Annotated in this window: 162 protein-coding genes, 1 tRNA gene, 6 pseudogenes, 2 riboswitches and 1 other annotated feature; of the genes and pseudogenes, 74 read left to right on the top strand and 95 right to left on the bottom strand. The window is 69.1% G+C overall.

Features of this window, described 5'->3' with window-relative positions; genetic code table 11:
- The 4 genes from AC1RS9_RS07495 to pdxH all read right to left on the bottom strand — a co-directional run.
- A partial coding sequence (locus tag AC1RS9_RS07495; RefSeq protein WP_492921009.1) for a hypothetical protein occupies positions 1–581 on the bottom strand: 581 nt, incomplete at its 3' end.
- Between the two features lies 1 nt (position 582).
- A riboswitch (cyclic di-AMP (ydaO/yuaA leader) is annotated at positions 583–763 on the bottom strand.
- Between the two features lie 219 nt (positions 764–982).
- The gene (locus tag AC1RS9_RS07490) at positions 983–1,690 is read right to left on the bottom strand and encodes an iron-dependent transcriptional repressor DtxR (protein ID WP_040014453.1); all 708 of its coding nucleotides are present in this window, start codon (positions 1,688–1,690) and stop codon (positions 983–985) included.
- Positions 1,691–2,102: 412 nt separating this feature from the next.
- On the bottom strand, positions 2,103–3,704 hold the full coding sequence (locus AC1RS9_RS07485; RefSeq protein WP_006944440.1) for a serine hydrolase domain-containing protein: 1,602 nt from the start codon (positions 3,702–3,704) through the stop codon (positions 2,103–2,105).
- Positions 3,705–3,951: 247 nt separating this feature from the next.
- Entirely contained in the window at positions 3,952–4,629 is a 678-nt protein-coding gene (pdxH, locus tag AC1RS9_RS07480; protein ID WP_038571517.1) for a pyridoxamine 5'-phosphate oxidase, read from the bottom strand.
- Positions 4,630–5,165: 536 nt separating this feature from the next.
- On the opposite strand from pdxH, the gene serC reads away from it, so the two are divergent.
- Positions 5,166–6,305: a phosphoserine transaminase gene (gene serC, locus AC1RS9_RS07475; protein WP_038569270.1), complete on the top strand. Its 1,140-nt coding sequence runs from the start codon at positions 5,166–5,168 to the stop codon at positions 6,303–6,305.
- Between the two features lie 42 nt (positions 6,306–6,347).
- Entirely contained in the window at positions 6,348–8,921 is a 2,574-nt protein-coding gene (gene pepN, locus AC1RS9_RS07470) for an aminopeptidase N (protein WP_082740969.1), read from the top strand.
- A gap of 107 nt (positions 8,922–9,028) precedes the next feature.
- Here pepN and AC1RS9_RS07465 read toward each other — a convergent pair whose 3' ends face one another.
- Positions 9,029–10,270 carry an MFS transporter gene (locus tag AC1RS9_RS07465; RefSeq protein ID WP_074045648.1) on the bottom strand — a complete coding sequence of 414 codons (1,242 nt, stop codon included), beginning with the start codon at positions 10,268–10,270 and terminating at the stop codon, positions 9,029–9,031.
- 94 nt (positions 10,271–10,364) lie between these two features.
- The gene (locus tag AC1RS9_RS07460; protein WP_062258775.1) at positions 10,365–11,027 is read right to left on the bottom strand and encodes a hypothetical protein; all 663 of its coding nucleotides are present in this window, start codon (positions 11,025–11,027) and stop codon (positions 10,365–10,367) included.
- A gap of 110 nt (positions 11,028–11,137) precedes the next feature.
- On the opposite strand from AC1RS9_RS07460, the gene AC1RS9_RS07455 reads away from it, so the two are divergent.
- The 4 genes from AC1RS9_RS07455 (at position 11,138) to AC1RS9_RS07440 (ending at position 17,126) form a co-directional block, all read left to right on the top strand.
- On the top strand, positions 11,138–11,842 hold the full coding sequence (locus AC1RS9_RS07455; RefSeq protein ID WP_038569284.1) for a response regulator transcription factor: 705 nt from the start codon (positions 11,138–11,140) through the stop codon (positions 11,840–11,842).
- A gap of 107 nt (positions 11,843–11,949) precedes the next feature.
- The gene (locus AC1RS9_RS07450; protein ID WP_492921005.1) at positions 11,950–13,413 is read left to right on the top strand and encodes a sensor histidine kinase; all 1,464 of its coding nucleotides are present in this window, start codon (positions 11,950–11,952) and stop codon (positions 13,411–13,413) included.
- A gap of 94 nt (positions 13,414–13,507) precedes the next feature.
- On the top strand, positions 13,508–14,941 hold the full coding sequence (locus AC1RS9_RS07445; RefSeq protein WP_156445014.1) for a S1C family serine protease: 1,434 nt from the start codon (positions 13,508–13,510) through the stop codon (positions 14,939–14,941).
- Between the two features lie 70 nt (positions 14,942–15,011).
- Positions 15,012–17,126: a HelD family protein gene (locus AC1RS9_RS07440; RefSeq protein ID WP_492921002.1), complete on the top strand. Its 2,115-nt coding sequence runs from the start codon at positions 15,012–15,014 to the stop codon at positions 17,124–17,126.
- 12 nt (positions 17,127–17,138) lie between these two features.
- Here the strand turns inward: AC1RS9_RS07440 and AC1RS9_RS07435 are convergent, their stop codons facing one another.
- Together AC1RS9_RS07435 and AC1RS9_RS07430 are read right to left on the bottom strand one after the other, a co-directional pair.
- Positions 17,139–19,682, bottom strand: a complete 2,544-nt coding sequence (locus AC1RS9_RS07435; RefSeq protein WP_136788825.1) for an ABC transporter permease — start codon at positions 19,680–19,682, stop codon at positions 17,139–17,141.
- Between the two features lies 1 nt (position 19,683).
- Positions 19,684–20,430 carry an ABC transporter ATP-binding protein gene (locus tag AC1RS9_RS07430; RefSeq protein ID WP_170957280.1) on the bottom strand — a complete coding sequence of 249 codons (747 nt, stop codon included), beginning with the start codon at positions 20,428–20,430 and terminating at the stop codon, positions 19,684–19,686.
- Between the two features lie 181 nt (positions 20,431–20,611).
- Between AC1RS9_RS07430 and AC1RS9_RS07425 the strand changes: the two genes are divergently transcribed.
- A complete protein-coding gene (locus AC1RS9_RS07425; RefSeq protein WP_006943722.1) occupies positions 20,612–20,908 on the top strand; it encodes a WXG100 family type VII secretion target in 297 nt (98 codons plus the stop codon).
- A 53-nt stretch (positions 20,909–20,961) separates the two neighbouring features.
- Here AC1RS9_RS07425 and AC1RS9_RS07420 read toward each other — a convergent pair whose 3' ends face one another.
- The 4 genes from AC1RS9_RS07420 to AC1RS9_RS07405 form a co-directional block, all read right to left on the bottom strand.
- The gene (locus AC1RS9_RS07420) at positions 20,962–23,106 is read right to left on the bottom strand and encodes an NADPH-dependent 2,4-dienoyl-CoA reductase (protein WP_136788824.1); all 2,145 of its coding nucleotides are present in this window, start codon (positions 23,104–23,106) and stop codon (positions 20,962–20,964) included.
- Complete coding sequence (locus tag AC1RS9_RS07415) at positions 23,103–23,834, bottom strand: PadR family transcriptional regulator (protein ID WP_492920999.1); 732 nt, start codon at positions 23,832–23,834, stop codon at positions 23,103–23,105. The genes AC1RS9_RS07420 and AC1RS9_RS07415 overlap by 4 nt, the downstream gene beginning before the upstream one ends.
- A 285-nt stretch (positions 23,835–24,119) precedes the next feature.
- Entirely contained in the window at positions 24,120–25,757 is a 1,638-nt protein-coding gene (gene groL / locus AC1RS9_RS07410) for a chaperonin GroEL (protein ID WP_006943711.1), read from the bottom strand.
- A 312-nt stretch (positions 25,758–26,069) separates the two neighbouring features.
- Positions 26,070–26,348 (bottom strand): DUF3263 domain-containing protein, encoded by a 279-nt coding sequence (locus AC1RS9_RS07405; protein WP_006943707.1) that lies wholly within the window; start codon positions 26,346–26,348, stop codon positions 26,070–26,072.
- 80 nt (positions 26,349–26,428) lie between these two features.
- On the opposite strand from AC1RS9_RS07405, the gene AC1RS9_RS07400 reads away from it, so the two are divergent.
- The 6 genes from AC1RS9_RS07400 to AC1RS9_RS07375 all read left to right on the top strand — a co-directional run bounded on the left by AC1RS9_RS07400 (position 26,429) and on the right by AC1RS9_RS07375 (position 31,787).
- A complete protein-coding gene (locus AC1RS9_RS07400) occupies positions 26,429–27,103 on the top strand; it encodes a uracil-DNA glycosylase (RefSeq protein WP_006943720.1) in 675 nt (224 codons plus the stop codon).
- The gene (locus AC1RS9_RS07395; protein ID WP_006943716.1) at positions 27,100–27,975 is read left to right on the top strand and encodes an SGNH/GDSL hydrolase family protein; all 876 of its coding nucleotides are present in this window, start codon (positions 27,100–27,102) and stop codon (positions 27,973–27,975) included. The genes AC1RS9_RS07400 and AC1RS9_RS07395 overlap by 4 nt, the downstream gene beginning before the upstream one ends.
- Before the next feature lie 66 nt (positions 27,976–28,041).
- Entirely contained in the window at positions 28,042–28,842 is an 801-nt protein-coding gene (gene modA, locus AC1RS9_RS07390; protein WP_006943714.1) for a molybdate ABC transporter substrate-binding protein, read from the top strand.
- A gap of 1 nt (position 28,843) precedes the next feature.
- Entirely contained in the window at positions 28,844–29,668 is an 825-nt protein-coding gene (modB, locus tag AC1RS9_RS07385) for a molybdate ABC transporter permease subunit (protein ID WP_313956482.1), read from the top strand.
- The gene (locus AC1RS9_RS07380) at positions 29,665–30,774 is read left to right on the top strand and encodes an ABC transporter ATP-binding protein (RefSeq protein ID WP_235006213.1); all 1,110 of its coding nucleotides are present in this window, start codon (positions 29,665–29,667) and stop codon (positions 30,772–30,774) included. The genes modB and AC1RS9_RS07380 overlap by 4 nt, the downstream gene beginning before the upstream one ends.
- Positions 30,775–30,995: 221 nt before the next feature.
- The gene (locus AC1RS9_RS07375; RefSeq protein WP_006943715.1) at positions 30,996–31,787 is read left to right on the top strand and encodes an SDR family NAD(P)-dependent oxidoreductase; all 792 of its coding nucleotides are present in this window, start codon (positions 30,996–30,998) and stop codon (positions 31,785–31,787) included.
- On the opposite strand, the gene AC1RS9_RS07370 is transcribed toward AC1RS9_RS07375, so the two are convergent.
- Entirely contained in the window at positions 31,747–32,628 is an 882-nt protein-coding gene (locus AC1RS9_RS07370; RefSeq protein ID WP_492920994.1) for a phosphatase PAP2 family protein, read from the bottom strand. The genes AC1RS9_RS07375 and AC1RS9_RS07370 overlap by 41 nt on opposite strands.
- Positions 32,629–32,718: 90 nt before the next feature.
- Positions 32,719–33,033, bottom strand: coding sequence for a hypothetical protein (locus AC1RS9_RS07365; protein WP_006943710.1), 315 nt, complete (start codon positions 33,031–33,033; stop codon positions 32,719–32,721).
- A gap of 85 nt (positions 33,034–33,118) precedes the next feature.
- Between AC1RS9_RS07365 and AC1RS9_RS07360 the strand changes: the two genes are divergently transcribed.
- Both AC1RS9_RS07360 and AC1RS9_RS07355 read left to right on the top strand, forming a co-directional pair.
- A tRNA-Thr gene (locus AC1RS9_RS07360) sits at positions 33,119–33,194 on the top strand.
- A 158-nt stretch (positions 33,195–33,352) separates the two neighbouring features.
- On the top strand, positions 33,353–33,925 hold the full coding sequence (locus tag AC1RS9_RS07355) for a hypothetical protein (RefSeq protein ID WP_492920991.1): 573 nt from the start codon (positions 33,353–33,355) through the stop codon (positions 33,923–33,925).
- Positions 33,926–33,997: 72 nt separating this feature from the next.
- On the opposite strand, the gene AC1RS9_RS07350 is transcribed toward AC1RS9_RS07355, so the two are convergent.
- Positions 33,998–34,363 (bottom strand): ImmA/IrrE family metallo-endopeptidase, encoded by a 366-nt coding sequence (locus AC1RS9_RS07350; RefSeq protein ID WP_492920989.1) that lies wholly within the window; start codon positions 34,361–34,363, stop codon positions 33,998–34,000.
- A 272-nt stretch (positions 34,364–34,635) separates the two neighbouring features.
- Here AC1RS9_RS07350 and AC1RS9_RS07345 point away from each other — a divergent pair, with 272 nt between their 5' ends.
- Positions 34,636–35,088: a peptidoglycan-binding domain-containing protein gene (locus AC1RS9_RS07345; protein WP_492920987.1), complete on the top strand. Its 453-nt coding sequence runs from the start codon at positions 34,636–34,638 to the stop codon at positions 35,086–35,088.
- Positions 35,088–35,390, top strand: coding sequence for a phage holin (locus AC1RS9_RS07340; RefSeq protein ID WP_492920985.1), 303 nt, complete (start codon positions 35,088–35,090; stop codon positions 35,388–35,390). The genes AC1RS9_RS07345 and AC1RS9_RS07340 overlap by 1 nt, the downstream gene beginning before the upstream one ends.
- A 94-nt stretch (positions 35,391–35,484) precedes the next feature.
- Here the strand turns inward: AC1RS9_RS07340 and AC1RS9_RS07335 are convergent, their stop codons facing one another.
- The 4 genes from AC1RS9_RS07335 to AC1RS9_RS07320 all read right to left on the bottom strand — a co-directional run bounded on the left by AC1RS9_RS07335 (position 35,485) and on the right by AC1RS9_RS07320 (position 41,577).
- Complete coding sequence (locus AC1RS9_RS07335; protein WP_492920983.1) at positions 35,485–36,741, bottom strand: tyrosine-type recombinase/integrase; 1,257 nt, start codon at positions 36,739–36,741, stop codon at positions 35,485–35,487.
- A gap of 259 nt (positions 36,742–37,000) precedes the next feature.
- Positions 37,001–37,747: a transglycosylase family protein gene (locus AC1RS9_RS07330; protein ID WP_492920981.1), complete on the bottom strand. Its 747-nt coding sequence runs from the start codon at positions 37,745–37,747 to the stop codon at positions 37,001–37,003.
- 8 nt (positions 37,748–37,755) lie between these two features.
- Positions 37,756–37,902, bottom strand: a riboswitch (cyclic di-AMP (ydaO/yuaA leader).
- Positions 37,903–38,084: 182 nt separating this feature from the next.
- Positions 38,085–39,632, bottom strand: coding sequence for a threonine/serine exporter family protein (locus AC1RS9_RS07325; RefSeq protein WP_074040791.1), 1,548 nt, complete (start codon positions 39,630–39,632; stop codon positions 38,085–38,087).
- Positions 39,633–39,702: 70 nt separating this feature from the next.
- Positions 39,703–41,577, bottom strand: a complete 1,875-nt coding sequence (locus tag AC1RS9_RS07320; protein ID WP_074040790.1) for a serine/threonine-protein kinase — start codon at positions 41,575–41,577, stop codon at positions 39,703–39,705.
- 174 nt (positions 41,578–41,751) lie between these two features.
- On the opposite strand from AC1RS9_RS07320, the gene AC1RS9_RS07315 reads away from it, so the two are divergent.
- Positions 41,752–43,167 (top strand): alpha,alpha-trehalose-phosphate synthase (UDP-forming), encoded by a 1,416-nt coding sequence (locus AC1RS9_RS07315; protein WP_006943725.1) that lies wholly within the window; start codon positions 41,752–41,754, stop codon positions 43,165–43,167.
- On the top strand, positions 43,164–44,048 hold the full coding sequence (gene otsB / locus AC1RS9_RS07310) for a trehalose-phosphatase (RefSeq protein WP_006943712.1): 885 nt from the start codon (positions 43,164–43,166) through the stop codon (positions 44,046–44,048). Before AC1RS9_RS07315 ends, otsB begins: the two co-directional genes overlap by 4 nt.
- Here otsB and AC1RS9_RS07305 read toward each other — a convergent pair.
- From AC1RS9_RS07305 to AC1RS9_RS07290, 4 genes are all read right to left on the bottom strand, one after another.
- Positions 44,023–45,078 carry a LacI family DNA-binding transcriptional regulator gene (locus AC1RS9_RS07305; protein WP_131941595.1) on the bottom strand — a complete coding sequence of 352 codons (1,056 nt, stop codon included), beginning with the start codon at positions 45,076–45,078 and terminating at the stop codon, positions 44,023–44,025. The genes otsB and AC1RS9_RS07305 overlap by 26 nt on opposite strands.
- Before the next feature lie 34 nt (positions 45,079–45,112).
- Entirely contained in the window at positions 45,113–46,057 is a 945-nt protein-coding gene (locus AC1RS9_RS07300) for a sugar ABC transporter permease (RefSeq protein WP_006946432.1), read from the bottom strand.
- On the bottom strand, positions 46,057–47,634 hold the full coding sequence (locus tag AC1RS9_RS07295; RefSeq protein ID WP_131942082.1) for an ABC transporter permease subunit: 1,578 nt from the start codon (positions 47,632–47,634) through the stop codon (positions 46,057–46,059). The genes AC1RS9_RS07300 and AC1RS9_RS07295 overlap by 1 nt, the downstream gene beginning before the upstream one ends.
- A 178-nt stretch (positions 47,635–47,812) precedes the next feature.
- Positions 47,813–49,150: a sugar ABC transporter substrate-binding protein gene (locus AC1RS9_RS07290; protein ID WP_040014906.1), complete on the bottom strand. Its 1,338-nt coding sequence runs from the start codon at positions 49,148–49,150 to the stop codon at positions 47,813–47,815.
- A 328-nt stretch (positions 49,151–49,478) separates the two neighbouring features.
- On the opposite strand from AC1RS9_RS07290, the gene AC1RS9_RS07285 reads away from it, so the two are divergent.
- The 4 genes from AC1RS9_RS07285 to AC1RS9_RS07270 all read left to right on the top strand — a co-directional run bounded on the left by AC1RS9_RS07285 (position 49,479) and on the right by AC1RS9_RS07270 (position 53,539).
- Entirely contained in the window at positions 49,479–50,549 is a 1,071-nt protein-coding gene (locus AC1RS9_RS07285) for an ABC transporter ATP-binding protein (protein WP_006946417.1), read from the top strand.
- A 120-nt stretch (positions 50,550–50,669) separates the two neighbouring features.
- Positions 50,670–51,947: a DUF4032 domain-containing protein gene (locus AC1RS9_RS07280; RefSeq protein ID WP_242600195.1), complete on the top strand. Its 1,278-nt coding sequence runs from the start codon at positions 50,670–50,672 to the stop codon at positions 51,945–51,947.
- Between the two features lie 51 nt (positions 51,948–51,998).
- Positions 51,999–52,796 carry an RDD family protein gene (locus AC1RS9_RS07275; protein WP_136788822.1) on the top strand — a complete coding sequence of 266 codons (798 nt, stop codon included), beginning with the start codon at positions 51,999–52,001 and terminating at the stop codon, positions 52,794–52,796.
- 41 nt (positions 52,797–52,837) lie between these two features.
- Positions 52,838–53,539 carry an RDD family protein gene (locus AC1RS9_RS07270; protein WP_115297019.1) on the top strand — a complete coding sequence of 234 codons (702 nt, stop codon included), beginning with the start codon at positions 52,838–52,840 and terminating at the stop codon, positions 53,537–53,539.
- Positions 53,540–53,636: 97 nt separating this feature from the next.
- Here the strand turns inward: AC1RS9_RS07270 and AC1RS9_RS07265 are convergent, their stop codons facing one another.
- The 9 genes from AC1RS9_RS07265 to AC1RS9_RS07225 form a co-directional block, all read right to left on the bottom strand.
- On the bottom strand, positions 53,637–54,182 hold the full coding sequence (locus tag AC1RS9_RS07265) for a DUF4282 domain-containing protein (protein WP_170957279.1): 546 nt from the start codon (positions 54,180–54,182) through the stop codon (positions 53,637–53,639).
- 61 nt (positions 54,183–54,243) lie between these two features.
- Positions 54,244–55,218 carry a 23S rRNA (guanosine(2251)-2'-O)-methyltransferase RlmB gene (rlmB, locus tag AC1RS9_RS07260; protein ID WP_006946440.1) on the bottom strand — a complete coding sequence of 325 codons (975 nt, stop codon included), beginning with the start codon at positions 55,216–55,218 and terminating at the stop codon, positions 54,244–54,246.
- The gene (gene cysS / locus AC1RS9_RS07255; protein WP_038569313.1) at positions 55,218–56,669 is read right to left on the bottom strand and encodes a cysteine--tRNA ligase; all 1,452 of its coding nucleotides are present in this window, start codon (positions 56,667–56,669) and stop codon (positions 55,218–55,220) included. Before cysS ends, rlmB begins: the two co-directional genes overlap by 1 nt.
- A gap of 86 nt (positions 56,670–56,755) precedes the next feature.
- A complete protein-coding gene (locus AC1RS9_RS07250) occupies positions 56,756–58,120 on the bottom strand; it encodes a L,D-transpeptidase (protein WP_074040787.1) in 1,365 nt (454 codons plus the stop codon).
- 10 nt (positions 58,121–58,130) lie between these two features.
- Entirely contained in the window at positions 58,131–58,790 is a 660-nt protein-coding gene (locus AC1RS9_RS07245; RefSeq protein ID WP_006946438.1) for an MBL fold metallo-hydrolase, read from the bottom strand.
- On the bottom strand, positions 58,787–59,872 hold the full coding sequence (locus tag AC1RS9_RS07240) for an S-(hydroxymethyl)mycothiol dehydrogenase (protein ID WP_006946443.1): 1,086 nt from the start codon (positions 59,870–59,872) through the stop codon (positions 58,787–58,789). The genes AC1RS9_RS07245 and AC1RS9_RS07240 overlap by 4 nt, the downstream gene beginning before the upstream one ends.
- Positions 59,873–60,071: 199 nt before the next feature.
- Positions 60,072–60,602 (bottom strand): 2-C-methyl-D-erythritol 2,4-cyclodiphosphate synthase, encoded by a 531-nt coding sequence (ispF, locus tag AC1RS9_RS07235; protein ID WP_006946445.1) that lies wholly within the window; start codon positions 60,600–60,602, stop codon positions 60,072–60,074.
- Positions 60,599–61,327, bottom strand: coding sequence for a 2-C-methyl-D-erythritol 4-phosphate cytidylyltransferase (gene ispD, locus AC1RS9_RS07230; RefSeq protein ID WP_115297153.1), 729 nt, complete (start codon positions 61,325–61,327; stop codon positions 60,599–60,601). The genes ispF and ispD overlap by 4 nt, the downstream gene beginning before the upstream one ends.
- A complete protein-coding gene (locus AC1RS9_RS07225) occupies positions 61,324–61,806 on the bottom strand; it encodes a CarD family transcriptional regulator (RefSeq protein WP_006946459.1) in 483 nt (160 codons plus the stop codon). The genes ispD and AC1RS9_RS07225 overlap by 4 nt, the downstream gene beginning before the upstream one ends.
- Before the next feature lie 231 nt (positions 61,807–62,037).
- Here AC1RS9_RS07225 and AC1RS9_RS07220 point away from each other — a divergent pair, with 231 nt between their 5' ends.
- Positions 62,038–62,649 (top strand): hypothetical protein, encoded by a 612-nt coding sequence (locus tag AC1RS9_RS07220; RefSeq protein ID WP_006946420.1) that lies wholly within the window; start codon positions 62,038–62,040, stop codon positions 62,647–62,649.
- 97 nt (positions 62,650–62,746) lie between these two features.
- Here the strand turns inward: AC1RS9_RS07220 and AC1RS9_RS07215 are convergent, their stop codons facing one another.
- Together AC1RS9_RS07215 and AC1RS9_RS07210 are read right to left on the bottom strand one after the other, a co-directional pair.
- Complete coding sequence (locus AC1RS9_RS07215; protein WP_006946427.1) at positions 62,747–63,427, bottom strand: winged helix-turn-helix domain-containing protein; 681 nt, start codon at positions 63,425–63,427, stop codon at positions 62,747–62,749.
- A complete protein-coding gene (locus AC1RS9_RS07210) occupies positions 63,424–64,713 on the bottom strand; it encodes a sensor histidine kinase (protein ID WP_136788821.1) in 1,290 nt (429 codons plus the stop codon). The genes AC1RS9_RS07215 and AC1RS9_RS07210 overlap by 4 nt, the downstream gene beginning before the upstream one ends.
- A 191-nt stretch (positions 64,714–64,904) precedes the next feature.
- On the opposite strand from AC1RS9_RS07210, the gene phoU reads away from it, so the two are divergent.
- A complete protein-coding gene (gene phoU, locus AC1RS9_RS07205) occupies positions 64,905–65,576 on the top strand; it encodes a phosphate signaling complex protein PhoU (protein ID WP_006946467.1) in 672 nt (223 codons plus the stop codon).
- A 374-nt stretch (positions 65,577–65,950) separates the two neighbouring features.
- On the opposite strand, the gene AC1RS9_RS07200 is transcribed toward phoU, so the two are convergent.
- The 3 genes from AC1RS9_RS07200 to mshA form a co-directional block, all read right to left on the bottom strand.
- Complete coding sequence (locus tag AC1RS9_RS07200; protein ID WP_115297010.1) at positions 65,951–66,697, bottom strand: phosphoglyceromutase; 747 nt, start codon at positions 66,695–66,697, stop codon at positions 65,951–65,953.
- 40 nt (positions 66,698–66,737) lie between these two features.
- Positions 66,738–67,304, bottom strand: coding sequence for a type III secretion system chaperone family protein (locus tag AC1RS9_RS07195; RefSeq protein ID WP_006946446.1), 567 nt, complete (start codon positions 67,302–67,304; stop codon positions 66,738–66,740).
- A gap of 99 nt (positions 67,305–67,403) precedes the next feature.
- Positions 67,404–68,837 carry a D-inositol-3-phosphate glycosyltransferase gene (gene mshA, locus AC1RS9_RS07190; RefSeq protein ID WP_422389154.1) on the bottom strand — a complete coding sequence of 478 codons (1,434 nt, stop codon included), beginning with the start codon at positions 68,835–68,837 and terminating at the stop codon, positions 67,404–67,406.
- Positions 68,838–68,863: 26 nt separating this feature from the next.
- On the opposite strand from mshA, the gene AC1RS9_RS07185 reads away from it, so the two are divergent.
- A complete protein-coding gene (locus AC1RS9_RS07185; RefSeq protein WP_006946424.1) occupies positions 68,864–69,694 on the top strand; it encodes a hypothetical protein in 831 nt (276 codons plus the stop codon).
- Here the strand turns inward: AC1RS9_RS07185 and manA are convergent.
- The 7 genes from manA to ygfZ all read right to left on the bottom strand — a co-directional run bounded on the left by manA (position 69,681) and on the right by ygfZ (position 76,208).
- Positions 69,681–70,844, bottom strand: a complete 1,164-nt coding sequence (gene manA / locus AC1RS9_RS07180; protein ID WP_006946419.1) for a mannose-6-phosphate isomerase, class I — start codon at positions 70,842–70,844, stop codon at positions 69,681–69,683. The genes AC1RS9_RS07185 and manA overlap by 14 nt on opposite strands.
- A gap of 34 nt (positions 70,845–70,878) precedes the next feature.
- Positions 70,879–71,682 (bottom strand): alpha/beta fold hydrolase, encoded by an 804-nt coding sequence (locus AC1RS9_RS07175; RefSeq protein ID WP_338811550.1) that lies wholly within the window; start codon positions 71,680–71,682, stop codon positions 70,879–70,881.
- Positions 71,683–71,688: 6 nt separating this feature from the next.
- A complete protein-coding gene (locus AC1RS9_RS07170; RefSeq protein ID WP_006946484.1) occupies positions 71,689–72,003 on the bottom strand; it encodes a DUF2516 family protein in 315 nt (104 codons plus the stop codon).
- Positions 72,004–72,080: 77 nt separating this feature from the next.
- Positions 72,081–72,536, bottom strand: coding sequence for a D-aminoacyl-tRNA deacylase (gene dtd, locus AC1RS9_RS07165; protein ID WP_131941611.1), 456 nt, complete (start codon positions 72,534–72,536; stop codon positions 72,081–72,083).
- Positions 72,533–73,552 carry an asparaginase gene (locus AC1RS9_RS07160; RefSeq protein ID WP_144707563.1) on the bottom strand — a complete coding sequence of 340 codons (1,020 nt, stop codon included), beginning with the start codon at positions 73,550–73,552 and terminating at the stop codon, positions 72,533–72,535. The genes dtd and AC1RS9_RS07160 overlap by 4 nt, the downstream gene beginning before the upstream one ends.
- A gap of 103 nt (positions 73,553–73,655) precedes the next feature.
- Positions 73,656–74,654, bottom strand: a complete 999-nt coding sequence (locus tag AC1RS9_RS07155; protein ID WP_492920968.1) for a DUF2382 domain-containing protein — start codon at positions 74,652–74,654, stop codon at positions 73,656–73,658.
- 396 nt (positions 74,655–75,050) lie between these two features.
- Positions 75,051–76,208, bottom strand: a complete 1,158-nt coding sequence (gene ygfZ, locus AC1RS9_RS07150; RefSeq protein WP_492921016.1) for a CAF17-like 4Fe-4S cluster assembly/insertion protein YgfZ — start codon at positions 76,206–76,208, stop codon at positions 75,051–75,053.
- Positions 76,209–76,286: 78 nt separating this feature from the next.
- On the opposite strand from ygfZ, the gene AC1RS9_RS07145 reads away from it, so the two are divergent.
- Positions 76,287–77,390: an LCP family protein gene (locus AC1RS9_RS07145; protein WP_050786567.1), complete on the top strand. Its 1,104-nt coding sequence runs from the start codon at positions 76,287–76,289 to the stop codon at positions 77,388–77,390.
- Between the two features lie 68 nt (positions 77,391–77,458).
- The gene (locus AC1RS9_RS07140; protein WP_062258494.1) at positions 77,459–77,956 is read left to right on the top strand and encodes a heme-binding beta-barrel domain-containing protein; all 498 of its coding nucleotides are present in this window, start codon (positions 77,459–77,461) and stop codon (positions 77,954–77,956) included.
- A 132-nt stretch (positions 77,957–78,088) separates the two neighbouring features.
- On the opposite strand, the gene AC1RS9_RS07135 is transcribed toward AC1RS9_RS07140, so the two are convergent.
- Both AC1RS9_RS07135 and AC1RS9_RS07130 read right to left on the bottom strand, forming a co-directional pair.
- Positions 78,089–78,847 (bottom strand): hypothetical protein, encoded by a 759-nt coding sequence (locus tag AC1RS9_RS07135; RefSeq protein WP_006946477.1) that lies wholly within the window; start codon positions 78,845–78,847, stop codon positions 78,089–78,091.
- 46 nt (positions 78,848–78,893) lie between these two features.
- Complete coding sequence (locus AC1RS9_RS07130; RefSeq protein ID WP_006946448.1) at positions 78,894–79,184, bottom strand: ubiquitin family protein; 291 nt, start codon at positions 79,182–79,184, stop codon at positions 78,894–78,896.
- 62 nt (positions 79,185–79,246) lie between these two features.
- Here AC1RS9_RS07130 and AC1RS9_RS07125 point away from each other — a divergent pair, with 62 nt between their 5' ends.
- From AC1RS9_RS07125 to pstS, 5 genes are all read left to right on the top strand, one after another.
- Positions 79,247–79,930, top strand: a complete 684-nt coding sequence (locus tag AC1RS9_RS07125; protein ID WP_074040998.1) for a response regulator transcription factor — start codon at positions 79,247–79,249, stop codon at positions 79,928–79,930.
- A gap of 103 nt (positions 79,931–80,033) precedes the next feature.
- Complete coding sequence (mshD, locus tag AC1RS9_RS07120; RefSeq protein ID WP_040014911.1) at positions 80,034–80,954, top strand: mycothiol synthase; 921 nt, start codon at positions 80,034–80,036, stop codon at positions 80,952–80,954.
- Positions 80,955–80,964: 10 nt separating this feature from the next.
- Positions 80,965–83,277: an RNA degradosome polyphosphate kinase gene (locus tag AC1RS9_RS07115; RefSeq protein WP_115297003.1), complete on the top strand. Its 2,313-nt coding sequence runs from the start codon at positions 80,965–80,967 to the stop codon at positions 83,275–83,277.
- Positions 83,274–84,233 carry an NUDIX hydrolase gene (locus tag AC1RS9_RS07110; protein ID WP_074041000.1) on the top strand — a complete coding sequence of 320 codons (960 nt, stop codon included), beginning with the start codon at positions 83,274–83,276 and terminating at the stop codon, positions 84,231–84,233. The genes AC1RS9_RS07115 and AC1RS9_RS07110 overlap by 4 nt, the downstream gene beginning before the upstream one ends.
- A gap of 168 nt (positions 84,234–84,401) precedes the next feature.
- A complete protein-coding gene (pstS, locus tag AC1RS9_RS07105; RefSeq protein ID WP_074041001.1) occupies positions 84,402–85,553 on the top strand; it encodes a phosphate ABC transporter substrate-binding protein PstS in 1,152 nt (383 codons plus the stop codon).
- A 98-nt stretch (positions 85,554–85,651) separates the two neighbouring features.
- On the opposite strand, the gene trxA is transcribed toward pstS, so the two are convergent.
- The 9 genes from trxA to AC1RS9_RS07060 all read right to left on the bottom strand — a co-directional run bounded on the left by trxA (position 85,652) and on the right by AC1RS9_RS07060 (position 96,665).
- Positions 85,652–85,978, bottom strand: a complete 327-nt coding sequence (trxA, locus tag AC1RS9_RS07100; protein ID WP_006944697.1) for a thioredoxin — start codon at positions 85,976–85,978, stop codon at positions 85,652–85,654.
- Positions 85,979–86,049: 71 nt separating this feature from the next.
- On the bottom strand, positions 86,050–87,054 hold the full coding sequence (trxB, locus tag AC1RS9_RS07095; protein ID WP_038566252.1) for a thioredoxin-disulfide reductase: 1,005 nt from the start codon (positions 87,052–87,054) through the stop codon (positions 86,050–86,052).
- Positions 87,055–87,238: 184 nt separating this feature from the next.
- A complete protein-coding gene (locus AC1RS9_RS07090; protein ID WP_144693802.1) occupies positions 87,239–88,150 on the bottom strand; it encodes an RsmA family anti-sigma factor in 912 nt (303 codons plus the stop codon).
- 108 nt (positions 88,151–88,258) lie between these two features.
- Positions 88,259–88,795 (bottom strand): RNA polymerase sigma factor SigM, encoded by a 537-nt coding sequence (gene sigM / locus AC1RS9_RS07085; RefSeq protein ID WP_235181973.1) that lies wholly within the window; start codon positions 88,793–88,795, stop codon positions 88,259–88,261.
- Positions 88,792–90,741, bottom strand: a complete 1,950-nt coding sequence (locus AC1RS9_RS07080; protein WP_144693804.1) for a protein kinase family protein — start codon at positions 90,739–90,741, stop codon at positions 88,792–88,794. The genes sigM and AC1RS9_RS07080 overlap by 4 nt, the downstream gene beginning before the upstream one ends.
- Before the next feature lie 177 nt (positions 90,742–90,918).
- A complete protein-coding gene (gene murJ, locus AC1RS9_RS07075; protein ID WP_144693806.1) occupies positions 90,919–93,027 on the bottom strand; it encodes a murein biosynthesis integral membrane protein MurJ in 2,109 nt (702 codons plus the stop codon).
- A 3-nt stretch (positions 93,028–93,030) separates the two neighbouring features.
- Entirely contained in the window at positions 93,031–95,445 is a 2,415-nt protein-coding gene (locus AC1RS9_RS07070) for a DUF6049 family protein (protein ID WP_492920960.1), read from the bottom strand.
- Between the two features lie 4 nt (positions 95,446–95,449).
- Complete coding sequence (locus tag AC1RS9_RS07065; RefSeq protein ID WP_006944822.1) at positions 95,450–95,929, bottom strand: NUDIX hydrolase; 480 nt, start codon at positions 95,927–95,929, stop codon at positions 95,450–95,452.
- A 205-nt stretch (positions 95,930–96,134) separates the two neighbouring features.
- Positions 96,135–96,665 carry a hypothetical protein gene (locus AC1RS9_RS07060; RefSeq protein WP_074040009.1) on the bottom strand — a complete coding sequence of 177 codons (531 nt, stop codon included), beginning with the start codon at positions 96,663–96,665 and terminating at the stop codon, positions 96,135–96,137.
- Positions 96,666–97,192: 527 nt separating this feature from the next.
- Here AC1RS9_RS07060 and AC1RS9_RS07055 point away from each other — a divergent pair.
- From AC1RS9_RS07055 to AC1RS9_RS07020, 8 genes are all read left to right on the top strand, one after another.
- Positions 97,193–98,644, top strand: a complete 1,452-nt coding sequence (locus AC1RS9_RS07055) for a CCA tRNA nucleotidyltransferase (protein ID WP_240742481.1) — start codon at positions 97,193–97,195, stop codon at positions 98,642–98,644.
- 139 nt (positions 98,645–98,783) lie between these two features.
- Positions 98,784–99,515 (top strand): putative glycolipid-binding domain-containing protein, encoded by a 732-nt coding sequence (locus tag AC1RS9_RS07050; protein WP_082740586.1) that lies wholly within the window; start codon positions 98,784–98,786, stop codon positions 99,513–99,515.
- Between the two features lie 86 nt (positions 99,516–99,601).
- Positions 99,602–100,900, top strand: coding sequence for a glycosyltransferase 87 family protein (locus AC1RS9_RS07045; RefSeq protein ID WP_492920957.1), 1,299 nt, complete (start codon positions 99,602–99,604; stop codon positions 100,898–100,900).
- Between the two features lie 204 nt (positions 100,901–101,104).
- The gene (locus tag AC1RS9_RS07040; protein WP_006944819.1) at positions 101,105–102,085 is read left to right on the top strand and encodes a sugar ABC transporter substrate-binding protein; all 981 of its coding nucleotides are present in this window, start codon (positions 101,105–101,107) and stop codon (positions 102,083–102,085) included.
- A gap of 170 nt (positions 102,086–102,255) precedes the next feature.
- Positions 102,256–103,587, top strand: coding sequence for an alpha/beta hydrolase (locus tag AC1RS9_RS07035; protein WP_131940189.1), 1,332 nt, complete (start codon positions 102,256–102,258; stop codon positions 103,585–103,587).
- A 26-nt stretch (positions 103,588–103,613) separates the two neighbouring features.
- Positions 103,614–103,832, top strand: a complete 219-nt coding sequence (locus AC1RS9_RS07030; protein WP_006944789.1) for a biotin/lipoyl-binding carrier protein — start codon at positions 103,614–103,616, stop codon at positions 103,830–103,832.
- Positions 103,833–103,947: 115 nt separating this feature from the next.
- Positions 103,948–105,027 carry an ABC transporter permease gene (locus AC1RS9_RS07025; RefSeq protein WP_006944611.1) on the top strand — a complete coding sequence of 360 codons (1,080 nt, stop codon included), beginning with the start codon at positions 103,948–103,950 and terminating at the stop codon, positions 105,025–105,027.
- Between the two features lie 242 nt (positions 105,028–105,269).
- Positions 105,270–106,091 carry an ATP-binding cassette domain-containing protein gene (locus AC1RS9_RS07020; RefSeq protein ID WP_074040002.1) on the top strand — a complete coding sequence of 274 codons (822 nt, stop codon included), beginning with the start codon at positions 105,270–105,272 and terminating at the stop codon, positions 106,089–106,091.
- Between the two features lie 149 nt (positions 106,092–106,240).
- On the opposite strand, the gene AC1RS9_RS07015 is transcribed toward AC1RS9_RS07020, so the two are convergent.
- The 4 genes from AC1RS9_RS07015 to AC1RS9_RS07000 all read right to left on the bottom strand — a co-directional run bounded on the left by AC1RS9_RS07015 (position 106,241) and on the right by AC1RS9_RS07000 (position 109,303).
- Positions 106,241–106,972: a hypothetical protein gene (locus AC1RS9_RS07015; RefSeq protein WP_062256910.1), complete on the bottom strand. Its 732-nt coding sequence runs from the start codon at positions 106,970–106,972 to the stop codon at positions 106,241–106,243.
- 122 nt (positions 106,973–107,094) lie between these two features.
- Positions 107,095–107,637: a TerD family protein gene (locus AC1RS9_RS07010; protein WP_062256911.1), complete on the bottom strand. Its 543-nt coding sequence runs from the start codon at positions 107,635–107,637 to the stop codon at positions 107,095–107,097.
- The gene (locus AC1RS9_RS07005) at positions 107,630–108,070 is read right to left on the bottom strand and encodes a hypothetical protein (RefSeq protein WP_492920953.1); all 441 of its coding nucleotides are present in this window, start codon (positions 108,068–108,070) and stop codon (positions 107,630–107,632) included. The genes AC1RS9_RS07010 and AC1RS9_RS07005 overlap by 8 nt, the downstream gene beginning before the upstream one ends.
- Before the next feature lie 36 nt (positions 108,071–108,106).
- Positions 108,107–109,303 (bottom strand): toxic anion resistance protein, encoded by a 1,197-nt coding sequence (locus tag AC1RS9_RS07000; RefSeq protein ID WP_006944600.1) that lies wholly within the window; start codon positions 109,301–109,303, stop codon positions 108,107–108,109.
- Positions 109,304–109,548: 245 nt separating this feature from the next.
- Between AC1RS9_RS07000 and AC1RS9_RS06995 the strand changes: the two genes are divergently transcribed.
- Positions 109,549–110,688: a DUF475 domain-containing protein gene (locus AC1RS9_RS06995; protein ID WP_006944707.1), complete on the top strand. Its 1,140-nt coding sequence runs from the start codon at positions 109,549–109,551 to the stop codon at positions 110,686–110,688.
- Between the two features lie 50 nt (positions 110,689–110,738).
- Here AC1RS9_RS06995 and AC1RS9_RS06990 read toward each other — a convergent pair whose 3' ends face one another.
- The 3 genes from AC1RS9_RS06990 to AC1RS9_RS06980 are packed head-to-tail and all read right to left on the bottom strand — an operon-like array spanning position 110,739 to position 112,529.
- Positions 110,739–111,611: a hypothetical protein gene (locus AC1RS9_RS06990; RefSeq protein ID WP_492920951.1), complete on the bottom strand. Its 873-nt coding sequence runs from the start codon at positions 111,609–111,611 to the stop codon at positions 110,739–110,741.
- Positions 111,608–112,153 carry a TerD family protein gene (locus tag AC1RS9_RS06985; protein WP_492920949.1) on the bottom strand — a complete coding sequence of 182 codons (546 nt, stop codon included), beginning with the start codon at positions 112,151–112,153 and terminating at the stop codon, positions 111,608–111,610. The genes AC1RS9_RS06990 and AC1RS9_RS06985 overlap by 4 nt, the downstream gene beginning before the upstream one ends.
- The gene (locus AC1RS9_RS06980) at positions 112,146–112,529 is read right to left on the bottom strand and encodes a hypothetical protein (RefSeq protein ID WP_492920947.1); all 384 of its coding nucleotides are present in this window, start codon (positions 112,527–112,529) and stop codon (positions 112,146–112,148) included. Before AC1RS9_RS06980 ends, AC1RS9_RS06985 begins: the two co-directional genes overlap by 8 nt.
- Before the next feature lie 245 nt (positions 112,530–112,774).
- On the opposite strand from AC1RS9_RS06980, the gene AC1RS9_RS06975 reads away from it, so the two are divergent.
- Both AC1RS9_RS06975 and AC1RS9_RS06970 read left to right on the top strand, forming a co-directional pair.
- Positions 112,775–113,359, top strand: a complete 585-nt coding sequence (locus AC1RS9_RS06975; protein ID WP_165584334.1) for a TerD family protein — start codon at positions 112,775–112,777, stop codon at positions 113,357–113,359.
- Positions 113,360–113,425: 66 nt separating this feature from the next.
- On the top strand, positions 113,426–114,004 hold the full coding sequence (locus AC1RS9_RS06970; RefSeq protein ID WP_038566204.1) for a TerD family protein: 579 nt from the start codon (positions 113,426–113,428) through the stop codon (positions 114,002–114,004).
- A gap of 62 nt (positions 114,005–114,066) precedes the next feature.
- Here the strand turns inward: AC1RS9_RS06970 and AC1RS9_RS06965 are convergent, their stop codons facing one another.
- On the bottom strand, positions 114,067–115,608 hold the full coding sequence (locus AC1RS9_RS06965) for a TerD family protein (RefSeq protein ID WP_492920944.1): 1,542 nt from the start codon (positions 115,606–115,608) through the stop codon (positions 114,067–114,069).
- A gap of 98 nt (positions 115,609–115,706) precedes the next feature.
- On the opposite strand from AC1RS9_RS06965, the gene AC1RS9_RS06960 reads away from it, so the two are divergent.
- The 6 genes from AC1RS9_RS06960 (at position 115,707) to AC1RS9_RS06935 (ending at position 123,418) form a co-directional block, all read left to right on the top strand.
- Positions 115,707–116,957 carry an HpcH/HpaI aldolase/citrate lyase family protein gene (locus AC1RS9_RS06960; protein WP_074041091.1) on the top strand — a complete coding sequence of 417 codons (1,251 nt, stop codon included), beginning with the start codon at positions 115,707–115,709 and terminating at the stop codon, positions 116,955–116,957.
- Between the two features lie 14 nt (positions 116,958–116,971).
- Positions 116,972–119,677, top strand: a complete 2,706-nt coding sequence (locus AC1RS9_RS06955) for a phosphoribosyltransferase (protein ID WP_492920941.1) — start codon at positions 116,972–116,974, stop codon at positions 119,675–119,677.
- Positions 119,674–120,567: an HAD family hydrolase gene (locus AC1RS9_RS06950; protein WP_492920939.1), complete on the top strand. Its 894-nt coding sequence runs from the start codon at positions 119,674–119,676 to the stop codon at positions 120,565–120,567. Before AC1RS9_RS06955 ends, AC1RS9_RS06950 begins: the two co-directional genes overlap by 4 nt.
- Positions 120,568–120,685: 118 nt before the next feature.
- A complete protein-coding gene (locus AC1RS9_RS06945) occupies positions 120,686–121,369 on the top strand; it encodes a prepilin peptidase (RefSeq protein ID WP_074041089.1) in 684 nt (227 codons plus the stop codon).
- 323 nt (positions 121,370–121,692) lie between these two features.
- The gene (locus AC1RS9_RS06940) at positions 121,693–122,262 is read left to right on the top strand and encodes a PadR family transcriptional regulator (RefSeq protein ID WP_074041088.1); all 570 of its coding nucleotides are present in this window, start codon (positions 121,693–121,695) and stop codon (positions 122,260–122,262) included.
- A gap of 64 nt (positions 122,263–122,326) precedes the next feature.
- A complete protein-coding gene (locus tag AC1RS9_RS06935) occupies positions 122,327–123,418 on the top strand; it encodes an inositol-3-phosphate synthase (RefSeq protein ID WP_074041087.1) in 1,092 nt (363 codons plus the stop codon).
- A 405-nt stretch (positions 123,419–123,823) separates the two neighbouring features.
- Here the strand turns inward: AC1RS9_RS06935 and AC1RS9_RS06930 are convergent, their stop codons facing one another.
- The 3 genes from AC1RS9_RS06930 to AC1RS9_RS06920 all read right to left on the bottom strand — a co-directional run bounded on the left by AC1RS9_RS06930 (position 123,824) and on the right by AC1RS9_RS06920 (position 125,650).
- Positions 123,824–124,405: a YdhK family protein gene (locus tag AC1RS9_RS06930; RefSeq protein WP_006944735.1), complete on the bottom strand. Its 582-nt coding sequence runs from the start codon at positions 124,403–124,405 to the stop codon at positions 123,824–123,826.
- A gap of 80 nt (positions 124,406–124,485) precedes the next feature.
- Entirely contained in the window at positions 124,486–125,040 is a 555-nt protein-coding gene (locus AC1RS9_RS06925) for a DUF4396 domain-containing protein (protein ID WP_051805412.1), read from the bottom strand.
- Positions 125,041–125,191: 151 nt separating this feature from the next.
- Positions 125,192–125,650: a hypothetical protein gene (locus tag AC1RS9_RS06920; RefSeq protein ID WP_435575449.1), complete on the bottom strand. Its 459-nt coding sequence runs from the start codon at positions 125,648–125,650 to the stop codon at positions 125,192–125,194.
- Here AC1RS9_RS06920 and AC1RS9_RS06915 point away from each other — a divergent pair.
- Positions 125,649–126,698, top strand: a complete 1,050-nt coding sequence (locus AC1RS9_RS06915) for an NAD(P)-dependent alcohol dehydrogenase (protein ID WP_038569929.1) — start codon at positions 125,649–125,651, stop codon at positions 126,696–126,698. The two genes, AC1RS9_RS06920 and AC1RS9_RS06915, sit on opposite strands and share 2 nt — an antisense overlap.
- Positions 126,699–127,006: 308 nt before the next feature.
- On the opposite strand, the gene AC1RS9_RS06910 is transcribed toward AC1RS9_RS06915, so the two are convergent.
- Entirely contained in the window at positions 127,007–127,996 is a 990-nt protein-coding gene (locus AC1RS9_RS06910) for a GTP pyrophosphokinase (protein WP_040014517.1), read from the bottom strand.
- 258 nt (positions 127,997–128,254) lie between these two features.
- Here AC1RS9_RS06910 and AC1RS9_RS06905 point away from each other — a divergent pair, with 258 nt between their 5' ends.
- The 6 genes from AC1RS9_RS06905 (at position 128,255) to rplI (ending at position 134,026) form a co-directional block, all read left to right on the top strand.
- On the top strand, positions 128,255–130,603 hold the full coding sequence (locus AC1RS9_RS06905) for a transglycosylase domain-containing protein (RefSeq protein WP_144708349.1): 2,349 nt from the start codon (positions 128,255–128,257) through the stop codon (positions 130,601–130,603).
- Positions 130,604–130,630: 27 nt separating this feature from the next.
- Complete coding sequence (locus tag AC1RS9_RS06900) at positions 130,631–131,998, top strand: hypothetical protein (RefSeq protein ID WP_144708350.1); 1,368 nt, start codon at positions 130,631–130,633, stop codon at positions 131,996–131,998.
- Positions 131,999–132,211: 213 nt separating this feature from the next.
- Positions 132,212–132,499 (top strand): 30S ribosomal protein S6, encoded by a 288-nt coding sequence (gene rpsF / locus AC1RS9_RS06895; RefSeq protein WP_038569923.1) that lies wholly within the window; start codon positions 132,212–132,214, stop codon positions 132,497–132,499.
- A 32-nt stretch (positions 132,500–132,531) separates the two neighbouring features.
- Complete coding sequence (locus tag AC1RS9_RS06890; protein ID WP_006944764.1) at positions 132,532–133,194, top strand: single-stranded DNA-binding protein; 663 nt, start codon at positions 132,532–132,534, stop codon at positions 133,192–133,194.
- A gap of 128 nt (positions 133,195–133,322) precedes the next feature.
- On the top strand, positions 133,323–133,559 hold the full coding sequence (gene rpsR, locus AC1RS9_RS06885; RefSeq protein WP_006944621.1) for a 30S ribosomal protein S18: 237 nt from the start codon (positions 133,323–133,325) through the stop codon (positions 133,557–133,559).
- 20 nt (positions 133,560–133,579) lie between these two features.
- Complete coding sequence (gene rplI / locus AC1RS9_RS06880) at positions 133,580–134,026, top strand: 50S ribosomal protein L9 (protein WP_006944736.1); 447 nt, start codon at positions 133,580–133,582, stop codon at positions 134,024–134,026.
- A 94-nt stretch (positions 134,027–134,120) separates the two neighbouring features.
- Here rplI and AC1RS9_RS06875 read toward each other — a convergent pair whose 3' ends face one another.
- Together AC1RS9_RS06875 and AC1RS9_RS06870 are read right to left on the bottom strand one after the other, a co-directional pair.
- The gene (locus AC1RS9_RS06875) at positions 134,121–134,942 is read right to left on the bottom strand and encodes a serine hydrolase (protein ID WP_006944609.1); all 822 of its coding nucleotides are present in this window, start codon (positions 134,940–134,942) and stop codon (positions 134,121–134,123) included.
- A 106-nt stretch (positions 134,943–135,048) separates the two neighbouring features.
- Entirely contained in the window at positions 135,049–136,404 is a 1,356-nt protein-coding gene (locus tag AC1RS9_RS06870; protein WP_144708358.1) for an MATE family efflux transporter, read from the bottom strand.
- A 325-nt stretch (positions 136,405–136,729) separates the two neighbouring features.
- On the opposite strand from AC1RS9_RS06870, the gene AC1RS9_RS06865 reads away from it, so the two are divergent.
- The 3 genes from AC1RS9_RS06865 to dnaB all read left to right on the top strand — a co-directional run bounded on the left by AC1RS9_RS06865 (position 136,730) and on the right by dnaB (position 141,490).
- Positions 136,730–137,827: a C40 family peptidase gene (locus AC1RS9_RS06865; protein ID WP_139023553.1), complete on the top strand. Its 1,098-nt coding sequence runs from the start codon at positions 136,730–136,732 to the stop codon at positions 137,825–137,827.
- Between the two features lie 383 nt (positions 137,828–138,210).
- Positions 138,211–139,323 carry a peptidoglycan-binding protein gene (locus AC1RS9_RS06860; protein WP_492920932.1) on the top strand — a complete coding sequence of 371 codons (1,113 nt, stop codon included), beginning with the start codon at positions 138,211–138,213 and terminating at the stop codon, positions 139,321–139,323.
- 769 nt (positions 139,324–140,092) lie between these two features.
- The gene (gene dnaB / locus AC1RS9_RS06855; RefSeq protein ID WP_074041083.1) at positions 140,093–141,490 is read left to right on the top strand and encodes a replicative DNA helicase; all 1,398 of its coding nucleotides are present in this window, start codon (positions 140,093–140,095) and stop codon (positions 141,488–141,490) included.
- Here dnaB and AC1RS9_RS06850 read toward each other — a convergent pair.
- The 12 genes and pseudogenes from AC1RS9_RS06850 to AC1RS9_RS06795 all read right to left on the bottom strand — a co-directional run bounded on the left by AC1RS9_RS06850 (position 141,455) and on the right by AC1RS9_RS06795 (position 149,296).
- Positions 141,455–141,637: a helix-turn-helix domain-containing protein gene (locus AC1RS9_RS06850; RefSeq protein WP_446026595.1), complete on the bottom strand. Its 183-nt coding sequence runs from the start codon at positions 141,635–141,637 to the stop codon at positions 141,455–141,457. The genes dnaB and AC1RS9_RS06850 overlap by 36 nt on opposite strands.
- Positions 141,638–141,722: 85 nt before the next feature.
- A pseudogene (locus tag AC1RS9_RS06845) lies at positions 141,723–142,094 on the bottom strand (recombinase family protein); the annotation flags it as partial.
- 198 nt (positions 142,095–142,292) lie between these two features.
- Positions 142,293–142,886, bottom strand: a complete 594-nt coding sequence (locus AC1RS9_RS06840) for a cadmium resistance transporter (protein ID WP_006944675.1) — start codon at positions 142,884–142,886, stop codon at positions 142,293–142,295.
- A 68-nt stretch (positions 142,887–142,954) separates the two neighbouring features.
- Positions 142,955–143,476, bottom strand: coding sequence for a signal peptidase II (gene lspA / locus AC1RS9_RS06835; RefSeq protein WP_006944688.1), 522 nt, complete (start codon positions 143,474–143,476; stop codon positions 142,955–142,957).
- Positions 143,473–145,434, bottom strand: a complete 1,962-nt coding sequence (locus tag AC1RS9_RS06830) for a heavy metal translocating P-type ATPase (RefSeq protein WP_006944623.1) — start codon at positions 145,432–145,434, stop codon at positions 143,473–143,475. Before AC1RS9_RS06830 ends, lspA begins: the two co-directional genes overlap by 4 nt.
- Positions 145,431–145,577, bottom strand: a complete 147-nt coding sequence (locus AC1RS9_RS06825) for a hypothetical protein (RefSeq protein ID WP_006944664.1) — start codon at positions 145,575–145,577, stop codon at positions 145,431–145,433. Before AC1RS9_RS06825 ends, AC1RS9_RS06830 begins: the two co-directional genes overlap by 4 nt.
- Entirely contained in the window at positions 145,574–145,960 is a 387-nt protein-coding gene (locus AC1RS9_RS06820) for an ArsR/SmtB family transcription factor (RefSeq protein WP_006944798.1), read from the bottom strand. The genes AC1RS9_RS06825 and AC1RS9_RS06820 overlap by 4 nt, the downstream gene beginning before the upstream one ends.
- A gap of 95 nt (positions 145,961–146,055) precedes the next feature.
- A complete protein-coding gene (locus tag AC1RS9_RS06815) occupies positions 146,056–146,799 on the bottom strand; it encodes a cytochrome c biogenesis CcdA family protein (protein ID WP_006944749.1) in 744 nt (247 codons plus the stop codon).
- A complete protein-coding gene (locus tag AC1RS9_RS06810; RefSeq protein ID WP_473956790.1) occupies positions 146,796–147,371 on the bottom strand; it encodes a TlpA family protein disulfide reductase in 576 nt (191 codons plus the stop codon). Before AC1RS9_RS06810 ends, AC1RS9_RS06815 begins: the two co-directional genes overlap by 4 nt.
- Positions 147,372–147,544: 173 nt before the next feature.
- Positions 147,545–147,838: pseudogene (locus AC1RS9_RS06805) on the bottom strand (integrase core domain-containing protein); the annotation flags it as partial.
- A gap of 4 nt (positions 147,839–147,842) precedes the next feature.
- A pseudogene (locus tag AC1RS9_RS06800) lies at positions 147,843–147,998 on the bottom strand (IS30 family transposase); the annotation flags it as partial.
- A 53-nt stretch (positions 147,999–148,051) separates the two neighbouring features.
- The gene (locus AC1RS9_RS06795) at positions 148,052–149,296 is read right to left on the bottom strand and encodes an IS256 family transposase (protein WP_040014493.1); all 1,245 of its coding nucleotides are present in this window, start codon (positions 149,294–149,296) and stop codon (positions 148,052–148,054) included.
- Positions 149,297–149,350: 54 nt separating this feature from the next.
- On the opposite strand from AC1RS9_RS06795, the gene AC1RS9_RS06790 reads away from it, so the two are divergent.
- The gene (locus AC1RS9_RS06790; protein ID WP_040014492.1) at positions 149,351–149,596 is read left to right on the top strand and encodes a peptidoglycan-binding domain-containing protein; all 246 of its coding nucleotides are present in this window, start codon (positions 149,351–149,353) and stop codon (positions 149,594–149,596) included.
- Between the two features lie 78 nt (positions 149,597–149,674).
- On the opposite strand, the gene AC1RS9_RS06785 is transcribed toward AC1RS9_RS06790, so the two are convergent.
- The 3 genes and pseudogenes from AC1RS9_RS06785 to AC1RS9_RS06775 all read right to left on the bottom strand — a co-directional run bounded on the left by AC1RS9_RS06785 (position 149,675) and on the right by AC1RS9_RS06775 (position 152,114).
- Positions 149,675–150,364, bottom strand: a complete 690-nt coding sequence (locus tag AC1RS9_RS06785; protein WP_136788240.1) for a M48 family metalloprotease — start codon at positions 150,362–150,364, stop codon at positions 149,675–149,677.
- A 68-nt stretch (positions 150,365–150,432) separates the two neighbouring features.
- Positions 150,433–151,739 (bottom strand): annotated as a pseudogene (locus AC1RS9_RS06780) (ISL3 family transposase).
- Positions 151,740–151,835: 96 nt separating this feature from the next.
- Complete coding sequence (locus AC1RS9_RS06775; protein WP_006944766.1) at positions 151,836–152,114, bottom strand: PLP-dependent transferase; 279 nt, start codon at positions 152,112–152,114, stop codon at positions 151,836–151,838.
- Positions 152,115–152,255: 141 nt separating this feature from the next.
- Between AC1RS9_RS06775 and AC1RS9_RS06770 the strand changes: the two genes are divergently transcribed.
- Entirely contained in the window at positions 152,256–152,783 is a 528-nt protein-coding gene (locus AC1RS9_RS06770) for an Lrp/AsnC family transcriptional regulator (protein WP_492920926.1), read from the top strand.
- 102 nt (positions 152,784–152,885) lie between these two features.
- On the opposite strand, the gene AC1RS9_RS06765 is transcribed toward AC1RS9_RS06770, so the two are convergent.
- Positions 152,886–153,416 (bottom strand): YceI family protein, encoded by a 531-nt coding sequence (locus tag AC1RS9_RS06765; protein WP_006944768.1) that lies wholly within the window; start codon positions 153,414–153,416, stop codon positions 152,886–152,888.
- A gap of 212 nt (positions 153,417–153,628) precedes the next feature.
- On the opposite strand from AC1RS9_RS06765, the gene AC1RS9_RS06760 reads away from it, so the two are divergent.
- Genes AC1RS9_RS06760 through AC1RS9_RS06730 form a run of 7 tightly spaced genes read left to right on the top strand, consistent with a single transcriptional unit; the run spans position 153,629 to position 158,372 of the window.
- Positions 153,629–154,093 (top strand): MarR family winged helix-turn-helix transcriptional regulator, encoded by a 465-nt coding sequence (locus AC1RS9_RS06760; RefSeq protein ID WP_006944617.1) that lies wholly within the window; start codon positions 153,629–153,631, stop codon positions 154,091–154,093.
- A 45-nt stretch (positions 154,094–154,138) separates the two neighbouring features.
- A complete protein-coding gene (hemL, locus tag AC1RS9_RS06755) occupies positions 154,139–155,467 on the top strand; it encodes a glutamate-1-semialdehyde 2,1-aminomutase (protein ID WP_136788241.1) in 1,329 nt (442 codons plus the stop codon).
- A 2-nt stretch (positions 155,468–155,469) separates the two neighbouring features.
- Complete coding sequence (locus AC1RS9_RS06750) at positions 155,470–156,156, top strand: histidine phosphatase family protein (RefSeq protein WP_006944756.1); 687 nt, start codon at positions 155,470–155,472, stop codon at positions 156,154–156,156.
- The gene (locus AC1RS9_RS06745) at positions 156,156–156,770 is read left to right on the top strand and encodes a TlpA family protein disulfide reductase (protein ID WP_006944694.1); all 615 of its coding nucleotides are present in this window, start codon (positions 156,156–156,158) and stop codon (positions 156,768–156,770) included. The genes AC1RS9_RS06750 and AC1RS9_RS06745 overlap by 1 nt, the downstream gene beginning before the upstream one ends.
- Positions 156,767–157,534, top strand: a complete 768-nt coding sequence (locus AC1RS9_RS06740) for a cytochrome c biogenesis CcdA family protein (protein WP_006944738.1) — start codon at positions 156,767–156,769, stop codon at positions 157,532–157,534. The genes AC1RS9_RS06745 and AC1RS9_RS06740 overlap by 4 nt, the downstream gene beginning before the upstream one ends.
- Positions 157,534–158,175 carry a cytochrome c biogenesis ResB family protein gene (locus tag AC1RS9_RS06735; protein ID WP_006944613.1) on the top strand — a complete coding sequence of 214 codons (642 nt, stop codon included), beginning with the start codon at positions 157,534–157,536 and terminating at the stop codon, positions 158,173–158,175. The genes AC1RS9_RS06740 and AC1RS9_RS06735 overlap by 1 nt, the downstream gene beginning before the upstream one ends.
- A complete protein-coding gene (locus AC1RS9_RS06730) occupies positions 158,124–158,372 on the top strand; it encodes an integrase core domain-containing protein (RefSeq protein ID WP_240742479.1) in 249 nt (82 codons plus the stop codon). The genes AC1RS9_RS06735 and AC1RS9_RS06730 overlap by 52 nt, the downstream gene beginning before the upstream one ends.
- On the opposite strand, the gene AC1RS9_RS06725 is transcribed toward AC1RS9_RS06730, so the two are convergent.
- Entirely contained in the window at positions 158,365–159,126 is a 762-nt protein-coding gene (locus tag AC1RS9_RS06725) for a helix-turn-helix transcriptional regulator (RefSeq protein WP_136788242.1), read from the bottom strand. The genes AC1RS9_RS06730 and AC1RS9_RS06725 overlap by 8 nt on opposite strands.
- A 102-nt stretch (positions 159,127–159,228) precedes the next feature.
- On the opposite strand from AC1RS9_RS06725, the gene AC1RS9_RS06720 reads away from it, so the two are divergent.
- Both AC1RS9_RS06720 and AC1RS9_RS06715 read left to right on the top strand, forming a co-directional pair.
- A complete protein-coding gene (locus AC1RS9_RS06720; protein ID WP_473957893.1) occupies positions 159,229–160,662 on the top strand; it encodes an MFS transporter in 1,434 nt (477 codons plus the stop codon).
- A 10-nt stretch (positions 160,663–160,672) separates the two neighbouring features.
- The gene (locus AC1RS9_RS06715) at positions 160,673–160,963 is read left to right on the top strand and encodes a hypothetical protein (RefSeq protein WP_217490504.1); all 291 of its coding nucleotides are present in this window, start codon (positions 160,673–160,675) and stop codon (positions 160,961–160,963) included.
- 419 nt (positions 160,964–161,382) lie between these two features.
- Here AC1RS9_RS06715 and AC1RS9_RS06710 read toward each other — a convergent pair.
- The 3 genes and pseudogenes from AC1RS9_RS06710 to AC1RS9_RS06700 form a co-directional block, all read right to left on the bottom strand.
- Positions 161,383–161,517, bottom strand: a pseudogene (locus tag AC1RS9_RS06710) (IS256 family transposase); the annotation flags it as partial.
- Between the two features lie 26 nt (positions 161,518–161,543).
- A protein-coding gene (locus tag AC1RS9_RS06705; RefSeq protein WP_131940167.1) for an IS3 family transposase occupies positions 161,544–162,787 on the bottom strand; the annotation gives its coding sequence in 2 pieces (ribosomal slippage) (positions 161,544–162,514 and positions 162,514–162,787; 1,245 coding nt in all).
- Positions 162,384–162,518: a sequence feature (AL1L pseudoknot), on the bottom strand. It overlaps the preceding gene by 135 nt.
- Before the next feature lie 348 nt (positions 162,788–163,135).
- Positions 163,136–163,537: a VOC family protein gene (locus AC1RS9_RS06700; protein ID WP_006946341.1), complete on the bottom strand. Its 402-nt coding sequence runs from the start codon at positions 163,535–163,537 to the stop codon at positions 163,136–163,138.
- Positions 163,538–163,783: 246 nt separating this feature from the next.
- On the opposite strand from AC1RS9_RS06700, the pseudogene AC1RS9_RS06695 reads away from it, so the two are divergent.
- Positions 163,784–164,964, top strand: a pseudogene (locus tag AC1RS9_RS06695) (IS30 family transposase).
- A 20-nt stretch (positions 164,965–164,984) separates the two neighbouring features.
- Entirely contained in the window at positions 164,985–167,147 is a 2,163-nt protein-coding gene (locus tag AC1RS9_RS06690; protein WP_006947559.1) for a site-specific integrase, read from the top strand.
- Between the two features lie 225 nt (positions 167,148–167,372).
- On the opposite strand, the gene AC1RS9_RS06685 is transcribed toward AC1RS9_RS06690, so the two are convergent.
- The 5 genes from AC1RS9_RS06685 to merA are packed head-to-tail and all read right to left on the bottom strand — an operon-like array spanning position 167,373 to position 171,236.
- The gene (locus AC1RS9_RS06685; RefSeq protein ID WP_006947554.1) at positions 167,373–168,293 is read right to left on the bottom strand and encodes a cytochrome c biogenesis CcdA family protein; all 921 of its coding nucleotides are present in this window, start codon (positions 168,291–168,293) and stop codon (positions 167,373–167,375) included.
- Between the two features lie 3 nt (positions 168,294–168,296).
- Complete coding sequence (locus AC1RS9_RS06680; protein ID WP_006947551.1) at positions 168,297–168,815, bottom strand: TlpA family protein disulfide reductase; 519 nt, start codon at positions 168,813–168,815, stop codon at positions 168,297–168,299.
- Entirely contained in the window at positions 168,812–169,111 is a 300-nt protein-coding gene (gene merT / locus AC1RS9_RS06675) for a mercuric ion transporter MerT (protein ID WP_006947549.1), read from the bottom strand. The genes AC1RS9_RS06680 and merT overlap by 4 nt, the downstream gene beginning before the upstream one ends.
- Before the next feature lie 29 nt (positions 169,112–169,140).
- A complete protein-coding gene (gene merB, locus AC1RS9_RS06670) occupies positions 169,141–169,824 on the bottom strand; it encodes an organomercurial lyase MerB (RefSeq protein WP_015780448.1) in 684 nt (227 codons plus the stop codon).
- Positions 169,812–171,236: a mercury(II) reductase gene (gene merA, locus AC1RS9_RS06665; RefSeq protein ID WP_006947556.1), complete on the bottom strand. Its 1,425-nt coding sequence runs from the start codon at positions 171,234–171,236 to the stop codon at positions 169,812–169,814. Before merA ends, merB begins: the two co-directional genes overlap by 13 nt.
- A 104-nt stretch (positions 171,237–171,340) precedes the next feature.
- Here merA and AC1RS9_RS06660 point away from each other — a divergent pair, with 104 nt between their 5' ends.
- Positions 171,341–171,730, top strand: coding sequence for a heavy metal-responsive transcriptional regulator (locus AC1RS9_RS06660; RefSeq protein WP_006947558.1), 390 nt, complete (start codon positions 171,341–171,343; stop codon positions 171,728–171,730).
- Positions 171,731–171,873: 143 nt separating this feature from the next.
- Here AC1RS9_RS06660 and AC1RS9_RS06655 read toward each other — a convergent pair whose 3' ends face one another.
- Positions 171,874–172,137, bottom strand: a complete 264-nt coding sequence (locus AC1RS9_RS06655) for a hypothetical protein (protein ID WP_040015181.1) — start codon at positions 172,135–172,137, stop codon at positions 171,874–171,876.
- Positions 172,138–172,385 lie beyond the last annotated feature (248 nt).

Here is a 172,385-nt window from a genome sequence, read left to right as displayed (position 1 = left end):
GTCGACTGCGACGCGGCGCGGTGGGTGTTCGTCGACTGCGACGCGGCGCGGTGGGTGTTCGTCGACTGCGACGCGGCGCGGTGGGTGTTCGTCGACTGCGACGCGGCGGGCGCGGTGCGCTTCTTGACGACGATCGAGCGACGCTGCGCCGGCTCGGCGATCTTCGCCTTGCGCTCGGCCCTGACGGGCTTCACGGAGGCCGACGTCAGCGCACTGCGGGCCTGCGAGCGCGACACCTGCTTCAGCGCCTGCGACGTCGCGCGCGTCGACTTCTTCGCGGCGGCGGGCTTCGCGGCGGCCTTGGCGGCGGGCTTCGGGGCGGCCTTGGCGGCGGGCTTCGGGGCGGCCTTCGGGGCGACGACGAGCTTCTTGGCCGGCGTGACGGTCTTGAGCTCGAGGGGTGTCGTGGCGGCAGCCGCGGCCTCGTGAACGGCGCCCGACTCAGGGGCCGCACCGGCGCTCTGCGTGATGCCGAGACCAGCGACCAGACCACCGGAGACGGCGACGGTCGTGGTGAGCATGGCCAGGGTGCGCGTCTGCTTCACAGGACGCAGCGGGCCCGGCGTGTTCTTGATGGACAATGTGCAACCTCTCGAACGCCTGTGAGGTGAGCTGTCGGGTTCGGACCTGTTGCTCGGCCCGGCTCTCGGCGCTTCGTGCGTGCGACGCGAGCTTCACCCCGAGTTCTTGATCTGCGCTTCGCGGATCAGGAACGAAGAAGTGGGTCCCCCACCCCTGCCAGGTGGTGTAGCTGACATGACTCGCGCGCCGCAGGCAGGGCTCGGCGTGTTCGGCACGCGAGTGTTCGTTGTCGAACCAGGTAAGACGGTAACGAATCAGTCACGACGACGGTGAATCAGGAACCGGCGAGATAGGCGTCATTTCGGCATCGAGCACCCGTCTCAGGCCCCGTTCGTCGCGCCACCAGCGGAGGTTCAGAATCCGTTACAGAGTGTGCTCGTGATGAACATCACATGCAACCTCAGGCCTGCTGACCCGTCACGGACACGAATACGTGCGAGGCGATGTCCTCGGGCAGCGACACGGCGTCGTCAGGCCGATCGGCGACGGCCGCGTGGACGCGGTCGCCGTCAGCACGCACGTCGAGGGCCACCCCGGGGCTCAGCCCGACGCTCGTCAGCACCGCGAGAGACTCGGCGTCCGCTTGCGCGGGCTCGCCGATGCGGCGCACCACCACGCGCAGCGACTCGCTGCCGGCCACCTCGACGAGCGACTGCACGCCGTCACGGAAACCCTCCGGCGCCTCGCCCCAGCCGAGCTCGTCCAGCCCGGGAATCGGGTTGCCGTACGGGGACAGGCCCTTGTCGACGATGAGCTCGAGGATCTTGCGCTCGACGCGCTCGCTCATGACGTGCTCCCACCGGCACGCCTCGTCGTGGACGTACTCGAGCTCGAGGCCGATGACGTCGACGAGCAACCGCTCCGCGAGGCGATGCTTGCGCATGACGCGAGTCGCGAGCAGGCGCCCCTCGGGTGTCAGTTCGATGCGCCGGGAGTTCGCGACGTGGAGCAGACCGTCGCGCTCCATGCGCGCGACCGTCTGCGACACCGTGGGCCCGGAGTGGCCGAGGCGCTCCGCGATGCGGGCGCGCAACGGGGGGATGCCCTCTTCTTCGAGGTCATAGATGGTGCGCAGATACATCTCGGTGGTGTCGATCAGGTCAGTCACGACGACAAGAGTGCCACCTCCGGCGCCGCCGCGCACGGGTGCTCGCGATACCGGCGTCGGTGGGGCGAGGCTCGGAGCATCAGTCGCGCGAACGGATCGCCTCGAGCGGACCGCCGGAATGAGCAGGCGCGACGGGCAGTGCCTCGGAGGTGTTCGTCAGAGCGATGTTCGTCAAGGGAGCGACGTCGGCAGGGGTGAGGCCGGGCGAGCCGCGAAGGCAAGGGGGCCGAAAGAGAAGAACCCGAGGCGCGCGCTCACGAAGAGCGCTGCGGCCTCGGGGTGAAGCGCAGCCGCCAGGGGGGAGGGAGTGCGGCGCGCTTCGTGACGAGACGCTACACCCGCTCCCCCCATCATTGAAAGTTAAATCGGGAAGCCAGGGCTGTGAAGATGCTGTGAGCTTCGCAACGCGCTGTCAGAGCCATTCGCCGAACGCGGCCGGCTCGCGCGTGAAGCGGTATGTGGCCCAGTTGAGTTGGGTGACGGAACCGTCGGCGTCGCGGGTGATGACGAGCCATTCGCCGCGCTCGCGACCCGCGACGGTGCGGTAGCGGTCTTCGTCGACGCGCTCGAAGACGGCCGGCGCCTTCCACTCGGGCAACCCCTCGACGCGAGCCTTGAGCGTGCCGCCCTCGACGACGAACGTGAACTGCGTCCCCTCCGAGAACCACACCCCGAGCAGCGGGACGAACTCCGGGGGCACGGTGATCCCGGGCGTCCAGGCTGCGGGCAGCTCGGGTTCGCGCTCCTGGACGGCGCTCGCGAGGTCCGTGGCGAGGGCCGCGGGATCGGGGGTGTGCGTCGCGTTCATGAGAGCGACGCCCGTCGTCGCGCTCTCGCGGTGCGTGAAGACGCCGGTGATCGCGCCCGGCCAACCGCCGGTGTGGCCGACCCAGATGCGATCGTCACGGCGCAGCAGCATGAACCCGAGACCCCATGCGGCGCCCCAGCGATCGACGTCGGCGACGATCTGCGGCTGACACATCTCCTCGAGCGTGTCGGCGGAGAGGATCGCGGGGTCGGGGTTCGCGACGAAACCTCCCCAACGCGCCATGTCGCGCACACTCGAGACCATGCCCGCGGCCGGCGCGATGGCGCGCGAGTCGAAGACGGGTTCGTCGACGGGGACGTCGCTGTACGGCGGCACGAAATAGGTGCCCGCAGCATGCGGATCGGTGTCGACGCCGCCCGGGTGGCCGAGAGTTGTCGACGTCATGCCGAGTGGGTCGAGGAGCCGACGCTGCACGCTAGCGAACCAGTCGCCACCGTCGAGACGATTGATCATCTCGCCGAGCAGCGCGTACCCGAGGTTCGAGTAGTGGAAACGCGTGTGAGCGGGCAAGACGCGTTCGCTGTGGGCGAGGCTCGCGAGGAACTCGTCGCGACCCGGCATGACGAGCGTGTCGAACACGTCGCCGACGGCCTCGCGCTGGATGCCGGAGCTGTGCGACATGAACTGACGCGGCGTCATGCGCGCTAGCGGCGAATCGGCGGTAATGGTGTCAATGATGTCGCGGGCCGGAGCGTCGATGTCGAGCTTGCCCTCGTCGCGCAGGGCCATGATCGTCACCGCCACGAACGTCTTCGTGTTCGACGCGATCTGGAAGCGCGTGTTCTCGTCGGGCGCAGTCTGCCCGACGCGCTCCGCGCCGACGTTCTGGCCGAGGTGCGCCGCCCCGAAACCGTTGTGCCACAGCAGCGTCCCGCGTCGCGCCACCCCGGCGGCGAGGCCCGGCACGCGACCCGAGCGCTGAGCGTCGAGGGCGATGCGGTCGAGAGCCGTCGTCGTCTCGCGCGACAACCGCGTCGCCGTCGAGGGTTCGACGCGCCCGTCCACCTGAGAGACGCCGGACGTGGCAGCACGATCAGCCTGCACGTCCCGCGCGGCCGACGTCATCGCGGCAGCGTCAGCCTGGGAGTCGAGCGTCGCGGTAGCTCCTTCGTCCTGCGCGTCGAGTGCTGCCAGGGCACGATCGGTCGACGGGTCGTGGGGTGTCGGCGTGGACGAGTCAGTCATACCTCCACGCTAGGTGGTGACGCCGTCCGCTCCGGTTTTGCGGGCCGGCGAATCAGCGACGGCAGATTCGCGGGCGGCCTCGAGACGCATCACTGCCACGCGTCGCCGCCCCGCCTCGCCATGCCGGCGACGCCCCACTCGTATCCATCGGCGATTTTCGTCCACATTCGCGAATCTCGCCCCATCTGCGAACGGCGTCCACCCCGGCGAATCGCGTCCCCATCTGCGATTTGCACACGTCGACGGCTCAGGGCCAGCGACGTTCGATGCGCCAGGCTGACGGGTCGTCGAGGTCGCCGTCGCCGACGCGCACGTAGACGAGGCGGTCGTGCAGCCGGGAACGGCGCCCCGCCCAGAACTCGATCTCGTCGCAGTTGATGCGGTAGCCGCCCCAGAAGTCGGGCAGGGGGACGTCGTCGGCGCCGCCGGTGTCGGGGTAACGGGCCGTCATCTCGGCGTTGGCGGTCTCGAGCTCGGCGCGGCTCGTCAGCGGCCGCGACTGCTTCGACACCCACGCCCCGACGCGCGAACCATACGGGCGCGAGTCGAAGTAGGCGCGCACGACGTCACGAGGCAGCTCGACGGCGCTACCGGTGAAGCGGATCGCGCGAAACATCAGCGGCCACGTGAGCGCCCCGGCGATCTGGTCGTTCTCGGCGATGTCACGGCCCTTGGCCGATTCGAGGTTCGTGTAGAAACCGGGGCCGTCGGCCCCGAGGTAGCGCATGAGGACGGTCCGCACGTGCGGCGCGCCGGCGGCGTCGGCCGTCGCGATGCTGATGGCCTCTGGCTCGGGCACGTCGCCTTGGGCATTCTGGCGTTCGCGTGCTTCGCGCACCCACGCCTCGATCAGCTCGAGCGGCGCCGCGGGCAACTGCGACTCGTCGAGACCTTCACCGTCGTAATCCATGCGCACCTCGGTCATGCCCCCATCTTGCCCGCCCGGGCCGCTGCGCAGGGCGCCGGGGCGCAATCTGCGTCGGGACGAGCGGACAGGCCCGGTTCCGGAGGCACTCAGCGACGATTCTCGCCGCCTCCGCCGTGACGGTTCTCGCGGCTGCACGGCTTGGCGCTTGGTTGGCGGTCACACTGACGTTTTCTGCCGGGCACGTCGGGCAGGTGATGACCTGACGGGTCACAACCTGTCGGAGCGTGGGCGCTCGGTCTGCGCACCTCGGGACGAGGGCGCGTATCGCCTTTGACACCCTCCCGACGCGTCGACGGGCGCCGCCACCGGTCGCGCACTGGCCCGTCATGATCAACACGCCCGGCCAGCCTGTCTGGTCAGGACGAGCACCAGCGGGTGCGCAACCCCGCGCCCGCGCGGGACGGGCCCGCGCGGGACGGCCCCGTCGACTCGCCATTTCGGCCGCGCCCAGCCCACGATCCGCCCTGCGGAAAAGGTACCCGCCATGCGAAACGGGCGGCGCGGGCTGCAGCGCCCGTCCTAGAGTCGACAACGTGACTGACGCGAAGAGCCCCGCCATCGTCATCCCCGACGCCCTCAAGCCGAGCGACGGACGCTTCGGTGCCGGCCCGAGCAAGATCCGCCCCGACGCACTCGCAGCGCTCGCCGCTGCAGGTGAGGGTGCAACTCCGCTGCTCGGCACGTCACACCGTCAGGCGCCGGTGAAGAACCTCGTACGCGAGGTGCAAGAGGGCCTCGCGCAGATGTACGACCTGCCCGACGGCTACGAGACGGTGATGGGTCTCGGCGGGTCGAACGCGTTCTGGGACGTGGCCGCGTTCAGCCTGATCGAACACCGCCAGCAGAACCTCGTCTTCGGCGAGTTCACCGCCAAGTTCGCGACGTCCGCGACGGCGCCGTTCCTCGAAGCCCCCGACGTCATCGAAGCCCCGGCGGGCAGCGTCGCCGAGGCGCAGCCGAAGCCCGGCATCGACACCTACGCGTGGGCGCACAACGAGACGTCGACAGGCGCGATGGCGCCCGTCACGCGCCCGGAAAACACCGACGACGACGCGCTCGTCCTCATCGACGGCACGTCCGCCGCGGGCGGCCTGCCCGTCGACCTGACCGAGTGCGACGTCTACTACTTCGCGCCGCAGAAATCGTTCGCGAGCGACGGGGGCCTGTGGTTCGCGTTCATGTCCCCCGCCGCGATCGAGCGGGTCGCGCGCATCAAGGCGTCGGGCCGCTGGATCCCACCGTTCCTCGACCTCGACGCCGCCATCACGAACAGCCGTCAGGCGCAGACGTACAACACGCCGGCGCTCGCGACGTACGTCCTCATGAAGGCGCAACTCGACTGGTTCAACGCGAACGGCGGCCTCGACTTCGCCGTCGAACGCACCCGCGCCTCATCGAAGGCCCTCTACACGTGGGCGGACGCGCACCCCCACGCGACACCGTTCGTCACGGACCCGGCGCACCGCTCCCTCGTCGTCGGCACGATCGACTTCGACGACGCCATCGACGCGGCGGCGATCGCGGCGACGCTGCGCGCCAACGGCATCGTCGACGTCGAGCCCTACCGGAAGCTGGGACGCAATCAGCTGCGCGTCGGCATGTACCCTGCCGTGGAACCCACCGATGTGGCGGCGCTCACCCACTGCATCGACCACGTCATCGAACGGCTCTGACGCCACCGTCACCTCAGACCGCTCCAACGAAAGGCCCACCGCGTGCCCCTCGCTCACAACCTCACTCGCGAAACCGCCCAGCACCGTTCTCGCACAGTGACATTGAGCGACCAATCCATTCACCTGGATCTGACGGGCGCGCCGACGGAGGCCGCGACGTTCACCTCGACGTCGACACTGCGCCTCACCTGCACCGAAGGTGCGGTGTCGATCGACCTCGTCGCCGATGCCGCCCCATGCGTTCTGCTCGACGGCGTCGAACTCGACGCGAACGCCACGAGCTTCGAGGATTCTCTCGTCACCGTCCGCGGCCTGACGCCGGGGCGCGAGCACGTCGTCACCGTCATCGCCGAGTGCCACTACAGCCACACCGGCGAAGGCCTGCACCGCTTCCGCGACCCGCAGGACGGCGAGACGTACCTGTTCACCCACTTCGAACCGACCGACGCCCGCCGCGTCTTCGCCTGCTTCGACCAGCCCGACATCAAGACACACTTCGCGATCAGCGTCACCGCCCCGTCGCACTGGCTCGTGCGCAGCAACGGCGCACCCGAGAGCGCCGAACCGGCCGCCGCGAGCGACGAGACGCACGGCAACACCACCACCGACCTCACCCTCACGACGTTCACCCCGACGATGCCGCAGTCGACGTACATCGTCTGCGTCATCGCGGGCCCATACGCGCTGGTCGAGGACGAGGCGGTGCTGAGCGACGGACGCCGCGTGCCGCTGTCGATCATGTGCCGCCCGGCGATGCGCGCCAGCCTGCCCAGCGCGGACATGCTGCGCTGGACGAAGGCCGGGCTGCCGTGGTGCGAGCGCAAGTTCGGCTGCAGCTACCCCTGGGGCACCTACGACCAGATCTTCGTGCCCGAGTACAACATCGGCGCGATGGAGAACCCGGGCCTCGTCACGTTCAACGAGAACTACCTCAAGCGCGGCGACGCGACCCGCAGCGAACGCGAAGCGCTCGCCACGACGCTGCTGCACGAGATGGCGCACATGTGGTTCGGCGACCTCGTCACGATGCCGTGGTGGGACGACCTGTGGCTCAAGGAATCGTTCGCCGACTTCATCGGCGCGCAGGCCGCGTCCGAAGTCACCGAGTTCGACGACGCGTGGGCCACGTTCGGGCTGGGCCGCAAGGCGTGGGCGTACTCCGCCGACCAGCTGCCGACGACGCACCCCATCGTCGCCGACATCCCCGACGTCGAAGCCGCGCGCGCCAACTTCGACGGCATCACCTACGCGAAGGGCGCCTCCGTGCTGCGCCAGCTCGTCGCGTACGCCGGTGAGGACGCGTTCTACGAGGGCGCGGCGCTGTACTTCGAACGTCACGCCTTCACGAACGCGACCCTCGACGACTTCCTCGACGCCCTCGGCGAGGCGAGCGGACGCGACATGACGGCGTGGGCGCAGGCCTGGCTGCAGACGTCGGGCCCCGACACGCTCGAGGTGGCCGGCGGCGTCATCACGCGCCGCGGCGACCGCACGCGCCCGCACCGCTTCCACGCCACCGCATTCGACGTCGAGGCGCCCGACGCCTCCGAAGCCGCCGCCTGGCACGCCGCCGGCGACGCGTGGCTCGACCTCGAAGGCGAGAGCGACACGCTCGAGCTGCCGGGCGAACTGCGTGGCGCGGTCGTCCTCGTCGACGACGAGGACTGGACGTACGCGAAGATCGCGCCGAGCACCGAGACGCTCGAGCTGTTCGCGACGCAGCTCTGCCACCTCGCCTCGGCGACGCATCGCGCCACGGCGTGGGGGCAGCTGTGGCAGGCCACGCGTGATGCGCGCCTGCCCGCCGAGACGTTCGTGCGCGCCGGGCTGACCCAGCTCGCGGACGAACCGTCGGCGACGATCGTCGACGGCGCGGGACGGTTCGCGATCGCCGCGATCACGTCCTACCTGCCCGACGCCGCCTCGCGCGCCGACTGGGCGCAGGCGTTCTGGCGTGTCGCGATCGACCGGGCCGACGCATCGACGGGCACCGATCTTCCGGGCGTGTGGCGCCGACTGGCCCTCCTCGTCGCGGCCCTCGCCCCGAGCGTCGACGATGAACTGCGCGCCCTGCTCGACGCGCACACCCCGTTCGAGCCCGGCCAGGACGAGCGTTGGAGCGTCCTCACCTCACTCGCGGCGCACACCCGTGACGACGACGCCCGTCGCGACGTCGACGCCCGCCTCGCAGATGAACGCACGCGCGACACGACGCAGCGCGGTGCAGCCCAGGCGCTCGGCGCGACGGCAGCTCTCGGCCTCGACGACACCAAGCAGGCCGCGTGGCAGCGCGTCGACGACGCGTCGCTGACGAACGAGCAGGTCGCCGCGCTCGTCGCCGGGTTCACCCACCCCGCGAGCGTCGAGCTGGCCGGCGCGTACGCCGACAGCTACCTCGATCACCTCGAGACGTGGTGGCGCGAGCGCAGCCAGGTCATCGCCTCACGCCTCGTGCGCGGCCTGTTCGACACCCAGCCGGACACCGACGCCGCAGAAGCCTGGCTCGCCTCGCATCCCGACGCGCCGGGGGCACTGCGTCGGATCGTCGCCGAGGAGGTCGACCAGCTGCACCGTCGCCGCCGCGCGCAGGCCGTCAGCGACGGCTCGCGCCCCTGAGCCACATACCCGAAGGGCCGGGCCTCAGTTCGCGAGCTGCGCCACGAGCGGCACGAGCACGAACGCGGCGAGGGCGATGATGACGATGAGTCGGCGGGTCTTCGGGGTCATGTCGCCGATTCTCTCACCGCGAGATGGGTGGGCCGCATCGCGATGACGTCGCGCGCCGCGTAGTGCCGCACCCGCATCAGGGCGAGGCCGGCGACGAGCGTCGCGACGCCGACCGCGACGCTGCCGACGGCGATCGTCGCGCGAGCGCCGAAGGTGTTGCCGATCCACCCGATGAGCGGCGCGCCGACGGGCGTGCCGCCCATGAGGATCGCCATGTAGAGCGCCATGACGCGCCCGCGCAGCTGCGGGTCGACGGAGAGCTGGACGCTCGCGTTCGCCGTCGTCAACGCCGTCAGCGCACACAACCCGACGGGCACGAGGAACGCGCCGAACAGCCACACGTTCGGCGCCATCGCGGCGAGTGCGGAGAACACCGTGAACCCGGCGAGCGCCGCGAGCAGCAGCCGCAGTGACGGCGACTTGCGCCGGGCCGCGAGCAGCGCCGCGGCCAGCGACCCCACCGCCATCACCGACGAGATGATGCCGTAGGCGCGCGCGTCGGCGTGGAAGACGCTCGTCGCCATGAGCGCCGTCGTGATCTGGAAGTTCATGCCGAACGTGCCGAGCACGAACACGAGACCCATGATGAGCTGCAGGTCGCGCCGCCGACTCACGTAGGCGAAACCTTCGCGCACCCCGCCGCGGCCACGCCGTCGGGGCGCCGGCCGTAGTTCTCGCGGATTCATCGCGAGCAGCGCGGCGAGGACGGCGACGAACGACGCCGCGTTGAGCACCATCGCCCAGCCTGTGCCGATGCCCGCGATGAGCAGACCCGCGACGCCGGGGCCGATCAGGCGCGCCGCATTGAACGACGCCGAGTTGAGACCGACGGCGTTCGTCAGGTGCCCCTCGGGCACGAGTTCGGAGACGAACGCCTGACGCGTCGGGTTGTCGAGGGCCGTCGCGATGCCCTGCACGAGGGCGATGCCGAAGACGCTCGCGAGCGTCGCCGAGCCCGTCAGCAGCAGCCCCGCGAGCACGAGCGACGTCACCGCGAGCGCGCTCTGGCTCAGCATGAGCAGACGCCGCTTGGGGTAGGCGTCCGCGAGGGATCCGGCGAACGGGGCGAGAAGGACAACGGGCGCGAACTGCGTCGCGGTGATCGCGCCGAGCGCGGCGGCGTCGTGGTGCGTCAGTTCGGTGAGGACGACCCAGTCCTGCGTCACGCGCCCGATCCACGTGCCGACGTTCGACACGAGCGCGCCGCTCGCGTAGAGGCGATAGTTGCGGATGGACAACGAGGCGAAGGTGGGGCTCGTGGTGACTCCTCAGGACGACATGGCTGACGGCAACCTCGTCAACACCTGCCCCGCCCGGAATATTCCTTTTCGATCATTCTTCGGCGTCGGTCGCGCGGCCGTCGAGCACGTCCTCCTCGAGCACGTCGTCCCTGAGCCGCAGCCCGTACGTCGCGAGCGAGAGGTCGGCGAGCTTGCGCGTCGCCTCGGGGTCGTCGTCCTGCCAGGCGCGGGCGACGTCGTCGTCGATGGCGGCGAGCGCACGGGGCGAGGCGCTCGTCAGCGCTTCGAGCGCGAGCAACCGGCGTCCGCCCGGCATGGAACGCAGGCGGGCGAGGCGCCCCGCGGTGACGGCGTAGCGCAGGCGCGTCAGCAGCCACGGCACGAGCGCGAGGACGATCGGCAGCGCCGCCGTCAGGACCCCGAGCAGGACGGCGAAGCGGCCCAGCCCCGTCGCAAGGTCGTGCCCCGAGCCGGCCATGTCCGTCGCAGTGCCGGCGGCCTTGTCGAACGGGGTGCGCACCTCGGAACCGACGAACGGGACCTTCGCGACGGCATTCGCCGCGTCCGTCATGTCGAGCGCCAGGCTGGAGCTGCCGTGCTCGAGCTTCTGCGCGCCGCTCTGCGCCACGAGCGCCCGGTCGTGGACGACGGTGCCCGCCCAGATCGCGAGGACGCACCACAGCGCGAGGGCCACGTCGGCCACGATCTGACGGGTGCGGCGCGAACCGCGATCGGCGTAGAACTTGAGCCCCATGACGTGCCTTCTCTCCATCAGGATCGGGTGCGTGCCGCTGCATGCCGTCCCATCGTAGGGGCCACCTTCTCCAGCCGACTTCCAGCGAACGTCCAGTCGGGCGGGCGAGAATGACAGGCATGAGCACGCCCGAAGCACGCATCCTCATCGTCGAGGACGACACCAACATCCGCGAACTGCTCGCCACGAGCATGAAGTTCGCCGGTTTCGACGTCTCCGTCGCCGGCACCGGCAGCGAAGGGCTGGCCCTCGCCGCGACGCGGGAGTTCGACCTCGCCGTGCTCGACGTCATGCTTCCCGACATGGACGGCTTCGCCGTCACGAGCCGCCTGCGCGAGGGCGGACGCGAACTGCCGATCGTCTTCCTCACCGCGCGCGACTCCGTCGACGACACCGTCAAGGGCCTCACCGTCGGCGGCGACGACTACATCACGAAGCCGTTCAGCCTCGAAGAGGTCGTCGCGCGCATCCGCGCCGTCCTTCGCCGCACGAAGGCCGACGACTCGGACGGCCCCACCGTCACCGTCGGCGACCTCGAGCTCGACGACGACAGCCACGAGGTGCGCCGCGCGGGCCGCGTCATCGACGTCTCCCCCACCGAGTTCAAGCTGCTGCGCTACCTCATGCTCAACGCCGGTCGCGTCGTGAGCAAGGCCCAGATCCTCGACCACGTGTGGGACTACGACTTCCGCGGTGAGGCCGGCATCGTCGAGTCGTACATCTCCTACCTGCGCCGCAAGATCGACGTCGACGGTCTCGAACCGCTCATCCACACCAAGCGCGGCGTCGGATACGTGTTGCGCGAACCGCGCTGACGTAGGCGATCCCCCTGGTCTCCCCCGACGGCTACACGCTGCGCCAGCAGTACCTGCGACTGCGGCGCGGCGTCCACCGCTGGCCGCTGCGCGCCCGCATCGTCGCCGTGCTCGCCGGCCTGCTCGGCGCAGCGATGTTCGTCGTCGGCACTGCCGGGTCCTGGCAGCTGCAGAGCTACCTCGTCCAACGAGAGGACGCCGACCTCGTCGCCGCCGCGCCCACCCTCGTCGCCTCGACGATCCAGCAACAGGCCGAGCACGCGCGCGTGACGAGCGCCGTGCCCGTCAACGTGTACGCCGTCCGCATCGTCGGCGCGCAGGAGACGAACGACTTCGTCCCCGCCACGGGGCCCCGCCCCGACTTCCCCGACGTGACGAAGGCCAGCGCCATCGCGCACGGCGGGCACCCCTACACCGTCCATTCGCAGGGCGAGAGCACCGTGTCGTGGCGCGTCGTCGAAGGCATCGACGAGACCACCGGCGAGCCGTACGCCGTCGCCGTCAGCATGGCGAACGTCGACACCGTCGTGCGACGCATGCAGGTGCTCACCATCGGCGTCAGCGCAATCGCACTGCTGTTCGCGACGCTCGCGGCGCTGTGGGCGGTGCGGCGGGCGATGCGACCACTACGAGCCATCGAGGACACCGCCGCCGCCATCGCCGCGGGCGACCTGACACGCCGCGTCCCCAACCCCGACTCCGCCGACGAGATGGAGAGCCTTGCGCGCTCGCTCAACGTCATGCTCAGCCAGGTCGAACGCTCGATGGAGATCAAGGACCGCAGCGAGGAGAGCATGCGCTCCTTCGTCGCAGACGCCTCGCACGAGCTGCGCACTCCCCTCGCCACCGTCCGCGGCTACGCCGAGCTGTACCGTCAGGGCGCGGTGAGCGACCCCGACGACGTCGCCGCCGCCTTCCGCCGCATCGAGGACGAGGCGAAACGCATGAGCGCCATGGTCGACGACCTGCTCCTGCTCTCTCGCCTCGAGACGGAGCAGCGCGCCGCGACGATCGGGGCCACCGCGCCCGGCACGCCGCGACGCCATCACGACGTCGACCTCACCGTCATCGCCGCGGACGCCGTGAGCGACGCAGAGGCCCGCGGGGACGGCGAGCGCCGCTTCGCACTGCACGGGCTCGGCGGCGGCCTGGGCCCCGTCATCATCAGCGCAGACGAGCAGCGCCTGCGCCAGGTGATGACGAACCTCGTGAGCAACGCCGAACGCTACGCTCCGGGCACCGAACCCATCGAGGTCGGCGTCGGTGCGGTCGACGGGCGCGCCGTCGTCGAGGTCGCCGACCACGGCCCCGGCATCCCGGCCGACATGCGTGGCCGCATCTTCGAACGCTTCTACCGTGCCGACGTCTCCCGCAACCGCGCGAGCGGCAGCACCGGCCTCGGCCTGTCGATCGTCGCCGCGATCGTCGCCGCCCACGACGGTGAGGTGAGCGTGCGCGAAACCCCCGGCGGGGGCGCGACGTTCGTCGTCAGCCTGCCGCTCGCCGCGCCGGATTCACAGGCGCAGCACAGCTCGCATCACGTTGCCGACGAGACTGATGACGTCGAATAGCCTCGACTGACTACTCTCGTGACCCGAGAGGCCCCCTCAGTGCATCCGACGACGCAGCCCGCGTCAGCGCCGATCCGAGACCAGGAGCAGTGCCATGACCGAGACGCCCGACAGCGCCCCGAACGCCGACGAGCGACCGGACGGCGCCCGCCGTCACCAGCTGCCGGGCCAGGCTCCACGCCCTGACGACACGCAGGTGATCCGCGCCGAACCGGCCCGCCTCGACGCCCCGCCCGACGGTGCGATGCCGGCGTCCGCCCCCGCGCCGATGTCCGGGCCTCAGCCCGGGTACCAGCCGCAGCCCGGGTATCAGCAGCCGTGGGCTCAGCCGGGATACGAGCAGCCGGGCGCGGCGTACGGCGTCGGCTCGCAGCCTGCCGGTGGCGGCCGTTCGGGACGCGGCGGGCGCGGCCTCGCGCAGATCGGTGCGGCCTCGCTCCTCGCGGCGGCCCTCGCATCAGCCGGGACGTACGCCGTCGTCCAGCGCGACGACACCGGCGCCGTCTCGGGCGGCGGTAACTCGACGGTCATCAAGGCCGACCCGGCCGACTTCGCCGACGCCGGCGCGATCAACTGGTCGGCGACGGCCGCGAAGGTCAACCCGAGCGTCGTCTCGATCGACGTCAGCTCCGGCTCCAGCGGCGGCGAGGGCTCCGGCGTCGTGCTCGACAAGAGTGGCAACATCGTGACGAACAACCACGTCGTCAGCGGCGCCGGGTCGAACGCGACCGTCACCGTCACGCTCAACAACAACCGCACCTACCCGGCGAGCGTCGTCGGCACCGACCCGTCCACCGACCTCGCCGTCATCCGCATCAAGGACGTCCCGGACCTGCACCCCGTCGAGATGGCCGACGACAGCAAGCTCGTCGTCGGCCAGCCCGTCATGGCTGTCGGCAACCCCCTCGGCCTCGCCGGCACCGTGACGACGGGCATCGTCTCCGCCCTCGACCGGCCGGTGACGACGAGCGAGAGCGAATCCGACAGCTCCTCGACGTCGACCTCGACCGTCGTGACGAACGCGATCCAAACGAGCGCCGCGATCAACCCGGGCAACTCGGGTGGCGCGCTCGTCAACGGCAGCGGCAAGCTGATCGGCATCAACTCCTCGATCGCGTCGCTGTCGAACGGCGCCTCGGGCGGCCAGAGCGGCAACATCGGCATCGGCTTCGCCATCCCGAGCAACGTCGTGAAGAACATCTCGGGCCAGCTCATCACCAAGGGCAAGGCCGAGCACGCGCTGCTCGGCATCGGCACGTCGCCGACGGAGGTCAAGAGCGGCAACGCGACGCTGACGGCGGCGAAGGTCGCGTCCGTCGCCCCCGGCAGCGGCGCCGCCAAGGCGGGGCTGCGCAAGGACGACGCGATCACCGCGATCGACGGCGAACCCGTCACCTCGCCCAACGCGCTCGTCGGTCAGGTACGCTCGCGTACCGTCGGCAGCGCCGTCAAGCTGACGATCATCCGCGACGGTCGCCAGCAGGAGGTCTCGGTGACGCTCGGAGCTCAGTCCGACGTCAAGAATTGAGCGCTCCACGCAACGGGTGCCACGCGTAGAGTGAGGGATTCTGCCTCCACTGCCCCGAAGGTGGTTCGCCATGCCCGATCCCGTGCTCGAGCCTGCGCTCGACCCCGTCCTCGACCACGAACGCGCGCACCTCGCCGCTGCACGCGCCCAACTCGCGCGCATGCGCGATTCGGCCGCCTCGCTCGACGCGTCGCGGGCCAGCGACGCCGTCAGCGGCGAGGCGCTCGGGGCGACGCTCGCCCGCCGCGTCGCGGCGCTGACCGACGACCCGTCGACGACGCTCTTCTTCGGCCGCATCGACTGGAGCGACCCGGCCGCGGGTGACGCCGCGCGCCTCGAGGAGCTCTACGTCGGGCGCCGCCACGTCTCCGACGAGGCAGGCGACCCGCTCGTCATCGACTGGCGGGCGCCCGTGTCGACGGCGTTCTACCGCGCCTCCCCTGCCGAACCGATGGGCGTGTCGCTGCGGCGGCGCTTCGGCGTCGAACGCGGCGAGCTGACGGCGTACGAGGACGAGCGTCTCGATGCTCCTGGGGGCACCGACGAGGCGGGCGCCGACGACCGGGCGGGCAGCGACATCCTCGCCGCCGAGATCGAACGCCCCCGCTCGGGCCCGATGCGCGACATCGTCTCGACGATCCAGCCCGAGCAGGACGCGCTCGTGCGCGCCGACGTCGCGACCACCGTCTGCATCCAGGGCGCGCCCGGCACCGGCAAGACCGCTGTCGGCCTGCACCGCGCGGCGTGGCTGCTGTACTCGTTCCGTGCCCGCCTCGATCGCGCCGGCGTCCTCGTCGTCGGCCCCAACGCGGCGTTCCTCGACCACATCTCCGCGGTGCTGCCGTCGCTCGGCGAGGCGCGCGTCGCGCACGCGACGATCGAGACGCTCCTCGACGGCAGCTACCGCGACGACACCCCGAAGAACCGACGCTGGCTCGTGCGCGGCGCGGACGAGGCGCAGGTCGCCGTCCTCAAGGGCGATGCGCGGTGGGCCGGCATCATCCACCGCGCGGTGTGGGCCCACGTCGGGCACCCCGACGAGGCGCTCGTCGTCCCCCGTGGCGCGCGACGCTGGCGGGTGCCCGCGTACGAGGTGGCCGAGATCGTCGCCGAACTCCGTTCGCGCGGCGTGCGATACGAGGCCGCGCGGGCGATGATGGCGCAGCGCCTCGCGCACAGCGTCATGCTGCAGCTCGAGGCCGCGGGCGACTCCCCCGACGATCGCGTCCAGGATTCCATCGCCCGCAGCGCGCCGGTGAAGGCGTACGTCAAGGCCCTGTGGCCGCAGCTCGACGCCGCCGGCGTCGTCCACCGCCTCCTTTCGGACGCCGACTTCCTGCACGAGTGCGCCGACGGCGACCTCGACCCGCACGAGGAAGCGAGCGCGGTGTGGGAGAAGCCGCCGCGCACCAAGGGGTCCGCCAAGTGGTCGCCGGCCGACCTCGCGCTGCTCGACGAGGCCGCCGACTGCATCGAACGCACGACCAGCCTCGGGCACGTCATCGTCGACGAGGCGCAGGACCTGTCGGCGATGCAGCTGCGCGGCGTCGGGCGCCGCTGCTCGACGGGCTCGGCGACGGTGCTCGGTGACGTCGCGCAGGCGACGACGCCGTGGGCACCGGGGTCATGGACTGCGACGATGACACACCTCGGCAAGAGCGACTTCCACCTCGAGGAGCTGCTGCAGGGCTTTCGCGTGCCCGCTGCCGTCATCGAATACGCCGCGCAGCTGCTGCCCGTCATCGTGCCCGGCCTCGCCGCACCGCAGTCCGTGCGCAGCAACCGCGGCGAACTCGACCTCGTCGAGACTGGCCCCGACGCGCTCGCGGCCGCCGTCACGGATGCGGTGCGCCATGCGACGACGACGCCCGGGTCGGTCGGCGTCATCGCCGTCCCCGGCGCGCTCGACGACATCGCGGAGGCACTGACACACGCCGGCATCGGCTTCGGGCGCCTCGGCGCGGATCACGGTGACGACGCCGACCATCAGGTCGAGCTCGTGCCCGCGCAGGTCGCCAAGGGCCTCGAGTTCGACCGCGTCATCGTCGTCGAACCCGCCGACATCGCGGACGCCGAACCCGATGAGGCGACAGGCCTGCGGCGTCTCTACGTCGTGCTGACGCGCGCCGTCAGCGCCCTGAATGTCGTCCACGCGCGCCCGATCCCGGCGCCGCTGACGTCGTGAGAGCGCACCCGATCACGGCGCGCTGATCGCGGCGAGAACGTTGAGTTTCGCGGCGCGCCGTGCCGGCCACCAGGCGGCGAGGACGCCGACGAGGGCAGCGAGCAGGAGGAAGAGCGCGAGCCGCAGCCACGGGATGACGAGCACGTCGACGCCCGAGTTCGCCTGCGTGCGCTGGAACAACACCCCGAAGATCGTGCCGAGCACGACACCGATGACGGCGCCGACGAGCGAGATCGTCACCGCCTCGAGGCGCACCATGGAGCGCAACTGCGAGCGGGCGAGGCCGACGGCGCGCAGCAGGCCGATCTCGCGGGTGCGTTCGATGACGGACAACGCGAGCGTGTTGATGATGCCGAGCACCGCGATGACGATGGCGAGACCGAGCAGGCCGTAGATGAGCACCAGCATCGTGTCGATCGGGGCTCGCTGCTCGGCGGCGTAGCCGGCTTGATCCTTGACCGTGACGGTCGGCAGATCGGCGACGACCGAGTCGAGCCCCTTCTTGACGTTCGCCGCATCCGCGCCGGGTCGGCGCAGCACGTAGAGGGTGTTGTCCTTCGTCGAGCCGCCCACCGTCTCGAACGTCGGCATGCTGACGACGTAGTCCGCCGCGCGCGGGCTCGCGTCACGGTCGAAGATGCCGATGACGGTGAGGCGCTTGACGTTCGCCCTGCCGATCGTCAGGCGCGTCACGTCTCCGACCGTGATGCCGTACGCCTTCGCCTTCTCCGACGAGATGAGCACGGAGCGATCGTCGAGGGCGTCCTTGCCGGAGTTGAGTTCGACGGGTGCGACCTGACGGAACGTGGCGGCGTCGACGCCTTCGATCGTCGCGGGCGCATCGTTGAACGTGCCGTCACCGAGACGCAGGCGCGAGACGGTCTGTACGCCGTCGACGCTGCGCATCCGCGTCGCGATGGAGGCGGAGATCGGCTCGGAGAACTGCCCGCTGACGACGTAGTCGCCGCGGAAGTTCTTCGCGATGAGCGCATCGACGCTGCCCGAGGCGGACGCGCCGAACACCGTCATCATCGACACGAGCGCCATGCCGATCATGAGGGCCGACGCGGTCGCCGCGGTGCGGCGCGGGTTGCGCAGGCTGTTCTCGGCCGCGAGCTGTGCGACGATGCCCGAGCGCGGGCGCGCCACGGCGGCGATCGCACGCACGACGGGACGCGCGAGCACGGGCGTCGCCGAGATCGTGCCGAACAGCATGAGCACCATGCCTGCGACGAACACCCAGATCGAGGTGTCGGCCGCGAGCTTCCAGGCGGCCAGGGCTGCACCGACGACGAAGACGAGGGCGCCGACGACGGCGCGGCGGCGCACCGTCTGCTCGGGTTCGACCTGGTCGTCGCGCATCGCCGCGATCGGTGAGATGCGCGAGGCTCGCCGCGCCGGCAGCCAGGCGGCGAGCGCCGTCACGCCGAGCCCGACGAGCAGCGACACCGCCACTGTGCGCGGTTCGAGGACGAGCCCACCGGTGTCGATGTCGGCGCCCAGCGCTGAGAGCAGCGCCGAGATGCCCTTCGCAAGCAGCACGCCGACCCCGATGCCGACGAGTGAACCCACGAGGCCGACGACGAGCGCTTCGACGAGCACGCTGGCGAGGACCTGGCGTGACGACGCGCCGAGTGCCCGCAGGAGCGCGAGTTCGCGGCTGCGTTGCGCGACGAGGATGCCGAAGGTGTTGACGATGAGGAACGAGCCGACGAGCAGCGCGACGCCCGCGAACACGAGCAGGAACGTCGTGATGAACGACAGCGCCTTCTTGATGCCGCTCGCGGCCTCGTCGGAGGCCTGCTTGCCGGTGACCGCCTCGAAACCCTTCGGCACGAACGGTTTGATCTGCTCGACGACGGTGCTCTGCGACACCCCGGGGCGCGCCTGGACCCACAACGAGGTGTAGGCGTCCTTGCCGTCGAGGAACAACTGCTGCGCAGTCTTCGTGTCGACGACCGCGAGCGTCGAGCCCACCATCGAGCCGTTCGCGTAGCTCGCGTACCCGACGAGCCGGCCGGACCAGCGCGGCGTCTGGCCCGAAGTCAGGATGCTGACGGTGTCGCCCAGGTGGTAGCCGCCGCGTTCGGCTGTCTTCGCATCGAGCGCGATCTCCCTCGCCGACGTCGGTGCCCGCCCCTGCGTGATGTGCAGCCCGGGCACGCCGTCGGCGGCGCGTGCGTCGTGGTAGTTCACCCCGAACGCGGGCGCCCCCTGGCCGCCGATGACCTTGCCGTTCTTCGCGAGGACGGTGGCGCTCATCGACGAGACGACGCCGTCGACCTGCGCGACGCCCTTGGCCGAGCGCGCCTTGGCGAGGACGTCGGGGCCGATCGTGCGCGTGTCGCCGCCGCGCGAGTGCTGCGAGGCGTCCTGGGTGGCACGCACGGTGGCGTCGCCGACGGTACCGTTCATGATGCCGCTGAACGCGCGGTTGAGGGAGTCGGTGAACATGAGCGAGCCGGCGACGAACGCGACGCCGAGCACGATCGCGAACGTGCTCATGAGCAGGCGCAGCTTGCGCGCCCAGACGGCCTTGAGCGAGGTGGTGAGCACGTCAGCGCCTCGCGGCGGCGTCGAACGCCTTCATGCGATCGAGGACGCGCTCGGACGTCGGCTCACGCATCTCGTCGACGACGCGTCCGTCCGCGAGGAAGACGACGCGGTCGGTGAAGCCCGCGGCGACGGGGTCGTGCGTCACCATGACGATGGTCTGGCCGAGTCGGTCGACGCTGCGGCGCAGGAACGACAGCACCTCTTCGCCCGAGCGGGAGTCGAGGTTGCCGGTCGGTTCGTCCGCGAAGATGATGTCGGGCTGCGTGACGAGCGCCCGGGCGCACGCGACGCGCTGCTGCTGGCCGCCGGACAGCTGGCTCGGACGGTGCCCGAGCCGTTCGCGCAGGCCGACGGCATCGATGACGTCGTCGAACAGCTCTTGATCGACCTTTCTGCCCGCGATCGAGGCGGGCAGCATGATGTTCTCGCGCGCCGTCAGCGTCGGCACGAGGTTGAACGATTGGAAGATGAAGCCGATGTGGTCGCGCCGCAGCCGCGTGAGGCGCTTGTCGTCGAGGGAGCTGACCTCGACGTCACCGATGAACACCCGCCCCGACGTCGGCGTCTCCAGCGCCGCGAGGCAGTGCATGAGCGTCGACTTGCCCGAGCCGCTCGGGCCCATGACGGCGGTGAACTCCCCTTCGAACAGCTCGAGGCTCACCCCGTCGAGGGCGAGCACCCGGGCGTCATCCTCGCCGTAGGCCATCGTCAGGCCGTCGGCCTCGGCTGCCACCACACGCTTCGTCATGATGCCAAGGTAGCTGTCCACTCCGACAACCGTCCCCCGGGCCGCGAGACAGGCTCGTTCATCCACAGCTGTGACGGCTGCGTGGCTCTGTGGACGGCCCGAAGCACGGGTGGGCGCCGTCGGCCTACCGTCGGAGGCAAGCGCCACGGGAGCAGCCCGCGCGCCCCACGAAAGGCACATCATGGCATCGCAGTACACCGTCGACTCCGACGCGATCTCCGCTCACGGCACCGACACCGCGACGCTCGTCACCGACCTCGAGACGTCTCTGACGAACCTCAACACGAAGCTGACGACGCTGCAGACGCAGTGGAAGGGTTCGGCGCAGACGAACTTCACCTCGCTCATGACGACGTGGAACACCGACATGAACAAGCTGAAGTCGACGCTCGACACGATCAGCTCGACGCTGCACCTCACGAGCAGCGAGTACTCGACGGCGGAGGACAACAACGTGCGCCGCTGGGTCACCGCCTGAGCGCGGCACCTGCCGGCCGTCGGGCCCGACGACGTGTCGGGCCCGACGGTTCGTCACAGCGCCGCGGCGAGCTCCGTGGCCTGCTTGATGGCGCGCTTCGCGTCGAGCTCTGCGGCGACGTCGGCACCGCCGATGACGGTGACCTTCGCCGGGTCGAGACCGAACGTGTCGGCCACCGACTCCTGACCCGCGCAGATGACGACGGTGTCGACGTCGAGCACGCGCTTGGTCGGCTCCTGGCCCTCGAACTTCGCCTTCGCTTCGGCGGGGACGCTCGCGTACTTCGCGTCGAGGGCCTTGAGCTGCGGCACCATCGTCAGGGGCAGGCCCGTCTTCTTCGACGCCTTCGTCAGCGGCCCGACGGCGCGCGGCGGCGTGGGCGTGATCGTCAGGTGCAGGCCGGCGTCGTCGACCTTGTCGTAGGTGGCGCCGCCGATGAACTCGACCTTCGAGTCCTTGAGCGTCTGGCGGTGCACCCAGCCGCTCGTCTTGCCCAGGCCCTTGCCGAGCGCGGTGTGCTTGCGCTGCACGAGGTAGACCTGGCGGCGCGGCTCCTCCGTGACCTTCTCGACGATGTTGCCGGGCACGTTCTCCGACTCGGTGACGCCCCAGCGCTCCATCCAGTGCTTGAGGTTCTCGTGCGGCTCGTGCAGCAGGTACTCGCTGACGTCGAAGCCGATGCCACCGGCACCGACGACGGCGACGCGCTCACCGGCGACCTTCTCACCGCGCAACAACTCGTCGTACATGACGACCTTCGCGTGGTCAATGCCCTCGATGGCGGGGCGACGCGGCGTCACGCCCGTGGCGAGGACGACGTGGTCGTAACCGTCGAGCGTTTCGGCGTCGGCACGTGTCGAGAGGCGGACGTCGACCTTCAACTCGTCCAGCCGCGTCATGAAGTAGCGCAGCGTCTCGGCGAACTCCTCCTTGCCGGGGATGTTCATCGCGAGACGGAACTGGCCGCCGAGGTGGTCGCGTGCCTCGAAGAGGGTGACGTCGTGGCCGCGCTCGGCGAGGTTCGTCGCGGCGGCGAGCCCGGCGGGGCCCGCGCCGACGACGGCGACGCGCTTGGCGCGCGGCTTCGGCACGGGCAGCAGGACGAGCTCGCCCTCGCGTCCGGCCTGCGGGTTGACGAGGCAGCTCACCTTCTTGCCGCTGAACGTGTGGTCGAGGCACGCCTGGTTGCACGCGATGCACGTGTTGATCAGGTCGGCGCGGCCCGCCTGCGCCTTCTTGACGAAGTCGGGGTCCGCGAGCAGCGGACGCGCCATCGAGACCATGTCCGCGAGACCGTCCGCGATGATCTGCTCGCCCACCTCGGGGGTGTTGATGCGGTTGCTCGCGATGACGGGGATGTCGACCTCGGCGCGCAGCTTGCCCGTCGCCCACGCGAACGCGGCGCGCGGCACCGACGTCACGATCGTCGGGATGCGCGCCTCGTGCCAGCCGATGCCGGAGTTGAACATCGACACGTCACCCTGCAGGTGCTGCGCGAGCGTCGCGATCTCCTCGAACGTCTGGGAGTTGTCGACGAGGTCGGCCACGGAGATGCGGTACAGGACGAGGAAGTCGTCGCCGGCGGCATCGCGGACGGCGCGCGCGATCTCGCGCGGCAGCGTCATGCGCTTCTCGGCGGAGCCACCGAAACGGTCGGTCCGGTCGTTCGTGCGGGCGGCGAGGAACTGGTTGATGAGGTAGCCCTCGGAGCCCATGATCTCGACGCCGTCGTAGCCGGCCTCCTTCGCGAGGCGCGCCGAGTTCGCGTAGTCGCGGATCGTCTTCTCGACGTCCTTCGTGCTCATCGCGCGCGTGCCGAACGGCGTGATCGGCGACTTCTTGTTCGACGCGCTCTTGCTCCAGGGCGTGTAGCCGTAGCGGCCCGCGTGCAGGATCTGCATGACGATGCGCCCGTCGTGCTCGTGGACGGCGTCGGTGACGAGCTTGTGCCGCCCGAGCTGCCGCTTCGCCGTCAGCATCGAACCCATCGGGCCGAGCTGGCCGGTGATGTTCGGCGCGAAACCGCCCGTCACCATGAGCGCGACGCCACCCTCGGCGCGTGCCGCGAAGTAGCGCGCGAGCTGCGGGAAGTCCTTGGCCTTGTCCTCGAAACCGGTGTGCATCGAGCCCATCATGACGCGGTTCTTCAGCGTGATGCCACCGACGTCGAGGGGGCTGAGCAGGTGCTCGTAACTCATCGTGTTCTCCCGGGTGCTGGGGTGCGTTCGTTGTGGTGCGGTCTGTCGTTCACGTCGTGCGCTCTGTCGTCCACGGCGACGCTCGCCGCGAGGTTCCCGTCGACGTCCACGTTCAGGTTCGCGTCCTCATCACCGTCTTCACCCCTGCGTGCAGGTGCACCCGGGTGCACCTGCACGCAGGGGGTGGGCAGCGTCTCGCCGCTGAGCAGCGCCACCATCTCGTCGCACCACTCGAGCATGGCGCGTTCGGTACGGATGCCCCCGCGCAGGACGGCGTAGGTCGGACGTTCCTCGTCGCTGAGGGATGACGGATCGGGGTAGTGCCTCGCGCAGTTGGCCTCGAAGTAGGCGAGCTGGGCGGCGTGCTCGTCGCGATGACGGCGGATGTCGGCGACGACGGCGTCCGCGTCGCCGAAGCGCATGCCGCGCACCTTGACGGCGAACTCGGAGCGCAGCGTCTCGCTCGGGGTGGGTGTGCGCGTCCATGCGAGTAGTTCCGCACGACCGGCCGGGGCGATCGTGTGGACGCGACGGTCGGGGCGACCCTCGCCCGCCTCGGTGCGGACCTCGACGAGGCCTGCGTCCGCCATCTTGGCGAGGACGCGGTAGATCTGCTGGTGCGTCGCGCTCCAGAAGAACCCGAGCGAACGGTCGAAGCGCCGCGTCAGGTCATACCCGCTCGCCTCGCGCTCGGCGAGGGACACGAGCAACGCATGCTGCAACGACATGCACCTAGTTTCATATGCGCAGATGCGCATGTCAACCGCCTCGATGTTGCCCGCGATTCGAGGCGCGGCACGCCCGAAACCCGGGCAACATCGCGAGAGGGAGTGCCGCCTGGACGACAAAAGGCTGACGCCCGCCCGAGCATTCACTCAGGCGGGCGTCAGCCCGTGGAGGCGCGCTTTCTCAGAAGCCCATGCTCTCTCGGGCTTCTTCCTCACACTCCGCTCCGGCCGGCCCCCGTCCTCGCATTCGCTCGGGGGGCGCCAGCCGTGGCGTACGTGCTTTTGTCAGAAGCCCATACCGCCCATGCCACCGTCCATGCCCGCCGCAGCGTCAGCGCCGGCGTTCTTCTCCGGCTTGTCAGCGATGACGGCCTCGGTCGTGAGGAACAGCGCCGCGATGGACGCAGCGTTCTCCAGCGCCGAACGCGTCACCTTCGCCGGGTCGATAATGCCCGAGGCGATCATGTCGACGTACTCACCGCTCGCAGCGTTCAGACCCTGACCGGCGGGAAGCGAGCGCACCTTCTCGACGATGACGCCCGGCTCGAGGCCCGCGTTCGTCGAGATCTGCTTGAGCGGAGCCTCGGCAGCGACGCGAACGATGTTCGCACCCGTCGCCTCGTCGCCCTCGAGAGCGGAGAAGGCCGACTCGGCGTCCTTCGTCGCCTGGATGAGCGCGACGCCACCACCGGCAACGATGCCCTCCTCGACGGCTGCCTTCGCGTTGCGCACAGCGTCCTCGATGCGGTGCTTGCGCTCCTTGAGCTCGACCTCCGTCGCGGCACCCGCCTTGATGACGGCGACGCCGCCGGCGAGCTTCGCGAGGCGCTCCTGCAGCTTCTCGCGGTCGTAGTCGGAGTCGGAGTTCTCGATCTCGGCGCGGATCTGCGCCACGCGGCCCTTGATCTGCTCGTCGTCGCCAGCACCTTCGACGATCGTCGTCTCATCCTTCGTCACGACGATCTTGCGGGCGCGGCCGAGCATGTCGAGCTCGGTCGACTCGAGCTTGAGGCCGACCTCCTCGGAGACGACCTGGCCGCCCGTGAGGATAGCGATGTCACCGAGCATCGCCTTGCGGCGGTCGCCGAAGCCGGGAGCCTTGACGGCGACGGCCTTGAACGTGCCGCGGATCTTGTTGACGACGAGCGTCGACAGGGCCTCGCCCTCGACGTCCTCGGCGATGATCGCGAGGGGCTTGCCGGACTGCATGACCTTCTCCAGGACGGGCAGCAGGTCCTTGATGTTCGAGATCTTCGAGTTGACGATGAGGATGTACGGGTCGTCGAGGACGGCCTCCATGCGCTCGGTGTCGGTGACGAAGTAGCCCGAGATGTAGCCCTTGTCGAAGCGCATGCCCTCGGTCAGCTCGAGGTCGAGGCCGAACGTGTTCGACTCCTCGACCGTGATGACGCCTTCCTTGCCGACCTTGTCCATCGCCTCGGCGATGAGCTCACCGATCTGCGGGTCAGCGGCGGAGATGGACGCGGTCGCAGCGATCTGCTCCTTCGTCTCGATCTCCTGGGCGTGCTCGAGCAGCTGCTTGCTGACGGCGTCGACGGCCGTCTGGATGCCGCGCTTCAGCGCCATCGGGTTCGCGCCGGCCGCGACGTTGCGCAGACCCTCGCGCACCATCGCCTGGGCGAGGACGGTGGCCGTCGTCGTGCCGTCACCGGCGACGTCGTCGGTCTTCTTCGCAACTTCCTTGACGAGCTCGGCGCCGATCTTCTCGTACGGGTCCTCCAGCTCGATCTCCTTGGCGATCGAGACACCGTCGTTGGTGATCGTGGGGGCGCCCCACTTCTTCTCCAGCACGACGTTGCGGCCCTTGGGGCCGAGGGTCACCTTCACGGCGTCGGCGAGCGTGTTCATGCCGCGCTCGAGGCCGCGACGGGCCTCCTCGTCGAAAGCAATGGTCTTGGCCATGGCTGTGGTTCCTCCACGTGACGTTCGGATCGACCACATCAGCGCCCGCGACGGACGGGCCCGATCACGCGCCGGTCATGTCGGCGCGCCCCGAACCCTCACTGCTGCAGTCAGGCTTTTGTCACTCTCACGATCAGAGTGCTAACCCCATGATTAGCACTCGCCCCCACCGAGTGCAAACCCTCCGCGCACGCACCCGCGTGTTGTTCGCTCATAGCGGCACCCCGACGTCTGTCGTGCGGCTGCCAAGATGGGCTGCGGCGCCACGAGAGCGGCGACATGCGGGGACGTGGCGGCGCGCTGAGCCGCGGTTCAGACGGTGCGTCGACGCCCCGCGCGGCGTCGCTGGATCCGCTTGACGAGCAACGGATCCGCGGCGAGCGCCGCCTCGGTGTCGGCGAGCTTGTTGAGCTGCTGGTAGTACTGCGTGCTCGTCAGCCCGAAGCGCTCCTTGATCGCCGCTTCCTTGGCGCCGGGCAGCTTCCACCACTCGCGTTCGAAGGCGAGCATCGCACGGTCGCGCTCGCTCAGCCCGGGCGCGTCGGCGTCACCGGGCACGTGGGCACCCGCGGGGGTCTCGATCATGGCCATCCGCTCAGGATACGAGGCCGCCCGGCCCGTTCCAACCGCGCTCGGGGCGGGTTGTCAGACCCGCGCGATAGGTTGGACACATGCCTCGTCCGTACGACGAACTCGTCCACCCGAGCTGGGTCGAACCCCTCGCGCCCGCCGCCGAGCACATCGCCGCCGCGGGGGCGTTCCTGCGTGACGAGGTGGCCGCGGGGCGCGGCTACCTGCCTGCGGGCGACGCCGTGCTGCGCGCGTTCACGCAGCCGTTCGACGAGGTGCGCGTCCTCGTCGTCGGCCAGGATCCGTACCCGACGCCCGGGCACCCGATCGGCCTGAGCTTCGCCGTCGCACCCGACGTGCGGCCCATCCCCCGCAGCCTCGCGAACATCTACACCGAACTGCACGACGACCTCGATATCACCCCACCCGAGCACGGTGACCTGTCGGCGTGGACCGATCAGGGGGTGCTGCTGCTCAACCGCGTCCTGACGGTGCAGCCCGGCAAGCCGGCGAGCCATCGCGGCAAGGGCTGGGAGCACGTCACCGCGACGGCGATCAACGCGCTCGTCGAGCGCGAGCAGCCCCTCGTCGCCATCCTGTGGGGGCGCGACGCGCGCTCACTCGCGCCGCACCTCGGCGACACGCCGACCGTCGAGTCGGCCCACCCCTCACCGTTGTCGGCCCGCGGCGGCTTCTTCGGCAGCAAGCCGTTCAGCCGCACCAACGCCCTGCTCGAAGAACTCGGCACGCACACGATCGATTGGCGCATCCCGTGACAGACACGACCCCCGACACCCGTACCGCCGAAGAGGCGCCCGCGGCCCGCAGCGGCCACGAGCGGACGTGGCGGCGCTACGTCGCCATCGGTGACTCCTTCACCGAGGGCATGAGCGACCCCGACCCGCGTCAGGACGACGCCTACCTCGGCTGGGCCGACCGGCTCGCCGTCGACCTCGCTCAGGTCGCCGACGGCGCGGGGCACGCATTTGAGTACGCGAACCTCGCGATCCGGGGCAAGCTGCTCGCCGACGTCGTCGGCCCGCAGCTCGACGCCGCGCTCGCGATGCAGCCCGACCTCGTCAGCATGGTCGGCGGCGGCAACAACATCATGCGCCCGAACGTCGACCTCGACGACGTTGCCGATCAGCTCGAGGCCGCCGTCGTCCGCCTCAAGGACGCCGGAGCCGACGTCATGCTCGCGACGATGGTCAACCCCACGGGTTCGAAGATCATGACCCGCTTGCGACCGCGCATCAGCTGGCACATCGCGAACCTGTGGGGCATCGCGCAGCGACACGACTGCTACGTGCTCGACGTGTGGGGCATGCGTGCACTGCGGGACATGCGCATGTGGGGTGCCGACCGCCTGCACCTGTCCCCCGAGGGCCACCGCCGTGTCGCGCAGCAGGCGGCGTGGACGCTGGGCCTGCCGACCGAGGGCGACTGGCTCGACCTGCTCCCGCCGCTCGAACCGAAGCCAGCCCGTCAGCGCCTGGCGGAGAACGCCGAGTGGTCGAAGGAATACTTCGGCCCGTGGATCGAACGCCGCCTGCGCGGCACGAGCTCGGGTGACGGGCGTGAGGCGAAACGCCCCCACCCGATGCCGATCGACCCGAGCGTCGCCGCCGAGCTGTTCCGACGGGCCTGACCACCCCGGCGTCCTCGCCCCGAGAACCGATCCGATCAGCCGACCGAGAGACAGAAGGCCACGAGGATGAATCGTTCCCTCACGACGGCGACCGCCGCCACCGCATCCGCCGCCGTGCTGGGTCTGTCCGGCTGCGGCGGGTCGAGCAGCACGAACTCGTCGGGCTCGAACGCCGCCGGCAGCTCCTCGGCCACGGCGAGCTCGAGCAAGACCATCACCGTCCTCGCCGCGGCCTCGCTCACCGAGAGCTTCACCAAGCTCGCCGAGGACTTCGAGAAGAACCACCCCGGCGTCGAGATCAAGATGAGCTTCGCAGGCAGCCAGGACATCGTGCGCCAACTCAAGGGTGGTGCACCGGCCGACGTCGTCGCCATGGCCGACACGACGACGCCCAAGACGATGCCGGCCGACATCACGCAGGGCAAGACCTGGACCGACTTCGCGACGAACGAACTCGAGATCGCGACGCCCAAGGGCAACCCGGGCCACGTCACCGACCTCGCGAGCCTCGCGAAGGTCAGCACCGTGCTGTGCGCCAAGACCGTGCCGTGCGGGCGCGCCGCCGACAAGGCGCTGGCGAAGGCGAACGTCCACGCGCACGTCGTCAGTTACGAGCAGAACGTCAAGTCGACGCTCGCGAAGGTCTCCTCCGGTGACGCGGACGCCGCGGTCGTGTACCGCACGGACGTCAAGGCCGCCGGTGACAAGGTGACGGGCGTCGATATCGCGTCCGGCTCGAACGTCAAGACGACGCTGCCGATCGCGACGTGGAGCAACAACGAGTACGCCAAGCAGTTCGTGCAGCTCATCACCGGCGCCGAGGGCCGCAAGGTGCTGAGCGACGCCGGGTTCGGCTCGCCGAGCTGACGTGAGCGCCCCCAGCGCCAGCAGAACGAGCCCCACCCGCCGCGCCCCCGATGCCGGCGGTGTGGTGCTCGGGGTGTTCGCAGCGGTCGCGGTCGCGTTCGTCGTCGTCCCGCTCGTTGCGCTGCTGCTGGAGGTGCGCTGGTCGCACTTCGCCGCCGACCTGCAGACCGCCGGCACACGCGAAGCTCTCCTGCTGTCGCTTCGCACCACGACGACGACGGCAGCCCTGTCCGCACTGTTCGGCACCCCTCTCGCCTGGTGGCTCTCACGCCTGCGGGGGCGTGCCGCCGCGTGGCTGCGGGCGCTCGTCACGGTCCCCCTCGTGCTGCCGCCCGTCGTCGCCGGTGTCGCCCTGCTCGACGCGTGGGGGCGCGGCGGCCTCATCGGCACGGTGCTGCAGGACAGCTTCGGCACGTCGCTGCCCTACTCGTGGGTGCGCGTCGTGCTGGCCGAGACGTTCGTCGCGATGCCGTTCTTCGTCGTCGCCGCCGAAGGCGCGTTCCGCGGCATCGACGCTCGGTGGGCGCGCACCGCCACCGTGCTCGGCGCGAGCCGCTGGTACACGCTGCGCCGCGTCCTCATCCCGATGGCGGCGCCCGGCCTGCTCGCGGGGTTGACGCTCTCCTGGGCACGCGCTCTCGGTGAGTTCGGTGCGACGATGACCTTCGCCGGCAGCTTCCCCGGCACGACCCAGACGGGCCCCCTCGCGGTGTATCAGGCGCTCGACATCAGTCAGGACGCCGCCACCGCCCTCGCGGCCCTCATGCTCGGCATCTGCCTCGTCGTGCTCGCCTTGCTGCGCGGACGCTGGAGCGGTGTGCGATGAACCCGTCTTTCTCGCCCGAACCGCCTGAGACGCCCGAACCGGAGGGGTTGAGCTTCGCCGGCACGATGCGGCGCGGCTCGTTCGAGCTCGAGGCCGCGTTCACGTGCGCTCCGGGCGAGGTGCTCGGGGTGCTCGGCCCCAACGGCAGCGGCAAGTCGACGCTCGTGGCCGGCATCAGCGGCCTCGAACATCTCACGAGCGGTGAGCTGCGCGTCGGGGAAGCCTGTTGGGACGACGGGCGCGGTCACGCCGTGCCCCCCGGCCGCCGTCAGGTGGGTCTCATGACCGCGGCGGGCGACATCTTCGGCCATCTCGACGCCCTCGAGAACGTCGCGTTCGGGCTGCGGGCGCGGGGCGTATCGCGCTCCGCCGCGCGCCGTCGTGCGCGGCAGGAGCTCGAGCAGGTGGGCATCGCCGACCTCGCGAGCCGCCGTCCGCACGAGTTGTCGTCAGGCCAGGCACAACGCGTCGCTCTGGCCCGTGCACTGGCCCTCGCCCCTCGGGTGCTGCTGCTCGACGAGCCGCTCTCGGCCATCGACCAGAGCGGCCGCGACGAGTTGCGCGCGCTGCTCGGCGAGCGCCTCGCGCGCACCGACGCCGTCACCCTGCTCGTCACCCACGACCCGCTGGAGGCACTGACGCTCGCCGACCGGCTGCTGTTCCTCGAAGCCGGGCGCGTGACGCAGCTCGCCCCGCCGCAGGAGGTCGTGCGCTATCCGCGCACGGCGTTCGCCGCCCGCGTCGTCGGCCTCAACCTGTGGCGAGGGACGAGCGACGGTCGCGCCATCACGACACCGGGTGGCGCCCGCATCATGGCCGCCGACGTGCCGCCGTCGGGCGAGCGGGCGTTCGCGGCCTTCGCGCCGACCGCGGTCTCGCTGTGGCGCGAGGTGCCCGCCGGATCGCCTCGCAACACCTGGCCGCTCGTCGTGCAGCAGATCGAGCACACCGGGACGTCGGCCCGCGTGCACCTGCGGGGTGACGCAGGCGTCGCGGCCGATCTCGTGGCCGACGTGACGCTCGAGGCCGTCACCGAACTCGGCCTGCACCGCGGCTCGCACGTCGCAGCGAGCGTCAAGGCCACCGACGTCACGCTGTACCGCTGACCCCTCAGCGCGCGAGCTCCTCCTGCCCTCCTGCACCATCGCGACGGCCTCGCCCGACCCTGTTGCGCCCAGATGCACCCGGGTGCTCTTGCACGCAGGTGCATCTGGGCGCACGGAGGCGGGGCCGCCGCGTCGTCGGAGCGACACGACGAGCCAGGCGCCGCGGGAACGAGGGTGACCCACCCCACATTTCATTCGCACCGCTCGTTAGAGTGCGTCACATGAAGATCACGCAGCACACCGTCGCTCTCATCTCCGGTGCCGGCTCGGGCCTCGGCGAGGCCACCGCCCGCCGCCTGCACGCCGACGGCGCGGCCGTCGTCATCGCCGACCTACCGAGTTCGAACGGCCAGGCCGTCGCCGACGACCTGGGCGAGCGCGCCCTGTTCGTCCCCACCGACGTGCGCGACGAGGAGCAGGTGCGCCAGGGCGTCAACGCCGCCGCCGAACTCGGTGAGCTGCGCATCGCCGTCGCCTGCGCCGGGGTCGGCACCCCGGGGCGCGTGCTCGGCAAGAACGGCGTCCACGCGCTCGAGAAGTACCGCACCGTCATCGACATCAACCTCGTCGGCACCTTCAACCTGCTGCGTCTGGCCGCCGAGGCGATGGTCGCGAACGAGCCCTCCCCCACCGACGACGGCGCACCGGACGCGCACGGTGACCGCGGCGTCATCGTCATGACGGCCAGCGCCGCCGCCTACGACGGCCAGATCGGTCAGGCGGCCTACGCCTCGAGCAAGGGCGGCATCGTCGGGCTGACGCTCCCCGCCGCGCGCGACCTCGCCGACAGCCACATCCGCGTCATGACGATCGCGCCCGGCACGATGGAGACGCCGATGCTCGCGGGGCTGCCGGAAGCGGCGCGCGAATCGCTCGGCAAGGTCGTGCCGCACCCCTCGCGCCTCGGCCGCCCGAGCGAGTACGCGGCACTCGTCGAGCACATCGTCGCGAACCCGCTGCTCAACGGTGAGGTCATTCGTCTCGACGGTGCGCTGCGTATGCCGCCGAAGTGAACCCCGGGTCCTCGTCCCAGATCTTCACCTCGGCCCCGCGCAGCAGGTTGACGTACAGAAGACCGAAACAGAAGAGTGCGATGCCACCGACGACGTCGAGGACGAAGTGGTTGCCCGTCGCCATGACGTCCCAGTACGTGACGAGCGGGTAGAGCCAGGCGGCGCGGGCCCACACGGGCCGGCCCCGCTTCCACGTGTCGTACACGACGTAGGCGACCCAGGTGGACCAGGCGCAGTGCAGGCTCGGCATCGCGGCGTACAGGTTGGCCGATTGCGACGGGTCACGCGCGAGGCGACCGCCCATGATGTTGTAGACGGCGTTGACGTCGATCATGCCGTCGACGGCGAACCGGGGCGGGGCCATCGGCAGCAACCAGAACACGAGCAGGCTGGGCAGCGTCATCGCGATGAGCAACCGTCTGAGGCGCCGGAACCCGTCCGGGTTCATCCACCAGGCCCACGCGAGCGCGATGGGCACCGTCGCGAGCACCATGCCGTAGTAGTACCCGGCGCCCTGCGCGAGGACGGGCACCTCGGCGAGCGATGAGTTGAGCCATCGTTCGATGTCGATGCGCAGCCACTGCTCCAGGTCGAACAGGCGGTGCGCATGCCGGACCGACTCGTCGTGCTCTCCGCGGATGTGCTCCTGCGCGAACGTGAAGTACTGGAAGAACATCCAGAACAGGAACAACTCGATGAGTAGCGCTGGGCGGCCACCGAGCGGGCGCACGAGCGCCCTCACGAAGCGGGGCGGCGGCTCGGTGGTGCTCAGCGAGAAGTCGTCACGCGACGGCGTCAGGTCGCGCATCGAACGCTCGGCAGGCGTGAGGGAGTCGGGCATGCCACTCCTCACCTCGTCGCGGCCGTCGAACAAAACACGTCAGTGTATCCCCGCGCACTCGGGCAGGCCGAGCCTCGGGGGCGGGCCCGCTCAGTGGCGGTCGATCAGGACGTACGACGCCGCCGCCGACAGTGCCGCCACCCCGACGACGGACGGCCACGCGCCGATCTTCTTCGCGAGCGGGTGCGAGGCGCCGAACCCGCCGACGTACACGGCGGTCAGCGCCGCCGTCTGGGCCGCGCCGCCCTTGGCGAGCCACGTGCGGCCCGCGTACCCGCCGGCGAGCGCGAGCACGACACCCCCGAGCGGACGGATGCCCGTCTCACGGGCGGTGAGGTAACCGCCGAGGAGACCGAGCGCGGCGACGGGTGCGGTTTCGACGTCTGCTGCAGGCTTGAGATTCATGCCCTCATCGTAGGTCGTCGCCCGACGGGACGGGCATCGCGACCCGCCTCGTATAAGATCACAGGGCTGCCGATACCGGCAGTGTGCTGGAGTGGCGCAATCGGTAGCGCACCTGTCTTGTAAACAGGTGGTTGCGAGTTCAAGTCTCGTCTCCAGCTCCACCAGGATTCCGCGCCATTCCGGGGCAAACGCCGGGAAAGGGCGAAGCACTACACCCGAGACAGTGTGCCCATCGTGTACCCATCTTCCCTGAGAAGCACACCGTATGCCCATCTTGGGATGCACACTTCGAGCGCACCCGCTCACCTAGGATCAGCACATGAAGAAGCTCGCCGCGCTCGCAGCCCTGCCCCTCGCCCTCACCGCATGCTCGAGTGGATCGGGTGATGCAACATCCTCGGCGACGTCGAACACGAGGGAGGCGTCACTCTCGCCCAGTGAGTCATCTCCGAGCGAATCCAGTACGTCGCCCGTCAACCAGCTCGGCGACGAGGTGTCCGTCAGCGGCGACGGCGGGGACTACACGCTCAAGGTCACCGACTTTGAGTCGCGCGTCACCGTCACGCCCGGCCCGTACGACACGCCGGAAATGATCGGCATCAAGAAGGGAGAGCACTTCACCCGACTGAAAGCGACCGTGTGCCCGCAGGCGCAGCCCGTTCAGATCCTCTGGTCGTCGTTCGTTGTTGGCGACGCAGACAACGGCATGTACCAATCACCCGACATCTCCAATGTCGACCACTTCCCGAAGCCGTTGCTACCTGGCGAGTGGCAGACCATCTCGCGCTGCTCCACGGGATGGGTCTACGTCTCCATTCCCGACACGTCTAAGCCGACAGCCATCGCGTACCAGACTGGAGGCGCTGCGACTGCCTGGCGCATCCCCTCGTAGCCTCGCGTTAACGCCCCCGACCTCACCTCGAGGTCGGGGGCGCTTTCGTGTCTCCATGTCGCTATCACAACGTCAAGCGGCCCTGTGGCACATCCTCCACGCGTCGACGATCGCCGTCGTCACGCCGAGCTCGCGCGCCATGGCGCCCGCGTGGCCCTCGCACAGCCGCTCGGCGGCCGCGTAGTCGTCGGGGTCGATGAGCAGCCGTGCCGCGTACGCGTTCGCCTGCACCTCGAAGCGCGGCGAGTTCCCGACGTGCCCGTGGTGGTGATGCCCAAGTTCGTGCGCGAGGACGACGACCGTGTCGGCGTCGGACAGGCGCGGGTTCACGCGGATCATGCCCATGAAGTAGTCGCCGCGCGCCACGTCGGTCGTCCAGACGACAGAAGCCCCCGCAGCCTCGGCAAGCTTCACGAGGTCGGCGGGGGCTTTCTGCATGGCGGTCTCCTACGGGTCGATCTGCTGTGCTTCGCGCTCCGCGGCGAGGTCATCGCCAAATGCGGCACGCTCCTGCTCTACGTCCTGGACGATAGACCCAGCCGGTGACAACCCCGAGTTTCCGGGGAACTCAAGGACATTCGAGGTAGCACGCTCGGCGCGCTCCACGATGACGTGCGGCGCAATCTCCAGCACTTCACACATCGCTTCACGCCGCGACCGGGTACGGCGGTCGCGCGTGCGCAGCTGACATGAACCGCGAGCCGCGTGGCGTGAACTCGGAGGACGAGCGCGCCTGGTTCGAGAAGGTGGGCCAGCACATCGCACGGGGCCACGGACTCTCGGTGACGTGCGGGATCTACGGCTACGTCGAGAACCACTCCGGGGGAAACATGCACCTGCACATCGACGATGGCCCTTTCATGAACGATGGTTCACGACCGTCTCAGCCGGAGGGATGGCGCAACCCCAACGCCGCGCGTCCCACACTTCCGGCATGGCCGGTTCGGGCCTTCCAGAAGGCTCATGGGCTCACCGTCGATGGCATCCCGGGCAGGCTCACCATCTCCGCGCTGCAGAAGCTCGTCGGCGCGAAGGTCGACGGCATCGCGGGCCGCGAGACGTGGAGCAAGGTGCAGGCGAAGGTCGGCGCGGCCGTTGACGGCATCCCTGGCGGCGAGACGTACTTCAAGCTCGGCGTCGCCATCGAAGGAGGCAAGCTGTAATGGGACGCATCATCACCGACCCCGCCGTGCGCAAGGCGATCTACACGGTCGTCACCGCACTCGTGCCCATCCTCGTCGGCGCGGGCATCGTCACCGAAGCCGACGCGGGCAAGTACGTCGCGCTCGGCGGCGCGCTGCTCGGAATGCTGACGACGATCCTCGCCGCCGTGAACACCGCACCCGCCGGGTACGTGCCGCGCCACGCTGACGACGGCATCCCCGACGACGCTGGCGACCACCTCGAGGTCATCCCCGCCGCGCAGGCGACGAGCGATCCCAAGTCGGACGCCGCAGGGCTCTGACCTCGCACGCTGAAGCGCCCCTCGACTCCACCACGGAGCCGAGGGGCGCTTTCGTGCGTTCACAGCACCCGCTCCACCATCGCCCCTGCGTCCATCAGGGCGTACCCTTCTCGATCTGCTGCTGCGCGTCGTCCGTCATGCGATAGTCCAGCATGGCACCGACGTCGGTGAGGGCCTTACGCGCAAGCTCGGTCGCGACGTGCATATAGCCGCGGCTCGTCACGATGGACGAGTGCCCCATGATTGCGGTCACGACATGCGGGTCGACATTCGCCTCGAGCAGCAGCGATGCCGTCGTGTGCCGCGCCTCGTGCAGCGTGTACCGCCCGCCGTCGCTGCGCCGCACGCCCGCCTCGTCCTGCAGCGCATACCACAGCGCCCTGTCGCGGCCCTTGTGTCGCGGCCGTGGGCTGTCCTCGCGCCCTCGCATTCGCCGATTGTCGGGCAGCGTGAAGACCAGGCCCCACTCATTCTCCGGCGCGACCTCCCGCCACGCCTTGAGCGCAGCCCACGCCATCGGCGACAACGGCACCATGCGTCGACCCTTCGACGTCTTCGGTCGCAGCAGGTAGTAGTGGTCGACGACGTGGCGCGCTTCCATGCCCTCAGGGAAGACGATGCGCCCCGCATCCTTATCCCTCGGCAACGGCTGTAGCTGCCACGCGATGTCGAGCGTCCCGTTGTCCAGGTCGACACGATCCCACTCGAGGCCCAACGCCTCGCCCTGACGCAACGCCTGGTACAGCGCGAGTATCCACCGCGCCAAGTCCGGCGTGCCGTCAGCCTTACGCAGCAGCTTCTTCGCATCGTCGACGGGGATCGCATCACGAGTCGACGGCGCCATAGCGGGACGCTTCATCTCGAAGATCCCGTCCGGCACCGGGTATCCCTCGACGCGGGCCGCCTTGAGCATGGTGCGCAGCTTGCTGATGGCGGCGCGTGCGGTCGTCGAGGACAGGCCCGCTTTCAGGATGGCGGTCTCGACCTTGCGTGCGTCGGCGGGTCGCAGGTCACCAAGGTTGCGGGTGCCGATGGTGGGTACGATCCACTTCATGATGAGGCCCCGGTCGGTGACGTACACGTTGGGCCGCACGTGCTTCTGATGCTCGGGCAGCCACTTGTCGGCCCACGCCTTGACGGTCATCTTCGCGGCGAGCGCTTCTGGCTTCTCGGCCATGACTTCGCGCAGCTTCTTGCGCAGCTTGGCCTTGCACTTGTCTTCGTCCATGTCGCTGACGGTGATGCGCCGGCGCTTGCCGTTCGCGTTCCATCCCGCTTCGATGCGTCCGACCCAGCGCCCGTCGGCGCGTTGTGTGACGCTGCCTGTCCCGTATGCGCGGCGTGTGCCCATGTTGCCCTCCCGAGTGTGCCCTTCTGTATGCCCATCTACACCCTAGGGGCGTCCTATGACACATCGAAAATTAGGCGTCATTCCGGGCGAGTTGCCCAGCATCGCGTCCTATTCTACCTGTCTTGTAAACAGGTGGTTGTGGGTTCGAGTCCCATCTCCAGCTCTCACCGCCCGCCTGCCCGGCCAGGGCACACGACGAGGGCCCCACCGCTTCGAAGCGGTGGGGCCCTCGTCGTCGATCAGGCGATCAGACGCGCGATCAGTGGTTGTTCAGGTGCGCCTGCAGGGCGCGGACGGTGCGGGCGTTGAGGTACGTCGCGCCGTCCTGGGAGATGCCGAGCTTCGACTGCAGCGCGGCGACCGTGCGGGGGCCGATGATGCCGTCGGGCGTCGTGCCGACCGTGCGCTGGAGGGCCATCTTCGTCTGCGGGCCGACGATGCCGTCACGGTACGTGCCGACCCAGGCCTGCAGCGAGCGAGCGGTCTGGCGACCGAGGATGCCGTCGACGGCGAGCTTGCCGGACGTCGCGGCGGGAGCCTTGACGGCAGAACGAGCGGTGGAACGCGACACCTGCGTGTTCGCGGCCGCAGCGGCAGGAGCCGCAGCGGTGCTGCCAGCGTTGGCGCGGGTCAGGCCACCGCGCACGGAGCACACGGGCCAGGCGCCGGGGCCCTGGACGGCGAGGGTCTTCTGGGCGATCGCGATCTGCTGCTCGCGCGTGGCGAGGTCGGCGCGAGCGGCGTACTGCGTGCCACCGAAGCCGGCCCACGTCTGCTGCGTGAACTGCAGGCCGCCGTAGAAGCCGTTGCCCGTGTTGATGTGCCAGTTGCCGCCCGCTTCACAGGCGGCGACGCGGTCCCAGACCGAACCGGCCGGTGCAGCCGAGGCGGTGGTGGCGCTCGTGACGCCGGCGCCGACGGTGGCGGCACCGACGAGGGCGACGCCCGCAGCCTTGCGACCCATGGTCGAGTCGGAGGGAGCGGAGTGCTTCGGGGTGTAACCCATGGAGGTGTTTCCTTTCCTGACGACGCCGGTGAGGTGAGCTGTCGGGTTCGAGCGGTCAGGTGCTCGGCCGGTTCGGGACCGGCTTCACCCCAAGGCACTCAACGAGTGCCACGAGTGGGTCCCCCACCCTCGTCTGCGGTTCGCACGGTGCGAATGAAGCGGCGCCCGACGAGGTTTGGCGTTGGCGCTGCCCGCGAATTCTTGGTGTGTTGAGTTGTGAGCCGCTTGGGCGACACTCACGACATCGCCTCAGCGAGGAGAACGTTACGCGACCTACGTCACAAAATGTGAATCACCGCGGCCCCCGCCGTCGCCGCGCGCGAGAACCCCCCGCCCGTCAGCGGCGACGAGCCCTGCGGCGCTGCACGATCGGGCGGTCGAAAGGCGCCGACAGCACGTCCCCGAGAAGCGCCCCCGTGCTCAGCGCGAGGGCGATCCCGACGGCGCCGAGCATCGTCGTCACCCCGACCCCGGACTGCGCCACGCGCGTCGCTCCGAGCAGTGAACCCGACACGGACTCGTACATGCCGCGGAAGATGCGCAGGCCGGGCAGCATCGGCGAGACCGCGGGCATGACGAGCACGAGCGCGGGGGCGCCCAGGCGCAGCGCGAGCAGTCGCGCGCAGAACCCTACGGCCGTCGCGGCCACCGCGGTCGCCGTCGTCGCGCCGAGGCCGATGGAGCTGACGAGGAACGTCACGCCGCCCACGCCCAGGGCGCCCATGACGGCCGTCGGCACGAGCATCCGGACACGCGAACGCATCGTCACGGCCGAGCAGACCGCACCGAGCGCACCGCAGGCAACCTGGAGCAGAAAAGTCGTCGACGGCGAGTCGTAACGCAGCACCCCGGGCGACTGGAGACCGAGGTCGAGGGCGTTGTCGAGACTCAGCGTCAAGGACAACCCCGCACCGACGCCGACCGTGATGCCCGCGCAGGCGAGGATCACCGTCAACACGCGTCCGGAGGCGGTGACCGGATAGCCGGTGACGGCGTCCTCGACCGCGGACGCCATCTGACGACCGGGCAGCAGCGCGACGATGCCGCCCGAGATCGCGTACGCGAAGTCGGCCATCGTCATCGAGCCGGGCAGGTGGGTGGCGACGAACTCGCCGACGAGATGACTCTGGTGCGACATGTACGCGAGCCACGCGAGCATCGTCGAGGCGAGTCCGCCGGCGGCCGCCGAGTAGAAGCTCGGCACCCCCAGGTTGCTCAGCACGCGCCCGATGCGGTCGACGATGATCGCCGACACGAACGCGACGGCGACGGCCATCCAGCTACCACCGAGGATCGTCGCGACCGACGCGGCGAGACCACCGAACGCGACCGAGACGAGCCATCGCGGGTACAGCCGCGGCATCCGCTGGATGCGCCGCAACTGCTTCGTCGCCTCGTCGAGATCCATGCCGCCCGCGACGAGGCGCTCGACGAACTGGTGCACGGCCGTCAGCCGGGAGAAGTCACGCGTCGACGAACGGGCGACGCGCAGCATCGTCAGCGGCGGATGGCCCGGATGCGGTGACGGCGTCTGCAGCAGCAGCGCCTGGTTCGTGATGTCGACCTCGAGGCGGCGCAGCCCCGCCGATGCGGCGACGGCGACGACGCTCGACTCGACGTCACGCGTGCTCGCCCCGCAGCGCAGCAACAACTCCCCCACGCGCACGGCGATGTCGAGCGCCTTGTACTGGGCCGAGTCGTCGCTGACTCCCGCGGGGACGTTCGGGTCGCGGTAGGGAGTGTTCTTCAGCGCATCGGCGATGGGCAGCGGCTCGGTGACCGGTTCGCTGCGCAGGAACCGCATCCGCGGCGCCAGGACCGGCTGCGTGTTCTCCGAGATCGGGTTGGGCCCCGTCGTGCCGTGCTCTCGTCCGTACTGACCCATTCCCTGATCCTAGGACGCCGAACGTGACGATCCCTCGGCGCGCGCTGTGGACGCGCTGTGGTGCATCGACTCAGCGCTGCACGCTCGGCGCGTACCGCGCCAGCGGGTCGTCGATGCCGCCCGTCAACGGGAACCATGAGATGTCGCCCTGCTGCAGGAACGAGCCGACCAGCATGAACAGGCCGAGGCCGACGGCGATGCCCGCGACGATGCGCGTCGCGTTCTGCGGCACGAGGCCGCGCACGAGCGAGCGCGAACCGCGTCGGTAGCCGACCGAACCGGCGCCTCGCCACAGCGCCAGTTGCGCGGCGCCCGCGCCGAGCACGAGCGGCAGCGCCCACCACACGCGCGGCACGCCGCCGCGCACGGCCACCCAACCGATGCCGACGAGCGCCGCGACGCAGGCGAAGACAACTGTCGGCAGGATGAGGGCGAACAGCGTCGACAGCGTCGCGCGCAACGCGTGCCACGGCGCACTCGCGACGGCGACGGCGCCGTCGCTGCGTCGTCGTCCGGCCTCGTAGCGTCGCAGGACGGTCTGGGTGATCGTGGAGTCGCTGAAGCGCGCGGCGAGGTTCCACACGACGAGCAGCACGAGCCCGACGACGGGCACGAGCGCCGTCACGCCCAACCACAGGACGAAGATCGCCTGCAGCGTTCCCGATCGATGCGGCAGGTTGATGCGCGGGTCGTGCTCGCCCGGGCGAGACTGCGGTTTCGGCGCGAACGGAACGGGCGCGGAGCCGTATGGGCTCGGGTTGGCATACCCCTGGGCGCCCTGACGCACCGGGGCCCCCTGCTGGGCACGCTCGGCGTCCGTTGGCCCCGCACTCACCGGCGGCGGGGACGTCACCGGCGCGACGCGCGTGGCGTCCGGGCGGCCGAGCACAGCCGTCGCGTCGGGGCGGGGTTGCTGCGCTTCGGGGCGAGTTACGCGCGGCTCTGCCGCGCGTCGCACCGGGACGTACGTCGTCGGTTCGCCGCGCGCGTACCGCTCCATCTGTTCGATGACCTGCCGGGCCGACGGTCGCTCCTGCGGCACCGGGCTGAGCGCGGCGGCGAGCAGCGGCCGCAGCCGCGCGTCGACGCCGCCGAGGTTGGCCTGACCACGCGTCACGCGGTCGAGCACCGCCGGCATCGGGCCGCGCCCGAACGGCGGCTCACCCTGCGCGGCGAAGGCGAGCGTCGCGGCCCAGCCCCACCAGTCGGTCGACGTCGACACGGGCGCACCCTCGACGAGCTCGGGCGAGAGGTAGCCGGGGGTGCCCATGACGAGGCCGGTCGACGTCAGGCGCGCGTCGTCGGCGATGTGGGCGATGCCGAAGTCGATGACGACGGGGCGCCCGTCGACCATGAGCACGTTGCCCGGCTTGAGGTCGCGGTGGACGACGCCGGCGTCATGGATGGCCTGGATGGCGACGGCCAGGTCGCGCCCGAGGCGCGCCAGCGCGTCGGGCTCGAACGGCCCGCGGCGCTTGACGACCTCGTCGAGTGGAACGCCGGGCACGTACTCGGTGGCGATGTACGGGCGCTCGCCGTACGGCTCCGCGGCGATGACGGCGGCGACGCCGGGTGTGTGGACGCGTTCCAGCGTCGCGACCTCCCGCGCGAGGCGGGTGCGCGCGTCGGGGTCGTAGGCGATGTGCGGGCGCAGCACCTTGACGGCGACCTCCCGCCCGTCCGAGCGTCGGGTGTCGAGCGCGCGGTAGACGACGCCCATGCCGCCCTCGCCGATCTTGTCGAGGATGCGGAAGTGGCCGACGACGTCCCCACCGTCGGCCGGGGTGGCCGCGTGAGCGCCCGAGCCCTGCCGTGTCCGCGTGCCCTGCGGCGCCACCTGTGTCGCGTCGTCGTGACGCTCGGGCGTCGGCGACGGCGTCGGGTGGGTGCGCCGCGGCAGACGGTGTCCGGCGCGTGTCGGCTCAGGAGGCTCCGGGGACGTCATGGCTCCACGGTAGGCCGCGCACATGACAAAGTGCTGGATCGACGCGGCCCGGCACGCCCCCGCCGCCCCGCGATAGGCTCGTGACGAAGACGCGAACGGCCCCGGCGCCCCGCCGAATTCGAGCGCACGCCGCACCTGTTCGTCCCGCGCACCGATGAGCGAAGGAACTTTCCGATGAGCGAGACCTACGACTTCGTCGTCGCGGCCAACCGGCTGCCCGTCGACCGCGTGACGACGCCGGACGGCGAGTCGCAGTGGCGCCGCTCCCCCGGCGGCCTCGTCACCGCGATGGACGCCGTCATGCGTGGGCGTGACGGCGCCTGGGTCGGCTGGGCGGGCGAGCCGGGTGAGGCGCCCGAACCGTTCGACGACGGCGGCATGCACCTGCACCCGGTCGCGCTGTCGGAGCAGGAGGTCGCCGACTACTACGAGGGCCACAGCAACGACACATTGTGGCCCGTCTACCACGACGTCATCATCACGCCGACGTTCCGTCGCAGCTGGCGTTCGGTGTATCGCCGCGTCAACCGTCGCTTCGCGAACGCCTGCGCCGAGGTCGCCGCGCAGGGCGCGACGGTGTGGGTGCACGACTATCAGCTGCAGCTCGTGCCGGAGATGCTGCGCGAGATGCGCCCCGACCTGCGCATCGGCTGGTTCAACCACATCCCCTTCCCCGCCGTCGAGCTGTTCGCGCAGCTGCCCGGGCGCGAGGAGATCCTCGAGGGGCTGCTCGGCGCCGACTTCCTGGGTTTCCAGCGCACCGAGGACGCGGGCAACTTCCTGCGCGCGGTGCGTCAGTACCTCGACCTCGACGTGACGGGCGACGTCGTCGACCTAGGCGAACGTCAGGTGCGCGCAGCCGCGGTGCCGATCTCGATCGACGTCGAGGGGCTGCGCGAGATCGTCGAGTCGGATTCGGTGCAGGCGCGGGCGCGTGAGATCCGCGAGCAGCTCGGCAACCCGGAGAAGATCCTGCTGGGCGTCGATCGCCTCGACTACACGAAGGGCATCCGTCACCGCCTCAAGGCGTTCGGCGAACTGCTCGCCGACGAGCGCCTCGACCCGAGCAAGCACAAACTCATCCAGGTCGCGACGCCGAGCCGCGAGCGCGTCAAGGCGTACATGGATCTGCGTGACCAGATCGAGCTGACGGTCGGGCGTATCAACGGTGACTTCTCGAGCATCGGCGCGACGGCGCTCACGTACCTGCACCGCTCGTTCGACCGCGAGGAGATGGCGGCGATGTTCGCGGCCGCCGACATCATGCTCGTCACGCCGCTGCGCGACGGCATGAATCTCGTCGCGAAGGAGTACGTGACGTGCTGCGCCGATGACGGGGCGCTCGTGCTGTCCGAGTTCACCGGCGCCGCGACGGAACTGAGCGACGCCTACCTGTGCAACCCGCACGACATCGCGGGTCTCAAGCAGCAGATCATGAAGGCCGTCGACGCGCCGGCGCCCCAGCGTCGTCAGCGGATGGACTCGATGCGTGCCCTCGTGAGCGAGAACTCGGTGCAGCAGTGGGCGAAGAACTACCTCGCGAGCCTCGAGGCCGCCCCGAAGGCGCCGTCGACGCAGGCCGCATCGTGACCGCGACGCCGCTGCGGCCGCCGTCACGCGAGGAGCTGGGTGCTTTCGCGCGCCGCGGTGACGTGCTCGTCGCCTCCGACTTCGACGGGGTGCTCGCGCCGATCGTCCTCGACCCCGCGAGCGCCCGCCCGCAACCGGGCACGATCGAGGCACTCAGTGCGATGGCGGCGCTACCGGGCGTGAGCGTCGCACTCGCATCGGGTCGTGACCTCGCCACCCTGCGCGCGCTGACGGGGATCGACGAGTCCTCCCCCATTGTCCTCATCGGCAGCCACGGCGCAGAGATCTCGACCACCCTCGGCTCCGCCGCCTCGGGCGGCAGCGCGCTGAGCGACGTCGAGCGCGCCGCCCTCGACGGCGCCACCCACGCGCTCGAGACGATCGCCGAACGACTGCCCGCGACACGCGTCGAGTACAAGCCGGCCGGCGTCGTCCTGCACACCCGCGGCATGGACGAGGACGAGGCCGAGCGCGCGACCTGCGCGGCGCTCGCCGTCCCGCAGGATGTCCCGGGCGTCCACGCGATGCGCGGCAAGGCCGTCGTCGAACTGTCGGTGCTCGACGTGTCGAAGGGCGCGGCACTCGCGGCCCTCGCCGCCGAGCGCAACCTGCGTGCGACGTTCTACCTGGGCGACGACGTCACCGACGAAACGGTGTTCACGACGCTGCGCGCGGGAAGCGACATCGGCGTCAAGGTCGGCGACGGCGACACCGCCGCAGCGCACCGCGTCCCCGGCTGCACCGACGTCCCGCCGCTGCTCGACGCTCTGCTCGGCGCGCTGACGAAGGCGCGGCGCGACGCGCCACGAGACGACGCCGACGTCCGAGACGACGCCGACGCCGGTAAGGGCGCCGTCAGTGCACCGGAGGCGGGCCGGTAGAGGCGCGCACGACGAGGTCGGGCGCGAGCACCAGCTCACGGGCGCACGGCGCGGCCGCTGCGAGCCCACGGATCTGGTCGAGCAGCGTGTCGACGGCGCCGTCGGCGAGCGCGGGGACGTTCTGGCGCACCGTCGTCAGCGGCGGCGAGGTGTGCTCCGTCATCGCCGAGCCGTCGAAACCGACGACGGAGAGCTCCCTCGGCACGTCCAAGCCCGCGTGACGCGCTCCGCGGATGACGCCGAGCGCCATGAGGTCCGAGCCGCAGATGATGCCGCTCGCGCCCCGCGCGGTGAGCTGCGTTCCCGCGAGTTCGCCGCCCTCGACGCTGAACCACGTGTGTTCGACGAGCGCCTCGAACCCGAACTCGGCCGCGGCGTCGCGGAACGCCGTCAGCTTGCGGATCGACGGGGTGTAGCGTGCCGGCCCGACGGCCAGACCGAGCCGGCGGTGCCCCAGACTCAGCAGGTGGCTGACGGCGAGGCGCACCGCGACGTGGTCGTCCGTCGACAACGACGTGACGGCGAGGTCGTCGCGGTGGCCGTTGACGAGGACGACGGGCAGGCCCTGCGCGACGAGTTCCTGATGGCGCGCGATCGACGCCGTCGTGTCGGCGTGGCGCCCCGAGACGTGGATGAGCCCGGCGATGCCGCGTTCCAGCAACATCGACAAGTACTCATCCTCCTGCACCCCACCGGCGCTCGTCGGGCACAGGACGGCGGTGTACCCCGCTGCCGCGAGCCGCGTCGTGACGGCCTGTGCGAGCGCGGGGAAGATCGGGTTGTCGAGTTCGGGCACGACGAGGCCGATGGCGCCAGCCCCCGCGCGGCGCAGACTCGCGGGGCGTTCGTAGCCGAGGACGTCGACGGCGGTGAGGACGCTGCGGCGCGTGGCCTCGGCGACGCCGGCCTTGTTGTTGAGCACGCGCGAGACGGTCGCCTGCGAGACCCCCGCAGCAGCAGCGATCTGCTGCAGGCGCGGCGGCGATTCGTCGCCGCCGCGCCTGAGCGCCGCGTCCTCGGTGGCGCTCACGCGCCCGCTCCCGTCGCGCCGCGACGGTAGGAGTTCACTTCACCGAGCCGGTGGTGAGACCACCGATGAGCTGCTTCTGGAAGGCCAGGTACAGCGCCATGATCGGGATCGAGCTGAGCAGCGCACCAGCCGAGAACTGGCCGAACAGGGCGTTGCGGTCGTTGCCGACCGTCATGCCGTAGAGGCCGACGCCGAGGGTCTGCTTGTCGACGTCGGTGAGGAAGATGCTCGCGAGCATGAACTCGCCGAACAGGCTGACGAACGACACCATGAACACCGTGACGAGGATCGGGCGCACGAGCGGCAGCGTCAGGCTGAAGAACACGCGGGCATGCGAGGCGCCGTCGACGAACGCGGCCTCGTCGAGTTCCTTCGGAACGGTGTCGAAGTAACCCTTGAGAAGCCACACGTTCGATCCCATCGCGCCGCCCAGATAGACGAGGATGAGCCCCCACGTGGTGTTGAGGCCGAACGCGGGCATCACCTCACCGATCTTCGAGAAGGTGATGTAGAGGCCGACGAACGCGAGCAGCGCCGGAAACATCTGCAGCAGCAGCAGCGCGAGCAGCATCGCCCGGCGGCCTCGGAAGCGCAGGCGCGAGAACGCGAACGCGGAGCACGCGCCGATGAAGACGCTGAACACCGAACCGACGAGCGCGATGAGCAGCGCGTTCTTGTACCAGGTGACGAACGGTCGCGCCTCGTTGCTGAACAGGTCGGAGAAGTTGTTGAGCGAGAAGCTCGTCGGCAGCAGCGTCGAAGAACTCAGCGTCCCCGCCTTGTTGAGTGCCGCCGAGAGCAGGAACAGGATCGGGAACAGCGCGAAGGCGAGCGCGCACAGCGCGAGCAGGTGGCGCCACCACACGCCGCCACCGAGGCGCGGCGCACGAGCATGCGTGCCACCGGGAGCAGCTTCGGGCACGCCGGTCACGGCTCCCGGTTCGGGCAGGCCGGCCGCAGGGGTGTTCATGGCAGACATCAGTTGACCTCCTCGAGGGCCTTGCTGCGCAGGAAGCCGGGGAAGCTCAGGAGCGCGACGATGATGAAGATGACGACGGCGACCGCGGATGCGAGACCGAAGTTCGGGTTCGTCCCGTCGATCGCGAGACGGTACGCGTAGGTGATGAGCAGGTCGGTCGAACCGATCTGGGCGCTGTCGCCGACGAACGGCCCGCCCTTGGTCAGCAGGTAGATGAGGCCGAAGTTGTTGAAGTTGAACGCGAACGACGCGATGAGCAGGGGGCCCACCGCGACGAGCAGCAGCGGCATCGTGATGGAGCGCAGCGTCCGGATCGGGCCGGCACCGTCGATGCGTGCGGCCTCCATGACGTCACCCGGGATCGACTGCAGCGCGCCTGTGCACACGACGAACATGTAGGGGAAGCCCAGCCACAGGTTGGTCAGCAGGATGGCGGCGCGCGCGGCCCACGGGTCGCCGAACCAGTCGATGTCGAGGCCGGTCAGGTTGTTGATGAGGCCGTAGTCCTGGTTGAACATCGACGCCCACACGAGCGCGGAGACGAACACGGGCACGGCGTACGGCAGGATGAGCAGGCTGCGGTAGATGGCGCGGCCCTTGATGCGCGGGTCGTTGAGCAGCAGCGCGAGCAGCATGCCGAGCACGAAGGTCGACAGCACCGACAGGATGGCGAACGCCATGTTCCACGCGAAGATGCCGAAGAACCCCTTGCGAATCGTGTCGTTCGTCACGAGGTCGGTGTAGTTCTTGAACCCGACGCCCTGCTTCCACCCGACCGGCAGCGGGCTCGCGGAGCCGGACTGCGGCACCCAGCGTGCATCCTTCTCGACATATACCGTGCCCGTGGCGGAGTCGGTGAGGGTGTTCTTCGCCTTGTCCCACTTCAGCGTCGGCGCGCCCTCGAACGCCTGCGAGACGCCACTGGCCTTGATGCCGTGGCCGTCACTCGTCGGCACCGCGAAGTTGGCGAGGTCCTTGCGCTTGTTCGCCTCGCCGAGCTTGAGGACGCGATAGCCCTCGGCCGACTTGAGGTGGCCGATGCCCATCTCCGTCTTGCCCGTGAGCGGCTGCAACCCCTTGGCGTCACCGACGAAGTGCTTGCCCTTCTCGTCGGTCAGCAGGAAGTGCAACGGCGCGGACGTCACATCCTGGCCGTCCTTGACGGCGATCGACAGCCCGTACGTCGGCGACCCCGCGACCTGCTGGACGGAGTAGGCGATGTCCTGCTTCGTCGCCTCCTCCTTGGAGACGAGGTGGCCCTGGCCGTAGTTCGTGAACGACGTCGCGGCCGTGTACACGATGGGCCACACCTGCAGCCCGAGCAGCAGGATCAGGCCCGGGAACAGATACTTCGCGGGCACGTTGCGGCGCGTGCCGTACACGACGAGCACGGCCATCGCGACGAACGCGACACCGACGACGGCGAGGCCGTACCCCTTGTCGGCCAGCTGCGTCGCGAGATAGATGCAGAGGATGACGGCGGCCGCGACGAGCGCCCACTTGAGGATCGGCGCCCACACGGGGCTCTTGGCTGGCGGCAGACCCGACGTCTGCTCGGGGGCGGCGAGGGTCGCCATGTCCTTCTCCATCGCTCGGGGAATTCGTTCACCGGTGCTCACCGCACCAGCCTGGGGCGTGAGGCGCCTCGCGGGCGCCGTCAGGCCTGTCGTGATGGGCGTCGTCGTCGACGCTCGACGCGCCGTGAGCCGGCGACCGACGTGGTCACCGGCTCACGGGTGCGACGTGGGTGGATCGTCAGCTGCCGGCCTTGATGGCGGCCTCGATCTCCTTCTGCGCCGCATTGAAGCGGGCGTCGGGGGCTGCCTTGCCGGAGATGACGTCGGCCATCGCCTGACCCATCGGGCCCCAGACGGCATTCATCGCGGGGATGTTCGGCATGAGCTTCGCGCCCTTGCCGGCCTCGGCCCACTTCGCGACGTCGGGGTTGGACTTGATGACCTCGTCGTACGCCGCCGTCAGTGCCGGCGGACGCTTGCCGACCTCGAACAGCGCCTTCTGCGCGGCGGCGGTGGTGAGGAAGGACGCGGTGAACGTCTGAGCGACGGTCGCATTCTTCGCCTTCGAGCTGACGTAGAACATCTGCACGCCGAGGAACGGCGTCATCTTTCCGCCACCGGCGACGGTGGGCAGCGAGGAGACCTCGTACTTGATGCCGGCCTTGTCGAACGTCGGCAGCGACCACGGGCCGGTGACGATGTACGGCGCCTTCTTGTCGGCGAACAGGGCATCAGCGTTGGTCTTGTCGACGTTGGTCGACAGCACCTTCTTCTTGCCGAGCTCGGCGAGCAGGTTGGCGCCCTTGAGGCTCTCGGGCGAGTTGACGAGCAGCTTGCTCGCGTCGTAGTCGCCGTTGGCCTTCGTGCCGAAGATGCCGCCGCCGAAGCCGGTGAGGAACGGGATGCCGTGGTAGGCGTCGCCCTGCTTGCCCATCTCGAGGGAGAGGACGTTCGTCGCCTTCTTCTCGTCGACGACCTTCTGACCGGTGGAGACGAGCTCGTCGATCGTCTTCGGCGCGTCCTTGACCATGTCGGTGTTGCGCACGAGCGCCATGTTCTCGACGGCGTAGGGCACGCCGTAGGACTGGTTGTTGTACTTCGTCGCGGCGATGGCCTCCTTGTTGAAGCCGGAAGCGACGTTGGCGGGGATCTGCACGGGCGCGACGGAGCCGTTGGAGACGAGCTCACCCATCCAGTCGTGAGCGCCGACGATGACGTCCGGGGCCTGGCCCGCCTTGAAGGCCGTGCCGTAGTTGCCGCGCACGTCCGTCGAGACCTGGACGGAAACCTTGACGTCGTTCTCGTCCGCGAACTGCTTCGCGAGCTTGGAGACGACGGGGGCCGCGGTGCCGTCAGCCCAGATGACGAGGTCGGCGTTGGCGTCACGCTTCGGGTCCTTGGCGTTGACGTCACTGCCGGCGGCAGCACTGCCCGACGCCTTCGCGTCGCCGGACTTCGACGAAGCCGCAGAGGTGTCGCTCTTCGACGAGTCGGACGAGGACGAGCCGCCGCCGCACGCGGAGACGGAGAGGGCGAGGACGCCCGCGAATGCGACAGCCACACTGCGCTTGGTCATGAGTGCTCCGATTGTTCAGGGCCACACCTCGAGTGTGGCCTGCTTCACAGCATGCAGCGTGTACTCAGGGTCTGCAAAGTTTTTCACGGTCACGATTTGATCAAGGAGCGTTGATCGGGTGATAGGCAGGGCCGAGCGAGCATGCAGATCGACCCACCTACCCCTCGAGACGGGGTGCTCAGATGAGCGCTACTGAAACAAATGTGCAGAAGGGCTGGTCAAGAGCCACTCCCATCAGGCATGCTGTGTGCGGCGTCACATCCGTGCGCCGCCCGTTCACAACGGATCGTCCGGCACGTTCCTGCCGGTGAGCGCTAAGGAAAACCCCATGGCAACCGTCACGTACGACAACGTCACCCTCACCTACCCCGGGGCCGATCGTCCCAGCGTCAGCGACCTCAACATCGAGATCGCCGACGGCGAGTTCCTCGTCCTCGTCGGCCCGTCGGGCTGCGGCAAGTCGACCTCGCTGCGCATGCTCGCCGGCCTGGAAGAGGTGACGAGCGGCCGCATCCTCATCGACGGACGCGACGTCACGGCGCTGTCGCCGAAGGATCGCGACGTCGCGATGGTGTTCCAGAACTACGCGCTCTACCCGCACATGAGCGTCGCTGACAACATGGGCTTCGCGCTCAAGATCGCCGGCGTCGACAAGGGCGAGATCCGCAAGCGCGTCGAGGAGGCCGCGCAGATCCTCGACCTCACGCAGTACCTCGAGCGCAAGCCGAAGGACCTGTCGGGTGGCCAGCGTCAGCGCGTCGCGATGGGTCGCGCAATCGTGCGTCAGCCGCAGGTGTTCCTCATGGACGAGCCACTGTCGAACCTCGACGCCAAGCTGCGCGTGCAGACGCGCACGCAGATCGCCGACCTGCAGCGTCGCCTCGGCGTGACGACCGTCTACGTCACCCACGATCAGGTCGAGGCCATGACGATGGGTGACCGCGTCGCCGTCCTCAAGGACGGTCTGCTGCAGCAGTGCGACACGCCGCGCAACATGTACGACCACCCGAAGAACGTCTTCGTCGCGGGCTTCATCGGCAGCCCCGCGATGAACCTGTTCGAGGTGCCGGTCAAGGACAACAAGGTGCTGCTCGGTACCGCGTCGATTCCGCTGCCCGCGGACGCCCGCCCCGGTTCGAACCGTGTCACGCTCGGCATCCGCCCGGAGGACCTCGCGCCGTCCGACGCGGGTCTCGAGGTCGACGTCGTCATGGTCGAGGAGCTCGGCGCCGACGCGTACGTCTACGGCAAGACGACCGTTGAGGGCGAGGACCAGCAGGTCATGGCCCGCGTCGACGGCCGCCGCCCCCCGATGAAGGGCGACACGCTGTACTTCGCGCCGAAGACCGATCACATCCACCTCTTCGACGTCGAGACCGGCGAGCGCATCAACGACTGAACGCGCACCCGCGAGGGGCTGACATGACGATCGAGCGGACGATGGCGAGCGGCCATCGTCCGCTCGACGTATCGACGGGTGGCCGACGCACCGTTTCGGGTGAAACACACCGTCACGCGGATGCAGGCAGCCGCCCCCGCGCGGTGGGAGGATGACGAGGTGGCACTCGACATCAAGGCAGCACGCCCCTACCCCGCGCTGTTCGCACTGCCGTGGAGCGTGCCCCTCGAGCAGTGGCCAGAGGATCAACTCGCGGCACTGCCGCGCGGCATCTCGCGTCACATCGTCCGCTTCGCGAAGGTCGACGGCCGCATCCTCGCCGTCAAGGAGATCAAGGCCGACATCGCGCTGCGCGAGTACGCGATGCTCAAGCAGCTGCGGCGCCTGCACCTGCCGTGCGTCGAGGCGATCGCCGTCGTCACCGGACGCACCGACGTGCACGGCGAACCGCTCGACGCGTGCCTGCTGACGCGGCACCTGCAGTTCTCGCTGCCGTACCGCGCGATGATCAGCCAGACGCTGCGCCCGGACGCGGCGACCCGCCTCATCGACGCCCTCGCGGTCCTGCTCGTCAAGGTGCACCTCGTCGGTTTCTGGTGGGGTGATGTGTCACTGTCGAACGCCCTGTTCCGTCGTGACGCGGGCGAGTTCGCCGCCTACCTCGTCGACGCGGAGACCGGTGAGCTGCGCGAGAAGCTGTCGAAGGGCCAGCGCGAGCACGACCTCGACATCGCGCAGGTCAACATCGCCGGGGAGCTGATGGATCTGCAGGCCGGCGGCATGGTGCCCGACGACATGGACCCCATCGAGGTGAGCAACACGATCGTCGAGCGCTATCACGAGCTGTGGGAGGCACTCACGCAGGCCGAGCGTTTCGACGCCTCGGACGCGTGGCGCGTCGAACAGCGCATCCGCTCGCTGAACGACCTCGGATTCGACGTCGGCGAGCTCGACATCACGACCGACATCGACGGCACGACGATGTCGATCAAGCCCCAGATCGTCGAGGCCGGCTACCACACGCGCCGCCTGCGTCACCTCACCGGTCTCGAGGTCGGCGAGAACCAGGCGCGACGACTGCTCAACGACCTCGTCAGCTTCACGGCGAGCAAGAACCGCCAGAGCGACGACGAACGCGCCGTCGCGCATGACTGGCTCGCGACGATCTACGAACCGATCACCCGCACGGTACCGCCGCAGTTGCGTCAGAAGCTCGAACCAGCCGAGATGTTCCACGAGGTGCTCGAGCACCGCTGGTACATGTCGGAGCGTCTGCAGCGTGGCGTGACGATCGAGGAAGCCGTCGCCGACTACGTCGAGAACATCCTGCCGACGAAACCGGACGAGCAGAACGTCATCGCCCCCGACGCAACGCCCCTGCAGATGACCGCGCGCTGAGCGCGGCGCCCCGGTAACCTCGTGTGCGAAGGAGCACAGGAGGGAATCATCATGAGCAACAACACGAATGGATACGGCAGCCAGCCGTACGGTCAGAATCCGCACGACCCCGCCGCGCAGCCGGGCCAGTACGGCGGCGCGCCGCAGGGCCAGCCTGCTTACGGACAGCCGAGCCATGACCAGCAGGGTTACGGCCAGCAGGAATACCAGGAACAGAGCTACGGCCAGCCTGCCCAGCAGTACGGTGACGCGCAGTACGGCGCGCAGGGCCATCAGTACGGCGGCGGCTACGGCCGGCCGGACGCCTACGGCGCACCGGGCTACGCCCAGCAGTACGGTCAGGGCGCGCCGAACATGCCGATCCTCGCGAGCTGGGGTTCGCGTGTCGGTGCGGCGTTGCTGGACTGGTTCATCACGATCCTGCCGACCATCATCTGCGTCGGCATCGCGCTCGGCACCGGAGATTTCCTCAAGGACGGCTGGGACGCGCCGGGCGCCGACCCCACCGATCCCTTCACGGACCGGGCCTGGGCGTTCATGGGCGCGGGCACGCTGCTCGGTCTGCTGTTCCGTCTCTGGAACGAGGGATACCTGCAGGGCAAGCGAGGCCAGAGCATTGGCAAGAAGGTGCTCAAGATCGGCGTCATCAACGAGCGGACCGGCCAGTACCTGGGTGTCGGCCGTGGTCTCGGCCGCCTCGCCGTCGACATCCTGATCTCGCTGCCGTCGCAGCTGATCCCGCTGCTGTTCTTCATCCCCCTGCTCAACTACCTGTGGCCGCTGTGGGACGACAAGAACCAGACGTGGCACGACAAGGCCGTCCACTCGCTCGTCGTCCGCACGGCCTGAGCGGCCCACCCGCCAACGACGCCTGACGAGAAGGAACGGACATGAGCAACGGATACGACCCCTACGTTCCGCCGCCCGAGCACGGTGGCGCCCAGGGGTACGGCAGCGGCGCGCAGTCGCAGCCGGGCCCCCAGTACCAGCAGTACCAGGGCCAGCCGTACCAACCGCAGGGCTACCAGGGTGCGCCGCAGCCCGGCCAGCCGTACCAGAACCAGCCATATCAGGGGCAGCAGTACGGTGCGCCCGCTCGACGGGCGGGGTCCGCGCCCTACGGTTCATGGGGGTCGCGCGTGGGCGCCTACCTCATCGACAGCCTGCTGTCGGCCGTCCCGATGATCGTCATCTCCGGTCTCGGATTGTGGCTGGCGTTCAAGGACAGCTACTCGGTGGAAGACATCAACGGCAACTCGACGCTGCACAACGTCTCCGGCGGCGGTGTCGCGTTGGCGCTGCTCGGTCCGCTCGTCGCGTTGCTGTTCAACCTCTGGAACCGCGCCATCCGTCAGGGCAGGACTGGCCAGAGCCTCGGCAAGAAGATGCTGCACCTCAAGGTCGTCGACGAGCGCACGGGTCAGCCGACGGGCGCCGGTGTCGGCTTCGGGCGTTACCTGCTCGAAGCCGTCGCCGGCGGTATCAGCGGCGGACTCCTGCTCATCGTCGACCTGCTGTGGCCGCTGTGGGATGACACCAAGCAGACGCTGCACGACAAGATTGTCCACACGATCGTGGTGCGCGGCGACTGACGCCCGCCCACCGCGAGCGAGCCTCGAGCTCGCCCGACGTGAAACGGCCCGGTTCCCCTCTCCGAGGGAACCGGGCCGTTTCGCGTCAGGGAACGCGTCAGCGCAGACGCTGGTGGATGTCCTCGCTCATGCGAACGATCGCGACGTAGAACTCGAGCGTCATCCGGATGAAGACGAGGTACAGCAAGATGAGGACGGGGCCGATGATGAGAGCGAGCAAACCCGACGCCGCGTTGTCCGCGAAGCCGCCGATCACCATGAAGACCCACAACAGCCCCAGAGCGCCGACGGAGATGGCGTAGGCGAACTTGACGATCTTCGGCGTGATGAACGTCGAGAACGAGAAATCGAACAGCGCCTTGAAGAACCCGGCGCCCGACAAGGACTGATCAGCGGGCACCTGCTGCCCGTACGCCTGGGCGCCGGCCGTGGGGTTGGCCTGCGTCTGGTCGTAGGACGTGTGGGCGCCGTACTGGTTCGACTGGCTCTGGTGCGGCTGACCGTACTGCCCGTACTGCCCCTGGTCACCGGTCTGGTCGTACTGGTGCGGCTGACCGTAGTGACCGGGGTTCTGGCCGTCGCCGGGCTGGTATCCGTCGTAGGAGTCGTGGTTCGACATCGTGAAGGTCTCCCTCTCGTTCATCATGGTGCCTGGACGTACCACGATACGGGGCTGGGAGCCTCCCGCATCCGACCTCCGGGGCTCAGCGCGTCGAGCCCAGCCCGCGGTTGACGGCCACCTGATACAGCGTCACGGACGTCGCGATGCCGGCGTTGAGCGACTCGACCGCGGAGCTCATCGGCACAGAGACGATCTGGTCGCACGTCTCGCTGACGAGACGCGACAGGCCCTTGCCCTCGGAGCCGACGACGACGACGAGCGGCCGGTCGGCGAGCTCGAGGCCGGGCAGGTCAACGTCACCGTCCATGTCGAGGCCGATGACGAAGAAGCCCGCCTTCTTGAACTCCTTGAGCGCGGCCGTCAGGTTGCTCGCCTGCGCGACGGGGATGCGTGCCGCGGCGCCCGCCGATGTCTTCCACGCCGACGCGGTCATGCCCGCGCTGCGACGCTGCGGGATGACGACGCCGTGGCCGCCGAACGCCGCCGTCGAACGCACGATGGCGCCGAGGTTGCGGGGATCGGTGATGCCGTCGAGCGCGACGACGAGCGGCGTGCCGGGCAGTTCGGGGTCGATGAGGTCGCTCGGATGCGCGTACTCGTACGGCGGCACCTGCAGCGCGAGGCCCTGGTGCACCGCGCCGTCCGTGAGCCGATCAAGTTCACCGCGCGGCGTCTCGAGCATCGCGACGCCCTGCTCCTGCGCGATCTTGAGCGTCTCGCGCACGCGGTCATCGGAGTCGATGCGGCTCGCGACGTACAGCGTCGCGGCAGGCACGCCGACACGCAACGCCTCGAGCACCGAGTTGCGCCCGGCGATGATCTCGCTCGACGTCCGGTCGCGGCGCGCACCGCTCGAACGTCGCGCGTTGGGCGCGTTCTTGGCGGCGCCGGAGCGCTGCGCCGACTTGTACGCCTTGTGGTTCGGGCGCTCCTCCGCGCGCGGCGTCGGGCCCTTGCCCTCGAGCCCGCGTCGGCGCTGACCGCCGCTGCCGGTCGTCGCGCCCTTCTTCGACGCTCCCTTGCGGATCGCACCGCGGCGCGATGAGTTGCCTGGCATCAGTCGTTGTCCTTTCGACCCGTACGCGCCACGCTCCAGCGGGCGCCGTCGGGGGTGTCTTCGACCACGACGCCGGCGTCGGCCAGCTGGTCGCGGATGATGTCTGCTGTCGCGAAGTCCTTCGCCGCACGTGCGGTCTTGCGTTGCTCGACGAGAGCGTCGACGAGCGCGCCGAGCGCACGCTTCGTCTCGTCACCGCCGGCCGATCCGTTGCCCGACCACTTCGGGTCGAGCGGGTTGACGCCGAGGACGTCGGTCATCGCGGCGACCTGCAGCGCGAGCTCTTCGACGCGCCGCACATCGGCCTCGTCGATGGCGGTGTTGCCCTCGCGGATGGCGTCGAAGCACGCTGCGAGCGCGCCGGAGACGTTGAGGTCGTCGTCCATCGTCGCGACGAACGCCTCGGGCAGTTCGACGTCGGCGAGGTCGGCGCTCGTCAGGACGGCGTCCTCGCCGAGGGCGCGACGCAGGAAGCCCTCGATGCGCTCGACGGCGGCATTCGCTTCCGCCAGCGAATCGGACGTGTACTCGATCGTCGAACGGTAGTGCACCGAGCCGAGGTAGTAGCGCAGCACGAGCGGACGCACCGTCTTCGTCAGCTCCGTGACGGACAGCGTGTTGCCGAGCGATTTGCTCATCTTCTCGCCGCTCAGCGTCACCCAGCCGTTGTGCATCCAGTAGCGCGCGAAACCGAGACCTGCGGCGCGTGACTGCGCCTGCTCGTTCTCGTGGTGCGGGAAGCGCAGGTCGATGCCGCCGCCGTGGATGTCGAACGTGTCACCGAGCCAACGACGCGCCATCGCGGAGCACTCGAGGTGCCAGCCGGGGCGCCCCTCACCCCACGGCGTCGGCCAGTTCGCGGACGCCGGCTCGTCGGCCTTGCGGCCCTTCCACAGCGCGAAGTCGCGGGGGTCGCGCTTCGCACGCGGGTCGGCGTCAGCGGCGTCTTCCATGTCGTCGAGCTTCTGCCGCGTCAGCGCGCCGTACTCGTCGAAGCTCTTGACGTCGAAGTAGACGTCGCCCGAACCGTCGGCTGCCGGGTAGGCATGGCCGCGTTCGATGAGCAGTTCCATGAGTTCGACCATGTCGGTGACGTGCCCTGTCGCGCGCGGCTCGTACGTCGGTCGCTGAACGCCGAGGATGTCGAGCGCGTCGCTCGTCTCACGTTCGTGAAGGTAGCTCCACGCGAACCAGGGCTCCCCCGCCTCCGCGGACTTGCGCAGGATCTTGTCGTCGATGTCGGTGACGTTGCGCACGAGCGTGACGTCGTAGCCGTGACCGCGCGTCAGCCAGTTGCGCAGCACGTCGAACGCGACGGCGAAGCGCAGGTGACCGATGTGCGGCGAACCCTGCGTCGTCAGCCCACAGATGTAGATGCCGACCTTGCCGGGCTCAACTGGTTCGAAGTCGCGCAGTTCGCGCGTGGCGGTGTCGAAGATCTGCAGGCTCACGCCGCACAGTCTATCGGCGACGCGCAGCCCTGACGCCCCGCCCGAGCGCCTGCCCACCATCGAGCGGCGCAGCGTCGATCAGTGGCTCAGGAGATCCACTGCTGCCAGGTGAGGTTCCAGTCGCCCTCGCCGTTCGTCACGGAGACGGGGTTGTTCGTGCCCTTGGAGACGAACAGGTTGCCGGGCAGCACCTTGTCGTAGAACCACTTCGCGTCGGCGGCCGACAGGTGGAAGCATCCGTGCGATGTGTCCGCCTTGCCGATGAGGTCGTCCCAGGGTGCGGCGTGCAGGTAGGTGCCCGATTCGGAGACCTGAACGGCGTTGTTGATCTGCTCGTCGTAGTAGTTCGCCTCGCCGGGCGTGCAGGAGATGCCGACGCTGCACGACGTCATGCGTACCGTCCGCTCCTTGCCCGTCACGACCATCTTGCCGGTGAGGCTCTCGAAGCCCTTCTTGCCACCACCCGACTTCATGACGCGGGTGACCTTGCCACCCTCGCTGACGGTGACCTCGTGCGTCGCGGGGTCGTACACCGCCTCGAGGTCGGAGGTGACGTCGAAGCCGACGTCACCGAGCGTGCCCGCGCCCCAGGTCTGGCCGATCGGCATGCCCTGGATCGAGCCGGTGACGGTGACGCTGTCGCCGACCGGCCACTTGTTCTTCGGGCGGTAGTCGAGGCGCGTCGGGCTGACCCAACGCCACGCGCCCTCCACGTTCGCCGTGTCCTTCACGGTGAACCGCTTGGCGACCTCGGCGCGCTGCGCCTGCGGCACGGCCTGGCTGAACGTCAGCACGACCGGCTGAGCGTTGCCGACGTTCGAGCGCTTGAACGGCGTGACGGCGTAGAGGCCGGTCGTGCTCGCACCGTTTGCGGCGGCGAGGAGGGTCCGCGAGTTCGTCGCGCTCTGCCCGTCCGAGGTCTCGGCCGTGGCCGTTACGGTGTACGAGCCGCTCTTGGTCAACAGGCCGGCCGGCGTCCAGGTGCCCGCGCTCGCGTCGTAGTTGCCCTCGACGCTCTTGCCCGCCGCGTCGGTGACGGTGACGTCCGTGACCTGTGCCGGGCTCGAATCGGCGCCCTTCGCACTCACCGTCACCGGCTGCGACAACCCCAGGGGCGAGCCCTGGGCGACGTTCGAGGCGATGGTGATGGTCGCCGCAGGCGCGGCACTCGACGAACTCGTCGACGACCCGGGCGATTCAGCGCCCGAGTGCGTTCCCGACGCCGAACCCCCAGCGCCCGACGACACGTTCGCCGCGGGCGCCGAGTGATTCGCGTCCGAGGAGCATCCGGCGCCGACGGCCCCCAGCGTGATGACGCCGACCAGGATCGCCCCGGTGTGCACGAGGCGACGATCGGGGCGGGTGTGGGCGAGGGGCAGGCTCGATGGGCGACGCATCCTCCCAGTCTGCGCCACGTCCGTCGAACCACCGCGCAGGAACACGCGGGTCACCCTCGGATGCTCACAGCTCGGACCCAGCTCCGATCGTGGCGCCCTCGGCCGCGATGCTCGTCGCTTCACCGTGGCCCGTCAGGACGGTGGTGTGGCCCGGCAGCGTGAACAACGACGCGCGGATCGAGGCGAGCAGCGTGTCCTCGTCCGAGTACGACCGACCGGTCGCACCGGGGCCGCCCTGGAACAACGTGTCGCCCGTGAACACGACGTCGAGCGCCTCGAGGTACAGACAACACGCGCCCGGCGCATGCCCCGGGGTGTGGATGACGCGCAGGGTGGCCCCTGCGACCCGCAGCTCGTCCCCGTCGCTCAGCGACTCGTCGGGCGCCCAGTCGTACGTCATGTCCCACAGCACGCGGTCGCCCGGGTGCAGGTGGACGGGCGCACCTGTCGCGGCGCGCACGTCGGCGGCGGCCGTGATGTGGTCATTGTGGGCGTGCGTGCACACGATGGCAACGACCTCGCGGCCCGCGACGCCGTCGAGGATGGGCGCCGCCTCGTGAGCCGGGTCGACGACGATCACCTGCTCGTCGTCGCCGATGAGCCAGACGTTGTTGTCGACGTCCCACTTACCGCCGTCGAGCTCGAAGGTGCCGGAGGTGACGACGCGTTCGATGCGCAGACCGCCGTCGGCGACGACGACTTCCGGGCCCGCGGGGGCGCTCACAGTTCCACCACCGAACGCAGCACCGAACCCTCGTGCAGCTTCTCGAACGCCGACTCGACGGCGTCGATGCCGATGCGCTCGGTGACGAAGGCGTCGAGGTCGAAGCGGCCCTGCTTGTAGAGGGCCACGAGCGCCGGGAAGTCGCGCTCGGGCAGGCAGTCGCCGTACCAGCTCGACTTGAGCGCGCCACCGCGACCGAAGATCTCGATCATCGGCAGTTCGATCTTCAGATCGGGCGTCGGCACGCCGACCATGACGACGCGGCCGGCGAGGTCACGGGCGTAGAACGCCTGCTCGTACGTCTCGGGGCGTGCGACGGCGTCGATGACGACGTCGGCGCCGAACCCGCCGGTGAGTTCGCGGATCTTCTCGACGGCGTCGACGTTCTTCGAGTTGATCGTGTGGGTCGCGCCGAACTTCTTCGCCGTCTCGAGCTTCGCGTCGTCGATGTCGACGGCGATGATGCGCGCCGCACCGGCGATCTCGGCACCGGCGATGGCCGCGCACCCCACCCCACCGCAGCCGATGACGGCGACGGACTCACCGCGTTCGACCTGGCCGGTGTTGGCGGCCGCACCGAACCCGGCCATGACGCCACAGCCGAGCAGGCCGACCGCGGCTGCGTCGGACTCCTCGACCTTCGTGCACTGGCCGGCGGCGACGAGAGTCTTGTCGATGAACGCGCCGATCCCGAGAGCGGGCGTCAGCTCCGTGCCGTCCTCGGCCAGCGTCATCTTCTGCGTCGCGTTGGCCGTGTCGAAGCAGTACCAGGGCTGACCCTTCTTGCACGCACGGCACTCGCCGCACACGGCGCGCCAGTTGAGCACGACGAAGTCGCCGACCTCGACGTTCGTCACGCCCTCGCCGATCTTCTCGACGCGCCCGGCCGCCTCGTGGCCGAGCAGGAACGGGAACTCGTCGTTGATGCCGCCGTCGCGGTACGACAGGTCGGTGTGGCAGACGCCGCACGCCTCGACGTCGACGACCACCTCACCGGGGCCGGGGTCGGGCACGACGATGTCGACGAGTTCGACCGGGGCGTTCTTGCTGCGGGCGATGACGCCCTTGACCGTCTGGGACATATCGAAAGATCTCCTCGTGTGGAAGGTGGCTCGACGGGTCGGTGCACCGCTTCGAGGTGGCCTCGGCGCATGTGCCCGACTTTGGTTCCAATGTAGTCCCCGGCGCTGACAACCCCGTCATCACAAGGGTTTCGACGCCCCGAGGCGGGGAATCAGGAAGCCGCCGTCACGGCGTGACACAGCTCGAACGGGTGACGCCTCAGGCGCGCGGCACGATGAGCGCGGTCGCGATGGCCGCGATTCCCTCGCCTCGGCCCGTCAAGCCGAGCCCGTCGCTCGTCGTGCCGCTGACCGAGACGACCGCGCCGCCGAGCGCATCCGAGAGCGCGGCCTGGGCCTCGTCGCGACGCGATCCGATCTTGGGGCGGTTTCCGACGATCTGCACGGCGACGTTGCCGATCTCGTACCCGGCCTCGCGCACGAGGCGCGCCGTCTCGGCGAGCAGCGTCACGCCGCGGGCGCCGGCGAGTTCGGGGCGGTCGACGCCGAAGTGCTGCCCCAGGTCGCCCAGCCCGGCAGCCGAGAAGAGCGCGTCGCACAGGGCGTGCGAGGCGACGTCGCCGTCCGAGTGACCTTCGATGCCACGCTCCCCCGGCCATGTCAGACCTGCGAGGGACAGCTCCCGCTCGTCGTCGGCGAGCGGGTGGATGTCGACACCGATCCCGGTGCGCGGCAACGACATCGACACCGGCGACTCAGGCCGACCGGACGATGAGACGGGGTGCGTCATGACTGACCTCTCGGGTGGGTGTCGGTGACCTCACCGGCGACGGCATCGTCCGCGGCGAGCAGGTGCTCGGCCAGCACCATGTCGAGCGGCGTCGTCACCTTGAGGGCGAGATCGTCACCGGCGACGACGACGACGTCCGCTCCTGCGAGCTCGACGAGCGCGGCGTCGTCGGTGGCGTCGGCGCCGCAGGCGTGGGCCGCGAGCAGCGCCGAGCGCCGAAAGCCCTGCGGCGTCTGGATCGCGCGCAAGGCGGCGCGTGCGGGAGTCGAGGCGACGACCGTCTGTGCCTCCCGCGCCTCGACGAGCTTGATCGTGTCGACGACGGCGACGCCCGGCACGACCGCGTCAGCGCCGTCGTCGAGGGCCGCCAGCACCCGAGCCACGAGCGACGGCGGCGCGAGGCACCGCGCTGCGTCGTGGACGAGAACGGCGTCGCACGACGCATCGAGCGCGGCAAGGCCCGCCCGCACCGAGTCGCTGCGCTCCGCGCCGCCGCCGACGCGCGTGACGAGGGTGGGGTCGAACTCGGCGAGAGCCTCGTCGAAGTCGCTCTCGTGCGTCGCCGGAGTGACGACGACGACGTGCGACACGCCGCCCCCCGCGAGGATGCGGCGGACGGCGTGCGTCACGAGGGGAGCCCCCCTCAGGGTCACGAGCGCCTTGGGTCGGCCCGCCTTGAGACGGGTGCCGAGCCCGGCGGCGACGACGACGGCTCCGGCGTTCAGGACGCGAGGACCTCGTCGAGCGTGGCTTCGGCCTTGTCCTCGTTCGTGTGCTCGGCGAGCGCCAGCTCGGAGACGAGGATCTGGCGGGCCTTGGCGAGCATGCGCTTCTCGCCGGCGGACAGGCCGCGATCCTGGTCGCGGCGCCACAGGTCGCGCACGACCTCGGCGACCTTGATGACGTCACCGGAGGCAAGCTTCTCGAGATTTGCCTTGTACCGGCGCGACCAGTTGGTCGGCTCCTCGGTGTGCTCGGCGCGCAGCACCTCGAACACCTTCTCGAGGCCGGCCTTGTCGACCACGTCACGCACGCCGACGAGGTCGCAGTTCTCTGCAGGGACTTCGATGGTCAGGTCGCCCTGAGCCACGTTGAGCACGAGGTACTGCTTGTCCTCGCCCTTGATCTTGCGCACCTTGATCTCTTCGATCGTGGCGGCTCCATGGTGCGGGTAAACGACGGTCTCGCCGACTTTGAATTCCATGTGGTAATAGCCCCTTTCGCGACCCCAAGAATACCACGCAGCCGCGCCATTCCGGGCAAAACGACGGCGTCTCCAACCTCGCCACCGGTCCATAGCACACCCCGATGAGGCCCCCTCGCAGGTGCGTGCGGTGCGCGACACGCGGCGAACGGCGAAAAAGTTGTGTGTCGATTCGGTCACCTCTGCACCCGGTGCGCGCATGCGCGCGGCGGTGGCGATACTCTTGGGCACGTGACGCGACGAATCATGAACCCCCAGCGCCGCCGCGCAGGCGTGCTTCTTGCCGCCGTGACGCTCGGCGCCACCCTGACCGGCTGCGGCCAGGTCATCAACCCGTACACGACGGAGCTGCAGTACGACCCCGCTGACGGTGTCTCTGCCACGGTGGGCGACCTCAAGGCCGTCAACCTGCTCATCGTCAACGACGACAAGACGCACAAGGGTGCTCTCGAGGGCCTCGTCTACAACAAGGCGAACGAAGATCGTCAACTGACGCTCTCCGTCGCGGGCACCGACACGCAGGTCACCGTTCCCGCAGGCCAGAGCGTGCGCCTCGACGGCAAGGCGAACGGCAACGGCTCCGCCAAGGTCAGCCCCGTCGAGGTCGCCTCGATCGGCGACTCGAAGCCGGGCGACCAGATCGACATGACGCTCAAGGCCACGCCCGGCGGCTCGACGCAGGTCGCCGTCCCGGTCGTGCTCGACCAGTACCCGTACGGCTCAGCCTCGGTCGAGCACGCCGAGGACGTCGAGCCGAAGGAGGGCCACGACGTCGGCATCAGCGAATCGACCCCCGCCCCCACGGGCGAGGAGGAGAAGGGCACATCCGTCACGAGCCACTAGTGTTCGCGTCCCACGCCTGACGAAGGCCGGCATCCTGCGCGGGATGCCGGCCTTCGTCGTGCGCCGGGGGTGCGGGTGGTACGCAGGGTCCTCCGCGTCAGGCCTCGAGCTTGTAGCCGAGCCCACGCACCGTCAGGATGTGCTGTGGCAAGCCGGGGTCGGGTTCGATCTTGGCGCGCAGGCGCTTGATGTGGACGTCGAGGGTCTTGGTGTCACCGACGTAGTCGCTGCCCCAGACGCGGTCGATGAGCTGCATGCGAGTGAGGACGCGCCCCTCGTTGCGCATGAGCATCTCGAGCAGTTCGAACTCCTTGAGCGGCATCGCGACGCCCTTGCCCCCCACAGTGACGACGTGACGTTCGACGTCCATCGCCACACGCCCGACGACGAGCTCGTCGCTCTCGCCCGCCTCCGCCTCGCCGCGGCGGCGCAGAACGGCCTTGATGCGCGCGAGCAACTCGCGCCCGGAGTACGGCTTCGTCACGTAGTCGTCGGCGCCCATCTCGAGGCCGACGACCTTGTCGATCTCGCTGTCCTTCGCCGTCAGCATGATGATGGGCACGCTCGAGCGGCTGCGCAGCTCGCGGCACACGTCGACGCCCGACATGCCGGGCAGCATGACGTCGAGCAGGACGAGGTCCGCGCCGCCGCGCTCGAAGGTGTCGATGCCCTCTGGTCCGGTGGCTGCGACGAAGGCCTCGTAGCCCTCCTTCTTCAGCATGTACGCGAGCGGTTCCGAGTAGGACTCCTCGTCCTCCACGATGAGAATGCGGGTCACTGGACTTCCTTCGTCGGGGCGCCGCTCGTCGCGAGCACCGGGCGGGCTGAGCGGGTGAGGGGCGCGTCGGGGTCGGCGAGGTGGTGCTCGCGCTCGGCGCTCCAGCAGGGGAACTGCATCTCGAACGTCGAACCTACGCCCGGTTCGCTCCAGACGCGGATGCGGCCACCGTGGTTGGCGCACACGTGCTTGACGATGGCGAGCCCGAGCCCGGTTCCGCCGGTCTGACGGGAGCGTGCGGGGTCGACACGGTAGAAGCGTTCGAAGATGCGCTCCACGTCGGCCGCGGACAATCCGATCCCCTGGTCGGTGACCTGCACGGCCACATCGTCGTCGTCGGTCGTGACGACCACGGAGATCCGCGTGTCCGCCGGCGAGTAGTTGACGGCGTTGCTCACGAGGTTGCGGATGGCCGTCGCCAGCAGGTTCTCGTCGCCGAGGACGACGTGCGATTCTTCGTCGGCGCGCAGCAGCACCTCGATGTTGCGGCTCTCGGCGAGCAGCCGTGTCTCCTCCGTCGCGCGGACGGCGCACTCGCCGAGGTCGACGGGCTTGGCCGCGGCGACGGTGTCGGCGCCCTGCAGGCGCGACAGGTCGACGATCTCCTGCACGAGGTTCGCGAGGCGCACCGTCTCCGTCTTCATGCGGCCGGCGAAGCGCGCGACGGCCTCCGCGTCGTCCGCGGCGTCCTCGACGGCCTCGGCGAGCAACCGCAGCCCGCCGACGGGCGTCTTCAGCTCGTGCGAGACGTTGACGACGAAGTCGCGGCGCGTCTCCTCGATGCGACGCGCCTGCGTCCTGTCCTCGACGAGCACGACGACGAGGTCGTCGTTGAGGGGGGTGACGCGGACGCCGAGGTCGACGCGGGCGTCGTCGATCGGGCCGCGCGGCAGGTCGAGGTCGCCTTCGACGGTGCGGCGTTCGCGACGTGCGAGGCGCACGACCTGCTTCATCTCCTCGTGCCGCAGGTCGACGTCGCGCACGAGTCCGAGGGCAGAGGCGTCCTCGCTCGAGGCGACGACGCGGTCAGAACGGTCGACCAGGAGCCAACCCGAGCGCAGCAGACGCAGCAGGCGCGCGGCGTCCTGCGACAGCATGCGAGGCACGAGGTCGGTCGTCGACGCGGCAGGGGTGTCGATCAGGCTCGGCGCGGCCACGGCTGTCGCCGCGCCCCTCGTCTCCCCTTGCGGCGGTCGTTCGGGACGCCGACCGAGCGCGTATCCCCCGCCCAGGGCCAACGGGGCGGCGACGGCTGCACCGGCGGCGAGGGCGAGGAGGTCTGACACAGGGCAAGGGTACGCACACCATGACCGCGGGCGGCGCCCTGAGCGCGGGCGCCTCGCACATGTCGCCGGATGTTCACCTTCGCGCTTGTCTTCGTTCATGAGGTCATGGAAACGTCTGCTGGGAACCACCACAGGGTGGTCATCCGCCATGCCTGCACGCGCTCCACGGAGCCAGCCTGAGGAGGACGCGAATGCGCGACGCATTCCACGAGGATCTCGACAAGATCTCCGACCAGCTCGTCACGATGACGACGATGGTGGCCACCGCTCTCGAGCGCGCCACCACCGCCCTGCTCGAGGGCGATCGCACCGTCGCCGAGAGCGTCATCGCCGCCGACGACGACATCGACACGCTGCGCCGGGAGATCGACGACCTCGCCGTCGACCTGCTCGCTCGCCAGCAGCCCGTCGCAACCGACCTGCGCATGGTCGTCACGGCGATGCACATGAGCTCCGACATCGAGCGCATGGGCGACCTCGCCCGTCACATCGCGAAGGTCGCCCGCATGGCGGCCCCGAACCTCGCCATCCCCGACGACATGCGCCCGATCATCGCCGAGATGGCGGCCGTCGGTCAGCGTCTCGTCAAGGCGACCGGTGATGCGATCTCGTCCAAGAACGTCTACGCGGCCGTCGAGATCGGCCGTATCGACGACGCGATGGACGAGCTGCACAAGAAGGTCTTCACGACGCTGCTCGACAACTGGCAGCATGGCATGGAGGCCGGCGTCAACGCGACGCTGCTGTCGCGCTACTACGAGCGCTTCGGTGACCACGCCGTTGCCGTCGCCGACCGCATCGTGTACCTCGTGACGGGTCGCTACGGCAACCCGGACGAGGGCCTCTCGCGCGACGCGCGCTGAGGATCAAGCTCGTCGTCGCGGGGCTGGGGCCCGAGCTTGCGAGGCCAGCCAGCTCCAGCGTCGGCGAGCGTTGACGAAGCGCGCAAGAGGAAACGCGCACTGAGGATCAAGCTCGTCGCCGCGGGGCTGGGGCCCGAGCTTGCGAGGCCAGCCAGCTCCAGCGTCGGCGAGCGTTGACGAAGCGCGCAAGAGAAACCGCGCGCTGAGGATCAAGCTCGTCGTCGCGGGGCTGGGGTCCGAGCTTGCGAGGCCAGCCAGCTCCAGCGTCGGCGAGCGTTGACGAAGCGCGCAAAACAAAACGCGCGCGCTGGGCACCAGATCTGATGAAGCCCGCCACACCGATCGGTGTGGCGGGCTTCATCAGATGCGGGTGCTTACTTCTTGCCCTGATTGGCGACGGCGGCAGCGGCTGCGGCGGCGGCTTCGGGGTCGAGGTAGCGTCCACCCTTGGTGACGGGCTCGAAGTTGTCGTCGATTTCGTAGACGAGGGGCATGCCGGTGGGGATGTTGACGCCGACGATGTCGTCGTCACTGATGCCGTCGAGGTGCTTGACGACGGCGCGCAGCGAGTTGCCGTGCGCGGCGAGCAGCACCGTCTTGCCGTCCTGCAGGTCGGGGACGACCTCGTCGTGCCAGTAGGGCAGGAAGCGCTCGATGACGTCCTTGAGGCATTCCGTCAGCGGCGCGTCGTCACCGAGGTCGGCGTAGCGCGGGTCGGCGTCCTGGCTCCACTCGCTGCCTTTCTCGATGGGCGGCGGGGGCGTGTCGAAAGAGCGGCGCCACGTCATGAACTGCTCTTCGCCGTACGTGGCGAGCGTCTCGGCCTTGTTCTTGCCCTGGAGGGCGCCGTAGTGCCGCTCGTTGAGGCGCCAGCTGCGCTTGACCGGGATCCAGTGACGGTCGGCTGCGTCGAGTGCGAGGTTGGCCGTCATGATGGCGCGGCGCAGCAGCGACGTGTGGACGACGTCGGGCAGGATGCCGTTCTCGACGAGCAGTTCACCGCCGTGCGTGGCCTCGGCCCTGCCCTTGTCGGTGAGGGGCACGTCGACCCACCCGGTGAACAGGTTCTTGGCGTTCCAGTCGGACTCTCCGTGACGGAGCAGGATCAGCGTGTGCGTCATGCCTCCAGCCTATCGCCGACGCCCGTGTGAGGGTGGGGCGTCACAGCTCGGTGGTCGGATCTTTCGCCGTTGCCTCATCGTCCGCCTTCGCCTCGTCGTCGCGGCCGTTCTCGAGGAGGTGGCGGAAGGCGTCGAGGTTGCGCGTCGACTCGTCATGCGTGACGCGCCAGTGCCATTCTTTCTTCATCGACGACAGGAAGCCACGCGCGAGGACGTCGTTGAAGATGCCGTCGCTCGCCTCGAGCATCGCGCCGAGCAGGACGTCGAGGCCCGCCGTGTCGAGCCCCGCCAGCGGCAGTCGGCCGGTGAGGTAGACGTCGCCGGAGGAGTCGATGCCGTACGCGACGCCCGGCAGGCGCAGGTTGCGCTGCAGGAGCAGCCGGTAGACGTCCTCGTGGTTCTCGTCGGGGTTGCGCACGACGAACGCCATCGCCTTGAGCGTGCGATCCCCGACGACGAGCGAGACGACCGTCTTGAGCTTCTTCTCCCCCGGCAGCGTGACGACGAACTCGCGCTCGCGCGCCCCGAGATCCCATTCGAGGCCGGATGCCTCCAACCATTCGCGCACGAGGGTGGTGGCGGCTTCGACCAGGTCAGCGTCAGACATGACACCAACCTACGCGGCCGTCGCCGCTCGCGGCATCACCCGGTCAGGCCTTCGCACCGTCAGACCGTCGCACGCTCAGACCGTCAGACCGTCAGACCGTCACGGCACGATGGCGCTGGGTACCCCGGCGAGCGCACGGGAGGCGTCGATGTCGGAGCTCGTCTCCCGCCGGCACGCGTCCTCATAGACGGCGAGGAGCTTGTCGACGCTCGCGTCCCAGCTGTGGTGCTGAGCGTGGCGGGCGGCGCGGCGGCCCAGTTCATCGATGCGTGGCGGGTCGTCGAGCAATGCGGCGAGCTCCTGCGCCCACGTAGCCGGGTCGTGGCCGTCGACGAGGACGCCGCCGTCTCCGACGGCCGTCGGCAGCCCACCGACCGCCGCGGCCACGACGGGCGTGCCGGAGGCGGACGCCTCGATCGCGACGAGCCCGAACGACTCGCTGTGCGACGGCACCGCGACGACATCCGTCGCATGGAACCAGGTGACGAGTTCGCGCCGCGAGACGGGCGGCACGAAGTCGACGACGTCCTTGACGCCCAGCTCGCGCGCGAGCGCCTGCAGCGCGAGGGGCTTGTCGAGGCCTGAGCCCGACGGCCCGCCGACGATGACGAGTCGCAGCTTCTCGCGGCGCCACGGGGCGTCCTCGATCATGCGAGCGACGGCGCGCACGAGGACGTCGGGCGCCTTGAGCGGCTGGATGCGGCCGACGAAGAGGACGACGTCAGCGTCCTCCTCGAAGCCGAGTTCCGCTCGCGCAGCATGACGTTCGGCGACGATGTCGTCGCCCGCGCTGAACACGTCGAGGTCGACGCCGGGGGTGACGACGGTGACCCTCGCCGGGTCGGCTCCGTAGAGGTCGATGAGTTCTCGGGCCTCGCCGGGGGTGTTGGCGACGAGCGTCGTGGCCGCGTCGACGACCTGCTCCTCACCGATCTCGCGCCCCGCCGGCTCGGGAGTGTCACCCGCGGCGAGCTGACTGTTCTTGACCCGCGCCATCGTGTGCATCGTGTGGATGAGAGGCACCCGCCACCGGTCGGCCGCGAGCCACCCGACCTGGCCCGAGAGCCAGTAGTGGGAATGCACGAGGTCGTAGTACCCCTCCGGCTTCGACGCGCCGACCCGCATCATGCCGGCCGCGAACGCGCACAGCTGGCCCGGCAGATCGTCCTTGCCGAGCCCCTCGTACGGCCCGGCGGCGATGTGGTGGACGGTCACGCCGGGCGCCAGTTCGACCTGCTCACCCACGGACGCGCTCGTGCGCCGCGTGAAGATGTCGACGGCGACGCCGCGTTGCGCGAGCCGCTTCGCCGTCTCGACGACGTAGACGTTGAGGCCGCCCGCGTCACCCGTCCCCGGCTGCGACAGCGGTGAGGTGTGGACGCTCACCATGGCGACGTGCTTGACCTCGCGCTCTGGAGCCTCACCGGACGCCGAGGTGGCCGGACTCGTTCCTTCGCGCCCGTCCGACGGTGCGGCGGGGGCGCTCGGTGGCCACGCGCGGGCAGCGGCATCGTTCACGTCGGGTTCGTCCACGCCATCGGCAACGGTAGATTCGCCACGTGCATTCCCGACCCGTCGGCGCCGTCACCCGCGGCACGACCAACGCCAACCGGCTGCGCCGTCAGGACCGGTGGCTGGCGGGGCCGCAGGCCTGGCGGCTGCGCCGCTCGGAGGGCTCGCCCGTCGTCGTCGATCTCGGGTACGGGGCCTCCCCCATCACCGCCGTCGAACTGCACACGCGACTGCGCGCGGTGCGCCGTGACGTGCGCACCGTCGGCATCGAGATCGAACCGAGCCGCGTCGAGATGGGCCGCCGACTGATCGCGCGCACGCCGCTCGAGGGGTTGAGCTTCGCCCGTGGCGGTTTCGAGGTGCCGCTACCGGGCGGCGAGCGCCCTGTCATCGTGCGGGCCGCGAACGTGCTGCGTCAGTACGACGAGAGCGAGGTGGCCGGCGCCTGGGCGCACGTGCTCGAGCGGTTGGCGCCGGGCGGGCTGCTGCTCGACGGCACGTGTGACGAGCTGGGGCGCCGTTCGACGTGGGTGGCGCTCGAGGCGAGCGGGCCCGTCAGCCTCACGCTCTCCTACCGCCTCACAGGCCTCGCCGACCCCGCGGACATCGCCCCGAGGCTCGTCAAGGCCCTCATCCACCGCAACGTGCCCGGCGAGCGCATCCATGACTTTCTCGCTGCACTGTCGCACCACTGGACGCTCAGTGCGCCGCTGGCGCCGCACGGGGCTCGTCAGCGGTTCATCGCGACGGCCCGCGCGATGCGGGCGTCGGGCTGGCCGCTGCTCGACGACGTCCACCGCTGGCGCCTCGGCGAGATCACCGTCGCCTGGGCAGCCGTGGCACCCGCGGACGACGGCGCCCGCATCACTCGTCGTTGAGCGTCGCGACGAACAACCTCGCGCCCCGCTCACCGGTGACGCGCGCCGGTGGGTCGCCCGCCGGCCACCACGCGCACTCCAGGGGCCCGAGCACCAGACGCTCGTCGGCGCACTCGACGCTGACGGGCGCATCGAGCGCGAGCAGGAGACCGGGCGCGCCGTGGGCGGGCACGTCAAGGGGCTCACTCTGAGGTCGAAGCTCCCACAGCGCGAAGTGCGGCACCTCGGAGTGGTATCGCGCCATCCCGGGCTGCGGACGCCGGGGTTCGTCCGCCGTCACGGGCGTCGACACGTCGACGATGGCGAGCAGTTCGGCGACGTCGACCTTCTTCGGCGTCAACCCGCCGCGGACGACGTTGTCCGAGTTCGCGAGGATCTCGACGCTCGTGCCGCGGACGAAGGAATGCAGGACGCCAGCGCCGATGAAGTAGCTGCGCCCGGGCGTCATGAGGTGGTGCTGCATCGTGAGCAGGACGACGACGCCGATGTCGCCCGGAAACTGCTCGTGCACGGTGAGGACCGTGCGCAGGGCGCGCGCCTCGGCGTCGTCCTCGATCGTCTTGACGACGCTCTCGAGCGCCGCGACGACCTCCTGCACGAACGGGCCCTGACGCTCCGTCTCGAGCGTGAGGATCATGCTGAGCAGCGCGTGCTCGGGACGCTCGGTGCCGCGCGCGGCGTCGATCATCGCCTCGAGGCTCACGAGGCCGAGCGCGCGGAGGCGCTCCTGCACCTGCGCGAAGGGCAACGAGCCGGCGAACGCCTCGCTCTCGACGAGGGGGATCCACGCCTCGGGCTTCGGCCACGCATCGGAGTAGGTGCCCTCCGGCGCCGACGCCGCGCGGCTCGCGTCCGGGTGCGCCTGGATCGACAGGGCCTTGTCGGCCGCGAGGATCTTGAGCAGGAACGGCAGACGGTCGCCGAAACGCTCACGCGAGCGGGCACCGAGATGGTGGGCGTGGTCGCTCGCAATGTGCTCGTCGAGGCCGCAGCGACGTCCCCCCTGATCGAACGTGCCCGGCCCCGCTTCGTGAGCCCCCACCCACAGCTCGGCCTCGGGTTCCTCGCTCGGCGCGCGCCCGGCGAGGCTTGCCAACGCCTCACGCGAACCCCACGCGTAATCCTTGATGAACGGCTCGAACTTCAGCACGGCGCCCCCTCCCCCACTGCACCCATGACGGGCGTCATCGTATGTCGTCGGCGGGGTCGTCGAAGAACTCCCCCACGACCTTCCGCACCCGCGCGCGGTGCCCCCACAGCAGCCCGTGCTCGTCGAAGACCTCGAGACGCGCGTTCGGCAGATGTTGTGCGAGACGCTCGGCCGAGCTCACCGGGTGCACCTCGTCGCCGCGCTGGGCGAGGATGAGCACGGGCAGCTCGAGGCCGCGCAGCGCCTCGACGTCGGCGACCGGGACGGCGTGTGGCATGTCGCGCAACGCCTCGGCCATGCCGGGGCGCAGGAACACCTCGGTCTGCTGATCGACCCAGGCCTGCGCCGCGTCACTTCCACGCGCCGACGCCGGCAGCTCGCGCTCCAGCTGGGCACGGATCGTGGCGGCGTCGCCGTCACGCGAGGCCTGCGCCATCGCCTCGTAGCGCACGAGGCCCGCGCTGTTGCGCGGCGAGTCGACGACGGCGGGGATCACGAGGACGACCCGCTCGAAGCGTCGTGGGTCGCGCAGCAGGACGCGCAGGATCGAACCGGCACCCATCGAAACACCCAGCGCCCGCGTCGCCGCGACATGGTCGCTGACGGCCAGGAGTTCGTCGGCGGTGTGGTCGTAGTCCCACCCGTCGAACGCCGGCGCCGAGCGGCCGTGCGAACGGAAGTGGAAGAAGACGCGCGTGCCCGAGACGCCCGAGGCGTACGGACGCGTCGAGGGGATGGAGGCGCCCATGCCGTGCGCGAACACCGTCACCGGCTCCCCGCGACCGGAGCGCACCACCTCGAGCGGGCCGCTCGGGCCGTCGACGAACTCAGCAGCCACCGCGGATCACCAGGGGCCGTACGGGCCGTTGGAATTCGGCTTGTTCGGTCGGACGATGGGTCGGACGTCGGCGAGGAACACCCCGGCGGCGACGATGCCGATGATGCCCGGCAGGCTGACGGGCCGCAGCAGCGAGATGAAACCGAGCAGGACGGCGACCGCCGTGATCGCCAACCAGGCGGGCTTCGAGAGCTTGCCGTGCACCTGATACATGATCGCCGAACCGCGCGCGGCCTCGATGAGCGCGAAGATCTCGACGCCGAGCACGATGACGCCCAGCGCCACCATCGCGTACGCCTGGATCTGAGAGATGACCTCCATGCCTCCAGCCTAGGCGAGAGGTCCGACAACCCGCGCCGGACGGGGCGTTCTCGAGGTGGCGGCCGGGGACGTCGCCCTCATACGTCGACGACGACGGTGAACGGCCCGTCGTTGACGAGGCTCACACGCATGTCAGCGCCGAAGCGGCCCGTCGCCACGCGCAACCCCTCGCCGCGCAGCGCCGCCACGACGGCGTCGACGAGCGGTTCCGCGACCTCACCCGGCGCAGCCGCTCCCCACGACGGGCGCCGACCCTTGCGCGTGTCGCCGTACACCGTGAACTGGCTGACGACGAGCAGGCGGGTGCACGCCTCACCTGTCTCGAGGTCGCCGGCGTGCAGGTCGCTGACGCTGACCTCCCCGGGCATGATGCGCAACCCGGCGATCTTGCGCGCCATCGCCGCGACCTGGGCGCCGCCGTCGTCATGGGTGGCGCCGAGCAGGACGACGAGACCCGGCGCGTCGAGTCGGCCGACGACCTCGCCCGCGACGCTGACGCTCCCCTCGAGCGCTCGCTGCAGGACGGCCCTCATCGGTGCGCCGCGGCGAGCGAACCCGTCGTCGGCTCCGGCAGCACGGCCGTGACAGCGCCCACGGGCTCACCGTGGCCGAGGATCGGTGCCGACGCGAGATCGTCCAGCACCGGCGCGTCCACCCCCATCGCCCGCAGGATCGCCGCAGCCACGACGGGGCGCGCGCGCTGGGAGCCGTCGGCGATCTTGACGCTGACGCCGCGTCCGTCGGCGAGGCCGATCGCGTAGACGGCCTCCGCCCCGTCCTTCGCGATGAGGCCATCGACGCCCTCGACGAGTTTCGTGACGTCGCGGCGTGTGCCCCCGAGGTAGCGCGGCGCGGCGCGCATCGCGTCGGCCACCCGCGCCTCTGCGTTGCCGGGCGCCGCCGCGGCAAGTCGCCCGAAGGCACGCGCCAGCCCGTCCATGCTCAGCGTCATGACGGGAGCACCACAACCGTCCACGCCAGTCGCCTCGACGGTGTCGTCGGCGATCTGCTCGAGCGTGGTGGCCATGAGTCGCTGCAGCGGGTGGTCGACGTCGCGGTAGGTCGTCGTGTCCCAGCCGTTGACGACGCACGTCGCGAGCATGCCGGCGTGCTTGCCGGAGCAGTTCTGGGCCAGCGACTCGGGCTCGCGGCCCTCACGCAGCCACTGGCGACGATCGACGTCGTCGTACGGCAGGTCGGGGGTGTTCTGCAGGTCCTCGACGCTCAGGCCGTGCCGTTCGAGGATGCTGCGCACCCCCTCGAGGTGGAAGCGCTCACCCGAGTGGCTCGAGCACACGAGCGCGAGCAGCTGCGGCGGCAGATCGAGGCCGGCACGCACCATCGCGAGCGCCTGCAACGGTTTGTTCGACGAGCGAGGGTAGATGACGACGTCCGGCTCGCCCCACGCGGCCTGAACGGCCCCCTTGGCAGTGGTGACGCACGCGAGCGCACGGTGGACGGACTCGACGAAACCCGAGCGGTCGACGCGGGCCATGACCGGCGCCCCGGCGAGCATCGCGGTGATCTGATCAGCGGTGGGCGAACTCATGCTCCGACCTTACGGGCTGGCGCGGACATGACGAAGGCCCGTCACTCCCCCAGGGAGCGGCGGGCCTTCGTCTGCGACTAGCCGAGGCTAGATGCGGTCAACCTCAGTGGTTGTCCTTGACGTCGCGAACCTTGTCCTTGGCCTTGTCGGCGAAGGAGCGGTCGTCACCGTCGCGGACGCCGTCGGTGCCACGCACATCGTCGGTGCCACGCGTGCCCTCGACGCCGTTCTCGACGCGGACCTCTTCGTGACCGACCTCCGCCTGGACGCGCTGCGTCTCCTGGACCTGGTCGACGTCGAGGCCGACGCGCTCGGTGGCGACGGTCTCCTTGTCGACGACCGGGCGCTCCTCGTGCAGCGTCACCGTCTGCGTCTCCTCGCCGAGCTGGACATTGCCGTCGACGCGCTCGTTGACGGGCTCACGGGTCACGTGAACCTCTTCGCGGGTGACGGGGACCTCGACCTGCTGCTGCTCGGTGACGACGTACTTGCGCAGGCGAGCCTTGCCGGCCTCACGACGCTCCTTGGCGACGTTGAGGCGCTCCTCGTGAAGAACGACGCCGTTCTCGTCGCGCTCGAGGTTGCGCTCGTCACGCTCGACGCGACGCTCGTCGTGCTCTTCCTTGCGGAACTCGTGGTCGGCGCGAGCCTCGTCGACGCGACCCTCCACACGGTCCTTGGCGTCGTGGTCGTGGTGACCGGCGGCGTCACCGGCGGTTCCGGCCGTGCCGGCGGCAGCGGCGTCGCGGCCGTCGAAGTCACGACGGTCACCGTCGCGCGTCGTGCCACCGTTCGACAGGCCGTAGTAGCGGTAGAGCGCCTCTTCCTGCTCGACGTCGAGGTGCTTGTCAGCGTCCTGACGCGGGGCGTCCTTGATCTTGGCCTTCGTGTAGGGGAGGTGCAGGTCCTCACCCTCCACGCGGGCGCCCTCGAGCGGGACGAAGGACTCGGAGGTACCGAACAGGCCCGTGTTGACCGTGACCCAGGCGGGCTGGCTCGTCTGGTCGTCCAGGTAGACCTCGCCGACCGAACCGATCTTGTCGCCGTCGCTGTCGTAGGCCTTGCCGGATCGGGTGGCCAGAACGTCGTCAACGGAAAGCATTTTCGTTCTCCTTCGTGATGGCGGATGCACGCCGATCCGACCGGATTCGCATCCGTCCAGGTCGCCGTGCGGCTTGGCATCAGCCGATCATTTTTCCTGGCCGCTGTCACCACCCCCGGCCGCGAAAGGGGTCTGGACAGGATGCAACCTGGGGGTCTCCTCCGCGTCACCCGCCCCTCGGATCTCACCCGTGGGAGTGGACCCCGACACGCTTCAGGGCCGTTTTGCGGCCTCATAGGGGTGACAGCTCCACCCCTATGGCCAATACAGACAACCGCTACCCATCGGTTTTGTGACATGACTCACATTTTTTGCATCCCGTCCCGGTAGACTCATCTGAGACCCTCCACGGTCAGGACCCCTTGACCCCGCCCCGAGCATCACGGCCGCGAACACTCAGGGCGCGACGATGACGGTCTGCGCGGCGGCCACCCCGCCGATCAGCAGCGGCGCGTCAGCTGGGGTTGAACGCTTGAGCACGACGAGGCCGATCGGCCCGTCGATGTGGTGACGCGCCACTGACGTCAGCCGACCCGCAGCACGGGGGGCTCCGGGCACCATGACCTCGGCGCCGACCTCGGGCAGCGTGTGGTCGCTGCCGTCGAGATGGACGAACGCCAACCGCCGCGGCGGGCGACCCAGGTTGTGGACGCGGGCGACGGTCTCCTGCCCCCGGTAGCACCCCTTCTGCAGATGCACGGCGCTGCGCAGCCAGTCGAGCTCGTGCGGAATGGTCCGGTGGTCGACCTCGAGCAGCCCGTCGGGTCGCCAGGCCGCGACGCGCAGCGCCTCCGCGGCCCACAGGCCCGCCGGCTGAGCCTTGGCGAAGACCGCCTCGAACCGCTCGCGCGGCACGATGAGTTCGCGCCACCGACGCTCCGAACCAGGGTGCTGCGCGCTCGGACCGTACGCCGCGCTCATGGGGCCGAGCGCCGGCCACGGGTCACGCCAGGCGATGACGCCGGTCTCCCGCACCTGCTCGGGGGTCGACTCCTCGTCGTTCACCTCACCGATGACTGCGTGTTCGTCGGAGACGTCTGCCACCTCGACGCGCAGCATGAACTGCATGCGTCGCAGCCAAGCGGCCAATTCGGCACTGCGCCCGGGATCGGTCGTCAGCCACGTCGCCTCGCCGTCGTCGACGACGTGCAGGGCGAACTCGACGTGCCCGTGCGGGCTGAGCACGAGCGTCTCCGTCGAGGTGAACGGCGCCAGGTCGGCGAGGTGCTGCGTCGTCATCGAGTGCAGCCAGGAGAGGCGGTCGGGGCCGGCGACCCGCACGACGCCGCGGGCCGACAGGTCGACGTGAGCCCGGCCCTGCTCGAGCGCGCGCTGCTCGGCGAGCGGGTTGCCGTAGTGGGCGGGCACCGACGCCCAGAAGCCGTCGGCCGCCACGGCGCCGGGCAGGTCGAGGGACGGCGAGCGGTCGCCCGCGTGGGCCGCCTCATGCTGCGACGCGGGGGCGTTCGTCGTCGCGCCGGCATGGGCGGCGTCGACGGTGTCCGGATTCGTGGCCCGGTCCGCGTCCGAGACCTCAGGGGGCAGGGGCTGCATATCACTCACCGCACCACCGTACGCGCGGGTCCGCGCGGCTCCCAGGTGAGCCTCGGTCGGCCCACCTATGCTGGGGCCATGTCAGACGAGACCTCGATGCCGCACGCCGACGACGCGCCCGGCACCCCGGGCCCTTCGCCCCACGACGGCACGAGCGCGACGGGCGAGACGAGCGACGGTGCCAGCTCCCGCGCGACGAAGGCCCCCGGCCGGCGACGGAGGCGTAGCAAGCTGCGTGTCCTGCTCTACACGCTGCTCGCGCTGCTGCTCATCGTCGCCCTCGTCATCGGCGGGTTCTTCCTGTACCTCAAGTACGTGTTCGACTCGAACGTCTCGCGCGAGAAGCTCCTGCCGAGCTCGAACGTGACGCGAGACGCCGCGGCCGGGGACGCCCAGAACATCCTGTTGCTCGGCTCGGACAGCCGTAACACGAGCCTGCGTGACGGAAGCCGTTCCGACGTCATCCAGCTCGTCCACATCAGCAACGACCGCAAGCAGGTCTCCGTCGTGCACTTCCCGCGCGACTACTACGTCGACATCCCGGGCCACGGCAAGAACAAGATCAACGCCGCCTACGCGTACGGCGGCCCGACCCTGCTCATCCAGACGATCGAGAAGGCGACGAACGTCCACATCGATCACGTCGCGCAGATCGGGTTCAAGGGCTTCGAGAAGCTCACCGACGACATGGGCGGCGTCGACATCTACGTGCCGCAGGCCTTCGACGAGAAGGGATACGGCAGCTGGTCCAAGGGCATGAACCACATGAACGGCACCCAGGCCCGCCACTACGTCCAGGAGCGTCACCAGCTCAAGAACGGCGACATCGACCGTGGCAAGAACCAGCAGGCCTGGATTCTCGCCATGTTCAAGAAGGCCAAGACCCAGGGCGTCCTGACCAACCCGGTGACCATCACCAAGCTCGTCGGCGACATCTCCGACAACCTGGCCGTCGACGACGGATTCACCTCTGGGTACATGACGAGCCTCGCCTACAGCCTGCGCGACCTCGACACGCAGAACATCACCTTCTACACGGCGCCGTACACCGGTTTCGGCAACGAGGGCGCCGCAGGATCGGTCGACTACGTCGATGAGGCAGGCCTCGAGAAGCTGAGCGACGGCCTGCGCAAGGACGACATGTCCGGCGTCCCGAACGGGCGCGTGGGCGCTGCGAGCTGAGGCCCAGGACGCGGAAAGCCCCTGCGCGCGGCTCGATCGAGAGGCACGTCACCGGATAGCCTGGTGCCGTGCCTTTCGAACTTGATGTCAACATGCCCATCGAACTCGCCCCCCTCGCCTGGCTCGTCGGCCGCTGGGAGGGCGCCGGTGTCATCGGCTACCCCGGCATGGAGTCGGCCAACTTCGGCCAGGAACTCGTCGTCAGCCACGACGAGCGCCCCTTCCTCGAGTGGCACTCGCGCATGTGGAAGCTCGACGAGCAGGGCAACAAGACGGACACCATCGACACGGAGTTCGGCTACTGGCGCCCGCTGGAGAACAACGAGGTCGAGTTCATGGTGACGCACCCGAGCGGCATCGTGGAGATGTACTACGGCAACACCTCCCCCGCGAAGATCGAACTGCGCACCGACGGCGTCATCCGCTCGCCGCAGGCGCCCGAGTACACGGCCGGCGCGCGCATGCTCGGCTACGTCAACTCCAACCTCATGTGGGCCTACGACGCGGCGCTCAACGGCAAACCGCTGCAGAGCTACGCCTCGGCCGAGCTCAAGCGCGTCGACTGACGTTCTGCGCTCCTGCCTGACGCGCCGGTGGGCGCCGCCTCCCTCACCGGGTGCGGCGCCCATCGGCGTCCGTGGTGGTTCGAGCGGCAATCGTGCCGACGACCTGGTGCGGACAACCGGGCTTGCGGGCGCTCAGACGAGACGCGCCACCGCGACGGGCACGAGGCCACAGACGAGGACGCACGCACACCCCGCGGCGAGCTGCGCCCGCGTGTGGGCGGACGTCGCAAGCGTCACCGTCGTACGCAGGCACGCCCACGACAACAGGCCCGCCGCGCCACCAGCCAGGGCGGCCGACGCGACCGATGCGCCCGCGATGACGGCGCCGCACCCGGCGATCGCGCCGAGCACGCACTGCGCCGCACCCAGTTCGAGGCGCCGTGACGTCGCCCCCGCCACGCCGTCGAGGACGCTGCCGACGAGCGTCGCGAGGCCTGTGGCGAGCATGAGGTGGCGCGTCTGGGACGAGTCGGCGGCGTCGATGAAGTAGGCGCCTGCCCCGAGCACGCCGAGGCCGAGCGCCGTGCCGGCGAGCGTCATGACGAGGCGCGGACGCCCGTCCTGGCGCAGCAGTTGGTGCAGGAAGCTCGCGATGAGACCGACACACAGGACGGCACCGGCCCACCGCGTGCGGTCTCCGACATCGCTGGCGAGCATCGTGACGGCCAGGGCGGCGGCGGTGCCCACGAGCACCGACGAGGTACCGCGCGGGCTCGGCAGATCGACGAGGCGTGGCCACCCACAAGCGAGCCCACACCCGAGTACCACGAAGACGAGCGCGATCAGCGTCACCGGCGCGAAGGACGCCGCGCAGATCGCGGCGGACGCAACAGCTCCGGCGCACGCGCCGGAGGCGCGCATCGACGGCGTCGGTGGTTTGGCGGAGGTCACGCGCCCATCCTCGCATCCCGCGCGCCGGTGCTCATCCCCTGACGGCTCATCCCCCGACGAACGGGGGCAGCACCTCGACGACGTCTGACGGCTCGAACGAGGCGTCATCGGCGAGGCGACGGCCGCCGTGCAGCAGGCTGCAGCGTGCGAGCACGGCCTCGATGTCGGGGTGGGCCCGCATGATGAGCGCGCGTACGTCGCGGCCGGTGAGCTCGGGGTTCTGGCGCGCCTCACCCACCGCGAGCGGCAGGTTCTCCTCGTCGCACCCGGCGGCCTGCGCCGCACCCGCCCAGTAGCGCACCCGCACATTCGGGCGAGCGTCTACGTCTGTCGTCATCCGATGTTCCATCCTTCGACCATGCTCCGGCAGCCTCTCCACGCTAACCGTAGTCTTGACGCGTGGCGCACCTCCTGCTTCTGACGACGGCTCGCGGCGCGAGCGTCGAGGTGCTTCCTACTCTGGGGCTGCTGAGCCACCGGGTGCGCGTGAGCACGCCCGACCCGGAGCGGCTCGCCGCTCCGCTCGACGCCGACGTCGTCATCGTCGACGCGCGCACCGACCTCGTCGCGATGCGCGGCGTCACCCGCATGGTCGAGGCCGCGTGGCCGGGTACGCCCGTCCTCGCCATCTTCACCGAGGGCGGCCTCGTCGCACTGACCCCCGAGTGGTTGATCAGCGACGTGGTCCTCGATGTCGCGGGCCCCGCCGAGGTCGACGCCCGCATCCGTCTGGCTCTGGCCCGCGCCGGTTCGCAGCCCGACGAGGCGAACACGCAGATCACCGCCGGCGACCTCGTCATCGACGAGGAGTCGTACTCGGCGCGGGTGCGTGGGCGGTCGCTCGACCTCACCTACAAGGAGTTCGAGCTGCTCAAGCACCTCGCGCAGCACCCGGGGCGGGTCTTCACCCGCGCGCAGCTGCTGCAAGAGGTCTGGGGCTACGACTACTACGGCGGCACGCGTACCGTCGACGTCCACGTGCGACGGTTGCGGGCCAAGCTCGGAGCCGAGCACGAGACGTCGATCGGCACGGTCCGCAACGTCGGGTACCGCTTCGTCGATGGTGGCGTGAACGGCGCGTGACGCTTCCGTGCGGGCCGACGCGAGCAGCGCTCCCGGCGCGATCTTGGCTTCTGCATCTCCCGTCGTTCCGCGGTTGTCACCCGTGCGCGCTAGCGTGAACGCCATGAAGATCGACGCACAGAACCTCGACGTCCACCCGGCCCGCCCCGACGAGGTCGACGCCGTGCTGGCGCTCGCGCGCTCCGCGGCGAAGAGCGACGGTGTGGCTGCCCTCAACGAGGAGTCGCTGTTCGCGCTGGAGCGCCTCGCGCCACCGGCCCGCGTCCTCGTCGCCTCCCGGGAGGGCTCACCGGTCGGCGTGCTCGTCGACGCGCAGTCAGATGCAAGCGGATGCGATCTCGTGACGGCGCCCGACGCCCGCCGCGCGGGTGTCGCACGGGCTCTGCTCGTGGCCCTGGACGAGTCCAGGAGCGATACTGCGACGCCCGTACGCCTTTGGGCCCACGGCGATCTGCCCGCTGCCCAGGCGTTCGCTGCGAGCCTCGGTGCGCGCAAGGCGCGCGAGCTGTGGCGCATGACGCGTCCGCTCACCGCCGACGAGACGTTCGACGTCGCACTCCCCGCGGGTCTGGTCGCGCGCGGTTACGACGGCAGCGAGCGCGAGGCGCAGGCCTGGGTCGATCTCAACGCGCGCGCCTTCGCGCATCACCCCGAACAGGGGCGTATGACGCTCGCCGACTTCCGCGAGCGCGAGGCGCAGGAGTGGTTCGACCCGGCGGGTCTGATCCTCGTGTGGGACGAGGCGAGCGGAGAGCTCGTCGCCTCGCACTGGACGAAGCACGAGCCGGGCGACGAGGCCGGCGAGGTGTACGTCGTCGCGGTCGCACCCGAGTGGCAAGGACGAGGCATCGCCGGGCCGCTCACTGCCCTCGGCCTGGCTCACCTGCGTGACGCGGGGGCGAGCAGCGTCGAGCTCTACGTCGAGGGCGACAACGAACCGGCCAAGGCCACCTACACGCGGCGTGGGTTCGTCCGTGCTGCTCACGACGTGATGTACGTCCACACGCCTGCCCGGGCGATGTGAAGATAGAGCCATGAGCACTGCGCCCAAGACCGCCGCCTCCAAGGAACCGCAGGATGCGGGCCGCGCCGACGACTCGCCGCCCGAGACTACTCCCTCGTCTCCGTCGACGGCCGTCGCCCGGTTCAAGCCACGCGCGGCCTCTCGTCCACGCAACGTCGCGCGCTCGGCGGCCACGACGGAGAAGGCGAAGTCGACGAAGACCGCCTCTGCTGACGAGCCGGAGCTGCCCGCAGACCGTTTCCTCGACCGCGAGATGTCGTGGCTGCAGTTCAACGAGCGTGTCCTGCAGCTGTCGACCGACCCGAACGTGCCGCTGCTCGAGCGCGCCCGCTTCCTGTCGATCTTCTCGTCGAACCTCGACGAGTTCTTCATGGTGCGTGTGGCGGGCCTCAAGCGCCGCATCGCCGCCGGCCTCGCGGTGCGCTCGGCGTCCGGTCTCGAACCGCGCGAGCTGCTCGACGACCTGACGCGCGCCTCGCACGACCTCATGGATCTGCACGCCGGCATCTTCCAGCGCCAGGTCCGCCCGGCCCTGGAGGATGAGGGCATCCGCCTGCTCAAGCTCTCGCAGCTGACGGACGCGGACCGTGACTACCTGGGCACCTACTTCGAGGCGCAGGTCTACCCCGTCCTCACCCCGCTGGCCGTCGACCCGGCGCATCCTTTCCCGTACATCTCGGGCCTGTCGGTCAACCTCGCGGTGCTGCTCATCGACCCCAAGACGGGCCGCGAGCACTTCGCTCGCGTGAAGGTGCCGCCGTTGCTGCCACGCATGGTCAAGCTGCCGACGGGCGAAGGCGAGGACCCGCTGTACGACGCGCGCTTCGTCACCCTCGAGGACGTCATCGCCGAGCATCTCGACGTGCTGTTCCCCGGCATGGAGGTGCACGAGCAATTCACCTTCCGCGTCACGCGCAACGAGGATCTCGAGGTCGAGGAGGACGACGCCGAGAACCTGCTCACCGCCCTCGAGAAGGAGCTGACGCGACGCCGTTTCGGCGCGGCGGTGCGTCTCGAGGTCGCCGACGACATGGACGATCACGTCCTCGACCTGCTGACGCGTGAGCTGGGCGTCAGCGACGACGAGGTCTTCCGCCTGCCCGAGCCGCTCGACCTGCGCGGCCTCGGTGACATCGCCGATCTCGACCGCAGCGAGCTGCAGTGGCCACGGTTCATGCCGAAGACCCACCCGCTGCTCGCGCCGGTCGAGCGCTCCGAGGCCCCCGACGTCCTCGGCGCGATGCGTTCGAGCGACATCCTGCTGCACCACCCCTACGACTCGTTCTCGACGTCGGTGCAGGCGTTCGTCGAGCAGGCCGCAGCCGACCCAGACGTGCTCGCCATCAAGCAGACGCTGTACCGCACGAGCGGCAACTCGCCGATCATCTCGGCACTCATCGACGCAGCGCAGGCCGGCAAGCAGGTGCTCGCCGTCGTCGAGATCAAGGCGCGCTTCGACGAGGAGAACAACATCACGTGGGCGCGCAAGCTCGAGCGCGCGGGCGTGCACGTCGTCTACGGCATGGTCGGGCTCAAGACGCATGCGAAGCTGTGCCTCGTCGTGCGGCATGAGGGCGACGGCATCCGCCGCTACTGCCACGTCGGCACCGGCAACTACAACCCCAAGACGGCTCGTCTCTACGAGGACCTCGGGCTGCTCACGACTGACCCCGATGTGGGCGAGGACCTGGGCCGGCTGTTCAACCAGCTGTCGGGCATGGCGCCGCGCGCCAAGTTCAAGCGCCTTCTCGTGGCGCCGCGTTCGGTGCGTTCCGGCTTGATCGAGCAGATCGACCGGTGCATCGAGGCGGCCAGGGCCGGCAAGGCCTCGAGCGTGTCATTCAAGGTCAACTCTATCGTCGACGAGCAGATCATCGACGCCTGCTACCGCGCCTCGCAGGCCGGGGTGAAGGTCAACGTTCTCGTGCGCGGCATCTCCGCGCTGCGTCCGGGCGTACCCGGACTGAGCGAGAACATCGAGGTGCGCTCGATCCTCGGGCGCTTCCTCGAGCACAGCCGTGTGTTCGTCTTCGACGTCGAGGGCCAGGAGCCGATCGCCTACATCGGCAGCGCCGACATGATGCACCGCAACCTCGACCGCCGCGTCGAAGCGCTCGTGCGGCTTACGGACGAGCGCCAGGTCGCGACGGTCGTCGACCTCGTCGCCACCGGCATGAGCCCGCAGACCTCGTCGTGGCGTCTCGACGCCGAGGGCCGCTGGATCCGGGAGAACCTCACGCCCGACGGCGCGCCGAAGAACGACTACCAGGCCGATCTGATCGAGGCGTACTCGAAGCGTCGTCGCAAGGCCCGCCGGCGGTGACGCGCGGCAGGAACCCCGAGCTGGTGCCTGCTGCCGGGGCGCTCGTGTGGCGCCGCCGCCGCAGCCGCATCGAGGTGGCGCTCGTTCATCGTTCGCGCTATGACGACTGGTCGTGGCCGAAGGGCAAGCTCGACCCCGATGAGACGTTCGCTCAGGCCGCTGCGCGTGAGGTGCTCGAGGAGACGGGGCTGCAGGTGCGTCTCGGCATCCCCCTGCCCGAGCTCGTCTACGGCCTCGACAACGGCGCGACGAAGCTCGTCCGGTACTGGGCCGCCCAGGTCGTCGGCGGCAGCGGAGTGCTCGAGCACGAGGTCGACGAGGTGCGCTGGCTCGACGTCGAGACGGCTCGACGAACGCTCACCTACGCACGCGACCGCATCCCCCTCGACGCCCTGCTCGAAGCCGAGCGTGACGGCCGCCTCGAGACGTGGCCGCTGCTGCTCGTGCGTCACGCCCACGCCCAGGCGCGCGCCGCGTATCGGGGTGACGACGACGCCCGCCGCCCGCTGAGCGAGCGCGGCCGCGCACGGGCCGCTGCGCTCGTCCCCGTCCTCGGGGCGTGGGCTCCTGAGCGCGTCGTGTCGTCGTCGTCGACGCGGTGCGTGCAGACGGTCAAGCCGTTCACGTCCGCGAGCGGGACGCGGTTGCAGACGAGGAGCGCGCTGTCGGAGGAGACCTTCGCCGCTCGTCCTGAGAAGGCCGCCCGCCAGTTGACGCGCGCCCTCGAGCGCGCCGATGCGACGGCGTTGTGCACTCACCGCCCCCTCATCCCCGATCTCGTGGCGGGGTTGTCCGCACTCGCGTCGACCGGGTCGGCGACGCGTCGCTGCCTCGACCACATCAAGGCGCACGGGATGGACAAGGGCGAGGTGCTCGTCTGCCAGGTCCTCGGTGGCGGCCAGGAGGCGCGGATCGTCTCGGTGGAGCGGTTGCGCACCCCACCCCGGGAACGCTGAGCACCGATTCCGACCGGCAATCTCCCACTGCCCAAGGCCTCTCACACCCCTCAGACTGCGTTCACTCAACGTTTACCTCGAAGGGGGATTCGCGACACGTGAACGACCTAGGTTCCAAGCGTCCAGGCACGTGCCCGGAAATACTTTGTGACGAGAGGTCTGTATCCCGTGAAGATCACGAGCATCGCCCGCATCTCCGGCGTCGCGCTGGCCGGCGCCCTTGCCCTGTCCGCCTGTGGCAGCGAGTCGTCCGACTCCGCCACCGACGGCGCCAAGTCCGCAGGCTCCAGCGCGACGGACGCCGCCAAGTCCGGCGGCGACTCGGGTTCGGCCGACTGCGGCAAGAAGGACCTGAAGGCCGAGGGTTCCTCCGCCCAGGACAACGCGATCCAGGACGCCATCGAGAAGTACGGCAAGACCTGCGACAACAACGTCACTTACAACGCGACCGGTTCCGGCAACGGCATCAAGCAGTTCATCGCCGGCCAGGTCAACTTCGCCGGCTCTGACTCCGCGCTCAAGACGAAGCCGAAGGACGGCAAGATCGAGACCGACGAGGCCAAGACGGCCTGCGGTTCCGAGGCCTGGAACATCCCGATGGTGACCGGCCCGATCGCCGTCTCGTACAACCTGAAGGACGTCAAGGACCCGATCACGCTGACGCCGGCCGTCCTCGCCGACATCTTCAACGGCAAGATCACGAAGTGGAACGACCCGGCGATCGCCGCGGTCAACAAGGGCGTCACCCTGCCGGCCAAGGACATCAAGGTCTTCTTCCGCTCGGACGAGTCGGGCACGACGGAGAACTTCACGAAGTACCTCGCCGCCTCCGCGAAGGACAAGTGGACGGCCGAGCCCGGCAAGAAGTGGACGGGCAAGGGCGAAGGCAAGGCCAAGACGGCCGGCGTGACCTCGTCCGTGAAGTCGACCGACGGTGGCATCACGTACGCCGAGTGGTCGGCCGCGAAGGACAACGAGCTGCAGGTCGCGAAGATCGACAACGGCGCGGGCGCCGTCGAGCTGACCGGCGCCTCGGCGTCCAAGGCCATCTCTGCCGCGAAGATCGACGGCACGGGCAACGACCTGCGCCTCAAGCTCGACTACGCGACGAAGGAAGCGGGCGCCTACCCGATCGTCCTCGTCACGTACGAGGTCGTCTGCTCGAAGTACAAGGACGCCGAGATCGGCAAGTCCGTGAAGTCGTTCCTCACCTACTTCGCCGGCGACGACATCCAGAAGAACCTCGAATCCCAGGGTTACGCGCCGCTGCCGGCCGACATCCAGGGCAAGGTCAAGACGGCCGTCAACGCCATCCAGTGACGCACAGCGCCTGACGGGGTGGGGGGGGGGGGGGGGGGGGGGGCCGGGGCTTCGTCGTCGGACGCTGCGCGCCCGACAGTGTCGTGATGCGGCTCGGTTCAGCCGAGGAACGGCTCGAGCTCGCGCAGCAGCTTCGGCTTCGGCATGGCGCCGACGATCGTCTTGACGACCTCACCGTTCTGGTAGACGTTCATGGTCGGGATGCCGGTGATGCCGTACTTCGCGGAGATCGCCGGGTTCTCGTCCGTGTTGAGCTTGTAGACGTCGATCTTGTCGGCGTTCGCCGCTGCGATCTCCTCGAGGATCGGCGCGACGGCGCGGCACGGGCCGCACCACTCGGCCCAGAAGTCGACGAGGACGGGCTTGCTGTTCTTCAGGACGTCGGCGTCGAACGTGGCGTCCGTGGTGGGCTTGGTGGCTCCCATGATGTTCTCCTCTGTGGCGGCACCGGCGAAGCGGCACCCGTGGTCGATGGTTCTTGGTCGGTCGAAGGTGATCAGCGCGCCGCGTCGGCGCCCTGCGGCTCCGCGGTGAGGGACGCGTCGGGAGCGGGCTCGCCGGCCGCGTCGAGGTGGGCGAGGAAGCGCTCGGCGTCGAGGGCTGCGGAGCAGCCCGAACCGGCGGCCGTGATGGCCTGACGGTAGGTGTGGTCGACGAGGTCGCCGCACGCGAAGACGCCGTCGACGTTCGTGTGCGTTGAACGCTCCTGCGCGACGACGTAACCCTCGTCGTCGAGCTCGATCTGCCCGGTGACGAGCTCGTTGCGCGGCAGGTGGCCGATCGCGATGAACAGGCCGGTCGCGGCGAGCTCGCGTTCGTCACCGGTGACGGTGTCGCGCAGCGTCACGCCGGTCAGCTTGTCCTCGCCGTGGATGGCGACGACCTCGCTGTTCCAGGCGAATTCGATCTTGGGGTCGTTCTCGGCGCGCTCGGCCATGATCTTGGAGGCGCGAAGCTCGTCGCGCCGGTGCACCATCGTCACCTTCGCCGCGAAGCGCGTGAGGAAGGTGGCTTCCTCGACGGCCGAGTCGCCACCGCCGACGACGATGATCTCCTGGTTGCGGAAGAACGCGCCGTCGCACGTCGCGCACCACGAGACGCCGTGGCCGGAGAGGCGCTTCTCGTCGGGAAGGCCCAGTTCGCGGTACGCCGAGCCCATCGCGAGTATGACGGCCTTCGCGCGGTGGGTGACGCCCTCGCCGTCGACGACCGTCTTGACGGCACCGGTCAGATCGACGGAGGTGACGTCGTCACGCACGAGCTCGGCGCCGAAGCGCTCGGCCTGCGCACGCATGTTCTCCATGAGGTCGGGGCCCATGATGCCGTCCGAGAAACCGGGGAAGTTCTCCACCTCGGTGGTGTTCATCAGGGCGCCACCAGCGGTGACGGAGCCCTCGAACACGAGCGGTTCGAGATTGGCTCGCGCCGCGTAGACGGCGGCGGTGTACCCGGCGGGGCCGGAGCCGATGATGATGAGGTTGCGCACGGCCTGGTCGCTCACGAAAGCTTCCTTCGTTGTCTTGTCACGGGCTGCCCGGGGAAGGTCTCGGCGCTGTCGCGCGCCCGCTGTCACCCTGCACAACGCACTCTAGTCGTGGGACATTCCGAGCGCATGCCGAGGCGTACCGCGGCGTCGAGCCACCGGGCTGGCGAGCAAGTCGATGCGAAACCGTCGACCCCGGCCCTCACGTCGTGACGGACGTCGGCCCCGCCTCGAGGTCGGTGGCCGTGCTGCAGGTGCGCGAGACGACCCAGGCCGTCGACGTGCGGCCCTTCACGGCGACGACGATGACGGCGGGGGTGCCGTCGTAGGTGGCGAAGTCGGCGTAGACGGCGTCGGGCTTCTCGATGACGCCCTTCGCGACGGCCTGCAGGCAGGCCTGCACGCCCTCGCCGGTGGCCAGGGGGCCCAGGGATTGCGCGTTGGCCTGCGCGGGTTCGATCGCAGGCGACTTCGACGTCCGCAGCGCCGCAGCCTGCGTCGCGAGATCCGTCGACGTGTACTTCGTCTGCGTCTGCGTGACACGCACGCGTGAGGCGTAGTTCTCCTCGGCAGGTTCCATCGACGCCCCTGCCGTGGGCTGGGCACTCGGATGGGACTCGTCACGGTTCGTCACGAGGGTCACCGCACCGATGGCGACGGCCGCCGCGGCGCCGAGCGCCAGCGCCGCGCGCCCGAGGGTGCGTCGGCGACGATGGCCGTCCAGGGAGGTGACGGTGGCCCCTGACGGTCTCTGCGACGCCGCCGGAGGATTCATCTGTCCTTCGGAAGCCGGGGCCGCAGGGCGCTGCTGCGTTCCAGGACGCTGCGGCAGCGGCACCGCCGGGGGCATCCTGGGGTGCTCATCGCGCTGGAGATCTTCGGGCGGACGTCGCACGTCCGACAGCCTCTCGTCCGAGGGCACCCCCGCCTCACGGGACGCGCTCGTCAGCGCGTCGCGCACGCGCGTGGCGACGTCGTCGGGCATGCGGGGAGCGTCGCGGGAGGCCTCCGTCCGCAGCAGGGCAGCGATCTGTTGCTGCACCTCGGCCGACGCGACCGGTTGGTCGTCGGCGTGCGCGGACGCCTCCCACTCGTCGCGGAAGTTGCGGGCCATGTCAGGCCTCCTCTCATGAGCGTGGACGGGCGCTTCATTGTGTCTGACGCGCAGGCGGGCACGGTGGTTCCGTGACGTGAGCCACGTCTTCGGGATGACGCCTCGGCGTCATCGATCCGCGAGCATGCCCGCGAGGGCAGTGCGCCCCCGCGCACACCGCGACTTCACGGTGCCCTCGGCGATGCCGAGGTGCGTCGCGGCCTCGGTGACGCTGAGACCCTCCATGTCGACGAGGACGAGGCACAGGCGCTGCCCCTCGGGCAGCTGCGCAAGGGCCTGACGGACGTCGAGGCGGACGTCGGTCTGCGCATGCGCGTCCCGCGTGTCGGCGATGTCGTACTCGGGCCACTCCTGCGTCGGCTTCAGTCGGCGCAGCCGGTCGAGTGCGGAGTTGACGACGACGCGGTGCAGCCATGTCGAGAACTTCGCATCACCGCGGAACGACTCGAGGCGTCTGAACGCGGCGAGGAAACCCTCCTGCACGGCGTCCGCGGCGAGCTCCGGGTCGCGGGTCGTGCGCAGGGCGACCGCCCACATCCTGTCCTTGTAGCGCTCGAACAGCACGCCGAACGCGTCCGGGTCGCCCTCACGATGAGCCTGGACGAGTTCTTCGTCGGTGCTGTCCCGAAGCACTGATCCGTTCACTTCGAGACCGTGACCTCGGCGATCGACGACTCGTAGTACGACTGGCCGGCGGGCTTCGTCTGAGTCGGGATGAAGACAGTGACATAGCGGCCCGACGCGTTCGTCGAGATCGTCTGCTCACTCGTCGCGCTCGACATCGAGCCGACCTTCGTGCCCGTCTTGCCGGGGGTGTCGCTGACGTAGACGTCGGCGGTCAGCGGCGTGCGCTTGCCGGGCGTCACCTTGATGGTCTTGACGGCTGTCTGCGAACCCAGGTCGATGCTGACGCCACCCATGTCGGGGTCGCCGCCCCAGGAGGCGCGACGGTAGCGCAAGCTCATCCACACCGTGTCGGGGTTGCCGTCGATGGCGTTGGCCGCGGCCAGCGAGCCGGATTGGCGCGCTCCTTGCGCGTTCACGAGCGTGGCTGCGGCGGCTTGGACGGGGGTGCCTGCCGGTGCAGCGCTCGAGGCAGAGGACGGCGCACTCGAACCCTTCGGCGACGAGGCGGACGTGCTGGGCTTCGCGGCGGCGTCCGGCTTGTCAGAGCTGCCGGCGATGCCCTGGAGCCCGAAGATGGCGAGCACGAGCGCACCGAGCACGATGAGGCCGACGAGGACGAGGGCGAGCTTGCTGCTCGCCGGGTCAGGGTCGTCGGTGCCGCCGTTGAACCCCGGTACCGGGGGTTCGAGCTCCTCGAACGACGGGTCGTAGGAGGTGCGGGCGTACGCGGCGTCCTCGTCGTCGAGGTTGAACTGCGTGGTCTCGTCCGCGTCGAAAGCGACGGGGCGGCCCACCATCGTCGCGTCGGCGGGGTCGGGTTCGTTGACACGACGCGGGGCGGGCTTGCGCGGAAGAGCCACCGCGGGCTTCGCGCCGGGGTCGGTGGCGTCGTCGCCGCGCACGTCGTCGGTGGAGGACGAACCATTCTTGGTGCCGCTCTTCTTGACGGTGCTCACCCCGCTGCTCGTCGCACCGGCCTTGCCGGAGGCGCTCTTGTCCGAGCCACCCTTGCTCGAACCTGCCGCTGCGAGGGCCGCAGCACCGACGGCTCCGACGGCCGAGCGCTTGCCTGCACCGTCGCCGGAACCCGCGCGCTCGTCGGCCCGGCGGACGACGAACGTCGACTCGGGCTCGTCAGCGGTGTCGTCATCGGTTTCGACGCTGCGTCGCCCACGACCCGGAGCCGTGATGATCTGCGCCGACCACGGCGCGAGCTGACGCGCGACCTCGCCCGGCGTGCGCGGGCCGTCACCGGTGTTGAGGACCTGGCGGCACATCGCGTCGAGATCACTCGGCACGCCGTCGACGATCTCGGCGGGTGTCGCGATCTGCCCGTCGGCGCGACGCTGCGCGAGTTCGATGCCCTTGAGGCCCTCGATGTCCTGCGGGTCGCCCGGCCACGTGCCCGTCAAGGCCGTGTAGAGCAGATCCACGAGCGCACGCGTGTCGATGGCGGTCGCCTCGGAGCTGGAGACGTCGTCACGCCCGGCGAGAGAGCCACCGACGGCGACCTGGGTGACGGCGATGGAACCGTCGGCGAGGCGTAGGACGTGACGCGGCGTCAGGATGAGGTGGTGCAGGCCGCGCTGACGCGCGGCCTCGAGGGCGCTCGCCGTCTCACCGACGATGCGACGTGCCTCCTCGGGATGCATCGGTTCGAAGCGTGCGAGGTCGGCGAGGCTGTAGGCGCCCGTGTGCGGCTCCTCGACGATGTACGCGAACTCGTCGTCGCGCCCCGCGTCGAGCACGCGCACGAGGCGCGGGTCCTCGACGCCCGCGGCGCGGCGGGCACTGTCGAGTGCCGCGTCGGCGTGCGCCGAACGCGACCCGACGACGGTGATGGCGACGTCACGCCCGAGTTTCTCGTCACGCGCGATCCAGCGTGCGAGACCGGGGGCGTCCGAGATCTCGGACGTCAGCTCGTACCGGTTGCCCAGCACCGTGCCCTTCGTGATGCCCTGCACTCGCACTCCTCGTCGCGTCGATGAACCACGGCCCGCGCGTCGCTGAGACGCCGGGCTCGGTTCATCCTAAGCAGCCCGCCGGGCAACCACGCGGTACGGCGTCCCTTCGGCGCGGCGAGGTCTGGAGGCATCGCCCCGAGGGCCGTGACGATGACGCGTCACGACCGCGAGGGGACGTCAGCCTCGACGCAGACGACGGGTGATCGGGCCGAGCAGGCTGTTGATCTCCTGCACGCGCAGGCGGCTCGCGACGAGGAAGTACACGGCCAGGAACAGCGGGCCGATGATGAGCAGTTCGACGAGGCTCTCGACACGCGTGACGGGCGCGACCTGGTGGACGAGGAAACTGACGAGCAACGTGACGCCGGTGGCGATGATCGCGGCGATCGCCAGACGGACGTAGGTGCGCACCGTCTCCGACAGGTCGACGGCGCCGAAGCGGCGCCTCAGCAGGACGAAACCCACCGCGGCCTGGACGACGTTGGAGATCGTCTGCGCGAGACCGACGCCGACGCCGACCCAGTGGGCGCCGGGGTGACCGAGGATGGTCGTGTCCTGCAGGAAGAACCAGGGCACGGTCAGTCCGACGGCGATCCCCGTGCAGATGATCTGCATCCAGAACGGGGTCTTCGCGTCGTTGTAGGCGTAGAAGACGCGCTGGATGACGAGGCACAGCGAGTAGGGCACGAGGCCGACGAGCATGGCGATGGCCATCGAGCCGATGGCCCACCGGGTGTCCGGATCCGCGCCGAACATGGCCGACACGAGCGGGAAGACGAGCGCGAAACAGCCGAACGTCAGCATGACCGACGCAAGGCCCGACAGACGGATACCTGTCGTCATGTCGTCCTTCACCTTGTCCGTCTCGTTGCGGCCAGCGGCGATGGACATCCGCGTGAACAGCGCGGTGACCAGGCTGACGGTGATGAGGGAGTGCGGGAGGGTGAACAGCAGGAACGCCTGATCCTGCGCTCCCTTTCCGGGTTCACCGTCAGGCTGGGAGTTGAGCAGCCGGGACGTGACGATGAGGCCCAGCTGCTGGACGATGACGGCCGCGAACGCCCAGCCGGCCATCGTCGAAGCGCTGCGCAGACCCACGCCCCGGAACTTGAAGTTCGGGGTGAACGAGTACCCCGCACGCTTGAGCACGGGGACGAGCACCAGGGCCTGAGCGACGATCGCGAGCGTCGCGGGCAACGCGAGGACGAGGATCATCTCCGTGGTCCACCCCGAGTACGGCGGAACCCCGTTCTGACCGTGCGGGTACGCCGCGATGAACCAGACGAGCCCCAGGATGATGACGACGTTCGCCAGCGCGGGGCTCCACATGAACGCCCCGAAGCGTCCGCGCGCGTTGAGCACCTGACCGAGGATCGTGTAGACGCCGTAGAAGAAGATCTGCGGAAGGCAGATGAGCGTGAACGCCGTGGCGACGTGGAGCTTGTCGCCCGTGACGTTCTTGTGGTCGTAGATCCGGTAGACCCACGGGGCGAGGGCCATGCCGATGACGGTGACGCCGAGCAGGATCGTCAGCGTGAGCGTGACGATGCGGTCCGTGTAGGCCTTGCCGCCGTCGGAGTGCTCGAGCGCGCGCGTGATCTGCGGGACGAGAACGGCGTTGATGACACCGCCGGCCAGGAGCAGGTAGATGATGTTGGGCAGGCTGTTGGCCGTCGCCCACGTGTTGGCGATGCCCGTCGTCGAGCCGAGGGCCCAGACCGTCAGCACGGAACGGAGCAGGCCCAGCATGCGTGAGACGAGCGTGCCGGCCGCCATGATGGCGCTGTTGCGCAGAACCCCGCCTGTTCCCGAGGACTTCGCTGCTGCGGTCTGGGGGCCGTCGGCGGGCGTCTCGACGGCGTCGGTCGCCGGGCCTGCGGCCCCCGTCGTCGGGATGGCGGCCGTCCGCGCGCCTCGTGTTTCACGTGAAACACGAGAGGCGCCCGAGCCTCGCTGGGCGCCGGGTCTGCCGGAGACGGCCAAGGCGTCGTCAGCCTCGAGGTTCCAGGCGTCCTCGGCCTCGCGGCGCTCGCGGTAGGCGTCGACCTCGCCGAGGTCGATGACCTGCGTGTGGTCGCTGCTCGCGTGGCTGCGCGTGGACTCGAGGTTGCGCAACCACTGCGCCTCCTGGTCGGCCTCGAACCACGACTCGTAGGCCGAACCGATGCTCGTACCCGCGACGTTCGGCATCGCGATGGTGTGCCGTACCGCCGTCTCGTACATCGCGCCGAGCGATCCGGACGCCGCGCCGTTCGGGCGCGACGGATCAGGTTCGGCGTTCGACATCGGCTACTCCTCCAGCTGGATGTCCCGCGCGAGCTCATCGCGTCGGCGGGTTCCCGCCTTCCTGCCGCGCACGAGGCCGTAGCAGAAGACGAGCAACGCCACGATACCGAGCACCCAGAAGATCCACGTACCCGTCGGGCGCGCGTTGATGCGCAACGGGGACGTGTCAGACGTGTCCGGGCCGAGCGCGACGCCGTTCGCGGCCGTCAGGCTCGCATCGACGTCGACGAGGCTCGCAGCCTGCGCGGCGAGGGGGACGCGCACCGTCGTCTGGCCCTTCGCCTTGATCGTCACGGGCTCCGGTTGCGAGCGGAACTGCACCGCGTACGTGCGTGGCGTGAGCGTCAGACTGACGTCCTTGACGTCGCGTGCCAGGTCGTTCTTCACCGTCACGCTGATCGTGCCCGAGTCGGAGAAGAAGTTGATGCGCGCCGGGACGACGCTGACGTGCTCGGGGATCGTCGACACGGCGGCGGAGGCATGCTGGACGAGCTCGTCGACGTCCGGCGAGGTGCCGCGCCAGCGGGTGCTCGTCAGCTGATCGAGATTGCGGCTCCACGCCGGCACGATGTCGTCACCGTCGACGACCGCGCCCGCCACCTGCGTCAGCGACGCGAGGGTGCGCGATGCGCGTTGCAGGTCGCGTGCATCGAAGGCCTGCGTGCTGGGCCGGGGCCAGACGCCGTCCGAGGCAGGTGCCTCGGTCGACAGCTTGGCCACGGTGCCCGCCGAGCGTCTGCTCGAGACGTCGAGGGCGCTCGTCGTCATCCACGGCGCCGTGTCGATGGCCGACAGCACCTGCGCCAGACGCGAAGGCGACGTCGTGCCGAGGCGATCGCCCATGACCATGAGGCTGCGGTCGGCCGACGGAAACTGCTGGTAGAGAGCGAGACCCGCGGCCTGTTCGCGCAACCCGGCCTCGACGTCGCTGTCGGCGCCGTCCGAGCTCAGCGGCGCGCTGAGGGCGCTCGTGTACCCGATCATCGGGATGCCAGACGTGCTGCGCCGCGCCGCCGATGAGGCCGAGATGAAGTCGGAGCCGTCGAGCGTGACGTTGGGCGTGATGATGAGGGGCTTGCCGCCGAGCACCGACGACCACACCTGCGACAACCGGTTCGTCGCCGACACGCTGAGCGGCGCAGCCGGCGCGGCGACCACCGTCGTCGACAGTTCCTTCAACGCCGGCGACAGTGGACGGGCGAGTGCGCGCCGCAGCACGGCGTCGCTGCCCGGGGGCCGATCGTCCGCCGTCAAAGACGACAGATCGGGGTCGCCGTACGGCGTGAACACGACCTGCTGATCGCTCGGACGGTCCTTCAACGTAGCGACGAGGCCGGCCGCGAGTGCCTCGACGGTCGTCGCCGGAGCAGGATCCTGCGAGGACGAGCTGCTCGAAGAGGAACTGCTTGACGACGAGGACGCGTCCCTCGACGAGGTCGACGAGGTCGATGCCCCGCTCGGTGCGGTGTTGCTGGGCGAGGCACTACCGGCGCTCGCCGTCGACGACGCGGAGGACGAGGACGGCGTGCTGCCGGCGGAACCCGTGTCACCGGGCGAGGCCGACGCGGAGCTCGACGAACTGGGCGTCGACGTCGTCGCCCGGTCCGCGGCAGCCTCCGTCGGGAGCGAACCGTCCTGTGCCGCAGCGGGATCGAGCACCGCCGGGTCGATCATCCACGTGACGGGGGCACCCGAGTTCGAGGCGAGGAGACGCTGGATGTCCGAGCCCGGCCCGATGGCCTTGTTCCACGCGTCGAAGCGCTCGCGACCGCTCGCGGTGAACAGCTTCGGGTCGGCCGGAAGCGTGATGGGAATGACGACGGACGTCGACATCGGCGTGAACTTCATCGAATCGGCCTGCGTCGTCACGAAGCTGCGGATCGTCGCGGTGGAGCCGCCTCCGGTGACATCGACCTGCAGCGGCATCGTCGCCATCGAGAAGCTGACGTCGAGCTGGTTCGCCGGGATCGTCACGGTGACGTTGGTGCTCGCGCCCGGTGCAAGCGTCTCGACGTTCGTCGTCGCCGTGACGGGGTTGGTCATCGCGACCTCGCCGGCGCTCCAGCGTGACTGCACCTCCAACGTGCCGAGCGCACGCTTGGCGACGCTGATGCGGGTGGTTGCGTTCGTCAGCGGCGTCGAGCCCGTGTTGCGCACCTGCACGCTGAGCGAGAGCGAGTCACCGCTCTTCAGGGTGGGGGGTGTCGAGCCCGTCAGCGACACAGCGATCGGACCGCTCTGCGCCGAACTCTTCGTCGCGGCGCGCGAGGTGCTCGCGGCATGGGCCGACATGCCGGCCACGGACGACACGTTCGCCACCGTCGAAGCTGCGGCAGTGCTCGTCAGGCATGGCGGGCCGCTTGCCAGGCAGGTGGCGAGCAGGCCCGAGAACGCGGCGAGGTGGGCTCGTCTCGTCATCGACTCAGTGACCGGTCAGGCGGGCCCACGCCGTCGCGGCGATGCGGCGTTCGTTGGGGAACGTCAGGTGTTCGTGGGCGCGGTCGAGGCGGAACCACTGCGCGTCGATGGCTTCGTGGTCCGGGTCCTTCTCGATGCTGATCTCGCCTCCGACGGCTTCGAGCAGGTAGTGGTGCACCATCTTGTGGATGCGGTAGCCCGGCACGGAGAACCAGTAGTCGATGACGCCGAGCGTCACGAGGGCCCGGCCCTTGATGCCGGTCTCCTCCTCCACCTCGCGTTCCGCGGTCTGGACGAGCGTCTCACCGGCTTCGATGTGGCCCTTCGGCAGGCACCACTCGACGCGTCCGGCGCGATTGTGGCGCGCGATGAGAGCGAGGTAGGCCTGGTGATCGCGAACGTCGACGACGACGCCGCCCGCAGAGATCTCCTCGAGCGTCGCAAGGCGCGCAGCCCGGTGCACGCGGTGCGAGGAGACGGTCATTCTCATACCTTAACGAGAGGGTTCGGCGTTTGCGCCCGCGCTCGCCCGCAGGCCCCGGCATGATGCGGAAAACTCGCCGGCGCCCGGTCTTGACGTCCGTCGCGGCCGTTCGTGGGCGGCCTGGGGGTGCCCCGTCAGTGTTGCTCGCGCTCCGGCAACAGACGAGCGATGACGGCGCCGACGAGCGTCGCGACCATGAGCGGGATCAGGGCGCCGGTACCGGGGACGAGGGCGCACAACAGCAGCGCGGCGAGGTGCTTGCGCAGGCCAGCGCCGCGAGCGTCACCCATGCGCCGTCGTGGATGAAGGCGGCGATCTCCGGCATCTGCTCGTCTCCGGAGAATCGGGCCTGCGGGATGAACGCCGCGAGGAGGGCGACGGCCATCGTGGCGAGCATGGCCTGCACCCATGACGGTGCCGGCACCGCATCGAGCCACCTGCCCAGCAGCGGCTGTCCGGCGGTGAAGAGCGCGGCGATCGCAGCGCCCGCGGCTGCGGGAACGAAGGCCCACAGCATCTGTTCCTGACCGCCGCCGACGGTCGGCAGACCGAGGGCGACGTGCTCGCCGCTGGTCGCCTGGTGGATGACGACGCAGCCGAGGAAACCGGCGACGGCCGCGACACCGAGGGCGCACAGGTGAAGCGTGCGCCGCCAGTGCACGGCGACGGGATCCTCGGAGTCGGCGATGAGGGAGTCGAGGGTGTCGAGGTGGTGATCCTTGCGCCGCGGCGGCATGATGATGACACCGCTGAGCAGGATGGTGGCGGCAGATCGTAGGGGGCTCTGGGCCCGTGCCAGACGAGGTGCTACGCACCGTTCATCAGGGTCAGCGCGAGGCCGGCCACCGCCCCCGCGACCGCACCGTAGGCGGCAGCGACCGCGCGGATGCGCCGAGCGGTAGGAACGGCGGCACGTCTGCTGAGGTGCTCATGGGGGGACCGTCGATTCGATGCTGCGTGGATGTGACCGCCGCGTCGTGCGAGGACGAAGCGATGTTTCACGTGGAACATGGCGACGGGGGGGGCGACGATCGCAGGCATTGTTCATCGCAGCGACTCCATTTGAGGAAGCCCGTTGCGAAGAGGCGCTGGACGCGAGGCGACGGCCACCACTCAGCGGTGGCGGCAGCCATCACGCGGCAACGGGGGTGCGGCCCGAGGTGGGCGACTCGATACCCTTGACCAGTGACGCACACCTCCACCTCCACCCAGCAGGACGCCCGGACGGGCACGACCGCGGCGCCTCCGGCGTCGGGGGCGAGGATGCTCGGGACAGCGATCGCGCATCTCGAACCGGTCATGCCGCTGCTGCGGCAGCTCGGTGAGCTGTTCGCCGGGGCCGGGCACGAGATCGCTCTCGTCGGTGGGCCGGTGCGCGACGCCTTCCTCTCCCGCACCTCGCCGGATCTGGACTTCACGACGTCCGCCCGCCCCGATGACACCGAGCGCATCGTCGCCGGATGGGCCGACGCGACGTGGGATCTGGGCCGCGCGTTCGGCACGATCGGGGTGCGCAAGGGTGGCGTCCAGGTCGAGATCACGACCTACCGCGCTGACGCCTACGACCGTGAGACGCGCAAGCCGGTGGTCGAGTTCGGTGACTCGCTCGACGACGATCTCGTCCGCCGCGACTTCACCGTCAACGCGATGGCGCTGCGCCTGCCCGACCTGACGTTCGTCGACCCGTACGGCGGTCTCGCCGACCTGGCTGCAGGTGTGCTGCGCACCCCGACCGACCCGGAGGTCTCGTTCGGTGACGACCCACTGCGCATGATGCGCGCGGCACGTTTCTCGTCGCAGCTCGGGTTCGACGTCGCGCCCGAAGCGTTCAGGGCGATGCGCGAAATGGCCGCGTCGATCGAGATGATCTCGGCCGAGCGCGTGCGGGACGAACTGGTCAAGCTCCTCATGTCACCGACGCCGCGCCGAGGGCTCGAACTGCTCGTCGAGTCGGGCATCGCCGAACACGTGCTGCCCGAACTGCCGGCGCTCGCGCTCGAGATCGACGAGCACCACCGTCACAAGGACGTGTACGAGCACTCACTCATCGTGCTCGAGCAGGCGATGGCGCTCGAGGGACCGCGCGAGGTGCCGGGGGTCGAGGCGCCGACCGAGGTCGAGGGGCCGGATCTCGTGCTGCGCCTCGCGGCTCTGCTGCACGACATCGGCAAGCCCGACACGCGACGTTTCGAGCCGGGTGGCGGCGTGAGCTTCCACCATCACGAACTCGTCGGCGCGAAGATGACGCGCAAGCGGTTGCGCGCGCTGCGTTTCGACAAGGAGACGATCAAGCAGGTCTCCCGTCTCGTAGAGCTGCACCTGCGTTTCCACGGCTACGGCAACGGTGAGTGGACCGACTCGGCCGTGCGCCGCTACGTCACGGACGCAGGGCCGTTGCTGTCGCGCCTGCACCTGCTGACGCGAGCGGATTCGACGACGCGCAACAAGCGCAAAGCAGCCCGGCTGCAAGCGACCTATGACGACCTCGAGGCGCGCATCGAGCGCCTTCAGGCCGAAGAGGAGCTGGCCGCCGTGCGGCCCGAGCTCGACGGCAACGAGATCCAGGCCGTCCTCGGCATCAAGCCCGGGCCGGTACTCGGGCGTGCCTACAAGCACCTGCTCGCGGTGCGCCTCGATGAGGGCGTCATCGGCAAGGACGTCGCGAGCGAGCGGCTGCGTGAATGGTGGGCGCAGCAGCCGGAGTCGCAGGGCTGACGGGGGCATTGCGCTGTTCGTGTTGTCATTGCGTCATTCGTGTTCTCGCGGGTGCGCGTCGCGGGCCGATGGCGGGTGACGTGGACTGCGACGGGCGTGTTGCCGCCGTCACGGCTGGCGTGCCTGACAAGCTGGTGCCATGACTGCAGTGGACGTGGCGTGGCAGGGCCTCGACGACGAGACGCGTCTTGACGTGGCGTCGATCGACTTCGCCGAGGAAGGCGGGTTCGTCGCGACCGGACGTCAGTCCACGGAGACGTGGCGCGTGCAGTGGGATCTCGTCGTGGATTCACGCTGGCGCACGAAGTTCGTGACGCTCGACGCGGAGGGCTACGTGCCTGTTTCACCTGAAACCGACGACGTTTCACGTGAAACAGCGGACGAGGGCGGCTGGCGGGAGCGGGTGTGGCAACGCCACCTCAACCTCTGGCGCCGTGACGACGGAGCTCGCTCGCTGTGGCGCTGGGAGGGTGACGGGTCGGGCGACGCGCCCGGTTGGCTGGCCCCGCTCGGCATGGAGGACGGCATGGAACTGCTCCTCAGCGACGCCGTCGACGTCGACCTCGGCGGCTGCCCGGTGACGAACACGATGCCGATCCGTCGTCTCGGGGTCGACGCTGCCGGCGTCGGGGAACGGCCGATCACGACGGCGTGGGTGCGCCTTCCGGATCTCGCTGTCATGCCGTCGCCGCAGGTGTACTCGTCGGGTCCGCAGGCGCTGACGGAGGCGATGACGGTGCTCGACCCGCGTGTGTTCTCGGTCGTGCACTACCGCTCGGCGACGCGCGACGTCAGCGTCGACCTCACCGTCGACGATCATGGCCTCGTGCTCACCTACCCCGATCTCGCCGCGCGCGTCGACGTCCCATGACCAGAACCATGGTCGAACCCCCGGCTCGCGATTCGGTGCATTCTGAGCCGCCGGCCGAGGCCAGCTCCTGCGACCGTCGCACCCGGATGCGCTCCGGGGCCGCGCTTGTCGCCGGGGCGCTGCTCGCCATCGCAGCCGTCACCGCGTTCATCCTGCACAAGCTGGCCGCGCAAGATCCGGACACGTGGCTCATCGATCTGCGCGTCTATCTCCTGGGGGCTCGGCACGCGTTCTCGCCCGACCTCTACGACCAGCAGTACCCCGTCGCGTCGTTGCCGTTCACGTACCCGCCCTTCGGCGCGATGGTGATGGCGCCGCTCGGGCACCTGCCGTTCCCCGTGGCAGCCACGCTCGTGACGGCGACGTCGTGCGCCGCGCTCATGCTCGTCACGCGGCGCGCGCTGTCCGCCGCGTCCCGCCTCGGGCGTCGTGGCCGAGGGATGCGGTGGTGGTTCATCCCGGTCGGCGTGCTGGCGATCGCATTCGAGCCGGTGTGGGCGACGTTCTCGTTCGGGCAGGTCAACCTCATCGTGCTGGCGTTGTGTCTGCTCGATCTGACGGGCCGTCATCGTGCGCGCGGTGTCATGGTCGGTCTGGCTGCGGGGTTGAAGCTGACGCCGCTGTTCTTCGTCGCCTACCTGGTGTTCACGCGGCAGTTCCGGGCTGCGGCGACGGTGTGCGCGACGTTCGCCGCCACCGTCGCGGTGGGGTTCTTGTTCAATCCGCACGGCGCGACGGTGTTCTGGACGGACGCGGTGCGCGATCCGTCGCGCGTGGGTTCGGCCTTCTTCGCCGGTAACCAGGCCCTCACCGGGGTGCTGCCGCGGTGGGCCGGTGGGCCTCTGCCGCACGCCGTCGTCCTCGTGGCGCAGGCGCTCGCGGGTCTGGCGGCGCTCGTCGCGGCTTCCTACCTCCACCGTCGCGGTCATGAACTCGAGTCGGTGATCGCCGCGTCGTTCGGGATGCTCGCGATGTCGCCGATCTCGTGGAGCCATCACTGGGTCTGGGCGTGGCCGGCCGCTCTCGTGCTCGTGGCGGCGCTCGTCCGTCAGCTCCGGGGTGCGCGCGGGGGCAATGGCGAGCATGCGGCCGATGACGTAGACCATGGCGACGCGCGGGGCATCGGTGCCGCCGAGCGTGCGCCCGGCTGGGCCGTCGCCACGGGTGCGCTCCTCATGGTGTGGCTGCTCGTCTTCGTCTCGCGCTCGACGTGGTGGCCACCTCACTACGAGGACGCCGAGTTGTCGTGGAGCCTCGTCCAGAAGGTCTTGGGCAACACGTACGTCGTCGCCGGCGCGCTGTGGATCGCCTGGGCACTTCTCGACGCCCGTGCGGGCCGACGCGGGCGCAACGTCGCTTCACCCGCACCACGAGGTGGCGAGTAACTCACAGGTAGGCGCGCAGTTACCTGCCGACGCGTGACTTACCCGCCATCCTGACAGCGCCCTGGCCCACCGGGCACCCACGCCCCACCGCCGACACAGGCACCCCGCCGACCCGCGATGTATCGAACCGAGACATCAGGTGGGGCACAATGGACGCTGATAGTCACGTCCGCGCCGTCGGCGCCCCGGAGAAGGATCATCCACATGCGCAAGTCCCTGACGATGGCGAGTGTCGCCGTGCTCGCCACCTCGCTCGCCGCGTGCAGTTCCACGGGTGGGCGCAAGGCGGTCGAAGAGGCGTCGAACAACGCCGGTCACGCGAACACTCCGACGATGACGGTCGCTCTCGTCACGCACTCGGGCCCGGGTGACACGTTCTGGGACATCGTGCGCAAGGGCGCCGAGGATGCGGCGGCGAAGGACAACGTCAAGCTCGAGTACACCTCCGACCCGGACGGTTCGAAGCAGTCGAACCTCGTGCAGCAGGCCGTCGACAAGAAGGTCGACGGCATCGCCCTGACGCTCGCGAAGCCGGATGCCATGAAGGGCTCCGTGGAGGCGGCGAAGAAGGCGGGCATCCCCGTCGTCGCGCTCAACGGCGGCCTGGACGACTGGAAGAAGATGGGCGTCGAGAGCTACTTCGGCCAGGACGAGAAGATCGCCGGCGAGGCGGCAGGCGACAAGCTCAAGAGCGGCGGCGCCAAGAAGGTGCTGTGCGTCATCCACGAGCAGGGCAACGTCGGCCACATGGATCGCTGTGCGGGCGTCAAGAGCAAGTTCGACGCGACGGAGAACATCTACGTCAACGGCACGGACATGCCGAGCGTGCAGAGTGCGATCACGAGCAAGCTGCAGCAGGACAAGACGATCGATGCCGTCCTCGGCCTCGGCGGCCCGTACGCGATGGCGGCGACGAAGTCGGTCAAGGACGCGAGCTCGGACGCCAAGGTCTACACGTTCGACACGAGCAACGAGGTGCTCGGCGCGATCAAGGCGGGCACGATCCAGTGGGCGGTCGACCAGCAGCCGTACCTGCAGGGATACCTCGCCGTCGATGCGTTGTGGCTGCGCAAGAACAACGGCAACATCGTCGGTGGTGGCCAGCCCGTGCTCACGGGGCCCGCGTTCATCGACAAGTCGAACGTCGCCGACGTCGAGAAGTACGCGAAGTCCGGACGCCGCTGAGCGGTGCGCCCGACTCGCGCGGCGCGGTCTCGGCCCGACGCGCACCCACGTGTGGTTCTGGCCCGCCTCAGCTGGCGTTCACCTGGATGTGATGTGCTGAGGGTTGGACTTCACAAGAGCTCGTCGTCGACGCCCCGAACCGCGGGGCGCGCAAGGGGAAGGGCGGGGAGATGATCGAGCCGGACAGCATGACGTTCGCGGTCATGATCTGGATTCTGGGCTTGCTCATCACGCTGTTCGTGGCGCTGCGGGGTCACGCGTTCGGCACGCGCTCGCTCAAGCACGTCGCGATGCGCCTCGGTGGCATGTTGACGAGCACGTTCGTGCTCGTGCTCGCGGCCGTCGTGACGCTCAACTCGAAGTACGGGTGGTACTCGTCCTGGCAGGACGTGCAGGCCGCCGTCACCGGCACACCGCCCACCATCGAGCAGCACACGCACGGCAAGGCGCGTACCCAGGAGCAGAAGAACGAAGCGCTGCAGCAGGCACGTCAGACCGACGCCGCCGCCGACGCGAAGTACGCCGCCCAGCGCGCCCGCTACGAGGCCGGGCTGCACCTCAAGCCGTCCTCCACGGGGCAGTGGATCAAGATCAACATCCCCGGTATCCGCATGCAGGGCAAGGACATCGGCCGTGTCATGGTGTGGCTGCCGCCGTCGTACACGAGTGACACGAAGCGCACGTACCCCGTCATCGAGGCCTTCCACGGCATGCCCGGTGGCACCCTCGACTACCAGCGCGTCTTCCACCTCGACGCCTCGCTGCGTGACGCGGTGAGTCGCGGCGCGATGCGTGACGCCATCATCATCGTGCCGCAGGAGATGCCGGCCGGTATCGACACCGAGTGCGTCGACGGCGGTGGCCTCAACATGGAGACGTGGCTGACGTCGATGGTGCCCGACTACATCACGCAGAACTTCCGTGCACAGGCCAGCCGCGAGGCGTGGACGACGATCGGTGTCTCGGCCGGCGGTTGGTGCTCGTCGATGGCGACGATCCTGCACCCCGACCGTTACGCGGGTGGCGCGAGCCTCGGTGGGTACTATTCGCCGCAGTTCGACACGTGGAACCCGTTCAACGGCAAGGTCCCCGAGCGTTACAACCTCATCGAGCAGGTCAAGAAGAACCCGCACCCGCAGTCGCTGTGGGTGCTCGTCTCGGGCGCGGACAAGCTGTCGGGCGCCTCGAGCGAGGCGTTCATCAAGGCGGCGACGGCGTATGACGTCACGCAGGTCGACCTGCCGCACGCCGGTCACCGCGTCGGCGTGTGGGAGACGACGTTCCCCGACGTGTTCACCTGGATGGGCAAGACGTTCCCCATGTTCGCGGCCTCGGCGGGTTCGACGTCGCAGCAGGCGACGTCGCCGTCGAGCGCGGCAGCAGGCACGTCGCAGGTGCAGCCGTCGGCGAGTTCGCTGACGCGCCGTCACCGCGCTCTCACCCATCACGTCACGGGTTCGACGAACGGCCTCGTCGGCTTGACGCCGCGAACGCGCGGGTAACAGCGCGCCTCTGCCACGATGCTGGCATGGGCACACAACACATCGCATCCGACCTCGTCGCGAACGTCCACTCCATCGCGGTGAGCGTCGGCCAGCGCGTCGAGGCCGGTGACGAACTCGTCCTGCTCGAGTCGATGAAGATGGAGATCCCCGTCGTCCCCGAGGAGCCGGGCACCGTCGTCGAGATCCGCGTCCAGCCCGGTGACGTCGTGCAGGAGGGCGACGTCCTCGTCGTCCTTCAGTGAGCGAGCGCCGCGCGGCGCGGTCGGGAAATGTATCGGTTCGATACACCTGTCCTCTACCATGAAGGACGGTGAAGGTACCCCTTCGCCTGCCCGCACACTCGAAAGGGAGCCTCGCGTGTCGACTCCTGCCACGTCGAGCGAGCCGAGTTCGTCACCGGCGACGCCCGCGCCCGCCAGCTCAGCGGACGACCGCGTCCGCAACCGCAACGTCCTCGCGCGCTACCTGTCACGCCCCGAGATCGGTGCCCTGTTCGGGGTTCTCGCGATCGCCGTGTTCTTCCTCCTCGTCGCCGAGCCGTTCCGTCACATGGCAAACACCGGCACGATCCTCTATCAGTCCGCGACGATCGGCATCATGGCCGTGCCCGTCGCGCTGCTCATGGTGGCGGGCGAGTTCGACCTGTCGGCCGGTGTCGCGGTGACGACGGCGGGGCTGTCGGCGTCGCTGCTCGCCTGGTACTTCAACTTCCACGTGTGGGCCGCAGTCGGGTTGAGCCTGCTCATCGCGCTCGCCATCGGTGCGCTCAACGGGTTCATGCTCAACCGCAGCGGTTTGCCGAGCTTCCTCATCACGCTCGCGACGTTCTTCGTCCTGCAGGGCGTCAACCTCGGCGTGACGCGCTCCGTCACGGGTGGCGTCGCGAGCAACGACATCTCCGACATGGCCGGTTTCGACTCCGCGCACGCATTCTTCGCGGCCTCGATGAAGATCGGGCCGGTCAACCTCAAGATCCCGGTGCTGTTCTGGATCGTCCTGACGATCATCGCCGCCTTCGTGCTGCTGCGCACCAAGGTCGGCAACTGGATCTTCGCCATCGGCGACGACGAGAAAGCGGCCCGCGCCGTCGGTGTGCCCGTGTGGAAGGTGCGCGTCGGGCTCTACATGTTCGTCGGGTTCTGCGCCTGGCTGTCGGGCATGCACCTGCTGTTCGCGTTCAACCAGGTGCAGTCCGGTGAGGGCATCGGCAACGAGTTCATCTACATCATCGCGGCTGTCGTCGGTGGCTGTCTGCTGACGGGCGGCTACGGCTCCGCGGTCGGTGCGAGCTTCGGTGCGCTCATGTTCGGCATGACGCAGCTCGGCATCAACTACGCCGGCTGGAACCCCGACTGGTTCAAGACGTTCCTCGGCGTCATGCTGCTCGCCGCCGTGCTCCTCAACACCTACGTCAAGCGAAAGGCGGACGCCCGATGATCCGCATCAAGACCGGTGACGACGGCCGCCGCCGCCCGGGCGCAACGGGAAGGCCGGGCACGGGTGACACTGCTGGCGCGACGCAGTCGGTGATGCCGGATGACGCTGCCCCCCGACGCGAGGCGGCCGAAGAGACCCGAACAGCGTCGGCTGAACGCACCGCGTCCCCCGCGGTTGATGTTTCACGTGAAACGGCCTCCTCGGGCACGGACAGCGCGGGCGAGACGAGGGGCGCCACCGGCGTGAACTCCCACGATGACACCGCCATCGTCCAGCTCGTCGACGTCGGCAAGGCCTACGGCAACGTCGACGCCCTGCGTGGCGTCGACCTCACCGTCCGACCCGGCGAGGTGACGTGCGTGCTCGGTGACAACGGTGCCGGCAAGTCGACGCTCATCAAGATCATGTCGGGCCTGCACGACTACACGAGCGGCGAGATGGTCGTCGACGGCGAGGTGCGCCACTTCTCGTCACCGCGCCAGTCGCTCTCGTCCGGTATCGCGACGGTTTACCAGGATCTCGCGCTCGCGCCGCTGCAGTCGGTGTGGCGCAACTTCTTCCTCGGCAACGAGTTGACGAAGGGCCCGTTCGGAGCGCTCGACATCAAGCGCATGAAGGCCGTCTGCGACGAGGAACTGACGAAGATGGGCATCGCCGTGCCCGACCTCGACCGGCCCGTCGGTGGCCTCTCGGGCGGGCAGAAGCAGTGTCTCGCCATCGCCCGAGCCATCTACTTCGGCGCCAAGGTCATCATCCTCGACGAGCCGACGGCCGCGCTCGGCGTCAAGCAATCCGGCGTCGTTCTGAAATACATCATGGCGGCGCGTGACGCCGGCCTCGGCGTCGTGCTCATCACGCACAACCCGCACCACGCCTACCTGGTCGGCGACCACTTTGTCGTCCTGAAGCTCGGCCGCGTGACGCTCGATGCGTCGAAGCGCGAGATCGGCCTCGACGAGCTGACGGCGCAGATGGCCGGCGTCAGCGAACTCGAGGCGCTCGAGCACGAACTGCGCCACGACGACGCGCCGAAGGTGGCCGCGTCACCGATCGACGTCGACTGATTCCTTCGGAGCCGAGACCGCGCGCTGCGGGATCGCAGCTCTCACGAGACGAGTTGAGGGCCGAAACTCTGCATTGCAGGGTTTCGGCCCTCAGCCGTGGAAGGTGCGCGTGGGCCGGCGACGCGGCCTCCAGGCGAGCGCGACGGACGTCAGCCCAACAGGTGCGTGTGCGTTATGGCGAACGAGCGCTCGTCGTAGCCGTACGCCGACGCGACGGCCCCGAGCACACCGGACAGCGGGTCGTGCTCGTGGCGGATGACGACGAACTCGTCGACGCGCGTCAGTGTCAGGCGCGGCCAGACGCCGAGGCTCGTGCCCCCATCGATCGGGACGATGACCTGCGTCGCACCATTGCTCACCCGCATCTCCGACGGCGGCAGCGGCATCGTGCCTTGCGTCCCCGTGGCGATGAGCACGCGGTTCATCGGCTGTGTCATGTCGATCGTCAGCGTGTTGCCGCGTGGGGTGACGCTCGAGCCGTCCTGCAGCGCGAGCAGGTCAAGACCACGCCGACGCACGAGCCATTCGACCGTCAGGTAGCCGACGCCCGAGGCAAGCCGGTCGAGGGCGGCGACGCGGTGCAGCTTCACCGCGCGCCCACCGACGACGCTGACGCCCAGCGGCGGCGGAGACGGGCGTCGACGTGCCGGCACGACCTCGACCCGCCCACTCGGAGCGGGCGCTTCGCCGCCTTGTCCCACCGCGACGCCCTGCTCGCCCGGGGACGGGGCCATGTCCGTCACCGACGGGCTCGTCTGCCGCGCGAGAACGCGCAGCCAGGCACCATCGGGGTTGCCGAGCTGCGAATCCGGCACGCGGCGCTCGGACGGCGCGTCCTCCGGTGCGTCCGCAGGTAGCGGCGCCGGCGTCGGGGGCTGCACCTGGTCTGGCTGATCCTGCGCGTAGCCCTCGGTGCCTCCGGGAAGTGAGAAAGCGCCCCCCGACGATGGAGTGGGCGACGAATCCCCCTGCCCTGAGCCGTAACCGGGCGGTGGCTGCAGCGTCACAGCCGGCTCCCGGCCTGCTGCATCGCGGCGTCGAGGCCGGCTTCGTAGCCGCGGCCGGTGAACTCGACACGCCACCCGGCATCCCCTCGCACGACCTCCGCGACGACGAGCGCCGACACAGGCCCCGCCGCTGACGCGAGGTTGCCCGAGCGCGTGATCTCGCGACCCGTGGCGTCGTCACGCACGCTGACGTCGAGGCTGCTCACCTCGTCGAGGGTGCGCTTCGGGGCGTTGGCGCGCGGCTGCACGAACGCGAGGATGACGATGCGCTCCACGTCCGCGGGGGCTGCCGCGAGGTCGACCTCGACAACGCCGTCGGAGATACCGAGGCGCGTCGTCTCGTCGGGGGTGGCCGGCTGGTTGGAGTGCACGACGTGCTCACGGCTCTCGACGCGGTCGCGCACGAGCGGCATCGCGGCGATGCCGATGCGGTCGCCCAGCGCGGTCTGCGCGCCGGTGTTCCAGCGCACGTCGAGCGAGACGATGCGGACGCCGTCGAGTGAGGCGCCGGTGCCGGGCGCGCGGGATTCGTCAGCCATGGCCGAACTTCTCCTCCAAGAACGCGCCCTGGATCTCCAGGGCGTCGCGGGCGTTGTCGATCGAACGGCACGCCGCGGACGAGGCGACGTGCTCGATGGTCGTGAGCTGCTGGATCAGCATGTCCTGCGCCCCGGCGACGCCGCGCGCCGCGAGGTAGGCGTTGATCGTGTCGGGCACGTGGGCGCTCGCGGTGCGCTCCAGCGTCACGAGGGTCTGCACGTCGAGCAGGCGCGCCGACGGGTCGGCGACGACGTCCTCGAGGTGGTCGCCGATGAGACGGCACAGCACCATCGCTCGCCCGGGTACCTGCGCGCCGAGGGAACGCAGCCACCGCACGTACTGGTGCAGCGCCGCCTCGACGGCTTCGACGGTGCCCGGAGTCGTCCCGCTGGGCTGCTGCTGGCGCGCGTCGTCGCGCGAGAACCACCCCACGTCAGATCCTTCCTGCGAAGCGGTGCGTCACGAGGCTCAGGCGGGCCCGCCGGGCAGCTGGCCGCGCATGTTCTCGTTGCTCTCGAGCTGCTGCTTGCGGGCGCGCTCCATGTACGGCTCTGCACGCTTGATCTGCGTCTGCAGGGACGTGATGGTCGCGGCCATCGAGTCCGTCGCGGCGCTGCGGTAGGAGTCGATCGCGTCCATCGTCGCGAAGACGTTGGTGAACGCGTTCTCGAGCTTCTGCACCTCGACGAGCGACTCGGTCGACTTCGCGTTGATCTCGGCGCCCTGCTGACGCAGCTGCTGCGACGTCGACTCGATCATGTTCGACGTGGTCGAGCGCAGGGCGTTGATCTGGTCGAGCACGAGCTTCTGACGCGCCAGCGCCTCGGAGACGATGACGGCCGTGTAGAGCGCGGCGACCGTCGTCGACTTGGCACGGTCGACGGCCGTGATGAGCTGGTCGTTGTTCTGCAGGACGAGCCCGAGCGACATGTAGCCCTGCGTGGCGACGGCGATCTCCGTCGCGAGGTCCTGACGGCGCTGACGGACGGTGAAGAGCACCTGCGACTTCATCGCGTCGGCCTTCTCCGTCTCACCGCGGGCGCCGAGCTCGGCGACGCGCTGCTCGATGGCGGCGTCGAGCTGCGTCATCTTCTCGTCGAGGTCGCGCAGGCGGATGAGCGACTCCCACAGGCGCGTCTGCTCGAGCTGGATGCCGGCGTTGTCCTTGCGCAGGTCGTCCTGGCCCGATTCGAGCGCGGCGATGATGGCGTTGAGGTGGGTCTGGCTCGACTGGTACTTCATGAAGTAGCGGTCGACCTTGTCGCCGCCCGGCATCCACTTGAGCAGCTTCTTCGCACCCTTGAGGTCGGCGCGGTGCGGGTCGAGGTCGGTGACCGTCTGACGCAGTTCGGCGAGGGTGTTGCCGACCTTGTTCTGGGCGCTGTCCTTGCCGGCGAGGGAGGGGCGCTGCAGGATCGAGTTGCTCACCTGCGCAGCCTTCATGGACTCCTCGCGGCCCATGTTGGTGATCTCCTTGAGCCGCGCGCGGAACGCCGGGTCGTTGGGGTCGATCTCCTCGAACCTCGCGACGGTCTGCGTCGCCTCCGTGACGGCGAGCTGCTTGTGCTGCTCGTCGATCGGCACCATCGCCGCAGCCTTCTCGGGCTCGACCACGTCGACCGGTTTCGGCGGGGCGAGCATGGGCTGGGGTTCAGGGTTCGTCATCGTGCTCCTCCTTGGTCACGCGGCCAAGACATCTCGGTTGCGTCGAGCCTAGTCCACGCCGGTGACAACGCGCTGAGGCCCGGGGAACGTTCCCCGTCCGGCTCTGCGGCGCCAAGTTTCACGTGAAACACGGTGGTGCTCCGTCGTGCCGCGGACGTTCCCCGTCGCTGCGCGGCTAGGCTGAGCGATGACCCCGCAGCCCGTGCCGATGTCGCCGGGCGCGTCCCCTTCGGAAACGGATCCTCATGCTCCTCAAGACGTTCGGATGGTCCGCCGCCATCACGATCGCCGGCCTGGTCGGCGGCTTCCTGATCGGTGGGCCCTCCGGCCTCGCCATCGTCGCCATCCTCATCGTGCTCGAGGTCTCCCTGAGCTTCGACAATGCCGTCGTCAACGCGACCATCCTCAAACGGATGAACGCCTTCTGGCAGAAAATCTTCCTGACGGTCGGCATCCTCATCGCCGTCTTCGGCATGCGCCTGGTCTTCCCCCTGCTCATCGTGTGCCTGACGGGTCACGTCGGGCCGATGGAGGCCATCGACCTGGCCATCAAGGGCGGCGACCAGGAGACCCCCGGCACATACGCGCACATGCTCCACGATGCGCACCCGAGCATCGCCGCGTTCGGCGGCATGTTCCTGCTGATGCTGTTCCTCGACTTCGTCTTCGAGAAGCGCGACCTGCAGTGGCTGCGCCCCATCGAGCGTCCCCTCGCCAAGATCGGCAAGCTCGATCAGCTCTCCGTCGTCGTCGCGCTGCTCGTGCTCGCCGTCGTGTCGCAGACGCTCGCGAAGGAGCCCGGCACCGTCCTGTTCTCCGGCATCCTCGGCCTCATGACGTACCTGCTCGTCGGCGGTCTCGGTGACCTGTTCGAGAGCCAGGGCGAGGATGACGACGACGCTGCGGCAGGCGATGACGACGCTGAGCGCAGCGTCGCCACGAAGGCCGGCGACACTGCGGCGCAGGCACCCGCGTCGAAGGGTGTTGGCACCACGGCGGGCAAGGCGGCGTTCTTCCTGTTCATGTACCTCGAGGTGCTCGACGCGTCGTTCTCGTTCGACGGTGTCATCGGCGCGTTCGCCATCAGCCAGGACATCTTCATCATCGCGCTCGGCCTCGGCGTCGGGGCGATGTGGATCCGGTCGCTGACGGTGTACCTCGTGCGTCAGGGCACGCTCGACGATTACGCCTACCTCGAGCACGGCGCGATGTGGGCCATCGGAGCGCTGGCCGCGATCCTGCTCATCAGCATCAAGCACGAGGTGCCGGAGGTCGTCACCGGGCTCATCGGTGTCGGCTTCATCGGCGCTGCCTACCTCAGCTCTCTGGTGCGCAACAAGCGCATCGAGGCGGCCGGCGGTCAGGTCGAGCACCTGGGCGGCTGAGCCCTCACGAACAGCGCGCGGCCACTCGTCCTGATGGGGACGGGTGGCCGTCAGCGTCCCGCGCGCACGAACGTCGCCGCATCGTGGCCGTAGGCAGCGGCCACGGGCCCGAGGTCGCCGGAGCTGGGGTCGTGCTCGTCGAGCAGGACGACGAACTCGTCGACCCCGACGAGGCTGAGGCGGGGCCAGACGCCGTAACTCGTGCCTGCGGGCAGGCGGCACTCGACGCGCGTCGAACCGTTCGCCACGATGATGCTCGACTCGGGCAGCTCGACGCCGCGCGCGGTGCCCGTGCAGATGAGCACGCGATCGAGGCCGGGGAGCAGATCGATGACGAACTCGTCGCCGCGCGGGTCGACGGTGGAGCCGTCGACGAGCGCAAGAAGGTCGCGGCCCTCACCGGTGAGCGACCACGAGATCGTCAGGGCGCCGTAACCGGAGGCGAGACGGTCGAGGGTGATCGCGCCGTCGAGCTGCGTCGTCGTCCCGCCTGTCATCTCGAGGCCGCGAGGTGCGTCGTGGCACACGCGCGCGGGCGGGAACGACGCCGGCGTGCGGGAGGCGCCGGCAGGCCCGGGCGGGCTGCCGGCCGACGTAGAACGGTGGCCCGCCGCTGGCGGACTGACGGCAGGGGCGCCCGTCGTGGCCGGTGCTGACGCAGTGCTCACCGGCGTCACGGACGGCGCCTCGAGAGGGTTGGGTCGCGCGGTGTGGACCCACAGCCAGGGACGCGCGCCACTCGTCGTCGGCGAGGACGCGCTCGGTGAGGCGGCGGGCTGCGCCTGCCCCGCCTCGGACGCCGGGCCCAGGGTCGACGGGCCCGTGGTCGATGGGGGCGCGGAGATCCCGGGCGGCGCGAGCGTCGGGCCGTCCGGCGTGCCCGTGCCGGCCGCCGAGGGCGGACGCAGGAAGCCGTCACTCATGCCGGCAGGCCGAACTGCGCGAGGCCCGCGTCGAGTCCTCCGTCGAAGCCCTGGCCGTTGACCTTGACCTTCCACTCACTGCCGCGGCGGTACACCTCGACGGCGATGAGCGCGGTGACGTTGCCGGCGCCCTTGGCGAGGTCGACGGAGCGGGTGATGGGCGTGCCCTTCTCCGCGTCGGTGACGACGGCGCGCAGCGAGCGCAGCTGCGACAGGGAGCGGCGCGCGGCGCCGGGGCGCGGGTGGATGAAGACGATGACGGCGACGCGCCCGACGTCGGCGGGGACGGCGTCGAGGTCGATCTCGACGACGCCGTTCGAGGCGCCGAGGCGGGTCGACTGCTCGGGTGAGGTGGGTTGGTTGCCGAACACGACGTGGCTGCGTCCGGGCAGTTTCTCGTCGACGAGGGGGAGCGCGGCGACGCCGAGACGTTCGTCGAGGACGTTCTCGCGTCCGGCGTCCCATTCGAGGCTGATGCGCAGCAGGCGCAGGCCGGGGACCTCGCGCAGTGAGACGTTGGCGCCGGGGACGAGATCAGACATGGAACGAACCGTACTTGTCCTCGAGGAAGCTGCCCTGGATGAGGAACGCGTCGCGCGCCGCTTCGATGGAGCGCGCGGCGGCCTTGGACGCGGCGACCTCGAGCGTCGCGAGCTGTTCGACGAGGAGTTCGTCGGCGTTGGGCATGGTGCGGGCTGCGAGGTAGGCGTTGATCGTGTCGGGCAGGTGGGTCGTCGCCACGCGTTCGAGGGTGATGCGGGAGCCGACGTCGAGCAGGTGAGCCGACGGGTCCGCGACGACGTCGTCGAGGTGCTGGGCGATGGTGCGCGCGAGGATGTAGGCGCGGTTGGGGATCCGGCCGGATTCGCGGCGCAGGAACTGCAGCAGCGTGACGTTGCCGGCGGCGATCGCCTCCACCGAGCCGGGCTCGGGGGCGGATGGGGCCGCTGGGGCTGCTGAGGACGATGCGCGCTCGCCGAGCCGATCGAACAAGCCCATCGTCACGGCCTCCCCTGGCTTCGTCGGTGCGTTCGAGTGTTCGCACAGAGCGTACTGCTGCAACCTTCGCAACGTCTCGTGCGTTGGTAGTGTCACGAGCAAGGGCCGAGACCTGCGTCACGCTGGTCGCGGCCACCGGAGCATCAGGTGATCAAGGAGCAGTCATGGCTGTCAGCCTCGCCAAGGGCGGAAACGTCTCACTCACCAAGGAGGCCGGGCCCGCCGGTCTCACCGACGTCGTCGTGGGTCTCGGATGGGACGCGCGGACGACGACGGGCACGGAATTCGACCTCGACGGTTCGGCGATCGTCGTCGACGCGTCGGGCAAGGTCATCGACGACGGTTTCTTCGTCTTCTACGGCAACCTCGCGAGCCCGGACGGCACCGTCCAGCACACCGGTGACAACCTCACCGGTGAGGGCGAGGGCGACGACGAGCAGATCAAGATCGGCCTGTCGGGCCTGCCGCCGCAGGCCGACCGGGTCGTCGTCGCGGTGTCGATCTACGATGCGGAGACGCGCCAGCAGACCTTCGGGCAGGTGCGCAACGCGTTCATGCGTGTGATGAACGCGGCTGGCGGCTCGGAGCTCGCGCGCTACGACCTGACGGAGGACGCCTCGACCGAGACGGCGATGATCTTCGGCGAGGTCTACCGCAACAACGACGAGTGGAAGTTCCGCGCCGTCGGCCAGGGGTACTCGAACGGCCTCGCGGGCATCGCGCGCGACTTCGGCGTCAACGTCGGCTGACGCGTCGCGTCCGGCTCGATCTCGACGCACGTTCCGTACGACTCACATCGAACGAGGAGAAATCTCATGGGTGTTTCGCTCTCCAAGGGTGGCAATGTCTCCCTGACGAAGATGGCCCCGTCCCTGCAGGCCATCACGGTCGGCCTCGGCTGGGACGTGCGCACCACGACCGGCGCCGACTTCGACCTCGACGCCTCGGCGCTGCTGCTCGGCGCTGACGGCCGCGTCATCGACGACCAGCACTTCGTCTTCTTCAACAACCTCCGCAGCCCTGACGGTGCCGTCGAGCACACCGGTGACAACCTCACCGGTGAGGGCGAGGGCGACGACGAGTCGATCAACGTCGACCTGTCGACGCTCTCGCAGAACGTCGAGCGCGTCGTCGTCGCGGTGTCGATCTACGAGGCGCCGCAGCGCGGGCAGAGCTTCGGGCAGGTGGCGAACGCGTTCATCCGCGTCGTCAACCGCGCTGACGGCGCCGAGCTCGCGCGCTATGACCTGACGGAGGATGCCTCGACGGAGACGGCGATGATCTTCGGTGAGGTCTACCGCAACAACGGCGAGTGGAAGTTCCGCGCCGTCGGCCAGGGCTACGCCGACGGTCTCGCGGGCATCGCGCGCGACTTCGGCGTCAACGTCGGCTGAGCAGTTCCTGCGACGTGTGAGGGGTGAGGGCTTTCGGGCCCTCACCCCTCACACGTGTGTCGTCACAGTCCGAGCATCTGCGCGGCCGGCTTGACGAGCTTCTTGACGGTACGGCCGTTGGCGAACTGGCCGATGGCGCGCATGTCCCACGTGCCCTGCGGAGTGCGGCTCAGCGCTGCGATGACGACACCCGTCGCGCGATCCGACTCGCTGAGCGAGAACCGCACGAGTTCGGCACCCGACTGCGCATCGACGAGGCGGGCGTAGGCGTTGCGCACGTCCGTGAACTTCTGCCCCGAGTAGCTGTTGATCGTGAACGCCAGGTGCATGACGGTGGGCGGAATCGCCGTCAGGTCGAGCGTGATGACCTCGTCGTCACCGTCGCCCTTGCCGGTGAGGTTGTCACCGAGATGCACGATCGCGCCGCCGAACTCCTTCTTGTGCATGAACCAGACGATCTCCAGCTCACGCCCGTTCGCGTCGAAGGCGATGACGGACGCATCGAGGTCGATGTTGCGTCCGCGCTTTGCCGGATCCCACCCGAGACCCATGAACACGCGACTCATCGGCGGCGCGCCCGTCTTCGTCAGGCTGACGCGATCACCCTTGCGCAGGCTCACATGGCCCTTGTCGAGGTTGACGACCGACGGCGCGGCCTGAGTGGCCGGCGCGGCCAGGGGCATCTGAGGCGGCGCCATCTGGGGAGGCGCCATCTGGGGAGGCGGTGCCATCTGCGGCGAGGGCACCTGCTGCGGAGCCTGCTGGTGGTGCGGAGGCTGCAGGGGTTCGTACTGCGGGGCCTGGGGCTGGTGGGGTGGCTGCAGCGGCGCCTGCTGTGGAAGCGGGGCCTGAAGCGGAGCTTGGGGCTGGTGGGGCGGCTGCAGGGGGGCCTGCTGCGGTGCCGACGGCTGCTGTGGAGGCTGTAGCGGCGCGGGCGTCGGGGACACCGGCGCCGCGTACGGCTGGCTCGTGTCGCTGCCTGGCTGCTCGCCCTGCGAGGGCTCGGCAGGCCGGAGCGCCGGTGCCGGGGCTGGAGCCGACGCAGGGGTGGCAGCCGGCGCCGTTGACGACGAGGGTTGTTCGGGGGCGTCGTCGACGCTGATGCCGAAGTCGGTGGCGAGGCCGGCGAGACCGGAATCCCAGCCCTGGCCGACGGCGCGGAACTTCCAGGCGCCGGCGCGTCGGTACAGTTCGCCGGCGACGAGGGCGGTCTCGCTCGTCGCGCCCATGTCGCCGAACTGGGCGACGACCTGGCCGCTCGTCGCATCGTCGACGCGCACGGTGAGGCCGGGCACCTGCGAGAACGGGCCGCCGTCAGCGCTGAGGACGACGACGATGCGTTCGACGACGTCCTCGACGCCCGTGAGATGGGCTTCGACAGACGCGGATCCGGGCGAGGAGGGGCCGAGACGCACGGCGCCCGACGCGTGCTGCGGGGCGTTGTAGAACACGAAGTCCGAGTCGTCACGGACCTTGCCGGTGGCGGTGACGAGCAGGGTGGACAGGTCGACGGTCGGCGCCTGGGGTGCCGCCGTCCAGGTGACGACGATGTTGACGGCATCGCTGGGGACGGCGACGTTGGCGCCCTTGGTGAGCTGGGTCATGTCTCGATCCTCACATGCCGTGGCGTCCCGTTGGCGGATGACGGGCGTCGACGGGGCAGACTTGGGCGCAGGCACACCGACGTCAGGGAGGGCATGCGGTGCAGCACTATTCCCATCTCGACGAATCGACCCGCGAGGCCATCTTCGCGAGCCCGCCTCGTTCTTTCTCGGCGCGTGATGACGCGCAGCACGTCGGTTCGGGTCTCGGGGCGAGCCTCTACATGCCCGGTACGCGCCCGCAGCTCGCCGATGACGTCGTCACGCATCACGCGCGTGGTCTCGTCAGCACCGTGTGGTGCCTCGAGGATTCGATCTCCGAGAGCGAGGTGCCGGCGGCGCAGGCCAACATCGTCACGCACCTCGCGGCGCTCGCGGCGCGGTTTCCGACGCCTGACGACGTCGCCGCGGCGCTGCCGCTGATCTTCGTCCGGGTGCGCACGCCGCAGCAGTTGCGCGACCTCGCCACCCTCGTGAACGAGGGGCCAGGCGGCGAATCAACCTGGAGTTCAGCGGTGTTGGCGGGTTTCGTCATGCCGAAGTTCACAGGCGCGAACGCGCCGGCCTACTTCGACGCTCTCGCGGAGGCGAGCGCGCTCGCGGGCTATCGCCTGCTCGCAATGCCCGTCGTCGAGACGCCCGGCCTGCTTCATCGGGAGACGCGCGGCGGCCTGCTGGTGGCTGTCTCGACGCTGCTCGCACCCCATCGCGACGTCGTCGCCTGCGTGCGCATCGGTGGTACCGACCTGGGCGCCGCGCTCGGGCTGCGTCGCCCGCGCGAGCTGACGATCTACAACATCGGGCCCGTCGCGGACGTGGTGTACGACATCGTCAACGTGTTCGGCCGCACCGACGGCACCGGCTTTCCGATCTCCGGGCCCGTCTGGGAGTACTTCGCCAACTCGCGCCGCCTGTTCAAACCGCAGCTGCGCGAGACCCCGTTCCGTGCGCTCGAGCATGACGACATCCGTGAGGAGTTGCTCGAGGAGAACCTCGACGGCCTCGTACGCGAACTCGCACTGGATCGGGCGAACGGGCTCACGGGCAAGACGATCATCCACCCCCAGCACGTCGGCATCGTGCACGCGCTGAGCGTCGTCTCCAGCGAGGAGCACGCCGACGCCGTCGACATCCTCTCCAAGCATGCGAGCGGTGGTGGGGTGCAGGCCTCCAGCGCCGGCAACAAGATGAACGAAGCCGGCCCGCATCGGGGGTGGGCGGAGCGCACGATGACGCGCGCCGAACTGTTCGGTGTCGCGCGGCCCGGTCTGGGCATGGTCGACTTCCTCCTCGCGCACGTCGAGGCCCTCTCGGGTCGTGGCGCGGGCAACCCAGCCGGTGAGCAGGCATGACGAAGGAGCACCCCATGACGACGACGTGGCCGGGCGAGTGGGTCGCCGAACGCCTCGGTGCCGACCTGCGCACGACGCAGGCGCTGCCGGGGCTCGATCTGCACGACCTCGTCGGGCTCGCGGTGCGACGCAACCCTCGTCGCGCACACTTGCTCGTCTCGAACGTCCTCGGCAAGCACGTGCCTGTCGACCCGCAGATCGTGCGCGGCAGTGGCCGGGCGCTCGGCGAGCTGGTGCGTCGGGTTCTCGACGCAGGAGCGGCGGTTGGTAGCAGTGACGCGGGAAGCGACGACTCGGGTGCGCAGGGCCTTGACGTCGTCGATGGTGCTCTCGCACGCGTAGGACAGGCGCTGCACGAGGCTCACCGGGCTCCTGACGACGCGCGGGTGGTCGATGAATTCACTTGCGCCGTCGACTCGTTCGTCGATCTGCAGCACTCACCTGCATGCGTCGTCATGGGGTTCGCCGAGACGGCGACGGCGCTCGGCCAGTGCGTCGCGGATGCGCTGCGGGCGCCGGCGATCCATTCGACGCGACGCCCCGTCGCCGGGTTCACGCCCGTCGGCGCCTTCGAGGAGGAGCACTCGCACGCCACCAGCCATCTCGTCCTGCCTTCGGACGACGGCTTCTTCGCGCGGCGTTCTGCTGGGCGCGTCGTGCCGCTCGTCCTCGTCGACGACGAACTGTCGACGGGCCGCACAGTGCTCAACACCATCGCCGCGCTGCACGAGAGCCTGCCGCGCGAGCGCTACGTCGTCGCGACGCTCGTCGACATGCGCAACGCGAAGGATCGCGCGGCGATGGCCACCCGCGCCGCTGAGCTCGGCGTGCAGATCGACGTCGTCTCGCTCGCGGCCGGTCACCTCGACCTGCCGAGCGACGTGCTCGAGCGCGGGCAGCGGCTCGTCGAGCAGGTGGAGTCGCGCGCGAGCGTCCTGAGAGATGCCGGCCCGGAGCAGGGGCCCGAGTCGAAGGCTGCGTGGGCATCGGGGCGCGCCCATGTCTCGACGGCCGCACCGAATGCTGCCCGGGGAACCATCACCGAGGTCGACGTGCCGTGGCCGCCCCGCACCCCGTTGACGGGGCGTCACGGGGTGACGCCTGCGCAGCTCGCCCCCCTGACCGCGACGCTTCCGGAGGCGGCGACCGTCGTCGCACAGGCTCTGCCCTACGGCGATGGTGAGGTGCTCGTCCTCGGCACCGAAGAGCTGATGGACGCGCCGCTGCGTCTGGCATGCGCGCTGCGCGAACGCGGTGTCGCCACGCGGTTCTCGACGACCACCCGCTCGCCCGTACTCGCCGTGGACGACCCCGGTTATGCCATCCGCAACGCGCTGACGTTCCCGGCCTTCGATGACCCGGCCGACGGTGACGGCCCGCGTTTCACGTACAACGTTTCACGTGAAACACCGTGGCGGGCGATCGTCCTGTGCGTCGACCCGCCGAGCCTGATGCCGCAGCTGCACGCCCCGGATGGCGTCATCGAGGCGCTCGCGGCCAGTACGGACTGCGTCGTCGTCGCGCGGCTGCCCGAACCGGCGACGGCCCCGGCGCGCGAACTCGTCGGCCCGACGTTTGGTTCGTACGCGCCCGAGGAGGTGACGTGGCTGCTCGAAGATCTGTCCGGCGTCACGCTCGAGGCGCCGACCGAGGAACGCGAGGAAGCCATCCAGTCCGGCGGCGCGCACTATGCCGAGAGCCTGCCCGTCGAGTACCAACCGGACGCGGCCTACGGACAGCTGTTCCGTGATGCGCTGGAGATGTCGAAGGCCCGGGTGGCTGCTGCGGTCGCCGCCGTCACCGAGCTCGCGCTCGCAGAGCGCGGCGATGACCTCGTCCTCGTTTCCCTCGCCCGGGCCGGCACTCCCGTGGGGGTGCTCATGAAGCGTTGGGCCCGTCAGGCGCGCGGGCTCGACGTGTCGCACTATGCCGTCTCGATCGTGCGCGGGCGCGGCATCGACACGGTGGCGCTCGATCACATCGTGGCGCGGCACGATGCGTCTTCGGTGCTGTTCGTCGACGGCTGGACGGGCAAGGGCGCGATCAGCCGCGAACTCGTCGCGGCGCTCGCCGAGTACGAGCAAGCCACGGGGGTGCAGTTGGATCCGACGCTCGCCGTGCTCGCCGACACCGGGTCGTGCACGACGATGTGGGGCACGCGTGATGACTTCCTCATCCCCTCCGCCTGCCTCAACTCGACCGTCTCCGGTCTCGTGTCACGCACCGTGCTCAACGACGCTCTGATCGGGCCCGGCCAGTTCCATGGGGCCAAGTTCTACGCCGAACTCGCGCCGCACGACGTGTCGGGACTCTTCGTCGACGCCGTCACGGGAGCATTCCCGCCGGCCGCGGACGCCGACGACATCCGCGCCGAGGCGCAGGCGCGATGCGCGGCGGAGCCACCCCGGTGGACGGGGTGGGCCACCGTCGAGAAGCTCGCCGAGGAGTTCGGCATCGGCAGCGTCAACCTCGTCAAACCGGGCGTCGGCGAAACGACCCGCGTGTTGCTGCGCCGGGTGCCCTGGAAGATCCTCGTCGCGCCCGGCTTCGGCGAGGATCTGCGCCACATCGAGGCGCTCGCCGCGGCGCGTGGCGTGCCGGTCGAGGAGTATCCCGGCCTCGACTACAGCTGCGTCGGCCTCATCCACCCGCGCTTCACCCGCGGGGCGACCGGCGATGACGGCACCTCGGCCACACGCGACCCGAAGGAGCAAGCATGACGACGCATCCCGTCTCGATGCCGATGACGGACGAGCTGCGCGCCCTCGTCGCGGCCTACGCGGACGCCGCGCCGCCCCGGCCCTCAGGCGGGGACGCCATCGTCGCGTGCGACCTCGACCGGACGCTCGTCTACTCCGCGAAGGCGCTCGCACTCGCCGGCGCTGACGCCGACGCACCCGTCCTGCTCGTGGCGGAGGTGTACGACAAGCTGCCGTTGTCGTATCTGACGGTCGACGCCGTCGCGCTCGTGCAGGAGATGCATCGCGTGGCGACGTTCGTGCCGTCGACGACGCGGACGCGTGCGCAGTACGAGCGCATCCGGCTGCCGATCGACCCGCAGTACGCCGTCACGACGAACGGAGGGTTCCTGCTCGTCGACGGCGTCAGCGACGAGGACTACCACCGTGCCGTCCTCGGCGAGCTCGACGGCTCGTGCGCGCCTCTCGCCGAGATCCGCGAGCACCTCGAGGCGATCGCCGATCCGGGGTGGCTGCGCAAGCTGCGCGACGCCGAGGGCATGTTCGCCTACCTCGTCGTGGAGCGCGCCGAGTTGCCGGCGTCGGTGGTGCGCGACCTGACGGGGTGGGCGGGTGAGCGCGGCTGGGAGGTGTCGCTGCAGGGCCGCAAGCTGTACGTCGTGCCGCGGCCGCTGCGCAAGTCGCGAGGCCTGGCGGAGGTGCGGCGTCGCACGGGTTCGACGTTCACGGCCGCGGCGGGCGATTCGCTGCTCGACACGGACCTGTTGACGTCCGTCGACGCCCCCGTCCGTCCGCGCCACGGGGAGCTCGACGATCTCGACTGGACGTGCCCGGGCCTGCAGGTGACGACGGCGTCCGGCGTCCTCGGTGGCCGCGAGGTATGTGCGCGGCTGCTCGCGGCGGTGCGGTGACGCGCGCTCGTTTCGCAGGGCCCACCCGGCCAGTCTCGTCGCCGGTCTCGTGCCTGGCGCGGGAAACTGCTCGATCGGCAACGGCGCCCGATGCCTGTTGCGCTGACATGATCGACGCATGCTGCTGCCCGTGACCGGTGTCACGCTCTTCCTCCTCGGTGCGTTGACGCTCGGTGCGCGCGAGGTCGTCGCCGCAGGCCATCGTCAGGGCGTCACCTACCGCGCGCCGGCGCTCGCACGCCTCGACATCGTGTGGCTGGCAGCGTCGACGCTCGCCGTCGTGCTCATGGGTGCGGCGATGCAGGTGTGGTGGGGTACGCGGCCCGGCCTCGTGCTGACGCTCGTACTCGTCGCGCCCACCCTCGTCAGGCTCGCCGTCATCGATCTCGACGTCCATCGCCTGCCCAACGCGCTGACGTTGCGCGCGGCGGGCGTCGTCGCGGGCGGTCTCGTGCTGGCGGGTCTTGTCGACGCACACCGCTCCGGCACGACGGTCTTCGACGCTGACGCCGCCCACCGCGCCATCGCTGGTGCCGTCGCGCTGGGCGTGTGCTACCTCGCTCTCGCGTTGCTCGGCGGCGGCTCCGGCATGGGGCTCGGCGACGTGAAACTCGCCCCGACGCTCGGCGCGCTGCTCGCCTGGGCAGGGTGGGACGTGTGGCTCACCGGCGCGTTCGCGGCGTTCCTGCTCGGCGGTGCATGGGGCGTCGTGCTGCTCGCGCGCGGCAGGGGACGGCAGGCGCGCATGCCGTTCGGCCCGTTCATGATCGCCGGCGCCCTCGTCGCCCTCGCGCTGGCCTGACGCGCGCCCTCACGGACGGCAAAGGGTCGCGCGGAAGGCTCACGCCAGGGCGTCCTCGCGGCCCGGGGACCTACTCCGGTCAGTCGGCGTGGCGCGCAGATCCTCCGGCGTGGCGCTGTGCCGACGGGTGGCGCTGGCCTCTCGTCGTCCCCACCCGTTCCGAAGAAGTTTGCCGCGTTTCGATATCTCGACTCGATACATCTGTTAGGAATGTCTCTGAGCGTTCACCCGCTCGTCATTTCCGTGTGGCGCGTCCGTTTGAAAAACTGGGCATTCGTGTCGCGCGGTGCGGCGCAGACTGTTTCGAGGCGAAGGAGAGTGGCATGTCACGTCGTGGCACGGTGCTCGAGTTCGCCGTCCTCGGTCTGCTGCATGAGGCGCCCCTGCACGGGTACGAGCTGCGCAAGCGGCTCACCGGTGTGCTCGGTGCGTTTCGTGTCGTGAGCTACGGGTCGCTGTATCCGTGTCTCGCGAAGCTGTCCCGCAAGGGCCTCATCTCCGAGAGCGCGTCGTTCGCTCCCGGCGGTCGGCGCCCTCGCATCACGTACGAGATCACCGACGAGGGTCGGGATCATTTCGCGGATCAGTTGTCGCGCTCCGGCCCGGCATCGTGGGACGACGAGAACTTCGACGTGCACTTCGCCTTCTTCTCGCGCGCGAGCGCAGAGGTGCGCCTGCGCATCCTCGAGGGGCGACGTCTGCGGTTGCAGGAGCGTCTCGAGCGCTCCCGCGAGCAGGCGATGGACAGCCGCAGCACACGCGATTCGTACATTGCGGAGCTGTTCCGTCATGACATCGAGTCGACGGAGCGTGAGGTGCGTTGGGTGAACGAACTCATCGAGATCGAGCGGAAGGCTGCTGCCGATCCGCGCCCCCTCGCCTCCGAGACCTGACGATTCGGGCGGCGCTCGCGTCGTCCGTCAGGACCGAAGGCTCGTCCACAACGGAGTGAGTTCCATGGGAAATATTCGCGTCGCCATCGTCGGCGTCGGCAACTGCGCGAGTTCGCTCGTGCAGGGTGTCGAGTACTACAAGAACGCGTCCGCTGACGCACACGTGCCGGGTCTCATGCACGTCACGTTCGGCGACTACCACGTCGGTGACGTCGAGTTCGTCGCGGCGTTCGACGTCGACGCGAAGAAGGTCGGGTTCGACCTGTCGGAGGCGATCAACAACTCCGAGAACAACACGATCAAGATCGCGGACGTGCCGCCGACGGGCGTCATCGTGCAGCGCGGGCACACCCTCGACGGTGTCGGCAAGTACTACGCCATGACGATCGACGAGTCGGACGCGGAGCCCGTCGACGTCGTGCAGGCGCTCAAGGACGCGCAGGTCGACGTCCTCGTCAGCTACCTGCCCGTCGGTTCGGAGGGCGCCGACAAGTTCTACGCTCAGTGCGCGATCGACGCGGGTGTAGCGTTCGTCAACGCGCTGCCCGTCTTCATCGCGTCCGACCCGGAGTGGGCGAAGAAGTTCGAGGACGCGGGCGTGCCGATCATCGGTGACGACATCAAGAGCCAGGTCGGCGCGACGATCACGCACCGCGTCATGGCGAAGCTGTTCGAGGACCGCGGTGTCGCGCTGGATCGCACGTACCAGCTCAACGTCGGCGGCAACATGGACTTCAAGAACATGCTCGAGCGTGAGCGCCTCGAGTCGAAGAAGGTGTCGAAGACGCAGGCGGTGACGTCGAACCTCTCCGGTTCGCTCGCCGGCAAGATCGACGACAAGAACGTGCACATCGGCCCGTCCGACTATGTCGCGTGGCTCGACGACCGCAAGTGGGCGTACGTGCGCCTCGAGGGCCGCGCGTTCGGTGACGTGCCGCTCAACCTGGAGTACAAGCTCGAGGTGTGGGACTCGCCGAACTCGGCCGGCATCATCATCGACGCCATCCGCGCCGCGAAGATCGCCAAGGACCGTGGTGTCGGCGGCCCGCTGCTGTCCGCGTCGAGCTACCTCATGAAGAGCCCGCCCGAGCAGCGCGAGGACACCGTGGGCCGCGAGATGTTGGAGGCCTTCATCCGCGGTGATGAAGAGCGCTGACGATCAAGCGAGCGGAGGTAGGACCGCAGCGAAGCGAGGATCCTGCCGAAGTGAGCGTTGAGGAAGCGCTCAGAAGAGGAAGAGCGCTGAGTCGGCATCGATGTCGCGCCGTCCGGCGACCTGAACGGGTTGACGAGTTGAGGGCCGAAACTCTGCACTGCAGGGTTTCGGCCCTCAACTCATGGCTTGGGGTCTAAAACTCTGCATTGCTGAGGTTCAGACCCCACGGGTGGGTAGTCTGCGCACGCACCCGGCCGCGCGACACCCCGCGTCGGCCGGTCGAAAGGGCCCGGCGCGTTGCTCGTCACGCTCGTCGGAACGTCGCTGGGCGTCGCAACCCTGCACGCGACGAGTTGTGCGTTCACGCGAGGGCGCAGCCGGGCCGGCGCAACGATCGGTGCGACCTCAACGAGACTTCATCTCGTCCTCCACCACCCACTTGTGGTTCTTCATCGTCATTCCGTCGGCCGTGTAGTCGACCATGTACACCGTCTGAGTGGTGGACGACGCGATGGTGCCCTCGGCGCCCTGCATGCCGTCCATGTGGTCAGCTGTGATGGTGACGGCTTCCCCGTCGGCGAGGTGTTTTGTGCCGGCGCTCTTCAGCTCTTGCTGCACGACCCACTTGTGGTTCTTGACCATCGCACCGCCGGTGGTGGGCTGGTAGTTCACCGCATATGTGGCGGTGCGGTAGGCCCCGACGACGGTCGCGGGGGCATTTTTCATGCCGTCCATGTGATCGGTCGTCAGCGTGACCCTGCTGCCCACCGGGAATCTCGGGTTCTTCGCCGGGGTCATGTCCGCCGGGGCCGGGCCGCCGTCCATCTCGTGCATGTGACCATGGCCGGAGGAGGCCGACGTCGACGTGGCCGCGGCCGACGTCGGCATGCCTGAGTGCGAGGAATGGTCGCTGCCGGAGGAACATGCGGTGCCGGCGCCCAATGCCACGGCGGCGGCCGCAGTGGCGGCCAGATTTCGACGGTTCATGAGGTGCGGCCTTTCGCTTCGGGGGCGTGTTCGACGAACATAGCGGACGTCCCTCTGAGTTCTGTCAGAGCGGCGTGGGTTCACAGCAGTGTGCCGAGCGATGCCACGGCGCCGCCGAGGAGGAACGCGGTGATGGCGTACGCCAGGGGCTTGTTGTCCATCGCTGCACCGCTGGCGTGGTGAGTGATCGCGTGCCCTCTGCCCTGGCGCAGCAAGTGCTTGTTCACCGGGTAGGCGGCGACGTAGGCCGCGACGAGAGCCACCGCCATCGAGACCCAGAACAGCAGGTCCATCAACCGTGCGTCCATCGCACCCGGTACGAGCCACATGACGAGGTTGTCGACGAGCTCCATCGTGGCGATCGAGACGGTGTCCGCTGCGAGGACGAGCAGGAGCGCCTGCTTGGCGGGGATGCCTGAGCGCAGCAGCGGTGTCGCTGACAGCGTGTACCCGAAGACGAACGCGAGGGCTATCGCGACGGCCGTGCTGAGGCCGTTGCCCCATCCCAGGGCCGTTGCGGCGATGAGCCCGACGATCTCGCCGATGGCGCATCCGGTGAGGCAGTGCAGCGTGGCCGACGCAGCCATCGACGACATGTCATGACCTGAGCCGTGATGGTGTTCGTGTTCGCTCATGTCAGGCGCAACGCCAATACCCCTAGGGGGTATTCCATGGCTGCTGGGAGGTTTCACTGCACCTACTGGACGGAGAGCGTCCGTCGTCGACCTCGTCGTTGTCGTCGAGTTGAGGGCCGAAATCCCGCATGGCAGAGTTTCGGCCCTCAACTCACGGCTCGAGGGCTGAAACCCCGCATTGCGGAATTTCAGACCTCAGCGGTTTCAGGCGCCCTGACCGGCGGTCGGCGCGGCGCGCCAGCAGGACTGGGGTCTGCTGGAATCGGCCCTGGCTCGGCCGCAAGCGGTGGTCTTCGGGGAGGATGTCTACCCGGGGATCCTGATGAAGGCAGCCGCACTCGTCCATTCCCTGGCCAAGAATCGCGCGTTGGTCGACGGCAACAAGCGGACGGCGCTCGGTGCGCTCTGGCTGTTCCTCGCCCTCAACGGGACTCATCTCGTCGGCAGCGATGACGAACGATATGAATTCATGGTCGACGTCGCTGCCGGGAGTCTCGACGACGTCGGCGTGATCGCCGAACGCCTTCGTGACCTCACGGAACCCATGTGAGACGGCGCTCGCCGACGTGACAATGCTTCTCACTCCGCGTCGGCGTAGCGTCAGCATCATGACTACGACTGTTGCCTGCTACCAGGCCATTGCCGCCGACAAGCCCCTCGAGCCCGGCACCGTCGAGCGCCGCGACCTGCGCCCCGACGACATCCGCATCGAGATCGAGTACGCCGGAATCTGCCACTCCGACATCCACACCGTCCGCGGCGAGTGGGGCCCGGTGAATTACCCCATGGTGACCGGCCACGAGATCGTCGGCCGCGTCGCCGAGATCGGTTCCGACGTCACCGAGTTCAAGGTCGGCGACCGTGCCGGTGTCGGTTGCCTCGTCGACTCGTGCCGTGAGTGCGAATGGTGCAAGAAGGGCGAGGAGAACAACTGCCCGAACGCCGTCGGTACCTACAACGGCATCGACCGTCACGACGGGCGCCCGACCGCCGGTGGTTACTCGCAGGCCATCGTCGTCTCCGAGGCGTTCGCCCTCCACATCCCCGAGAACCTCGACGCCGCCGCCGTCACGCCACTGCTGTGCGCCGGCATCACCACCTACTCGCCGCTGCGCACCTGGGGCGTCACCGAAGGCTCCAAGGTCGCCGTCGTCGGCATGGGCGGTCTCGGCCACGTGGCCGTCAAGCTGGCCAAGGCAATGGGCGCCGAGGTGACCGTCATCAGCCAGACGCGCTCCAAGGAAGAGGACGGCCGCAAGTACGGCGCCACCGAATGGATCGCGACGAAGGAGAACCCCGACGCGCTCAAGGAGCACAAGGGCCAGTTCGACGTCATCATCAACACCGTCTCCGCCCACATCGACGTGCGCGCCTACATGGCGACACTGCGCCCCCACGGCGCGATGGTGCTGCTCGGCCTGCCGACCGAAGCCCTCGAAGTCAACGCCGGCAACCTCATCGGCGGCCGCAAGTCCCTCACCGGCTCCAACATCGGCGGCATCCGCGAGACGCAGGAAATGCTCGACTTCTGCGCCGAACACGGCGTCACTGCCGAGATCGAACTCATCAACGCCGACCAGATCAACGAAGCCTACGACCGCGTCGTGAACTCCGACGTCCGCTACCGCTTCGTCATCGACGCCAAGACGTTCGCCTGATCCCTCGGCCCGTCTTCCGGGTGGCGCGGATCCTGAGCTCGCAAGCTCGCCCAGGATCGCCGCGCCGCCTCGGTGCGACAGGCCTTCGGGCGGAACGACGAGAGCCGCCTCGACCGCACACCTCGCAGGCTCGGTGTTCGGCCGGGGCGGCTCTCGTCATCCCGAGTCCGCGTCGCGGGTGGTCGGGGCTGCGGGTCTCTGAGCCTGGAGATGGAGCGTTGCGGGGTTGGACGTCGTCGGCGCTGCGTCACCCCTTGTCCCTCACTGGGTGAGCGCCTCGGTGCGCATCACTCGGCTCACACGCCTGCTCAATCTCCGACGCGGCCCAACCGTTGCAAGCGGCCGCGAAGAGAATCGCGACGTTCTTCGTTCGCCGGTAGCTCGACGAAACGCTCGCGGTAACGCGCGAGGAGGTCGTCCTCGAGCCGGCGCACGGCACCGGGCTGGTGACGGTAGCCCATCGAACGTGAGATGCGTTCCGAGTCGACGGATTTCAGCTCGTCAGCCAGCATCGGGATCGACGTCACCTCGAGCTCCGTCAACCAGTTCGCGGCCTCGACGTACGCCTCCGGCCGGGCGAAGCCCGATGTTTCGTACCGGCCCGCGAGGAACGACGCGAGCTCGCGGGCGTCGACGCGCAACCCGTCCTCGAACCGGCCCTCACCCTGCTGCGAGAGGCCACTCGACAACGTGTCGCGAATGACGGAGAACTCACGGTCGGCGAGCTCGATGAGCCCCGCCGCCAACGTGAAACGACGATCCAGCTCATGCGCGAACTCCGCCGGCACGTCACCCTTGTACCGCGCGTCGTGCTCGAATTCCGCCCACGCGTGCTGCAGCACTGTGCGCAACTGCACCGACATGCACTGCGCCGCGTCGTACGCCGTCGCCGACGGATCGTTCGAGATCAGCATGTGACGACTCGCGTAGCCGAACCGTCCCTCGCTCGCCGTCTCACGACCCATGTCGCGATCCTCGAGCACCGTGAAGTTCTCCGCGAGCAACTGTGCGACGGGCTCGATGTCGCTGTGCACGTACGTGATGATGCGGACGCCGACCTGATCGGTGATGTCGAGCGCCGGATCGAAATCGGTGTGCCCCAACTCGCTCGCACGTCGAGCGACCTTGTCCGAGAACGATGCCGGCGACTTCGCGCGCCCCGTGATCGACAGATAGTTGATGCCGGCGTCGTCGATGATCGAACGCACCTTGCGCACCATGTCGTCCGTACGCCGCCGCGTGCGGGGATAGCGGGAGGTGTACGTCGCCATCGCGCGTTCCAGAGACCGTCGGCTCATGAAGAGCATCCAAACAGATGCAGCCCGCGCACGTCACCTGCCGGCAGCGCCCCGCGGCCGACAGGACGTCGCACTGCGCCCGACGGCCTGCCCACGTCGCCACTTCCACCACCCTGTTGCCCCGACGCTGGCGCTCCGGGCAAGGCTCACGCACAGGCATTGACAGCCACCACGAGGACGCGGCGGGAGCCCGCTCGGTACGCTGATCGATGAGAATGACGCCGCATGTCGTGCGTCGCGCGAGAGTGAGGCACGTCCGTGGTCAGCGAATCCGGTTCACAGCGACCCCTGCCGAAGGGTGGGTCGCGTCCGTCGAACGGCGGTGGCAGCTCCAAGGCATCCACCTCCCGCGCCGATGCGCGGGGCGCTCAGGGCGCGAGTCCCGCGGCGCGGCGTCGACGGGGGAGCAAGAAGAAGAGCGCGCACTCGTTGCCGTTCCGCATCGTGCGCGCCGTCCTGCTCACCCTCGCGAGCCTCGTGCTGCTGGCCGTGCTCACGTTCATCGGCCTCTACCTGTTCATCGACATCCCCAAGGCCAACGCGCAGGCGACGCAGGCGGTCTCCGTCGTCTACTACGCCGACGGTAAGACGGAGATGGGCCGCTTCACGACGACGAACCGTGACCCCGTCGAGCTGAACAAGGTGCCGATCGACGTGCAACACGCGTTCATCGCCGCCGAGGACCGCAGCTTCTACTCGAACCGCGGCATCTCCCCGACGGGCATCGCGCGCGCCTTCATCAACGACTTCACCGGTGACGGTGGCAGCCAGGGCGGCTCGACGCTGACGCAGCAGTGGGTGAAGAACTACTTCCTGACGCAGGACAAGACGGTCACCCGCAAGGTGAAGGAGGTCGTCATCAGCCTCAAGGTCGACCAGGAGATGAGCAAGGACGAGATCCTGCAGGCCTACCTCAACAACGTCTACTTCGGGCGCGGGACGTACGGCATCCAGGCTGCGTCGCAGTCGTACTTCCACAAGGACGTCTCCCAGCTGACGACTGTGGAGGGCGCGTTCCTCGCCTCCGTCGTCAACAACCCGGAGAACATGGATCCGAGCGTCGGGCCCAACTCCGAGCAGCGTGCCAACGAGCGCATGGCGTACACGCTCAACGGCATGGTCAAGATGGGGTGGCTGACGGCCGAGGAACGCAACAAGGCCGTCATGCCGAAGTTCTATCCGCGTCAGCCGATCAAGTACGCGGACGGGCCGCAGGGCTACGTCATCGCCTCCGTCCGCGGCGAACTGTCGCGCAAGCTGAAGCTCAGCCAGGAGGACATCGACCGCGGTGGTCTGCGCATCACGACGACGATCGACAAGCGCGCGCAGGACGCGGCCGTCACGGCGGTGGAGAAGCACACGCCTGACACGTTGCTCGGCAAGCTGCACACCGGCCTCGTCGCCGAGCGTGCGAACGACGGCGGCGTCGTCGCGATGTATGGCGGCGCCGACTACGACCCGGTGAAGTCGCCCTACTCGGACGCAGATCAGGCGATGCTGCAGACCGCGTCATCGATGAAGCTGTACACCGCGATCGCTGCGCTGCAGCACGGCAAGTCGGTCGACACCCAGTACAACGGCAACAACTATCTGCCGATCGGTGCCGGCAAGTACGTGCAGAACAACCAGAACGAGTCGTGGGGTTGGCAGCCGATCAGCAACATGCTCGCGTACTCGATCAACACGGCGTTCGTCCGGCTCAACCGGGAGATCGGGCCGGCGAATACGCTCGAGGCGGCGCAGGCCTCGGGCATGCCGAAGACGCTCGGGGGGATGAACGACACGAACATCCTCAACGTCCTCGGCACGGGTGACAGCCGCGTCGTCGACCAGGCGACGGGGTACAACACCCTCAACTCCGGCGGCGTGTTCCATGACCGACACCTCATCTCGACGGTGAAGTCGTTCGACGGCAAGTACTCCTACACCGTCGACACCAAGGGCAAGCGGGTGTACGACAAGGCGATCGCGGACGACCTCACGTGGGCGCTCGGCAAGACGGGTGTCTACGGCACCGCGGCGGGCGCGCAGGACGAGCTCGGGCGCGCCATGGCGTCGAAGACAGGTACGGCCTCGGGCAACAAGTACCTCTGGTTCAACGGCTTCACGCCTGGCCAGATCACGACGAGTGTCGGCATGTACTACAGCACCGACGGCAAGACGGCGCAGCCGATGCAGAATCTGCCGGGTGTGACGGCGAGCGACGTCTACGGCGCGGGTCTGCCGCGCAAGGTGTGGGTCGACTTCATGGATGCCGCCCTCGAGGGGCAGAAGAAGACGCAACTGCCCAAGCGCTCGTACTACAACGAGAACAAGCCCGAGTCGGCGTCCACGTCTGCGTCACCGACCCCGACGAAGACGTACGCCGCGCCCTCCAGCGCCGCGTCGCAGCCTTACCCGGAGCCGACGCAGTCGAACGTCCAGCCCACCCAGCCCGACGCGACGGACGCCCCAGGCCCGGCGTCGTCCGGGTCGACGGCGCCTGACGCGACGCTGCCGGCCTCCTCCAGCGCGGCTGTTTCACGTGAAACGAGCCCGCCGCAGACGGCGGCGTCATCGGCCGCCGCGAGCGGCCGGGCATCCTCGGGAGTCTCGGCGAGTCGCTGACCGGGCGCCCCCGCTTAGGCTGACCCCATGACGCACACGGCCACGCCTGCGCACCCGACAACCGCTCCGAGCTCGGGTCGAGCCCCGACGCGCACCGACCCGGTGGCCGCGGAGGCCAGTCACGTCGTCGGTGGGCCGCTGGGGCGTCACGCCGTCGTCGGGCGACGCGGGTGGCGCCCGGCCGCCGCTGTCCTCAGTGCGCTGAGCGCGGTCTTCGTCGCGCTCGGGGTGCTGCAGAAGAACCACTGTGTCTCGACGGGGTGGGCGACGCCCGGATCCTTGTGGCGCGCCTGCTACTCCGACCTGCCCGTCGCCGTCGCCGCGCCCGCCGGATCGTCGCCGTGGTCGAACCCGACGATGCAGGGCCAGCCCCCGCTGACGGCACTCATCACCTGGCTCGTGCGCACGATCGTGCCCGGCGGTTCGCAGCTGCGGCTGCAGCAGGGGATGTTCGCGTGGGGGGCCGCCGTCGTCGCGTTGCTCATCGCCCTCGCCGTGTGCGCGAGTGCCGCGTCGCGACCCGACAGCCCCTGGGTGGCTGCCCACATCGCGTTGTCGCCGGTGCTCATCACGAGTGCGCTCATCTCGTTCGACGCGCTCGGTGTGGCCCTCGTCGCAGCCGGGCTGCTGGCCTGGGAGCGCTCGCGCTTCCCACTCGCGGGGGTGGCGCTAGCGGGCGCCCTCCTGACGCGTCCGACGCTCGGCGCCGTCCTCGCGGCCGCGCTCGTCGTCGCGCTCGTGCGCGGCCACACGAAGGGCGCCCTCGCGCTCTTCGTCGGGGCGGGCGCGACGTGCGTCGCGATGTTCGCCGTCATCGCCGTGTGGGGCGGCGACCCGTTCACCTCGTTCACCGCCTGGCGCCAGCAGGGCGCCGGGTACGGCTCGCTTTGGTACATCCTCAGCTTCGCGGGCGTGACGTTATCACCTGCCGTCCTGACGGGCCTCGCCGTGCTCGGGTGGATCGCGGCGATCGCGCTGGGGGCGATTCTCGCTCAGGGTCGTGAGCGGCTGCCGCTCGCGCCCATCGCGCTGCTCATGCTCGTCACGGTGATGCTGACGTCGCGTGCCCTGCCGGTGCAGGCGTGCTTGTGGGTCCTGCCGCTCATCGCGCTCAGCGCCCTGCCGTGGCGCGACCACCTCGTCTGGGCGGGCGGCGAGTTCGTCTACTTCATCACCGTGTGGGGGTTCATCGCGCGCGCCTCGAACATGGCGAAGGCGCTGCCCTCCGGCTGGTATTGCTTCTTCACCCTGGTGCGACTGGCCGGGCTGGTCTACCTCGTCACCGCGGCGATCCGCGCGACGCGTCCGTCGACCGTCGCGTCATCCGAGGACGACGCCGACGAGCGCCGGGCCGGCCTCACCGCTCGGCGGCGCGCGAACGCCGCGTCAGCCTGAGTTCATCCACAGAGATTGGTCGCCGGTGACGGCTACGGGTAGTCTTGTGGGGTTCGTGCCGTCTCATCCACAACCTGTGGCTCCGGCGCGTGCTCCCCGACGGCTCGATGGGCCATCGTGGTGCGTGCGACGACGAGAGGGCGCGGCAACGCTGCAACCCTCCTGTCACGGAGAGACCGTGACCGCTTGAGACCAAAGGAGGTGGGTTACCGCATGCGTCATTACGAAATGATGATCATCCTCGACGGTGAGCTCGACGAGCGCACGGTCCAGCCCTCGCTGGAGAAGTTCCTCTCTGTCGTCACGAAGGACGGCGGCACCGTCGACAACGTCGACGTCTGGGGCCGTCGCCGCATGGCTTACGACATCAAGAAGAAGTCCGAAGGCATCTACGTCGTGGTCGACTTCAACGCGACCCCGGCCACCGCTGCAGAGCTTGACCGTCAGCTTGGACTCAACGAGTCCATCCTGCGCACCAAGATCCTGCGCAAGGACGCCTGAGAACTCCCCACATTCAGTAGGAGGAACCACCCATGGCGCAAGGTGACGTCAACATCACGATGGTCGGCAACCTCGTTGCCGACCCCGAGCTGCGCTACACGCCGAACGGCGCTGCCGTGGCGAACTTCCGCATCGCCTCGACCCCGCGCGTCTTCGACCGCCAGTCGAACGACTGGAAGGATGGCGAGGCGCTCTTCATGTCCTGCTCCATCTGGCGCGAGGCAGCGGAGAACGTCTCGGAGTCGCTCCAGCGCGGCTCGCGCGTCATCGTCACCGGCCGTCTGAAGTCTCGTTCGTACGAGACGAAGGAGGGTGAGAAGCGCACCGTCACCGAGCTCGAGGTCGACGAGGTCGGCCCGTCGCTGCGGTACGCCACGGCGAAGGTCAACAAGACCCAGCGCTCCGGCGGCGGCCAGGGTGGCAACTTCGGAGGTGGCAACGGCGGCGGCAACGTCAGCCAGGGCAACTTCGGGGGCAACTCCGGCGGTGGCAACGGTTTCGGCGGCAACTCGGGTTCTCAGGGCGGCAACTTCGGTGGCAGCCCGACCGACGACCCGTGGGCGACCGGTGGCAACTCGGGTGGCGGCTTCGGCGGCAACTCGGGTGGCAACGCCGGCGGCCAGCCGAACGGCTCGCAGGGCGGCGGCAACGGTGGCTGGTCCACCGGCCCGTCGTACGACGAGCCCCCGTTCTGATCGTTCCTCCTCTTCCCGGGCGTCACCACGACGATGACGCCCCACCGGCCCGGCACGCACGTGCCGGCCACTCACACACTCGCTATCCCGAGTCACCACTCGGGCTCTCATAGAAGGAGAGCACCACGATGGCAAAGCCCGTTGTGCGCAAGCCCAAGAAGAAGGCCAACCCGCTGAAGGCGGCGAAGGTCGAGAACATCGACTACAAGGACGCTGCGCTGCTGCGCAAGTTCATCTCCGACCGCGGCAAGATCCGCGCCCGTCGCGTCACCGGTGTCTCCGTCCAGGAGCAGCGCCTCATCGCCAACGCCGTCAAGAACGCGCGTGAGATGGCTCTGCTTCCCTACTCGAGCTCCGCTCGCTGATCGAGGAAAGGAACACCGACATGAAGGTCATCCTGACCCACGAGGTTTCCAAGCTCGGCACGGCCGGCGACGTCGTCGACGTCAAGCCCGGTTTTGCCCGCAACTACCTTCTGCGCAACAACCTCGCCACGGAGTGGACGAAGGGCGGCCAGAAGCAGGTCGACTCGATCACGAAGGCTCGCGAGACGCGTTCCATCAAGACGCTCGAAGAGGCGAAGTCCGTCAAGGGCAACCTCGAGAACGCCAAGGTGACGCTGAAGGCTCGCGCCGGCGAGAACGGCCGCCTCTTCGGCGCCGTCACGACCGGTGAGATCGCCGACGCGATCAAGGAAGCCGGCGCCGGTTCCGTCGACAAGCGCAAGATCGAGATCACGACGCCGATGCGTTCGCTCGGCGAGTACTCGGTGCTCGTGCGTCTGCACCCCGAGGTGCAGGCCACGGTCGACGTCAAGGTCGCCCGCGCCTGATCCTCACCGCTCCGCCCCGGCCTCGTCCGGGGCGGAGCGACGGCGAAGCCCCGCGCCACGGTTCGTCCGTGGGCGGGGCTTCGACGTGCGTGCGTCAGAGGGCGGTCGCGAGGTGCGCGTGGATGGTCGCGGCGACGCGGTTGGCGACGGACGTGCCGATCGCCATCGTCGGGGTGCGCTGCAGGATGGCGAGCGTGTGGTTGCGGCTTCCGCCGACGTGGCCGATGCTGTTGACGCGCCACAGACCGGCGTAGGGCAGCCAGCCGTTCTTCACCTGACTCGTGCCGATCGAGCCGACGCCCCAACGCTGATCCGCCGCGACCTGTCCCATGAGCGTCAGGATGTAGCCACGGTTGGCGGCGTTGAGCAGCCTGCCGCGCCAGCTGATCTCGTTCATGAGGACGATCTGGTCGTAGGCGGAGGTCGTCGTCAGACCCCAGGCTCCGGCAGCGCGCGTCGACGTCATGCCGAGGCTGTTCGCGACGGCCTGCACCGCGGGTGCGCCGCCGACGCTGCGCCACAGGTTCGTCGCCGCGTTGTTGTCGCTGACGCGGATCATCGGGGAGGCCTGGCTCTTCTCCCACGCGGTGAGGCCGCGCCCCGCCTTCTGGGCGCGCGAGCAGACGGTCGCGAGGATGAGCACCTTGACGATGCTCGCGCACTCGTTGCGGAACGGCGCGTTGTACTGCCACACCCGCATGCTGCGCCGATCGTGCACGGCGACGGACAACCCGCCGGTCGTGGATGCGTCGATGGCGTGCATCTTGTCGTAGAGCCCCACCGTGGTGGCCGAGGCCCGGTTCGCCCCGAGCGTCGAGACGGCGCCGGTGGCCCCCAGTGCGAGCGCTCCGGTGAGTGCGGTCCGGCGGCTGACGCCGTGACTCGTGAGCAGTCGATCATCGAGGTAGTGCGTCATGGGAACTCCCTGAGAGATGCCTGCGTATGACCTCAAGATAGTGGGTGAGGGCGGCCCATGGGGCATTCGCGGCCCCGCGAGCATCGGGGCCGGCGGGACCGGGGCGTCAGCCGGCGCTCTCGAGGTGCATCCAGGCGGTGCCTCGACGCCGGTGGTCGAGCACGGCCATGCGCGCGAGCAGGTAGAGCGCATACAGCACCCAGACCGCGACGAGCGGCGCCGCGGCCCCCCAGCCTGTGACGGCATCCCGCGAGGTGCTCAGTATCCACACGAGCGGCAGGTAGCCCACGAGAAGCGCCAGTTGCGCACGGGCGAGGAACGCGCCGTCCCCAGCACCCATGAGCACACCGTCGTGGACGAACAGCACGCCCGACGGTGCGCTCACGAGGGCGATGACGACGAGGGCGGCGCTCGTCGTGTGCGCGATCGTCGCATCGGAGGTGAACAGCAGGGGCACCCACCACGCGGTGACCAGCGTCGCGACACCGCCGACGAGTCCGCAGCGCCAACCCCATCGGGTGAGCGTCGCGGTCAGTTCGCGGGTGCGTGAGGCGTCACCGCGGCCCAGTGATTCGCCGACGAGCGCTTGCGCGGCGATGGCGACGGCGTCGAGCGCGAACGTCAGGAAGGTGAAGATCGTCGATGCGATCTGGTGCGCCGCGAGGGTCCCGGGGCCGAACAACCCGGCGGTGGCCGTCGTGAGGAGCAGGACGGCGCGCAGCGCGATCGTACGCACGAGGATCGGCGCCCCGGCGCGTGCCGCACCCAGGACACGTCCCGGGTGGGGGCGGACGTCGAGATGGCGCACCCGTCGGCCGATCGAGGCGAGCAGGGCGAACGCCATGAGCCACTGCGCGGCCGTGGTGCCGGCGGCCGAGCCGGCGAGGCCGGTGTGCAGACCGAGGACGAGGATGGCGTTGAGTGCCGCGTTGAGGGCGAATCCGGTGACGGTGACGAGCAGCGGCGTCCGCGTGTCCTGGAGGCCCCTGAGCAGCCCCTGCGCTGCGAGGCAGACCAGCATCGCCGGGATGCCGAGGGCGCTGATCCGCAGGTATGTGACGCCGGCGTCCACGACCTCAGGCGCGCTGGTCATCGCGCGCACCGCGAGTGGCGCTGCGGCGAACGTCGCGGCGGCGAGCGGGATGCCGAGCACCAACGCGAGCCACACGCCGTCGAGGCCCGCCCCGATCGCACCGTCCTCGTCGTTCGCGCCCATGCGGCGTGCGACGAGTGCGGTTGTCGCGTAGGCGAGGAAGACGAAGATGCCGGTGAGGCTGAGCAGGACGGCGCTCGCGGCTCCGAGCGCCGCGAGCTGCGTGACGCCGAGGTGGCCGACGATCGACGAATCGGTCATGAGGAACAAAGGCTCGGCCACGAGCGTGAAGAAGGCCGGCACGGCAAGAGCGCGGATCTGGGGCCCCAGGGACTCGGTTTCCTGCACTTCTCGCGCCGCCCGTCTCATCATATGAGAAAAAATGTCCTCTCGTGCAACCGCGTCGGCGCGCCTGCTCGGCGGAGCCCCCTGACACCTGGTATTGGCCCGAAACTACGCGGAACGACGGGAAAGATCCAGGTGGGCGTCGTGGCCGCTCATCGCGCGCGGCGCGCGTCGAGTCAAGCATTTAGCGGGCGTGTCGGCAACTTTCATTTCGCACTCAGGAAACGCTCGGGCAGAGTGAAGCCTGCACCTTTGTGAGCGGGGGCTGGCGAGGGTGTGGCAGTGGCGTGCGTCTCCACCCTGGAGACGCGGTGCGCTGGAACGCGAAAACCGTAGAAAGGCTGCTCACTTGAGTACACATGCTCCCCTGCACATGAGGAGACGCGAGCGCACCGTGCGCCCGCAGCTCGCTCTTCGATCCGGCCTCGGCGCCGGGGTGGCACTCGCCATCCCGACCACCGGAGCCCTCGTCGCGGCCGCGCCCGCGATGGCCGCACCCGGCACGGGTACGACCACGCCGAGTGCGACCACACCGACCGTCAAGCCCGTCCTGTTCTTCGGCTCCCGTGGGGAAGCGGTGAAGGCGATCCAGGCGCAGCTCCAGGTCAACGCGGACGGCATCTTCGGCCCTGCGACGCTGTCGGCGGTGAAGTCGTTCCAGCGCAGCAACGGGCTGTACGCCGACGGCATCGTCGGCAAGCTGACGTGGGCGAAGCTCGCTGCGGCGACGACGCCGACGACTCCGACAACGCCGACCACTCCGACGACGCCGACCACTCCGACGACGTGCTCCGCGAACACCACGACGCTGCGCTTCGGTTCGACGCACGCGCTCGTCAAGGTGCTGCAGAGCAAGGTCGGAGTCGAGGTCGACGGCATCTTCGGGCGGGCCACGCGTGCAGGGGTCGTCTCGTTCCAGGCGCAGAACGGTCTGTACGCGGACGGCATCGTCGGCAAGCTGACGTGGTCGAAGCTGGGCTGCTCGACGACGACTCCCACGACGCCGACTCCCACGACGCCGACTCCTCCCACGGTGCCCACGACGCCGACGACGCCGGCGACGCCTCCCACGGTGCCGACGACGCCGACGACGCCTGCTCCGTCCGCGACGGCCGCGCAGATCATCGCGTACGCCAAGACGTTCCAGGGTGTGCCGTACGTGTGGGGCGGTTCGACGCCGTCGGGCTTCGACTGCTCCGGCTTCGTCTCGTACGTGTTCAAGCAGTACGGCATCACGATGCCGCGCGTCTCCGCGCAGCAGCAGGCGTACTTCCCGAGCACGACGAACCCGCAGCCGGGTGACCTGCTGTTCTACGGCTACCCGGCGTATCACGTCGCCATCTATCTCGGCGACGGCATGATGATCGACGCACCGCACCCGGGTTCCACCGTGGGTGTTCGCGCGATCTACGGCAAGCCGTCGAGCTACGCGCGCGTGCTGCGCTGAAAGACGGCGTCGAGACTGCCGCGATGGCAGGGGGTGGCGCTCGGATCCGGTCGTACCGACAGTGGGGAAGCTGACGCGGACGACGGACCGAGCGCCGTCCCACATCGTGGACAAAACTGAATGGTGAATATTTCGTCGAACATTTTTTCGAGGCTCGAAAGGATGTTCGTTTCGTGCTGCCCGGAACCATGCCGAAAGTGCCCGTCAGCCGCGTGATCACAGGAAGATCACGGGGTGCCAGAACGACATGCATGTGATTTTCGGGGTGCTTTGCGGCGACGTTCGGCTCGTGCATCCTCGACATGTCGCACCCCCGTGCGACACGTGAGCACGAGCGCCCACCGCGAGTCGACCGGCGCTCTTCGACGACGGAGCGAACCGCCATGACGAAGTACTTGCCGAAGCACCTTGCCACGCGCCACGGCCGCGTCGAGTCCGCGCGCGTCGGTGCTGCCGCAGCCCGCGGCTCCCGATCCGCCCTCGCGCTCGGCGTGGGCGCGACGCTGCCCGTCGCCGGAGCGGCTGTGATGGCTGCCCCGGCTTTCGCGGCGCAGGAGACGCCGGCGCCGGCGCCCGCTCCCACCATCTCGCCCGTGCTGACTTTCGACTCGCGCGGCGAGGCCGTCAAGACCCTGCAGGCTCGCCTCGCTCTCGTCGTCGACGGCTGGTACGGCCCCGTCACGACAGCGGCCGTCAAGGACTTCCAGCGCGCCAACGGCCTCGACGTCGACGGCGTCGTCGGCCCCCGTACGTGGGCGGCGCTCGACGCGTCGTCCGCACAGCCGAGCGCCGGCGACGTCGTCCGACGCGGCGACTCGGGCCCGCTCGTGCGCGCCATCCAGTCGAAGCTCGGGGTGAACGTCGACGGCGTGTTCGGGTCGCTCACCGAGTCGGCGGTCGTGACGTTCCAGCGCTCGCACGGCCTCGTCGTCGACGGTGTCGTCGGGGCGAAGACGACGTATGCCCTCGCTCTCGCCACGGACCAGGCGACCGGTGGTGACACCGGTACCCCCGGCCAGCCGGGCGTCCCGCCGCTCGTCCACCCGGACGCGCCGTACGAGCTGCCGTTCCTCAACGGCTACCCGGCGCCCATCACGCAGGGTCCGTACGGGGCGGCGAGCCATCACAAGTACTACGACAAGCACGCCGTCGACTTCGGGGTTCCGACGGGGACGCAGGTCGTCGCCTCCGCGTCGGGCGTCGTGTTCAAGACCGAGAACAACGTCACCGGTGGCAACACCGTCCTCATCAAGGACGCCTCCGGTTTCTGCATGGAGTACGCGCACCTGTCGTCGATGAACGTCGTTGCGGGGCAGCAAGTCTCGCAGGGGCAGAAGATCGCATTGTCGGGCAACACCGGCTTCTCGACGGGACCGCACCTGCACTGGGGCATCGTTGACTGCTCCTCCTACACGAGCATCAAGATCGCCGACTCGAAGGAGCTCGGCACCACCTACGTCCCGGGCACGGTCGGCGTCTCGCGCAACGGATCCTGACGGCGACACCCCACCCGGCCTGCCCGGGTGGGGTGCCTCACGTGCACTGCCGTGGCGGCGCGGCGTGGGATGCCGCGCAGGCTGGGTGTCGACCGCGCGGGCTGTCGACGGGTGGCAGGCGCTCACGCGCCGTGCGTGTGAACCTGTGAAAACAGTTTCGATCCAGCGCTGAGGTGTGTCGTGACGCCCGGAAGCCGGGGTGGTCTTGATTGAGTGGGATGGCACCCCGGCGCATCAGCCCCCCACTGGTTCGCCATGCTTCAGGGGGCGGAACTCGACCGCATGTGAGAGTTCCACCCTCGGAAGATGACCACGGCGAACGTTCGTGCGTCGGGGTGTCCTCGCTCGCTGCAGCGAGGTGCTCGTGGGGCTGATGTGGCGTGGTGGTCCGCCTCGCGCAGGACGATGGGCGCCAAGCGGGCCGTGAACGCGACGTGACCGGCTGGTGGGGGGTGGGGGAGCTTTCGGGGCTGTGGACGACAACCCAGGTTGTCGACGACCGGGAGCAATCTTCGTCCACAGGGTGTGGATCGGCGAATCACCGCAGTGGCGCGGTTCCCACGACGGGCTGGCGAATCATCCACAGGTTCGTCCCGGGTCTGTGCACAACCGCCACCGGCGTTTCCAACACCCTGTCCACAGCACCGTCCACAGACGGGTTCGTGAACGGACGGGGCGTCTGCCTACTGTTGTCGGTGGTGAGTGCAAGGGTGGGTCGTGACGGATCGTGCGGCGTCGGCCGGGCGGGTGGCACCCGATTCGAGGAGTTGTGAGCGTGGCTGAGCTGGAGCCGTACGAGGCGCCGCCGGAGTTCGACGGGGCGGGTTCGTCGTCGATGCCGCCGGGCAAGCTGCCGCCGCAGGATCTGCAGGCGGAGCAGAGCGTCATCGGCGGCATGATGCTGAGCAAGGACGCGATCGCCGACGTCATCGCCGAGGTCAAGGGCATCGACTTCTACCGCCCGGCGCACGAGACGATCTTCGACGCGATCACCGACCTGTACGGCCGAGGTGAGCCGGCGGACGCCATCACCGTCGCCGACGAGCTGACGAAGCGCGGCGAACTCGCGCGCATCGGCGGGCAGGCGTACCTGCACCAGATCATCGCGTCGGTGCCGACGGCCGCGAACGCCGGGTACTACGCGCAGATCGTCGCCGAACGGGCCGTGCTGCGCCGGCTCGTGGACGCCGGCACCCGCATCGTGCAGATGGGCTACGGCGACGAGGGCGGCGACGTCGAGGACATCGTCAACGCCGCGCAGGCCGAGGTGTACGCCGTCGCCGACAAGCGTGGCGGCGAGGACTACGTGCGGCTCGGCGACGTCATCGAGGCGACGGCCGACGAGATCGAGCAGGCCTCCGGCACCGACGGGCAGATGGTCGGCGTGCCGACGGGTTTCTCCGAGCTCGACGGGCTGACGAACGGTCTGCACCCCGGGCAGATGATCGTCATCGCGGCACGACCGGCCATGGGAAAGTCGACGCTCGGCATGGACATCATTCGCAGCGCCGCGATTCATCACAACATGACGGCCGCGTTCTTCTCGCTCGAGATGGGGCGCACGGAGATCACGATGCGCCTGCTGTCGGCCGAGGCCGGTATTCAGTTGCAGCACATGCGAAAAGGCCAGATGCGTGACGAGGACTGGACGCGTCTGGCGACGACGATGGGTCGCGTCTCGGACGCGCCGTTGTTCATCGACGACTCACCGAACATGTCGCTCATGGAGATCCGCGCGAAGGCGCGCCGGCTCAAGCAGCGCCACGACCTGAAGATCATCGCGATCGACTACCTGCAGCTCATGAGCTCGGGCAAGCGCGTCGAATCACGTCAGCAGGAGGTGTCGGAGTTCTCGCGTGCGCTCAAGCTGCTCGCGAAGGAGCTCGAGGTACCCGTCATCGCGATCTCGCAGCTGAACCGTGGACCCGAGCAGCGCACCGACAAGCGCCCGCAGATGGCGGACCTGCGTGAATCGGGTTCGATCGAGCAGGACGCCGACATGGTGATCCTGCTGCACCGTGACGACTACTTCAACAAGGAATCGGAGAAGGCCGGCGAGGCCGAGATCATCGTCGCCAAGCACCGCGCGGGCCCGACGGCCGACATCACCGTCGCGTTCCAGGGGCACTACTCACGGTTCAAGGACATGGGCGGTCAGAACTTCTGAGCCGTTGCCGGCGATGACGTCGTAAATGAGGCGGCGCGAGACCCCAAGGTCGGCGGCGAGCTTGGCCTTGGGATCGCCCGCGGCCGCCGCCTGACGCACGTGGGCGATCTGTTCGTCGGTGAGGCGGCGGGCGCGGCCCTGGTACACGCCGCGGGCTTTGGCCAGGTCGATGCCTTCGCGTTGGCGTTCGCGGATAGGAGCGCTCGAGTTCGGCGACGGCGCCGATGAGTTGGCGTTGGAACGTCGCGAACGGGTCGGCCGTAGCATCGGGTGTGAAGGTGAGGCGTTCCTTGACGAACTCGACGCTCACCTTGCGCGTGGTGAGGTCGGAGACGATCTGCTCGAGGTCGATCAGTGATCGCGCGAGCCGACCCATCGACGCGACGCGCAGCGTGTCACCGCGGCGCACGTAGCGCAGCGCATCCAACAGGCCAGCGCGATTGGCTCGGCTCTTGCCAGGTTGGTGGTCAGTGAACAGCTCGTCGACCGCCCGAGCGCTTCTAGTTATCTGGCTAGATTCTGCGACGTCGACGAGACGCGCGCGTACCCCACGATCTGTCCTGGCATGTCTAGACCCTACGCGCAAGGTGAGCAATAGTGCCACCGAGGACCCTATTTGCACGCGAGCCACATGCCGAGAAACGGCGCAAATAGGGTGTACCCCATCCGCGCTAATGTGATTGTGTCAAGTCGATCTGGCCCCAGGGTGACGGTCCGATCTGGCCCCGGACGCGTTGGACACCAACCCCGGGGGACGACTGCACCAACGCCAACTGGCCGAGCCCGGTTCGGCAGCTGAGGGTCACAGGCCGAACGCGCCGCCCTCAACCAAGATGACAATGCCCAGGCCGATCAAGACCAGCGGAAAGAGGATGTGCTCCCAGCGTTCAAGCACCTCGGCGATCGGCTTACGAGTTGCGACGAACTTCGCGGCGAGGACCAGGACGACGACCAGCGCCAGGAACACGAGGCAGTAGGCCACAAGGGCGCCGGTACCTACCGCCAGGAACACCGGGACGTAGACCCCGATGTTGTCTCCGCCATTGGCGAACGTCACCGCGGCGACCGTGAGGGCGCCGACGGGCCGGTCCGCGACGTTGTCGTCATCGTCGCCGTTGCTCCACGCCTGCCAGGCGGCATAGATGCCCAGCAGGAGCGGGATAAGACCGAAGTACGGGATGGCGTCGTCGGGAAGGATGAATCCGGCGCCGAAGGTCACTGCTAATGCGGCGATAAGGATGCCACCGAACCCGAGGTACTGTCCGGCGATGATCTTGGTGGTGGCGCCTCGTTGCCCGGCTCCTCGGGCGAAGAATAGGGACAAGACGATGATGTCGTCGATGTTCGTCACCAGGTACAAGCCGATCGCCTGCAGCGCGGCGGCGGTCGTATCCATGCGTATTCGTCTCCTTCCGTCGACGTTGTTCGAGTGCTACTGCGCGCGTGCCTGCTCTGGTGCCGTGTTCACGGGTTCCTGGTGTGACGCTGTTCCTTTTCGTCATCCGCCGCGCGCCCGGGGCGCGCGTGCACCAGTGCGATCACGACGCATCCGGTGACGAGGAATGTGTCGGCGAGGTTGAAGGTGGGCCACCAGCCGGTGTGCAGGTAGTCGGTGACCATGCCGTCGCGGGCACGGTCGGCCACGTTCGCGACGGCGCCGCCGATCACGGCGCCCCCGGCGATCTGCTCCATCCGCCCGGCTCGCGGAGCCCGGTGCCAGGCGTACAAGACGAACGCGACAGAGATGGCAGCGGTGATGGCCACGACCACGCCGGCGGGCAGCTTGTCGCCCATGCTGAATGCCACGCCTGAGTTGTAGGCCAGCTGCAGCTGGATGACTCCGAGATCGACGGTGGACTCGGCGAGCCGGGCCTCAGAGGCGCCCTTGGCGATCAGGTCCACCGCAGCGATGGCCGCGGCTGTGAGCAGGACCGTGCCGCGACTTGTTCTCGCAGGCGCCGCCGTCTCGCTGGCACGGCCAATCACCTGGCGTCGGCTTCCGCTGGCACCGAAGCCGCGGGCGTGGCTGCCGGTGGTGGTGGGAGCGGCCGGGTACGGCCGGCGCGGACGCCGTTGCCGATCACGAAGATCTCCGCGACCTCGTGGACCAGCACCACCGCGGCGAGTCCGAGCACACCGAAAGCAGCGAGCGGGATCAGGAGGGCGATTAGGCCGAGAGACAGTGCGACGTTCTGCAGCATGATGGACCTGGCGCGGCGCGCATGGGTCAGGGTGTGCGGTAGGTGCCGTAGGTCCTCACCCATGAGGGCGACGTCAGCGGTCTCGATGGCTACGTCGCTGCCCATGGCGCCCATCGCGATCCCGACGTCGGCGGTGGCCAGTGCGGGGGCGTCGTTGACTCCGTCGCCGACCATCGCGGTCGGCCGGTCCTCGCGGAGCCGGCGGATGATGGCCGACTTGTCCTCCGGGCGAAGCTCGGCGTGCACGTCGGTGATGCCCGTCTGGGCGGCCAGCGCGGCGGCGGTGCGTTCGTTGTCGCCGGTGAGCATGGCGACCTGGTAGCCGTCGGCGCGGAGTCGGGCGACGACCTCCGCGGCCTCGGGCCGCAGGTCATCGCGGACAGCGATGGCGCCAACCACGCCACCGTCGTACTCGATCAGCACGGCGGTGGCGCCGGCCTCCTGCATGGCGGTGACCGGGTCGGCGAGGTCGCCTGCGGGTATCCAGCCGGGCCGACCGAGTCTGGCCTGGCGGCTGTCGATGGTGCCGGTCAGGCCTGCCCCGGTGATGGCCTCCACGCTCTCGGCGTCGCGGTACACCGGGACGGCTGCGAGGATGGCGCGGGCCAGTGGGTGCTCACTGCGCGACTCCAGCGCGGCCGCGATCGCAAGGACCTGCTCCTGGGTGTGGCCGGGAGCGGTGGCGACCTGGACCACTGACGGTTGGTTGCGGGTCAGCGTGCCGGTCTTGTCCAGGGCAACGGCACGGATCCGGCCGAGTGCTTCCAGTGCGGCGCCGCCCTTGACCAGGGCGCCGATGCGGCTGGCGGCACCGATGGCGGCGACCACGGTGACCGGAACGGAGATCGCCAGGGCGCACGGGGAGGCCGCGACCAGCACGACCAGCGCGCGCTCGATCCAGGTGGCCGGATCGCCCAGCAGACTACCGATGATCGAGATGCTTCCGGCGAGGACCATGATGCCGGGCACCAGCGGCTTGGCGATCCGGTCGGCCAGGCGCTGGGCGTTGCCCTTGCGGGCTTGCTCGGCCTCGACGATGGTGACGATCCGGGACAGGGAGTTGTCCTCGGCGGTGGTGGTGACCTCGACCTCAAGCACGCCGGTTCCGTTGATGGAGCCGGCGTAGACGGCGTCTCCGGCGGCAACCTCGACCGGGACGGACTCCCCGGTGAGGGCCGAGACGTCCACAGCGGTGCGACCGTCACGAACGACGCCGTCGGTCGCGACGCGCTCACCCGGACGGACCAGGAGCAGGTCGCCGATCGCGAGCTCGGTCGGAGCGACGGTGACCTGGGTGCCGTCGCGAAGGACAGTGGCCTCCGCCGGAACCAGCGACAGCAGTGCGCGCAAGCCGCGGCGGGTGCGGGCGACGGCGTACTCCTCCAAGCCCTCACTGATGGAATAGAGGAAGGCCAGCATCGCTGCCTCGGCAACCTCGCCGAGGATGACGGCGCCCACCGCGGCGATCGTCATCAGCGTGCCGACGCCGATCTTGCCCTTGACCAGACGCTTCAGGGTGCTCGGGACGAAGGTCCAGGCGCCGAGCGCCAAGGCGACGCCGTTCAGGCCGGTCACCGTCGAACCGGAGGCACCGGAGCGGTCGGCAATGAAGCCTGCGACGAGGAAGACTCCAGCGAACGCGGCGAACCGCAGCTCGCTGACCTCCCAGAGCCGCTCAGGCTCTAGCTCCGCTAGCTCGTCATCGCGCGGATCGTCGTGGCCGCAGCCGCATGCATCCGTCATGGTGCTACTTCCTCGGTCGTGGCGAGGATGCCGGCGGTGATCGCGACCGCGCCCTCGATGAGGTTGTAGGCGACGGTGAACTGGGCCAGCCGCAGACCGCGCCGGGTCAGCTGCTCGGTCTCGACGGCGGACAGCTGGGTCACCGCTTCACCTTCTCGGCACCAGGACGGGCAACATCTCCGTAGGTGGGGCAGAGTGCAACGGCCTCGCCGGTCGCGCCGAGCAGGGTCTCGGCCACGGCAAACAGCTCGATCAGCTCTGGGTGGGTGACCCGGTAGACCGAGGACCGTCCCTGCGGCCGGTAGTCGATCAGCCCGCAGTCGCGCAGGCACGCGACGTGGGATGACACCGTGGACTGCGGCAGGCCGAGCTCCGCGGTCAGGTCGACCACCCGAGCCTCCCCCGAAGCCAGCCGGCGAGCGATCGCGAGCCGGGTGGGATCAGCCAGCGACCGGAACAGCGCTACCGCGGCGGTCAGGTCTGGTTGCAGCCCCGGGTCGTCTGCAACCTCACTTCTCATCGACATGCGCCGATAATAACGACATCAGCCATTGATCGGCCAATCTCGGTGACACCGATGTCGGGCGCGGTGACGGTCGTCGTGGCCCGGTGGGGCTCAGGTCACAGAGCGGGGGTGAAACCTGAGCTGAGGTTGACCTGTATCCATGTCATGGCGGACTGCCAGGCACCGGTCACCATCAGGACACCCACGGCGAGCATGAGCACGCCGCCCAGGCGCTGGGTGGCCCGGTGGTGGGTTCGCAGCCAGCGTGAGGCGCGGTCGGCGCGGGCCCACCCTGCGGCGATCAGCACGAACGGCAACCCCAGGCCCAGGCTGTAGCCGGCTGCGAGCAGTACTCCGCGCAGGACTGGCGCGCCGTCGTTGCTCAGCGGTGAGGCGGCGACCTGGATAGCGCCGTAGACGGGGCCGATGCATGGGCTCATGCCGATGCCGAAGACCATGCCCAGGACGGGCGCGCCGAGGAGCCCGGCGGCTGGTCGCCACCGGACCGGCAGTCCCCGCTGGCCGATGAACCCGAGGTAGACCAGCGCCAGGAGGATGACCAGGACCCCACCGCCGCGCATCAGCAGGTCCCGGTGGCCGAAGAAGAGGCTCATCGCCGCGTTGAGCGCCACCGACAGGCTGACGAACACGACGGAGAAGCCGATCACGAACAGCGCGGCGCCGGCGACGACGCGCGTACGCCTGGTGTGGTCGGTCAGTCCGGTGACGTAGCCGAGGAAACCGGGCACCAAAGGCAGCACGCACGGCGAGGCGAACGAGACGGTCCCGGCCGCCACGGCCAGCATGACGGCCAGCGGCAGGCTGCCGCTGGCGACGACGTCGGCCGCGTCGGACGTCATGTTGCTGGCTCGGCGAGCATCTGGTCGACCAAGGACCGGAACGTCGTCTCGGTTGACTCACCGGACACCCGTGCGGCGATCCGGCCCTGCTTGTCGATCACCAATGTGGTCGGCACCGTGACGACCTTCCCCTGCAGTCCCAGCAACGACTTGCCGCCGTCATCGCGCAGGGAGGGATAGCGCACACCGAACTTGGCCGCGGTCGCGCTGGCAGAGGTCACTGAGTCCTTCTGTAGTACACCCATGAACTGCACCGGCGCACCGGCCGCACGGTAGCGGGTCCAGGCGCTCTGCAGCTGTGGTAGCTCCTTCTGGCGCGGCGGACACCACGAGCCCCAGAAGTTCAGCAGCACCACCTGGCCGCGGGCCGAGCTGAGCGACCACGCCTTGCCCTCCAGTGCCGTACCCTCCAGCGCCACGGGCTTCTTTCGCTTCCCAGGTGCGATCACCTCGATCTGGCCGTTACCGGCGACGTACCCCTTGTTGTCGCCACGCTTGGCCTGGCCAGCAATCGAGTTCGAACCATCACCACAAGCAGCGGCTCCGGCCAGCACCACGGCCGCTGCCGCCACAGCAGCGAGCCGACGCTGGAACGGGGACCGACGAAGGCTACGCACCCGCGCACTCTATTACTACCGACCGTGGTGGAGTGAGTCGAAGCGCCGGGTCCGCCCAATCGCTTTCCCGCGGCCGGCGCTCCACCAGCTCAAGCATCCTGGGGTTGACCCCGTCTGGTGGACATCGGTTATGCGGCTTCAGCAGCCGCGGTGGTGAGTTGGTCTTCGAACGCTGTCGGGCTGATCTGACCGAGGGCGCTGTGCCGCCTGCGACGGTTGTAGACCGTGTCGATCCAGGTACTGACTCCGGTGATGGCTTCGGCCCGGGTCGTGAACGAATACCTATGGTAGTACTCGGTTTTCAGGGTTGACCAGAAAGATTCCTGTTGCGCGTTGTCCCAACAGACCCCGGTGCGCCCGACCGACAATCGAACATCGAGCTCTTCTGCGGCCTCGGCGAGTTGGGCCGAGGTGTACTGACTGGGTTCAACTGGTCGATGCAACACCGGCTTGTGCCAGCAACAGTAGTTCTTCGTTGAAGGCTTCTGCGGGGGTCTTCCAGCCGAGTGCCTTGCGGGGGCGGGTGTTCAGGGCGTGCGCGACGGCTTGGAGTTCGTCTTGGCCCCAGCGGGCGAGGTCGGTGGTCAAGTCCGCTGGGGTGGTGTACGAGGTTGATCCCTCGGTTGGTCGTGTTGTCAGGCTGTGAGGGCCTGTAGTTCGAGTTCGGTGGTCACCTCCTCGGTGGTGGTGTCGACGGCTTGTGCGCGGGCGAGGACGTCGAGGCCGAGGTAGCGGCGGCCTTCGGCCCACTCGTCGTGTTGCTCGGCCAGGACGGCGCCGACGAGCCGGATGATGGATGCGCGGTCGGGGAAGATCCCGACCACGTCGGTGCGCCGGCGGATTTCGCGGTTGAGCCGCTCGTTCGGGTTGTTCGACCAGATCTGACGCCAGACCTCTTTCGGGAACGGCGTGAACGCCAGAATGTCCGCCTTGGCACCTTCGAGATGTTCAGCCACCGCCGGGAGCTTCTCGTGCAGGGCGTCGACGACGCGGTCGAACTGGGCGTGCACGGCCTCAGCATCGGGCTGGTCGTAGATCGAGTGCAGCAACGCCTTGACCCACGGCCAGTTGGTCTTCGGGGTCGCGGACATCAGGTTGGCCGCGTAGTGGGTCCGGCAGCGCTGCCAACCGGCGCCCGGGCTCGTGGCCGCGATCGCAGCTACGAGCCCGGCGTGGGCGTCAGAGGTGACGAGCTTGACCCCCGTGAGGCCGCGGGCGGTCAGATCCCTCCAGAACGCGAGCCAGCCGGCGCCGTCCTCGCTGGTGGTGACCTGCGCGCCGAGGATCTCGCGGTGCCCGTCAGCGTTGACACCGGTCGCGACCAGCACGTGCACCGGCACCACACGGCCACCTTCGCGGACCTTCAACACCAGCGCGTCAGCGGCGACGAACGTGAACGGCCCGGCGTCTTCGAGTCGTCGGGTGCGGAACTCTTCGACGTGCTCGTCGAGTTCCTTGGCCATCACCGAGACCTGGGACTTCGACAGGCCGGTGATCCCGAGAGTCTGGACGAGCTTGTCCATCCGCCGCGTCGAGACGCCGAGGAGGTAGCAGGTCGCCACCACGCTGGTCAGTGCTCGTTCGGCACGCTTCCTGCGCTCGAGCAGCCACTCCGGATACAGCGACCCGGTGCGTAGCTTGGGGACGGCGACATCCAGGGTGCCGACGCGGGTGTCGAGGTCGCGGTGGCGGTAGCCGTTGCGGGAGTTGACCCGCTCCGGGGTCCGTTCGTTGTAGCCGGCACCGCACACCGCGTCGGCCTGGGCGGACAGCAGTGCATTGACGAAGGTGGTGAGCAGGTCCCGCATCAGATCGGGGCTCGCCTGGGACAGCTGCTCGTTCAGGAAACGGGCAGGGTCGATACTGGGTCCAGCGGTCATCAAGGTGTCCTTCTTCGAGGTTGGTTGTGAGAGATCACTCGAAGGATCCACCTGGTGGCCGCGCCTACGTTGAAGGCACGCGCTCACTCAGGTCCGTCGTACACCACTCTGCTGGACTCCACTCTGCGCGCCTCGGTGGCGAACTTGCAGCGCCACCTCGGCATTCGCGCTGACGGCGTCTTCGGCCCGCAGACCCGCGCGGCCGTCGTGCGCTTCCAGCGCGCGCACCACCTCGGCGTAGACGGTGTCGCCGGCCGGGCCACCTTCCGCGCGCTCCACATGTACTACGTGGACGCCTGAGCGAACGCGAAGGAGGGGTGGTGATTCCAGTGGAATCACCACCCCTCCTTCGCGTTCGCTGGGCGCGGGGGGAGTCTGTCAGTTCTCCAGGAGTTCGATGCGTTCGATCAGTGGGGGGTGGGTGTTGAGCCACGACATGGGTGGCGTCTGACTCTCTTCGTTGCCATTGTCGTGCTGGTTTTCGAGGTAGGAGGTCAAGCCGGGCGCGAGGCCGTGCTTCTTCACGAAGTCGTCGGCGCGGAACTCTTCAGCGCGGTCGGCGGCGCGCAGGGCCAGTAGCAGCCCTGTCCAGATCAGTGCGCAGGCTACGCCCGCACCAAGGGCTACAGGGTGGTTGCGCAGCAGGCCCAAGAGCATGAGGGCGGCCACGGCGCCGACAGCGAAGGTCGCAAAATGCCCGAGGTCATGGCGGAGTTGGCGGAACACTCCGCCCGTCGCCGCATTGAACATGCGTCCGCAGAAGAGGGCGGGCGTCATCATCCAATAAACGACCGGGTGCACGAGTTGGCCTCCCCTCAGGTGGCCGATCTCGTGCGCCACGACGCCGGCGAGAACCTCAGGGGGTATCGCTCCCTCATCCTCGAGGGCGTCGACGTCCTCGCCGCAGAAACCTACGCTGCGGCGAAACATGGCACACGGGGGCGCATTCCTCAGGTTGGTACGGAAGATGTATACGTCCTGGAGCGCGACGCCTGCTTCCTCTAGAAGGTTGACCGTGTCTGCGCCCAGAACGGTTCGAGCTTCCCCTACGGGCTTCCATTTGAGCACCGCCCTGATGAGATTCCGCTCGGCTGCGGGCGATCCCCTGTAGGCCCATCCGACAGCAAACCGGCTCTTCACAGATGAGGGTGTAGTTGGGGTCTGAATCCCCCGGCTTCCAGGAGTGCTCGGGCGATGTAGTGGGTGAGGTTGCGGAAGCCGAGGGCGAGCCCGCGTAGGTGCTCAAGGCGTCCGTTCACGGCTTCGGTGGGTCCGTTGCTGGTGCGCGGCCGGTCGAAGTAGGCCAGGACGTCACAGACGCGTCTGGCCAGGGTGCGGCCCAGCTTGCGCAGCTCGACCAACGCCGTGGGCACACCATCGGCGAGGGCGTCGATCACGGAGCTCATCTCGACGCGGCCGACGCTCCGGTCGTGGTGACGGTAGGCGGAGATCATGCGCTGATAGATCCCCCAGGTGCACTCGACCTGGATGTGGCGTTCGTCGGCGAAGAGGGACTCGAGGCGCTCGTGTTGGCGGCCGGTGACCAGGTCGGCACCGGTGTGCAGAGTCCGCCGCGCGGTGTAGAGCGGGTCGCCCTTGCGTCCGCGGTGTCCGTGGAGCTCTTGCTGGACCCGGCGGCGGCAATCGTCGAGGGCGTCGCCGGCCAGGCGGACCACGTGGAAGGGGTCCATCACGCAGACGGCGTCCGGCAGCTCTTCGGTGGTGGCGGTCTTGAACCCGAAGAAGCCATCCATCGCGACGACCTCGATACCCCTCCGCCAGGCTTGGTCCCGCTCGGCGAGCCAGTCCTGGAACGCCTTCTTCGAACGGCCATCGAGCATCGCCAGCAGGCGGGAGGGGCCGGTGCCGTCGCGCACCGGGGTGAGGTCGATGATCACAGTGACGTACTTGTCGCCCTTCCTCGTGTGCCGCCAGACATGCTCGTCGACCCCGACCACGCGGACGCCGTCCAAGCGGGACGGGTTATCGATCAGCAGGCGTTGACCTTCGGCCAGAACAGCGTCGTTGGCGGTATTCCACGACACCGCGAGTCCTTCGGCGACGCGGGCCATGGACAGGTGCTGGACCACGATCGCGACCAGGCCCCAACGCAGCCCGGCGCGGGAGATCTTCGCCCGCGGCTCGGCCGCGGCGGTGGTGTCCTGACGCCACACGTGAGCGCACTCGGCACACCGGTACCGGCGCACGGTGACCAGCAAGGTCGTGGGGCGCCACCCGAACGGCTCGTGCGCCAGCTCCCGGGCACGGTGTCCCGGGATACCCCTCGGCAGCCACACCGGCGGCACCAGTCGTCCGGTTCGACGACCCGGCAGGCCAGCACCGCACGATCCGGCTCGAGAAGTTGCCCGGTGATCTCCAGGCCAAGGTCGTCAACGCGCGTGAAGGTGGTCAGGTCAGGGCACGTGAAGGTAGCGTCAGGCAACGTCGAGGTCTTTCGGATGGCTGCGTGTAGGAACCTCCATCTTCGGAAGACCTCGACACCTACCTCCGGACCGACGCGCCAGCGCCGACTACACCCTCATCTGTGAAGAGCCGGTTTGCCCGCCGCGAGGCAGGCGAGCAGGACGGCGCTGATCGCTGCCATCCCGGTCGAGAACGCGACGCCTTCCTCGGCGCCCTCCATCGTGGCGAGCCCACGCTCGAAGCGGTCGACGTTCGGGTTCCACAGACGCTGGTACACGTACGAATCACCGGGGCGCGGGCGACCACCGGTTGCCATCTGCTCGTACGAGTCACCGCCCTGCGTCACGCCGGTGACGGGGTAGGTGGTCGACTGATCGATTCCTGCGACGTGCACCCCGAGCTAGGCGAGGTCTTCGCGGCCCGCGTGGACGGCGTCCGTCATGAGTGAAGAGATGTGTTTCACATCACATACCGTGTGGGGTCTGCGAAATAGTGGCAACATCTCGCCGAATCCTCCGAAAGGGGTCAGTCTCCCGTGGAAGGTGCGAAATCGAGTGCTCGTTCGTCCGGCGACTCGCAGGTTCGACGACCGTTACTCGGCACCGCGTGGAGCCCTGACGCCGTCGATCGTCGGCTCGTCGAGCTACTTCTCGAGGACGGCCGGATGTCGAACGCCGAACTCGCGCGGCGGGTCGGCGTGCCGGAGTCGACGTGCAGCGGCCGGTTGCGTGTGTTGCGCGAGCGGGGCGTCATCGCGGGCGTCCACGCCGACGTCGATCTCGGCTCGCTCGACGTGCCCCTCGAGGCCATGATCGCGCTGCGCTTCACGGGCCACACGCGTGACGACATCGACGGCTTCCACGCCGCAGTCGCCGATGTGCCCGGCGTCCTCGCGGCCTTCCACGTGACGGGGGAGAACGACTTCCTCGTCCACGTCTGTACGCAGTCTCCCGACGCCCTGCGCGACATCGTGCTCGACCACCTCGCGGTGCTGCCCGGCGTCGTGCACGCCGAGACGAGCCTCATCTACGAACGTATTCGCGGTTCCCGCCCTCTCGGCTGAGGCGCGACGGCCCGCGATGAAGGGCGAGGGGCGAAGGGCGATTCACGAAGAGGCCGCGGTACCCGAACGGGTACCGCGGCCTCTTCGTGAAGGCTGGTGTGATCAGGCCTTGGCGAACTCGAGGTCGAGGTTGATCTTGATCTTGTCGGAGACGAGCGCGTTGCCGCCGGGGGCTGCGGCGTCGAAGCTGAGGCCGAAGTCCTTGCGGTTGATCTCGCCCTGGGCCTCGAAGCCGGCGCGGGTGCCGCCCCACGGGTCGTCGGAGATGCCGTTGAACTCGTAGTCGAACGTGACGGGCTTCGTCACGTCCTTGATCGTCAGGTCGCCCGTGATGGTGTCGTCGCCGATGTTCGTGGCATTGAACGTCATCGTCGGGTACTTCTCGACGTCGAAGAAGTCAGCGCTCTTGAGGTGACCGTCGCGGTCGGCGTTACGGGTCTGGACCGATGCCGTCTGCACGGTGAACTCGAGCGTCGAGTTCTTGCGGTCCTCGGCGACCTCCGCGTTGACGCTGACGTCCGTGAAGCGACCCTTCACCTTGGTGACGGCGAGGTGGCGCGCGACGAAGCCGATCTCCGTGTGGTCGGCGTCGATGTTCCAGGTGCCGGGAGCGATGTCGTTGAGGGAAACCATGGTTGTGGTCCTTCCGTTGCGATGTGTGGTCGGTACTGAAATGACGATACACGCAGATAGTTGAACATTCAACTACACTGAAGAAACGTGGACGGAAACAAGATGTCCACACGAAAGCGTTGACACTGAACGAAACGTGAATCAACCCTCCGGTCGGACACCGGACGGTAGGGGCGCGCGACGGTGGTGAAGCACGAAACGGGCGGTGGAGGATGACGAAAGAGACGCGCTGGCTCGATGAGGACGAGCAGACGGCATGGCGTCACTACCTGCGGGCATCGCGCGCGCTGAGCCTCGCGCTCGATCGCGAACTCCTCGACCACGGCATGTCGCTGGCCGAGTACGAGATCCTCTCGATGCTGTCCGAGGCCGAGGGGCGTCGTCTGCGGATGGGGGCGCTCGCCGACCTCGTCGTCCAGTCCCGCAGCCGCATCACGCACACCGCCACGCGCCTGCAGCGACGCGGGTGGGTGACGCGGGAGTCGTGTTCCAGCGATTCGCGCGGGGTCGAACTCGTCCTCACCGACGGCGGCTACGACGCCCTCCTGCTCGCAGCCCCCGTTCACGTCGCGAGCGTGCGTCGATACTTCGTCGACACCATGGATGGCGACCAACTGAGCATCGTCGGTGACGGCATGCGCCGCGTGCACGAGCAAGTCGGTGGCGAGCGGGGCTGAGGCCCGCCAAGGGCGTTGTCAGGGGGCGGTGGGAGAATGGACAACATGAGTGGAAGCACCTCGAAGTCCGCAGAACTCCTGGCCCACGCGCGCACGGTGACGCCCGGCGGGGTGAACTCGCCGGTGCGCGCCTTCCGTGCCGTCGGTGGCACGCCGCGGTTCATCCGCGAGGCGAAGGGGCCGTGGCTCACGGACGTCGACGGCAACCGCTATGTCGACCTCATCTGCTCGTGGGGCCCGATGATCCTCGGCCACGCCCACCCCGACGTCATGGCCGCCGTCCAGGACGCGGCCTCGCGCGGCTTCAGCTTCGGCACCCCGAGTGAGAACGAGGTTGCCCTCGCCACCGAGATCGTGCGCCGCGTGGAGCCCGTCGAGCAGGTGCGCCTCGTCTCCTCCGGCACCGAGGCAACGATGTCGGCCATCCGCCTCGCGCGCGGCGCCACGGGCCGGAGCAAGATCGTGAAGTTCGCAGGCTGCTACCACGGCCACGTCGACGCGCTGCTCGCCGCAGCCGGCTCCGGCGTCGCCACCTTCGCCCTTCCCGACACGGCCGGCGTGCCGAAGTCGAGCGCCGGCGAGACCATCGTCCTGCCCTACAACGACGTCTCCGCGCTCGAGACCGCCTTCGCCGAGCACGGTGACGAGATCGCCGCCGTGATCACCGAGGCATCGCCCGGCAACATGGGCGTCGTGCCGCCCGCAGCCGGTTTCACGAAGGCGCTGCGCGACATCACGACCAAGCACGGCGCCCTGCTCGTCTCCGACGAGGTGATGACGGGCTTCCGCTGCTCCGCCGCCGGCTGGTTCGGCCACGAGGGCCAGCAGGGTGAGAGCGCCCCCGACCTGTTCACCTTCGGCAAGGTCATGGGCGGTGGCTTCCCCGCGGCCGCCTTCGGTGGCCGCGCCGACCTCATGGGCATGCTGGCGCCCGACGGTCCCGTCTACCAGGCGGGCACGCTGGCGGGTAACCCCGTGGCCACGGCCGCCGGCCTCGCCACGCTGCAAGGCTGCACCGACGAGGTCTACGCCCACCTCGACTCCACGGCGCACGCCATCGCCGACGCCGCCTCCGCCGAACTGACGAAGGCCGGTGTACCGCACACCGTGCAGTGGGCGAGCTCGATGTTCTCGATCTTCTTCCGCGACGGCGCGGTCACGAACTACGACGACGCGAAGGACCAGGACACCGAGGCCTTCTCGCGCTTCTTCAACGCAATGCTCGACCAGGGCGTCCACCTGCCGCCGTCGGCCTACGAGTCGTGGTTCGTCTCCGCCTCGCACGACGACGAGGCCGTCGCGCATGTGATCGACGCCCTTCCTGTCGCCGCGCGAGCCGCGGCCGCTCCCACAGACTCGGCTGCGACACTCTGACCATGACGAACGACGTCCCGCTTTCCCCGTCGACCGAGGCCCCCACCCCCACGACGAAGACGCTGGTGCACCTCGTGCGTCACGGCGAGGTGTTCAACCCGAAGAAGGTGCTCTACGGGCGCCTCGACGGCTACCACCTCTCCGAGCTCGGCCGTGAGATGGCCGAACTGACGAGCCAGTGGCTCGCTCCGCGCGACATCACCTACCTCGTCAGCTCGCCGCTCGAGCGTGCGCAGGAGACGGCCGCGCCGCTCGCCGAGAAGCTCGATCTGCCCGTCGTCCTCGACCCGCGCGTCATCGAAGCCGGGAACGATTTCGAGGGCCTGACCGTTGGATCGAACCCCAAGCAACTGCTCCAGCCCCGCTTCTGGCCGAAGCTCGTCAACCCGCTGCGGCCGAGCTGGGGAGAGCCGTACCAGGAGATCGCCGAGCGCATGTACACCGCCATCCTCGACGCCCGTGACGCCGCGGCCGGACACGAGGCCGCCGTCGTCAGCCACCAGCTGCCCGTGTGGACGGCCCGTCGCTTCGCCGAGGGCAAGCGCCTGTGGCACGACCCGCGATCGCGTGAGTGCACGCTCGCGTCGGTCACGACGATCGAGTTCACCGGTGACGAGATCACCGGCGTCCAGTACGCCGAGCCCGCGGGTCGCCTGCTGCCCAACTCGACACAGTCGGTGGGTGCCTGATGGCGCGCCGTGCCCGATCGCTCAAGGCAACCGCAGCGACGTCGCTCGCCCTTGCCGTCACCCTCGGTCTGAGTGCGTGCGGTAGCGAGCAGAACGACAGCATCAGCAAGCAGGCCCAAGCCGGCGACAACAAGGGCTATGTGGCCGGTGACGGTTCCGTCGAAGAACTTGCGGCCGCCAAGCGTGCCGAGCCCGTGAAGCTCACCGGCGAGACGCTGGACGGCAAGAAGTGGAACGTGGAGTCCGAGCGCGGCAAGGTCGTCGTCCTCAACGTATGGGGCGCGTGGTGCGGCCCGTGCCAGGCCGAGACGCCGCACCTCGAGAAGGCGTGGAAGAACTACGACAACGCGAACAAGCCCGTCGTGTTCATGGGCCTCGACCAGCGTGACTCCGACGCCGTCGCTAAGTCCACGCTCAAGAAGTGGGGCGCCACCTACCCGTCGCTGAAGAACGACGACGGGCAGAACCTGCAGGGTCTGCAGCGCAAGGTCGTCGCAACGCCGACGACGCTCGTGCTCGACAAGCAGGGGCGCATCGCGGCACGCGTCTCCGGTTCCACCACCGAGACCACGGTGCGGAACATGGTCGACAAGGTGCTCGCGGAGAAGGCTTGAGCTCCGGCGTTGCGGCGCTCGCTCACCTGACGAGTTCCCCCGAACAGATCGTCGCGAACGGCGCGTTGCCGCTCGCGATCTTCTTCGCTGCGCTCGCGGGGGTCGTCTCGTTCGCGTCGCCGTGTGTGCTGCCGCTCGTGCCGGGCTTCCTCGCCTACGTCACGGGCTTGACGGACGAGAAGCGACGCACCCGACTCGTGCTCGGCGCGTGCCTGTTCGTGCTCGGATTCTCCGTCGTCTTCGTCGGCATCCAGGCCGCCGTCAGCCTCGTCTACGACACGGTCGGCGCTCACCGCAGCCTGCTCACGCGCATCGGCGGCGTCATCGTCATCCTCATGGGGCTCATGTTCCTCGGCGTCGTGGGCCAGCGAGGCTTCACGGTGCGCTGGCGCCCGGCCGCGGGCCTCGTCGGGGCACCGTTGCTCGGTGCCGCGTTCGGTCTCGGGATGGCTCCCTGCATCTCGCCGGTTCTCGGCACGCTGGTGGCGGCCAATACGTCCCTCAACGCGGACAGCCAGGGGAGGGCTCTGTTCCTCACCGTCTGTTACGCGCTCGGCATGGGCCTGCCGTTCATCCTCATCGCCGCTGGGTGGAGCCGTGCCGAGAAGGCGTCGAAGTGGCTTCGTGACCACCACCGTCCGATCCAGATCGTCGGCGGCACTCTCATGATCGCCATGGGCTTGCTCATGGTGAGCGGGCTGTGGGAGGAACTCATGGCCCTCGTCCAGTCCAACCTCGTCAACCAGTTCGAAACGGTGATCTAGTGGCAGCCAAGAAGGCCCCGGGCAACAACGGGCCCGAGACCAGCGACGACGCAGCGGAGGGCGCAGCCGCCAAGAAGTCGCCGCGAGGCGGCGCGAAGGCCGGTGGCAAGTCCGGCACGTCGGTCAAGGCCGGCGCGAGCATCGGTGTCGTCGGCATGCTGCGCTGGTTCTGGCGCCAGCTGACGACGATGCGCACGGCGCTGTTCCTGCTGCTGCTCGTGGCCATCGCGGCCGTGCCGGGCTCGATCTTCCCGCAGCGCTCGATCGACGCCACCCGCGTCACCCAGTACGAGCAGGACCATCCCGACCTGTTCCCGTGGCTCGATCGCCTCGGGATGTTCAACGTCTACAGCACGCCGTGGTTCGCCGCGATCTACCTGTTGCTCGCCGTCTCGCTCATCGGCTGCATCATCCCGCGCACCAAGGTGCACTGGAAGGCGATGCGTTCCGGGCCGCCGAAGATGCCGCGCAACATCAAGCTCCTGCCGGCTCACCGCAACGAAACGCTCGACGCCAGCCCCGAGGCCGTCGCGCAGGCCGCGCGCGAGGTTCTCCGACCCACCCCGAGCTGCGCCACGTCCGCACCCGCGTGCGGACCCCGGGGCAGAACGGGTCACGCGAACGCGGGTTCGGCACCTTGAAGTACGAACGGCTCTACATCGATGAGATCGCCGACGCCGTCATGCTCGCCAAGCACGCCCAGGAGTACCGACTGGAGTACAACTCCATCCGCCCGCACGAAGCCATCGCCTGGAACCGGCCACTCGACGTCCATCTGGGGATCGCCGACCCGACGATCCCGACATTTCAAACCACCGAAATCCTGCCAACTACTTGACGCGGGACACAAGTTCGCCGACCTGGGGATGGTGCAGGTGCTTTGTACCGCTCGAGCAGAGTCGAACGTCATGCTTGGCCCAAAGCCGGGCAAAGTCAGGGCTGTTCATCGAGAGGTCGCCAACAAGTTCGGCGAGCAGGCGGTCGTCGGGGTACTGTGCGGCGACGTAGCGCAGCGAGGCGACAGCCCGTGCTGCTTCATCGGCCCAGTCGCGGTGCAGTTCGCGGGTGTGGGGGTCGAGAAATAGCAGCCGCAACTGGTTCGGGCGGGTTGCGGGGTCCTCCGGGGCCGCGAAGGGGAGGTGGCCAGCGACCAGCACGTGCCCGAGTTGGTTCCAGGCCAGGATGTCGTTACGGCGGCCGAGCAACAGTGCGGGCACGGTGGGCATCGAGGTGAGAAGCACGAGGGCTCCGCCGTTCGGGATCTCGGCGCGGGCGGTCCGACGACGCTTGGCAGGCGTAGGCCGCGCTAGCTCGAACAGATGCGCCCGTTCGGCGTCGTCAAGGTTCAGGGCTCGCGCCAGCGCATCAATGATCGCGTCGCTGGCATTGGTCGATTGCCCTTGTTCTAGTCGCGTGTAGTAGTTGGCGGAGATACCAGCGATCTGAGCGAGTTCCTCGCGTCGCAGCCCAGGCACCCGGCGCGTTCCCCAAACCGTGATCCCTGCCCGGTCGGGAGTGACCGCACCGCGCCGGCTGCGGAGGAAATCACCGAGCTCGTTCGCGGGCCGGACACGCTGCTGTTGAGGTCGCACCGGTCCAGTGTGGCTCACGCTTTACTGCGGAGAGTGCCCCTGTCAGGGGTACCAAGCGCAGGGATCTGGCTGCTCCGGTGGCGCGGCCCGAGGGTTGACCGCATGACCACCGATTCTTCGCTCGCGCCTGCTGATCAGGCCGCCGCGGATGCCGCCTTCGGCACCCGTGAGCGCATGGCGCTCTTCGTCCTCCTCACGGCGAGCTTCACTCTCGCCGTGGACTTCTCCATCCTCAATGTGGCGCTACCGCGCATCGGAAGCGATGTGGGCTTCGCGATCGCCGACCTCCAATGGATCTCTACCGCCTTCGCCGTTTGCGCTGCCGGATTCACGCTGCTGTTCGGACGCTTCGCCGACTTGTTCGGGCGTCGACGTCAGTTCCTCGTCGGGATCGCGCTCCTGGGCGTGGCGTCGCTGGTCGGAGGGCTTGCCCAAGAGCCCTCGCTCCTGCTCGCGGCACGGGTTGCTCAGGGAATCGCCACCGCCGCAGTCACCCCTGCTGCGCTCTCGCTGCTGACCACCTCGTTCCCCGAGGGGCCGATGCGGGAGCGGGCGCTGGGACTCAACGGTGCACTGATGGCAGCCGGGTTCACCACAGGTGCCGTCCTCGGTGGATTGCTGACCGATCTGATCAGCTGGCGGTGGGCCTTCTTCGTCAACGTGATCGTCGCGGTGGCGGTCCTAGCGGTCGGTCCCGCGGTCCTGAAGGAGACCCGGGCGCAGTTGCGTCCCCCGCTCGATCTCCCCGGTGCGGTGACCGTGACGCTGGCTCTGGTTGCCGGCGTGTACGGCCTTACGCAGGCGGGTCAGCACTCCTGGGGCGATGTCCGAAGCTGGGGTGCGTTGCTGCTCGCGGCCGTCATGGTGCTGGCGTTCATCGTCATTGAGCGCACGGTGTCCGAGCCCTTGGTCCCGCTTAGTGTGGTGCTGCGCCGGTCGACGGGCTGGGGCAACCTGGCAGGTGTCATCGCGTTCGCGACCGAGACCTCTGTGGTCTTTCTCCTGACCCTTTACCTTCAGGAAGTGCGCGGTTACACGCCCCTCCAGGCGGGTCTCGCTTTCGCTGTGCTTGGCGCGGGAACAGTGCTCGGCGGTGTCATCGCTCCGCGCGTCATCGGCCATCTTGGGGGTAAGCGAGCCATCGTCGCAGGGCTGGTGGCACAGGGTGTTTCCACCGTGCCGCTGGCGTTCCTCGGTGACGCCTCAGGATGGTTGGTCGTGCTGCTGGTCGCAACCTTCGTCGGTGGCGTCGCCAACCTGGTCGTCATCGTCGGCTTCATGGTTACCGCCACCTCCGGGCTGCCGGACGCCGAGCAGGGTCTGGCCACAGGGCTGGCCACCATGAGCCAGCAGGTGGGCATCACACTCGGCACGCCCGTCATGTCAGCGATCGCGACCGCCGCAGGGGCAGCTACCGCCGGCCATATCCTGCACGGAGTCACGACGGCACTGGCCGTCAATGCCGCCATCTGCTTCGCGACCGCCGTCGTCATCGGCCTCGTCCTTCCGCGGCACCGGAAGGCGGTGGCGGCCTGAAGGCGAGTGCATGAGCGAGATCACCACCAAGGCACAAGAACTGCTTGCCGGCCGCCTGGAGAGCGTCCAGCGACTCGAACAAGCGCACCACGAAACGGCGCGAGTGCGTTCAGAACTCGCCGCAGCAGAGCGCGCAGAAGGCGAAGCATGGAGCAACGCCACCGCAGCCGGATGGACACCAACGGAACTGAAACGGCTTGGGTTCACCCAGCCCGCCAGTCGGCGAGGTGGACGACCTGCGAGACGTTCCGGCGGCGAGCGAACAGCAGCAGCAACGCGCGCGGAGACCGAGAGCCGTTAAGACGTGAGGGAACGAACACATCCCCCAACCGAGCAGAGGAACTTGTTCTAGTGCCCATCGCATTCGATACGTCGCATCCGATTGACACAGAGGATCGCCGCATCGCGTTGGTGCGCGCGATCGTCGCCGCAGGAGATCGAGACGGCGAGCGTCACTGGATCGAGTGGAAAAGCAAGGTGGAGGTTGCTTCGCAGGAGGCTGAGACAACCCTCGTAAAAGAAATACTCGCCATGGCTAACCGAGATCGCGCCCGGGCTCTCACGCACTGCGGTGGGTGGGGATACATCGTGGTGGGCGCGACTGAGGAGGGAATCGTCGGTGCGGAGCGCCAGAAGACCGGGGCATGGGAGCAGCAGCTCGGCAAGTACCTCGGCGAGGGGGGACTGTCAGATTTCCGGTGTAACTGGCCACTGGCGTCCTTAGTTGTCCGAGGGGTTGATGCGCCCCTCGAAGGTGATGGCGAAGGCGTTGAGTGCAGCCTTCCATCGGATGACCCATCGTGCCCGACCGGTGCCGGTCGGGTCGAGTGATCGGGTCACCAAGTACAGGCACTTGAAGCGTCCCGGGTTTCGTGCCGCTCCTATGCGGGTGCCAACTCTCGGTTGAGGTTGGCGTAGTAGGCGGTCTCGTACTCGGCCGGGGTGGTCATGGCCAGAGACGAGTGGAGCCTTCGGTTGTTGTACCACTCGACCCATCCGGCGGTGGCGTACTCGACGTCGGCGATGGTCTTGTACGGGCTGTCGTGGAAGATCGTGGTGGTGATGCACTCGGTCTTGTACAGGCCGATGACGCACTCCATGAGTGCGTTGTCGTACGCGTCCGCGACGGTGCCGATCGATGCGGCGATGCCCTCGGCGGCCAGGTGCTCGGCGAAGCGCAGGCTGGTGTACTGCGACCCGGCATCGCTATGTGCGATCAGCTCGCCGGGTTGGACGGGGTGCCCGGCTCGGTCGCGTTCCCACAGCGCGATCCGCAGCGGTGTCAGGACCAGCGGTGTCGTCTTGCTCGTCGCGGCGTGCCAGGCCACGACCTTCTGGGAGTAGCAGTCCAGGACGAACGCGACGTACACGAAACCCGCCCACGTGCGTACGTAGGTGAAGTCAGCGACCCACTTCGTGTTCGGCGCTGCCGCGGTGAAGTCCCGGTTGAGCAGGTCACCAGCCCGATGCCCGTCCTTGGCCGGGATCGTGGTGCGTACCGGACGGCCGCGGCGTACCCCGTTCATCCCCGCGACGCGCATGAGCCGATCCACGCGACCGGCGCCGACCTGGTGACCTTGCCTACGTAGCCAGGCGGTCATCTTGCGACGCCCGTACAGCCCTTCCGGGGTACCGACGAGGTCGTGCAGGACGTTGAGCAGGACCGCGTCGGACGTGTCACGGGCCGATGCGCTGCGGTGGCGCCAGGCCCGGTAGGTGCGTGCGGCGATCTGGCAGCCCTCCTGGCGGAGCACCCTGCAGACCGACTCGACCGCGTGCCCCTCGGCGCGCATCTGATCGATGAAACCCATGATCATCGGTTGCGGGGGTCGAGCTCCCCCGCGAAGAAAATCGAGGCCTTGCGTAGGAGCTCGTTGTCCTCGCGCAACCGCTTGACCTCGCTGCGCAGACGACGCAGCTCGGCCAGGTCGTCGCTGGTCGGCCCGTCCTTCAGGCCGGCGTCGACGCGGTGTTGCGAGACCCAGCGGCGCAAGGTTTCACGGCCCACGTCGACCTTCGGTGACACCAACGCGACGGCCTTGGTGACGGACCCGGCTTCCTCGACGCGGTCCAGGACCATCCGCACCGCGCGGTCCTTCACCTCGGGATCGAACTTCTTCGGCATGAACAACATCCTCTCGAACTCGAAAGGAAGCGGCATCACACCCGGGACGCTTCACTTCGTGGCAGCGTAATAACCCGCTAGTGAACGGTCCTGGTGCTCAGTCAGACGCCACAACTCACCCCAGGAGCGAGACGCTGCGCTGACCGTAGCTGCCTCGTCCAACCACATTTCAGGGCGGGGGAAGGCTAACGCCAGCGCTGACGCCAAAAGGGGCGGGGCCAGCACCCATGTGGGGTTCGATCTGCCCAGCGCAGCCTGTTCACTTCTCACGTCCGCCAACCTATCGAGATAGCCGCCCCCACCGGCCCCTACACACGCTCGGGACCGTGGCAGAAACGGTCGTTTGAGCTACTGCGCAGCTGCTGACTTCTCCGCGTCGGAGCGCAGGACGCAGAACTGGTTGCCCTCGGGGTCTGCGAGGGTGACCCATCCGGTTCCTGGGCTGTGGATGTCGCGACGGTCGGCGATGAAACGCGCGCCCAGGGCCTGGAGGCGTTCGACCTCTTCGTCGCGAGTGCCTTCGCGTGGGCGTAGGTCGAAGTGGATCCGGTTCTTGCCCGGTGTGGGGTCGTCCACCTGGATGAACAAGATCGTGTGGCCGGTGGCGGGGTCGAAGATCGGGCATTCGACGTCGCCAGGCTCGTTGGGGTCGTCGGCGTTTTCGTCGTAGGAGAGGACCTGCCGCCAGAACTCGGAGAGTTCGTAGGCGTTGAGACAGTCGACTGATACATGGGAAACATAGCTACTCATGGAAATAAGCCAACGGCTCGGGGGTCCTCTTGTCGAGAGATTTTCGAGCTGTCTCCGACAGGTGGACTGGTGGTGCAAAAACGATGATCGCGCCCATGGCTTTGCCACACATGGTTCTGCACGTAGTTCTGCTACACGATTCGGTAGCTCAACTACGTGCAGAACCACGCCTGGCCGAGATGTAGCAGAAACGAAGGCGAGTTCAACCGGTCAACGCACCACCACCGATAGGGGATCGTGGGTGTCATGGCCGGGTTGTCGAACGAGCAGCAGGAGAACGTCTGGGCGTTGTGGGCGAAGGGTGAGTCGATCAGGCTCATCGCCCGCACGATCGGCGTCAGCCAAACCCCAGTCCGGACGCTGCTGCGCCGCCATGGCGGAGTGAAGCCGCCGCCGCGCGCCCGGAACCGGCGGCACCTGTCGCTGAGTGAACGTGAAGAGATCTCCCGCGGCCTCGCCGCCGGCTTATCGTGCCGTGTCATCGCCGCTCGGCTGGGGCGCCATCACACGAGCATCAGCCGCGAAGTCGCCCGCCACGGCGGCCCCGGCACCTATCGCGCGGCCATCGCTGACGCGGGCGCGTGGCGCAACGCGCGCCGCCCGAAACCCTCACGTCTTCACCGCGACACGGCGCTGTCGAGCCTAGTCGCGGCGAAGCTGGAACGAGGGTGGTCACCCACCCAGATCGCCCACTGGCTACGGCGCGAACAGCAGGATTCGTTGTCGCACGAGTCGATCTACCACGCCCTGTACACCGGCCAGATCCGTGCGCCACGACAGGGAAGCCTCCTGCGATCAGGGCGATCCCTGCGCCATGCGCGCGTCGCGAAACCCCGACAACGCCGCGGCGTGTTGCGGAACATGACCTCCATCCACGATCGACCCGCCAGCGTCCGAAGACCGGGCCGAAGTCGGCCATTGGGAAGGTGACCTCATCATGGGCCAGCGCCCATCAGCCGTGGCCACCCTCGTCGAACGCTCCACCCGCCTGGTGCGCGTCGTCGCCCTGCCCGACGGGTACAAGGCTGACGCCGTCAGGGACGCTCTCATCGAGAATCTCGCCGACGTGCCGCCGCAGTTTCGTCGGTCGTTGACGTGGGATCGCGGCAGGGAAATGGCCTTCCACGACCAGGTGACGCACGCCCTGGGCATGCAAGTGTTCTTCTGTGACGCCCGTTCGCCATGGCAGCGCGGCACGAACGAAACTCCCCCGCGCGCTTCGCTCCAAGCAGGAGGTGCCCCCAGCGAACCGCCTGCTGCGTCAGTACCTCGCGAAGAACGCCGACCTACGCTCCTTCACCCAGACCGACCTCGACACCATCGCGGCGCGCATCAACGAACGGCCCCGCAAGGTCCTCGGCTGGGCCTCATCCCACGATGTCTTCACCGATAGCCTGAACACCATCAATGGTGCGTTGACCGGTTGAATCCGCCATGCTGGGTCGACATGAAACCCGAAGCGGCCGAGCGCATCGTCGAGCAAGTCCGCCGCCATCGCCGTGTCGCGACCGCGACCATCCTTCGAGCGGTGGAGCAGATGGCGGCGGACGGGAGGGACCGCCGAGTGCGGCTGATGCTCGAGCTGCAGGCCCACGGCGCGGAGTGGTTCTCCGACCCGGCCGCGGGCTCTGTGCTGTTCGGCACGTTCTACGACCTTCTCCACGCGGACGGCGCGCGTCTGCCCGAACGACGCTGCGGAGGCTGCGGCACCACGCGCACGCTCACCGAACGCGTCGAGGGACGAGTGAGCTGCCGACGCTGCTACCGGATCGCGCACCATGCCCCCTGCGATGGCTGCGACGACGTCACCAACCTGGAGCGGGTGCTCTCCGACGGGCGGCGACTCTGCCAACGCTGCACGAACAAGCTCCCCGACGAGAACGCCGTCTGCGTGAGCTGCGGCAACCATCGACTGATCGCCTACCGCAGCCCGGAGGGCCCGCTGTGTTCAACGTGTCGGAGCTCCTCCCGGCTGGACACCTGCACGGACTGCGGGGAGCTTGCGCCCTGTTTGTTCCACGGCAGCGAGAAAGCGATCTGCAAACCCTGCTCCGACAAGGCCAGCGTCGACACCTGCACGATCTGCGGGAACGAGCGGCAATGCCGCTGGCCGGGAACCGCGCGCGCCGCCTGCGAGCAGTGCTCCAACCCTCGCCAGCCCTGCGTGAGCTGCGGGGAGGTCCGGCTGCGCCACAAGCGCACCGAAGACGGCTCCGGCTATCTCTGCTGGGCCTGCGTTCCGCCGATCATCGAGACCTGCACAAGCTGCGGAGACGCTCGGATAGTGAACGGCCGGATCGAGGGCCGGCCGTTCTGCCCGCTCTGCTATCCCCGCCAACCGGAGTCGTTCCGCCCCTGCACCAGCTGCGGGACCATCACACGGCTGATCGCGAAGCTCTGCCCCCGTTGCCGAGCCGATCAGATGATCCGGGAGATGGTGCCCGACGAGCTCGCCGCCTCCGATGCACGCATCGCGCATCTGCGAGAGCGGTGGTTCCAGGGTGCTCCGTCGAAGATCGTCTACGCCTTCGAACGCGGCACCGTCGCCTGCACGCTGATCACCCGAGTGCTCACCGCCCCATCCCTGCGCACTCACGCCTACCTCGACCAGGCCGGCTCGGAGTATCAGACCCGAGCGGTTCGGTCCGTGCTCATCGACCACGGGCTGCTCCCACCGCGGGACGAGCTGCTCGCCCGGTTCGAGCTCTGGCTCGACAGCGCACTTGCCGAGATCCCCGACCCGGGTGAACAGCGCACCGTCACCCAATACGCGCGATGGCGACACCTGCGCGCACTGCGCCGCAACACGATGCCGTCCCGATCAGGCCAGCTGTCCTGGCGGCGGCTCGAGATCGCGGGGATCATCGAACTGCTGGAATGGATCCATACCCGCGGAGGTTCTCTCGTGTCCCTCACCCAGGCGGATGTCGATGAATGGCTCACCGGCGGCCGACGCCCGTTCCTGCACCACTTCCTGACCTGGACCGCACGGGCCGGCGCATCCCGACCGCTCACCGCTCCACGCCCGCCATCAGGAGCCTTGAGCCCGCAAGCCATGAGCGACGAGGAACGCTGGCGGCTGCTCGCCGATGTCACCTCCGACCCGTCCATCAACCCGCACACGAAGCTCGCCGCGGGGCTGATGCTCATGTTCGGCGTCCGGGCGGCGAAGATCGTCCAGTTGCGCGCGGAAGACGTCACCGTCACGGACCAGGCCGTGGTCGTTCGCCTCGGCCAGGAACCTCTCGTGCTCCCCGCCGAGCTCGCGCCGGCGGCCGCGGGAGCCGCCAGCAACCGCACCGCGCCTCGCATGTTCGTGGAGAGCATCGAACAGGAGTGGGTCTATCCCGGAACCCGGGCCGGGCATCACATGGCCCCCGACACGCTGAATACCCGGCTCCGCGCTGCCGGCATCCCGCCGCGACTTGCCCGCACCGGCGCGCTGATAGCGCTCGCGCAGGAACTCCCACCCGTCGTTCTCAGCCGGCTGACTGGCCTGGACATCTCCTCCGCGATCGCCTGGTCCAACGCGATCGGCGCGAACAGCACCGCCTACGCCGCCGCGGTCGTCGAGCGCGTCGGCATGCCCCTCCCAGTCGTCCTGCACTGAAATCTGACGATGACGTTTCCAGGGATGTCACGTCGTGAGAATCGGGCGGCACCGATTCTGCTCGGCGGTCAACTCGTCCTGATCGTGGCCGCGCTCTCCTTCGACATAGGCCACGAACAACACCCACGCCGTGTCCGATGATCGGCGTCGGGTGGGAGGGCGTCTGGTGTCCGAGTTCGTCGTTCCGGTCAACCACGTCGTATGACCTTGACGTGCAGGAGCCGCTCAATGCCGCTCGGTCGGCACGCTCGGCCGGTCCCCGGGAGAGTGCGTCGACTGAGGGTCGCAGCAGTCCTCCTCGGTCCTCCGTCCGGAGTTCCGACGGCGTTGATGAAGGAATCCGCTTAGTAGCACGATGAGCACCACGGTGGTAGACAGGCCGGCGATGACGCCGGTGTTGCTTTGGAGCCAGTTCGATATCGTCGCCGAGACAGCGGCGACGTCGGTGCGCCCTGCGGAAGGGGCATCGCCGACGACAACTGGAAACCAGTACCAAGCCAGGTAGACGCCGGTGAGGATCAGGACGGCGGCGGTGACCTTGGGAACGAATCGTGTCAGTGCGGCGATCCGCCTGGACAGCACAGAACCGGCTACGGCGGCGACCACGGCGACAAGCAGCAGGACGGTGGCGGAGCCGGCGGCATAGATGGCGAAGACGAGGAGCAGCCCGACGAAACTGGCTGTCGCCTGGGCCTGGGCGATGACCGCGAGGAGTACGCCGAAGGTGCACGACAGCGAGGCCGCGGCGTAGCCGACGCCGAAGACGACCATGCGCACGGCGCTGGGCAGCCGTTCGATTGCGCGGCCGGGTATGCCGGGAAGCCGGAGGGACATAGAGCGTCCGGCTAGCATCGCCCCGCCGAGCAGCACCAACAGGATCCCGACGGCGAGGCCGAGGGCTGGGGCGGCCTGGATCAGGCCCCGTGCGCCGGCGCTTACCGCGACGCCAGCCAAGGCGAGCGTGCCCGCAAACCCGATCGTCAGCGCGAGGCCAGCCCGTAGGGCGCGCAGCAGGCGCACCGGGGCTGAGGAAGAGGCGGCGTCGCCCAGCGCATGGGTGATCCAGGCCGGGAGCAGCGCGAAGCCGCAGGGATTGACGGGGGCGATCATCCCGGCGGCGAAGGCAAGGGCGAGGAGTCCGCCCATCGCTCAGGCCCCGGCCTTGTGGAGCGCGGAGACGATCGTATCGGCGTCGGGGTCGGTGGCGCGGAAGGTCACCTGTCCGTCACTGTCGACGATGATCAGTGTAGACAGCGCGGCGACCCCGAAGCGCTGGGACAGCGCCGCGCCCTCGTCGATGGCGGCGGGGACATGCACGGCGTCGACGTACTCCATGAACCTCTGAATGGTCTCGGTAGGTTCGCGCGGATCCATGTCGACGGCGAGGAACTGGGCATCGATGCCGGCCTCCTCGGCCGCGGCTGCCGCCTGACCGAGGGATCGGACTCCGCCGACGCATTCGCCGCAGCCGACGGAGAAGAAGAACACCGCGGTGGGCTTCCCGGCGGCGGGCAGGCTGATCCGCTGAGCGTCGATGCTGGTCACCGTCGCGGCGGTGGCAGTCTCGGCAGAGACGGGATCCTTATCAACGGTGCCGCAGGCGGTCAGGATGAGCGAGCCTGCGAGCAGGAGGGTGGCGAGCGAACGACGGGCGCGGGAGCTGATCATTGGTTCTGTTCGCCCTTCGGGTCGGTGCGGTGAGCGGATTCGGTGGGCGGGCAGCAGTCAGGTTCGACACGGCCGCGGCGGGTTCGGCGGCGGACGACGACGAGCAGCACGATCGCGAGGAGCGCAATGCCCACGCCGATCACCCACGGGTTGCCGAGAAGGAGCCCGCCGATGCCAGTAAGCATTCCGCCGGCGATGAGCACGGGCAGCGCGCAGCAGATCGTCATGAGGAGCACGGCACCGGCTCCCAGGAGTAGGCCACCGCCTCGCGTTCGGTCGTCGTGTTTGGAGGTCATAGCGTTCTCGAATCCTTCTGTGTCGCGGGTCAACAGCAGCGGGGACAGTCGTCGGCCACCGGGGTGTCGTCCTGAAGCAGGTCGAGCAGGCTCGTTGTGAGCTCGTTGCCGATCCGGTAGGCCTCGGCCACCGACACCACCTCGGCACCGGGATGCTCAGAGAGCCACCCGGTGGCGTCGTCGACGGAGGCGAAATAGTGCACCTGGTTGCAGAAGGCCGAGCGGATCGAGGTGATCTGCTCCAGGTTCACCAGCGACACCACGGCGCTCGGGGGTGTGACGCCGGTGACACCGGCAACCGGATCGATGGTGACGCGGATCGTCTCTCCGCTGGCCGGGGAGACGGACTCCACGCGCGCTGGGCGATCGAGGAGGGCCGGGAAGATGAGGGTGTCCAGGGCGCACCAGGTGTAGAGCTCCTCACCGTCGACGGTGAACCGGTGCGGTGTAGGGCGCAGCGTGAGGCCCTGGCCGACGATTCGGCCCTGGTCGTCGTACTCGGTGTCCTGCATCGCGGCCAGTCCGAGCCGTACCTCGTCGATCGTGCGGCCCGCAGCCACGGACAGCTGTTGGACGGTGACGGGGTCACCGTCGGCGAGCAGCCGCAGCAGCGGGATGAGCAGGCCGGTCTCTCCCAGTCGGCTGAGCCGCTCGGGCAGTTGCATGCTGAGGTCAGACATCGTGGGTTCCTCCAGTTCGTTCACGCGCAGCACGACAGGAGCGACGGGTCGGTGGTGAAGGCCTTGGCGGCGATCCGGATGCCCTCGGCCATGGTCAGGTAGGGGGCCCAGGCGTCGGCGACCTCGGCGACCGTCTTGCCGAGCACGTGGACCCCGGCGGCGGCGAGCTCGCCGGCGTCCTTGGCGACGGCGGTGATGCCGAGGATCTTCCCGGTGTCGGCGTCCACGACGATCTTGACGAAGCCGCGGGTGTCGCGGTTGACCAGTGCGCGGGGCACGTGGTGCAGGGGCAGGACGCGGCAGTCGCAGCGGATCCCGGCGGCGACGACGTCCTTCTCGGTCATCCCGACCGCGCCGATCGCCGGGCCGGTGAACGTCACCCTCGGCAGTCGGGCGTAGTCCACGGCCCGATCGGCGTCGGCGAACGCGTTCTCGGCGACGAGGGTGCCGTGGTGGGCGGCGACGTAGACGAACTCGGGGTGGCCGGTCACGTCGCCCGCGGCCCAGATCCGCGGGTGGGAGGACTGCATCCGGTCGGAGACGACCACCTCGCCGAGGTCCCCGGTCTTGACCCCGACCCTGTCGAGGCCGAGCCCATCGGTGGCCGGTCGTCGTCCGAGGGCGACGAGCACCTGGTCGGCGCGGAACTCCTCCCGGCCGCCGGCGACGTCCGCGGTGACGACGGCCTGCCCGGTCGCGGCGTCGCGGGACACCCGCGTCGGCAGCGCGCGGCGGACCACCCGGATGCCCTCGTCGGCGAACACCTCCTGCAGCGTCCTGGACACCTCCGGCTCCTCCTTCGACGCGAGCCGGGACCGGACCAGCACGGTGACCTGGGAGCCGAGCCGGGCGAACAGCTGCGCCTGCTCCAGGGCGACGTAGCCGCCGCCGAGCACGAGCAGGGACTCAGGGAGTTCGGTCAGCTCCATCGCCGTGGTCGAGGTCAGGTACCCGGTCTGGTCCAGGCCGTCGATCGGCGGGGCCCACGGCCGAGAGCCGGTCGCGACCAGGTAGTGCCCGGCCTCGATCGTCTCGGTGCTCCCGTCGTCCCCGGCGACCTGGAGGACCGGTGCGTCGGGGGTGCCGGCGAACGCGGCATCGCCGCGGCGGACGGCCCAACCGTAGGAGTCGGCGACGTCGGCGTACTTCTCGCCCCGCAGCGACTCGACCAGCGCCTGCTTCCCGGCGATCAGGGCGGGCATGTCCACTGGCCCCGCCGTCGTCGCGATCCCCGGGAACCGGTCGGCGGTGTCGGCCGCGGAGTGCCGTGCGTCGGCCGCGGCGATCAGGGCCTTCGACGGCACGCAGCCGGTGTTCACGCAGGTGCCACCGAGCGTCCCGCGCTCGATCATCACCACCGACTTGCCGAGCGTGGTCGCGCGGATCGCGGCGGCGAACGCACCACCGCCCGATCCGATGATGGCGAGGTCGTACTTCGTGGGCATCGCAGCTCCCGTCACTTGGGTTTCTCTTCTTTCTCGGCCATACTGGACCTTCCAGTGCAGGGGAAGGTCAAGAAGGCTTCTGCCGAAAGAAAAGGGGGCCTGCGATGCGCATCGGGGAACTCGCCGAGCGGGCGGGAACGACGGCGAAGACGCTGCGGTTCTACGAGGAGCAGGGCCTGCTGCCCCCGGCCGAGCGCACGCCGTCCGGATACCGCGACTACGCGCCCGAGACGGCCGCCCGGATCGACTTCGTCCACCGCGGCCAGGCCGCGGGCCTCACCCTCGCCCAGATCCGCCAGATCCTCGACATCCGCGACGGCGGCGCTGCTCCCTGCGAGCACGTGCGCGATCTCCTCGACGCGCGCTTCGCCGAGATCGGGCAGCAGATCGCCCAGCTCACAGCGCTCCGAGACACCATCGCCGAGCTCAGGCACGACGCCGCGCAGCCCGACCCCGACTCGTGCAGCGCGGACCAGGTCTGCCGGTACCTGTAGCTCACGGAAAATCCTCTCGGCTCTCCCAAGCGACGAGAACGGAAAGTCGTGCAGAATCCCCCGTCCGCCAAATAGCGCCAAATCAAATAACGCGCACTACCAATATGCGCTTGACGCGAGTTGGACCCATTCAGAGTCAGCCATCAGCCGGCCAGGTAATCATCGAGTGCGCGGCGCATGATGGCGGAGGCGCTGGTGTGCTCGTCGTGGACGCGACGGCACACTGCGTCGAGGCAGGCAGTGACGGTTTCGGCGCGCTTGGTGCCAACGGTGTGGGGCCGGCCCACGGAGTTGAGAGTCGCGCCAGGGAAGCCGTCTTCACCGTCGGTGATGGGCTGGTCGTTCATGGTGCCCCACCGGCCATGCTGGTCGGGGCCGGTCGCGGTAACGAAGGTGCGCTCGGCCATTGCGGCTTCCTTTCGGTCGCTTTCAAGGTGGATTTGCGGTGTGCGCGATGGCTTGGACCTCGCTGAATAGGGTGGCCCTGCAGCTTTTCTGCATGTGGTGCGAGGGTAGTGCGTAGGCCGTCCGGAACCCGAACCAGGCCAGGTTCGTGAGGCTGCACCCCGTAGAGGCCCAAAGGGGCTCATCCCAGTCGAGGGTGTAGACGGGGTCTGAACCCGCCGGTCTCGAGCAGGCTCCTGGCGATGTAGTT

It is taken from the genome of Dermacoccus sp. MPR-E5, assembly GCF_058809565.1.
The sequence above is the reverse complement of the archived record's forward strand: the minus strand, read 5'-3'. Positions and strand labels throughout refer to the sequence as shown.

What these genes read in the sequence shown, in the direction of transcription:
- AC1RS9_RS07380 (WP_235006213.1), top strand. Translation starts at nt 29,665, where the DNA reads ATGAACCCGTCTTTCTCGCCCGAACCGCCTGAGACGCCCGAACCGGAG.
- AC1RS9_RS07445 (WP_156445014.1), top strand. Translation starts at nt 13,508, where the DNA reads ATGACCGAGACGCCCGACAGCGCCCCGAACGCCGACGAGCGACCGGAC.
- AC1RS9_RS06690 (WP_006947559.1), top strand. Translation starts at nt 164,985, where the DNA reads ATGAAACCCGAAGCGGCCGAGCGCATCGTCGAGCAAGTCCGCCGCCAT.
- AC1RS9_RS06860 (WP_492920932.1), top strand. Translation starts at nt 138,211, where the DNA reads ATGACGAAGTACTTGCCGAAGCACCTTGCCACGCGCCACGGCCGCGTC.
- AC1RS9_RS07425 (WP_006943722.1), top strand. Translation starts at nt 20,612, where the DNA reads ATGGCATCGCAGTACACCGTCGACTCCGACGCGATCTCCGCTCACGGC.
- AC1RS9_RS07060 (WP_074040009.1), bottom strand. Translation starts at nt 96,665, where the DNA reads ATGCCGCCGCGGCGCAAGGATCACCACCTCGACACCCTCGACTCCCTC.
- AC1RS9_RS07290 (WP_040014906.1), bottom strand. Translation starts at nt 49,150, where the DNA reads ATGACCAAGCGCAGTGTGGCTGTCGCATTCGCGGGCGTCCTCGCCCTC.
- AC1RS9_RS06685 (WP_006947554.1), bottom strand. Translation starts at nt 168,293, where the DNA reads ATGGGCGGACTCCTCGCCCTTGCCTTCGCCGCCGGGATGATCGCCCCC.
- AC1RS9_RS07130 (WP_006946448.1), bottom strand. Translation starts at nt 79,184, where the DNA reads ATGACGACAGACGTAGACGCTCGCCCGAATGTGCGGGTGCGCTACTGG.
- AC1RS9_RS06900 (WP_144708350.1), top strand. Translation starts at nt 130,631, where the DNA reads ATGACGCACACGGCCACGCCTGCGCACCCGACAACCGCTCCGAGCTCG.
- AC1RS9_RS07405 (WP_006943707.1), bottom strand. Translation starts at nt 26,348, where the DNA reads ATGGCCATGATCGAGACCCCCGCGGGTGCCCACGTGCCCGGTGACGCC.
- dtd (WP_131941611.1), bottom strand. Translation starts at nt 72,536, where the DNA reads ATGAGGGCCGTCCTGCAGCGAGCGCTCGAGGGGAGCGTCAGCGTCGCG.
- AC1RS9_RS06990 (WP_492920951.1), bottom strand. Translation starts at nt 111,611, where the DNA reads ATGAGTGACGGCTTCCTGCGTCCGCCCTCGGCGGCCGGCACGGGCACG.
- AC1RS9_RS07430 (WP_170957280.1), bottom strand. Translation starts at nt 20,430, where the DNA reads ATGACGAAGCGTGTGGTGGCAGCCGAGGCCGACGGCCTGACGATGGCC.
- AC1RS9_RS06700 (WP_006946341.1), bottom strand. Translation starts at nt 163,537, where the DNA reads ATGAGTAGCTATGTTTCCCATGTATCAGTCGACTGTCTCAACGCCTAC.
- AC1RS9_RS07355 (WP_492920991.1), top strand. Translation starts at nt 33,353, where the DNA reads ATGAAGAAGCTCGCCGCGCTCGCAGCCCTGCCCCTCGCCCTCACCGCA.
- AC1RS9_RS06760 (WP_006944617.1), top strand. Translation starts at nt 153,629, where the DNA reads ATGACGAAAGAGACGCGCTGGCTCGATGAGGACGAGCAGACGGCATGG.
- AC1RS9_RS06910 (WP_040014517.1), bottom strand. Translation starts at nt 127,996, where the DNA reads ATGAGCCGACGGTCTCTGGAACGCGCGATGGCGACGTACACCTCCCGC.
- AC1RS9_RS06975 (WP_165584334.1), top strand. Translation starts at nt 112,775, where the DNA reads ATGGCTGTCAGCCTCGCCAAGGGCGGAAACGTCTCACTCACCAAGGAG.
- AC1RS9_RS07155 (WP_492920968.1), bottom strand. Translation starts at nt 74,654, where the DNA reads ATGCTTTCCGTTGACGACGTTCTGGCCACCCGATCCGGCAAGGCCTAC.
- AC1RS9_RS06935 (WP_074041087.1), top strand. Translation starts at nt 122,327, where the DNA reads ATGGGAAATATTCGCGTCGCCATCGTCGGCGTCGGCAACTGCGCGAGT.
- rpsF (WP_038569923.1), top strand. Translation starts at nt 132,212, where the DNA reads ATGCGTCATTACGAAATGATGATCATCCTCGACGGTGAGCTCGACGAG.
- AC1RS9_RS06940 (WP_074041088.1), top strand. Translation starts at nt 121,693, where the DNA reads ATGTCACGTCGTGGCACGGTGCTCGAGTTCGCCGTCCTCGGTCTGCTG.
- AC1RS9_RS07315 (WP_006943725.1), top strand. Translation starts at nt 41,752, where the DNA reads ATGAGCGAGACCTACGACTTCGTCGTCGCGGCCAACCGGCTGCCCGTC.
- AC1RS9_RS07195 (WP_006946446.1), bottom strand. Translation starts at nt 67,304, where the DNA reads ATGTCTGACGCTGACCTGGTCGAAGCCGCCACCACCCTCGTGCGCGAA.
- AC1RS9_RS07115 (WP_115297003.1), top strand. Translation starts at nt 80,965, where the DNA reads ATGAGCACTGCGCCCAAGACCGCCGCCTCCAAGGAACCGCAGGATGCG.
- AC1RS9_RS07040 (WP_006944819.1), top strand. Translation starts at nt 101,105, where the DNA reads ATGCGCAAGTCCCTGACGATGGCGAGTGTCGCCGTGCTCGCCACCTCG.
- AC1RS9_RS06985 (WP_492920949.1), bottom strand. Translation starts at nt 112,153, where the DNA reads ATGTCTGATCTCGTCCCCGGCGCCAACGTCTCACTGCGCGAGGTCCCC.
- AC1RS9_RS07365 (WP_006943710.1), bottom strand. Translation starts at nt 33,033, where the DNA reads ATGAATCTCAAGCCTGCAGCAGACGTCGAAACCGCACCCGTCGCCGCG.
- AC1RS9_RS07030 (WP_006944789.1), top strand. Translation starts at nt 103,614, where the DNA reads ATGGGCACACAACACATCGCATCCGACCTCGTCGCGAACGTCCACTCC.
- ygfZ (WP_492921016.1), bottom strand. Translation starts at nt 76,208, where the DNA reads ATGCAGCCCCTGCCCCCTGAGGTCTCGGACGCGGACCGGGCCACGAAT.
- AC1RS9_RS06930 (WP_006944735.1), bottom strand. Translation starts at nt 124,405, where the DNA reads ATGAACCGTCGAAATCTGGCCGCCACTGCGGCCGCCGCCGTGGCATTG.
- AC1RS9_RS06840 (WP_006944675.1), bottom strand. Translation starts at nt 142,886, where the DNA reads ATGGATACGACCGCCGCCGCGCTGCAGGCGATCGGCTTGTACCTGGTG.
- AC1RS9_RS06965 (WP_492920944.1), bottom strand. Translation starts at nt 115,608, where the DNA reads ATGACCCAGCTCACCAAGGGCGCCAACGTCGCCGTCCCCAGCGATGCC.
- AC1RS9_RS07240 (WP_006946443.1), bottom strand. Translation starts at nt 59,872, where the DNA reads ATGTCCCAGACGGTCAAGGGCGTCATCGCCCGCAGCAAGAACGCCCCG.
- AC1RS9_RS06875 (WP_006944609.1), bottom strand. Translation starts at nt 134,942, where the DNA reads ATGACGCACTACCTCGATGATCGACTGCTCACGAGTCACGGCGTCAGC.
- AC1RS9_RS06890 (WP_006944764.1), top strand. Translation starts at nt 132,532, where the DNA reads ATGGCGCAAGGTGACGTCAACATCACGATGGTCGGCAACCTCGTTGCC.
- mshD (WP_040014911.1), top strand. Translation starts at nt 80,034, where the DNA reads ATGAAGATCGACGCACAGAACCTCGACGTCCACCCGGCCCGCCCCGAC.
- AC1RS9_RS06820 (WP_006944798.1), bottom strand. Translation starts at nt 145,960, where the DNA reads ATGTCGATGAGAAGTGAGGTTGCAGACGACCCGGGGCTGCAACCAGAC.
- AC1RS9_RS07440 (WP_492921002.1), top strand. Translation starts at nt 15,012, where the DNA reads ATGCCCGATCCCGTGCTCGAGCCTGCGCTCGACCCCGTCCTCGACCAC.
- AC1RS9_RS07460 (WP_062258775.1), bottom strand. Translation starts at nt 11,027, where the DNA reads ATGGGGCTCAAGTTCTACGCCGATCGCGGTTCGCGCCGCACCCGTCAG.
- pdxH (WP_038571517.1), bottom strand. Translation starts at nt 4,629, where the DNA reads ATGACCGAGGTGCGCATGGATTACGACGGTGAAGGTCTCGACGAGTCG.
- AC1RS9_RS06680 (WP_006947551.1), bottom strand. Translation starts at nt 168,815, where the DNA reads ATGATCAGCTCCCGCGCCCGTCGTTCGCTCGCCACCCTCCTGCTCGCA.
- AC1RS9_RS06920 (WP_435575449.1), bottom strand. Translation starts at nt 125,650, where the DNA reads ATGATGCTGACGCTACGCCGACGCGGAGTGAGAAGCATTGTCACGTCG.
- AC1RS9_RS06950 (WP_492920939.1), top strand. Translation starts at nt 119,674, where the DNA reads ATGACGACGCATCCCGTCTCGATGCCGATGACGGACGAGCTGCGCGCC.
- AC1RS9_RS07000 (WP_006944600.1), bottom strand. Translation starts at nt 109,303, where the DNA reads ATGACGAACCCTGAACCCCAGCCCATGCTCGCCCCGCCGAAACCGGTC.
- AC1RS9_RS06970 (WP_038566204.1), top strand. Translation starts at nt 113,426, where the DNA reads ATGGGTGTTTCGCTCTCCAAGGGTGGCAATGTCTCCCTGACGAAGATG.
- AC1RS9_RS07420 (WP_136788824.1), bottom strand. Translation starts at nt 23,106, where the DNA reads ATGAGTTACGAGCACCTGCTCAGCCCCCTCGACGTCGGTGGCATCACG.
- rplI (WP_006944736.1), top strand. Translation starts at nt 133,580, where the DNA reads ATGAAGGTCATCCTGACCCACGAGGTTTCCAAGCTCGGCACGGCCGGC.
- AC1RS9_RS06745 (WP_006944694.1), top strand. Translation starts at nt 156,156, where the DNA reads ATGGCGCGCCGTGCCCGATCGCTCAAGGCAACCGCAGCGACGTCGCTC.
- AC1RS9_RS07455 (WP_038569284.1), top strand. Translation starts at nt 11,138, where the DNA reads ATGACAGGCATGAGCACGCCCGAAGCACGCATCCTCATCGTCGAGGAC.
- AC1RS9_RS07065 (WP_006944822.1), bottom strand. Translation starts at nt 95,929, where the DNA reads ATGACCGTCTCCTCGCACCGCGTGCACCGGGCTGCGCGCCTTGCGACG.
- AC1RS9_RS06925 (WP_051805412.1), bottom strand. Translation starts at nt 125,040, where the DNA reads ATGAGCGAACACGAACACCATCACGGCTCAGGTCATGACATGTCGTCG.
- AC1RS9_RS07225 (WP_006946459.1), bottom strand. Translation starts at nt 61,806, where the DNA reads ATGGAATTCAAAGTCGGCGAGACCGTCGTTTACCCGCACCATGGAGCC.
- AC1RS9_RS07295 (WP_131942082.1), bottom strand. Translation starts at nt 47,634, where the DNA reads ATGGCGACCCTCGCCGCCCCCGAGCAGACGTCGGGTCTGCCGCCAGCC.
- AC1RS9_RS06655 (WP_040015181.1), bottom strand. Translation starts at nt 172,137, where the DNA reads ATGGCCGAGCGCACCTTCGTTACCGCGACCGGCCCCGACCAGCATGGC.
- phoU (WP_006946467.1), top strand. Translation starts at nt 64,905, where the DNA reads ATGCGCGACGCATTCCACGAGGATCTCGACAAGATCTCCGACCAGCTC.
- AC1RS9_RS06995 (WP_006944707.1), top strand. Translation starts at nt 109,549, where the DNA reads ATGCTCCTCAAGACGTTCGGATGGTCCGCCGCCATCACGATCGCCGGC.
- AC1RS9_RS07300 (WP_006946432.1), bottom strand. Translation starts at nt 46,057, where the DNA reads ATGTCTGCCATGAACACCCCTGCGGCCGGCCTGCCCGAACCGGGAGCC.
- AC1RS9_RS07280 (WP_242600195.1), top strand. Translation starts at nt 50,670, where the DNA reads ATGCAGGCAGCCGCCCCCGCGCGGTGGGAGGATGACGAGGTGGCACTC.
- AC1RS9_RS07400 (WP_006943720.1), top strand. Translation starts at nt 26,429, where the DNA reads ATGCCTCGTCCGTACGACGAACTCGTCCACCCGAGCTGGGTCGAACCC.
- AC1RS9_RS06815 (WP_006944749.1), bottom strand. Translation starts at nt 146,799, where the DNA reads ATGACGTCCGACGCGGCCGACGTCGTCGCCAGCGGCAGCCTGCCGCTG.
- AC1RS9_RS07275 (WP_136788822.1), top strand. Translation starts at nt 51,999, where the DNA reads ATGAGCAACAACACGAATGGATACGGCAGCCAGCCGTACGGTCAGAAT.
- AC1RS9_RS07160 (WP_144707563.1), bottom strand. Translation starts at nt 73,552, where the DNA reads ATGAGTTCGCCCACCGCTGATCAGATCACCGCGATGCTCGCCGGGGCG.
- hemL (WP_136788241.1), top strand. Translation starts at nt 154,139, where the DNA reads ATGAGTGGAAGCACCTCGAAGTCCGCAGAACTCCTGGCCCACGCGCGC.
- AC1RS9_RS06660 (WP_006947558.1), top strand. Translation starts at nt 171,341, where the DNA reads ATGCGCATCGGGGAACTCGCCGAGCGGGCGGGAACGACGGCGAAGACG.
- AC1RS9_RS07055 (WP_240742481.1), top strand. Translation starts at nt 97,193, where the DNA reads ATGCTCGGGACAGCGATCGCGCATCTCGAACCGGTCATGCCGCTGCTG.
- AC1RS9_RS06870 (WP_144708358.1), bottom strand. Translation starts at nt 136,404, where the DNA reads ATGAGACGGGCGGCGCGAGAAGTGCAGGAAACCGAGTCCCTGGGGCCC.
- ispF (WP_006946445.1), bottom strand. Translation starts at nt 60,602, where the DNA reads ATGACGCACCCCGTCTCATCGTCCGGTCGGCCTGAGTCGCCGGTGTCG.
- trxA (WP_006944697.1), bottom strand. Translation starts at nt 85,978, where the DNA reads ATGGGAGCCACCAAGCCCACCACGGACGCCACGTTCGACGCCGACGTC.
- AC1RS9_RS07325 (WP_074040791.1), bottom strand. Translation starts at nt 39,632, where the DNA reads ATGGGTCAGTACGGACGAGAGCACGGCACGACGGGGCCCAACCCGATC.
- AC1RS9_RS07050 (WP_082740586.1), top strand. Translation starts at nt 98,784, where the DNA reads ATGACTGCAGTGGACGTGGCGTGGCAGGGCCTCGACGACGAGACGCGT.
- AC1RS9_RS07200 (WP_115297010.1), bottom strand. Translation starts at nt 66,697, where the DNA reads ATGACGCACACGCTGATCCTGCTCCGTCACGGAGAGTCCGACTGGAAC.
- AC1RS9_RS07070 (WP_492920960.1), bottom strand. Translation starts at nt 95,445, where the DNA reads ATGACGAGACGAGCCCACCTCGCCGCGTTCTCGGGCCTGCTCGCCACC.
- merA (WP_006947556.1), bottom strand. Translation starts at nt 171,236, where the DNA reads ATGCCCACGAAGTACGACCTCGCCATCATCGGATCGGGCGGTGGTGCG.
- rpsR (WP_006944621.1), top strand. Translation starts at nt 133,323, where the DNA reads ATGGCAAAGCCCGTTGTGCGCAAGCCCAAGAAGAAGGCCAACCCGCTG.
- AC1RS9_RS07335 (WP_492920983.1), bottom strand. Translation starts at nt 36,741, where the DNA reads ATGGGCACACGCCGCGCATACGGGACAGGCAGCGTCACACAACGCGCC.
- AC1RS9_RS07265 (WP_170957279.1), bottom strand. Translation starts at nt 54,182, where the DNA reads ATGAACGAGAGGGAGACCTTCACGATGTCGAACCACGACTCCTACGAC.
- AC1RS9_RS06915 (WP_038569929.1), top strand. Translation starts at nt 125,649, where the DNA reads ATGACTACGACTGTTGCCTGCTACCAGGCCATTGCCGCCGACAAGCCC.
- AC1RS9_RS06750 (WP_006944756.1), top strand. Translation starts at nt 155,470, where the DNA reads ATGACGAACGACGTCCCGCTTTCCCCGTCGACCGAGGCCCCCACCCCC.
- modA (WP_006943714.1), top strand. Translation starts at nt 28,042, where the DNA reads ATGAATCGTTCCCTCACGACGGCGACCGCCGCCACCGCATCCGCCGCC.
- AC1RS9_RS07350 (WP_492920989.1), bottom strand. Translation starts at nt 34,363, where the DNA reads ATGCAGAAAGCCCCCGCCGACCTCGTGAAGCTTGCCGAGGCTGCGGGG.
- AC1RS9_RS07035 (WP_131940189.1), top strand. Translation starts at nt 102,256, where the DNA reads ATGATCGAGCCGGACAGCATGACGTTCGCGGTCATGATCTGGATTCTG.
- groL (WP_006943711.1), bottom strand. Translation starts at nt 25,757, where the DNA reads ATGGCCAAGACCATTGCTTTCGACGAGGAGGCCCGTCGCGGCCTCGAG.
- AC1RS9_RS07320 (WP_074040790.1), bottom strand. Translation starts at nt 41,577, where the DNA reads ATGACGTCCCCGGAGCCTCCTGAGCCGACACGCGCCGGACACCGTCTG.
- AC1RS9_RS07045 (WP_492920957.1), top strand. Translation starts at nt 99,602, where the DNA reads ATGCGCTCCGGGGCCGCGCTTGTCGCCGGGGCGCTGCTCGCCATCGCA.
- AC1RS9_RS07370 (WP_492920994.1), bottom strand. Translation starts at nt 32,628, where the DNA reads ATGCCCGACTCCCTCACGCCTGCCGAGCGTTCGATGCGCGACCTGACG.
- AC1RS9_RS07285 (WP_006946417.1), top strand. Translation starts at nt 49,479, where the DNA reads ATGGCAACCGTCACGTACGACAACGTCACCCTCACCTACCCCGGGGCC.
- AC1RS9_RS06795 (WP_040014493.1), bottom strand. Translation starts at nt 149,296, where the DNA reads ATGACCGCTGGACCCAGTATCGACCCTGCCCGTTTCCTGAACGAGCAG.
- AC1RS9_RS06720 (WP_473957893.1), top strand. Translation starts at nt 159,229, where the DNA reads ATGACCACCGATTCTTCGCTCGCGCCTGCTGATCAGGCCGCCGCGGAT.
- AC1RS9_RS07090 (WP_144693802.1), bottom strand. Translation starts at nt 88,150, where the DNA reads ATGGCCCGCAACTTCCGCGACGAGTGGGAGGCGTCCGCGCACGCCGAC.
- AC1RS9_RS06830 (WP_006944623.1), bottom strand. Translation starts at nt 145,434, where the DNA reads ATGACGGATGCATGCGGCTGCGGCCACGACGATCCGCGCGATGACGAG.
- murJ (WP_144693806.1), bottom strand. Translation starts at nt 93,027, where the DNA reads ATGTCGAACGCCGAACCTGATCCGTCGCGCCCGAACGGCGCGGCGTCC.
- AC1RS9_RS07170 (WP_006946484.1), bottom strand. Translation starts at nt 72,003, where the DNA reads ATGGAGGTCATCTCTCAGATCCAGGCGTACGCGATGGTGGCGCTGGGC.
- merT (WP_006947549.1), bottom strand. Translation starts at nt 169,111, where the DNA reads ATGACCTCCAAACACGACGACCGAACGCGAGGCGGTGGCCTACTCCTG.
- AC1RS9_RS07485 (WP_006944440.1), bottom strand. Translation starts at nt 3,704, where the DNA reads ATGACTGACTCGTCCACGCCGACACCCCACGACCCGTCGACCGATCGT.
- AC1RS9_RS07010 (WP_062256911.1), bottom strand. Translation starts at nt 107,637, where the DNA reads ATGGCTGACGAATCCCGCGCGCCCGGCACCGGCGCCTCACTCGACGGC.
- AC1RS9_RS07415 (WP_492920999.1), bottom strand. Translation starts at nt 23,834, where the DNA reads ATGTCGTTGCAGCATGCGTTGCTCGTGTCCCTCGCCGAGCGCGAGGCG.
- rlmB (WP_006946440.1), bottom strand. Translation starts at nt 55,218, where the DNA reads ATGCCAGGCAACTCATCGCGCCGCGGTGCGATCCGCAAGGGAGCGTCG.
- AC1RS9_RS07340 (WP_492920985.1), top strand. Translation starts at nt 35,088, where the DNA reads ATGGGACGCATCATCACCGACCCCGCCGTGCGCAAGGCGATCTACACG.
- AC1RS9_RS07330 (WP_492920981.1), bottom strand. Translation starts at nt 37,747, where the DNA reads ATGGGTTACACCCCGAAGCACTCCGCTCCCTCCGACTCGACCATGGGT.
- AC1RS9_RS07375 (WP_006943715.1), top strand. Translation starts at nt 30,996, where the DNA reads ATGAAGATCACGCAGCACACCGTCGCTCTCATCTCCGGTGCCGGCTCG.
- AC1RS9_RS07145 (WP_050786567.1), top strand. Translation starts at nt 76,287, where the DNA reads ATGTCAGACGAGACCTCGATGCCGCACGCCGACGACGCGCCCGGCACC.
- AC1RS9_RS06945 (WP_074041089.1), top strand. Translation starts at nt 120,686, where the DNA reads ATGCTGCTGCCCGTGACCGGTGTCACGCTCTTCCTCCTCGGTGCGTTG.
- AC1RS9_RS07270 (WP_115297019.1), top strand. Translation starts at nt 52,838, where the DNA reads ATGAGCAACGGATACGACCCCTACGTTCCGCCGCCCGAGCACGGTGGC.
- AC1RS9_RS06955 (WP_492920941.1), top strand. Translation starts at nt 116,972, where the DNA reads ATGACGACGACGTGGCCGGGCGAGTGGGTCGCCGAACGCCTCGGTGCC.
- AC1RS9_RS06715 (WP_217490504.1), top strand. Translation starts at nt 160,673, where the DNA reads ATGAGCGAGATCACCACCAAGGCACAAGAACTGCTTGCCGGCCGCCTG.
- AC1RS9_RS06765 (WP_006944768.1), bottom strand. Translation starts at nt 153,416, where the DNA reads ATGGTTTCCCTCAACGACATCGCTCCCGGCACCTGGAACATCGACGCC.